Source organism: Streptomyces nojiriensis, from assembly GCF_017639205.1.
Lineage (GTDB): Bacteria > Actinomycetota > Actinomycetes > Streptomycetales > Streptomycetaceae > Streptomyces > Streptomyces nojiriensis.
On record NZ_CP071139.1, the window covers coordinates 4,135,863 to 4,357,664 of the forward strand.

The 221,802-nt window shown below is 72.3% G+C and carries 215 protein-coding genes, 1 tRNA gene, 4 pseudogenes and 1 riboswitch (2 of these 221 running past the window's edge); of the genes and pseudogenes, 115 read left to right on the forward strand and 105 right to left on the reverse strand.

Going from position 1 to position 221,802, the window contains the following annotated elements:
* On the forward strand, positions 1-84 hold the 3' portion of the coding sequence (locus JYK04_RS19110; RefSeq protein ID WP_189735279.1) for a TIGR03619 family F420-dependent LLM class oxidoreductase. The gene continues 777 nt to the left of window position 1, outside the view; the window shows 84 of its 861 coding nt (coding positions 778-861); its start codon lies off the left edge, out of view; its stop codon occupies positions 82-84.
* A 67-nt stretch (positions 85-151) separates the two neighbouring features.
* Positions 152-727: a hypothetical protein gene (locus JYK04_RS19115; protein WP_189735278.1), complete on the forward strand. Its 576-nt coding sequence runs from the start codon at positions 152-154 to the stop codon at positions 725-727.
* Between the two features lie 16 nt (positions 728-743).
* On the opposite strand, the gene JYK04_RS19120 is transcribed toward JYK04_RS19115, so the two are convergent.
* Positions 744-2,003: a DUF4241 domain-containing protein gene (locus JYK04_RS19120; RefSeq protein WP_189735673.1), complete on the reverse strand. Its 1,260-nt coding sequence runs from the start codon at positions 2,001-2,003 to the stop codon at positions 744-746.
* Between the two features lie 77 nt (positions 2,004-2,080).
* Entirely contained in the window at positions 2,081-2,521 is a 441-nt protein-coding gene (locus JYK04_RS19125; protein WP_189735276.1) for an ATP-binding protein, read from the reverse strand.
* Between the two features lie 127 nt (positions 2,522-2,648).
* On the opposite strand from JYK04_RS19125, the gene JYK04_RS19130 reads away from it, so the two are divergent.
* From JYK04_RS19130 to JYK04_RS19145, 4 genes are all read left to right on the forward strand, one after another.
* Positions 2,649-3,485: a helix-turn-helix domain-containing protein gene (locus tag JYK04_RS19130; RefSeq protein WP_189735275.1), complete on the forward strand. Its 837-nt coding sequence runs from the start codon at positions 2,649-2,651 to the stop codon at positions 3,483-3,485.
* Entirely contained in the window at positions 3,482-3,670 is a 189-nt protein-coding gene (locus JYK04_RS19135; protein WP_189735274.1) for a DUF397 domain-containing protein, read from the forward strand. Before JYK04_RS19130 ends, JYK04_RS19135 begins: the two co-directional genes overlap by 4 nt.
* A 129-nt stretch (positions 3,671-3,799) precedes the next feature.
* Positions 3,800-4,042: a hypothetical protein gene (locus JYK04_RS19140; RefSeq protein WP_229875092.1), complete on the forward strand. Its 243-nt coding sequence runs from the start codon at positions 3,800-3,802 to the stop codon at positions 4,040-4,042.
* 118 nt (positions 4,043-4,160) lie between these two features.
* Entirely contained in the window at positions 4,161-4,577 is a 417-nt protein-coding gene (locus JYK04_RS19145) for a VOC family protein (protein WP_189735273.1), read from the forward strand.
* On the opposite strand, the gene JYK04_RS19150 is transcribed toward JYK04_RS19145, so the two are convergent.
* The gene (locus JYK04_RS19150) at positions 4,523-5,689 is read right to left on the reverse strand and encodes an alkene reductase (protein ID WP_189735272.1); all 1,167 of its coding nucleotides are present in this window, start codon (positions 5,687-5,689) and stop codon (positions 4,523-4,525) included. The two genes, JYK04_RS19145 and JYK04_RS19150, sit on opposite strands and share 55 nt — an antisense overlap.
* Before the next feature lie 54 nt (positions 5,690-5,743).
* Between JYK04_RS19150 and JYK04_RS19155 the strand changes: the two genes are divergently transcribed.
* The gene (locus JYK04_RS19155; protein ID WP_189735271.1) at positions 5,744-6,115 is read left to right on the forward strand and encodes a MerR family transcriptional regulator; all 372 of its coding nucleotides are present in this window, start codon (positions 5,744-5,746) and stop codon (positions 6,113-6,115) included.
* Here JYK04_RS19155 and JYK04_RS42405 read toward each other — a convergent pair.
* Entirely contained in the window at positions 6,112-6,858 is a 747-nt protein-coding gene (locus tag JYK04_RS42405; RefSeq protein WP_189735270.1) for a GbsR/MarR family transcriptional regulator, read from the reverse strand. The two genes, JYK04_RS19155 and JYK04_RS42405, sit on opposite strands and share 4 nt — an antisense overlap.
* 246 nt (positions 6,859-7,104) lie before the next feature.
* On the opposite strand from JYK04_RS42405, the gene JYK04_RS19165 reads away from it, so the two are divergent.
* Genes JYK04_RS19165 through JYK04_RS19175 form a run of 3 tightly spaced genes read left to right on the forward strand, consistent with a single transcriptional unit; the run spans position 7,105 to position 9,569 of the window.
* Positions 7,105-7,779 (forward strand): DUF4097 family beta strand repeat-containing protein, encoded by a 675-nt coding sequence (locus tag JYK04_RS19165; RefSeq protein WP_189735269.1) that lies wholly within the window; start codon positions 7,105-7,107, stop codon positions 7,777-7,779.
* A gap of 33 nt (positions 7,780-7,812) precedes the next feature.
* Positions 7,813-8,778: an ATP-binding cassette domain-containing protein gene (locus tag JYK04_RS19170; RefSeq protein WP_189735268.1), complete on the forward strand. Its 966-nt coding sequence runs from the start codon at positions 7,813-7,815 to the stop codon at positions 8,776-8,778.
* Positions 8,775-9,569 carry an ABC transporter permease gene (locus tag JYK04_RS19175; RefSeq protein ID WP_208809275.1) on the forward strand — a complete coding sequence of 265 codons (795 nt, stop codon included), beginning with the start codon at positions 8,775-8,777 and terminating at the stop codon, positions 9,567-9,569. The genes JYK04_RS19170 and JYK04_RS19175 overlap by 4 nt, the downstream gene beginning before the upstream one ends.
* Here JYK04_RS19175 and JYK04_RS19180 read toward each other — a convergent pair.
* The 4 genes from JYK04_RS19180 to JYK04_RS19195 form a co-directional block, all read right to left on the reverse strand.
* Positions 9,527-9,925 carry a hypothetical protein gene (locus JYK04_RS19180; RefSeq protein WP_189735266.1) on the reverse strand — a complete coding sequence of 133 codons (399 nt, stop codon included), beginning with the start codon at positions 9,923-9,925 and terminating at the stop codon, positions 9,527-9,529. The genes JYK04_RS19175 and JYK04_RS19180 overlap by 43 nt on opposite strands.
* A 128-nt stretch (positions 9,926-10,053) precedes the next feature.
* Entirely contained in the window at positions 10,054-10,848 is a 795-nt protein-coding gene (locus tag JYK04_RS19185; RefSeq protein WP_189735265.1) for a bestrophin-like domain, read from the reverse strand.
* 52 nt (positions 10,849-10,900) lie between these two features.
* Positions 10,901-11,188, reverse strand: coding sequence for a hypothetical protein (locus JYK04_RS19190; protein ID WP_189735264.1), 288 nt, complete (start codon positions 11,186-11,188; stop codon positions 10,901-10,903).
* A gap of 157 nt (positions 11,189-11,345) precedes the next feature.
* Positions 11,346-12,911, reverse strand: coding sequence for an APC family permease (locus JYK04_RS19195; RefSeq protein ID WP_189735263.1), 1,566 nt, complete (start codon positions 12,909-12,911; stop codon positions 11,346-11,348).
* Positions 12,912-13,239: 328 nt separating this feature from the next.
* Between JYK04_RS19195 and JYK04_RS19200 the strand changes: the two genes are divergently transcribed.
* Positions 13,240-14,328, forward strand: coding sequence for a DNA alkylation repair protein (locus JYK04_RS19200; RefSeq protein WP_189735262.1), 1,089 nt, complete (start codon positions 13,240-13,242; stop codon positions 14,326-14,328).
* Positions 14,329-14,382: 54 nt separating this feature from the next.
* Entirely contained in the window at positions 14,383-16,221 is a 1,839-nt protein-coding gene (locus JYK04_RS19205; protein WP_189735260.1) for a hypothetical protein, read from the forward strand.
* Between the two features lie 45 nt (positions 16,222-16,266).
* Here the strand turns inward: JYK04_RS19205 and JYK04_RS19210 are convergent, their stop codons facing one another.
* The 5 genes from JYK04_RS19210 to JYK04_RS19230 form a co-directional block, all read right to left on the reverse strand.
* Positions 16,267-17,739, reverse strand: coding sequence for an aldehyde dehydrogenase family protein (locus JYK04_RS19210; protein WP_189735258.1), 1,473 nt, complete (start codon positions 17,737-17,739; stop codon positions 16,267-16,269).
* Positions 17,736-19,475, reverse strand: a complete 1,740-nt coding sequence (locus JYK04_RS19215) for an N-acyl-D-amino-acid deacylase family protein (RefSeq protein WP_189735256.1) — start codon at positions 19,473-19,475, stop codon at positions 17,736-17,738. The genes JYK04_RS19210 and JYK04_RS19215 overlap by 4 nt, the downstream gene beginning before the upstream one ends.
* Before the next feature lie 285 nt (positions 19,476-19,760).
* Positions 19,761-20,882, reverse strand: coding sequence for an LLM class flavin-dependent oxidoreductase (locus JYK04_RS19220; protein ID WP_189735670.1), 1,122 nt, complete (start codon positions 20,880-20,882; stop codon positions 19,761-19,763).
* A gap of 94 nt (positions 20,883-20,976) precedes the next feature.
* Complete coding sequence (locus JYK04_RS19225; protein ID WP_189735254.1) at positions 20,977-21,762, reverse strand: SDR family NAD(P)-dependent oxidoreductase; 786 nt, start codon at positions 21,760-21,762, stop codon at positions 20,977-20,979.
* Positions 21,763-21,775: 13 nt separating this feature from the next.
* Positions 21,776-22,723, reverse strand: coding sequence for an LLM class F420-dependent oxidoreductase (locus JYK04_RS19230; protein WP_189735252.1), 948 nt, complete (start codon positions 22,721-22,723; stop codon positions 21,776-21,778).
* A gap of 148 nt (positions 22,724-22,871) precedes the next feature.
* Between JYK04_RS19230 and JYK04_RS19235 the strand changes: the two genes are divergently transcribed.
* On the forward strand, positions 22,872-23,510 hold the full coding sequence (locus JYK04_RS19235; protein WP_189735250.1) for a transmembrane-type terpene cyclase: 639 nt from the start codon (positions 22,872-22,874) through the stop codon (positions 23,508-23,510).
* On the opposite strand, the gene JYK04_RS19240 is transcribed toward JYK04_RS19235, so the two are convergent.
* Complete coding sequence (locus JYK04_RS19240; RefSeq protein WP_189735248.1) at positions 23,482-24,339, reverse strand: L,D-transpeptidase family protein; 858 nt, start codon at positions 24,337-24,339, stop codon at positions 23,482-23,484. The two genes, JYK04_RS19235 and JYK04_RS19240, sit on opposite strands and share 29 nt — an antisense overlap.
* Positions 24,336-24,938 carry an ATP-binding protein gene (locus tag JYK04_RS19245; RefSeq protein ID WP_229875091.1) on the reverse strand — a complete coding sequence of 201 codons (603 nt, stop codon included), beginning with the start codon at positions 24,936-24,938 and terminating at the stop codon, positions 24,336-24,338. The genes JYK04_RS19240 and JYK04_RS19245 overlap by 4 nt, the downstream gene beginning before the upstream one ends.
* A 39-nt stretch (positions 24,939-24,977) precedes the next feature.
* Here JYK04_RS19245 and JYK04_RS41265 point away from each other — a divergent pair.
* Both JYK04_RS41265 and JYK04_RS19250 read left to right on the forward strand, forming a co-directional pair.
* Positions 24,978-25,103, forward strand: a pseudogene (locus JYK04_RS41265) (ABC transporter permease); the annotation flags it as partial.
* 93 nt (positions 25,104-25,196) lie between these two features.
* Positions 25,197-25,640: an NUDIX hydrolase gene (locus JYK04_RS19250; protein WP_237410261.1), complete on the forward strand. Its 444-nt coding sequence runs from the start codon at positions 25,197-25,199 to the stop codon at positions 25,638-25,640.
* A 186-nt stretch (positions 25,641-25,826) separates the two neighbouring features.
* On the opposite strand, the gene JYK04_RS19255 is transcribed toward JYK04_RS19250, so the two are convergent.
* The 3 genes from JYK04_RS19255 to JYK04_RS19265 form a co-directional block, all read right to left on the reverse strand.
* Positions 25,827-26,690 carry a trypsin-like serine peptidase gene (locus JYK04_RS19255; protein WP_189735244.1) on the reverse strand — a complete coding sequence of 288 codons (864 nt, stop codon included), beginning with the start codon at positions 26,688-26,690 and terminating at the stop codon, positions 25,827-25,829.
* 84 nt (positions 26,691-26,774) lie between these two features.
* The gene (locus tag JYK04_RS19260; RefSeq protein WP_189735242.1) at positions 26,775-27,269 is read right to left on the reverse strand and encodes a GNAT family N-acetyltransferase; all 495 of its coding nucleotides are present in this window, start codon (positions 27,267-27,269) and stop codon (positions 26,775-26,777) included.
* 40 nt (positions 27,270-27,309) lie between these two features.
* Positions 27,310-27,843 (reverse strand): DUF3995 domain-containing protein, encoded by a 534-nt coding sequence (locus JYK04_RS19265; protein ID WP_189735240.1) that lies wholly within the window; start codon positions 27,841-27,843, stop codon positions 27,310-27,312.
* Positions 27,844-28,038: 195 nt separating this feature from the next.
* On the opposite strand from JYK04_RS19265, the gene JYK04_RS19270 reads away from it, so the two are divergent.
* Positions 28,039-29,283, forward strand: coding sequence for an MFS transporter (locus JYK04_RS19270; protein WP_229875089.1), 1,245 nt, complete (start codon positions 28,039-28,041; stop codon positions 29,281-29,283).
* A gap of 55 nt (positions 29,284-29,338) precedes the next feature.
* Here the strand turns inward: JYK04_RS19270 and JYK04_RS19275 are convergent, their stop codons facing one another.
* Entirely contained in the window at positions 29,339-30,565 is a 1,227-nt protein-coding gene (locus JYK04_RS19275; RefSeq protein WP_189735238.1) for an amidohydrolase family protein, read from the reverse strand.
* A gap of 131 nt (positions 30,566-30,696) precedes the next feature.
* On the opposite strand from JYK04_RS19275, the gene afsR reads away from it, so the two are divergent.
* The 3 genes from afsR to JYK04_RS19290 all read left to right on the forward strand — a co-directional run bounded on the left by afsR (position 30,697) and on the right by JYK04_RS19290 (position 35,208).
* The gene (gene afsR, locus JYK04_RS19280) at positions 30,697-33,924 is read left to right on the forward strand and encodes an SARP-family global regulator AfsR (protein ID WP_229875088.1); all 3,228 of its coding nucleotides are present in this window, start codon (positions 30,697-30,699) and stop codon (positions 33,922-33,924) included.
* Between the two features lie 178 nt (positions 33,925-34,102).
* The gene (locus JYK04_RS19285) at positions 34,103-34,315 is read left to right on the forward strand and encodes a hypothetical protein (protein ID WP_189735236.1); all 213 of its coding nucleotides are present in this window, start codon (positions 34,103-34,105) and stop codon (positions 34,313-34,315) included.
* Between the two features lie 158 nt (positions 34,316-34,473).
* Positions 34,474-35,208, forward strand: a complete 735-nt coding sequence (locus tag JYK04_RS19290; protein ID WP_189735234.1) for a class I SAM-dependent methyltransferase — start codon at positions 34,474-34,476, stop codon at positions 35,206-35,208.
* 4 nt (positions 35,209-35,212) lie between these two features.
* Here the strand turns inward: JYK04_RS19290 and JYK04_RS19295 are convergent, their stop codons facing one another.
* Entirely contained in the window at positions 35,213-36,823 is a 1,611-nt protein-coding gene (locus tag JYK04_RS19295; protein WP_189735662.1) for a FadD3 family acyl-CoA ligase, read from the reverse strand.
* Positions 36,824-36,965: 142 nt separating this feature from the next.
* On the opposite strand from JYK04_RS19295, the gene JYK04_RS19300 reads away from it, so the two are divergent.
* The 4 genes from JYK04_RS19300 to JYK04_RS19315 all read left to right on the forward strand — a co-directional run bounded on the left by JYK04_RS19300 (position 36,966) and on the right by JYK04_RS19315 (position 39,929).
* Positions 36,966-38,117, forward strand: a complete 1,152-nt coding sequence (locus JYK04_RS19300; protein WP_189735232.1) for a lipid-transfer protein — start codon at positions 36,966-36,968, stop codon at positions 38,115-38,117.
* A gap of 4 nt (positions 38,118-38,121) precedes the next feature.
* Entirely contained in the window at positions 38,122-38,577 is a 456-nt protein-coding gene (locus JYK04_RS19305; RefSeq protein WP_189735230.1) for a Zn-ribbon domain-containing OB-fold protein, read from the forward strand.
* On the forward strand, positions 38,574-39,350 hold the full coding sequence (locus JYK04_RS19310) for an enoyl-CoA hydratase/isomerase family protein (RefSeq protein WP_189735228.1): 777 nt from the start codon (positions 38,574-38,576) through the stop codon (positions 39,348-39,350). Before JYK04_RS19305 ends, JYK04_RS19310 begins: the two co-directional genes overlap by 4 nt.
* A gap of 120 nt (positions 39,351-39,470) precedes the next feature.
* Positions 39,471-39,929 (forward strand): hypothetical protein, encoded by a 459-nt coding sequence (locus JYK04_RS19315; protein WP_308431012.1) that lies wholly within the window; start codon positions 39,471-39,473, stop codon positions 39,927-39,929.
* A gap of 89 nt (positions 39,930-40,018) precedes the next feature.
* Here the strand turns inward: JYK04_RS19315 and JYK04_RS19320 are convergent, their stop codons facing one another.
* The 3 genes from JYK04_RS19320 to JYK04_RS19330 form a co-directional block, all read right to left on the reverse strand.
* Complete coding sequence (locus JYK04_RS19320; protein WP_189735226.1) at positions 40,019-40,516, reverse strand: peptidylprolyl isomerase; 498 nt, start codon at positions 40,514-40,516, stop codon at positions 40,019-40,021.
* Between the two features lie 68 nt (positions 40,517-40,584).
* The gene (afsK, locus tag JYK04_RS19325; RefSeq protein WP_189735223.1) at positions 40,585-42,987 is read right to left on the reverse strand and encodes a protein serine/threonine kinase AfsK; all 2,403 of its coding nucleotides are present in this window, start codon (positions 42,985-42,987) and stop codon (positions 40,585-40,587) included.
* Between the two features lie 272 nt (positions 42,988-43,259).
* The gene (locus tag JYK04_RS19330) at positions 43,260-44,054 is read right to left on the reverse strand and encodes a VOC family protein (protein ID WP_189735221.1); all 795 of its coding nucleotides are present in this window, start codon (positions 44,052-44,054) and stop codon (positions 43,260-43,262) included.
* 319 nt (positions 44,055-44,373) lie between these two features.
* Here JYK04_RS19330 and JYK04_RS19335 point away from each other — a divergent pair, with 319 nt between their 5' ends.
* Entirely contained in the window at positions 44,374-45,021 is a 648-nt protein-coding gene (locus tag JYK04_RS19335; RefSeq protein WP_030013555.1) for a TetR family transcriptional regulator, read from the forward strand.
* A 56-nt stretch (positions 45,022-45,077) separates the two neighbouring features.
* On the opposite strand, the gene JYK04_RS19340 is transcribed toward JYK04_RS19335, so the two are convergent.
* Together JYK04_RS19340 and JYK04_RS19345 are read right to left on the reverse strand one after the other, a co-directional pair.
* On the reverse strand, positions 45,078-45,551 hold the full coding sequence (locus JYK04_RS19340) for a nitroreductase family deazaflavin-dependent oxidoreductase (protein ID WP_189735219.1): 474 nt from the start codon (positions 45,549-45,551) through the stop codon (positions 45,078-45,080).
* Positions 45,551-46,858, reverse strand: coding sequence for an acyl-CoA dehydrogenase family protein (locus tag JYK04_RS19345; protein ID WP_189735217.1), 1,308 nt, complete (start codon positions 46,856-46,858; stop codon positions 45,551-45,553). Before JYK04_RS19345 ends, JYK04_RS19340 begins: the two co-directional genes overlap by 1 nt.
* 131 nt (positions 46,859-46,989) lie before the next feature.
* Between JYK04_RS19345 and JYK04_RS19350 the strand changes: the two genes are divergently transcribed.
* The gene (locus tag JYK04_RS19350; RefSeq protein WP_229875087.1) at positions 46,990-48,237 is read left to right on the forward strand and encodes a thiolase C-terminal domain-containing protein; all 1,248 of its coding nucleotides are present in this window, start codon (positions 46,990-46,992) and stop codon (positions 48,235-48,237) included.
* A 31-nt stretch (positions 48,238-48,268) separates the two neighbouring features.
* Here JYK04_RS19350 and JYK04_RS19355 read toward each other — a convergent pair whose 3' ends face one another.
* Positions 48,269-48,475, reverse strand: a complete 207-nt coding sequence (locus JYK04_RS19355; RefSeq protein WP_030388288.1) for a DUF4287 domain-containing protein — start codon at positions 48,473-48,475, stop codon at positions 48,269-48,271.
* A 269-nt stretch (positions 48,476-48,744) separates the two neighbouring features.
* Here JYK04_RS19355 and JYK04_RS19360 point away from each other — a divergent pair, with 269 nt between their 5' ends.
* The gene (locus tag JYK04_RS19360; protein WP_189735215.1) at positions 48,745-49,440 is read left to right on the forward strand and encodes a pyridoxine/pyridoxamine 5'-phosphate oxidase; all 696 of its coding nucleotides are present in this window, start codon (positions 48,745-48,747) and stop codon (positions 49,438-49,440) included.
* A gap of 19 nt (positions 49,441-49,459) precedes the next feature.
* Here the strand turns inward: JYK04_RS19360 and JYK04_RS19365 are convergent, their stop codons facing one another.
* Positions 49,460-49,882, reverse strand: coding sequence for a Zn-ribbon domain-containing OB-fold protein (locus JYK04_RS19365; protein ID WP_189735213.1), 423 nt, complete (start codon positions 49,880-49,882; stop codon positions 49,460-49,462).
* Positions 49,879-50,331 (reverse strand): DoxX family protein, encoded by a 453-nt coding sequence (locus JYK04_RS19370; RefSeq protein WP_189735211.1) that lies wholly within the window; start codon positions 50,329-50,331, stop codon positions 49,879-49,881. Before JYK04_RS19370 ends, JYK04_RS19365 begins: the two co-directional genes overlap by 4 nt.
* A 205-nt stretch (positions 50,332-50,536) precedes the next feature.
* Between JYK04_RS19370 and JYK04_RS19375 the strand changes: the two genes are divergently transcribed.
* From JYK04_RS19375 to JYK04_RS19390, 4 genes are all read left to right on the forward strand, one after another.
* Positions 50,537-51,754 carry a flavin-containing monooxygenase gene (locus tag JYK04_RS19375; protein WP_189735209.1) on the forward strand — a complete coding sequence of 406 codons (1,218 nt, stop codon included), beginning with the start codon at positions 50,537-50,539 and terminating at the stop codon, positions 51,752-51,754.
* On the forward strand, positions 51,751-52,200 hold the full coding sequence (locus JYK04_RS19380) for an SCO4225 family membrane protein (RefSeq protein ID WP_189735207.1): 450 nt from the start codon (positions 51,751-51,753) through the stop codon (positions 52,198-52,200). Before JYK04_RS19375 ends, JYK04_RS19380 begins: the two co-directional genes overlap by 4 nt.
* 257 nt (positions 52,201-52,457) lie before the next feature.
* Positions 52,458-54,692, forward strand: coding sequence for an acetate--CoA ligase family protein (locus tag JYK04_RS19385; RefSeq protein WP_189735205.1), 2,235 nt, complete (start codon positions 52,458-52,460; stop codon positions 54,690-54,692).
* A gap of 169 nt (positions 54,693-54,861) precedes the next feature.
* Complete coding sequence (locus tag JYK04_RS19390) at positions 54,862-55,665, forward strand: enoyl-CoA hydratase/isomerase family protein (protein ID WP_189735203.1); 804 nt, start codon at positions 54,862-54,864, stop codon at positions 55,663-55,665.
* A gap of 17 nt (positions 55,666-55,682) precedes the next feature.
* Here JYK04_RS19390 and JYK04_RS19395 read toward each other — a convergent pair whose 3' ends face one another.
* Together JYK04_RS19395 and JYK04_RS19400 are read right to left on the reverse strand one after the other, a co-directional pair.
* Positions 55,683-56,468 (reverse strand): VOC family protein, encoded by a 786-nt coding sequence (locus tag JYK04_RS19395; protein WP_189735202.1) that lies wholly within the window; start codon positions 56,466-56,468, stop codon positions 55,683-55,685.
* Between the two features lie 140 nt (positions 56,469-56,608).
* A complete protein-coding gene (locus JYK04_RS19400) occupies positions 56,609-57,520 on the reverse strand; it encodes a hypothetical protein (RefSeq protein WP_189735200.1) in 912 nt (303 codons plus the stop codon).
* Between the two features lie 154 nt (positions 57,521-57,674).
* On the opposite strand from JYK04_RS19400, the gene JYK04_RS19405 reads away from it, so the two are divergent.
* Together JYK04_RS19405 and JYK04_RS19410 are read left to right on the forward strand one after the other, a co-directional pair.
* Positions 57,675-58,292, forward strand: a complete 618-nt coding sequence (locus JYK04_RS19405) for a flavin reductase family protein (protein WP_189735658.1) — start codon at positions 57,675-57,677, stop codon at positions 58,290-58,292.
* A 183-nt stretch (positions 58,293-58,475) separates the two neighbouring features.
* Positions 58,476-59,408, forward strand: coding sequence for a D-alanyl-D-alanine carboxypeptidase family protein (locus JYK04_RS19410; protein ID WP_189735198.1), 933 nt, complete (start codon positions 58,476-58,478; stop codon positions 59,406-59,408).
* A 99-nt stretch (positions 59,409-59,507) separates the two neighbouring features.
* Here the strand turns inward: JYK04_RS19410 and JYK04_RS19415 are convergent, their stop codons facing one another.
* Genes JYK04_RS19415 through JYK04_RS19425 form a run of 3 tightly spaced genes read right to left on the reverse strand, consistent with a single transcriptional unit; the run spans position 59,508 to position 62,730 of the window.
* Complete coding sequence (locus JYK04_RS19415; protein WP_189735197.1) at positions 59,508-60,575, reverse strand: Zn-dependent alcohol dehydrogenase; 1,068 nt, start codon at positions 60,573-60,575, stop codon at positions 59,508-59,510.
* Positions 60,572-61,774, reverse strand: coding sequence for an acyl-CoA dehydrogenase family protein (locus JYK04_RS19420; RefSeq protein WP_189735195.1), 1,203 nt, complete (start codon positions 61,772-61,774; stop codon positions 60,572-60,574). Before JYK04_RS19420 ends, JYK04_RS19415 begins: the two co-directional genes overlap by 4 nt.
* A 44-nt stretch (positions 61,775-61,818) precedes the next feature.
* Entirely contained in the window at positions 61,819-62,730 is a 912-nt protein-coding gene (locus tag JYK04_RS19425) for an SDR family NAD(P)-dependent oxidoreductase (RefSeq protein ID WP_189735193.1), read from the reverse strand.
* Between the two features lie 120 nt (positions 62,731-62,850).
* On the opposite strand from JYK04_RS19425, the gene JYK04_RS19430 reads away from it, so the two are divergent.
* The 3 genes from JYK04_RS19430 (at position 62,851) to JYK04_RS19440 (ending at position 65,401) form a co-directional block, all read left to right on the forward strand.
* Positions 62,851-63,777 (forward strand): cyclase family protein, encoded by a 927-nt coding sequence (locus JYK04_RS19430; RefSeq protein ID WP_189735191.1) that lies wholly within the window; start codon positions 62,851-62,853, stop codon positions 63,775-63,777.
* A gap of 141 nt (positions 63,778-63,918) precedes the next feature.
* Positions 63,919-64,605 carry a hypothetical protein gene (locus tag JYK04_RS19435; protein ID WP_189735190.1) on the forward strand — a complete coding sequence of 229 codons (687 nt, stop codon included), beginning with the start codon at positions 63,919-63,921 and terminating at the stop codon, positions 64,603-64,605.
* Positions 64,606-64,783: 178 nt separating this feature from the next.
* Complete coding sequence (locus tag JYK04_RS19440; RefSeq protein ID WP_189735188.1) at positions 64,784-65,401, forward strand: TOPRIM nucleotidyl transferase/hydrolase domain-containing protein; 618 nt, start codon at positions 64,784-64,786, stop codon at positions 65,399-65,401.
* A 12-nt stretch (positions 65,402-65,413) separates the two neighbouring features.
* Here JYK04_RS19440 and JYK04_RS19445 read toward each other — a convergent pair whose 3' ends face one another.
* The 5 genes from JYK04_RS19445 to JYK04_RS19465 all read right to left on the reverse strand — a co-directional run bounded on the left by JYK04_RS19445 (position 65,414) and on the right by JYK04_RS19465 (position 71,474).
* Positions 65,414-67,054: an alpha/beta hydrolase gene (locus tag JYK04_RS19445; protein WP_189735186.1), complete on the reverse strand. Its 1,641-nt coding sequence runs from the start codon at positions 67,052-67,054 to the stop codon at positions 65,414-65,416.
* Between the two features lie 287 nt (positions 67,055-67,341).
* A complete protein-coding gene (locus JYK04_RS19450) occupies positions 67,342-67,818 on the reverse strand; it encodes an ATP-binding protein (protein WP_030761354.1) in 477 nt (158 codons plus the stop codon).
* Positions 67,819-68,197: 379 nt separating this feature from the next.
* Positions 68,198-69,112: an acyl-CoA dehydrogenase family protein gene (locus tag JYK04_RS19455; protein WP_189735184.1), complete on the reverse strand. Its 915-nt coding sequence runs from the start codon at positions 69,110-69,112 to the stop codon at positions 68,198-68,200.
* A gap of 5 nt (positions 69,113-69,117) precedes the next feature.
* Positions 69,118-70,275: an acyl-CoA dehydrogenase gene (locus tag JYK04_RS19460; protein ID WP_189735182.1), complete on the reverse strand. Its 1,158-nt coding sequence runs from the start codon at positions 70,273-70,275 to the stop codon at positions 69,118-69,120.
* Positions 70,275-71,474: an amidohydrolase family protein gene (locus JYK04_RS19465; RefSeq protein ID WP_189735180.1), complete on the reverse strand. Its 1,200-nt coding sequence runs from the start codon at positions 71,472-71,474 to the stop codon at positions 70,275-70,277. Before JYK04_RS19465 ends, JYK04_RS19460 begins: the two co-directional genes overlap by 1 nt.
* A gap of 130 nt (positions 71,475-71,604) precedes the next feature.
* Between JYK04_RS19465 and JYK04_RS19470 the strand changes: the two genes are divergently transcribed.
* Both JYK04_RS19470 and JYK04_RS19475 read left to right on the forward strand, forming a co-directional pair.
* Positions 71,605-73,158: an AMP-binding protein gene (locus JYK04_RS19470; RefSeq protein WP_189735178.1), complete on the forward strand. Its 1,554-nt coding sequence runs from the start codon at positions 71,605-71,607 to the stop codon at positions 73,156-73,158.
* Between the two features lie 112 nt (positions 73,159-73,270).
* A complete protein-coding gene (locus tag JYK04_RS19475) occupies positions 73,271-73,750 on the forward strand; it encodes a hypothetical protein (RefSeq protein WP_189735175.1) in 480 nt (159 codons plus the stop codon).
* A gap of 584 nt (positions 73,751-74,334) precedes the next feature.
* Here the strand turns inward: JYK04_RS19475 and JYK04_RS19480 are convergent.
* Together JYK04_RS19480 and JYK04_RS19485 are read right to left on the reverse strand one after the other, a co-directional pair.
* Positions 74,335-75,588 carry a zf-HC2 domain-containing protein gene (locus JYK04_RS19480; RefSeq protein WP_189735173.1) on the reverse strand — a complete coding sequence of 418 codons (1,254 nt, stop codon included), beginning with the start codon at positions 75,586-75,588 and terminating at the stop codon, positions 74,335-74,337.
* Positions 75,585-76,148 carry a sigma-70 family RNA polymerase sigma factor gene (locus JYK04_RS19485; protein ID WP_189735171.1) on the reverse strand — a complete coding sequence of 188 codons (564 nt, stop codon included), beginning with the start codon at positions 76,146-76,148 and terminating at the stop codon, positions 75,585-75,587. The genes JYK04_RS19480 and JYK04_RS19485 overlap by 4 nt, the downstream gene beginning before the upstream one ends.
* 301 nt (positions 76,149-76,449) lie before the next feature.
* Between JYK04_RS19485 and JYK04_RS19490 the strand changes: the two genes are divergently transcribed.
* Positions 76,450-76,968 carry an EF-hand domain-containing protein gene (locus JYK04_RS19490; RefSeq protein WP_189735169.1) on the forward strand — a complete coding sequence of 173 codons (519 nt, stop codon included), beginning with the start codon at positions 76,450-76,452 and terminating at the stop codon, positions 76,966-76,968.
* A gap of 253 nt (positions 76,969-77,221) precedes the next feature.
* Here the strand turns inward: JYK04_RS19490 and purU are convergent, their stop codons facing one another.
* Entirely contained in the window at positions 77,222-78,100 is an 879-nt protein-coding gene (purU, locus tag JYK04_RS19495; protein ID WP_189735167.1) for a formyltetrahydrofolate deformylase, read from the reverse strand.
* Positions 78,101-78,114: 14 nt separating this feature from the next.
* Positions 78,115-78,561 (reverse strand): SCO4402 family protein, encoded by a 447-nt coding sequence (locus JYK04_RS19500; RefSeq protein WP_030012051.1) that lies wholly within the window; start codon positions 78,559-78,561, stop codon positions 78,115-78,117.
* A gap of 195 nt (positions 78,562-78,756) precedes the next feature.
* Here JYK04_RS19500 and JYK04_RS19505 point away from each other — a divergent pair, with 195 nt between their 5' ends.
* Positions 78,757-80,046 (forward strand): ABC transporter substrate-binding protein, encoded by a 1,290-nt coding sequence (locus tag JYK04_RS19505; protein ID WP_189735165.1) that lies wholly within the window; start codon positions 78,757-78,759, stop codon positions 80,044-80,046.
* 27 nt (positions 80,047-80,073) lie between these two features.
* Here the strand turns inward: JYK04_RS19505 and JYK04_RS19510 are convergent, their stop codons facing one another.
* Both JYK04_RS19510 and JYK04_RS19515 read right to left on the reverse strand, forming a co-directional pair.
* Positions 80,074-81,444, reverse strand: a complete 1,371-nt coding sequence (locus JYK04_RS19510) for a hypothetical protein (protein WP_189735163.1) — start codon at positions 81,442-81,444, stop codon at positions 80,074-80,076.
* 353 nt (positions 81,445-81,797) lie between these two features.
* Positions 81,798-83,177 (reverse strand): NsdA family TPR-like regulatory protein, encoded by a 1,380-nt coding sequence (locus JYK04_RS19515; RefSeq protein ID WP_189735161.1) that lies wholly within the window; start codon positions 83,175-83,177, stop codon positions 81,798-81,800.
* A 222-nt stretch (positions 83,178-83,399) separates the two neighbouring features.
* Between JYK04_RS19515 and JYK04_RS19520 the strand changes: the two genes are divergently transcribed.
* The 3 genes from JYK04_RS19520 to JYK04_RS19530 all read left to right on the forward strand — a co-directional run bounded on the left by JYK04_RS19520 (position 83,400) and on the right by JYK04_RS19530 (position 86,739).
* Entirely contained in the window at positions 83,400-84,080 is a 681-nt protein-coding gene (locus JYK04_RS19520; RefSeq protein WP_189735656.1) for a bifunctional DNA primase/polymerase, read from the forward strand.
* Positions 84,081-84,217: 137 nt separating this feature from the next.
* On the forward strand, positions 84,218-85,060 hold the full coding sequence (locus JYK04_RS19525) for an ABC transporter ATP-binding protein (RefSeq protein ID WP_189735159.1): 843 nt from the start codon (positions 84,218-84,220) through the stop codon (positions 85,058-85,060).
* A complete protein-coding gene (locus tag JYK04_RS19530; RefSeq protein ID WP_229875085.1) occupies positions 85,057-86,739 on the forward strand; it encodes a transporter in 1,683 nt (560 codons plus the stop codon). Before JYK04_RS19525 ends, JYK04_RS19530 begins: the two co-directional genes overlap by 4 nt.
* A gap of 84 nt (positions 86,740-86,823) precedes the next feature.
* Here the strand turns inward: JYK04_RS19530 and JYK04_RS19535 are convergent, their stop codons facing one another.
* From JYK04_RS19535 to JYK04_RS19545, 3 genes are all read right to left on the reverse strand, one after another.
* Complete coding sequence (locus JYK04_RS19535) at positions 86,824-87,342, reverse strand: hypothetical protein (protein WP_189735157.1); 519 nt, start codon at positions 87,340-87,342, stop codon at positions 86,824-86,826.
* Positions 87,343-87,509: 167 nt separating this feature from the next.
* Positions 87,510-88,388, reverse strand: a complete 879-nt coding sequence (locus tag JYK04_RS19540) for an alpha/beta fold hydrolase (protein ID WP_189735155.1) — start codon at positions 88,386-88,388, stop codon at positions 87,510-87,512.
* 382 nt (positions 88,389-88,770) lie between these two features.
* Entirely contained in the window at positions 88,771-89,463 is a 693-nt protein-coding gene (locus JYK04_RS19545) for an iron-dependent transcriptional repressor DtxR (protein WP_030706734.1), read from the reverse strand.
* 257 nt (positions 89,464-89,720) lie between these two features.
* On the opposite strand from JYK04_RS19545, the gene JYK04_RS19550 reads away from it, so the two are divergent.
* Positions 89,721-90,476, forward strand: coding sequence for an SIS domain-containing protein (locus tag JYK04_RS19550; RefSeq protein ID WP_189735153.1), 756 nt, complete (start codon positions 89,721-89,723; stop codon positions 90,474-90,476).
* Positions 90,477-90,498: 22 nt separating this feature from the next.
* Here JYK04_RS19550 and JYK04_RS19555 read toward each other — a convergent pair whose 3' ends face one another.
* On the reverse strand, positions 90,499-91,821 hold the full coding sequence (locus tag JYK04_RS19555; RefSeq protein ID WP_189735151.1) for a PAS domain-containing protein: 1,323 nt from the start codon (positions 91,819-91,821) through the stop codon (positions 90,499-90,501).
* Positions 91,822-92,222: 401 nt separating this feature from the next.
* On the opposite strand from JYK04_RS19555, the pseudogene iscB reads away from it, so the two are divergent.
* A pseudogene (iscB, locus tag JYK04_RS41275) lies at positions 92,223-92,825 on the forward strand (RNA-guided endonuclease IscB); the annotation flags it as partial.
* 62 nt (positions 92,826-92,887) lie between these two features.
* Positions 92,888-93,229, forward strand: coding sequence for a hypothetical protein (locus tag JYK04_RS41280; protein WP_229875129.1), 342 nt, complete (start codon positions 92,888-92,890; stop codon positions 93,227-93,229).
* 365 nt (positions 93,230-93,594) lie between these two features.
* Here the strand turns inward: JYK04_RS41280 and pdxH are convergent, their stop codons facing one another.
* Positions 93,595-94,257, reverse strand: coding sequence for a pyridoxamine 5'-phosphate oxidase (gene pdxH / locus JYK04_RS19565; RefSeq protein WP_229875084.1), 663 nt, complete (start codon positions 94,255-94,257; stop codon positions 93,595-93,597).
* Positions 94,258-94,457: 200 nt separating this feature from the next.
* Between pdxH and JYK04_RS19570 the strand changes: the two genes are divergently transcribed.
* Positions 94,458-95,564 (forward strand): citrate synthase 2, encoded by a 1,107-nt coding sequence (locus JYK04_RS19570; protein WP_030009579.1) that lies wholly within the window; start codon positions 94,458-94,460, stop codon positions 95,562-95,564.
* 82 nt (positions 95,565-95,646) lie between these two features.
* On the opposite strand, the gene JYK04_RS19575 is transcribed toward JYK04_RS19570, so the two are convergent.
* The 7 genes from JYK04_RS19575 to JYK04_RS19605 form a co-directional block, all read right to left on the reverse strand.
* The gene (locus JYK04_RS19575) at positions 95,647-96,234 is read right to left on the reverse strand and encodes a TetR/AcrR family transcriptional regulator (protein WP_030009580.1); all 588 of its coding nucleotides are present in this window, start codon (positions 96,232-96,234) and stop codon (positions 95,647-95,649) included.
* Entirely contained in the window at positions 96,222-96,959 is a 738-nt protein-coding gene (locus tag JYK04_RS19580) for an enoyl-CoA hydratase family protein (protein WP_189735149.1), read from the reverse strand. The genes JYK04_RS19575 and JYK04_RS19580 overlap by 13 nt, the downstream gene beginning before the upstream one ends.
* 570 nt (positions 96,960-97,529) lie before the next feature.
* Positions 97,530-98,690, reverse strand: coding sequence for an acyl-CoA dehydrogenase family protein (locus JYK04_RS19585; RefSeq protein WP_189735147.1), 1,161 nt, complete (start codon positions 98,688-98,690; stop codon positions 97,530-97,532).
* A complete protein-coding gene (locus JYK04_RS19590; protein ID WP_189735145.1) occupies positions 98,687-100,597 on the reverse strand; it encodes an acetyl/propionyl/methylcrotonyl-CoA carboxylase subunit alpha in 1,911 nt (636 codons plus the stop codon). Before JYK04_RS19590 ends, JYK04_RS19585 begins: the two co-directional genes overlap by 4 nt.
* Before the next feature lie 8 nt (positions 100,598-100,605).
* A complete protein-coding gene (locus JYK04_RS19595) occupies positions 100,606-102,204 on the reverse strand; it encodes an acyl-CoA carboxylase subunit beta (protein WP_189735143.1) in 1,599 nt (532 codons plus the stop codon).
* Positions 102,201-104,042, reverse strand: coding sequence for an acyclic terpene utilization AtuA family protein (locus JYK04_RS19600; protein WP_189735141.1), 1,842 nt, complete (start codon positions 104,040-104,042; stop codon positions 102,201-102,203). The genes JYK04_RS19595 and JYK04_RS19600 overlap by 4 nt, the downstream gene beginning before the upstream one ends.
* Positions 104,039-104,851 carry a TIGR03084 family metal-binding protein gene (locus tag JYK04_RS19605; protein WP_189735139.1) on the reverse strand — a complete coding sequence of 271 codons (813 nt, stop codon included), beginning with the start codon at positions 104,849-104,851 and terminating at the stop codon, positions 104,039-104,041. The genes JYK04_RS19600 and JYK04_RS19605 overlap by 4 nt, the downstream gene beginning before the upstream one ends.
* Positions 104,852-105,187: 336 nt before the next feature.
* On the opposite strand from JYK04_RS19605, the gene JYK04_RS19610 reads away from it, so the two are divergent.
* Entirely contained in the window at positions 105,188-106,810 is a 1,623-nt protein-coding gene (locus JYK04_RS19610) for an alpha/beta fold hydrolase (RefSeq protein WP_189735137.1), read from the forward strand.
* Between the two features lie 141 nt (positions 106,811-106,951).
* Here the strand turns inward: JYK04_RS19610 and JYK04_RS19615 are convergent, their stop codons facing one another.
* From JYK04_RS19615 to JYK04_RS19625, 3 genes are all read right to left on the reverse strand, one after another.
* Entirely contained in the window at positions 106,952-107,293 is a 342-nt protein-coding gene (locus JYK04_RS19615) for a DUF1801 domain-containing protein (RefSeq protein WP_189735135.1), read from the reverse strand.
* A complete protein-coding gene (locus JYK04_RS19620) occupies positions 107,293-108,258 on the reverse strand; it encodes an EamA family transporter (protein ID WP_189735133.1) in 966 nt (321 codons plus the stop codon). The genes JYK04_RS19615 and JYK04_RS19620 overlap by 1 nt, the downstream gene beginning before the upstream one ends.
* Before the next feature lie 68 nt (positions 108,259-108,326).
* The gene (locus tag JYK04_RS19625) at positions 108,327-111,098 is read right to left on the reverse strand and encodes an FAD-binding and (Fe-S)-binding domain-containing protein (RefSeq protein ID WP_373297380.1); all 2,772 of its coding nucleotides are present in this window, start codon (positions 111,096-111,098) and stop codon (positions 108,327-108,329) included.
* 84 nt (positions 111,099-111,182) lie between these two features.
* Between JYK04_RS19625 and serC the strand changes: the two genes are divergently transcribed.
* From serC to JYK04_RS19640, 3 genes are all read left to right on the forward strand, one after another.
* Positions 111,183-112,304, forward strand: coding sequence for a phosphoserine transaminase (gene serC, locus JYK04_RS19630; protein ID WP_189735131.1), 1,122 nt, complete (start codon positions 111,183-111,185; stop codon positions 112,302-112,304).
* 151 nt (positions 112,305-112,455) lie between these two features.
* Positions 112,456-115,587, forward strand: a complete 3,132-nt coding sequence (locus tag JYK04_RS19635) for a sacsin N-terminal ATP-binding-like domain-containing protein (protein ID WP_189735129.1) — start codon at positions 112,456-112,458, stop codon at positions 115,585-115,587.
* 217 nt (positions 115,588-115,804) lie between these two features.
* Positions 115,805-117,043, forward strand: coding sequence for an acyltransferase family protein (locus JYK04_RS19640; RefSeq protein WP_189735127.1), 1,239 nt, complete (start codon positions 115,805-115,807; stop codon positions 117,041-117,043).
* Between the two features lie 7 nt (positions 117,044-117,050).
* Here JYK04_RS19640 and JYK04_RS19645 read toward each other — a convergent pair whose 3' ends face one another.
* Entirely contained in the window at positions 117,051-119,516 is a 2,466-nt protein-coding gene (locus JYK04_RS19645; RefSeq protein WP_189735125.1) for a cation-translocating P-type ATPase, read from the reverse strand.
* Positions 119,517-119,773: 257 nt separating this feature from the next.
* Positions 119,774-120,115 (reverse strand): DUF2530 domain-containing protein, encoded by a 342-nt coding sequence (locus JYK04_RS19650; RefSeq protein ID WP_189735123.1) that lies wholly within the window; start codon positions 120,113-120,115, stop codon positions 119,774-119,776.
* Positions 120,116-120,243: 128 nt separating this feature from the next.
* On the opposite strand from JYK04_RS19650, the gene JYK04_RS19655 reads away from it, so the two are divergent.
* Positions 120,244-121,716, forward strand: a complete 1,473-nt coding sequence (locus JYK04_RS19655) for an NCS2 family permease (protein ID WP_229875083.1) — start codon at positions 120,244-120,246, stop codon at positions 121,714-121,716.
* Position 121,717: 1 nt separating this feature from the next.
* On the opposite strand, the gene JYK04_RS19660 is transcribed toward JYK04_RS19655, so the two are convergent.
* On the reverse strand, positions 121,718-121,900 hold the full coding sequence (locus JYK04_RS19660; RefSeq protein WP_030010567.1) for a hypothetical protein: 183 nt from the start codon (positions 121,898-121,900) through the stop codon (positions 121,718-121,720).
* Between the two features lie 129 nt (positions 121,901-122,029).
* On the opposite strand from JYK04_RS19660, the gene JYK04_RS19665 reads away from it, so the two are divergent.
* The 3 genes from JYK04_RS19665 to thpR all read left to right on the forward strand — a co-directional run bounded on the left by JYK04_RS19665 (position 122,030) and on the right by thpR (position 124,521).
* Positions 122,030-122,467, forward strand: coding sequence for a MarR family winged helix-turn-helix transcriptional regulator (locus tag JYK04_RS19665; RefSeq protein ID WP_189735121.1), 438 nt, complete (start codon positions 122,030-122,032; stop codon positions 122,465-122,467).
* A 26-nt stretch (positions 122,468-122,493) separates the two neighbouring features.
* On the forward strand, positions 122,494-123,852 hold the full coding sequence (locus tag JYK04_RS19670; RefSeq protein WP_229875082.1) for an MFS transporter: 1,359 nt from the start codon (positions 122,494-122,496) through the stop codon (positions 123,850-123,852).
* 114 nt (positions 123,853-123,966) lie between these two features.
* A complete protein-coding gene (gene thpR, locus JYK04_RS19675; protein WP_189735117.1) occupies positions 123,967-124,521 on the forward strand; it encodes an RNA 2',3'-cyclic phosphodiesterase in 555 nt (184 codons plus the stop codon).
* Positions 124,522-124,710: 189 nt separating this feature from the next.
* Here the strand turns inward: thpR and JYK04_RS19680 are convergent, their stop codons facing one another.
* Both JYK04_RS19680 and JYK04_RS19685 read right to left on the reverse strand, forming a co-directional pair.
* On the reverse strand, positions 124,711-125,700 hold the full coding sequence (locus JYK04_RS19680; RefSeq protein ID WP_189735115.1) for an aldo/keto reductase: 990 nt from the start codon (positions 125,698-125,700) through the stop codon (positions 124,711-124,713).
* Positions 125,701-125,759: 59 nt separating this feature from the next.
* Positions 125,760-126,452, reverse strand: a complete 693-nt coding sequence (locus JYK04_RS19685; protein WP_189735113.1) for a GDSL-type esterase/lipase family protein — start codon at positions 126,450-126,452, stop codon at positions 125,760-125,762.
* A 76-nt stretch (positions 126,453-126,528) separates the two neighbouring features.
* On the opposite strand from JYK04_RS19685, the gene JYK04_RS19690 reads away from it, so the two are divergent.
* A complete protein-coding gene (locus tag JYK04_RS19690; protein WP_189735111.1) occupies positions 126,529-127,527 on the forward strand; it encodes a PQQ-dependent sugar dehydrogenase family protein in 999 nt (332 codons plus the stop codon).
* A gap of 358 nt (positions 127,528-127,885) precedes the next feature.
* Here JYK04_RS19690 and JYK04_RS19695 read toward each other — a convergent pair whose 3' ends face one another.
* From JYK04_RS19695 to JYK04_RS19705, 3 genes are all read right to left on the reverse strand, one after another.
* Positions 127,886-129,349, reverse strand: a complete 1,464-nt coding sequence (locus JYK04_RS19695; RefSeq protein ID WP_189735109.1) for a flotillin family protein — start codon at positions 129,347-129,349, stop codon at positions 127,886-127,888.
* Positions 129,350-129,476: 127 nt separating this feature from the next.
* On the reverse strand, positions 129,477-129,707 hold the full coding sequence (locus JYK04_RS19700) for a hypothetical protein (RefSeq protein WP_189735107.1): 231 nt from the start codon (positions 129,705-129,707) through the stop codon (positions 129,477-129,479).
* 39 nt (positions 129,708-129,746) lie between these two features.
* A complete protein-coding gene (locus JYK04_RS19705) occupies positions 129,747-130,670 on the reverse strand; it encodes a DUF3027 domain-containing protein (protein WP_189735105.1) in 924 nt (307 codons plus the stop codon).
* A gap of 328 nt (positions 130,671-130,998) precedes the next feature.
* Here JYK04_RS19705 and JYK04_RS19710 point away from each other — a divergent pair, with 328 nt between their 5' ends.
* The 4 genes from JYK04_RS19710 to JYK04_RS19725 all read left to right on the forward strand — a co-directional run bounded on the left by JYK04_RS19710 (position 130,999) and on the right by JYK04_RS19725 (position 134,611).
* A complete protein-coding gene (locus tag JYK04_RS19710) occupies positions 130,999-132,360 on the forward strand; it encodes an MFS transporter (protein WP_189735103.1) in 1,362 nt (453 codons plus the stop codon).
* Positions 132,361-132,530: 170 nt separating this feature from the next.
* Positions 132,531-133,022, forward strand: coding sequence for a DUF2771 domain-containing protein (locus JYK04_RS19715; RefSeq protein ID WP_150257960.1), 492 nt, complete (start codon positions 132,531-132,533; stop codon positions 133,020-133,022).
* Between the two features lie 13 nt (positions 133,023-133,035).
* Positions 133,036-133,767, forward strand: a complete 732-nt coding sequence (locus JYK04_RS19720) for a futalosine hydrolase (RefSeq protein ID WP_189735101.1) — start codon at positions 133,036-133,038, stop codon at positions 133,765-133,767.
* Complete coding sequence (locus JYK04_RS19725; RefSeq protein ID WP_189735099.1) at positions 133,748-134,611, forward strand: 1,4-dihydroxy-6-naphtoate synthase; 864 nt, start codon at positions 133,748-133,750, stop codon at positions 134,609-134,611. The genes JYK04_RS19720 and JYK04_RS19725 overlap by 20 nt, the downstream gene beginning before the upstream one ends.
* A gap of 76 nt (positions 134,612-134,687) precedes the next feature.
* On the opposite strand, the gene JYK04_RS41910 is transcribed toward JYK04_RS19725, so the two are convergent.
* Complete coding sequence (locus JYK04_RS41910; protein WP_030012939.1) at positions 134,688-135,071, reverse strand: cold-shock protein; 384 nt, start codon at positions 135,069-135,071, stop codon at positions 134,688-134,690.
* A 178-nt stretch (positions 135,072-135,249) separates the two neighbouring features.
* Between JYK04_RS41910 and JYK04_RS19735 the strand changes: the two genes are divergently transcribed.
* Positions 135,250-135,501 carry a hypothetical protein gene (locus JYK04_RS19735; RefSeq protein ID WP_189735097.1) on the forward strand — a complete coding sequence of 84 codons (252 nt, stop codon included), beginning with the start codon at positions 135,250-135,252 and terminating at the stop codon, positions 135,499-135,501.
* A 19-nt stretch (positions 135,502-135,520) separates the two neighbouring features.
* Here the strand turns inward: JYK04_RS19735 and JYK04_RS19740 are convergent, their stop codons facing one another.
* Together JYK04_RS19740 and JYK04_RS19745 are read right to left on the reverse strand one after the other, a co-directional pair.
* Complete coding sequence (locus JYK04_RS19740; protein WP_189735094.1) at positions 135,521-136,147, reverse strand: HAD family hydrolase; 627 nt, start codon at positions 136,145-136,147, stop codon at positions 135,521-135,523.
* A 153-nt stretch (positions 136,148-136,300) separates the two neighbouring features.
* On the reverse strand, positions 136,301-137,317 hold the full coding sequence (locus JYK04_RS19745; protein ID WP_189735092.1) for a hypothetical protein: 1,017 nt from the start codon (positions 137,315-137,317) through the stop codon (positions 136,301-136,303).
* Between the two features lie 86 nt (positions 137,318-137,403).
* On the opposite strand from JYK04_RS19745, the gene JYK04_RS19750 reads away from it, so the two are divergent.
* Complete coding sequence (locus JYK04_RS19750) at positions 137,404-139,896, forward strand: helicase-associated domain-containing protein (protein WP_189735090.1); 2,493 nt, start codon at positions 137,404-137,406, stop codon at positions 139,894-139,896.
* A 67-nt stretch (positions 139,897-139,963) separates the two neighbouring features.
* Here the strand turns inward: JYK04_RS19750 and JYK04_RS19755 are convergent, their stop codons facing one another.
* A complete protein-coding gene (locus tag JYK04_RS19755) occupies positions 139,964-140,506 on the reverse strand; it encodes a DoxX family protein (protein WP_189735088.1) in 543 nt (180 codons plus the stop codon).
* Positions 140,507-140,705: 199 nt separating this feature from the next.
* Here JYK04_RS19755 and JYK04_RS19760 point away from each other — a divergent pair, with 199 nt between their 5' ends.
* Positions 140,706-141,494 (forward strand): hypothetical protein, encoded by a 789-nt coding sequence (locus tag JYK04_RS19760; RefSeq protein ID WP_189735085.1) that lies wholly within the window; start codon positions 140,706-140,708, stop codon positions 141,492-141,494.
* 25 nt (positions 141,495-141,519) lie between these two features.
* On the opposite strand, the gene JYK04_RS19765 is transcribed toward JYK04_RS19760, so the two are convergent.
* Both JYK04_RS19765 and JYK04_RS19770 read right to left on the reverse strand, forming a co-directional pair.
* The gene (locus JYK04_RS19765; protein ID WP_189735083.1) at positions 141,520-142,005 is read right to left on the reverse strand and encodes an N-acetyltransferase; all 486 of its coding nucleotides are present in this window, start codon (positions 142,003-142,005) and stop codon (positions 141,520-141,522) included.
* The gene (locus JYK04_RS19770) at positions 142,002-142,562 is read right to left on the reverse strand and encodes a peroxiredoxin-like family protein (protein WP_189735081.1); all 561 of its coding nucleotides are present in this window, start codon (positions 142,560-142,562) and stop codon (positions 142,002-142,004) included. Before JYK04_RS19770 ends, JYK04_RS19765 begins: the two co-directional genes overlap by 4 nt.
* 68 nt (positions 142,563-142,630) lie before the next feature.
* Here JYK04_RS19770 and JYK04_RS19775 point away from each other — a divergent pair, with 68 nt between their 5' ends.
* The gene (locus tag JYK04_RS19775) at positions 142,631-143,248 is read left to right on the forward strand and encodes a TetR/AcrR family transcriptional regulator (RefSeq protein ID WP_189735647.1); all 618 of its coding nucleotides are present in this window, start codon (positions 142,631-142,633) and stop codon (positions 143,246-143,248) included.
* Between the two features lie 140 nt (positions 143,249-143,388).
* Positions 143,389-145,032, forward strand: coding sequence for a DNA repair helicase XPB (locus tag JYK04_RS19780; protein WP_189735079.1), 1,644 nt, complete (start codon positions 143,389-143,391; stop codon positions 145,030-145,032).
* Here the strand turns inward: JYK04_RS19780 and JYK04_RS19785 are convergent.
* Together JYK04_RS19785 and JYK04_RS19790 are read right to left on the reverse strand one after the other, a co-directional pair.
* Complete coding sequence (locus tag JYK04_RS19785; protein ID WP_189735077.1) at positions 144,990-145,757, reverse strand: glycosyltransferase 87 family protein; 768 nt, start codon at positions 145,755-145,757, stop codon at positions 144,990-144,992. The two genes, JYK04_RS19780 and JYK04_RS19785, sit on opposite strands and share 43 nt — an antisense overlap.
* 47 nt (positions 145,758-145,804) lie before the next feature.
* A complete protein-coding gene (locus JYK04_RS19790; RefSeq protein WP_189735075.1) occupies positions 145,805-145,984 on the reverse strand; it encodes a hypothetical protein in 180 nt (59 codons plus the stop codon).
* Between the two features lie 217 nt (positions 145,985-146,201).
* Between JYK04_RS19790 and JYK04_RS19795 the strand changes: the two genes are divergently transcribed.
* The gene (locus JYK04_RS19795; RefSeq protein ID WP_189735073.1) at positions 146,202-146,825 is read left to right on the forward strand and encodes a hypothetical protein; all 624 of its coding nucleotides are present in this window, start codon (positions 146,202-146,204) and stop codon (positions 146,823-146,825) included.
* A gap of 278 nt (positions 146,826-147,103) precedes the next feature.
* Positions 147,104-149,077: a HelD family protein gene (locus JYK04_RS19800; RefSeq protein WP_373297396.1), complete on the forward strand. Its 1,974-nt coding sequence runs from the start codon at positions 147,104-147,106 to the stop codon at positions 149,075-149,077.
* 114 nt (positions 149,078-149,191) lie between these two features.
* Here JYK04_RS19800 and JYK04_RS19805 read toward each other — a convergent pair whose 3' ends face one another.
* Complete coding sequence (locus JYK04_RS19805; protein WP_189735069.1) at positions 149,192-149,878, reverse strand: copper homeostasis protein CutC; 687 nt, start codon at positions 149,876-149,878, stop codon at positions 149,192-149,194.
* A gap of 129 nt (positions 149,879-150,007) precedes the next feature.
* Between JYK04_RS19805 and JYK04_RS19810 the strand changes: the two genes are divergently transcribed.
* The 3 genes from JYK04_RS19810 (at position 150,008) to JYK04_RS19820 (ending at position 153,331) form a co-directional block, all read left to right on the forward strand.
* Entirely contained in the window at positions 150,008-150,712 is a 705-nt protein-coding gene (locus JYK04_RS19810) for an HD domain-containing protein (protein ID WP_189735067.1), read from the forward strand.
* A gap of 54 nt (positions 150,713-150,766) precedes the next feature.
* Positions 150,767-151,990, forward strand: coding sequence for a Cmx/CmrA family chloramphenicol efflux MFS transporter (locus tag JYK04_RS19815; RefSeq protein WP_189735645.1), 1,224 nt, complete (start codon positions 150,767-150,769; stop codon positions 151,988-151,990).
* A 117-nt stretch (positions 151,991-152,107) separates the two neighbouring features.
* Positions 152,108-153,331, forward strand: coding sequence for a serine hydrolase domain-containing protein (locus tag JYK04_RS19820; RefSeq protein WP_189735065.1), 1,224 nt, complete (start codon positions 152,108-152,110; stop codon positions 153,329-153,331).
* Here the strand turns inward: JYK04_RS19820 and JYK04_RS19825 are convergent.
* On the reverse strand, positions 153,328-153,597 hold the full coding sequence (locus JYK04_RS19825) for a DUF4031 domain-containing protein (RefSeq protein ID WP_189735063.1): 270 nt from the start codon (positions 153,595-153,597) through the stop codon (positions 153,328-153,330). The two genes, JYK04_RS19820 and JYK04_RS19825, sit on opposite strands and share 4 nt — an antisense overlap.
* Positions 153,598-153,604: 7 nt before the next feature.
* Positions 153,605-153,979, reverse strand: coding sequence for a hypothetical protein (locus tag JYK04_RS19830; protein ID WP_189735061.1), 375 nt, complete (start codon positions 153,977-153,979; stop codon positions 153,605-153,607).
* Positions 153,980-154,049: 70 nt separating this feature from the next.
* Between JYK04_RS19830 and murQ the strand changes: the two genes are divergently transcribed.
* Genes murQ through JYK04_RS19845 form a run of 3 tightly spaced genes read left to right on the forward strand, consistent with a single transcriptional unit; the run spans position 154,050 to position 157,131 of the window.
* Positions 154,050-154,985, forward strand: a complete 936-nt coding sequence (gene murQ / locus JYK04_RS19835) for an N-acetylmuramic acid 6-phosphate etherase (RefSeq protein WP_189735059.1) — start codon at positions 154,050-154,052, stop codon at positions 154,983-154,985.
* 23 nt (positions 154,986-155,008) lie between these two features.
* On the forward strand, positions 155,009-156,514 hold the full coding sequence (locus JYK04_RS19840; RefSeq protein ID WP_189735057.1) for a PTS transporter subunit EIIC: 1,506 nt from the start codon (positions 155,009-155,011) through the stop codon (positions 156,512-156,514).
* A 26-nt stretch (positions 156,515-156,540) separates the two neighbouring features.
* Positions 156,541-157,131 (forward strand): GNAT family N-acetyltransferase, encoded by a 591-nt coding sequence (locus JYK04_RS19845; protein ID WP_189735055.1) that lies wholly within the window; start codon positions 156,541-156,543, stop codon positions 157,129-157,131.
* A 7-nt stretch (positions 157,132-157,138) separates the two neighbouring features.
* Here JYK04_RS19845 and JYK04_RS19850 read toward each other — a convergent pair whose 3' ends face one another.
* Complete coding sequence (locus JYK04_RS19850; RefSeq protein WP_189735052.1) at positions 157,139-158,623, reverse strand: hypothetical protein; 1,485 nt, start codon at positions 158,621-158,623, stop codon at positions 157,139-157,141.
* A gap of 150 nt (positions 158,624-158,773) precedes the next feature.
* Between JYK04_RS19850 and JYK04_RS19855 the strand changes: the two genes are divergently transcribed.
* The gene (locus JYK04_RS19855) at positions 158,774-158,974 is read left to right on the forward strand and encodes a hypothetical protein (RefSeq protein WP_189735050.1); all 201 of its coding nucleotides are present in this window, start codon (positions 158,774-158,776) and stop codon (positions 158,972-158,974) included.
* Between the two features lie 7 nt (positions 158,975-158,981).
* On the opposite strand, the gene JYK04_RS41290 is transcribed toward JYK04_RS19855, so the two are convergent.
* Together JYK04_RS41290 and JYK04_RS19865 are read right to left on the reverse strand one after the other, a co-directional pair.
* Positions 158,982-159,626, reverse strand: a complete 645-nt coding sequence (locus JYK04_RS41290) for a hypothetical protein (protein WP_229875080.1) — start codon at positions 159,624-159,626, stop codon at positions 158,982-158,984.
* On the reverse strand, positions 159,623-159,844 hold the full coding sequence (locus tag JYK04_RS19865; protein WP_189735048.1) for a hypothetical protein: 222 nt from the start codon (positions 159,842-159,844) through the stop codon (positions 159,623-159,625). The genes JYK04_RS41290 and JYK04_RS19865 overlap by 4 nt, the downstream gene beginning before the upstream one ends.
* 116 nt (positions 159,845-159,960) lie before the next feature.
* Between JYK04_RS19865 and JYK04_RS19870 the strand changes: the two genes are divergently transcribed.
* Both JYK04_RS19870 and JYK04_RS19875 read left to right on the forward strand, forming a co-directional pair.
* Positions 159,961-160,797 (forward strand): helix-turn-helix domain-containing protein, encoded by an 837-nt coding sequence (locus JYK04_RS19870; protein WP_189735046.1) that lies wholly within the window; start codon positions 159,961-159,963, stop codon positions 160,795-160,797.
* A gap of 13 nt (positions 160,798-160,810) precedes the next feature.
* Positions 160,811-161,035, forward strand: coding sequence for a DUF397 domain-containing protein (locus JYK04_RS19875; protein ID WP_189735642.1), 225 nt, complete (start codon positions 160,811-160,813; stop codon positions 161,033-161,035).
* A gap of 4 nt (positions 161,036-161,039) precedes the next feature.
* On the opposite strand, the gene JYK04_RS19880 is transcribed toward JYK04_RS19875, so the two are convergent.
* Positions 161,040-162,221, reverse strand: a complete 1,182-nt coding sequence (locus JYK04_RS19880) for a S8 family peptidase (protein ID WP_189735044.1) — start codon at positions 162,219-162,221, stop codon at positions 161,040-161,042.
* A 365-nt stretch (positions 162,222-162,586) separates the two neighbouring features.
* Between JYK04_RS19880 and JYK04_RS19885 the strand changes: the two genes are divergently transcribed.
* On the forward strand, positions 162,587-162,928 hold the full coding sequence (locus tag JYK04_RS19885) for a protease inhibitor I9 family protein (RefSeq protein WP_189735042.1): 342 nt from the start codon (positions 162,587-162,589) through the stop codon (positions 162,926-162,928).
* A gap of 22 nt (positions 162,929-162,950) precedes the next feature.
* Here the strand turns inward: JYK04_RS19885 and JYK04_RS19890 are convergent, their stop codons facing one another.
* A complete protein-coding gene (locus JYK04_RS19890; protein WP_189735040.1) occupies positions 162,951-164,144 on the reverse strand; it encodes a S8 family peptidase in 1,194 nt (397 codons plus the stop codon).
* 367 nt (positions 164,145-164,511) lie between these two features.
* Here JYK04_RS19890 and JYK04_RS19895 point away from each other — a divergent pair, with 367 nt between their 5' ends.
* Positions 164,512-164,889 carry a protease inhibitor I9 family protein gene (locus JYK04_RS19895; protein ID WP_189735038.1) on the forward strand — a complete coding sequence of 126 codons (378 nt, stop codon included), beginning with the start codon at positions 164,512-164,514 and terminating at the stop codon, positions 164,887-164,889.
* A 59-nt stretch (positions 164,890-164,948) separates the two neighbouring features.
* Here the strand turns inward: JYK04_RS19895 and JYK04_RS19900 are convergent, their stop codons facing one another.
* Together JYK04_RS19900 and JYK04_RS19905 are read right to left on the reverse strand one after the other, a co-directional pair.
* Entirely contained in the window at positions 164,949-166,379 is a 1,431-nt protein-coding gene (locus tag JYK04_RS19900) for an outer membrane protein assembly factor BamB family protein (protein ID WP_189735036.1), read from the reverse strand.
* A gap of 38 nt (positions 166,380-166,417) precedes the next feature.
* A complete protein-coding gene (locus tag JYK04_RS19905) occupies positions 166,418-167,158 on the reverse strand; it encodes an SDR family oxidoreductase (RefSeq protein ID WP_189735034.1) in 741 nt (246 codons plus the stop codon).
* 319 nt (positions 167,159-167,477) lie between these two features.
* Here JYK04_RS19905 and JYK04_RS19910 point away from each other — a divergent pair, with 319 nt between their 5' ends.
* On the forward strand, positions 167,478-168,077 hold the full coding sequence (locus JYK04_RS19910) for a TetR family transcriptional regulator (RefSeq protein ID WP_189735032.1): 600 nt from the start codon (positions 167,478-167,480) through the stop codon (positions 168,075-168,077).
* A gap of 125 nt (positions 168,078-168,202) precedes the next feature.
* Here JYK04_RS19910 and JYK04_RS19915 read toward each other — a convergent pair whose 3' ends face one another.
* Positions 168,203-168,823 (reverse strand): hypothetical protein, encoded by a 621-nt coding sequence (locus JYK04_RS19915; protein ID WP_189735030.1) that lies wholly within the window; start codon positions 168,821-168,823, stop codon positions 168,203-168,205.
* 214 nt (positions 168,824-169,037) lie between these two features.
* Between JYK04_RS19915 and JYK04_RS19920 the strand changes: the two genes are divergently transcribed.
* From JYK04_RS19920 to JYK04_RS19945, 6 genes are all read left to right on the forward strand, one after another.
* Positions 169,038-170,552, forward strand: a complete 1,515-nt coding sequence (locus JYK04_RS19920) for a DHA2 family efflux MFS transporter permease subunit (protein WP_189735028.1) — start codon at positions 169,038-169,040, stop codon at positions 170,550-170,552.
* A 37-nt stretch (positions 170,553-170,589) separates the two neighbouring features.
* Positions 170,590-171,243 carry a TcmI family type II polyketide cyclase gene (locus JYK04_RS19925; RefSeq protein ID WP_189735026.1) on the forward strand — a complete coding sequence of 218 codons (654 nt, stop codon included), beginning with the start codon at positions 170,590-170,592 and terminating at the stop codon, positions 171,241-171,243.
* A gap of 571 nt (positions 171,244-171,814) precedes the next feature.
* The gene (locus JYK04_RS19930; RefSeq protein ID WP_189735024.1) at positions 171,815-172,243 is read left to right on the forward strand and encodes a nuclear transport factor 2 family protein; all 429 of its coding nucleotides are present in this window, start codon (positions 171,815-171,817) and stop codon (positions 172,241-172,243) included.
* Positions 172,244-172,275: 32 nt separating this feature from the next.
* Positions 172,276-173,082 (forward strand): response regulator transcription factor, encoded by an 807-nt coding sequence (locus JYK04_RS19935; protein ID WP_189735022.1) that lies wholly within the window; start codon positions 172,276-172,278, stop codon positions 173,080-173,082.
* 103 nt (positions 173,083-173,185) lie between these two features.
* Positions 173,186-174,406 carry a cytochrome P450 gene (locus JYK04_RS19940; RefSeq protein ID WP_189735020.1) on the forward strand — a complete coding sequence of 407 codons (1,221 nt, stop codon included), beginning with the start codon at positions 173,186-173,188 and terminating at the stop codon, positions 174,404-174,406.
* 11 nt (positions 174,407-174,417) lie between these two features.
* Positions 174,418-174,612 (forward strand): ferredoxin, encoded by a 195-nt coding sequence (locus JYK04_RS19945; protein ID WP_189735018.1) that lies wholly within the window; start codon positions 174,418-174,420, stop codon positions 174,610-174,612.
* A 62-nt stretch (positions 174,613-174,674) separates the two neighbouring features.
* Here the strand turns inward: JYK04_RS19945 and JYK04_RS19950 are convergent, their stop codons facing one another.
* Entirely contained in the window at positions 174,675-175,133 is a 459-nt protein-coding gene (locus JYK04_RS19950) for a nuclear transport factor 2 family protein (RefSeq protein ID WP_189735016.1), read from the reverse strand.
* 258 nt (positions 175,134-175,391) lie between these two features.
* Here JYK04_RS19950 and JYK04_RS19955 point away from each other — a divergent pair.
* The 9 genes and pseudogenes from JYK04_RS19955 to JYK04_RS19995 form a co-directional block, all read left to right on the forward strand.
* Positions 175,392-175,667: pseudogene (locus JYK04_RS19955) on the forward strand (TcmI family type II polyketide cyclase); the annotation flags it as partial.
* A 42-nt stretch (positions 175,668-175,709) separates the two neighbouring features.
* Entirely contained in the window at positions 175,710-176,042 is a 333-nt protein-coding gene (locus JYK04_RS19960; RefSeq protein WP_189735640.1) for a TcmI family type II polyketide cyclase, read from the forward strand.
* A complete protein-coding gene (locus tag JYK04_RS19965) occupies positions 176,039-177,310 on the forward strand; it encodes a beta-ketoacyl-[acyl-carrier-protein] synthase family protein (RefSeq protein WP_189735014.1) in 1,272 nt (423 codons plus the stop codon). The genes JYK04_RS19960 and JYK04_RS19965 overlap by 4 nt, the downstream gene beginning before the upstream one ends.
* Positions 177,307-178,500: a ketosynthase chain-length factor gene (locus JYK04_RS19970; protein WP_189735012.1), complete on the forward strand. Its 1,194-nt coding sequence runs from the start codon at positions 177,307-177,309 to the stop codon at positions 178,498-178,500. The genes JYK04_RS19965 and JYK04_RS19970 overlap by 4 nt, the downstream gene beginning before the upstream one ends.
* 40 nt (positions 178,501-178,540) lie before the next feature.
* Positions 178,541-178,807 carry an acyl carrier protein gene (locus JYK04_RS19975; protein WP_189735010.1) on the forward strand — a complete coding sequence of 89 codons (267 nt, stop codon included), beginning with the start codon at positions 178,541-178,543 and terminating at the stop codon, positions 178,805-178,807.
* A 35-nt stretch (positions 178,808-178,842) separates the two neighbouring features.
* Positions 178,843-179,628 carry a 3-oxoacyl-ACP reductase FabG gene (fabG, locus tag JYK04_RS19980; protein ID WP_189735008.1) on the forward strand — a complete coding sequence of 262 codons (786 nt, stop codon included), beginning with the start codon at positions 178,843-178,845 and terminating at the stop codon, positions 179,626-179,628.
* 33 nt (positions 179,629-179,661) lie between these two features.
* A complete protein-coding gene (locus JYK04_RS19985) occupies positions 179,662-180,615 on the forward strand; it encodes an aromatase/cyclase (RefSeq protein ID WP_189735007.1) in 954 nt (317 codons plus the stop codon).
* On the forward strand, positions 180,612-181,511 hold the full coding sequence (locus JYK04_RS19990; RefSeq protein WP_189735005.1) for an alpha/beta fold hydrolase: 900 nt from the start codon (positions 180,612-180,614) through the stop codon (positions 181,509-181,511). Before JYK04_RS19985 ends, JYK04_RS19990 begins: the two co-directional genes overlap by 4 nt.
* 222 nt (positions 181,512-181,733) lie before the next feature.
* Positions 181,734-182,612, forward strand: a complete 879-nt coding sequence (locus tag JYK04_RS19995; RefSeq protein ID WP_189735003.1) for a 4'-phosphopantetheinyl transferase family protein — start codon at positions 181,734-181,736, stop codon at positions 182,610-182,612.
* A 271-nt stretch (positions 182,613-182,883) separates the two neighbouring features.
* Here the strand turns inward: JYK04_RS19995 and JYK04_RS20000 are convergent, their stop codons facing one another.
* From JYK04_RS20000 to thrC, 5 genes are all read right to left on the reverse strand, one after another.
* Positions 182,884-183,483, reverse strand: a complete 600-nt coding sequence (locus JYK04_RS20000) for a phosphoribosylanthranilate isomerase (protein ID WP_189735001.1) — start codon at positions 183,481-183,483, stop codon at positions 182,884-182,886.
* Between the two features lie 176 nt (positions 183,484-183,659).
* Positions 183,660-185,282: a chaperonin GroEL gene (gene groL / locus JYK04_RS20005; protein ID WP_030009782.1), complete on the reverse strand. Its 1,623-nt coding sequence runs from the start codon at positions 185,280-185,282 to the stop codon at positions 183,660-183,662.
* 326 nt (positions 185,283-185,608) lie between these two features.
* The gene (locus JYK04_RS20010) at positions 185,609-185,815 is read right to left on the reverse strand and encodes a cold-shock protein (RefSeq protein ID WP_030009783.1); all 207 of its coding nucleotides are present in this window, start codon (positions 185,813-185,815) and stop codon (positions 185,609-185,611) included.
* A 426-nt stretch (positions 185,816-186,241) separates the two neighbouring features.
* Positions 186,242-186,520, reverse strand: a complete 279-nt coding sequence (locus JYK04_RS20015) for a MoaD/ThiS family protein (protein ID WP_033223628.1) — start codon at positions 186,518-186,520, stop codon at positions 186,242-186,244.
* Positions 186,521-186,558: 38 nt separating this feature from the next.
* On the reverse strand, positions 186,559-187,833 hold the full coding sequence (gene thrC, locus JYK04_RS20020) for a threonine synthase (protein WP_189734999.1): 1,275 nt from the start codon (positions 187,831-187,833) through the stop codon (positions 186,559-186,561).
* Between the two features lie 17 nt (positions 187,834-187,850).
* Positions 187,851-188,008: riboswitch (SAM riboswitch) on the reverse strand.
* Positions 188,009-188,193: 185 nt separating this feature from the next.
* On the opposite strand from thrC, the gene JYK04_RS20025 reads away from it, so the two are divergent.
* Positions 188,194-189,144, forward strand: coding sequence for a glucosyl-3-phosphoglycerate synthase (locus tag JYK04_RS20025; protein WP_189734997.1), 951 nt, complete (start codon positions 188,194-188,196; stop codon positions 189,142-189,144).
* Between the two features lie 46 nt (positions 189,145-189,190).
* Positions 189,191-190,642, forward strand: coding sequence for an alpha,alpha-trehalose-phosphate synthase (UDP-forming) (locus JYK04_RS20030; RefSeq protein ID WP_189734995.1), 1,452 nt, complete (start codon positions 189,191-189,193; stop codon positions 190,640-190,642).
* Positions 190,643-190,736: 94 nt separating this feature from the next.
* On the opposite strand, the gene otsB is transcribed toward JYK04_RS20030, so the two are convergent.
* From otsB to JYK04_RS20045, 3 genes are read right to left on the reverse strand one after another with little or no spacing between them, the layout of a single operon-like run.
* Positions 190,737-191,585, reverse strand: coding sequence for a trehalose-phosphatase (gene otsB, locus JYK04_RS20035; RefSeq protein WP_189734993.1), 849 nt, complete (start codon positions 191,583-191,585; stop codon positions 190,737-190,739).
* Positions 191,586-191,624: 39 nt separating this feature from the next.
* Entirely contained in the window at positions 191,625-191,861 is a 237-nt protein-coding gene (locus JYK04_RS20040) for a DUF3263 domain-containing protein (RefSeq protein WP_030031449.1), read from the reverse strand.
* A 47-nt stretch (positions 191,862-191,908) separates the two neighbouring features.
* Positions 191,909-193,207, reverse strand: a complete 1,299-nt coding sequence (locus JYK04_RS20045) for an extracellular solute-binding protein (protein ID WP_229875078.1) — start codon at positions 193,205-193,207, stop codon at positions 191,909-191,911.
* Between the two features lie 176 nt (positions 193,208-193,383).
* Here JYK04_RS20045 and JYK04_RS20050 point away from each other — a divergent pair, with 176 nt between their 5' ends.
* The 3 genes from JYK04_RS20050 to JYK04_RS20060 all read left to right on the forward strand — a co-directional run bounded on the left by JYK04_RS20050 (position 193,384) and on the right by JYK04_RS20060 (position 196,506).
* Positions 193,384-194,316: an ROK family protein gene (locus tag JYK04_RS20050; protein ID WP_189735638.1), complete on the forward strand. Its 933-nt coding sequence runs from the start codon at positions 193,384-193,386 to the stop codon at positions 194,314-194,316.
* Positions 194,316-195,467 carry an N-acetylglucosamine-6-phosphate deacetylase gene (gene nagA / locus JYK04_RS20055; protein WP_189734989.1) on the forward strand — a complete coding sequence of 384 codons (1,152 nt, stop codon included), beginning with the start codon at positions 194,316-194,318 and terminating at the stop codon, positions 195,465-195,467. Before JYK04_RS20050 ends, nagA begins: the two co-directional genes overlap by 1 nt.
* A gap of 112 nt (positions 195,468-195,579) precedes the next feature.
* Positions 195,580-196,506, forward strand: coding sequence for a 1-phosphofructokinase family hexose kinase (locus tag JYK04_RS20060; RefSeq protein ID WP_189734987.1), 927 nt, complete (start codon positions 195,580-195,582; stop codon positions 196,504-196,506).
* Between the two features lie 206 nt (positions 196,507-196,712).
* Here JYK04_RS20060 and JYK04_RS20065 read toward each other — a convergent pair whose 3' ends face one another.
* Together JYK04_RS20065 and cdgB are read right to left on the reverse strand one after the other, a co-directional pair.
* Positions 196,713-197,735, reverse strand: a complete 1,023-nt coding sequence (locus tag JYK04_RS20065; protein WP_189734985.1) for a CBM35 domain-containing protein — start codon at positions 197,733-197,735, stop codon at positions 196,713-196,715.
* 68 nt (positions 197,736-197,803) lie between these two features.
* Positions 197,804-199,579 carry a diguanylate cyclase CdgB gene (gene cdgB / locus JYK04_RS20070; protein ID WP_189734983.1) on the reverse strand — a complete coding sequence of 592 codons (1,776 nt, stop codon included), beginning with the start codon at positions 199,577-199,579 and terminating at the stop codon, positions 197,804-197,806.
* 386 nt (positions 199,580-199,965) lie between these two features.
* On the opposite strand from cdgB, the gene JYK04_RS20075 reads away from it, so the two are divergent.
* Entirely contained in the window at positions 199,966-200,451 is a 486-nt protein-coding gene (locus JYK04_RS20075; RefSeq protein ID WP_373297395.1) for a flavin reductase family protein, read from the forward strand.
* A 17-nt stretch (positions 200,452-200,468) separates the two neighbouring features.
* Here the strand turns inward: JYK04_RS20075 and arfB are convergent, their stop codons facing one another.
* Positions 200,469-200,894 carry an alternative ribosome rescue aminoacyl-tRNA hydrolase ArfB gene (arfB, locus tag JYK04_RS20080; RefSeq protein WP_189734979.1) on the reverse strand — a complete coding sequence of 142 codons (426 nt, stop codon included), beginning with the start codon at positions 200,892-200,894 and terminating at the stop codon, positions 200,469-200,471.
* Between the two features lie 188 nt (positions 200,895-201,082).
* On the opposite strand from arfB, the gene JYK04_RS20085 reads away from it, so the two are divergent.
* On the forward strand, positions 201,083-201,658 hold the full coding sequence (locus JYK04_RS20085; protein WP_030009238.1) for a TerD family protein: 576 nt from the start codon (positions 201,083-201,085) through the stop codon (positions 201,656-201,658).
* 90 nt (positions 201,659-201,748) lie between these two features.
* Positions 201,749-202,267 carry a GNAT family N-acetyltransferase gene (locus JYK04_RS20090; RefSeq protein ID WP_189734977.1) on the forward strand — a complete coding sequence of 173 codons (519 nt, stop codon included), beginning with the start codon at positions 201,749-201,751 and terminating at the stop codon, positions 202,265-202,267.
* 15 nt (positions 202,268-202,282) lie between these two features.
* Here JYK04_RS20090 and JYK04_RS20095 read toward each other — a convergent pair whose 3' ends face one another.
* Positions 202,283-203,695 carry a M1 family metallopeptidase gene (locus JYK04_RS20095; RefSeq protein WP_229875077.1) on the reverse strand — a complete coding sequence of 471 codons (1,413 nt, stop codon included), beginning with the start codon at positions 203,693-203,695 and terminating at the stop codon, positions 202,283-202,285.
* A 163-nt stretch (positions 203,696-203,858) separates the two neighbouring features.
* On the opposite strand from JYK04_RS20095, the gene JYK04_RS20100 reads away from it, so the two are divergent.
* The 3 genes from JYK04_RS20100 to JYK04_RS20110 are packed head-to-tail and all read left to right on the forward strand — an operon-like array spanning position 203,859 to position 206,220.
* On the forward strand, positions 203,859-205,055 hold the full coding sequence (locus JYK04_RS20100; protein ID WP_189734973.1) for a sensor histidine kinase: 1,197 nt from the start codon (positions 203,859-203,861) through the stop codon (positions 205,053-205,055).
* Positions 205,052-205,672, forward strand: a complete 621-nt coding sequence (locus JYK04_RS20105) for a response regulator (protein WP_052876137.1) — start codon at positions 205,052-205,054, stop codon at positions 205,670-205,672. The genes JYK04_RS20100 and JYK04_RS20105 overlap by 4 nt, the downstream gene beginning before the upstream one ends.
* A 44-nt stretch (positions 205,673-205,716) precedes the next feature.
* Positions 205,717-206,220, forward strand: coding sequence for a hypothetical protein (locus tag JYK04_RS20110; protein ID WP_189735636.1), 504 nt, complete (start codon positions 205,717-205,719; stop codon positions 206,218-206,220).
* 176 nt (positions 206,221-206,396) lie between these two features.
* Here the strand turns inward: JYK04_RS20110 and JYK04_RS20115 are convergent.
* Both JYK04_RS20115 and JYK04_RS20120 read right to left on the reverse strand, forming a co-directional pair.
* A pseudogene (locus tag JYK04_RS20115) lies at positions 206,397-207,395 on the reverse strand (glycoside hydrolase family 26 protein); the annotation flags it as partial.
* Between the two features lie 189 nt (positions 207,396-207,584).
* The gene (locus JYK04_RS20120; RefSeq protein ID WP_189734969.1) at positions 207,585-208,259 is read right to left on the reverse strand and encodes a pentapeptide repeat-containing protein; all 675 of its coding nucleotides are present in this window, start codon (positions 208,257-208,259) and stop codon (positions 207,585-207,587) included.
* 105 nt (positions 208,260-208,364) lie between these two features.
* On the opposite strand from JYK04_RS20120, the gene JYK04_RS20125 reads away from it, so the two are divergent.
* Entirely contained in the window at positions 208,365-209,357 is a 993-nt protein-coding gene (locus JYK04_RS20125) for a zinc-binding dehydrogenase (protein WP_189735634.1), read from the forward strand.
* Between the two features lie 6 nt (positions 209,358-209,363).
* Here JYK04_RS20125 and JYK04_RS20130 read toward each other — a convergent pair whose 3' ends face one another.
* Positions 209,364-210,254: an aminoglycoside phosphotransferase family protein gene (locus tag JYK04_RS20130; protein ID WP_189734967.1), complete on the reverse strand. Its 891-nt coding sequence runs from the start codon at positions 210,252-210,254 to the stop codon at positions 209,364-209,366.
* Between the two features lie 639 nt (positions 210,255-210,893).
* Here JYK04_RS20130 and JYK04_RS20135 point away from each other — a divergent pair.
* The gene (locus JYK04_RS20135; protein WP_189734965.1) at positions 210,894-212,279 is read left to right on the forward strand and encodes an NAD(P)/FAD-dependent oxidoreductase; all 1,386 of its coding nucleotides are present in this window, start codon (positions 210,894-210,896) and stop codon (positions 212,277-212,279) included.
* Positions 212,280-212,336: 57 nt separating this feature from the next.
* On the opposite strand, the gene JYK04_RS20140 is transcribed toward JYK04_RS20135, so the two are convergent.
* Positions 212,337-212,404, reverse strand: a tRNA-Thr gene (locus JYK04_RS20140).
* Between the two features lie 410 nt (positions 212,405-212,814).
* Between JYK04_RS20140 and JYK04_RS20145 the strand changes: the two genes are divergently transcribed.
* Together JYK04_RS20145 and JYK04_RS20150 are read left to right on the forward strand one after the other, a co-directional pair.
* Complete coding sequence (locus JYK04_RS20145; RefSeq protein ID WP_189734963.1) at positions 212,815-213,285, forward strand: hypothetical protein; 471 nt, start codon at positions 212,815-212,817, stop codon at positions 213,283-213,285.
* Between the two features lie 8 nt (positions 213,286-213,293).
* Positions 213,294-213,926 (forward strand): hypothetical protein, encoded by a 633-nt coding sequence (locus JYK04_RS20150; RefSeq protein ID WP_189734961.1) that lies wholly within the window; start codon positions 213,294-213,296, stop codon positions 213,924-213,926.
* 57 nt (positions 213,927-213,983) lie between these two features.
* Here the strand turns inward: JYK04_RS20150 and JYK04_RS20155 are convergent, their stop codons facing one another.
* Together JYK04_RS20155 and JYK04_RS20160 are read right to left on the reverse strand one after the other, a co-directional pair.
* The gene (locus JYK04_RS20155) at positions 213,984-214,631 is read right to left on the reverse strand and encodes a YdcF family protein (protein WP_189734959.1); all 648 of its coding nucleotides are present in this window, start codon (positions 214,629-214,631) and stop codon (positions 213,984-213,986) included.
* Positions 214,628-215,416: a GntR family transcriptional regulator gene (locus JYK04_RS20160; RefSeq protein WP_189734957.1), complete on the reverse strand. Its 789-nt coding sequence runs from the start codon at positions 215,414-215,416 to the stop codon at positions 214,628-214,630. Before JYK04_RS20160 ends, JYK04_RS20155 begins: the two co-directional genes overlap by 4 nt.
* A 447-nt stretch (positions 215,417-215,863) precedes the next feature.
* Between JYK04_RS20160 and JYK04_RS20165 the strand changes: the two genes are divergently transcribed.
* The 7 genes from JYK04_RS20165 to JYK04_RS20195 all read left to right on the forward strand — a co-directional run.
* Complete coding sequence (locus tag JYK04_RS20165) at positions 215,864-216,136, forward strand: DUF6284 family protein (protein ID WP_189734955.1); 273 nt, start codon at positions 215,864-215,866, stop codon at positions 216,134-216,136.
* Positions 216,133-216,477 carry a hypothetical protein gene (locus tag JYK04_RS20170; protein ID WP_229875076.1) on the forward strand — a complete coding sequence of 115 codons (345 nt, stop codon included), beginning with the start codon at positions 216,133-216,135 and terminating at the stop codon, positions 216,475-216,477. The genes JYK04_RS20165 and JYK04_RS20170 overlap by 4 nt, the downstream gene beginning before the upstream one ends.
* 77 nt (positions 216,478-216,554) lie before the next feature.
* The gene (locus JYK04_RS20175) at positions 216,555-217,538 is read left to right on the forward strand and encodes a hypothetical protein (RefSeq protein ID WP_308431016.1); all 984 of its coding nucleotides are present in this window, start codon (positions 216,555-216,557) and stop codon (positions 217,536-217,538) included.
* Positions 217,535-217,873: an RRQRL motif-containing zinc-binding protein gene (locus JYK04_RS20180; protein WP_189734953.1), complete on the forward strand. Its 339-nt coding sequence runs from the start codon at positions 217,535-217,537 to the stop codon at positions 217,871-217,873. The genes JYK04_RS20175 and JYK04_RS20180 overlap by 4 nt, the downstream gene beginning before the upstream one ends.
* Before the next feature lie 26 nt (positions 217,874-217,899).
* Positions 217,900-218,130: a hypothetical protein gene (locus JYK04_RS20185; protein WP_189734951.1), complete on the forward strand. Its 231-nt coding sequence runs from the start codon at positions 217,900-217,902 to the stop codon at positions 218,128-218,130.
* Positions 218,131-218,215: 85 nt separating this feature from the next.
* The gene (locus tag JYK04_RS20190) at positions 218,216-219,835 is read left to right on the forward strand and encodes a hypothetical protein (RefSeq protein WP_189734949.1); all 1,620 of its coding nucleotides are present in this window, start codon (positions 218,216-218,218) and stop codon (positions 219,833-219,835) included.
* On the forward strand, positions 219,835-221,802 hold the 5' portion of the coding sequence (locus tag JYK04_RS20195) for a hypothetical protein (protein ID WP_189734947.1). The gene runs 147 nt beyond the window's last position; the window shows 1,968 of its 2,115 coding nt (coding positions 1-1,968); the start codon lies at positions 219,835-219,837; its stop codon lies beyond the right edge, outside the window. Before JYK04_RS20190 ends, JYK04_RS20195 begins: the two co-directional genes overlap by 1 nt.

A 221,802-nucleotide genomic window follows, 5' to 3' on the forward strand; every position in this document is an offset into this window, starting at 1 on the left:
ATCGAGGAGGTCGTCCTGCAGCTCCCGTCGGCCGGGAAGCCGGAAGTCCTGCGCACCCTGGACGAGTTCGCCCAGTACCTCTGACGGGCCGGGGCCGTCCGGTCCCGAAAACCCCTCGACGGGGCACGGCCGCCCTGCCGATCATGACGCCATGACGAACCGAGGGGCGCACGGCGTGGACCGGGACATCGAGAACCAGTGGACGGCGCTCCCGGCGGGCATCCGCACCCAGGTCGACGGCTACGTCCTCCAGGACGGCCTCATGCAGGCGATCAGGCTGGTGTGGGCGGCGGGCCGCGTCCAGGGCATCGGCCTGCGGGAGGCCCAGGAGATCGTCCACCTGCGCTACGTGCACTTCGGCGACCGGGTGGCCCGCACCCCCGACGATCCGATCGACCTGGACTCGCTCGCCGCCCTCGCCCACGGCATCCCGGGCCGGGTGGTGGCGATCGAGGCGGTCTGGGACGGGGACACCGTGCACGACTGGTTCGTGAACCTGCTGGCCATCACGGACGGACCGGCCGGGCAGAGCGGGCAGAAGGGCCTCGCCACGATCTACTGGGGCGCGGCGGAACGCGCCCTGGACGGCGCCGGCACCGGCGGCCTCCACCCCTCGGCGGCGGCCGCCACCCGCGCGGGCACCGCCCTGGCCGCGCACCTCGGCGTGCCGTTCCATTTCGCCAGCCCCGACGACCCGGACGACGAGGCTCCGCGCTGGCGCCCCTGAACGGCGACCCGGCGGCTCAGGGCGCCGCGAGCGCGGGCATCCCGTCCACCAGCACCACCACCCCGACCACGTCCCCGTCGGCCGACCTGCCCACCCAGACGGGATGCCCCCCGTCCGAGGTCACCGCGAACGCGGCCAGCTCGGCGCCGGAGGACGGCTCACGGGTTCGCGCGAGGAACATGGACAGGGGATCGGTCCTCTTCCAGCCCGCATCCGGATCGCCGCTTCCCATCGCCCGGTCGAAGAGCGCCTGGAGCGGCCCCCACTCCTGGGCATCGGCGAAGGCACCCGTCGCGCCGTCCGTGGAGAAGCAGTACACCTCGCCCTCGTCGAGCAGCCGCGGGTCGTCCTCCGGCGCCATGACCACCTCCCAGGAAGCGGCGGGCGAATCGCTCACGCGCAGCCGGACCGCGGCGGTCTCCGTGCAGTCCACCCAGCGCTCGTCCCACGGGCAGTGGTACCCGAAGGCGATGCGCGCCTCTTCGAGCGGGTACGTTCCGGGCGGGACGGCCACGGTCAGGCGCGGCCCCTTCCCGTCCAGCGGGCAGTCGATGCCCAGCAGTCCGCTCGGCACGTTCAGGGTCCCGCCCCGCACCGGCTCCACGACGGTCATCTCGGGGTACTGCGACGTGGTCATCCGCGTCCCGGGCCGGAACAGCGCGTCCAGCGGCCCGGCCTCGCCCGGCCGGGGAGCCCGCCAGCGGTCGGCGGGCTCGCACTCCGGATCCGCGCCCGGTCGCGCCACGGACATCTCCCGGACGGCGACCGGCTCCGCCGACCCGTGCAGCTGCGCCGAGAGCACGGGCCAGCCCCCGAACTCCGGGCGGTCCATCCACCGCTCCTCCTCGGTGACCTTGGCCGTGGTCTGCATCGATCCCCCTTTGGAGCCCTTCGGTTCCTGCACGAGGCGGCCCCGGCCGTCGGGGAACAGGGTCACGGTGGTCCGGGATGCCTCCGCGTCGAACTCCGGCACCTCGGGCCCGGCGTAGCCCCAGCGGCGCGCCCGCCGGGTCAGCAGCCGGTCCCCGTCCAGGAGCCGGTAGTCGACCTCATAGGTGCGGCGGCCCTGCTCGTCGTAGACCCAGAGGCCCACGTGGTGCTCCTGCCAGGAGACGAGCCTGACTTCGAGCGGAGCCTCCCGGCCGGGCGTCCGGTACTCGGCGACGTACGGCAGGCCGGCCGCGTCCCGCTCCCGCGCGGCCTCGGCGGACAGCGGCCGCCACGGCGTACGGGTCGCCAGGTCCCAGCCCTCCGCGTACCCCAACTCGACGACCATCCCCGCCACCGCCCGCTCCCACCCGTTCCTACACCTGATCGCACGGTAGCGGCCACCACCGACAGCGCCGCGGGCGGCTACGTCCGCACCCCCGCGCGGTGGGTCAGCTCGGCCCACACCGTCTTGCCGATCAGCCGGTCCATGACCCCCCAGTCGGCGGCGACGGCGTCGACGATGCGGAGTCCGTAGCCGGATTCGGCCTGGTAGGCGTGCGGTCGCAGGGCGGGCCGGCGGTCGCGGCGGGCGTCGGAGACCTCGATGCGCAGGACCCCCTCCAGCAGGGTCATCCGGAGCTCGAAGTCCCGCCCGGGCACCCGCCCGTGGAGGACGGCGTTGGCGGCGAGCTCGGCCACCAGGAGCCCGGCGTCGGCGGAGAGCGCGGTGGACTCCGGGACGCCCCAGTCGTGGAGTTCCACGAGGGCCAGCTGGCGGGCGAGGCGGGCTCCGCGCCGGGTGCAGCTGAAACGCTGAGTGAACACGCGTACGAGGGTCCGGGCGGGGCCGGAAGGTGCGGTCATGGCGCCAACATCCCGCCTGGCCAGGGTCGTTCGACACCAACCGGACTCGTACAAACCAACTGTACGAGTTCACTCCCTGGACAGTGCGAGTCACGGTGCGTGAACATTTCTCGCGGAGGTGACCGCCATGGTGAGTGCCGACGACAGCGGCGACGGCGAGGACGAACCGGATGACAACCTGCGCAGCTTCGGCGAGACGGTCAAGGCCTCCCGCAAGCGGGCCGGGCTGACCCAGGAGCAACTGGCCCCGCTGGTCGGGTACTCGGTCCAGTACGTCGGCTCGGTGGAACAGGGCCGCCGCCACCCGTCGCAGAAGTTCGTCAACAAGACCGACGCGGCACTGAACGCGCACGGCGTGATCATCATCGCGGCCCGGCAGTTGTCACGGCGGCGGGGGCTGGCGACCTGGTTCCGGCGGTGGGCGGAGCTGGAGGAGGGCGCCGTCATCCTCAACACCTACGAGTCCCGGTCCGTGCCCGGTTTGCTGCAGACCGAGGCCTACGCGCGGGCCCTGGTGGACGATGTCCTGCCGCCGCCCACCCCCGACGAGGTCGAGTCCCGCATCACGGCCCGATTGAAGCGCCAGCAACTCCTGCACCGCACTCCGTACACGGTCTTCAGCTTCATCATCGACGAGGCGGTGATCCTGCGGCAGACCGGCGGGCCGGAGGTGACCCGTGAGCTGATCGACCACCTGCTGGGCTGCGGACAACTCCCCAACGTGGACCTGCAGATCATGCCGCTGGTGAGTCCCCAACACGCGGGCCTCGGGGGCCCCTTCCACCTCCTCGAAACCCAGGATCACGAGTGGATGGGATACAGCGAGGGGCAGCAGTCGGGCCGCGTGCTGACCGACCCGAAAGACGTCAGTCTCCTCCACCTGCGGTATGCCAAACTTCGCATCCAGGCTCTCAATCCTGCGGACAGCAGGGCCCTGTTGATGCGATTGCGAGGATCCCTGTGAACAGCTCCCCGTTGCGGTGGTTCAAGAGCAGTTACAGCAGCGGCGACGGCGACGACTGCGTCGAGGTCGCCGCCTGTGCGGACGCCGTGCACGTCCGGGACTCCAAGGTGACGGCCGGTCCCGAGCTGGCCGTCGCGCCCGCGAGCTGGGGGGCGTTCCTGGCCGGGGTCACAGCGGGCTCCTGACGCGGCACGCCCGAATGACAGAGGGTGACCGCCATTGGGGTGAATCACCGTTTCCCGTGAACTCTCCGTGATGTTGACCGGTCGCGTGCCGTCTGTCCCGCACGTCGATCGAACTCTTAGGAGAGTGTCATGCGTATTCGCTCTGCCCTGACGGCGTCCGTCCTGGCTGCCGGCATCCTGATGGGCGGCGCCGGCGCGGCCCTGGCCAACGACGGTGTCGACATCGATTACTTCTCCGCCGGCCACAAGGCCTTCGCGTCCAACTGCTCCTCCTTCGCCGGCATTCCGGCGAAGATCGGCCCCCTGTACGCCGACAGCTGCGAGAAGGCGGGCGAGAAGGAGTGGGCCGAGGCCCACCACCTGGGCGCCTGACGCCCGGCGCTCGTCGGCCGGGGGCCCGCCACACGGGCCCCCGGCCGGCGGGTCGGCCGTGCGGTCGGCGGCCGAACCAACCACCCATGACCCGGCGGGGTTTCGTACGCTGGCGAGCATGATCGATTCACATATTCATGTCCGTGTCGCCCGGCCCTCCCTCGACCTGGCGGCCGCCGAGCGGTTCTACGTCGACGGGCTCGGGCTGCAAGTCCAGTGGCGGAGCGCCGAGAGCGTGCCCGGTGAGCACGACCTGCTGATGGTCGGACCGGCCGGTGGCGGCTGGCACTTCGAGCTCACCCGTGACGACTCGAACCCGATCGTGCCCGCGCCGACCGTCGACGACCTGTTCGTGGTCTATCTCGGCGAGGCCCCCGACGAGGCCCTCGTCCAGCGCCTGGTCGAGCACGGCGGAACCCGTGTCGCCGCCCACAACCCGTACTGGGACGAGTGGGGGGTCACCGTCGCCGACCCCGACGGCTACCGGCTGGTGCTGTGCTCCCGCACCTGGGGCCCGGCCGTCGCGTCGGCGTAGGCCGACCGCCCGAGGACCGGGTAGTCGGTGTAGCCCTCCGGGCCCTGTACGTGCATCAGGAACTCCGGACGGATCTCGTTGAGCGGCGCGTCCGTGCGCAGCCGTTCCACGAAGTCGGGGTTGGCGAGGAAGCCCCGGCCCAGTGCCACGAGGTCGGCGCCCTCGGACAGCAGCCGTTCACCCTGCCGCTTGCCGCCGTCGGCCGCGACCTCCTCGCGGGAGAGCGCCGGGTTGGCGATCAGGGTGCCCGGCCAGTCTCGGCGGATCCGGGCGAAGGCGGGCCGGTCGGGGTCTGCGTGAACCTGGTGCAGGTAGGCCGGCGCCAGGTCGGCCAGCGCCTTGACCAGGGCCGGGTAGATCTCCTCGGTGTCGCCCTCCTCGATCCCGTTGACGTTCACTCCGGGCGAGATGCGGACGCCGACCCGCTCCGGGCCGATGGCCTCGGCAACGGCCCGGACCACCTCGACGGTGAACCGGATGCGGTTCTCGACGGGGCCGCCCCACTCGTCGGTACGGCGATTGGTGTTGCTCGCGAGGAACTGGTGCAGCAGGTGGCCGTTGGCGGAGTGCACCTCCACCCCGGCGAAGCCCGCCTCGACGGCGTTCCTGGCCGCGCTCGCGAAGTCGGCGATCGTGGACCGGATGTCGTCGGCGGTCATGGCGCGCGGTACGACGCCGTCCCGGAGGCCGCCGGGGGTGTGCAGCTGCTCGGGGAACGGCACCGCCGACGGGGCGAGCGGTACGTACCCGCTGGTCTCGGGGTGGCCGACCCGGCCGCCGTGCTGGAGCTGGAGGAACATCTGCCCGCCCCCGGCGGCCCGTACGGCCTCGGTGACCCGGCGCCAGCCGGCGATCTGCTCCGGGGTGTGGATGCCGGGGATGTGCGGGTAGGTCTGCCCGGCGGCGTTGGGGGTGCTGGCCTCGGCGATGATCAGGCCGGCCGAGGCGCGCTGCGCGTAGTACGTGGCCATGAGTTCCCCGGGGACGCCGTCGGCCCCGGCGCGGTTACGGGTCAGCGGGGCCATCACCAGGCGGTTGGGCAGTTCCAGGGCGCCGAGGCGGGCGGAGTCGAAGAGGCGGGAGGCGGCGGGACCGTGCTGTGTCTGCGTCATGCCGGTACCGTAAAAGCTGACACTGATGTCAGGTTCAAGAGCTGGGGTGGGGCCATGCGGATCGGTGAACTGGCGGCGCGCACCGGGGTCGGTGAGCGTTCGCTGCGCTACTACGAGCAGCAGGGCCTGCTCGCTTCGGACCGGACGCCCGGCGGCCACCGGGACTTCCCCGAGCGGGCGGTCGACCGGGTCATCCGGATCCAGGAACTGTACGCGGCCGGCCTGCACAGCTCGAAGATCGCGCAGATCCTGCCCTGCATGCGGGACGAGGACGGCGGCCCGTCGGTGCGCGCCACCCCGGCACTGGTGGCCGAACTGGCCACGGAGCGGGAGCGGATCGACCGGATGATCGGCGATCTGCTCCGCTCCCGCGAGGTGCTGGACGAGGTGATCGAGGCGGCGGCGGGCCGCACGGCAGTCGCCTAGCGTGTGTCGCCCGGGGGTGTTGCCGCGGGCGTGCCCGGCTTCGTGTGGAGGACCTCGCGGGCCTGTTCCGCGGCGCGGGTGATGCCTTCGGAGACGAAGTCCATGAAGCGGGCGATGTTCTCCAGGCGGTTGGCGGCCGGGGTGTCGGGGCCGAGGATGCTGACGCCCTGGCGTGCGGTTTCTATGATCAGGGCGTTGGCGCGGGCGCTGGCGATCGTCGCCTGGTACCAGACGTCGTCGTCGACGAAGTAGCGCTCGCGGCGGCGTTCGTCGCGCTCCCTGCGGACGAGGCCCTGGCCCTCCAGGAACGTGATCGCCTTGGAGATGGACGCCGGGCTGACCTGGAGGCGCTGGACGAGTTCGGACGCGGTGAGGCTGCCCGTGTCCGTGATGTAGAGGCAGGACATCACCCGGGCCATCATCTTGGGCGTGCCCGCCTGGATGAGGACGTTGGTGAACACGTCCTCGAACTCCCGCACCGCTTCCGGGTCGCGCCCGTGGGCCTGCGGGAGCGCCTCCGACCCCCGGGGGGCGGCCTGGCTGCGCCGGTGGGCGCGGCGTTCCGTGGCGCGGTGGGCCAGGTCGGCCCGGTAGGCGTTGGGCCCGCCGTTGCGCATCACCTCGCGCGAGATCGTCGAGGTCGGACGGTCGAGGCGCCTGGCGATCTCCGCGTAGGGGAGATCGTCGGCCAGTCCCAGCGCGATCTGCTGGCGTTCCTGCTGATTGAGCCTGCCTCCCGGCATCGCGGTCTCCTTCGTGGTCCGTGGTGTGGCCCACTATAGCGTTCACTCTCATTCCATTGCAACGAACCGCGTACCGCGTGTTGCGTTAAGCTCGAAACCATTGCAATGAAATCTCGCCTTTGAACTGCAGTGATGCACATTTAGCGCAACGATCCTGTTGCCAGTTCCTCGAACGCAACGTAGCTTTTCGTTCATCAGAAACCGCGGGGCGCACGGAGCGCAGCCGCTGATGAAGGAGAAGGCACCATGCAGAAGTTCGCCACCGCCGCCCCGATCGCCGCCGTCCTGGACGTCCCCGCCGGGCTCATCCGGTTCATCGCCGCCGACCGGGCCGACACCACCGTCGAGATCCTCCCGGCGGACGCTTCGAAGGGCCGTGACGTGAAGGCCGCCGAGCAGACCACCGCCGAATACCGGGACGGTGTGCTGCGGATCGCGGCCGCCCCGGTGAAGAACCGGATCCTCGGCAACCACCCGGGTTCCGTCGAGATCACCGTCCAGCTGCCCGCCGGCTCCCGCGTCGAGGCGAAGACCGCGGCCGCGGAGTTCCGCGGCGTCGGGCGCCTCGGCGACGTCACCTTCGAGAGCGCCCAGGGCACGGTCAAGCTCGACGAGACCGCGAGCGCCCACCTCACCCTGATGGCCGGCGACGTCTCCGTCGGACGCCTGGGCGGCCCCGCGCAGATCACCACCCAGAAGGGCGACCTGCAGATCGCCGAGGCCCAGCGCGGCACCGTCGAACTGACCACCCAGGCCGGCGACATCACCGTCGGCGCCGCCCGCGGCGTCTCCGCCACCCTCGACGCCGGCACCGCCTACGGCCGCATCTCCAACGCCCTCACCAACACCGACGGCGCCGCCGCCGGCCTCAACATCCGCGCCACCACCTCCTACGGCGACATCACCGCCCGCAGCATCTGACCCGCAGTCACCGCCCCCGAAGGAGCACTCCTCATGACCAACCTGGCCATCGCGGCGAACGGGCTGCGCAAGTCCTACGGCGACAAGGTCGTTCTCGACGGCATCGACCTGGCGGTCCCCGCCGGCACGGTCTTCTCCCTGCTCGGTCCGAACGGCGCCGGCAAGACCACCGCCGTCAAGATCCTCTCCACCCTGCTCGGCGCCGACCCGGGCACCGGAGCCATCCACATCAACGGCCACGACCTGGCCGCCGATCCGCAGGCCGTCCGTGCCTCGATCGGTGTCACCGGCCAGTTCTCCGCCGTCGACGGCCTGATCACCGGCGAGGAGAACATGCTCCTCATGGCGGACCTGCACCACCTCTCCCGCAGCGAGGGACGGCGGGTGGCCGGCGAACTGCTGGAGCGCTTCGACCTGGTCGAGGCCGCCAAGAAGCCCGCCGCCAGCTACTCCGGCGGCATGAAGCGCCGCCTCGACATCGCCATGACGCTGGTCGGCGACCCGCGGATCATCTTCCTCGACGAGCCCACCACCGGCCTCGACCCGCGCAGCCGCCACAACATGTGGCAGATCATCCGGGAACTCGTCACGGGCGGCGTCACCGTCTTCCTCACCACCCAGTACCTGGAGGAGGCCGACCAGCTCGCCGACCGGATCGCCGTGCTCAACGACGGCAGGATCGCCGCCGAGGGCACCGCCGACGAGCTGAAGCGGCTGATCCCCGGCGGGCACGTCCGGCTCCGCTTCACCGACCCGGCCGCCTACCGGTCCGCGGCCCTCGCCCTGCACGAGGGGTCCCGGGACGACGAGGCTCTGGCGCTGCAGATCCCCAGCGACGGCAGCCAGCGCGCGCTGCGCTCGGTCCTCGACCGGCTGGAGGCCGCCGGCATCGAGGCGGACGAGCTGACCGTGCACACCCCCGACCTCGACGACGTGTTCTTCGCCCTCACCGGCCCGGCCGCCGCCCTCCCCAACCAGTCCAAGGAGAACGTCCGATGAGCTCCCTCTCCCTCGCCGTGCGCGACTGCTCCACGATGCTGCGCCGCAACCTCCTGCACGCCCGGCGCTACCCGTCGCTGACGCTGAACCTGCTGCTCACCCCGGTCATGCTGCTGCTGCTGCTCTTCGTCTACATCTTCGGCGACGTGATGAGCGCGGGCATGGGCGGCGGCAGCGCCGACCGCTCCGACTACATCGCGTACGTCGTCCCCGGCATCCTGCTGATGACCATCGGCAGCACCGTCATCGGGGCCGCGGTGTCCGTCTCCACCGACATGTCCGAGGGCATCATCGCCCGCTTCCGCACCATGGCGATCCACCGCGGCTCCGTGCTCGTCGGGCACGTCGTCGGCAGCGTCCTGCAGTCCCTCGCCAGCGTGGTCCTCGTCGGCGCCGTCGCCGTCGCCATCGGCTTCCGGTCCACCGATGCCACGGCCCTGGAGTGGCTGGCCGCGTTCGGGCTGATCGCGCTCTTCGCCCTGGCCCTCACCTGGATCGCCGTCGGGATGGGCATGGCCAGCCCGAACGCCGAGGCCGCCAGCAACAGCGCGATGCCGCTGATCCTGCTGCCGCTCATCTCCAGCGCCTTCACCCCGGTCGAGGCGATGCCGGGCTGGTTCCAGCCGATCGCCCAGTACCAGCCGTTCACGCCGGCCATCGAGACCCTGCGCGGCCTGCTCCTCGGCACCGAGATCGGCTACAACGGGTGGCTCGCGGTCGCCTGGTCCATCGGCCTGGCGGTGCTCGGCTACCGCTGGTCGGCGGCCTCCTTCAACCGCGACCCGAAGTAACCGGTATGAACGCGCGGGCCTCCTCCCGCAGCATCGTCCCGCCCCTGGGCGGCGTACCCCGACACGACGGTCGGTGTACGCCGCCCGTCGGCGTTGTGGCGCGCGTGCGGGGAGTCCCCGGCCATGCCGACGGTCGTCCAGAGGTGCTTGAACACCGACCACAGGCGGTGGCCGGAGCCGCCGCCGTGGGGCGCCGGGGCGGTGGAGGAGTGCGGGGTGCGCGGCGCCGCGGGGGCGCCGCGGGCCCCGTACATCAAGCCGGCGCCCGAGGCGGCGAGGGCGGCCAGGACGGTCGCGACCACGGGCAGGACGAGACGCCGGGTCCGGGTCCGGGTGCGGGTGTGGCTGCGGGCCATGGGACTGCTCCTCGGGAGGCGGAGGCGGAGGTGTGCGGGCGGGGTGGTGGGCCCGTGCATCCAGTCAGCCCGAGGGAGCGGATCGCGTCATGTCGCTGGAGTTCGGGACTTGACAGTCCGCGGCCCGCTCAGCCGGCGGCCCAGAACTGCGCCAGGGCCGCCTCCTTGTAGGGCGCCGGGGTCACGCTGAGGTCCCCCGCGAAGGGGCGGTCCAGTGCCACCACCAGGAGCAGGCTGAAGCCGATCAGCCCGGCCACCGCCGATACGAAGAGCAGCTGCATCTTCAGGCTGCGCAGCCCGAACAGGAAGGTGAGCGGGACGATCACGAACGCGCCCCCGTAGACCAGCACCTGGAGCAGGACCGGCAGCGCGCTCTCGGCCATCGTGATGCGGGCCCGGCGCTGGGCGGCGACGTCGTTGAGGCGGGTGACGGCTTCGGCGTAGAAGGTCTCGGCGCGGGTGCCCTGCGGCTCGTAGGCCTGGAGCGCCTGGTAGAGGGCTTGCGTCTGCGGGGCGGTCGCGTCGTAGCTCGGCCGCCCGTCGCGCATCAGCGGCCACTGCACCTCGACGACGGCGTGCGCGTACGCGCCGACGGCCCGGTGCACCCGGTCGCGGTCGGCCGGTGGGAAGGCGTCGGCGCTGCGGACGACGAGGGCCAGGTCGGTGGCCTCGCTGGCGACGATGTTCTGGGTGTTCTCCAGCTGCGTCCACAGGGTGACGACGACGAAGGCGAGGATGATGCCGTAGATCGCGCCGAACATGCCGAGCGCGACCCCGACCATCTCGTTGTGGTCCCCCTGGGCCAGGTGCGGGAAGCGGCGGCGGGCGGCCACGCTCCCGGCGACGGCGAGGCCGGTGAGGCCGCCGACCAGGAGGACGGCGATGACGAAGGTGCTGAGGTGGTTGAGAAGCCAGAGGATCATGCGCTGTTCAACGAGCGCCGCCGCCCCAGAGCCCGGCCTCGGCCGGTGTTCGTCACCCGACCTTCGGGGCCGTGGGGAGACCGGCGGTCAGGGCCGAGCCCGCGCTCGTGAGGGAGGAGCCCGTGGCCTGGCCGGCGGATCCGGCCGCCTGGGCGGTCACGCCCACCGCGGTCTTGGTGTCCTGTACGGCCTGGGACGGGTGGTCGACGATGTCCACGACCCGGCCGGCGATCGGGGGCGCCTGGTCGGGAGCCTCGTCGGCGTGTGCGGCGGCGGGTACGAGGGCGAGGGCGCCACCGGAGACGAGCAGGGCGGCGAGGGTGCGCTTCAAGGCGTTCATGCACCGTCCAACGACCCCGCCGCACACCTGGTCACCGCCCGCGCCCGGGTCGGCGCCGTGGAACGGCCCGCAAACGCCCGCGGCCCCGGATCGGGGGAATCGATCCGGGGCCGTGGGCATGACTCAGCGGCGGGGGCGCGCGCGGGTGCGGGGACGGTCAGTCCTCGACCACCAGGGACGGGGTGGACTTCGTCAGGACCTCGCCGCGGAAGAAGGCCGGGCTGCGGCGCTCGGTGACGAACATGATCACCAGGCCGAGGGCCAGCAGGCCGACGCCGATGACGAAGACGTTGCCGACGTCGAGGCCGGGGAGCGTGGAGCCGGAGCCGTAGGACGGGTCCCAGGCGTCGTACAGGGTCTTGAAGAAGACCGCGGCCAGCAGCAGGCCGCCCAGGACCGGGAAGACGCCCTTGAAGAACAGGTCGCGGGCGGAGCGGCGCAGCTCGCCGCGGAAGTACCAGACGCAGGCGAAGGCCGTCAGCGAGTAGTAGAAGCAGATCATCAGGCCGAGCGCGAAGATCGTGTCGGTGAGGACGTTCTCGCTGACCAGGGTCATCACCGTGTAGAAGACGCCGGTCGCGACGCCCGCCATGACGGTGGCGCGGCCCGGGGTCTTGAAGCGCGGGTGGACCTTGGCGTAGGAGGGCGGCAGGGCCTCGTACGTCGACATGGCGAGGACCGTGCGGGCCACCGGGATGAAGGTGGTCTGCAGGGAGGCCGCGGCGGAGGCCAGGACGGCCACGAAGAGCAGGATGCCGAGGACCGGGCCCATGACGGGGCCGGCGAGGGCGGCGAAGACGTTGCCCGAGGTCTCCTCGTTGGCGAGGCCGAGGCCCTCGCCGCCGGAGCCGACGGCCATCTGGGCGGCGACGCCGGTGGCCAGGTACGAGCCGACCAGGACGATCATCGCGATGAGCGAGGCGCGGCCGGGGGTCTTCGTCGAGCCGGTGGTCTCCTCGTTGGTGGCCAGGCACGCGTCCCAGCCCCAGTACATGAAGATCGAGAGCGAGAGTCCGGCGGTGAAGGCCGCCATGGACTCGACCGCGAAGGGGTTCATCCAGGACCAGGAGAAGTCCAGGCCGGTGTCGAAGGTGCCGGCGGAGGCCTTCTGGAAGGCCATGACGACGAAGAGGGCGAGCACGACGAGCTGGAGGCCGACCAGGGCGTACTGGACGCCCTTGGTGGCGGTCATGCCGCGGTAGCTGATGGCGGTCGCGACGGCGATCAGCGTGAGGCAGGTGACGATGTGGACGGGCTTGTTGTCGTCCAGGGCGGCGATCGACGCGTTGTTCGTGATCTCGCCGGCCAGCAGCCAGAAGTACGAGGTGGCGACGCCCGCGAGGTTGGAGAGCACGATGATCGTGGCGATCACCAGGCCCCAGCCGCACATCCAGCCGATCCGGGGGCCGAAGGCCTTGACGGTCCAGGTGAAGGAGGTGCCGCAGTCCGGCATGGCCTTGTTGAGCTCGCGGTAGGCGAAGGCGACCAGGAGCATCGGGAGGAAGCCGGCGAGGAAGATCGCGGGCATCTGAAGGCCGACCTCACCGGCGGTGGAGCCGAGGGTCGAGGTCAGGCAGTAGACCGGGGCGACGGTCGAGATGCCGATGACGGCGCTTCCGACCAGTCCGACGGACCCCTTGCCGAGGCCCTTGCCGCGGACGTCGCCCTCGGCGACGCCGCTTACCGTGTCTCCGGCCCGAGGCCGAACGTCCAGCTGAGTCATGAGTCAGGACGTTAGATGGTGCGTTTTCCACATATGGACGATCGAAGTCCGGAACTCCACACCCCCGAATGCCTTCGAATCTTGAGATCGAGACAGTTCACAAGCACTTAATGCAAGGTTCACCTCGACGCACGCCCATGCTTCGACAGGTCCGACAGAGACTCTTTCGGCATGCGGAAACCGCAGCCATGTCCGTTTTGCGAATTTTCAAAGTTTCCGTCGTGACTTTGCGGTGACCAGCGGTAACAGCGGTCCTGGGCGGGCTCCACCGACGGCGGCCCCCACGAGGGCACCCCGGAGAACCCCCGCCATCGGCGAGACCGGCCCCATGCCCACGGCCGATGAGCTCCTCAGCGCGGACACCGTCACCGCCCTCGCCCGACTGCTCGCCCGCGCGGGCGGCCGCCGGTCCTCGCCGGCCCTGCGCGCCCGCGCCGGCGCCCTCGACGGGCTGACCTTCAGCGGCCGTGTCGCCGCCGTCCGCGACGCCGTGCTCGACGACCTCCCCGACACATGGCCCGCCTTCGAGGCCGTCGTGCGCACCGCCCTCGCCCAGCCCGGCTTCGAGGGCTGGATGACCTTCCCCGTCAACGAGGCCGTCGCCGTGCGCGGGCTGGAGGTGTTCGAGCCCGGACTGGACCTGCTGCACGACCTCACCTCCCGGCTCACCGCCGAATCCGCCGTCCGGCCCTTCCTGCGCGCCGACCCGGACCGCGCCCTGGCCGCCGTACGGAAGTGGACGGCCGACCCGGACCCGCACGTACGCCGCCTCGCCAGCGAGGGCACCCGGCCCCGGCTGCCGTGGGCCCCGCAGCTGCCCGCGTTCGTCGCCGACCCGCGGCCCGCGCTGCCCGTGCTGGACGCCCTCTACCGCGACGGGTCCGAGTACGTCCGCCGCTCCGTCTCCAACCACCTCAACGACATCAGCCGCGACCACCCCGCCCTCGCGGTCGAGGCCGCGGCCCGCTGGCTGGCCGAGCCCGAGGCCACCACCGACCGCGTCGTACGCCACGGACTGCGCACCCTCATCAAGGCCGGGCGGCCCGAGGCGCTGACCCTGCTCGGCCACTCCCCCGACGTGCCCGTCACCGTCGGCGGCCCGGTCGTCGCCGACCCGCGGATCGCCGTCGGCGAGTACCTCGTCTTCGACTGGACGGTCACCAACACCGGCCCTCTCCCGGCCCAGTTGGTCATCGACTACGTCGTCCACCACGCGAAGGCCAACGGCACCCGCACCCCCAAGGTGTTCAAGCTCGTCACCCGCGCCCTGGCCCCCGGCGAAACCCTCAAGGGCACCAAGCGCCACTCCTTCAAGCCCATCACCACCCGCCGCTACCACTCCGGCGAGCACCTGGTGCAGCTCCAGATCAACGGCCGGGTCCGCGGCGAGGCCGGATTTTCGTTGGACGCGTCCTGACCCCGCCTGACACCCTCTCGGCATGACCTACGGAATCGAGTCCCACCCCGCCCGATGAGCGTCCGCGACGAGCGCGAGCCGCTCGCCCCCCGGACGACGTCCCTGTACGACTACGCCCTCTTCCGCCACGGCATCGAACCGGACGGCCAGGTCCCGGCCGGGGGGTACCCGCTGCCCGACGGCCCCCCGCCCGTCAGCCGCCGCGCCCGTCTCGGCCGGGCCGCCGCCGAGGTGGCGGTCACCGAGGCCCTCGCCCCGCTGCTGGCCGACCCGGTCGGCGCCCGCGCCGCCGAGGCCGCCGACACACGGCTGGCCGCACTCCCCGTCCTACCGGAACACATCCACCGGATCGTCCTCGGAATCGTCCCCGAGGACCGGTACACGGGGCGGGCACGACGCCTGGCCCGCCGGCTGACCCGCGACGGAACGCACCCGTCGGCGGTCCACGCCGGACTGGCTCTGCTGTGCAACCTGGGCGACTCCACGGACACGCCCGCCGTCAGGACCCTGGCCATGCTGGGGGAGTTCTCCCGCGTCGCGGTGGCCGTCCTCGACCGGATCGACCGGGTGGCGGCGGCCGAACTCGACCTCGGCATCGGAGCCGGGGCACCCGGCCACGACGCCTTCGTCGACGCCGTGGCGGGCGGGGACCGCGAAGCGGTCCGCGCCGCCCTGACCGGCGGCCTCACTCCCCCCGGCCGGCCCCGCCGGATCGCCGAAGCGGCCCGGCTGGACCAGTTGCTCCACGAGTACCCGCAGGACCCCGCCCTGACCGTGGCGGCGTGCCGGCTGCTGCTCGCCATGGCCCACACGCACCAGTACCGGCCGGAAGTCCTCGACTACGCGCGGGCACGTCCCGTGTACGAGGCCGTGGTCTCCCGCGCCCATCGGCTCACGCCGTCGACGGACTCGTACGCCCTGCTGCTCTCGCTCGCTCAGGACCTGCGCAGCGGGGCAGGAGCCGTTCTGCAATGGCCGCCGGGCCGGCGGGCCGAGCTGATCGCCACCCTGGGCCGGCTGCTGGCCGAACCGCTCTGGACGGCCGTCCCCGAAAGGGCCGCGGCCACCGCCGCACACCTCGGCACCCGCACGGACCCCAGTGGCCACAGGGCCGGCTGGATGCTCCGCACCGGACACCGGCCCTTCATCCCGCCCTGCGCACGGACCACGTTCGAGATCGAGGTCGTCGTCTGCGACCCGGCCGTGCGCAATGTGGTGGAGACCCGGATCGTGCTCGGCGGCAGGCCGTTGGTCCCGGACCTGTTCGCCTCGGGCGGCTGGAACTCCCCCGAGTTCCTGCTCGACACCGGGCGACTGCGGGCCGGACCCGAACCCAGGGAGGTCCAGCTCGCCGAGGCCTACTGCACCGAAGGCTGCTGCGGCGCCCTCTACGTGACGATCCGCCGGGACGGTGACCAGGTGGTGTGGGACGGCTGGCGGGGCGTCGAGGGGCAGCGGAAGCCGCCCGCGTACCGGTGCGACGCCGCTGCGTACGACGCGGAGGTCGAGCGGGCCGAGAACGACCGAAGCTGGTCCTGGCCGGCCCGTGACACCGCCCGGCTCATCGCCGACGGGCTCCTGGAACGCCCCGAACTGCTCACCGCCTGGGGCTGCAGCGCGGGCACGGCCTTCACCGCGTGGGACGAACCAGGCACCGTCGAGCTCCACTTCACGTACGCCCCCGGCACCGAACCCGGCGTGCCGGGCAAGGACGAACCGTGGCTGCAGTTCGCGTGGCGGATCCCGGACGACGGCACACCGCCGCAGGCACAGGCCCGAGCCGCCCTCGAACGGCTCGCGGGGCAGAACCCGCGCACCTGGGCCCGGCTCTCCGGGGGGAGCAAGGAGTACGCCGAGGCTCTCGGCCACGCCTGGCCCGCGGAAGGCCTGTAGCGGGCCGGCCGTCGGGGTCCCACGGCGGGACCCCGACGGCACGGGCTACGCCGTCCAGACGATCGACTGCATCTCGCTGTACGCCTGCAGCGCGTACGAGCCCACGTCGCGCCCCACCCCGCTGCGCTTGAAGCCGCCGAACGGGGCCTCCATGTTGCGGCCGATGGTGTTCACCCCGACCCCGCCCGCCCGCAGCCGCCGCGCCACGCGGAACGCGCGCGCCGAGTCCCCGGACCACACGTAGCTCAGCAGCCCGAAGTCGCTGTCGTCGGCCAGCCGGACCGCCTCGTCCTCGTCCCCGTCGAAGGGGACGACCACGACCACCGGGCCGAAGATCTCCTCGCGGACCACCCGCATGTCGTTCGTGCAGTCGACGAGCAGGGTCGGAGCCACGTAGAAGCCGCGGCCGTCCCCCACCACCGGGCGCTCGCCGCCGTACGCGATCCGGGCGCCCTCCTTCTTCCCCAGCTCGATGTACGACTCCACCCGGTCGCGGTGCGCCGCCGAGATCACCGGGCCCACCACCGTGCCCGGGGCCGCCGGATCGCCGACCTTCATGAAGGCCAGATAGCCGGTCAGCTTCTCGATCAGCCGGTCGTACACGGAACGGTGGGCGATCACCCGGGTCGGGGCCGTGCAGATCTGCCCGGAGTAGAAGGAGAAGGTCGTCCCGATCCCCATCACCGCCGCGTCCAGGTCCGCGTCCTCGAAGACGATCGCCGCGCCCTTGCCGCCCAGTTCCATCAACTGCCGCTTCATGGACCGGCCGCAGACCTCGGCGATGCGCTGCCCGACGGCCGTGGAACCGGTGAAGGACACCATGTCGACGTGCGGGGAGTCCACAGCGGCCTCGCCGACCTCCACCGACTGCCCGCCCACCACGTTCACCACGCCCGCCGGCACCCCGGCCTCGTGCAGGGCCTCCGCCATCTTGAACACCGACAGCGGGTCCTGCGGCGCCGGCTTGACCACCACCGTGTTGCCCATGGCCAGCGCCGGGGCCACCTTGCCCGCCGGATTCGCCCAGGGGTTGTTGTACGAGGTGATGCAGGTGACCACCCCGACCGGCCGGCGCACCTCCAGCGCGCCCAGGATGCTCGCCCGCCCCATCGGGCCGGCCTCGGTGACCTGCGGGGGCAGGCCCTTCTCGACCGGTTCGAGGGCCCCCTTCGCGTACCGCCGGAAGCGGGTGACGCCCACCCCGACCTGCATGCCGCGCGCGATGCCGGCCGGTGCGCCCGTCTCCTGCCGGGCCAGCACCGCCCACGGCTCGTACTCCCGTTGCATGATGTCCGCGGCCCGGTCCAGGATCGCCGCGCGCGCCTCGGGCGTCGTACGGGACCAGCTCTCGAAGGCCTCGGCCGCGGCGCGCGCCGCCTCCTCGACCTGCCCGCGCGAGGCCTCGGGCGCGAGCCCGACCACCGACTCGTCCGCCGGGTTGACCACCTCGTAGTGACCGCCCGCGGGCTCCACCCACACTCCGCCGATGTAGAGCTGCTGCGCCTGCGCGTCCGTCATCGCGTGCTCACCGTCCTCGTGTCCCGGCCCGACCTGAGCACGATCCCGGGGATCGCCCCCGTCACCTCGTCGTCGCGGATGGTCTCCACGCCGTTGACCCGTACCGAGACGATGCCGATGGCCCGCGCGTCCAGCCGGGGGCTGTCCCCGGGCAGGTCGTGGACCAGGGTCGCGGGACCGGCCTCGATCCGCTCCGGGTCGAAGAGGACCAGGTCCGCGTGGAAGCCCTCGGCGAGGCGGCCGCGCTCGCGCAGCCCGAACAGCCGGGCCGGGTCGTCGGTGAGCATCTTCACCGCCTGCTCCAGCGGCACCAGCTTGCGGCCGCGCAGACAGTCCCCGAGGAAGCGGGTCGTGTACGGGGCCCCGCACATCCGGTCCAGGTGGGCGCCGGCGTCGGAGCCGCCGAGCATGACGTCCTCGTGCTGCCAGGTCTCCTGGCGCAGGGCCCAGCTCGCCGGATCGTTGTCGGTGGGCATGGGCCAGAGCACCGTGCGCAGGTCGTCGTTGGCGCAGATCTCCACCAGGCACCGGAAGGGGTCCTGGCCGCGCTCGGCGGCGATGTCGTTCACGACCCGGCCGGAGAGGCCCTCGTTCTCCTTGCTGTACGTGTCCCCTATGACGTACCGGCCGAAGTTGGCGAGGCGTCGGAAGACGCCGGCCTCCTTGCTGTCGGCGCGGCGCAGCATCTCGGCGCGCACGTCGGCGTCGCGGAGCTTCTCGATCCGTTCGGGGACGGGCAGGGCCAGGATCTCGCCCCAGCCGGGGATGAGGTTGAGCGCGCAGAAGGTCCCCAGCGACATGTTCATGGGGGTGAGGATGGGCATCGTCAGCGCGACGATCCGGCCGCCGGCCTTGCGGGCGCGTTCGCTGGGGATCAGCTGGCGCGGGACCCGCTCGGGGACGGAGGCGTCGATGGTGAGGACGTTCCAGTTGAGGGGCCGGCCGGCGGCTGCGCTCATCTCCACGAAGAGGTCGATCTCGTCGTCCGAGAACTGGTCGAGGCAGCCGGCGACGATCGCCTCCAGCTGGGTGCCCTCGTGTTCGGCGACCGCCTTCGACAGCGCGAGCAGCTCGGCGGGGCGGGCGTGGCGGGAGGCCACGGGGGCGCCGGACCCGTCGGAGTGGGTGGAGGACTGGGTGGTGGACAGGCCCCAGGCGCCGGCGTTCATGGCGTCGTGGAAGAGGTCGAGCATCTGCTGCATCTGCTCGGGGGTGGGCTGGCCGCCGACGGCGTCCTCACCCATCACGTGCCGGCGCAGGGCGCAGTGGCCGACCATGAACCCGGCGTTGACGGCGATCCGGCCCTCCAGGGCGTCGAGGTACTCGCCGAAGGTGGACCAGGTCCAGTCGACGCCCTCTTCGAGTGCCTTGAGGGCCATGCCCTCGACCTTGCTCATCATGCGGCGGGTGTAGTCGGCGTCCTCGGGGCGGGCCGGGTTGAGCGGGGCCAGGGTGAAGCCGCAGTTGCCGCCGGCGACGGTGGTCACGCCGTGGTTCATGGAGGGCGTGGCGTACGGGTCCCAGAACAGCTGGGCGTCGTAGTGCGTGTGCGGGTCGATGAAGCCGGGGGTGAGGACCAGGCCGGTGGCGTCCTCGGTGGTGCGGGCCTCTTCGGTGACGGTGCCGGGTGCGGCTATCGCCGCGATCCGGCCGTCGCGTATCCCCACGTCTGCGACGCGGGCGGGGGCGCCGGTGCCGTCCACGACGGTCGCGCCCTTGATCAGGTGGTCGAGCATGACGTCCCTTCTGCCGGAGTTCGCGTTGCGGCCCGTCTCGTGGGGCTCCGCCCCACACCCCGCGCCTCAAACGCCGGCGGGGCCGGGAGTTTCAGCTCGCCGGCGTTTGAGGCGCGGGGGTGCGGGGGCGGAGCCCCCGCGTGCCCCGGCCGGTGGCCGCCCGGCCGGGGCCGGTGCGGGACGGCGGTCCGGGAAGACGCCGTCCCCGCAAGGGGAAGCCGGGGGCGGACCCCCGGGCTTCGGGGTGCGGGCCGCGCACCCCGCACCCTCCGCCGGAGCCGAGCGCTAAGCGGCCTGGCGGAAGCGGGTCGTGCGGTGGATCGGGTCCGTGTCGATGTGCGGGATCACGTGTTCGCCGATCAGCTTGATCGTCGTCATCGTGTCCTCGGGCGAGACGCCGGTCGGCAGGCCGAAGGACAGCTGGTCGGCGCCCGCCTGCTCCCAGCGCTTGCACTGGGCCCGGACCTCCGACGGGTCGCCGCAGATCAGCAGTTCTTCCGCGATCAGCAGCTCGATGATCTCCGCGTTGTACTCCGGCAGGGTCTCGGGCCACTGCGGGATCGCCTCGGGCCGCGGGAAGGTGTCGTGGTAGCGGAAGACCAGCGACTGGAAGCGGTTCATGTTGGCGTTGACGGCGATCTCGACGGCCTTGTCGTGGGTCTCGGCGCAGATCGCGGTCGAGGTGACCATGACGTTGTCGTTGACGAAGGCGCCGATGGCCTTCGCCTCGCGGATGGCCGTCTTGTACTGGTCGAGGACCCACTCCATGTCGGAGACCTTCTGCACGCTGAAGCCCAGCACGCCGAGGCCCTTCTTCGCCGCCATCGCGTACGAGGACGGGGAGCCGGCGGCGTACCACATGGCCGGGTGGGCCTTGCCGTACGGCTTGGGGAAGACCTTCCGCGGCGGGAGCGACCAGTGCTTGCCCTGGAACCCCTCGTACTCCTCCTGGAGGAACATCTTGGGGAATTCCGCGATGGTCTCCTCCCAGATCTCCTTGGTGCCGTTCATGTCCTCGATGCCCGGCAGGAAGCCGAGGATCTCGTGGCTGCCCGCGCCGCGGCCGGTGCCGAACTCGAAGCGGCCCTTGGAGAGGTGGTCGAGCATGGCGACCTTCTCGGCCACCTTCACCGGGTGGTTCACCGGGGCGAGCGGGTTGAAGATGCCGGAGCCGAGGTGGATGCGCTCGGTGGCGTGGGCGAGGTACCCGAGGAACACCTCGTTCGCCGACAGGTGCGAGTACTCCTCCAGGAAGTGGTGCTCGGAGGCCCAGGCGTACTTGAAGCCGGACTTGTCCGCCTGTATGACGTACTCGGTCTCCTCGATCAGCGCCTTGTGCTCTGCCTCGGGGTCGACCTTGGACCGCGCCTCAGGCACGTATCCCTGCACAAAGAGCCCGAATTCCAAGGGGTTCACCGTCCTTTGGTTTCTGACGTTCCGTCAGATTTGATGTCACGACTGTTCCACCGCGAGGGTGTGAGCGTCAATACCTGACGCCCCATCAGAGAATGCTGACACCCGCCAGCCAGCCGCCGTCGATCACGAACGGCTGCCCGGTGATGTACGAGGAGTCCTCGCCGGTCAGGAAGAGCGCCAGCTTCGCGATCTCCTCCGGCTGCCCCACCCGCCCCAGCGGGACCACCCGCTTGTAGAGCTCCGCCATCGCGTCCCTGGCCTCGTCGGTCATGTTCGCCGGGTCCAGCAGGCCCGGGTTGGCCATCGGGGTGTCCACGGCTCCCGGGCACATCGCGTTGACCCGGATGCCCTTGCCCGCCAGTTCCAGCGCGGCCACCCGGGTCAGGCCGAGGATCGCCGCCTTGGTCGCCGCGTACGTGCCGACGTACGCCATGCCCGTCAGGCCCGTGTACGAGGAGGTGTTGACGATGGTGCCGCCGCCGGCCGCCTCGATCTCGGGGGCCACCGTCTTGATGCCGAGGAAGGCGCCCACCTGGTTGACCTGGACCACCTGCTGGAACTCCTCCAGCGGGGTCGCGGTCAGCTCGTTGAAGCGCAGGATGCCCGCGTTGTTGACCAGGCCGTCGACCGGCCCGAAGGTCTCCTTCGCGGCGGCGATCGCGGCCGCCCAGTCCTCCTCGCGGCTCACGTCCATCCGTACGTACCGGGCCCGGTCCTCGCCGATGTCCTTGGCCACCGCCGCGCCCTGCTCGTCCAGCACGTCGCCGAGGAGCACCCGCGCCCCCTCGGCGGCGAAGAGCCGGGCCTCCTGCTCGCCCTGCCCGCGTGCCGCGCCGGTGATGATGACGACGCGCCCGTCCAGCTTGCCCATGGTCCGTCAGCCCCTAGTCGTTGAGGAGGGGGGCCACCTCGGCCCCGAAAGCGGTGATCTGGTCGACGAGTTCGGCGCGGTCGCGGCTGCGGAAGCGCACCTGGATCTGGTCCACGCCGAGCGCCCGGTACTCCCGCAGGGACTCGGCGAGCGCCTCCGCCTTGCCGGTGAGGGTGCGGCGGCCGGTGTCCCAGCCGGGCTCGCCGACGTACAGCGCCTCGGTGATCGCACCGAACTCGAAGGGGCCGGTGACCCCCGCCGCCTCGCGGAGCTCGCCGATCCGGGCGATCTGCGCCGGAAGCTTCTCGCGCGGGTCCCCCTGCGGGAGCCAGCCGTCCCCACGGACGGCGGCGCGGCGCACGGCGGCGGGCGAGGAGCCGCCGACCCAGACGGGGATCCGCTCCTGCGCGGGCCGGGGCAGCTGGCCGAGGTCCTTGAACGAGAACAGCTCGCCCTCGAACTCCGGGTACTCCTCGGGCCCCAGCGCCACCCGCAGCGCGTCCAGGGTCTCGTCGAGGACCGCCCCGCGGCGCGCGAAGTCCACGCCGAGGACGTCGAACTCCTCCTGCACGTGCCCGGCGCCCACCCCGAGGATCAGCCGGCCGCCGGAGAGGTGGTCGAGGGTGGCGTACTGCTTGGCGCCGAGCAGCGGGTGGCGCAGGCCCAGGATCGCGACGTGGCTCAGCAGCCGCACGTGCTCGGTGATCCCGGCCAGGAAGGACAGGGTGGCCACCGGGTCGTACCAGACGGTGCTCATGGGGCCGGCGAGCCGCCGCGGGATGGCCACGTGGTCGCAGGTGGCCACGTACCCGAAGCCGGCCCGGTCGGCGGCCCGCGCGATCCCGGCGAGATCGGCTGCGGTGGCCGACGCCTCCCAGGGCTCGGCGTAGATGGTGCTCTGCGACTGGACCGGGAGCTGCATCCCGTAGACCAGCCGACCTTGCGGAAATACGCGCGCCATGGCGGGCCCGCCTCGCCTTCGTCTGCCGATTCGTCATATCGGTGCGGGGCCATCGTCATAGCTGACGGGGCGTCAGACAAGGGGTGTGACACGCCCCTGGCCGATCCGGGGCGTTCCCCTGCCGCGCTTCCCTCGCTAGGGTGCGCGCGTGGATCTGATACTCACGCTGGTCAGCGGGATCGCCTGGACGGCCGTGTACGTGGAAGCGATCCGCGTCGGGCTGCGGGACCGTACGTACGCGATGCCCGTCGCCGCGCTCGCGCTCAACTTCGCCTGGGAGGCGACCTATGCGGCCCGCGACATCTCGGTCGGGATCTCCGCGCAGGGCGTGGTCAACGTGGTGTGGGCGGTGGCCGACCTGGTGATCGTCTACACCTACCTGCGCTTCGGGCGGGCCGAGCTGCCGGAGTTCGTGACCCGGCCGCTCTTCGCAGGCTGGTCGGTCCTGGTGTTCGGTACGGGATTCGCCGTGCAGTGGATGTTCCTGGCGCACTTCGGGGCGCACGACGCGAGCCGGTACTCGGCGTTCCTGCAGAACCTGCTGATGTCCGGCCTGTTCATCGCCCTGTACGCCTCCCGGCAGGGGCCGCTCGGACAGTCCCTGACCATCGCCGTCGCCAAATGGCTGGGGACGCTCGCCCCGACCCTGCTGTTCGGGGTGGTGGAGGACGCGCCGTTCATCCTCGGTCTCGGGATCCTGTGCAGCATCTTCGACCTCGCCTACATCGGGCTGCTGCTGCGGCCCCGCCTCGCCCGGCTCAGAACCCTTCCGGCCCCATCACGATGACCGGCCTCGCCGCCGGGTCGAGGGTCTCCAGGACCTTCTCCATGGCCGCCTTCGGGATGCCCACGCAGCCCTGCGAGGGTCCGTCGTGGTCCACGTGCAGCCAGATGTTGCCGCCCTTGTCCTCGCCGTCCGGCATGACCGGGTCCAGCGGGGACCGGCCCGGCCTGCGGTTGAAGTCGATGGCGACGACGTAGTCGAAGGAGCCCGCGAGGGACTCCCCGTTCACCCCGAGGCCCGAGGGGACGAAGCCCTTGTTCTCGTCGTACGGGAGCCGGGTGCCGGGCGGCTTCGGCAGCAGGCCGCCCGCGTCGGTGAGTGCGAAGACACCCACCGGCGAGGTCAGATCCCCGTACGTGCGTTCGGTGGACCAGCCGTTGGCCCCGTTGCGGGCCGGCCAGCTCTCGGTCCGGACCCAGTCGGCGCCGGCCGCGGGGCGCGTGTAGAAGGCGGCGGTGGACTCCGAGGAGTCCGGCGCCCTGCCGGTGACCAGGATCAGCTGGCGGGACTCGGCCGGGATCCGGGCCCGGGTCCGCTCGCTGACACCGGTCAGACCCTGCGCGGCGGCGGCCTGCTGCGCGGCCCGACGGGCATCCTGCCGGGCGGCGGCCCGCTGCGCGTCACGCGCGGCGCGGTCCTCCGCCTGCGGGCGGGCGTCCGCGCGGGCCTGCGTCCGGGGGCCGGCCGCCTCGTCCGGGCCCTGGGCCACGTACACCCAGCCGGCCGTGAACGTCGCCAGGCCGAGCACGGCGGCGAGGGCCACCCGGCGGGTCCTGCGGATCGCACGGGGCTTGCGGGGAGGGCGGGAGCGGGCTCGGGCGTGCGTGCTCATTCCTCCGACCGTACATCAGCGGGCCCTCGTAGCCCGGGTGGCTGCGACGTGCGCGCCTCGCCCGTCGGCGGGAAGCGGACGCGGACCGTGAGGCCGCCCTCCGGGGCCGGATTGGCCTCGGCCGCGAGCTCCGCCCCGTGCGCCCGCGCGATCGAGGCCATGATCGACAGCCCGAGCCCCGCGCCCTCACCGGTGGTGTGCAGCCGTTCGGCACGCCTGCGGAAGGGCTCCAGCAGCCCCGGCACGTCCGCCGGATCGATCACCGGGCCGGTGTTCGACACCGTCAGTTCCCCCTCGGCGGAGGTGGACACGGCGATCCGGCCGCCGGCGCGGTTGTGACGCACCGCGTTGGTCAGCAGGTTCCGCAGCAGGTGCCCCAGCAGGGTCCGGTCGCCCGGCACGGTGAGCGGGGCCAGGGTCCGTACGACGGTCAGCCCCTGCTGCGGACAGGCCGCCGGCTCGGCCGCCGCGAGCGCCGCCAGGTCCACCGGACCGGTGGACTCCAGCCCCTGCTCCGAGACGGCGAGCAGCAGCAGGGACTCGATGAGGTGCTCGCTGGAGTCGGCGACGCCGATCAGCTTGGCGCGGATCCGGGCCACCTTCTGCGGCGACGGGTCCCCCGCCAGGCCGATCTCGGGGTGGTCCCGCTCTGGGCGGTGACCGGCGGCTTCGCCGCCACCCTGGTGATCGGCACCCTGGCGGGGCTCTACCCGGCGGTGCGCGCGGCCCGGCTGTCGCCGACGCTGGCGCTGGCGGCGGCGTAGCGGGGCCGGACCGGGGGACGGGCGCGCACAAGGCGGCAAAAGGCCAGGTGCAAGCCCATCCCCCGGAACCGATCACCGGCGTACATTGAATCGATGATGCGAACTCCACGCCACGCAGCGCGCGTTGTCATCCTGTCTCCCACCGGATCCGTGTTCCTCTTCCGGGAGGACAACGTGGAGGTGGGCATCCACTGGCTGCCGCCCGGCGGCGGCATCGATCCCGGCGAGAGCCCCGAGGACTGCGTGCGGCGCGAGCTGCGCGAGGAGACCGGCTGGACCGACCTGGAACCCGAACGGCTGCTCTGCACCTGGGAGCACGACTTCACGCACCAGGGGATCCCGGTCCGCCAGCACGAGCACATCTTCGTCACCACGGGCCCGCGCCGCGAGCCGGTCCTGGAGGCCCCGGGCATCCACTGGCAGTGGCTCTCCCCGCAGCGCCTGGCCACCCTGGGCGAACCCCTGTGGCCCCCGCGCCTGCCGGAACTGCTGGCCGACACCCCGGCGGAACCGGTCCACCTGGGGCTGCTGGCCTAGGCCGTCTCTTCCGGATCTTGCCGGGCCCGGCCCGCCCGGCACCGCACCTGGCCGCGTTGTCGGGGCGCCCGAGTACGTCCAGTACACGGTGCGCTCCTCCGCCTTGCCAGGCACGGCACCGGACGACCCGGGCTCGGCCGACAAGATCCGGAAGAGACGGCCTAGGACTTCGGCGGCGGCCGGGCCTCAGGGCTTCGCGGTGGCGGTCTTCCCGGTGGCCTTGGCGTAGAGCGAGGCCGCGTACTCGCCGAGGACCGTGCTGGTCGACACGTCGTCCGTATCCCCGCCCGTGAGGATGCCGATGATCTTCCCGTCGCCGGCGATCCACGCGCTGCCGCTGGTGCCGCCCGGGAAATCGGCGCAGTCGAACCGCTGCTGGGTCGCGCTCTCGCGGACGGCGGTCGACGTGCAGGTACGCGGAACCTTGCGGTCGGCGGGGTAACCGGTCACGGTGACCTCCTCGCCCCCGCGGCCGCTGGTGTCGAGGACGGCCGCGCCGGTCACGTCCTCGATGGTGCGGCCCTTGGCGTCCGGGGCGAGGCGGGCGAAGGCGAGGTCGTAGTCGTCGTCCGTGCCCTCGGCCCAGCGGTCGTCCTCGAAGACCTGCTCGATCTTCCACGTGCCGTACGGGGCGACCCCGTTGGCGTACGCGGGAGCGAAGACGGCGCTTCCGCCGCTCTGGTCCCCTTCGAGCAGGCAGTGCCCGGCCGTGATGATCAGGTTCCGGCCGGGGCTGCTCACCACGGTGGCGGTGCAGAAGTGGTCGCTGTCCAGGCCGTCGGTGAACAGGGCTCCGGTGAAGGCGGCGGGCCCACCCGGCGGCGGCGTGACGGCCGGCGGCAGGGTGGCGCCGGGAGCCGTGGACAGCTGGGGCTTCGCCACGTGCGATCGCGATGACGGTCCCGTCGGCGACGCGCTCGGCGCGGCCTTCGCCCGTACCGGCGGGGCTCCCTCCGGCGGCGGCGAGAGCTTGGCCACCGCGGCGGACGCTCCCAGAGCCGCCACCGCGCACAGCACCGCCGTCACGACGGTCCGCTTGTCCACCGGCATGATCATCCTCCCGCTTTGCCCTGGCGAAGCATGCCTCGGCGGCAGGGTCGGGTGCAAGGCCGAGTGCGGCTCCCGGCCCGGTCCTTACGCGGTTTCGAGCCGCAGGTCGCACTCGAAACGCAGGCCCGGGCGGCCGTCCAGATCGACGTCGCCGGTGGCCACGAATCCCGTACGGGCCAGCACGGCGCGCGAGCCGGCGTTGTCGAGCGTCGTGACCGCCCGCAGCGCGGCCAGTCCGTACTGCGTGACCGCCAGCCCGCGGGCCTCCCGGACCGCGGCCGTGGCCAGGCCCCGGCCCGTGGCGCGCTCGGCGATCCGGTACCCGAGCTCGGCCGAACCGTCGGCCACGTCAACGAGGTTGACCCGGCCCACCACCGCGCCGCCGTCGTCCACCAGGACGTGGAAGAAGCACAGCCCGGCGGCCTGCTCGGCCATCAGCGCGGCGTGCCGCTCGTCGAAGTCGGAGAAGTAGCGGTCGCCGCGGTCCGGGACCGACGCGGCGAAGTAGGCGCGGTTCTCCCGCTCGAACGCGAGCAGGGCCGGGGCGTGGTCGAAGCGGAGCAACTGGAGTCGGGGCACGGCCCGATGGTAGACGGGGCCGTTGCGCCGGCGCGGGTTCTCACCGGCGCCGGGCCGGGCGCTCGCGCAGCCGCTGCCGGGCCGCGATGCCGAGCGTGATCCCCCAGAGCAGGAAGAGGCCGTACCAGAAGAGCCCCCAGGCGGCCTGCGGGTGGGCGTCCTTGGCGGCGAAGGCGGGCGAGGAGACGACGCGGTCGGCGGCCAGCAGGTACTGCATCGCGAAGTAGGTGAAGCCCCACAGCGTCATGCCGCACGCGGCGATCCCCGCCGGTACGGCGATCAGGAGGGCGGGGATGCGGCGGCCCCACGGGCTGACCAGCGCGAGGGAGAGCACCGCGCCGAACACCGCCACCGCGCCCATCCCCCAGTAGCCGATCGCGGCCTCCATGTTGTCCTTCGGGGCCCCGGCGAAGTCGCCGGGGAACATGGCCGCGACCCCGGCGCCCCACCAGAAGTGCGGGGCCGCGTACCCCAGCGCCGCGGCGGCGGCCGTGTACCCCGGCCAGGTGCGCCGGCGGCCGGACTCCCGGCCGGACTCCCTCACGGGCAGCGGGGTCTCGTTCACGGTCGCCATGGGGGTCCTCCGGCGTGCTCGGTTCGGTGGGGCGGTCCGGGCCTCGGCCGCCTGGATCCAGCCTCACCGAACCGGCGCCCACGCGGATCGGGCCCCGGCACGATCCCGTCCTCCCCCGTGCGGGGGAACCCCGGGCGCGGAACGTAGGTCGTCTGCCCGATCCCCGGCCCCCGCCTTAGAACACAGGCTGGGCCGGTGACCGATCGAGGAGTGGGAAAGGTCCTGCGGGACCGCAATGCGGGGCTCTACCTGTCGGGGGTGGTGGTCTCGGGATTCGGCACGACCGCCATGTGGCTGGTCGGCGGGGTCTGGGTGAAGTCCCTGACCGGGTCCGACGCGCTCGCGGCGCTGACCGTGTTCACCATGTGGGCGCCGGTCCTGGCCGGACCGGCACTGGGGGCGCTCGCCGACCGGCTGCCCCGGCGGCCGCTGCTGGTCGCCCTCGGCCTCGTGATGGCCGCGCTGCTGCCCGTACTGACCCTGCTGGACTCGGCGGACCGGGTGTGGCTGCTGTTCGTGGTCCTGTTCGTGTACGGGATCTGCGGCACCGTGCACGGGGCGGCGGAGGCGGCCCTGGTCCCGAAGGTCGTCGGCCACCGGCTCCTCGGGGACTTCAACGGGCTGCGGCTGACCGCCGACGAGGGCATGAAGCTGCTCGCGCCGCTGGTGGGCGCGGGCCTGTTCGCCCGCTTCGGCGGGGCGTCGGTGGCCCTGCTCGACGCGGTGACCTTCGCACTGGCGGCGGGGATCTTCGCCCTGCTGCGGGTGCCCGGGGAGCCGCCGGAGCGGGAGCGGATCCGGGACGGGGCGGGGGAGTTCGCGGGGATGCGGGAGGGCTGGAGGCGGTTGCGGGAGGCACCCGCGCCACGCGTGCTGGTGGCGGCCGGCGCCGCCGTGATGTTCCTGGCGGGGCTGAACGGCGCGGTGATCTACGCGGTCGCCGGGGACGTGCTCGGGCACGCGCCCACCTATGTGGGGGTGCTGTACGCCGTGCAGGGCGCGGGCTCGGTCCTCAGCGGGCTCGCGGCGGGCCCGCTGCTGCGGCGGATGCCGGAGAGGGTGTTCACGGCCGCCGGTGTGGCCCTGTTCGCCCTCGGCGCCGGGGTCCGGGCGCTGCCGTACGACGCGGTGGCCCTGGCGGGCAGCGCGGCCATCGGCGCCGGGCTGCCGTGCGTGCTGATCGCCGCGCTGACGGCGGTGCAGCGCGAGGTCCCGAACGCGGCGCTGGGCCGCGCCGCGGCCACCGCCAACACCCTGATCTTCGTACCGAACGCGCTGGCCCTGGCGCTGGGCTCCGCGCTGGTGGCCTTCGTGGACGTGCGGGTGCTGCTGCCGGTGCTGACGGTGGCGGGGCTGGCGGTGGCACTGCTGCTGGTGGCCGGGGCCGGCACGTGGGCCGTCGCCGGGGCCGGGGCCGCGGCGCGGGCCGGGCGCGGGTGACCGTAGGACGTGGCCGGCGGAGAGGGCCGGCCACGCTGGCTCTACGGCCGCGGGCTCACGCCCCCGGCCCCGCCCACAGGCCGTCGGCCGTGAGCCCGAGCAGGTCGATCGCGTTGCCGCGCACGATGCGGTCCACCACGTCCGGTGCCAGGTGTCCCATCTGGGCCTCGCCGACCTGGCGGGACTTCGGCCAGGTGGAGTCGGAGTGGGGGTAGTCCGTCTCGTAGAGGACGTTGGCGACGCCGATCGAGTCGAGGTTCTTCAGGCCGAAGGCGTCGTCGAAGAAGCAGCCGAAGACGTGCTCGGCGAAGAGCTCCGACGGCGGGCGCAGCACCTTGTCGGCGACGCCGCCCCAGCCGCGGTTCTCCTCCCAGACCACGTTCGCGCGCTCGAGGATGTACGGGATCCAGCCGATCTGGCCCTCCGCGTACATGATCTTCAGGTTGGGGAAGCGCTCGAACTTGCCGCTCATCAGCCAGTCGACCATCGAGAAGCAGCAGTTGGCGAAGGTGATGGTGGAGCCGACCGCGGGCGGCGCGTCGGCCGAGGTGGAGGGCATGCGCGAGGAGGAGCCGATGTGCATGGCGATGACCGTGCCGGTCTCGTTGCACGCCTCCAGGAAGGGGTCCCACTCGTCCGTGTGAATGGAGGGGAGGCCCAGGTGCGGGGGTATCTCGGAGAACGCGACCGCGCGCACGCCGCGCGCGGCGTTGCGGCGGACCTCGGCGGCGGCCAGGCGGGCGTCCCAGAGCGGGATCAGGGTGAGGGGGATGAGGCGGCCGCGGGCGTCCGGGCCGCACCACTCCTCCACCATCCAGTCGTTGTAGGCCCGTACGCCGAGGAGTCCCAGCTCGCGGTCCTTGGCCTCGGTGAAGGTCTGGCCGCAGAAGCGGGGGAAGGTCGGGAAGCAGAGGGCCGACTGGACGTGGTTGACGTCCATGTCCGCGAGCCGGTCGGGAACCGAGAAGGACCCGGGGCGCATCTGCTCGTAGGTGATGACTTCCAGTTTGATCTCGTCGCGGTCGTACCCGACCGCCGTGTCGAGACGGGTGAGCGGCCGGTGCAGGTCCTCGTACACCCACCAGTCGCCGATGGGGCCGTCGTCGCCCTTGGCCCCCATCACGGGGGCGAACTTGCCGCCGAGGAAGGTCATTTCCTTCAGCGGGGCGCGGACGATGCGGGGGCCGGTGTCGCGGTACCTGGACGGGAGCCGGTCCCGCCAGACGTGGGGGGGCTCAACCGTGTGGTCGTCCACCGAGATGATCTTCGGGAAGGTCTCCATGGCCCATACGGTAGCGCTGATCTGACGTACCGTCAGCTAGTTGGCCGGTGATCGGTCGGACACGGGCTGACGTGTACGCGCGAGACAGGGCAGACTGACCCTTACACCGACGGAAGGCAGGGGGACGACAGATGGACGGCGTACCGGCCATCCCGAGCCCGCGGAAACATCCCGAGGCCCGTACGGCTGCCGTCGTACCCGAAGCCGGTCCGGGGGCGCCGCCCGCACCCGCGCCCCCCACCCGCCAGGCCCGGCCCGAGCCCACCACCCGTACGGCCCCGGGACGAGCCGAGCCCGCCGCAGGCGACACGGCCGCCGGACCCACCGCCCGGGCCAGGTCCGCCGAGCCCGCCGCATGCCCGACCCGCACCGCCGCCGCCCGTACGGCCCCGGGACGAGCCGAGCCCGCCGAGCCCGCCGCAGGCGACACGGCAGGCGAGGGCGCCGGTCCCGGCGAGTCCCGCTTCGCCGTCCTCGGCCCCGTCCGCGCCTGGCGCGGCGCCGAGATCCTGCCCTCCGGCACGCCCCAGCAGCGCGCCCTGCTCGCCGTGCTCCTGCTGCGCGACGGCCGCACCGCCACCGCGCCCGAACTCATCGACGCCATCTGGGGCGAGGACCCGCCGCAGCAGGCCCTCGCCACCATCCGCACGTACGCCTCCCGCCTGCGCAAGGTCGTCGCCCCCGGCCTCCTCGTCACCGAGTCCGGCGGCTACGCCATCCGGCTGCGCTCCGCCTCCACCCTCGACCTCGGCGTCGCCCGCAGCCTCGCCGCCGACGCCGAGGCGGCCCGGGCCGCCGGTGACCGCTCCCTCGCCCGTACGCTCCTGGCCCGCGCCCTCGACCTCTGGGAGGGCGAGCCCCTCGCGGGCGTCCCCGGCCCGCACGCCGAGACCGAGCGCATCCGGCTCGCCGAATGGCGCCTCCAGCTGCTGGAGACCCGCCTCGACCTCGACCTGGAGGTCGGCCAGCACGCCGAGGCCGTCTCCGAGCTCACCGCCCTCACCGCCGCCCACCCGCTGCGCGAACGCCTGCGCGAGCTGCTGATGCTCGCCCTCTACCGCAGCGGCCGGCAGGCCGAGGCCCTCGCCGTCTACGCCGACACCCGGCGCCTGCTCGCCGACGAGCTCGGCGTCGACCCGCGCCCCGAACTGGCCGCGCTCCAGCAGCGCATCCTCAACGCCGACGCCGATCTCGCCCGCGCGGAGGACCCGGCCCCGGCCGCCGCGACCGTTCACGTGAGGCCCGCCCAATTGCCTGCCACCGTTCCCGACTTCACGGGCCGTTCCAGCTTCGTCACCGAGCTCGGCACCATCCTGTCCGGCGGCGCCCACGACCAGGTCATGGCCGTCTCCGCGCTCGCGGGCATCGGCGGCGTCGGCAAGACCACCCTCGCCGTCCACGTCGCGCACGCCGCCCGCCCGCACTTCCCCGACGGCCAGCTCTACGTCGACCTCCAGGGCACCGAGGCCCGCCCCGCCGAACCGGAGGCCGTCCTCGGCTCCTTCCTGCGCGCCCTCGGCACGCCCGACACGGCCATCCCCGACTCCCCCGCCGACCGGGCCGCGCTCTACCGCTCCATCCTCGACGGGCGCCGCGTGCTGGTCCTCCTCGACAACGCCCGCGACGCCGCCCAGGTCCGTCCGCTGCTGCCGGGCACCGCCGGCTGCGCCGCCCTCGTCACCAGCCGGGTCCGCATGGCCGGCCTCGCCGGGGCCCATCTCGTCGACCTCGACGTCATGAGCCCCGAGGAGGCCCTCCAGCTCTTCACCCGCATCGTCGGCGAGGAGCGCGTGCGCGCCGAGCGCCAGGCCGCCCTCGACGTCGTCGGCGCCTGCGGCTTCCTGCCGCTCGCCATCCGCATCGCAGCCTCCCGGCTCGCCGCCCGCCGCACCTGGACCGTCTCCGTCCTGGCCGCCAAGCTCGCCGACGAGCGCCGCCGCCTCGACGAGCTCCAGACCGGCGACCTCGCCGTCAAGGCCACCTTCGAGCTCGGCTACGGCCAGCTGGAGCCCGCCCAGCAGCGCGCCTTCCGCCTCCTCGGCCTCGCCGACGGCCCCGACATCTCCCTCTCGGCGGCGGCCGCCGTACTCGACCTGCCCGAGTACGACACCGAGGACCTCCTGGAGGCTTTAGTCGACTGCTCCCTCCTGGAATCCGCCGCCCCCGGCCGCTACCGCTTCCACGACCTCGTACGCCTCTACGCGCGTGCCTGCGCCGAGCGCGACGAGCAGCCGCCGAGCGGGCGCGAGGCGGCCCTGGACCGGCTGCTGGACTTCTACCTGGCCACCGCCTCCGGGGTCTACGCCCTGGAGCGCCCCGGCGACCGGCTGCCCGCGCACCTGTCCGACACCCACTACCCGGGGCTGGTCTTCGCCGAACCGCGCACCGCCCTGGACTGGCTGTACGCCGAGGCCGACCCGCTGCTGGCGTGCGTACGGCAGGCCTCCGTACGGGGCGGCGAGTCGCTGGTCCTGCGCCGGGCCGTGGACCTGCTGTGGGCGGCGAAGGACCTCGCCGAGTCCGGGGCCAACTCCCGGCAGTACGAGTCGGCCGCGGTCGCCCTGCGCGACGCCGGCCAGGCCGCGAAGGACCCGTACGCCGAGGGCCGCGCCCGCACCACCCTCACCAACGTCCACCTGGTCGCGGGCCGCTTCGCCGAGGCCGACGACGAGGCCGCCCGGGCCACGGTGCTCGCGCGCGAGGCCGGCGACCCGCTGCCCATGTGCTGGGCCCCCAACGACCGCGGGATCATCGCCCTCTACGAGGGCCGGCACGCGGACGGCGAGCGCTACCTGCTGCAGGCCATCGAGTGCTTCCGCGCCGACGGCAACAACGTCGGCGAGGCCAGCGCCCTGTGCAACCTCTCGCGCATCCACGTGGAGCTGGGCCGCCTGCCCAGCGCCATAGACCTGGCCCAGCAGGGCATCGCCATCTACGACCGGATGGGCCTGAGCCTGCGCCTGGCCAACGGCCGCTACGCGCTGGGCATCGCCCTCACCCAGGCGGGGCGGCTCGGCGAGGCCCTGGCGCAGCTCGCCGAGGCACTGTCGCTGTTCCACGAGAACCGCCAGCCGCTGTGGGAGGGCGTGACCCACTTCCGGCTCGCCGAGGCCCATCTGGCGGCGCGCCGGCCCACCCTGGCCGCCTCGCACGCCGAGCAGGCCATCGCGCTGCGCGGGATCGGCGGGGAGTGGCGCCGGGCGACGGTCCTGACGGTGCTCGGCAAGGCGCTGCGGCGGCTGGGGCAGCGGGACCGCGCGCGGGCCTGCTGGCGGGACGCGGAGGCCGTGTTCACGCAGCTGAAGTCGACCGAACTGGGCGAGGTACAGGCCCTGTTGGCCTCGGAGATCGCCGCCTGAGCTGCGGGGACGCCGGTTGAACGAGGCGTTCATCGTTCGTTTATCGCCGTCCGACACGATTAGTGCATCGACCCGGCGCCTCGGGGGAGCATCCGGGCCGGTTGGTGGACTACCCGTTCGGCGGTCATCGGGGGAATCGCCGAACGGGCCCAGCCCTACCCAATCATCAGGAGAATCGATGACGACGAACGAGAACCTCAAGCCGCTCGACAACCACGCCTCGGGCGTCGATATCGAGACCCTGGACAACCACGCTTCGGGCATCGAGATCAAGCCGCTGGAGAAGACCGAGGACCCGGCTGCGGCTCCCGTCGTGCCGCCGGTCGCGCCGCCGGTCGCGGGCGAGGAGATCCAGACGCTGGACAACCACGCGTCCGGTCCGCGCCCGTAGCACTCGCAAGACGTACGGGGGAACCACGGGGGAGTACGGGGGAACCACGGGGGAGTACGGGGGAGCAACGGGGGAACGGCGGTCGCGGTGGCCCGGAGGGGGAGCCACCGCGACCGCCGTACGCGTATGCGCGGGGGGCCGCGGCATAGGCTGGTGGTGTGTTCTCCTCCCACGGGCCGAGCGTCCGCGAACTGGCAGTGCAGGGCCTCTCCTCGGTCGAGCGGGGCTACGACCTCCTCGCGCCGAAGTTCGACCACACCCCTTTCCGCACCCCGGACCGGATGCTCGACGCGGTCGAGGAGACCCTCGCCCAGTACGAGGGCGCCTTCGGCGCCGGCCTGGACGTGTGCTGCGGCACGGGCGCCGGGATCGGCATGCTGAGCCGGCTGTGCCGCGGCCGGATCACCGGGGTGGACCTCAGCGCGGGCATGCTCGCGCAGGCCGAGCACCGGTACGGCGCGGACGCCGACCGCGTGGACTTCGTACGGGCCGACGCGCGGGCCCTGCCGTCCGCCCTCGCGGAGACGTACGACCTGGCGGTCAGCTTCGGCGCCTTCGGCCACTTCCTCCCGTCGGAGCGCCCCGCGCTGTTCTCCGGGATCCACACGGCCCTGCGCCCGGGCGGCGTCTTCGCCTTCCCGATCGGCGCCCCGCTGCCGCTCGGCTCCCGGGTGTGGTGGGCGACGACGGGCTTCGACGCGGCGATGCGGGTCCGCAACGCGCTGTGGCGTCCCCCGTTCGTCATGTACTACCGCACCTTCCCCCTGGGCCCGGTCCGCGAGGACCTCCGGGCAGCCGGCTTCACGGTGGAAACGGTCCCCCTGACCCACTTCGGCCACCGCCCGGACGGCACCCCCCACTGGCGCCTGATCCTGGCCCGCCGCCGGGGGTAGGCGGTCAGCCGGTGCGGAGGGCCCGCTTGAGGATCTTGCCGCTCGCGTTGCGCGGGAGTTCCGTCACGAACTCCACCGCGCGCGGGACCTTGTAGTTGGCCATCTCGCGGCGGGACCAGGCGATCAGGTCGTCCGCGGTGAGGGTGGAGCCGGGGCGGCGGACCGCGTAGGCCTTGCCGACCTCGCCCAGGCGCGGGTCCGGGATGCCGATCACCGCGACGTCCGCGATGTCCGGGTGGAGGCCGATGAGTTGCTCGATCTCGGCGGGGTAGGCGTTGAACCCGCCGACGATGAACATGTCCTTGATCCGGTCGGTGATGCGCAGGTTGCCGTCCTCGTCCATGTAGCCGACGTCGCCGGTGTGCAGCCAGCCCTCGGGGGTGATGGTCCGGGCGGTCTCGTCGGGGTCCTCGAAGTAGCCCTGCATGACGTGGTAGCCGCGGACCGCGATCTCGCCCGCCTGCCCGGCCGGCTGCGGCCGCCCGTCCGCGTCCAGGATCACCACCTCCGTGTCCGGGATGGCCCGGCCCGAGGTGGCGGAGACGGTCTCGGCGGGGTCGCCGCGGCGGCACATGGTGACGATGCCGCTGGCCTCGGAGAGCCCGTACGCCGTGAGGACGGTGGCGATGCGCAGTTCGCCGCGCAGCCGTTCGACGAGCCGCAGCGGGACCACGGCCGCGCCGGTGACGACCAGGCGCAGGGCGGAGAGGTCGTGGTGGTCGCGCTGGGGGTGGTCGAGGAGCGACTGGTGGAGGGTGGGCGGCCCGGGGAGCACGGAGATCCGCTCGGCGGCGACGTTCGCGAGGACGGTGTCCACGTTGAAGACGGGCTGCGGGACCATCGTGGCCCCGCGCATCAGGCAGGCGATGATCCCGGCCTTGTAGCCGAAGGTGTGGAAGAAGGGGTTCACGATCAGGTAGCGGTCGCCCTCGCGCAGTCCGGCGAGCTCGCTCCACACGTCGTAGCAGCGCAGGGACTGGGCGTGGGTGATGACCGCGCCCTTGGGGCTGCCGGTGGTGCCGGAGGTGAAGATGATGTCGGAGGGGGACTCGGGGCGGATGGCCTCGGCGCGCTCGCGGACCGCCGCGGCCGGTACGCCGTCCCCGCCCGCCAGGAAGTCCTTCCAGGTGCGGAAGGAGTCGGGGGCGTCGTCGGCGAGGACGACGACCTGTTCCAGGTGGGGAAGTCCCGGCAGCGGTCCGGTGCCGGGGCCCTCGGCCGCGGCGCGGCGCAGGGAGGCGACGTAGGAGGTACCGAGGAAGGTGCCGGTGACGAAGAGCAGCCGGGCCCGGCTGCGCTCCAGGACGTACGCGGCCTCCGCGCCCTTGAAACGGGTGTTGAGGGGGACGAGCACCGCGCCGGCCGAGACGGCGCCGAGGGCGGAGACGATCCACTCCAGGGTGTTGGGGGCCCAGACGGCGACCCGGTCGCCGGGCTCGGTCCCGGCGGCGACGCAGGCCGCGGCGGCGCGCTCGACGCGCTCGCCGAGCTGCGCGTAACTGATCCGGGTGCGCCCGTCGACGACGGCCTCACGGTCGGCGTACCGTGCCGCCGCCGCCCGGACGAGCTGCGCGATGCTGCCCCAGCGCAGATCCCCGCGCCCGTCCTCACGCATGTTCTCGCGCACGCCCTCACGCCCGTCGTCGCGCCCGTCGTCACCCATGCGTGCCACCTTCCCGCAGACCCAGTAGCTGACTATCCGTCAGATTAGCTGTAGCCTTCGCGGCTGTCAGTACTGGCGCACCCCGGAGGTGGCGATGACGGCAACGCTCAAGGACGCGACGGCGATAGTCGGCATCGGGCAGACCGCCTTTGCCAGACATCTCCCGCAATCCGAGAAGGAGTTGGCCTGCCGGGCCATTCTCGCGGCCCTCGCCGACGCCGGCATCGAACCGTCCGAGGTCGACGCCTTCGCCTCCTACACCATGGAGGAGACCGACGAGGTCGAGGTCGCCAAGGCCATCGGCGCCGGCGACGTCACCTTCTTCTCCAAGATCGGCTACGGCGGGGGCGGATCCTGCGCCACCGTCGGACACCTCGCCTCCGCCGTCGCCACCGGCCAGGCCACCGTCGGCGTCGCCTGGCGCTCCCGCAAGCGCGGCTCGGGCCCCCGCCCCTGGAAGAACACCGCCGTCCAGCTGCCCACCCCCGGCCAGTGGACCCGCCCCTTCGGCCTGCTGCGCCCCGCCGACGAGATCGGCATGCTCGCCCGCCGCTACATGCACGAGTACGGCGCGACCCGCGACCACCTCTTCAACGTCGCCATGGCCTGCCGCAACCGGGCCAACGCCAATCCGGCCGCGATGATGTACGAGCGCCCGCTGACCCGCGAGATGTACATGACCTCCCGCATGATCAGCGACCCGCTCTGCCTCTTCGACAACTGCCTGGAGACCGACGGCGCGCTGGCCTGCGTGGTCGTCTCCGCCGAGCGGGCCCGGGACTGCCGACAGAAGCCCGTCTACGTGCACTCCGTCGCCCAGGGCCTGCCCGCCCAGCACCACGGCATGGTCAACTACTGGAACGACGACCCGCTGTCCGGCCCCGCCTGGACCGCCGCCCGCCACCTGTGGAAGCAGGCCGACTTCGGGCCCCAGGACGTGGACGTCGCCCAGATCTACGACGCCTTCACCCCGCTGATCCCGCTCTCGCTGGAGGGCTACGGCTTCTGCGGCCGCGGCGAGGGCGCCGCCTTCACCGAGGGCGGCGCCCTGGAGATGGGCGGCCGGCTCCCCGTCAACACCGGGGGCGGCGGCCTGTCCGAGGCGTACGTGCACGGCTTCAACCTGATCAACGAGGGCGTCAAGCAACTGCGGGGCGTCTCCACCTCCCAGGTGCCCGACGCCACGACCTGCCTGGTGACGGCGGGCGAGGGAGTCCCGACGTCCGCGATCCTGCTGAGGAGCTGACCCGATGACCACCACGTCCACAGCCGCCGACGAACTCCTCCTGCCGGTCCCCGACGAGGACGGCGCCCCCTTCTGGGAGTACGCCGCCCAGGGCGAGCTGCGCGTCCAGGCCTGCGCCGCCTGCGGCCGGCTGCGCTTCCCGCCCCGCCCCTGCTGCCCGCACTGCCGGTCCTTCGACAGCGAGTGGCGCCGGATGAGCGGCCGCGGCCGCATCTGGTCCTACGTACGGCCGCACCCGCCGCTGCTGCCCGCCTACGCCGCGCAGGCCCCGTACAACGTGATCCTCGTGGAGCTCGCCGACGCCCCGCACATCCGGCTCGCCGGGAACCTGGTGACCTCGGCCGACGCCCCGCTCGACTCGGTGGACCCGGCCCGGCTGCGGATCGGCGCCCGGGTGCACGTGGTCTTCACCGAGACGGGCGGCATGGCCGTGCCCCGCTGGATCCTGGAGAAGTCATGACCGTGCGGGTGGACCGGGACAAGGAGACCGGTGTCGCCGTCGTCACCCTGGACCGCGAGCACCGGCACAACGCCGTCGACCTGGAGACCGCCGCCGAACTGAGCGAGGTGTGGCGGGAGTTCCGGTTCGCCGGGGAGGTACGGGCGGTGGTGCTGACGGGCGCCGGGGCGGCCGCCTTCTGCACCGGCATCGACCGCGGCGTCGACGTGCCGCAGCCCGCCTCCCCCTACTCGGCCGACGACCCGCTGATCGCCATCGGCCCGAAGTCGTGCGACCTGTGGAAGCCGGTCGTCGCCGCCGTCAACGGCATGGCCTGCGGCGGCGCCTTCTACCTGCTGGGCGAGGCGGAGTTCCTGATCGCCTCCGAGACCGCCACCTTCTTCGACCCGCACACCGCCTACGGGATGGTCAGCGCCTACGAGGCCGTCTACATGGCGCAGCGGATGCCCTTCGGGGAGGCGGCCCGGATGTCCCTCATGGGCACCGCCGAGCGGCTCTCCGCGCGCCGGGCCCACGCGATCGGACTGGTCTCGGAACTGACCGCACCCGACGAGCTGCTCCCGGCGGCCCTCCGGGCGGCGCAGACCCTGGCCGGCTTCCCCACGGAGGCGGTACAGGGCACCGTACGGGCCCTCTGGTCGGCGAAACAGGCCGCGCTCCAGCAGGCGCTGGCACAGGCTCCGGCGCTGATCGCGCTGGGGAACCTGGCACCGGAGCGGCAGGCGGAGCTGTTCGCCTCGCGGCGGCCCGGCACGGAGTTCAGGCTGCGCTGACGGGCAGGCCTGACCGACAAGACACCCCATGAGCTCGCGCGTCGGGGGTCGACCCGACGTGCGGGCCGCGCGGGCCGGGCGTAGCGTCGGCACCGGGACCCCTACCTCGGAGGGCCGGGCATGTTCCGCAACGTCCTCGGCTCGCTGATGGGTCTCGCCGGAGCGGCGGCCGCCGTCTGGAGCCCCTTCCGTGCCTGGTACGACGGCCGTCACGGACGCGACTACGGCGTCCAGGAGCTCTTCACCTCCGCCGGGATCACCGGCCACACGCCCACCCTGCTGGCCTCGATCCTGCTCCCCTACCTCTTCGCCGCCGTCCTCACCCTGTGCGCGGTCCTGCTCCGCTCGCGGCTGCTGATGGCGCTGGCGGGGGTGGTCGTACTCGGCTTCACGATCCTGTGGACGGTCCGCCAGGGCCAGGCCGCCGGAAGCCTGACCGTGGGCGGCGACGGGCACGGCCTCGGTGACGGACTCGCCAACGCCTTCGGCGCGGGTGCGCTGATCCTCCTGGGCTCCCTGGTGATGAGCGGCCACCCCACCCGCCCCACCCGTCCGCTCCCCCCGCCGACGCCCGCCTGATCCCACGGCCGGGCCGGGCCCCGGAAACGGCGGCGGCCCCGGCCCCCGGGTGGGGGCGGGGCCGACCGGCCGGTCAGGCGGGGTGGGGATCAGGCGGCGTCGACGACGCCGGACGCCGCGATCTCGACCTTGCCCTTGGGGGCGCCGGACTGGGAGCCCAGGGCCTCGATCTGGTCCACGAGCTCCTGGCCCGAGACGACCTCGCCGAAGACGACGTGCTTGCCGTCGAGCCACGAGGTGACGACGGTGGTGATGAAGAACTGCGAGCCGTTGGTGTTGCGGCCGGCGTTCGCCATCGACAGCAGGTACGGGCGGTCGTGCTTCAGCTGGAAGTTCTCGTCCTCGAACTTCTCGCCGTAGATGGACTTGCCGCCGGTGCCGTTGTGGTTGGTGAAGTCACCACCCTGCAGCATGAACTGGGGGATGACGCGGTGGAAGCCCGAGCCGGCGTAGCCGTAGCCGTTCTGGCCGGTGGCCAGCTCACGGAAGTTGCGCGCCGTCTTCGGGACGACGTCGTCGAAGAGGTTGAAGACGATGCGGCCGGCGGGGGCGCCGTTGATGGTGATGTCGAAGTAGACGTTGCTCATGGGGTCCATCCTGTCACTCCCGGTGCGGTGCGCTACCCGGCGGGGCCGCAGCCCCGCCTCCGGGCAGGTCAACCGCTCGTACGGGTGCCCGTACCCTTCGCCGCGTCCAGGGCGTACACGCAGCGGTCCTTGCTGCATGCGTAGACCACGCCCGCCTCCGCCACCGGGGCGCCCGTGATCTCGCCGCCCGTGGCCAGCTTCCAGCGCAGCTGGCCGCCCGCCGCGTCCAGCGTGTACAGGCAGTGGTCGGCCGAACCGAAGTGCACCCGGCCGTCCGCGACCGCCGGCAGACCGGTGATCTCGCCGCCCGCCGCGAACCGCCACTTCGGGGTGCCGGTGACCGCGTCGAGCGTGTACAGGGCACTGCCCGCGCCCAGGTGGACGTTGCCGTTCGCGACCACCACCGGGTCCGGGGACTGCCGTCCCTCCGTCGCGATCCGCCAGCGGTCCTGGCCGGTGGCCGCGTCGAGGGCGTAGACGGTGCCCAGGTAGTCGACGAGGTAGACCCCGCCGCCCGTGACGGCCGCGCCCGGCGCGAAGGCCGGGGGTGCCAGGAAGACCGCGGGGGCCTCGAAGTGCCAGCGGACCCGGCCCGAGGCCCGGTCCACCGAGATGACCCGGGTGCCGGCCGCGACGTACACGTTGCCGTCGGGGGCCGGAGTGACGCGCACGGGCACGTTCCCGCAGGAGGCCGCGTCACCGATCGGATAGGACCAGGACTCGCGGCCGGTGCGGGCGTCCAGGGCGCGCAGCCGGGCGTCCTGCCAGACGTACACCGTGCCGTCGTGGAGGACGGGGGCCGCCTCCGGGGTCTCGAAGTCGCTCTGCGCGCCGGTCAGCTCCCACAGCTTGTGGCCGCCCGAGGCCTCCCGGCCCTGTACGCCGCCGCCGCGGGTGGCGGTGACGACCGTGCCGCGCTCGGCGCGCAGCGCGTACACCCAGGCGTCGGTGGACAGCCGCCACCGCTCGGAGCCGTCGCCGGCGTCGAGCGCGTACAGGGAGGGGCCGTCGGAGGCGTGGATCCGGCCGTCGGCGACCGCCATGGACCAGGCGACGTCGCGGGTCTTGAACTGGCGGCGGCCGCTCGCCACGTCCAGGGCGTGGACCTCGAAGGAGGTCACGTACAGCAGGTTCCCGGCAACGGTCGGCGTGCCCCAGACCTCGTTGGACATGCGGAAGCGCCACGGCCGCCAGCGGCCGCTGTCCGGGGCCGGACCGGGGCTCGGTACGGGCTGCACCGCCGAGGGGGTGGCCACCGACCCGCCGGGCGGGCGGATCCAGCCGGTCGCCGAGTCCGCGGCTGCGGAGGAGGCGTGCGCGGCCGGGGCCGCGGCGGTCGCGCGCGGCCCGGGACCGATCGGCACCGGCGAGCCGCCCAGGCGCACCGGCTCGCCCGAGGGCACCGGGGACATCGGCGGGTGGTGCGGGCGCTGCGGGACGGCCTGGCCGGTACGCGGGTCCACCCAGGAGTCGGCCCCGCGCGGGCGGCGGTGCGTGACGGCCTCGGCGGCCGACCCGCGGCCCCCGGAGGCCGGTCCGGGCGCCGGCACCGCGGGAAGGGGCGCGGGCGGCGTACGGTGCCCCGCGCGCCGGGCCTCGATCATCGCGACGGCCCGGGCGGGCAGCCACGCCGAGGCGGTGCCGCTGTCGTCGCCGCCGTCGAACAGGTGCGGGGCGAGCTGCGCCTGCAGGTCGGCCGGGGTGGGCCGGAGCGTGGCGTCCATCTGCATGCAGGAGTCGATCAGCGGCCGCAGCTCGGCCGGGAGACCCTCCAGGTTGGGGCCCTCGCGCAGCAGCATGAAGACCGTCTCCACCGGATTCGCCCCGTGGTACGGCGGGTGCCCGGTCGCGGCGAAGACGAGGGTGGAGCCGAGCGAGAAGACGTCGCTGGCGCCCTTGACGCTGCGCGAGTCCTTGGCCTGCTCGGGCGACATGTAGGCGGGGGTGCCGACGGCGACGTTCGTCATGGTCAGACGGGTGTTGGAGACCCCGCTCGCGATACCGAAGTCGATCACGCGCGGGCCGTCCTCGACGACGAGCACGTTGGACGGCTTCAGGTCGCGGTGGACCAGGCCGGCGCCGTGGATGGACTGCAGGGCCTCGGCGATACCGGCCGCGAGCCACCGTACGGCCTGGGCGGGCATGGGCCCGCACTCGTTGACGATCTCCTCCAGGGAGGGCGCCGGGACGTAGGCGGTCGCCAGCCACGGCACGGCGGCGCGCGGGTCGGCGTCGACCACGGCCGCGGTGTAGAAGCCGGACACCGCGCGGGCCGCCTCCACCTCGCGGGTGAAGCGGACCCGGAAGAGCTGGTCCTCGGCGAGCTCGGTGCGCACCGTCTTGATCGCGACCCGCCGTCCGGACGCGGACCGCGCGAGATAGACCAGCCCCATGCCGCCGGCGCCGAGCCGTCCCAGCACCTCGAAGGGGCCGATCCGTCTCGGGTCGTGCTGCGTCAGCTGCTCCACCACTCGCCTCCACACCTCCCCGTACGGGCCACTCAGCGGGCCCGCATCCACCGGCACGGGGCCCTGCCCCGTGCAGCGTCTCACTCCGGGCGCCGCCCGGGTCGAGCAACCCCGATTCTGTCAGGCCCGGACCCGGTCCGGCCCCGGCACGTCGAGCGGGGTGGTGTGATCTGCTCGGCGATCCTTCCGGGACCGGGGCGCTACGGACGGGATACGGGCGGAATGCGGGCCCCGCTGCCCGGTGGGCGGGGGCTGCGCGTCGGGCCTGCGTCCGGCTACGCGTCCGGCTTCGTGCGGGGTTCCGAGAGCAGCCCGAAGACCGCCCCCTGGTTGTCGGCGACGACCGCGATCCGCCCGTAGGGGGTGTCGAAGGGATCGGCGGTGACCCGGCCGCCGAGCCGCTGCACCATGGCGACCGACTGGTCGCAGTCCGGTACGGCGAAGTAGGCCAGGAAGTGCGCGGGCATGGCCTCGGGGAAGGCGTCCGTGATCAGGCTGCGGCCGAGGACGGCGGTGTTTGTGCCGGGCGCGGTCCCGGGCGGCGACCAGATGCGGTACTCGACGCCGGCGTCGTCCTGGTCCTGCGGGACGTAGCCGAAGACCTTGGCGTAGAAGACGTCGACGGCGTCGCGGGCGCGTGTGTAGACCTCGCTCCAGCAGTACGTGTACGGCTCCCCCTGGGCGTCGAAGCCGTGGTGGGTGCCGGGCTGCCACAGGCCGAAGACGGCGCCGCCGGGGTCGGCGGCCATCGCGGCGGTGCCGTACGGGCCGACCGGCATCGGGTCCATCACCATCTGGCCGCCGGCGGCGCGGATGCGCTGGGCGCAGGCGTAGGCGTCGGTGGTGTAGAGGTAGATCCCCCAGACGGTGGGCATGCGGCCGTCGGGTTTGGGGGCGAGGGCGGCGACGTTGCGGCCACGGCTGTAGGCCTGGGTGTAGTGGCCGTACTCGGCGCCCGCACCCTCGGCGAAGGTCCACCCGAAGAGCTCACCGTAGAAGCGCTTGCCCGCCTCGACGTCCGGAAGCGAGGCGTCCACCCAGCAGGGTGCGCCTTCCGCGAATGCGGCCATGGGCCCGTTTCCTTCCGTTGTGCGGGGGTGTGTACCCTCCCAACCCTCTCAGCCATGATCCGTCCGAAAACTTGTCCACAGCCTGTTGATAAGACTATTCGGGGGAAACCTTGCGGAACCGGACGACACGCCCGGGCCCGGGCGCGGGGCGCGGGCAGCACGCGGACACGGCCCGGCCGGGGGCGCGCGGGAGCCGATTTCCGTCCGGAATGCGCCCACCCGGCGGCCCGGGAACGCCTTCGGCCCAGGCCAGGGACCCCGTAACCCCATTTGCAGGCGGCCGAATAGCGCGCCGATCCCCCCTCGGTAAGCTGACGGCATGACAGGACAAGTACGCACCGTCGACGGGCGTGTCGCCGGCCGGCGCGGCCAGGCGACGCGGCAGAAGCTGCTCGACTGCCTCAGCGAGATGCTCAGCTCCTCGCCGTACCGCGACGTCAAAGTGATCGACGTCGCCCGCAAGGCCGGTACCTCCCCCGCGACCTTCTACCAGTACTTCCCGGACGTCGAGGGCGCCGTCCTGGAGATCGCCGAACAAATGGCCACCGAGGGCGCGCAGTTGACGTCGCTCGTCGAGGGCCGGACCTGGGTCGGCAAGTCAGGGTGGGCCGCCGCCGAGGAACTCGTCGAGGGCTTCCTGGAGTTCTGGCGCCGCAACGACGCGATCCTGCGGGTCGTCGACCTCGGCGCGGCCGAGGGCGACAAGCGCTTCTACAAGATCCGCATGAAGATCCTGAACTCGGTCACCAACTCCCTCACCGAATCGATGAAGGAGCTCCAGGCCAAGGGCAAGGTCGACAAGGACATCAGCCCCGCGGCGATGGCCGGTTCACTGGTCGCGATGCTGGCCGCGGTCGCCTCGCACCAGAAGGGCTTCCAGACCTGGGGCGTCAAGCAGGCCGAGCTCAAGCCGAACCTGGCGCTGCTCGTCCACCTCGGCATCACGGGCAAGAAGCCCACGAAGTAGCGGCGGACCCCCGGACGCCCTCCAGGGGCCCGCCGACCACGCACGATCGCCTGCGATCAGCGACGCTCCAGGCGGAACAACCGGATCTCGCGCTCGATGCGCGCCTGGTACGTCGCATACGGCGGCCAGAACCTCAGCACCGCCTGCCACGCCTCCGCGCGTTCCTCACCCGCCAGCAGCCGGGCCCGGACGGGGATGTCCCGGCCTTGCCAACTCACGTCCGCGTCCGGGTTCTTGAGCAGATTCCCGGTCCATGCCGGGTGTCCGGGCCGGCCGAAGTTGGACCCGATCAGGATCCACGTCGCCCCGCCGTGCTCCGGCATGCAGGCCAGCGGGGTCGTGCGCGGCTCACCGGTCCTGGCGCCCTTGGCGGTGAGGATCACGCCCGGCAGCATCTGGGCGCTGAGGATGACCTTGCCGCGGGTCAGCTTGTGCACCGCCTTGTCCAGGGCGGGGATGAAGTGGGGTGCGATCTTGGCGAAGAGCACGGTCGAGGAGACCTTCTGCATCAGCTTGACGCCGGGAGCCATCAGACGACCACCTTCTCTTGGGCGGGCGGGTACGGGGCCGGGTCCGCGGCCGGGTTCGCGGCCGGGTCCGTGTCCACTGCGGGGTGGTCCGGCGGCCGCACGGCCGCCGGGTCCGCGAACAGGCCCGCACGGTCGGCGGCGTGCGCCCGCAGCCGGTGGACCGGACCGAACAGCAGCTCGTCGGCCGCCGCCCGCTTGAAGTAGAGGTGCGCGTCGTGCTCCCAGGTGAAGCCGATGCCGCCGTGCAGCTGGATCGCCTCGCCCGCGGTCACCCGCAGCGCCTCCAGGGCCTGGGCGAGCGCGAGGCCGCCCTGGTCCGGGTCCCAGGCGGCGTAGTAGGCCGCCGAGCGGGCCGCCTGCACCTGCACGTACAGGTCGGCGAGGCGGTGCTTGACCGCCTGGAAGGAGCCGATCGCCCGGCCGAACTGCTCGCGCTGGCGTACGTACTCCACCGTGCGGGCCAGCGCCTGACCGGCCGCGCCGACCGCCTCGGCGGCCAGCACGGCAGCGGCGGTACGCCCGGTGGCGGCGAGCGCGCCGAGCACATCGGCCCCCTCGACTCCGAGCAACTGCGCCGGTACGTCCCGCAGTTCGATCCTGGCCTGGGGACGGGTCTCGTCGAGGACGGTCTGCCGGGACCGTACGAGCCCCGGCGCGTCCTCCCGTACGAGGAACAGCAGTGTGCGGCTGCGGGCGAAGCCGCCGGTGTGCGCGGCGACCAGCAGCAGCCCGGCGCTGTGCCCGTCGAGCACCTGGGCGGCCTCCCCGTACAGCCGCCAGCCGCCCCCGGCGGTGTCGGCACCGGCGCCGGCGCCGGCGCCGGCGGCAACGGCCCGGGCCTGGACGCCGCCCGCGCGGCCGCCGCCGGACCACTGCCCGGAGGCGTCCTCGCCGGTCAGCGCGAGGGCGGTGGCCAGCGCCGGGCCGCTGACGGCGAGGGCGGCGGTCAGCCCGCCCGTCGCCAGCGGTGGGAGCAGCGCGGAGCGCTGGGCTTCGGTACCGAGGGCGGCGATCAGGGGCACACACAGCGCGGCGGTGGCCAGCAGCGGCGAGGGCAGCAGCGCCCGGCCCGTCTCCTCGCAGGCCAGGGCCAGGTCGGCGGGGGCGCAGCCGACACCGCCGTACTCCTCGGCGACGGCGATGCCGGGCAGCCCGAGCTGCCGGGCCAGCTGCTGCCAGAGCTCGCGGTCGTGTCCGGCGGCGGTGCGGACGGCGGCCTTGACCTCGTCGGGGCCGCAGCGTTTGCCCAGGATCTCGCGCAGGGTACGGCGTATCTCGTCCTGCTCCGCGGTGAAGGCGGCATCCATCGTCGGGCTCCTCCCCGTGTCTGACGGGCCGTCATATTAGGCCCGGCGGAGGCAGATGCACAGGGGGCGGAGGCGGCCGGTTGTGCGGCGGGGTCTAGCGTCTGACACTTCGTCAGATATACCGTCCCCTCATGCCTGGACCCTCATCCGGACCCGCATCCGGACCCCTGTCCACACCCGCGACCACACCCGCGACCGGCCCCGGACCCGCACCCCGCGCCCGCCGGAGGGTCGCGGTGGTCGGCGTCGCCCTCTCGGACTGCGGCCGCGTCGACGGCCCCACCCCCTACGCCCTGCACGCACAGGCCGCCCGGCGCGCCCTGGCCGACTCCGGCCTGCAGCGCTCCGTCATCGACGGATTCGCCTCGGCCGGCCTCGGCACGCTCGCACCGGTCGAGGTGGCCGAGTACCTGGGCCTGCGACCCACCTGGGTCGACTCCACCTCGGTCGGCGGCTCGACCTGGGAGGTCATGGCCGCCCACGCGGCGGACGCGATCGCCGCCGGGCACGCCAACGCCGTGCTCCTGGTCTACGGCTCCACGGCCCGCGCCGACATCAAGGCGCGGCGCCGCACGTCCAACCTCTCCTTCGGAGCGCGGGGGCCGCTGCAGTTCGAGGTCCCGTACGGCCACACGCTGATCTCCAAGTACGCCATGGCCGCCCGCCGCCACATGCACGAGTACGGGACGACGCTGGAGCAGCTCGCCTCCGTGGCCGTACAGGCCCGGGCGAACGCGGCCACGAACCCGGACGCCATGTTCCGCGACCCGATCACGGTCGAGGAGGTACTGGGCGGCGACATGATCGCCGACCCCTTCACCAAGCTGCACTGCTGCATCCGCTCGGACGGCGGCTGCGCGGTGCTCCTGGCGGCGGAGGACTACGTACCGGACACCGCGAAGGCACCCGTCTGGATCCTGGGGGCCGGTACGTCCGTCTCCCACACCACCATGTCGGAGTGGGAGGACTTCACGGTGTCCCCGGCGGCGGTGTCGGGCCGCATCGCCTTCGAGCGGGCCGGCCTCACCCCGGCGGACGTGGACCTCGCGGAGATCTACGACGCCTTCACCTACATGACCCTGGTGACCCTGGAGGACCTCGGCTTCTGCGCGAAGGGCGAGGGCGGGGCGTTCGTGGAGAAGGGCCGCCTGCTGCGCGACGGGGAACTCCCGGTCAACACCGACGGCGGCGGCCTCTCGGCCTGCCACCCCGGCATGCGCGGCCTGTTCCTCCTGGTCGAGGCGGTCCGCCAGCTGCGCGGCGAGGCGGGGGCGGGCCAGGTCACCAAACCCGGCGGCCGCCTCCCGGAGGTCGCCCTGGCCTCGGGCACGGGCGGCTGGTTCTGCTCGTCGGGAACGGTCCTGCTGGGGCGTGGGTGACCGCCCCCCCGCCCGAGGGCGGGGGGGGCGGCTACTTGCCCTCGGCGAGGGTGTGCGCCACGAGGGCGTTGGCGTGCCCGTGCCCGAGGCCGTGCTCGGTCTTGAGCCAGGAGACGAGCTCCATGTGCTTGGTCAGCGGCGAGGACCGGATGAGGTCCTGCCACTCCCCGATCGGGCGTCCGTACTTCTTCTCGATCGAGGGGAAGTAGCTGGCGGGGCCCTTCACTGTCTCGGCCATGATGCGTGTCCCTCCGGGGGTGGTGCGGGTGTGTGCGGTGCGGTCTCGCAGGTATGACCACGTCGGGGATGAGAACTCATCGGTGAGGCGAAAGATTTCTTCGGGGGGCGGGGCGGGGTCGGGGGCTTCGGTGGTCGGGAGCCTGTCGGGCGGCATCGGGGATGCGTATGGGAGTTTCCCGACCACCGAAGCCCCCGACCCCGCCCGCCCCGACCCCGCCCAGCCGGCTCCCGCCCCCGAAGCCCCCGCCCTGTTGTTCCATATGCCTCATGAACAACGAGAGCAGCGACAGCAGCCGCGAGATCAGCAGCGACGAGTTCAGCGCCACCCTGCATTCCCTGCGCGTGTGGGACTGCCCGCTCCCCGGGTTCGATACCGGGGCCGCGCCCCGTGAGCCTTTGGCGTTGTTCCGGGAGTGGTTCGTGCATGCCGCGCGGGCGGGGCAGTTGGAGCCGCACACCATGAGTCTGGCGACCGTGGACGGGGACGGGCGGCCCGACGTGCGGACGCTGATGCTGCACGACGTCGACGCGCGCGGCTGGCACTTCGCCTCGCACGCCACCAGCGCCAAGGGCGTGCAGCTGGCCGGGCGGCCGGCGGCCGCGCTCGGGTTCTACTGGCCGACCGTGGGCCGCCAGGTCCGTGTCCGGGGCCGGGTCACCGCCTGCGGGCCCGAGGAGAGCCGGGCGGACCTGGCGGTCCGCTCGCGGGGTGCGCTCGCCGCCGCGCTCACGGGCCGGCAGAGCGAGGTGCTCGGCTCCGTGGAGGAGCTGGCGCGGGTCTCGGCGGCCGCCTGGGAGCGGGCCGGGGCCGAGCCGGACGCGCCGGCCCCGACCTGGACGCGGTACGTGCTGGACCCCGCCGAGGTGGAGTTCTTCCAGGGGGACGCCGCGCGCCGGCACATCCGCCTGCGGTACTCCCGTACCGCCGGCGGCTCCTGGGAGCGCGAGCTGCTCTGGCCCTGATCCCCGGCCCGCAGGGCCCTCAGTCCGGTGCCGGCCGGAAGACCGCCACCCACACCCCGTCCGCGGCCTCGCGGAAGGTGACCGTCAGCGGCATGCCGATGCGCAGCTCCGGCGCCTCGCAGTCCACCACCTCGGTCATCATCCGCGGGCCCTCGGCGAGGTCGACGACCGCCGCCGTGTAGGGGACGCGCGTACCGAACGGCGGGAGGTCGTTGCGGTGGATCACCGACCACGTATAGAGGGTCGCCCGGCCGCTCGCCGTCTCCCACGTCACGCGGTCCTCGCCCGCCCAGCAGAACGGGCAGAACTCGCGCGGGTAGTGGTGCGCCCGCCCGCAGTCGGCGCAGCGCCGCAGCAGCAGCCGGCCCGCCGCGGCCGCGTCCCAGTAGGGGCGGGTGAAGTCGTCCGCCTCGGGGAGGTCGTACCGCACCGTGGCGCTCACGGGAACAGTCCGATCGCCGCGTCGAGCGACCAGGTCTGCCAGGACATGGCGAGGAGCGCGACGAGGGAGATGAGCGCCATCATCGCGTTCTGCCCCTGCTCGGCCCAGTCGTGGATCATCAGCACCAGGTAGAGGAGGTTCAGCAGGAGCCCTCCGACGAGTGCGACCGGGGTCAGGAAGCCGAGTACGAGGCCCAGCCCGAGTGCGAGTTCCGCGTAGACGACGATGTACGCCATCGCTTTCGGCCGCGGTGCGACGACCAGCTCGAAGCCGCCCTTGACGAAGGTCCACCGGTGTTTGCCGGCGACGTCGGCGGCCCAGGCGATGCCGGTGCCGCGCTCGAACCAGCCCTTCTTGTCCTTGTGCCGCCAGCTCTCCAGCCACCACAGGCCGAGGCCTATCCGGAGCACGGCGAGCCATTCGGCCCCACTGAGCCAGATGGTCTGCATCGGCAGCCCCCACCCCTCTCGCGATCGACGCGCACCCTCTATCTGACGGTACGTCAGTTGAGCGGATCCGGGGCGATCGCGCAAGGCCCCGGCCGGCCTCGGGTCCGCGCCCCCGCGGGCGCCGCGCGGGCCCGTGATCGATCCGCAATCGATTCCCCGCCCGACCGAGACCCATCAACCCAGCGTGGCGATACGATCACACCTCATGCCCGGAGACGCCGCAGCACCCGACATGACCACCCAGCCCCGCCCCGTGTACGTCATCGGGGCCGGCCCCGGCGGCCTCGCCGCCGCCGCCGCGCTGCGCGCCCGCGGGGTCCGCGCGGTGGTCGTCGAGAAGTCCGACGCGGTCGGCGCATCCTGGCGGCAGCACTACGACCGGCTGCGCCTGCACACCACGCGCCGGCTCTCCGCCCTCCCGGGCCTGGCCATGCCGCGCCGCTTCGGGCGCTGGGTCACCCGCGACAACGTCGTGCGCTACCTGGAGCGGTACGCCGAGTTCCACGAGCTGGAGCTGGTCACCGGCGTGGAGGTGACCCGGATCGAGCCCGCTGCCCCCGCCCCCGGCCCCGGCCCCGAGGGTGAGGGCGCGGGCGAGGGCGGCTGGACCCTGCACGCCAGCGGCGGCCGCGAGCTGGCGGCCGAGGCCGTCGTCATCGCCACCGGGTACAACCACACGCCCGCGCTCCCCGACTGGCCGGGCCGGGACACGTACGAGGGACGGCTGCTGCACGCCCGCGAGTACCGCAACCCCCTGCCGTACGCCGGCCAGGACGTCCTCGTCGTCGGCGTCGGCAACACCGGCGCCGAGATAGCCGTCGACCTCGTCGAGGGCGGCGCGGCGCGGGTGCGGCTCGCCGTGCGCACCGCACCGCACATCATGCGCCGCTCCACCGCCGGCTGGCCGGCCCAGCGCAGCGGGATCCTGGTGCGCCGGCTGCCGGTGCGGCTCGTGGACCGGGTGGGCCGGCTCGTCGCCCGGGCGTCCGTACCGGACCTGTCGGCGTACGGGCTTCCGCGCCCGGCCACCGGCCTGTACAGCAGGGTGAGGCAGGGGTCGATCCCGGTTCAGGACGTCGGCCTGATCGACGCGGTCCGCAGCGGCAAGGTCGAGCCGGTGGCCGCCGTCGAGGCCTTCGACGGCGCCGAGGTGGTGCTCGCGGACGGCTCGCGGATCGCCCCGGACGCGGTGATCGCGGCGACCGGCTACCGCCGGGCCCTGGAGGGGCTGGTCGGCCACCTCGGGGTGCTCGACGAGCGCGGCCGCCCGCGTACGCACGGGGCCCGCACCCCCGAGCAGGCCCCCGGCCTGTACTTCACCGGATTCAGCAACCCCATCAGCGGCATGTTCCGGGAGATGGCCCTGGACGCGGAGAAGATCGCCAAGGCGGTCGCCCGCCGGTCGGGCAAGGCCGCCTCGTGAAGCCGACCGGCCCGGGCGCTCCGGCCTCCCGGATCCGGGAGGCCGCCAGGACCGCGTGGAGCGAGCCGCTGTCCCGCTGGTACCTGGTGCTGCTCACGGTCTGCGCGGTGTGGTCGATGACGGGCGGCGGCGGGCCCGGCGAGAACGGCTGGCTGGCCCGCAGCATCGCCGTGGTGCTGACGATGCCCTGGCTCCTCGTCGTGCACCTCTTCCTCGTCCTCACCCAGGCCGACACATGGCTGCTCGGCTACAGCATCTACTTCGAGTCCCCCGCCTGGCTGTTCGAGCCGCTCTGGGCGCTCTACTGCCTGACCGCCGGGCTGCTGAACGCACGGCTGCTGGCCCGCGTGTCGCGCTCGACGCGGGAGGCGGGATCCGCGCCGTGGTGGGTTCCGATGTTCACCCTGGCCTTCTTCGCCGGGCTGTTCGCCCTCTGGCGCGCCTGAGCCGCGTCGGCGACCGGGGCAGGTCGGGCCAGGGCGGGCCGGGCCGGGGCGGGTCCGACTCCGGCCGGGTCGGGCCGCGTCGGCCGAATCGCGCCCTGGACCGGTCCCGGCGGGATCTGTCACCGTTCACTTCACCACACCACCTCCACACCTTTCCTGCGCAGCCCTGTTCCTGACGGCACGTCAGTTCAGTAATCTGACTGCACGTCAGTTATCGAGTTCCATCGAGGTTCATCGAGCAGGAGCGGGCGGCAACGATGCTTGGATCTACTCACGGCACCCTCACCACCGACTTCCGCGCACGTGTCGAGGCCTGCGGGGAGTCTCCCAGGACCGCCGTCCACTCGTCGGCGGCCCCCTCCGCCGACGACGCGGTCCCCCTGGACGTCAGCGGCCGACCGCTGCACGCCGACGTCCCCGACCTGGACCGGTTCTTCCGGCCCGAATCCGTGGCCGTCATCGGCGCCTCCGACACGGAAGGCCGGCCGAACACCGGCATCACCCGCCAGCTCATCGCCTGGGCGGAGCGCGTCGGCGCACGGATCCACCCCGTGCACCCCACCCGCCCCGCCGTCTTCGGGCTGACCTGCCACGCCTCCGTGGCCGACCTGCCCGAACAGGTGGACCTCGCCGTCCTCCTCGTCGCCGACCCGCTCCCCGTCATCGAGGAACTGGCCGCGACCAAGGTCAAGTTCGCGGTCGCCTTCGCCTCCGGCTTCGCCGAGACCGGCGACGCGGGCGCCGCCGCCCAGGAGCGGCTCGGCGCCGCCGTCCGGGGCTCCGGCCTGCGCCTGCTGGGCCCGAACACCAACCTCAACGCCTTCGAGAAGTTCCGCGAGGACCTCGACGGCCCGGCGATCGCCCTGATCACCCAGTCCGGCCACCAGGGCCGGCCCGTCTACACCCTGCAGGAGCTGGGCATCCGCCTCTCCCACTGGGCGCCCACCGGCAACGAGGCGGACCTGGAGACCTCCGACTTCATCTCCTACTTCGCCGAGCAGCCCGAGGTCGGGGCCATCGCCTGCTACGTGGAGGGCCTCAAGGACGGCCGGTCCTTCCTGCTCGCCGCCGACCACGCCGCGCGCAACGGCGTCCCCGTCGTCGCCGTCAAGGTCGGCCGCACCGAGACCGGCGCCCGCATGGCCGCCTCCCACACCGGGAAGCTGACCGGCGCCGACACCGTCGTGGACGCCGCCATGCGCCAGTTCGGCGTCATCCGCGTCGACGGCCTCGACGAGCTCCAGGACACCGCCGCGCTGCTCGCCCGGGCCCGCAAGCCCAAGGCGGACGGGGTCGTCGTGTACTCCATCTCCGGCGGCACCGGGGCCCACTTCTCCGACCTGGCCACGGAAGCGGGCCTGACCCTGCCCACCCTCTCGCAGGCCAAGCAGGACGAACTCCACCAGTGGATCCCCGGGTACCTGAACGTCGCCAACCCCGTCGACAACGGCGGCCACCCCGTCGGCGACTGGCGCGGCCGCAAGATCATCGACGCGATCCTCGCCGACCCCGAGGTGGGCGTCCTGATCTGCCCGATCACCGGCCCCTTCCCGCCCATGAGCGACAAACTCGCCCAGGACCTGGTGGACGCCGCCGAGCAGAGCGACAAGCTGATCTGCGTGATCTGGGGCTCCCCCGTCGGCACCGAGGACGCCTACCGCACCACCCTCCTCGGCTCCTCCCGCGTGGCCACCTTCCGTACCTTCGGCAACTGCATCACCGCCGTACGCGCCTACCTCGGCCACCACCGCTTCACCGCCGGATACCGCTCCCCCTTCGAGGACGCACCGCGCACGCCCTCGCCCTCGTACCGCAAGGCGCAGGCCCTCATGCGGCCGTCCCAGCAGCTCAGCGAGCACGCGGCGAAGCAGCTCCTGCGCGCCTACGGGATACGGGTGCCCCGCGAGCAGCTGGTGACCAGCGCGGCGGCGGCGGTCCGCGCGGCCGGGCTGGTCGGCTACCCGGTGGTGATGAAGGCCTCGGGCCCGCAGCTGGGGCACAAGACGGAACTCGGCCTGGTGAAGATCGGCCTCACCTCGGCGAGCCAGATCCGTGACGCGTACCGGGAGCTGACCGACATCGCGCGCTACGAGAACGTGCCGCTCGACGGGATCCTGGTCTGCCAGATGGTGGAGCGGGGCGTGGAGATGGTCGTCGGCGTGACCCAGGACGACCTCTTCGGCCCCACGGTCACCGTCGGGCTGGGCGGGGTCCTGGTGGAGGTCCTGCACGACGCGGCGGTCCGCGTGCCGCCGTTCGGCGAGGACCAGGCGCGGGCGATGCTGAGGGAGCTGCGCGGGCATGCGCTGCTGGAGGGCGTACGGGGGGCGCCGCCGGCCGATGTGGACGCCCTGGTGGAGGTCGTCCTGCGGATCCAGCGGATGGCTCTCGAACTGGGCGACGAGCTGTCCGAGCTGGACATCAACCCGTTGATGGTGCTCCCCCGGGGGCAGGGGGCGGTGGCGCTGGACGCGCTGGCCATCTGCCGCTGACGATTTTCAGCCCCGCCGGCGTTTGAGGCGCGGGGGTCCGGGGGCTGGCCCCCGGCAACGGCGCTGCGCCACAGACTCGGCAGCAGCCCCCGCCCCGCCGTTTCCCGGGGCTCCGCCCCAGACCCCGCGCCTCAAACGCCGGCGAGGCTTAGAAGAACGGGAGTTCACCATGACCGGCATCACGGAGGACGAAGTCCTCCACCGCATCGAGAACGGCGTCGCCTGGATCACCCTCAACCGCCCCGAGGCGATGAACGCCGTCACCTGGGACCAGCGCGAGCGCGTCATCGCGCTGCTCGCCGAGGCATCCGCCGATCCGGCCGTGCGGGCCGTCGTCGTCACCGCCACCGGCAAGGGCTTCTGCGCGGGCGCCGACCTGCGCGGCGGCCCCGCCGGCGGCGGGGAACGCGTCGCCGGCGATGTCGCCCGGCTGATCCGCCTCGGCGCGCAGCGCCTGATCACCGCCGTGCTCGACTGCGAGAAGCCCGTCCTCGCCGCCGTCAACGGCACGGCCGCCGGTATCGGCGCCCACCTCGCCCTCGCCTGCGACCTCGTGATCGCCGCCGAACCGGCCCGCTTCATCGAGGTGTTCGTCCGCCGCGGCCTGGTCCCCGACGGCGGGGGCGCGTATCTGCTGCCCCGGCTCGTCGGCCCGCAGAAGGCCAAGGAGCTGATGTTCTTCGGCGATGCCGTCCCGGCCGCCGAGGCCGAACGCCTGGGTCTGGTCAACCGGGTGGTTCCGGCCGCGGAGTTGGAGGCGACGGCCCGTGAATGGGCCGAGCGGCTCGCCCAGGGGCCCACCCGGGCACTGGCCATGACCAAGCAGCTGGTCAATGCCTCCCTGGACGGTGACCGGGCGGCCTCGCTCGCCGCCGAGGCCACCGCTCAGGAGATCAACATGACCACCGCCGACGCGAACGAGGGCGTGGCGAGCTTCGTGGAGCGCCGCACGCCCAAGTACCTCGGCCGCTGACGGAACCGCCCGGCGCACTACATCCGCGGGTCGGGCTTGAGCAGCGCGAACACCGCTCCGGCCGGGTCGGCCAGCCAGGCGATCCGGCCGACGTCGGGCAGGTCGGTGGCCGGCATGAGCACCGATCCGCCGTTCGCCTTGGCCGCCGCGACGGTGGCGTCGACGTCCGTCGATGCGAAGTACGGCACCCAGCGCGCCTGGTCGTCCCCGCCCTCGCCCAGGAAGGGGGCGACCCCGCCGAAGGAGGCGTCCTGCTGGTCTCCGTCGGCGGTGCTCAGCACCCGGTACATCATTCCGGGCGCGGGCATCTCGGCGCTGCGCCAGCCGAACACCCCGGTGTAGAAGGCGATGTCGGCGACGGGATCGGCCACGTGGAGCTCCGTCCACACGAGCGTGTTGTCGGCGGAGGTCAGCTGGAGCCCGGCGGTCTTCCCGGGCTGCCAGCAGGCGAACTCGGCGCCCTGCGGGTCGGTGAACTGGGCCAGCCAGCCCTCCCCCATGACGTCCATGGGCTCCATCCGGACCGTGCCGCCGCCGGCGGTGACGGCCGTCGCAGTGGCCTGGATGTCGGGGGTCATGAAGTGCTGCATCCAGGCGGAGGTGGCCCCCTCCTCGGTGAGCGGCCCGAGCGCGGCGACGGTCTTGCCGTCCACCTGGAAGAACCCGTACCCGCCCGCCTCGGGCCCGGCGGAGACGAACTCCCAGCCGAGGACGGCGCTGTAGAACGCGGCGGCCGCCTCGGTGTCGGGGCTGCCGAGGTCGAGCCAGTTGGGTGATCCGGTGGTGAAGTCGGTGCCGAGCATGGGGTCCTCCCGGGACTACGGCGGCGGTACGAGGTCGCTGCCACGATGCCGAGCCTCCACCCGCGCCCGGGCGCACGGCCCCACGGCGGCGGGGGGTTTCACCCGTGTGGGGGTACGGGAGGCTCGGCGCGGCGGCGGGATCACGGGGCGAGGAGGACGTCCGGCGGGCCGGAGCGCCACAGGGGCCGCACGGACCCGGGGCCCGTGTTGCCGACCGGGTGGAGCTCGGGGCGGCGGCCCGCGGGACCGGCCTCCTGCCACTGCGTCTGCCAGCCGGGGCAGCCGCCGACGGTCAGTTCCACCCCGGCCCGCCGGTCGGACCGCGGGTCGGCCGGCCGTTCCCGCCAGGTGCCCGTGGCGGTGCAGCGCACCGCGGAGCCGTCGCCCGGATTGACGGGGAGGTCCTCGACGGCGAGTTCGCCGCCCTCCCGGAGCCGGACCGTCCCGCCGCCCTCGCCGCGCCAGGTGCCGGCGTACTGCGGCTGCCCCCACCGGGGCGGCTCGTAGCCGTCGGCCGCGGCCCGGTCGGCCGCGTACGGACCGCCGACCAGGGTGGCCAGCGCGAGCACGCCGGAGGTGGCGTACGCCGCCGTCGCGACCCAACCGCAGGACCGGGTGGTGCGCAGCGCCAGGCCCGCCACCAGCAGGGGGAGTACGCCGCTGCCCGCGATCCAGGCCAGGGAGGGGAGGAACGGGCCCCCCGCACGCCACAGGAGCAGGGCGCAGGCCGCGGACATGCCGAGGAGCCAGGCCGGCGCGGCGGCGGTTTCGCCCGTCCGGCGGGCCAGGGCGAGGGCGGGGCGGGTGAAGACGAAGGCGTGCAGGAAGCCGATGCCCAGCAGCACGGCGGGGACGACCACGGCTCCCGCGACGAGGTAGGTGAGCAGGCCGTCTCCCCGGGTGGTCAGCTCGAAGCCGTCGTCCGGCTCCGGCAGGACGACGAACAGGGCCAGCCCTATCAGCAGCTGCCCGGCGAAGACCGCTTCCGCGCCGGGTGCCGACGCCCACCATCCGCGATCCGTCGCCTGCGGCACCCGTGTCACCTGCGCCATCCTGCCCACCCACCCCTGTCTGAACGCGTTCAAGACTCTTGGAGCGGGACTCTACACTTTTCCTGAACATGTTCAAATAGCGCGCCCGCCTTCCCGCCTCTTCCTATCTGACGAACCGTCAGCTTCAATCGTCGGTGTGATGGGACATGCAGGGATGGCGGCCACCGTCGTCCGATACCTCAGGTCAGTGGGCTCCCCCACCTCCGCCTCGGCGCAGGGGGAACCCGGGTCCGTCGACGCCCTGCCGCGTCCCGACCTGCGGGCCGTCGGCGAGGACGAGCGCGCGCCGGTGTCCCCGGCCGAGTTCCGGGCCGTGCTCGGGAACTTCGCCAGCGGGGTCACCGTCATCACCGCACCGCCCGGCGAGGAAGCCGAGGGTCCGGCGGGCTTCGCCTGCCAGTCGTTCGCCTCGCTGTCCCTCGACCCGCCCCTGATCACCTTCATGGTGGCCCGTACGTCGACCACCTGGCCGCGGATCGCCCGTGCCGGGGTGTTCTGCGTCAACATCCTGGGCGCCGAACAGGGCGAGCTGTGCCGGTCCTTCGCCGTCAGCGGCGCGGACAAGTTCGCCGGGGTGACCCACACGCCCGCCCCCGTCACGGGATCACCGCAGCTCGACGCCGTGCCCGCCTGGATCGACTGCCGGATCCAGGCCGTCCACACCGGCGGGGACCACCTCATCGTCGTGGGCCGGGTGGTGGCCATGGGCGCGGCCGGCGAGGGCGCCCCGCTCCTGTTCCACAAGGGCCGCTTCGGGCGCCTCGCCGAATGACGGGGCGAGCGGCGGGGCGAGCCGTCGGGCCGGCCACCGGGCCGGCCCGCCCGCCCTCATCCCGCGGTTCGACGTCCCCGCGTCCGTCCGCTGCGTAAGCTCCACCAGGGGCCGGGCACCTCGGTGTTCCGGCCCCTTCGGAATTCTTCGGATACGCGGGGATTTGATTTGATACTGAACCTGATGCGCCGCACGCGCGGTGCGATCGCCGTCACGGTCGCCACCGGGGCGTTCCTGGTGGCCGCTTCGCCGGCCTCGTCGGCGGCTCCGGTCGCCGCACCTCCCGTCACGGCCGCCGGCTCGATCCTGATCGACGGCACCAGCGGGGCCACGCTCGCCAGCAAGGCCGCCGACACCCAGCGGCAGGGCGCGAGCACCACGAAGATCATGACCGCGCAGGTCGTGATGCGTACGCCCAACCTGAACTACGACCAGAAGATCACCATCAAGCAGGAGTACCTGGACTACGTCGCCCGCGAGGGCGCGAGCTCGGCCCACCTGAAGGTGGGGGCCACTCCGACGGTCCGCCAGCTGCTGTACGGGCTGATGCTCCCGTCGGGCTGCGACGCGGCCTACGCGCTCGCCGACACCTTCGGCAAGGGCGCGACCACGCAGGCCCGCACGGCGGACTTCATCGCGCAGATGAACGCCAAGGCCGAGTCGCTGGGCATGACCCAGACCGTCTACGACTCCTTCGACGGCATCTCGCCGACCGGCAAGAACCTCACGACCCCGCGCGACCTGGCGAAGCTGACCAAGTACGCGATGTCGGGCGTCACCTTCCCGAAGATCGTGGGGGCGAAGACCTACAGCACGGGCGGCACCTCGACCGACGCCACGTGGGGCAACAGCAACCTGCTGATCAGGGAGCGTCCCACCGGCTACGCGTACCCGGGTGCGATCGGTGTCAAGACCGGCACCGGCACCGCCGCGGGCAAGTGCCTCGTCTACTCCGCGACCCGTAACGGCAAGACCGTCATCGGCGTCCTGCTGAACGACGAGGAGCGCTACGCGGACTCGATGAAGCTCATGGACTGGGCGCTCGGTTCGAGCGCCGGCTCCGGGGCGGCACTGCAGCGCGGCAACACCGACCCGATCCCGGACGTCCTCGACTGACGGTGACACGGTTCACGGCTCCTCCGCCGGCGGGTGCGATCCCGCCGGCGGGGGAGCCGAGCCGTTTGCGGGGAGCGACACGACACCCCCGAGGGGGTGTCAGAAGGTGAGCACTCCCCTGGCCACCCGCCCGTGGTGGGCGTCGTCCACGGCCTTGGCGAAGTCCTCGACCGGGTAGACCTCCGTGACCAGTTCGTCCAGCAGCAGCCGGCCCTGCCGGTAGAGCTCGGCGTAGAGCGCGATGTCGCGCTGCGGGCGCGAGGACCCGTACCGGCAGCCCATGATCGTCTTGTCCAGGTACATGGACGACACGAGGAACGACGCCTCCTCCTGGAATCCGGGCACGCCGAGCAGGACCGCCTGCCCGTGCCGGTCGAGGAGGTCGATCGCCTGGCGGATCAGCTTGACGTTGCCCACGCACTCGAAGGCGTGGTCGGCGCCGGTCGGCAGGACCTCGCGGACCGCCGCCGGGGAGTCGGCGACGGCGGACGCGTCGATGAAGTGCGTGGCGCCGAACTGCCGGGCCACCGCCTCCTTCGCCGGGTTCGCGTCGACCGCCACGATCGTCGTGGCGCCCGCGATCCGGGCTCCCTGCAGCACGTTCAGCCCGATGCCGCCGGTACCGATGACGACGACGCTCTCACCGCGGTCCACCCGCGCCCGGTTCAGTACCGCCCCCACCCCCGTGAGGACCCCGCAGCCGATGAGCGCCGCCGAGGTCAGCGGGATGTCGGCCGGGATCTTCACGGCCTGTACGGCCTTGACGATCGTGCGCTCGGCGAAGGCCGAGTTGGAGGCGAACTGGAAAAGCGGCTTCCCGCCCCGCGAGAACGGCTGCCCCGGCATCCCGATCGCCTTGCGGCACATCGTCGGCCGGCCCCGGTCGCAGTCCGCGCACGCCCCGCAGTTGGCCAGGGTGGACAGCGCCACGTGATCGCCCGGCACCACGTGGGTGACCCCCGGCCCCACCGCCTCCACGACCCCCGCGCCCTCGTGCCCGAGCACCACCGGCGGCGGGAAGGGGATCGTCCCGTCGATCACCGACAGGTCGCTGTGGCACAGCCCGGCCGCGCCGATCGCGACCAGCACCTCCCCCGGCCCCGGGTCCCGGATCTCCAGGTCGTCGACCACCTGAGCCTGCTTGCCGTCGAACACGACGCCTCTCACCTGGACTCCTTAGGCAGGCCGAGCACACGCTCGGCGATGATGTTCCGCTGGATCTCGTCCGAGCCGCCGTAGATGGTGTCGGCGCGGGTGAACAGGAACAGGCGCTGCTCCTCGTCGAGTCCGAGTTCGTACGGGAGCCCGGGGGCCCAGCCCGCCGGCCCGGCCGTGGCCGCCGCGCCGCGGACCTCCACCGCCAGCTCCCCGAGCCGCCGGTGCCAGCCTCCCCACAGCAGCTTGGCCACGCTGGGCGCGCCCGGATCCCCGGTCGAGGCGAGGGTGCGCAGCGCGTTCCACCGCATGGTGCGCAGCTCGGCCCACTGCCGGACGAGGCGCTCCCGCAGGACGGGGTCCCCGGCGCCCGCGGTGGCCCGCGCCGCGTACGACGCCAGTACGCGCTCCAGTTCCGCCGCGAAGCCGATCTGCTGGACCAGGGTCGAGACCCCGCGCTCCAGGGCGAGCAGGCCCATGGCCACGGTCCAGCCGTCCCCCTCGGCGCCGACGGCCTCGGCCGCGACCGCCCCGTCGAAGAACACCTCGTTGAACTCGCTCGTGCCCGACATCTGCCGGATCGGCCGGACCTCGACACGGCCGGGCTGGTCCATGCGTACGAGCAGGAACGACAGTCCCCGGTGCCGGCGCGAGCCGGACTCGGTGCGGGCGAGAACGAAACACCAGTCGGCGTCCTGGGCGAGCGAGGTCCAGATCTTCTGGCCCGTCACCCGGTACAGCCCGTCGGCCGCGTCCCGTACCGCGGCCGTACGGATCCCCGCGAGGTCGGATCCGGCGCCCGGCTCGCTGTAGCCCTGGCACCACAGCTCCTCGCCCCGTGCGATGCCGGGCAGGAAGCGGTCTTGCTGCTCGGGGGTCCCGTAGGCGATGAGGGTCGGGGCGAGCAGGTTCTCGCCGATGTGGCCGACCCGGCCGGGTGCGCGCAGGGCCGCGTACTCCTCGGCCCACACCACCTGGCCGGTCAGGGACAGCCGGCGGTTGCCCCACCCGTCGGCCTCCCAGCCCTGCCCGATCCAGCCGCCCCGGCCGAGCTCGCGCTCCCAGGCCCGCCGGATCCCGGCGCCCTCGTGCTCGCTGCCCGGCCCGCCGAGGCCGACGGCCTGCGCGTACGGGCCCACGAGGTGCTCCGCCAGCCACGCCCGGGCGCGCCCGCGCAGCTCCTCGTCCTCGGCCCCGAAGCTGAAGTCCACGCCGTTCCCCCTGGTCGTGTCCGGTCCTGTGCCGTCCGGTCCGCCTATGCGTTGGGGCGGTCCTTGGCGGCCGCCGCCTTGGCCATGGCCTCCAGCTGCGCGAGCAGCGGCATCGGGTCCTTGCCCACCGTGCCGGGCAGGAAGTCGGCGATCTTCTCCGGCGTCCAGGAGCCTTCGGCGTATCCGGCGCGCAGCTCGCGCGGCTGCGCCCAGACGGCGATCTTCGGGCCGGCGATCGTGTAGACCTGCCCGGTGATGTCCTCGGCCTTGGCCCGGTCGCTGAGCAGGTAGGTGACCAGCGCCGCCACGTCCTCGGGCTCGCCGATCTCCTTGAGCTCCATGGGGACGTTCGCGGACATGCGGGTGCGGGCCACGGGTGCGACGGCGTTGGCCGTGACCCCGTACTTGGCCAGGCCCAGCGCGGCGGAGCGGACGAGCGAGATGATCCCGCCCTTGGCCGCGCTGTAGTTGGCCTGGGCGACGGAGCCCTGGTGGTTGCCGCTGGTGAAGCCGATCAGGGTGCCCGAGCCCTGCCTGCGCATGACGGCGGAGGCGGCGCGGAAGACGGTGAACGTGCCCTTGAGGTGGGTGGCGACGACCGGGTCCCACTCCTCCTCGGACATGTTGAACAGCATCCGTTCGCGCAGGATGCCGGCCACGCACACGACGCCGTCGATGCGGCCGTACCGCGCGAGCGCGGTGTCGACGAGGCGCTGGCCGCCCGCCATGGTGGCGATGTCGTCGGCGACGGCGACGGCCTCCCCGCCGAAGGCGGTGATCTCCTTCACCACGGCCTCGGCGATCTCGCTGGTGGGCTCCGCGCCCTCGATCCCGACCCCGTAGTCGTTGACGACGACCTTGGCGCCCTCGGCGGCCGCGGCGAGTGCCACGGCCCGTCCGATGCCCCGGCCGGCGCCGGTGACGGCGACGACCTTGCCTGCCAAGAAGTTCCCCACGTCCGGCCCCTTCCCGCGATTTCTGACGGACCGTTAGATTCTATGGGTAGTCAGATGCACCTGCACAAGCCCTCGTTGCCGTCGTAACCGCCGCATCCACGCAAGGAGCTGTCGACGCCCATGACCCTGCCCGCCGAGTTCCACGACATCGCCAAGCGCGTCAACAACTGGGGGCGCTGGGGCGCCGGCGACGAGATCGGCACCCTGAACCTGATCACCGACGAGGTGGTCCGGGGCGCCGCGGCCGAGATCCGCACCGGCCGCCGGATCCCGCTCGCCCTCCCGCTCAAGGAGGACGGGGTCCAGGTCGGCATGATCCCCGGCCGGATCAACCCGCTGCACACGATGGTGCAGATCAACCAGGAGCTCTTCGGCCCCGGCACGGTCGCGTGCAGCGACGACGCCGTGAGCATGGGCCTCCAGGCGGGCACCCACTGGGACGCCCTCACCCACGTCTCGCACTCGGGGAAGATCTACAACGGCCGCCCGGCCGGCACCATCACGGCGCACGGCCGCGCCGAGTTCAGCGGCATAGACAAGGCCGGCCACATCGTCTCGCGCGGGGTGCTCCTCGACGTCGCGCGCGCCAAGGGACTCGACCGGCTGCCGGGCGGCCACGCGGTGACCCCCGGGGACCTCGACGAGGCCGAGGAGTTCGGCGGGGTCACCGTCCGCCCCGGCGACATCGTCCTGGTGCGCACCGGCCAGATCCAGGTCTACCTGGCGGGCGACAAGCACGGCTACGGCTTCCCCTCGCCCGGGCTGTCCGTCCGTACGCCCGAGTGGTTCCACGCGCGGGACGTGGCGGCCGTCGCGAACGACACCCTGACCTTCGAGATCTTCCCGCCGGAGATCGAGAACCTGTGGCTCCCGGTCCACGCCCTCGACCTCGTCGAGATGGGCATGCACCAGGGCCAGAACTGGAATCTCGAAAAGTTGTCCACAGCCTGTGCAGAAGAGAACCGGTACGCCTTCCTCCTCTCCGCGATGCCGGAACCCTTCGTCGGCGGCACCGGAACCCCGGTGGCCCCGGTGGCAGTCCTCTGACCCGAGGACTGCGCCCCGGCGGCTTCGGCCGCCCGGCCCCCGGGGCGTACACCGGAGTGGAACCGTGAGGTGTACATGGCGCGTCACCGTTCGCGTGCGTCACACCCCGTCCCCGCCACGTTCCCCGCAGGAGAAGCCCGCATGGCCAACCCGTACCAGGTAACGCCGCCACCTGCCCCCAGACGCCGCTCGGGCGGCAACGTCGTCACCGTCATCGTGCTCGCCGTGGTCATCATCGGCGGCTACTTCTTCATGCAGTCGCTCCGCAAGGACGACGGCAAGCCCTCGGCGTCCCCCTCGGCCTCCCCCTCCGCCAAGCCCACCGCCAAGGACCCGGGATCCCCCGAGTCCTCCTCCGACACCTCCAGCGCGTGGATGGTCGGCGACTGCGGCGGCCCCGACCCGGCGAAGGCCCCCGACGGGTACAAGCGGCAGGGCTGCTCCGACTCCGGCGCCACCTTCAAGGCCATCGACATCAAGGAAGCCAGCATCCTCCCGGGCGCGATCCAGTGCCCGCCCGGCACGGACCTGATGATCGACGTGAGCATCTCCTACGGCGGCAAGTCGAGCGGCATCCCCACCAACACGGTCTGCGGCCGCAACCTCTCGGGCGACCACCCCGGCGACGCCGGCGCCGGCGGCGGCCAGCTGGTGAAGGGTGACTGCGTGACCTCCCAGGCCAAGGAGGTCGCCTGCGGCGGCTCGGGCGCCCGGAAGGTCCTCGGCCTCGTCAAGACGAAGGCCGAGTGCCCCTCCGGCACCACCGACCCGATCGAGCTGACCATCGCGATCGGCCGCCCGTACGACGTGATCTGCACCGACGGCTGAGACGCCCCGGCGGCGCCACACGACCGCCCGCCGCCCCGGCCCGCCGCCCGGAACGGCGGGTGGTGGGCGGTCGGCCGCCCTGCCGCACCGGCGACCGCCCGCCGTTGGCCGCCGCCGGCGCCGGCGGCGGCGGCGAAAATTCCGTGCCCCGGCGGCGGTGAAGGCGCAGACTCGGCCCATGGCGGACATGCGGGCATTCCGGGAAGCGGTCGACGGCTGGGCGAGCGGCGGGTCCGGCGAGGCCGCGAGCGAGCTGGCCGCCCGCCTGGACGTGCGGACGGCGGTGCTGCTGGAAGGACCCAGCGACCACGCGGCCGTCGAGGCACTGGCCGCACGGCGCGGCCGCGACCTCGCCGCCGAGGGCGTGTGCATCCTGCCGATGGGCGGGGCGATGAGCGTGGCCCGCTACACCGGCCTCCTCGGGCCGCCCGGCCTCGGCCTGCGCCTGACCGGACTGTGCGACGAGCGCGAGCAGCCCTTCTACGACCGCGCGCTGGACCGGGCCGGGGCGCCGCGGCAGGGCTTCTTCGTGTGCGTGGCGGACCTGGAGGACGAACTCATCCGCGCGCTGGGCACCGAGAGGATCGAGGAGATCCTCCGGGCCGAGGGCGATCTCCGCTCCTGGGAGACCTTCGTACGCCAGCCCGCCCAGCACGGTCGGCCCCGGCAGCGGCAGTTGCGGCGCTTCCTCGGCACGAAGAAGGGCCGCAAGATCCGCTACGGTCGCCTCCTCGTCGAGGCCCTCGAACCGGACCGGACCCCGGCCCCGCTCGACGGTCTCCTCGCGGCGCTGTGACCCACGCCGGCCTCAGCCGGTCTCCTTGACGCAGGTCCGGTCCTTCGCGGGCAGTTTGCCGGTGGCCAGGTACCTGTTGACCTGGTCGTCCACGCAGGTGTTGGCGTAACTCCCGTAGAGGGCGTGCCGGTTCGCGCCCTCCAGAGTGATCAGTCTGGAGCTCGGCAGCTGTCGGCGCAGCTCGACGCTGCCCTTGTACGTGGTGCGCGGATCGCCGGTGGCGGCCACGATCAGCGCGGGGGCATCACGCCGTACCCGGGTGGGCTCCTCGCGCGGCCGGTCCCAGAAGGCGCACGGGTTGATGTTGCGGGTCAGCGGGCCGAACAGGGGATGCGCGGCGCGGCTGCGCTCGATGTCCCGCCAGTACTGCTCGGGATCGCGCCCGGCGGCCACGTCCCCGCAGATGATCGCGGACTGCGCTCCCGTGGGCTCGCCCTCCCCGCGCAGCGCGTACCGGAGCTCCCCGGCGAACCCCGCGGGCAGCGTGGTGGGCGCCCCGCCGACGGCCTCGACCAGTACGGACAGCAGCTCGCCGAAGGACGCCCGCGCGGGCTCGGTGTCGTCCGCGATGCCCGAGAACAGCAGGAGCGGCACCTGACTGTCGTCGATCCGGAAGGCGTCGGCGCCCGAACCGATGGTCAGCGGGCCGCGCGCGGATGCCGCGACGACGCGGTCGACGGAGGCGAGCACCTCGGCGCGGGTGCGGCCGAGGCCGTAGGTGCCGTGGCGCTCCGCCGCCCAGCCCGCCCAGTCGGACAGCGCCTTCTCGTTCTCGCGCTCCGTGCCCTCCAGCAGCCGGGGGCGGTAGTCGCCCGGGTCGATCGCCCCGTCGAGCACCATCCGGTCGTGGCGGCCGGGGAACATCTGGGTGTAGACCGTGCCCAGGTAGGTGCCGTAGGAGTAGCCCAGGTAGGAGATCTTCCGCTCGCCGAGCGCGCCGCGGATGACGTCCATGTCGCGGGCGGTGTTGCGGGTGCTGATGTGCGGGAGCACGGAGGCGCCGGTGGCCCGGCACTTGTCGGCCAGGCTCTTCTGCAGGGCGACCTGCCGGTCGAAGCCCGCCCGGTCTGCGCCGGCCGACAACCAGGTCATGCCGAGGGGCCAGCCGCAGTCCAGCGGGGTGCTGCGCCCGACGAAGCGCGGGTCGAAGCCGACGATGTCGTAGCGGGCCCCGACTTCCTTCATCGCCGCGCGGGCCGTCGGCGGGTGGGCCAGGGCGGGGCCGCCGGGGCCGCCCGTGTTCAGCAGGATCGCGCCGATGCGGTGACGGGTGTCGGTGGACTTGAGCCGGGATATCGCCACGGTGATCGTGCGTCCCCGGGGGGCGGCGTAGTCCAGCGGCACCGTCACGTCCGCGCACTGCACACCTGCCCCGTCCAGATCAGGGCCCGTGGTGTCGTCGGGGCCCGTGACGCAGCTGCCCCAGGCCGGCCGCTGCCGGTAGTACCGGTCGAGGCCGGCCCCGGAACGGTTCGCGGCGGACGCGGACGGGGGCGCGGCCCCGGCGGACGCGGCCTCGGCGGCGACGGCCAGGGTGGGGGTGACGGCGAGACAGGCGGCGAGGGCGAGGCCCACGGAAGATGCGCGACGGGCGGCGGGGCCGAGGGTTCGGTCGGCGGTGGGCGGCGCCTCGGCCGCTTCGTGTGATCGCATGCCCCGAGGCTAGGAACCGGACCCGGCACGGCACATCGGCCACGGGCACGAGGTCGCAGGTCCCGCCCTCCCCCGGCACCCGGGACCCGCGGCCCGGTCCGGCCTCCTCCCCCAGGAGGAGGCCCGGCGGGTTCTGCGGGTGGCGGCGGTGCGCATGCACGCCCCGAGCGCGGCACGGCAGCCGCCACCCCACGACCCGCACTCGTCAAGGCCTGCCCTTGGCGTCCCCTCGCGTCGAATCGCTCCACACCAGGGTGATCAAGATGTGACGAACCGTCAACACCTCGTTAGAGGTACACGCGCGGTTCCCGTGGCGGGGTATGACATTCCGACGGGCCGTCCGAGGGCCGCTCGGACGCGCAGTCCGAGGTCGATTTCTGTGCGCGGTCGATCTCGCACCAGATCCGTTTGCCCGCGCCCTCGCGCTGCCAGCCCCAGCGGTCCGCCAGTCCGTCGACCAGCTCCAGGCCGCGCCCGCCCGTGTCCTCCCCGCACGCCTGGCGGCGGCTCGGCGCCCGGTCGCTCGCGTCGGCCACCTCGACCCGCACCCCCGGCCCTCCGAACAGCATCCGCAGCACGGCCGGACAGCCCGTGTGCACGACCGCGTTCGTGACCAGCTCGGAGATCAGCAGGATCAGCGTCTCGGCGAGCGGCTCGTCGTCCCCTATGCCCGACCCCGCCAACCGGGAACGCGCCCACCGGCGGGCCCGGCCGACCTCGGCGGGATCCGCACCGACCTCCAGCTGAACCTGAAGCACCTGCACCGCTCACACCATCCGAACCGGCGGACACTTCGCCTCGCGACAGGACGGGATCACCGACTGTGATCCCCTTCCGTAGCAGCATGGTTGACATACAGTCACGACAACAAGCGCTTCGGGCATATTCACGCGCGAAGGAGGGGGCGTGGTGCATACTGTGCGACGCTCGCGCCGCTCAACCGCTCGCATTCGTGGGAGCGTACCGGAGCAGGTCCCCGCTTCCGGGCCGCAATGAGTCGGGCGAAGGACACAAACCGATATCAACTCTCTGTAATCGGACATGCGTCCCGCGCCGTCCTTCCCGTGCCTCCACGTCACCCTGAGCGACGTCCGCCGACCGAGGACCTCCGGCCGACAGGCTTCCTACCCCGCCCCGCCCGGCCTACCCCACCGGTACGGCCCCCTCCGCCGCGCCCAGCAGCTCCTGCGCCAGCAGCTCCTCCGCCTGCGCCGCCGTGCGCCACTGCTCGGCCCGCACCCAGGCCCGCTTCAGGTGCAGGTGCACGTCCGCCTCCCAGGTGAACCCCATCCCGCCGTGCACCTGCAGGCAGTCCCGGGCGCCCCGCACGGCCGCCTCGTCCGCGAGGAGCTTGGCCGCGGCCACCTCACCCGCGTCCCCCGTCACCGCCGCCGCGTAGACCGCCGTACGGGCCACCTCCGCCCGCACCAGCATCCGCGCGCACAGGTGCTTGACCGCCTGGAACGCCCCGATCGGCTGCCCGAACTGCTCGCGCTCGCCCGCGTACCGCACCGCCAGCTCCACCGTCCGCAGCGCGCTCCCGAGCTGCAGCGCGGCCGTCAGCAGCGCCCCCTCCTCCCGGTACGCCGAGACGTCGCCCGACACCGCCACCCGGTGCAACGGGGTCAGCGGGTCCACCGAACGCACCGGCTCGCCCGCCGGCACCCCCGACGCCCCCAGCACCGCGTCCGCCTCCCCGAGGTGGGCCACCAGCGGCCCGCCCAGGTCGAAGGCGCTCACCACCGCCGTCCCCGCCGCCGCCCCCGGGACCACCCCGGCGGCCAGGTGCGTGGCCACCAGCGGCCCCGGCACCAGCGCCCGCCCGGCCTCCTCGAAGACCAGCACCGCCTCGGGCAGCCCCAGGCCCACACCGCCCTCGGATTCCGGCAGGCGCAGCGCGAAGAAGCCCGCCGCACCCAGCTCCCGCCACAGCGCGCGGTCCACGGTCGTGCCCGTGTCCACCGACGCCCGCAGCGCCTCGCGTCCGTACCGGCCCGCCAGCAGGTCCCGTACGCCCGCCCGCAGGTCGTCCTGGTCCTCGGTCGGCTGGAAGTCCACGCCCCTCACCGGCCCTTCGGGAGGCCGAGGATCCGCTCGGCGACGATGTTCCGCTGGATCTGCGAGGTACCCGCCGCGATCGTGTACGAGAGGGACGAGAGCCGGTCCAGGGTCCACTCCTGCTCCAGGGACAGGGACCGGGCCCCGAGGACCTCCGCCGCCGCGTCGTACAGCTCCTGGCGGGCGTGCGAATAGGCGAGCTTGAAGACGGAACCGCCGATGCCGGGGACCCCGCCCGCCGACCGCTCGGCCTCGCTGACGTTCCACTGGGTGAGCCGCCACAGCGCGCCGAACTCCCCGTACAGCCGGCCCAGCCTGCGCCGCAGCACCGGGTCGTCCCACCGGCCGTTGGCCTTCGCGGTCCGGGCCAGCTCCCCCAGGGTCCGGCGGCAGGCGACGACCTCGCCGACGAAGGCGGTACCCCGCTCGAAGGACAGCGTGACCATGGTGACCCGCCAGCCGTCGTTCTCCGCGCCGACCCGGTTGGCCACCGGGACCCGGACCTCGTCGAGGAACACCTGCGCGAACTCCGCCGACCCGGCGAGCGTGCGCAGCGGCCGTACGCTCACCCCCGGCGCGTCCATCGGCATGGCCAGCCAGGAGATCCCCCGGTGTTTGGGCGCCCCGGGATCGGTGCGCACCAGCAGCTCGCACCAGTCGGCGACCTCCGCGTGCGAGGTCCAGATCTTCGACCCGCTGATCACGTAGTCGTCGCCGTCGCGCACGGCCCGCGTCCGCAGGGAGGCCAGGTCGGATCCCGCGTCCGGCTCGCTGAAGCCCTGGCACCACACCTCGTCGCCGCGCAGTACGGGCGGCAGCCAGCGCGCCCGCTGCTCCGCCGTGCCCTCGGCGGCGACGGTCGGGCCGGCGTGCAGCAGCCCGACGAAGTTCGCGCCGACGTACGGGGCGCCGGCGCGCTCGGTCTCCTCCAGGAAGATCAGGTGCTGGGTCGGGGTGGCCCCGCGGCCGCCCGCGTCCACCGGCCAGTGCAGGCCCGCGTACCCGGCCTCGTACAGCCGGCGCTGCCAGCCCAGGTCGTAGGCACGCCGGCCCGGCCAGTCGTCGGGGGACGGTCTGGCCGGCAGCTCGGGGAGCGCCTTGGCGAGCCAGGCGCGCAGCCGGGCCCGGAAGTCCTGCTCCTCCTCCGTGTAGGTCAGGTCCATCAGCGGCGGCTCCTGTCCAGGTCGAGGCCGAGCATGCGGATGGCGTTGCCGCGCATCAGCTTGTAGACCGTCTCGTCGTCCAGGCCCTTCACGTGGTCGAGGGCGACCTCCTTGGTGTGCGGGAAGGTCGAGTCCACGTGCGGGTAGTCGGTCTCGAAGGTCGCGTTGTCGCGGCCGACGACGTCGAGGGAGGCGATTCCGTGCTTGTCGCGGAAGAAGCAGCAGAACATCTGCCGGTAGTAGTACGTGGACGGCGGCTCGGGGATCAGGTCGCGGACCCCGCCCCAGGCCCGGTGCTCCCGCCAGACGTCGTCGGCCCGTTCCAGGGCGTAGGGGATCCAGCCCATCTGGCCCTCGCTGTAGGCGAGCTTGAGCGTCGGGAACTTCACCAGGACGCCGCTGAAGAGGAAGTCCATCATCGAGGCCATCGCGTTGTTGAAGCTGAGCGAGGCCTGGACGGCGGGGGGTGCGTCGGGGGAGGCGGCGGGCATCTGGGAGCTGGACCCGATGTGCATGTTGACCACCGTGCCGGTCTCCTGGCAGACGGCGAAGAAGGGGTCCCAGTAGCCGGAGTGGATGGAGGGGAGCCCGAGGTAGGTGGGGATCTCGGAGAAGGTCACGGCCCTCACGCCGCGGGCCGCGTTGCGCCGGATCTCGGCGACGGCGAGGTCGATGTCCCAGAGCGGGATGATGCACAGCGGGATGAGCCGGCCGCCGCTGTCGCCGCACCACTCCTCGACCATCCAGTCGTTGTAGGCGCGCACGCAGGCGAGGGCGACCTCCTTGTCCTGCGCCTCGGCGAAGGTCTGCCCGCAGAAGCGCGGGAAGGTCGGGAAGCACAGCGAGGCCTCGACGTGGTTGAGGTCCATGTCGGCGAGGCGCGCCGCGGGGTCCCAGCAGCCGCGGCGCATCTCCTCGCGGGTGATGCCCTCCAGGGTCATGTCGTCGCGGTCGAAGCCGACGGCGGCGATGTTGCGCTTGTACGGGAACTTCAGGTCCTCGTAGATCCACCAGTCGGTCGGCGGGCCGTCGGGGTCCATGGTGATGACGTACTTGCCGCCGGTGTAGGCGAGTTCGCCGATGCCGGCGGTGAGCGCCTTGGGGCCGCGGTCGCGGTACTTGGCGGGCAGCCAGACGTCGAACAGGTGCGCGGGCTCGATCACGTGGTCGTCGACGCTGATGATCCGAGGCAGTTCCATGGTCTCCCCAATTCACCGATCTGATGGATCGTCAGAAACAAGCTAGCCCCGCCACCCCTGGACCGACAAGCGTCGGCGCTCTACGCTCTGCGCTTGATCTGACTATCCGTCAGCTATGGGGAGGTCTGGGATGACGGACACCGCGACCGCGACAGAACTGAGCCGCTCCCGCACCCTGTGGGAACTGGTCTCCCGCCGGGCCGCGCTGACCCCGGACACCACCGTCCTCATCGAGGCCGCCGAGGACCCCGCACACGACCGCCGGCTCACCTTCGGGCAACTGCGCGACCGCTCCGAACGCGTCGCCGCCGGCCTCCACGCCATGGGCGTGCGCCCCGGCACGGTCGTCGCCTGGCAGCTCCCCACCCGCATCGAGACCGTGCTGCTCTCCGTCGCCCTCGCCCGGATCGGCGCCGTCCAGACCCCCGTCATCCCCTTCTACCGGGACCGCGAGGTCGGCTTCGCCCTCCGCGAGTCCAAGGCCGAGTACTTCGCCGTCCCCGGCACCTGGCGCGGCTTCGACCACACCGCCATGGCCGCCCGCCTCGGCGCGCGCGGCGTCTTCGAGGCCCACACGGCACTCCCCGACGCCGACCCGGCCGTACTCCCCGCGCCGCCCGCCTCCGGCACCGACGTCCGCTGGATCTACTGGACCTCCGGCACCACCTCCGGCCCCAAGGGCGTCCTGCACACCGACCGCTCCCTGATCGCGGGCGGCTCCTGCCTCGCGCACGCCCTGCGCCTGCGCCCGTCCGACGTCGGCTCCATGGCCTTCCCGTACGCGCACATAGGCGGCCCGGACTACCTGGTGATGCTCCTCCTGTACGGCTTCCCCGCCGTGCTCTTCGAGAAGTTCGCGATGCCGGACGCGCTGGACGGCTACCGCCGCCACGGGGTCACCGTGGCCGGCGGCTCCACCGCCTTCTACTCGATGTTCCTGGCCGAGCAGCGCAAGGCCCCGGACATCCCCCTCATCCCCACCCTGCGCCTCCTGGCGGGCGGCGGAGCCCCCAAGCCGCCGGAGATCTACCACGCGGTCGTACGGGAGCTGCGCTGCCAGCTGACCCACGGCTACGGCATGACCGAGGTCCCGATGATCACCATGGGCGCCCCGGACGACACCCCCGAGCACCTCGCCACCACCGAGGGCCGCCCCCCGGCGGGCATGTCCATCCGCATCACCGCCCCGGACGGCACCGACCTGCCGCCGGACACCGACGGGGAGGTCCGCCTCCGGGGCGAGGCCGTCTGCCAGGGCTACCTGAACGGCGACGACCGGTCCGACGCCTTCGACCCCGACGGCTACCTGATCACGGGCGACCTCGGCCACCTGACCCAGGACGGCTACCTGGTCCTCACCGGCCGGAGCAAGGACGTCATCATCCGCAAGGGCGAGAACATCTCGGCGAAGGAGATCGAGGACCTCCTCCACCAGCTCCCGGGCATCACGGACGTGGCGGTGATCGGCCTCCCGGACCCGACCCGCGGCGAACGCGTCTGCGCGGTGGTGGAACAACCCCCGGGAGCGGCCCCCCTGACCCTCCCCCAGCTGACCGCCTACCTCCGCACCCAGGGCCTGGCCACCCACAAACTCCCGGAACAACTGGAACTCCTGGAGTCCCTCCCCCGCAACGAGGCCTTGCGCAAGGTCCTGAAGTACAAGCTCAGGGAGCGGTACGCGTGACCCTGCGGGGCGGCGGCATCGCCGACCGGGAGCCGCCCGGGTGGTGGGCAGTGGCGCCTGTCCCCCTTGCGGGTGATGGCAGAGGAGGTACTTTCGAAGTACTTTCAAAGTCATGAGCCCTGAGAACGCCGCAGTGAACTTTTCCGAGCTGGTCAACAAGAACAAGCAGACACTGGCCCGACTCAAGGAATCACCGCGGCTGCTGCTGCACCGCAGAGACGGTGAGGACCTGGTCCTCACCACCGCTGCCAGGGCCGAGCAGGACCAGACGGTGGTGTCGGCCGCCACGCGGATGCTGGCGGCCATGGCCCGGCGAGAGCCCGGCAGCATGGAATTGCTCCTCGACCTCCTCCCGGAGGCGTTTCCCTGGGTTCGCTTCCTTCCCGAGCCCGACGTCCATGCCTTCGCAATCGAACTGGTCGACACCATGCGCGCCGCGGACTCGATCGGCAACAACGCGTCCGTCGCCCAGATGCTGATTGCGTGGCAGCACACGGCCGAGGTCCACTCCGACCCCGCCCTCCTGGCCGCTCTGACCACGGACCACGGCACGGACTACGGGCCGGCGCCCGACCCTCGAGAGATCCGTTGACAGCCGGCCGCGGTGACCGAGCCGCACCCCCGGCACCGGAAGGGCAGTGGGAAGTCCGCTTCGCCGACGCAGCATCGGCCAAGGGCTGGGAGTGCCTCACCCAGCAAGCACGCGAGAACACCTATCGCGCCTGGCTCACCATGCGCACAGACCCCAGGCCAGTCACCGAAACTCCTCGCCATCACCGGCTCAAGGGCACTCTGGCCCACGGAGTCCATCGCGGACAGACCTGTGCGCAGTGGCAGATCGAGGTAACGGGGGCTGGTCGAATCTGGTACCTCGTCGACGCTGCTCGTGAGACCTGCTGGATCACCTTCGCAGGCACCGGGCATCCACGAGCCACTGACAACAAATGAGTCGGCAGCGATCGTCGTATTCGAAATCCGCCCCGTACCCACCGCCGTGGACTCGTGTCGAGAAGCGCGTAGCGATGTGGCGCGCCCCTCGTCCCGGCAAGCCTCTCCGATGGCCCCGCCTCCTGCTCGTCCCCCACGCCGCCCCGCGCCCGGCGGGGCGGCGGCGCGGCGTAGGCGCGGGGGTGGAGGCCCCGCCCGAGCGGCCCCGCCCGCCGAAGGCCCCGCGACCTACAGCCGGCTCAGTGACGCCGCCGCGAACAGGACGTCGCGGATCGCCTCGCGATCGCCGTGCTGGCCCACCGCCGCCTCCTCCGGGGAGATGTGCCCGGCGGCCAGCTGGCAGAACTCGATGCCGTCCAGGGCGATCTCCGCCACCGTGCGTTCCGGCGACGGCTTCGCTCCCGGCGAGTCCAGCGCGATGTCCCAGCCTCCGCCGCCCGCGCCCTCGATCTCCAGGTGCAGGGTCCGCCCGGGTGCGCCCGCCGCGACCAGGCCCCGCGCCGGGGCCGCCAGGCCGGCACGTCTGCGCTGCGCCAGCGCGCCCGGCAGGAGCCGCGCCGCCAGGTCGATCATCCGGTGCAGGTGCGGGCCGGACGGCGGCTCGTACGGGTAGTCCACCGCCTCCGCGATGTCCCACGCGTGCACCCAGCACTCGAAGGCCCGTTCCAGGAACGCGTCCCCGAGCGGCAGCGCGAAGCCGCCGTAGTCCACCGCCAGCTCGGCGACTCCCCGGCCGGCGAAGGAGACCGTACGCACCAGCGTGTGGCCCTGTTCCCGCCACGGGTCGCGGACCTGCCGGGTGACCGGGTACGGAGTCGCACCCCAGAAGTGCTCCGTCCGCACGGTCGGCCCGCCCTTCGGCGCGTCCGGACCCAGCGGGTCGTCGAGCCCCAGCGCCGAGGCGATCAGCCCGTCCACCGTCAGCAGGTGGCCGATCACCCCGGCCACCGTGGTCCGCTGCGACCTGCGCCGCTCCTCCTCGAACCACTTGAGCCGCACCGGGGTGTGCCACTCCGAGTCCCCGAAGTCCTGCAGCAGCGCGTCGAGCCGCGCGGTCTCGGTGTCGTACGGACTCGCCCACACCGGCACCGGAATGCGGGCCGGCCGCTTGCCCAGGCAGTCCTCCAGGACGCGCGAGCGCAGCAGCGGTTTCAGGTCGAGGCTCTCCTCCGGGTGCAGCAGCCCCACCGCGTCGCGCAGCCGCAGCGCCTCCTCCGCGCAGGGCGCGCACTCGGTGAGGTGGTCCTCCACCGCCTGGGTCTCCTCGGCGGAGCAGGCCGCCAGTGCCCACGCCCCGAGCAGGGACTTCAGCACGGCGTGCGAGGGCGGAGGCGGCACCTCGGCCGGCGGCGGCGGTGGCGGCATCGACCGCGGCGCGTGCCCCGGGTCGAGGTCGTCCGCGGCCCCGCGCGGACCGGGTATCCGCGCCCGGCCGCCGGGACGCTCGTATCCGTCATCGGGCGACTGGGGAGGGCCGTTCATCGAGGCGTTCCATATCCGGACTGGGTGGTCTCCTCCTGCGGGAGGGCGTTGGCGGTCGACAGCAGCTGCAGCCCGAGCCGCAGCCTGCGCCGCGCCTCGTCCTCGCTGATCTGCAGGTCGGCGGCGGCCTGCCGGTAGTCGCGCCGCTTGAAGTACGCGAGTTCCAGCGCCGCCCGCAGGGGCGCGGGCATCGAGGTGACGATGTAGTCGGCGCGGGCGGCCGCGTTGGCGGTGCGCACCTTCTGCTCCAGCTCCTCGCGTGAGCCGCGGCCCAGTTCCGCCTGGCGCAGCCGGGCCACCGCCTGGCCCTGGGTGATCCGGGCGACCCAGGAGCGCATGGAGCCCTGCTTGGGGTCGTAGGCGTCCGGGTTCTCCCAGATGTAGCCGAAGACCTCTCGGGTGATCCGGTCGGCCGCCTTCTCGTCGCCCAGCACCCGGTGCGCCAGGCTGTGCACGAGCGAGGCGAAGCGGTCGTAGAGCTCCCCGAGCGCGGCGGCCTCGCCGCGGGCGAGTCGCTGCTGCATGCGGCGGTCCCAGCGCGGTGGTGCGTCCTTCGGCATGAATGCCCCCAGCCGTGTGTCGACTCAACGAATGTAGTGGGCACATGGCGGATCGCGCCTGTTTTGGAAGAACCTCCCCCTGGAAGTGCGCCCTGCGTGATAGGGGCGTGGCAGGGCGTGAACGGTGGTACGCCCGACGGCACATGGGGACAGGTGTACGCGCCCCACCGCGCTCCCCGTGCGCGGGTTCGATGCGGCCGCCTCCTTGACGACTTCGCTTAACGCGCAGGCCACATAGGGCTTACGCTCCTGCCTTGTCTTGATCTGAACCCCACTGCACATGTGAAGGCGGAACGCCGAAATGGACAGCGCAGAATACGAGCGCAAGATCGCCGCCCGATTCGCCACCTTCGACCAGGACGGGTCCGGCTATATCGACCGGGAGGACTTCAGCGCGGCCGCGAAGGCCGTCCTGGCCGAATTCGGTACCACCGCCCGGTCGGACAAGGGCCAGGCCGTCTTCGCGGGCGCCGAGGCCTTCTGGCAGGGAATGGCCGGCATCGCGGACGTCGACGGGGACCAGCGGGTGTCCCGCGAGGAGTTCATCACCGGGGCCGCGAAGCGGCTGCGCGACAACCCGGATCGGTTCGCGGAGATCGCGCGGCCGTTCCTGCGGGCCGTGATCGCGGTGGCGGACGAGGACGGCGGCGGCGCGACCCCACCGAACGCGGCCCGGGTCCTGCGCGTCCTGGGCACCGCCCCGGAGCTGGCCACCCAGGTCGCCGAGGCCCTGGACGCGGACCGCGACGGCCGGATCTCGGAGGACGAGATCCTGGCGGCCTTCGCGGGCTACTGCGGTGTGGAAGCCCCCGACGCGTAACGCCTGCGGCGCGCTCGGCAGTACATCCGGCCCGGCCCCGCGTTCGGCTTGGCCGGCACCATCCAGCCTCGCCGGCGTTTGAGGCGCGGGGTCTGGGGCGGCGCCCCAGGAAGCCGGGCCGCAGGGGCCGGATACCGGTGTGAGGCGCGGTGGGCCCGTGCGGGCCGACCGCTGGGGGCGCTTGCCCCCAGCCCCCGCGCCTCAAGCTCCCCCAGCCACCGCTGGGAGGTGCCCCCTGGCGAGGCTGTATCGGCTACGCGAAGACGACCGTCCGGGCGCCGTTGAGCAGCACGCGGTGTTCGCTGTGCCACTTCACCGCCCGCGCGAGCGCCTGGCACTCCACGTCCCGCCCGATCGCCACCAGCTGGTCCGGCGTCACCTCGTGGCCCACCCGCTCGACCTCCTGCTCGATGATCGGCCCCTCGTCGAGGTTCGCCGTCACGTAGTGCGCGGTCGCGCCGATCAGCTTCACACCTCGCGCGTGCGCCTGGTGGTACGGCTTCGCGCCCTTGAAGCTCGGCAGGAACGAGTGGTGGATGTTGATGATCCGCCCGCTCAGTTCCGTGCACAGCTTGTCGGACAGCACCTGCATGTAGCGCGCCAGGACCACCAGGTCGACGTTCTCGGCGCGCACCAGCTCCAGCAGCTGCGCCTCCGCCTCCGCCTTGGTGTCCTTGGTGACGGGAATGTGCACGAACGGGATGTCGTAGGAGCCGACCAGTTCGGCGAAGTCGGTGTGGTTGGAGACCACGGCCGCGATCTCGACCGGCAGGGCGCCGATCCGCGTGCGGAACAGCAGGTCGTTCAGGCAGTGCCCGAACTTGGACACCATAAGGATGATCCGCATGCGCTCCTCGGAGCGGTGGATCTGCCAGTCCATCTTGAAAGAGTCGCCGATCGCGGCGAAGCTGGCGCGCAGCTTCTCGACCGTCACCGGGGGCTCGGCCTCGAAGTGCACCCGCATGAAGAAGAGTCCGGTCTCCCGGTCTCCGAACTGCTGGCTGTCCACGATGTTGCATCCGGTCATGAAGAGGTAACTCGACACGGCATGCACGATGCCCTGCTTGTCGGGGCAGGACATGGTCAGGACGTACTGGGGCTGGGCCTGGGCCTCGGTGTGCGGGTCGCTCATGACCGCACAGCCTTTCACACCGCGCGGGTGAGGATCTTCAACACATCGAGCGATGTCGGTCGCACGTCCGGGTCGTCCCCGTCGGCTTCCGCCAGCCGTACGTGCGCCTCGCGCGCGGCACGTACCGCCTCGGGCCACGCGTGGTGCTCCAGGTAGGCGGAGACGGGGGCGTCGGGCCCGACCTGGTGGAGGATGCGGAGCACCCGCAGCACGGCGAGGTCGACGACGGCCGCCTCCTGCGAGTCGCGGAAGATCGTGCCGACGTACTTCTCGGCGGACCAGCTGTCGAGCCAGGTGTCCTCGACGAGCCGGTACACGGCGTCGGTGATGTCGCCGTACGCCTCGTCGCCGGTCAGCCAGGTGTCCTCGTGGAAGACCGGATCGGAAAGCATGTGCAGCGCCGAGCGCACGTTGCTGCGCCAGCGCCACCACGGCATGTCGTTGAGGGGCATGCCGCCCATGGTGGAGGAGCGGCCGCCTCGTCGGGAAGGGTTCTTCGAACCTTGGGCGAATGTCACGCTTTCGATCGTACGTTCCCGTTCAGTGCGATCTTGAAGCGCCCATGGAGATCACGCCCCCGTAATTCACCTGGGCGTCACCCGATGTTGTGTCCATCTCACTCGACAGTTACCGGTGGGGCGGAATGGTGCATGGACATGACCTTTTCGCGACGCGTCGCATCCCGCTCCCGCACCTTCGTGGCCACGGCGATGGGTGCGTGTCTCATCGCCGGGTGCGGGACGCTCCCCGGGGGCTCGGGGGGCTCCGGCGGAACCGTCACCGTCATGACCTTCGCCCCGGAAGACACCAAAGCGACCAACATGCCCGGCATGACCGGGATGGCCAAGGCGTACGAGCGCTACGTGAACGCCAAGGGCGGGATCAACGGGCACAAACTGCGCGTACTGACCTGCAACGAGAAGAACACGGCCTCCGGCGCCGCCGACTGCGCCCGCAAGGCCGTCGCCGAGAAGGCCGTCGCCGTCGTCGGCTCCTACAGTCAGCACGGACGCGCCTTCATGGCCCCGCTGGAGGCGGAGGGCATCCCCTTCATCGGCGGCTACGGAGTCTCCTCCGAGGAGTTCCAGTCCCCCCTGTCGTACCCGGTCAACGGCGGCCAGCCCGTCCTCATCGCCGGCGCCGGCCACCAGCTGAGCCGCGCCTGCAACCAGGTCGCCCTGGTCCGCCCGGACACCCTCGCGGCCGACACCCTGCCGGTCCTGCTCAACGCCGGACTGCGGGCCAACAAGATGGCGGACGCCTCCGACATCCGGGCCGCCGAGGACTCCGCCGACTTCGGACCGCAGGCCCGCGAGGCCCTCGCACACACCAGCGGCACCGGCAAGGAGAAGGAGAAGGAGAAGGGCTGCGTGGCCGCCGTCCTCGGCGAGCGCACCGAGACCTTCTTCGACGCCTTCCGCCGGACCGACGCCCAGCGCAAGAAGCCGCAGATCTCCTCCGTGCTGGGCAGCGTCAGCCAGTCCCTGGTGGACCGCACGGGCGGCAAGGAGAGCCCCTTCGAGGGGGCGTACCTGACCAGCTGGTACCCGGTCGCCGCCGATCCCCTCTGGGAACCCATGCGGAAGGTGGTCTCCGAGTTCGCGTTCGGCGACGACAGCGTCGACCCCGACGACAGCGGGGCGCAGACCACCTGGATCGCGTACACCGTGCTCGGCGAGATGCTCAAGCACTTCAAGGAGGACGAGCCCGTCACCGGACGCAAGGTCAAGCGCGCCCTGAACGAGTCGCAGCCGGTCAGCACCGGAGGCCTCACCCCGAAGTTGAGCTGGCGCTACCAGGACATGCGCGCCGTCGCCGGCTTCCCCCGCATCGTCAACGGCCAGGTCACCTTCCAGATCGTGCAGGCCGGGCGGCTCGTGGCGCAGCCCGGCGAGCCGTCCCTGGACATGACCCCGACCCTGGTGACGGCCCCGCCCATGGCCTGACCCGCGACGGCTCAGAGCTGGGACGGCTCAGAGCTGGGACTTGTCCCGCTTGGTGAGGCCGTACTTGCCGGCGATCGTGTTCCACATGGTCGCGGCGGACTCCTTGGCCTTGGTCGCCTCGCCGCTCGACCGGTTGCCTTCGGAAGCGTTCTTGGTGGCCTTGGCCTTGCCGTCCTTGCACTTGTCGTCGTCCACGTCGTCCGCCCAGGCCGCGTAGCTGTCGTCGGCGTCCGCGGAGGACTGCCAGGCCTTGGTCAGGGCCCCGGACAGCTTCGCGTGGTCCGGGAGCTGGTCCAGCTTCAGCTCCTGGAGGCGGGTGACGAGCTCCTCGCGCTGGCGGGCCGCGTCACGCAGGTCGGCGGCCGCCTGGTCGAGGTTGCTGCAGCCCTTGATGTCCTCCACGGCCTTGATCACCGCGGCCCGGCTGTCGTTGCTGTCCGCGAGGAGCTTGTCCAGCTGGACGGCCTGCGAGCGGGCCGGGTCGACGGGCGCCTCGCCCACGGGGGCGGCGGAGCCGCCGCTCGCGGTCGGGGCGGCGGCGACCGCACCGGGGTCGTTGTTCTGCGGCTTGTCGTCGGCGAGCAGCGAACCGACGCCGAGCCCGACGACGGCCAGGCCGATGACCACCGCGCCGATGATCGCGGGCGAGACCTTGCGCCCGGGCTCCGGGGGCGGGGGCGCGGCGTACTGCTGCTGCGGGTGCGGCTGCTGGTACTGCGGCTGCTGGGGCTGCTGCGGACGGGCCGGGTGGGGGCGCGGCGGCGGCTGGCGCAGCACGGGCTCCTGGACGGGCGGCAGGTGCTGGGTGTGCCCGGCGGAGTCGTCGCCCCGGAAGAGCCCGTCGAACCCGTCCACGGCGCGGTCGGCGGGGACCGGCGGTATGTACTGGGTCGCGGCCTCGTCGTGCGCGGGGGCGGCCGGGACCGGCGGGATGTACTGGGTCGCGGCCTCGTCATGGCCGGGGGCGGCCGGGACCGGCGGAATGTACTGCGTCGCGGCCTCGCCGTGCGCCGGGGCCGCCGGAACCGGCGGGATGTACTGCGTCGCCGCCTCGCCGTGCCCGGGGGCGGCCGGGACCGGCGGGATGTACTGCGTCGCCGCCTCGGGCAGCGGGGGGTAGCCGTAGCCGTGCGGATCCCCCGGCCCCTCGTAGCCGGGCCCCACCACGTGCCCGGGCGCGACCTCCGGGCCGGGATAGGCCTGCTGCGGGCCGGGATAGGCCTGCGGATATCCGTACGCGGCCCCGGGCTGCGCCTGCTGCTGCGGCTGCTGGTGCACCTGCTGCTGCACCTGCTCCTGCGGCTGCGGCTGCTCCGGGTACGCCGGGTATCCGGACGCCGGGTCCGGACCCCACGGGGCACCCGGCTGGGGGGCGCCCCCTTGTCCGCTCTGCGTCACCGGGACTCCTTCTCCGACTCGCCCGACCCTACGGGACCGTCAGGTCACGCTACCCCGTCACGCACCGCCACCGTGAGAGCACCCCGAACCCCGCTCGGCCCCGCCCGGGGCGTGTCCTGCCGATCAGGCCGGGTTCGACCGGCACGACACCCCCCTGGGCCGTCTCTTCCGGATCTTGCCGGGCCCGCGACGCCCGGCACCGCACCCGGCCGCGTTGTCGGGGCGCCCGAGTACGTCCAGTACACGGTGCGCCCCTCCGCCTTGCCCTGCTTCCCCTCGGCCCTGGCGGGCCCGGGGAGGCCCCATGACACCGGACACCGCGGGCTCGGCCGACAAGATCCGAAAGAGACGGCCTAAGCCGTCACCTCCAGCCGCGCCGCGAACTCCCGCACCGCCGCCTCCTCCCGGTACGGCTGCAGCCGCGCCCGGAAATCGTCCAGGTACTCCACGCCCCGGTTCGAGCGGAGCCCCTCCAGCAGCTCCGCCGCCTGCGTCGCCGTCAGACAGGCCTGCTCCACCTCCCGCTGCTGCACCTGCGCCGCCGCCAGCAGCAGCAGCCCGATGGCCCGGCGGCGCGCCTTGCCCGCCGGCAGGCCCCGCAGGGCCTCCTCCGCCCGCCTGGCCGCCGCGTCCGCCTGCCCCAGGTCGCGGTGGCAGTGCGCCAGCTCGTCCGCGAGGTACGCCGCGTCGAAGTGGCGGATCCACACCGGGTCGTCGCCCGACTCCGGCTCCGCCCGCTCCAGCGCGCTCACCGCCCGCCCGGACAGCACCGCCGTCGCCCTGCCGTCCCCGAGCAGCGCGTGGCCGCGCGCCTCGGCCGCGTAGAACATGGCCTCGACCCGCGGGGTGACCTGCCCCCGCGTCCCCTCCTGGGCGGCCCGCGCCAGCTGCGCGATCTCCCGCGGGTTGCCCAGTTCGGCGGCGAGGTGGCTCATGGACGCCGCGAGCACGTAGCCCCCGTACGCCCGATCCCCCGCCGCCTGGGCGAGGCGTAGCGCCTGGATGTAGTACCGCTGGGCCAGGCCCGGCTGGCCGGTGTCCACCGCCATGTAGCCGGCCAGCTCCGTCAGCCGGGCCACCGACGCGAACAGGGCCCGCCCGACGGGTTCCCGGTAGGAGCCGCCGATCAGCCCGGACACCACCGAGTTGAGGTAGTGCACGACCACCGGCCGGACGTGCCCGCTGCCGAAGCGGTGGTCGAGGTCCTTGAGGGCCTCGGTGGTAGCCCGGACCGCCTCCACGTCCGACATGCCGACCCGCGAGCCGCCGCTGCGGGCGACCTGGGTGTCGGCCCCGGTGATCAGCCAGTCGCGGCTCGGCTCCACGAGCGCGGAGGCGGCCACGCTGGAACCCGCCAGGAAGTCGCGGCGGCCGACGTCGCTGCGCCACAGCTCGCAGACCTGCTCGATGGCGCCGATGACGGTCGGGGAGAACTGCAGGCCGACGCCGGAGGCGAGGTTCTTCCCGTTGGCCATGCCGATCTCGTCGATGGTGACGGTGCGGCCGAGCTTGCGCCCGAGCGCCTCGGCGATGATTCCCGGAGCCCGGCCGCGCGGCTGCTGGCCGCGCAGCCACCGGGCCACGGAGGTCTTGTCGTAGCGGAGATCGAGGCCGTGTTCGGCCCCGCACATGTTCACGCGCCGGGCGAGCCCGGCGTTGGAGCACCCGGCTTCCTGGATGAGCGCCTGCAGCCGTTCGTTCGGCTGGCGGGCGACGAGAGGCCTGGCTGCCATGAAAACCCCCTGCTGACCGCGGGTGATCCGTTGGAATGATCACTTCCCGCCTGATGTGCGGAGAATCTTCCGCTCTGCGTCGTGTCGCTACCCAACTCCGGCGCTCCGGCCTCCTACGCGCCCCCACGCGTGCATCAGTGCGCCCCGTATGCAGGATCGATGCTCCGCCCGCCGCCTGGTTTACGCCCGTAACCCCGGGTGACCCGAGGAGTTGTGATGGGCGTGGAAGAGACCATCGGAGTCACGGAGACCGCACCCATCCCCAAGCAGCGCGGCGAGCAGCTGCTGGACCATGCCGTGCGGTACGCGGAAGAACGGCACTGGGATGTCTTCGCCGGCACCTGGTTGGAGCCCGCAGACGGCCGCGAGCTGTGCTCCTGCGGGGCGGCGGACTGCCCGGCGCCCGGCGCGCACCCGACGGTGAAGGACTGGGCGGCGCAGGCCACCGGCAGCGCGGTACAGGTCCGGCGGATCTGGGCGAAGCACCCGCAGGCCTCGATCCTGCTGCCGACGGGCCGCACGTTCGACGCGCTGGACGTACCCGAATCGGCCGGATTCCTCGCGCTGGCGCGGCTGGAGCGGATGGAGCGCACCCTCGGGCCGGTCACCCTCACGCCCGACCACCGGATGATGTTCTTCGTCCTGCCGGGCGCCGGCGTCAAGGTGCCCGACCTGGTGCGCAAGCTGGGCTGGCCGGCCGCCACGATCGACCTGGTGGCGCGGGGCGAGGGCGAGTACGTGGCGGCGCCGCCCACCCGCTTCGGCGGCCGGGGCTCGGTCCAGTGGGCACGGCGGCCCACACCGGCGAACCGGTGGCTGCCGGACACGGATGAGCTGATCGACGCGCTGGCCTACGCGTGCGGCAGCGAGGCCGCGGCGGAGCGCAAGCGCCGCCAGGGCTGACGCCACCTCCTGAACTCGCCCGCCACACCTGTGAAATCAGGGCGAAAACTGATGACATAAGTAACTGCTCAGGCCTCTCCCCCTCCTCCTATGGTGAAGAAGGAACGACCAACGGGGACGTAATGAGAGGCAGGCGCATGCCGGACCAGGGCGATGCGACGGGTGGAGCGTACGGAACGGGTGGCGCGCGGTCCGCGCCGCCCGCCGTGCGGGTGGAAGGTCTGTGGAAGCGGTTCGGCGACCAGGTGGCCGTCGCCGGGATCGACCTGGAACTGCCCGCCGGGCAGTTCATCGGTCTGGTGGGCCCGAACGGCGCGGGCAAGACGACCACCCTGTCGATGGTGACCGGACTGCTGCGCCCGGACATGGGGCGGGTGCACGTCGCGGGGCACGACGTGTGGGCGGACCCGACCGAGGTGAAGGCGCGGATCGGCGTGCTGCCCGAGGGCCTGCGGCTCTTCGAGCGGCTGTCGGGGCGCGAACTGCTCGGCTACATGGGCCGGCTGCGCGGGCTGCCGGGCGAGGAGACCGACAAGCGGGCGACGCAGCTGCTGGACGTCCTCGACCTCGCGGGTTCGCAGCACAAGCTGGTCGTGGACTACTCGACCGGTATGCGCAAGAAGATCGGCCTGGCGGCGGCGCTGCTGCACAACCCCGAGGTGCTCTTCCTGGACGAGCCGTTCGAAGGCGTCGACCCGGTGTCGGCGCAGACCATCCGCGGGGTGCTGGAGCGCTACACGGCCTCCGGCGCCACGGTCATCTTCTCCTCCCACGTGATGGAGCTCGTCGAGTCGCTGTGCGACTGGGTGGCCGTGATGGCCGCCGGCCGGATCCGCGCCGCGGGCCCGCTGGCCGACGTACGGGGCTCCGCGCCCTCGCTGCAGGCCGCCTTCCTCGAACTGGTCGGCGCGCACGGGCGCGACGCGGCCGGGGACTCGCTGGAGTGGCTCGGCGGCGGCTCCGGGGCGGGATCGCGATGACCTCGCCCGCCAACCCGGCCGCAGGCCCGGCCGGCACCGTGACCACTCCCGCCAACCGGGCCGCCGGAGCCGCCGGGGCCGCGCCCGCCGCGTCGGTCCCGCTGACCCCGGTCTTCGTCCGCCTCAAGCTGTCGCTGCTGCGCAACGGGCTGAAGGGCTCCTCCAAGCGCAAGGCCGCCTACTTCTCGACGCTCGCCTTCGCCCTGGTCGTCGGCTTCTTCGTGACGCTCGGCCTGGCCCTGCTGCACGGGAACGCCCACGCCGGCACGGTCGTCGTCCTGCTGGCCGCGATCCTGGCCCTCGCCTGGACCTTCATGCCGCTGTTCTTCCCCACCGGGGACGAGACCCTCGACCCGAGCCGGCTGGTCATGCTGCCGCTGCGCCCGCGTCCTCTCGTACGGGCCCTCCTCGCCTCGTCGCTGGTCGGCATCGGGCCGCTGTTCACGCTGTGCCTGGCCGTCGGCTCCGTACTGGCCGTGGCGCGCGGCGCCGCCGGCGCGGTGGCCGCCGTGGTGGCCGCGCCCCTGCTGGTCCTCGGCTGCGTGACCCTCGCGCGGGCCGTGGCCACGGCCAACGTGCGGCTGCTGACCAGCCGCAAGGGGCGTGACCTGGCGATCCTCAGCGGCCTGCTGATCGCGGTGGGCGGCCAGCTGGTCAACTTCGGCAGCCAGCGACTCTCCCAGGCGGGCGGCCTCACCACGCTGGAGCCCGTCGAGGCCGTGGTGCGCTGGCTGCCGCCGGCGACCGCCGTCGGCATGGTGGACTCGGCCAGCGAGGGCGCGTACGGGGTGGCGGCCGCCCAACTGGCCCTGACCCTGGCCGCCGTGGCCGCCCTCCTGTGGTTCTGGGAGCGGAGCCTGACCAAGCTGATGGTCACCCCGGACGGCTCGACCGTCACGGCGGCCCGGCCGACGAAGGACCGCGGCGCGGGCGGCCTGTGGTCCCTGCTGCCCGCCGGCCGGACGGGCGCGACCGTGCAGCGCACGCTGCGCTACGCCCTCCGCGACCCGAAGACCAAGGCGTCCATGGTGACCGCGCTGGCGATCGGCCTGATCATCCCCGTCTTCAACGCCCTCCAGGGCACGGGCTCCGTCTACCTCGGCTGCTTCGGCGCGGCGATGCTCGGCATGCAGATGTACAACCAGTTCGGCCAGGACACCTCCGCGTTCTGGATGGTCTCGCAGACCATCTCCTCCACGCGCGACGCGTACGTGGAACTGCGTGCGCGGGCCGCCGCGCTGGCCCTGGTCACCGTCCCGTACACGGTCCTGGTCATGGTGATCACGGCCGCGGTGATCGGTGACTGGTCCTCCTTCCCGGCGGCGACGGGCCTGGCCCTGGCCCTGCTGGGCTCGATGCTCTGCACGGGGGCACTGGCCTCGGCCCGCTTCCCGTACTCGATCCCGTCGGACGGCGCCTTCAAGAACGTCGTCCCGGGACAGGCCGGGCTCGCCTGGGCGGGCATCTTCGCCGGGCTGCTGGTCTCGGCGGTGGTCTCCGCCCCGGTGATCACCCTGACGATCTGGCTCAAGGCGGCCGGCCACCAGGACATCTCCTGGATCGTGCTCCCGCTGGGTGTGGCCTGGGGCGCACTGGCCGCCTGGGCGGGCCTGCGGCTCGCGGCCCCGACGGTGGCGCGCAAGCTCCCGGAGATCCTGTGGGCGGTCAGCAAGGGCTGACGGACGACCGCGACCGTGCCGGAACGGGCCGGCCTCCGCTCCCCCAAGGGAGCGGAGGCCAGCCCTTTCCTCTTGTTCCAGGAGTCAGTTGGCGGCGAGCAGGACGAGTACGGCGATCGAACCCGCGAAGACGATGACGTGCCGGAGGTTCTGGAGGTACGGCATCACCCAGTCGGGGAAGCCGTCCTCGGCGGCCCGGAGCATGGACCTGACGTCGATGCGCTGCAGTTCGGCGTCCCCGGACTTCGCGAAGGCGGCGGTCACGGACGGCACGGCGGTCAGGTTCGAGTAGAGGATCACGCAGTTCACGAGGATGACGAGCGGCTGGACGACCCACGACACCGTCCCGCTCCACGAACTCCCGGCGATCTGGAGCACGGCGGGCAGGGCCAGCGCCACCGCGATCCCGACGGGCGCCCAGGTCTCGTGCCCGCCGGCATCGAGCCGCATGCCGTTCTCGGCCATGACGGTGGTGCGCACTCCCTGCCGCCCCAACTCGGCCTCGACGGCGGCCTGGGCACGGGTGCCGTAGCGGCTGCGCACGACGGGGATGCTCAGGAAGGCGACGGCGATCAGCAGCTGCAGGACGGCGACGGCGTTCATCGGGGGACCTCGTTTCTCGGTGCTTGCCTGGCGACGTCGTCACCATGAAGCCGCCCCCTGACAGCCCCCGGACACCCCGCTGACAGACCGCTGACACGCTCGGTCGGATGACGGCCTGCCCTTCCGCCCCTCCCGGCGAGCGGGGGGGGCGGGTCGGGCGGGCGGGGTCAGGGGGCTTCGGCCTTGACGGCGTCGAGGAAGGGTTCCAGGACCTCGCGCCAGGCTGTCGGCTGGTCGTAGTGGAGGTAGTGGCCCGCGTCGGGGATTTCCGCGTACTGGCCGGCCGGGAGGACGCGGACCATTTCCTGGGCCTCGGCCCGGCCCAGTTCGCCGTCGAGGCCGCGGACCACCAGGGTCGGGCAGCGGACCTGGGCGAGCTCCTCCCAGTGGGCGTCGTGGACCCAGGTCTCGCGGGCCGTCAGCATCTGGCGGCGGGAGAAGACCGGGCGCCAGCCGTCCGACGCCTCGTGCATGACCTCGGCGAAGAAGGCACCGCGGCCGGGGTCGGGGCGTTCCACCCGGGGGTCGTCCTCGCCGAACCAGCGGCGGGCCGCGTCCTGGGTGGGGAAGGGCAGTGGCCAGTGGTGGAACCAGTCCTCCCATTCCTGCTGGGAGGCAGCGCCCAGGGCGGAGGCGCGCATGTCGCAGATGACCACGGCTTCGACCAGGTCCGGGCGACGGGCCGCGAGCTGCCAGGCGGTGAGCGCGCCCATGGAGTGGCCGATCAGTGTCACGGGGGCGAGGCCGAGCTGCTCGACGGCCGCTTCTGCGTCGGCCACGAAGGCCTCGCGGCCCAGGGAGGTCGGGGTGCCGTCGGGAGCGGCGGGCGGGCGGGCGCTCTGGCCGTGTCCGCGCTGGTCCAGGGCCACGACGCGGCGGCGCTCGCGGAGCCAGCGGGCGGTGCCCGCCCAGTGGAAGGCGCGGCCCATCAGGCCGTGCAGTAACAGCACCCCGGGGCGGGTGTCGGGCTCGGCCTCTGCTTCGCGGAACTCCCAGGCGGCCAGGCGGACGCCTTCGGCCCCTGTCACATCGACGCGCTGTACCACCGCAGATGCACCCCCTTCGCTCCCCGCCAGACTATCGAACCCGTATTCGAAAACGGGTTTCTCGCCGACAACACCGCTCTTTCGAGTGACCTTGCTCAAGGATTGACCGCCCCTGCCGATGGAGATCCTTTCAACAGGGAGGCGGGCCGCTCGGGGAAGACGGTCCGAGGGGACGACCTTGAGAGCTCGGGGCTCCAGGTCACCAGGGGAGGATCGGTCCCGGCGCCGAAAGGCGCCGGGACCGCCCACACCAAGGGCCGGTCATCCGTACGGGTCACGACCCGTAGGTCACGACCCGTAGGACAGGACCACCTGGGTCACGGCTCGTACAGACCGATCCACCGGACACATCCGCGCCGGCGCGAGCGCCGACGCGCCGGGGTCAGCGCTTCGCCACGAACACGTGCGAGGCGACCTCCGCATCCAGCTCGGCGGCCTCACCGCCACTGCCGACCAGCACACCCCCCGGCGATTCGGTCACGCTCACCACCGAGCCGGGCTGCACGCCCGCCCGCCGGAGCGTATACATCAGCTGGGCGTCCGTCTGGATCGGCTCACCGATCCGCCGGACGACCACGGTCTTGCCCTCGGTGCCCGGGTCGAGCTCGGACAGGCTGACCATGCCGTCCTCCAGGAACGGGTCCGCCTCGGCCTTCTCACCCAGCTCCTCCAGCCCCGGGATCGGGTTCCCGTACGGCGACTCGGTCGGGTGGCGCAGCAGCTCGAGCACCCGCCGCTCCACCGCCTCGCTCATCACGTGCTCCCAACGGCAGGCCTCCGCGTGCACCTGCTCCCACTCCAGGCCGATGACGTCGACGAGCAGGCACTCCGCGAGCCGGTGCTTGCGCATGACCCGCGTGGCCAGTCGGCGACCCTCCTCCGTCAGCTCGAGGTGCCGGTCGCTGGCGACGGCCACCAGGCCGTCCCGCTCCATGCGCGCCACCGTCTGGCTCACCGTCGGACCGCTCTGGTCGAGCCGCTCCGCGATACGGGCGCGCATGGGGACCACGCCTTCCTCTTCCAGCTCGAGGATGGTGCGGAGATACATCTCCGTGGTATCGATCAGTCCGGACATTCGTGCCCCTCGGATTGCGTGCGCTGGCCCTGCCCCCAATTCTGACGCATCGGGCCGACAACCGTCCCGTGCCGTGGGTCAAGACCGCTCCCGGACATCTCCCGGACATCCCGGGGAAGATCGTCCGGGGATGTCCGGGGCGCGCGACCAGAGCTTTCGGCCCGGGACTGAAGTTCGTATTGACACGCCCTTGGTCCAGACCGCACGGTGAGCGGCGGACACGGACGCTCCCCCACCCCTGGAAGGGCCATCGGCGTATGAGCGAGAGCAAGCTGGCCGGTCAGTTCTTCGATGCCGCCATCGGTCTGCTGGAGCGGGTACGGAACGAGGAGGCCCCGCACATCGCCGAGGCGGGCTCCCTCATCGCCGACGCGGTCGCCGCCGGCAACCGGCTCTTCGCCTTCGGCGCCGGGCATTCCTCACTGCCCGCCCAGGACGTCGTCTACCGGGCCGGCGGCCTGGCCCTGATGAACTTCCTCGCCGTCCCCGGCACGGCCGGCGTCGACGTCATGCCCGCGACCCTCGGCAGCGCCCTGGAGCGGGTGGACGGCCTGGCCGGCGCCGTCCTCGACAGCAGCCCCGCCACCGACGGCGACATCCTCGTCATCATCTCCCTCTCCGGGCGCAACGCCCTGCCCGTCGAGATGGCGATGAACGCCCGCGCCATCGGCCTCAAGGTCATCGGCGTGACCTCGGTGGCGTACGCGACCGGGACCAAATCTCGGCACGTCTCCGGCACCTTCCTCAAGGACCACTGCGACGTCGTCCTCGACAGCAAGATCGCGGTCGGCGACGCCGAGCTGAGCATCGACGGCATCGACGCGCCCTTCGCCCCCGCCTCCACCGTCGTGACCAGCGCGATCATGCAAGCGGTCATGGCGACGGCGGCCGGCGAGCTCGCCGCCCGCGGGGTGGAGCCCCCGCTGCTGCGCTCCGGCAACGTCGACGGCGGCCACGAGTGGAACGGCCGCGTGATGCAGGAGTACGGCGACCGGATCTTCTTCCGGCACTGAGAAGTCCCGGCCCGGGCCGCGATCAGGCCCCGTCCCGGCCGGCCGGACCCGCCGCCAGGTCCAGGTCGGCCGCGACCCGGGCCGCGACCTCCTCCGCGTACGCGGCGTCCGCGCGCTCGAAGGCCACCCGCGAGGGCCCGCGCACGAACGTCAGCGCCCCCAGGGTCCGCCCCCGGCTCCGCAGCACCGTGCACAGCACGTGCGCGGCGCCCTCGGGCCACTGACGGGCCCGCGCCCACTCCGCGTCCACCTCCCCGCGCGGGGCGCTGGTGCGCACCGAGCCGATCCGGTCCAGGGCCTGCAGCGCCGGGTGCCCGACCGCGTACCGGACGGGGATCGACCCGGGGCCCGGCAGCACCGGCGGCGACGCGGCGGACCGTACGAGCCTGCGCCGCTCGGGGTCGGCCGTGGGGTCCAGTACGTCGAGCAGCGCGTGCTCGGCGAAGCCTGCGAGGGCGAAGTCCAGGCGTACGCCGGCCGCTTCGGCCGGATCCTCGCACTCGGCGGCCGCCCGCCCCGCGCGGTGGAGCTGGTGCGAGCGGAACCGCAGCGTCGCGGTGTCCAGTTGCTCCTGGCGGGCCTCGGTGACGTCCTCGAACAGCCAGCCGACACCCAGCGGTACCGGCTCCTCCGCGAGCGGCGAGGCCAGCCGCAGGAACCCGCACCGCCAGCACCTGCGCCGCACCCCTTCCGGCGTGCGCACCGACACCCACATCTCCACCGGCGCGGGCGGGGCCCCCTCGGCGAGCACGTGCTGCAGCGCCCCCTCCAGCTCCTCGACGCCCTGGGCCAGCAGTTCTCCCAGGGGCCGCCCGAGCAGTGCGGTGCGGCCGGTCCCGAAGGCCCGAGCGGCATGCGCGTTGACCACGGCGGGCCGCAGGTCGACGTCGACCAGGACGACGCCCCACGAGGCGTCCTCCATCAGGGCCTCGCTCAGCGCGATGGAGCGCTCCAGGTCGATCTGGGCGTGCACCTCGCTGAAGGCGCAGTACACCCCGGCGGGCTTCCCGTCGGCGCCGGGCACCCCGGCGGACTGGGTCCGTACGAGGACGCGCCCGCCGTCCTTGGTCAGCAGCGCGAACTCGTGCACCTGCCGGCCGGGCACGTGCTGGGCGGCCATCAGCCGGTCCTGGACGTCGTGCGCGTCGGCGGCCCGCACCGCCCACCCCTCGAAGCCCTTGCGGCCCACGGCCTCGGCGGCGGTCCAGCCCAGGATCCGCTCGGCCTCGCGGTTCCAGTGGGTGATCACGCCGTCGGAGTCGAACGCACACAAGGCGGCGTCCATCCCGTCCAGCAGCGCAGCGAGCAGCTCGTCCGTGGTCTCGTTACGTCCGTAAGCAGTCACCTGGGACCCCCAGCAGGTGTTCGCGTGTGCGGCACGTCAGATCATTGAACTGGAACGTGACGCAGCCCACACCGCTTTCGGGGAAATCGGTGCGCCTCCCTCCACACCTGGGAAAGCACCATCGGAACGACCACACGTTCGAGTGACCATCCCGCATTCGTACACACCGCACGATCCACGATGCGTAGCGTCACGACACGGCTCACGGACTCCCGGCCACCGTGCCGGGCGCCGGTGTGGAACACGGGCGAGGGGAGACCGGCGGAGTCCGCACCGGGACACGTCGGCGACACGCCCGATCTGCCGCTTCGGCAGCGGAGACGGCAGAGACCGGGGGCGGTGACGCTCCCCGCCCGACAGCAAGCAGGGTGTTCGTACTGGCCAAGGAGGGCGAGCCGCTGATGCCCTGCCATCCGGCCCGTGCGCGCGAGTTGCTCGCCGGTGGACGCGCCGTCGTGGCACGGCGCGCTCCATTCACCATCCGGCTCAAGCACCGGACCCGTGCGGGCTCGGCCGTCGAAGGCGTACAGCTGCGTCTTGACCCCGGCTCCAAGGCGACGGGTATCGCCATCACTGATGAGCACCACCGGATCGGCAGGGAGGGGCGAACCACAGTCGCCCGCCGGGGGCTGGTCACGCTCGAACTCCGGCACCGGGGACAACAGATCCACGGCGGCATGATGCGACGCGCCGCCTATCGCCGCCGAAGGCGCTCGGCAAATCTCCGGTACCGGGCGCCCCGGCACGACAACCGCCCACGGCCGGAGGGCTGGCTTCCCCCTTCCTTGCGCCATCGCATCGACTCGGCCATGGCCGTGGTCGCGCGACTGTGCCGATATGCACCGGTGCGTGAGATCCACGTGGAGCAGGCGGCATTCGACACGACCGCATTCGCCGGAGTCGTGCAATCCGGCCCGCAGGAAGACATCGAGCCGACGTACGGTGCATTCGAGGTCCGTCAGTTCCTTCGGGCCGAATGGAAGAGGTCCTGCGCGTACTGCGATGCCACGGGGGTGCCTCTCAATATCGATCACGTCCGCGCACGGAGCCGTGGCGGATCGTCCGGGTGCCCGCGCAGATCCTGGTGGTGTCGTCGACCGGGCGCGGTTCGTACGCCAGGACCACCCCTGACCGCTTCGGTTTCCCCCGCTTGCAACGGCCGCGCGGCAAGTTCCACCACGGGTACGCGACCGGGGACCTGGTGGCGGCCGTCGTACCCAAAGGAAAGTGGGTCGGCAAGTGGGTGGGGCGCATCGCGGTCCGGACCAGCGGCCAGCATCGCATCACGACGTTGACCAGCCGCTTTGATGTCTCCCACCGGAACTTGCGGCTACTCCGGAGAGCCGATGGCTACAGCTATGGATTCGCCGACGAAATTCGATTGAGCGGACGGCACAGGCCTGCCTAGAGTGGACACACACTGAAAGGAGGTGATCCCGGAAATGTATGAACTCCGGACGCGTGAGGTGACTGCGGGCTAGGGCCCGTCGTCGCACGCACCCAGTGCGGTGCCCGGCGGAATCGCCTGGCGCCAATCCCAAGCAGTCACCCGACCCGCGGGCTCGCCGGTACGTCCGGCCGGCTTCTCTCACTGCAGGAGAGAAACCCGAGCCCGCGGGTCGCCTGCGTTTGCCGCTCCCGCTCGGGGTGAGCAAGACCGGGCCCCCGGCCAGGCCGTCTCTTCCGGATCCTGTCGGCCGAGCCCGCGACGTCCGGTGCCATGGGGCCTCCCCAGGCCCGCCGGGGCCGAGGGGAAGCAGGGCAAGACGCCCCCTACGGGCAGAGCCGCTCCACGTGCCACTTGTCCCCGTCCAGGACGTAGCGCAGACGGTCGTGCAGGCGGTTCTCGTGGCCCTGCCAGAACTCCACCGCCTCAGGGACCACGCGCAGGCCGCCCCACTCCGGCGGAACCGGCACCTGCTCGCCCTCCGGGTAGCGGGCCTCCAGCTCGGCGTAGCGCCGGTCCAGCTCCGCGCGGGAGCCGATGACGCTGGACTGCTCGCTCGCCCAGGCGCCCAGCTGGGAGCCGTGCGGGCGGGAGCGGAAGTACGCCGCCGTCTCGTCGCGGCCGATCCGGGCCGCCGTACCGGTGACGATCACCTGGCGGGCGATCGGGTGCCACGGGAAGAGCAGGGCGACGTGCGGGTTCTCGGCCAGCTCGCGGCCCTTGCGGGAGGCGTAATTGGTGAAGAAGACGAAGCCCCGCCCGTCGAACTGCTTCATCAGCACCGTCCGCGAGCTGGGCCGTCCGTCGGGGGTGGCCGTCGATACGACCATCGCGTTCGGCTCGAAGAGGTGCGAGTCGGCGGCCTGCTGGAACCAGAGCGCGAACTGGTCCATCGGATTCTCGGCGAGACTCCCCTCGTCGACGATCTCCGAGCGGTACTGCTTGCGCATCATGGCGGGGTCAATGTCCTCATCGGTCACGTCGGCCATCCTGCCGCAGCCGGACCGGCGACGGTGTGCCGTATGTCACGCTTCCGCAGTCGGGGCGGAACGGCCAAAATCTTGGGGCCGGTCCGAAGGTCCCCGAGTGGGTGACCGACGGCCGTGCCGGGCATCAACGGGGATGACCGCGCCGGACCGCGAGTCACGCCGGGAGCCGCGCGTGTTCGCACTATCTGAGGAGCCGCCTGATGTCCGACTTCGTACCCGGGCTCGAAGGGGTCGTCGCGTTCGAGACGGAGATCGCCGAGCCCGACAAGGAAGGCGGGTCGCTCCGCTACCGGGGCGTCGACATCGAAGACCTCGTCGGCCACGTCTCCTTCGGGAACGTCTGGGGCCTGCTGGTCGACGGTGCCTTCAACCCGGGCCTGCCGGCCGCCGAGCCCTTCCCCATTCCGGTCCACTCCGGTGACATCCGCGTCGACGTCCAGTCCGCGCTCGCGATGCTCGCCCCCGTGTGGGGTCTGAAACCGCTGCTGGACATCGACGTGCAGACCGCCCGTGACGATCTCGCGCGCGCGGCCGTGATGGCGCTGTCGTACGTCGCCCAGTCCGCCCGCGGCCAGGGCCTGCCCATGGTGCCGCAGCGGGAGATCGACAAGGCCGAGTCCGTCGTCGAGCGGTTCATGATCCGCTGGCGGGGCGAGCCGGACCCGCGGCACGTCAAGGCCGTCGACGCGTACTGGACCTCGGCCGCCGAGCACGGCATGAACGCCTCCACCTTCACCGCGCGGGTGATCGCGTCGACCGGCGCGGACGTCGCCGCCGCGCTGTCCGGCGCGGTCGGCGCCATGTCGGGGCCGCTGCACGGCGGGGCGCCGTCCCGCGTACTCGGCATGATCGAGGAGATCGAGCGCACCGGCGACGCCGTGGCGTACGTGAAGAAGGCCCTCGACAAGGGCGAGCGGCTGATGGGCTTCGGCCACCGCGTCTACCGCGCCGAGGACCCGCGCGCCCGCGTGCTGCGGCGCACGGCCAAGGAGCTCGACGCACCGCGCTACGAGGTGGCCGCCGCGCTGGAGAAGGCCGCGCTGGAGGAGCTGCACGCGCGCCGCCCCGACCGGGTGCTCGCCACGAACGTGGAGTTCTGGGCCGCGATCATGCTGGACTTCGCCGAGGTCCCCGCGCACATGTTCACGTCGATGTTCAGCTGCGCCCGCACCGCGGGCTGGTCGGCGCACATCCTGGAGCAGAAGCGCACGGGCCGCCTGGTGCGGCCCTCGGCCCGCTACATCGGGCCGGGGCGGCGCAACCCGCAGGAGATCGAGGGCTACGCCGACATCGCCGAGACCGCGTAGGCGCGCAGTCGCGCAGCCGCACGGGCAGATCGGGCGCCGTATCCCGCGAGCGGGGTGCGGCGCCCTTCTCGTGCCCGCCGCCTCAGCCCAGGGCCGCGTCCAGGATCCGGGACCACTGGGCCACCACCCGGGCCCGGCGGGCCGTGTCGTCGGTGAGCACGTTGGCCAGGCCGAGGCCCCGCGCCATGTCCAGCAGGCCCTGCACGGTCTCCCGTACGCCCGGCACCGACTCGTCCGCACCGAGCAGCTCGACGGCGATGCGGTGGGTCTCGCGGCCGACCCGGGCCTCCAGTTCGGTGACCTGGGGGCGCAGCTGCTCCTCGTTGGAGGCGGCCACCCACAGCTGGAGGGCGGCCCGGAAGAGGGCGCCGGTGTACAGGTCGACGAGGGCCTCCACCACGGCGGGGCGGGCGGCCGGGCCGGCGTGGAAGAGGTCGCGCAGGGCGGTGGAGCGCTCCTCGGCGACGTACTCGACGGCCGCGGTGAACAGGTCCTCGCGGGTCGGGAAGTGGTGCTGGGCGGCGCCGCGCGAGACCCCGGCGCGTTCGGCGACGACCGAGACGGTCGAACCGGCCCAGCCGTGCTCCGCCAGGCAGGACACGGCCGCCTCGAGGAGGTGGCGGCGGGTGACGCGGCTGCGCGCCTGCTTGGGGCCGGTCACAGCGACCATGACGGTTCCCGGCGCTCGAAGCGGGCGGTGATGCCTTCGCGGGCCTCGGCGGAGGCGAACAGTCCGGCGGACAGCTCGGTGAGGCGGGAGCCGTCGCGGGTGAGGGCCTCGCGTACGGCGGCGGAGGTCAGCGCCTTGGTCGCGGCCAGCCCTTGCGGGGAGGCCTTGCGCAGGCCGGCGAGTACGGGCTCCAGGGTCGCGTCCACGTCGTCGCCGTGCAGGGTGAGCAGTCCGATCCGGGCGGCCTCGGCGGCGTCGAAGGCCTCGGCGGTGAGGAAGTAGCGGGCGGCGGCGCGCGGGTCGAGGCGCGGCAGCAGCGGCATGGAGATCACTGCGGGGGCGAGGCCCAGATGGGTCTCGGTGAAGGCGTACGAGGACTGCGGTCCGGCGGCGGCGATGTCACAGACACCGAGCAGCCCGAGGCCGCCGGCCCGGACGTGGCCGGTGACCCGGGCGACGACGGGCTTGGGCAGCTCGGCGGTTTCGCGGAGCAGGGCCAGGAAGTCGGCCGGATCACAGGGGGACTTGAGGTCGGCCCCGGCGCAGAAGGTAGTGCCGGTGTGGGTGAGGACGACGGCCCGGACTGCCGTGTCCGCGGCGGTGGCGGCGAGCGCGGAGCGCAGCTCGGCGACGAGGTCGGCGGACAGGGCGTTGCGGTTGCCCGGGGAGTCCAGGGTGAGGGTGGCGATGCCGGTCGCCTGGGCGGCGTGCACTCGTGGGGCCATGTCTCCTCCGGAGTGGTGTGCGGATGGGGGTACTTCGGGAGGGTACGTTGCGTTGCCCCGGCGGGGTGCTCGGCGGTGTGCGGCGCGGGCTGCCCCCGCCGGGGTGGCGCCTCAATCGCCGGCGGGGCTTCAAAGGGTGGGGCGGTGCCCCGCACGAGGGTCTCCTCGGCTCGGCGCGTGCGGGCTCGTCACGGCCAGGCGGCCGTGGTCGCGCCTCGTCCTGCGGGGACCCTCCTGCGTGTCCCCGCCCCACTGCAGGGCTTCGACACAGACGGCCCTCCCCCTGCCGTGGGCCTCCGCCGCCGAGGGGAGTGGGGACGTGGCGGGGTGTCCCCGCAGGACGAGGCGCGACCACCGGGCACAACCGAGACAAGCCCGCACGCGCCGAGCCGAGGAGACACCCCGGCGCGGCCCCACGGACCGACCTGCACCGACAAGCCCGCACTTTCAGCCCCGCCAACCGCCGAGGCGCAGGCCCGCACTTTCAGCCTCGCCGGCGTTTGAGGCGCGGGTCCGGGCAGAGCCCGGCACACGACCCGCACCCGGCAGACGGCTCGCGCCCGGCCCGACCTAGTAGGACTTCGGGAGGCCCAGGGTTTGGTGGGAGATGAAGTTCAGGATCATCTCGCGGCTGACGGGGGCGATGCGGGCCACGCGGGAGGCGGTGATGAGGGAGGCCAGACCGTATTCGCGGGTGAGGCCGTTGCCGCCGAGGGTGTGGACCGCCTGGTCCACCGCACGGACGCAGGCCTCCCCGGCGGCGTACTTCGCCATGTTCGCCGCCTCGCCCGCCCCCATGTCGTCGCCCGCGTCGTACAGACGGGCCGCCTTCTGCATCATCAGGCGGGCCAGTTCCAGCTCGATGTGCGCCTGGGCCAGTGGGTGGGCCACGGCCTGGTGCGCGCCGATGGGCGCCTTCCAGACCTGGCGGGTCTTCGCGTAGTCGACGGCCTTGGCGAGGGCGTGGCGGCCCATCCCGATGGCGAAGGCGGCGGTCATGATGCGCTCGGGGTTGAGTCCGGCGAACAGCTGGAGCAGGCCCGCGTCCTCGTCGCCCACGAGGGCGGAGGAGGGCAGCCGTACGTCGTCCAGGGTGAGTTCGAACTGTTTCTCCGCGGCGGCCAGTTCCATGTCGATGACCGAGCGGGTGAAGCCGGGGGCGTCGCGCGGGACGATGAACAGGCAGGGCTTGAGGCTGCCGGTACGCGCGTCCTCGGTGCGGCCGACGATGAGGGTGGCGTCGGCGATGTCGACGCCGGAGATGAAGACCTTGCGGCCGGTGAGGATCCAGTCGTCGCCGTCGCGGCGGGCGGTTGTGGTGATCCGGTGGGAGTTGGATCCGGCGTCGGGTTCGGTGATGCCGAAGGCCATGGTGAGGCTGCCGTCGGCGAGGCCCGGCAGCCAGGCCTGCTTCTGGGCGTCCGTGCCGAAGCGGGCGATGACCGTGCCGCAGATGGCGGGCGAGACGACCATCATGAGGAGGGGACAGCCCGCGGCCCCGAGTTCTTCCAGGACGATGGAGAGTTCGGCGATGCCGCCGCCCCCGCCGCCGTACTCCTCGGGGAGGTTGACCCCGAGGTAGCCGAGCTTCGCGGCGTCGGCCCACAGCTCGTCGGGGTGGCCGCCTTCGCGGGCGACGCGGGCCAGGTAGTCGCGGCCGTAGCGCTGCCCGAGGGCGGCGACGGCGGCGCGCAGGGCGTTGTGCTCTTCGGTTTCGATGACGGTGCTCATGCTTGCGGTTCCTCCTGGACTACGGCGAGCAGGGCGCCGAACTCGACCTGCTGGCCGGTGGCGACGTGGAGCGCGGAGAGCGTGCCGGAGGCGGGAGCGAGGATGCGGTGCTCCATCTTCATGGCCTCCAGCCAGAGCAGGGGCTGGCCGGCGGTGACGGGGCTGCCGGGGGCCAGGCCCTCGGCGATGCGGACGACGGTGCCGGGCATGGGGGCGAGCAGCGAGCCCGGTTCCGTGCGGTCCTGGGGGTCCGGGAAGCGCGGAACGGGGGTGAAGGTGTGGGCGCCGAGCGCGGAGTCCACGTAGATCTCGGTCTTGTTCGAATTTTGTTTCACGTGGAACGCACGTCGGATTCCCTCGACTTCGAGGGTGACGAGGGTGGGGGTGGTGGCCACCACGCGGATCCCGGGGTGGTTCACCGGGTGGTACTGGACCTCGTGCTCGACGCCGGCGGACCGGTAGCGGCGGGTCTGCGGCTGGGAGCGGACGTTGCGCCAGCCGCCGAGGCGGGCGGCGAGGGGGGCGTCCGGGCCGGGGGCCGCTTCGGCGAGGGCGGCGGCGAGGGCGGCCGGGGTGGCGTCCGGGGCGCCGCCGGTGAGGGTGTCGAGGTGGCGGTCGTAGAAGCCGGTGTCGAGCTGTGCGGCGGCGAACTCCGGGTGGCGCAGGGAGCGTACGAGGAGCTCTCGGTTGGTGGTGAGCCCGTGGATGCGGGCTCCGGCGAGGGCGGCGGCGAGGGCCCGGACGGCCTCGGCGCGGGTGGGGGCGTGGGCGACGACCTTGGCGAGCATGGGGTCGTAGTGGATGCCGACGGTGTCCCCGTCGGTGAAGCCGGTGTCCACGCGGATCCCGCCGGGGATGGACAGGGTGTGCAGGACTCCGGTCTGGGGCCGCCAGTCCTGGGCGGGGTCCTCGGCGTAGAGGCGGGCCTCGACGGCGTGGCCGGTGGGCTGCGGGGGCGCCGGGGGCAGGGCCTCGCCCTCGGCGACGCGCAGCTGGAGGGCTACGAGGTCGAGGCCGAAGACGGCTTCGGTGACGGGGTGTTCGACCTGGAGGCGGGTGTTCATCTCCAGGAAGTACGGGCGTCCGTCGGCGGTGACGAGGAACTCGACGGTGCCCGCGCCCTGGTACGAGACCGCGCGGGCGGCCGCGACGGCGGCCTCGTGGAGGGTCGTGCGCAGGGTGTGGGGGAGGCCCGGGGCGGGGGCTTCCTCGATGACCTTCTGATGGCGCCGCTGGAGGGAGCAGTCGCGGGTGCCCAGCGCCCAGACGGTGCCGTGGGCGTCGGCGAGGATCTGCACCTCGACGTGGCGGCCGCGTTCCACGTAGGGCTCGGCGAAGACCTCGCCGTCTCCGAAAGCGGAGCGGGCCTCGGCCGAGGCGGCGTCGAGGGCCTCCTTGAGCTGGTCGAGGTCGCGGACCACGCGCATGCCGCGGCCTCCGCCGCCGGCTGCGGCCTTGAGGAGGAGGGGCAGGTCGGCGGGGGTGGCGGCGGCCGGGTCGACGGGGTCGAGGAGCGGCACCCCGGCGGTGCGCATCAGTTCCTTGGCCCGGGTCTTGGAGGCCATGGCCTCGATGGCCTCGGGGGGCGGGCCGATCCAGGTCAGTCCGGCGGCCAGGACCTCGCGGGCGAAGTCGGCGTTCTCGGAGAGGAAGCCGTAGCCGGGGTGCACGGCGTCGGCGCCCGCGGCGAGGGCGGCCTTGATGACGAGGTCGCCGCGCAGGTAGGTGTCGGCGGGGGCCGCGCCGGGCAGCCGTACGGCCGCGTCGGCGTCGCGGACGTGCAGGGCGTCGGCGTCCGGGTCGGAGTGGACGGCGACGGTGGCCAGGCCCAGGGCGCGGGCGGTGCGGAAGATCCGGACGGCGATCTCGCCGCGGTTGGCGACGAGGAGGGAGGTCAGGTTCGTCATGTGCGGGCTCACATCCGGAAGACGCCGAAGCCGCCACGGGCGCCCTCGACGGGGGCGTTGTGGACGGCCGACAGGCACAGGCCGAGGACGGTACGGGTGTCGCGCGGGTCGATGACCCCGTCGTCGTACAGCCGCCCGGACAGGAACATCGGCAGGGACTCGGACTCGATCTGCGCTTCGACGAAGGCCCGCATCCCGGCGTCGGCCTCCTCGTCGTAGGGGAGCCCCTTGGCGGCGGCCGACTGGCGGGACACGATGGAGAGCACTCCGGCCAGTTGCTGGGGGCCCATGACGGCGGACTTGGCGCTGGGCCAGGCGAAGAGGAAGCGGGGCTCGTAGGCGCGGCCGCACATGCCGTAGTGACCGGCGCCGTAGCTCGCGCCGATGAGCACGGACAGGTGCGGGACCTTCGAGTTGGAGACCGCGTTGATCATCATCGAGCCGTGTTTGACGATGCCGCCCTGCTCGTACTCCTTGCCGACCATGTAGCCGGTGGTGTTGTGGAGGAAGAGCAGGGGGATGTCGCGCTGGTTGGCGAGCTGGATGAACTGGGCGGCCTTCTGGGACTCGGCGCTGAACAGCACGCCCTGCGCGTTGGCGAGGATGCCGACCGGGTAGCCGTGCAGGGTGGCCCAGCCGGTGACGAGGCTGGGGCCGTAGAGGGGCTTGAACTCGTCGAAGTCGGAGGCGTCGACGATCCGGGCGATGACCTCGCGCGGGTCGAAGGGGGTCTTGAGGTCGGGCGGGACGATGCCGAGGAGTTCCTCGGGGTCGTGGAGGGGTTCCTGGGCCTTGGGCGGGTCCTGGTGCGGCTTGCGGTGGTTCAGGCGGGCCACGACGCGGCGGGCCTGGCGGATCGCGTCGTACTCGTCGAGGGCGTAGTGGTCGGCGAGTCCGGAGACGCGGGCGTGCATGTCGGCGCCGCCGAGGGACTCGTCGTCGCTCTCCTCGCCGGTGGCCATCTTGACCAGGGGCGGACCGCCGAGGAACACCTTGGAACGGTCCTTGATCATGATCGTGTGGTCGGACATGCCGGGGATGTACGCGCCTCCGGCGGTGGAGTTGCCGAAGACGACGGCGACGGTCGGGATGCCCTCGGCCGAGAGCCGGGTGAGGTCGCGGAAGACCGCGCCGCCCGGGATGAAGATCTCCTTCTGGGAGGGCAGGTCGGCACCGCCGGACTCCACGAGGCTGATGCAGGGGAGGCGGTTCTGGCGGGCGATCTCGTTGGCGCGCAGCGCCTTCTTCAGCGTCCACGGGTTGGAGGCGCCGCCGCGGACGGTGGGGTCGTTGGCGGTGATCAGGCACTCGACGCCCTCGACGGTGCCGATGCCGGTGACCATGGAGGCGCCGACGGGGTAGTCGCTGCCCCAGGCGGCGAGCGGGGACAGTTCCAGGAACGGGGTGTCGGGGTCGAGGAGCAGCTCGACGCGCTCGCGCGCCAGGAGCTTGCCGCGGGCCTGGTGGCGGGCCGTGTACTTCTCGCCGCCGCCCTGCAGGGCCTTGGCGTGCTCGGCGTCGAGGGCGGCGAGGCGCTCCAGCGCGGCGGTACGGGCCTGCGCGTGGTCGGGGTCGTGCGGGTCGACGGTGGTGCCGAGGCGGGTCATGAAGTGGCCTCCGGGGCCGGGAGGAGGGCGACGGGGATGTCGAGGTGGCGGGCGCGGAGCCATTCGCCGAGGGCCTTGGCCTGGGGGTCGAAGCGGTGGCCGGAGGCGACGCCGTCGCCGAGGATGCCGGTGACGGTGAAGTTCAGGGCCCGCAGCTGCGGCAGCTCGTGGCGGGTGACGGTGTGCTGCGCGGTCTCGGGGAGCAGCTCCTGGAACACCTCGGCGGTGAGGGTGTGGAGCAGCCACTGCCAGGCGGGGTCGGTCTCGACCCAGACCCCGACGTTGGCGTCGCCGCCCTTGTCGCCGCTGCGGGCCCCGGCCACTGCGCCGAGCGGCGCGCGGACGGTCTCCCGGGGCTCCGCCCCGGACCCGGCGGGGGCTGCGCCCCCGACCCCTTCGGGGGCTCCGCCCCCGGACCCCCGCGCCTCAAACGCCGGCGGGGCTGGAGGGGCGGGGGGCTCCGCCGGCGGGCCCAGGGGTGCAGGGGGCAGGGCCGGCGGGCCCAGGGGTGCGGGGGGCAGGGCCGGCGGGGCTGGAGGTGCGAGGGGCTCCGCTGGTGGCACCGGGACTCGTACGCGCGTGCCGTCCGGGAGGACTGCCGTGTGCGGGACCTCGTCGGACGGGATCAGGGTCGAGGTGAAGACGCCGTAGGGCTGGGCCGGGCCGGGTGGGGACGTCACGTGGAAGCCCGGGTAGCTGCCGAGGGCCAGTTCGATCGCCGTCGAGGTCAGGGCGCGGCCCACCCGGTCCGGGGACGGGTCGCGGACGACCAGTCGCAGCAGGGCGGAGGCCGTCTCCTGTGTGTCGGCGTCCTCGTGGTCGGTCCGGGCCAGGGTCCAGGTGGTGTCGGCCACGCCCTCCAACACCTCGGCCAGTTGGGTGCGGACGAGGTTTGCCTTGGCCTCGATGTCCAGGCCGGTCAGGACGAAGACGACCTCGTTGCGCCAGCCGCCGATCCGGGTGACGCCCACCTTCAGGGAGGGCGGCGGGGCCTCGCCCCGCACTCCCGTCACGCGTACCCGGTCGGCGCCCTCGTCGGTCAGCCGGACGGTGTCCAGGCGGGTGGTCACGTCCGGGCCGAGATAGCGCACGCCCTGGGTCTCGTAGAGGAGTTGGGCGGTGACGGTGCCGGTGGTGACGGCTCCGCCCGTGCCGGGGTGTTTGGTGATGACCGCCGAGCCGTCCTCGGAGATCTCCGCGAGCGGGAAGCCGGGGCGGCGGACGTCGTGCCGGGTGAAGAAGGAGTAGTTGCCGCCGGTGGCCTGCGTGCCGCACTCCAGGACGTGGCCCGCGGCCACCGCCCCAGCGAGCCGGTCGTGGTCGCCGGGGGCCCAGTCGAACCACCAGGACGCCGGGCCGCTGACCAGCGCCGCGTCCGTGACCCGGCCGGTCACCACCACGTCGGCGCCCGCGCGCAGGCAGGCGGTGATCCCGGCGCCCCCGAGGTAGGCGTTGGCCGTCAGGGCTCCGTCCGTCCGCGCGGTGAGGTCGTCGCCCTCGACGTGGGCGACCCGCACCGGGACGCCCACTTTCGCCGCCAAGGCCCGTACGGCGTCGGCGAGTCCGGCCGGGTTGAGGCCGCCGGCGTTCGCGACGATCCGTACGCCGCGCTCGTGGGCGAGCCCGAGCCCCTCCTCCAGCTGGCGCAGGAAGGTCTTGGCGTAGCCGAGGTCCGGGTTCTTCAGGCGGTCGCGGCCCAGGATCAGCATGGTCAGCTCGGCCAGGTAGTCCCCGGTCAGCACGTCCAGCGGGCCGCCGGTCAGCATCTCGCGCAGGGCGTCCGAGCGGTCCCCGTAGAAGCCCGAGGCGTTGCCGATGACGAGCGGGCGCCGGGTCACCGTGCGGCCCCCGGCTCCCGGCCGGCTCCCGCCGGGCCGGCGAAGGCCTGGGCGATGTCCAGCCAGCGGTCCGCGTCGGGGCCGGTCGCGAGGAGGCCGAGGTCGGCGCGGTGGGCGCGCTGGGTGACCAGCAGGCAGAAGTCGAGCGCGGGGCCGGTGATCCGCTGCGGGGCGTCCGGCGGGCCGTACGTCCACACCTGCGCGCCGTCGGGGGCCGTCAGCTCCACCCGGAACTGCTCGGCGGGCGCGGGCAGTCCGCGTACGGCGTAGGCGTAGTCGCGGGCCCGTACGCCGATCCGCGCCACGTGCCGCAGCCGCTCGGTCGGGGTGCGGCGCACGCCGAGCGCGTCGGCGACGTCCTGGCCGTGGGCCCAGGTCTCCATCAGCCGGGCGCTGGCCATGGAGGCGGCCTTCATCGGCGGCCCGTACCAGGGGAATCGGGTGTCGGGCGAGGCCGCGGCCAGCGCCTCGTCGAGGGCGGCGCGCGTGGTGCGCCAGCGGGCGAGCAGCTCGGCGGGAGCCAGCTCCGCGCCCTCGCGGGCGCCCTCGTCGACGAAGGTGTCGGGCGCCTTCAGGGCCTCCTCGACCAGGTGGCCGAAGCCGGTGGCGTCGGTGAGGGAGAGCAGCGAGGCCCGGTCGGTCCAGTGCAGGTGGGCGATCTGGTGGGCGATGGTCCAGCCGGGCGCCGGGGTGGCCCGGGCCCAGTCGGGGACGGTCAACTCCCCCACCAGGGAATCCAGTTCACGGCCTTCCTCGCGCAGATCTGCGAAGACGGCGACGGCTGCGTCGACGGCGGACGGATCGGGCACGGTGCGCTCCCCTTCTCGGCGTGAGGGGAAGACTGGCAGCACCCAGCAAAACAATCAAGCATGCTTGCATGATTTTCTCCGGTGGCGACGCCTTCCCGCCACCGGAGCCAAGCCCTGGCGCCGGAAAGGCAGTTGCCGCCCCGCCCACCGGCCGCAGGTCCCGCCGCCCGACGGCCCGCGGGCACGGCGGGGGCGATTTCGGCCGTAAGCCGGAAACCCGCGATACGTCACCGGATGTCCCGTCGATACTGAACGTTCCGCTCCGGGCCCGGGCGGGCGCACCCAGTTCGTGTCACTCGACTCACTCGACGAAGACGACGAAGAGGATGGACTGACGTGACTCCAGCCGCCCGCACCCCCTTCTCCCTCTATCCCGAACTCGACGCGACCGCCCTCACCGCCTTCGTCACCGCCCTGGAGAGCGGCGACGTCACCGGCCTCGCCCCCGCCCGCGCCGCCGAGATCGCCGAGGTCCGCTCGGTCGCCGTCTTCACCCGCGGCAAGGTGACCGGCGCCGACGGGGACCTCCTCGACGCCGCGCTCTGGCGGCACACCGGAACCCAGCCGCGCCCCGCGATCGTCATGCCGTCGCCCTGGTCCAACCTGGGCTGGCTCCCGTACGCCGTCCAGGCCTCCCTCTTCGCCGCCCGCGGCTACAACGTCCTCGCCTACTCCACCCGCGGCTTCGCCGGCTCCGAGGGCCAGGTCGACGTGGCGGGCCCGCTCGACGTCGCCGACGGCAGCCGGGCCCTGGACCACCTCATCGAACGCTGCGCCGGCCCGGTGACGAAGATCGGCTTCCTCGGGGACTCGTACGGCTCAGGTATCAGCCAGCTCGTCGCCGCGCACGACACCCGCGTGAACGCCGTGGTCGCACTCAGCACCTGGGGCGACCTCGGCGAGGCCTTCTACGAGAACTCCACCCGGCACATCGCGGCCGTACGGGCCCTGCTCGACGCGGCCGCGAAGGCCCGGCTGAGCCCGCAGACGCAGAGCGTCTTCGACAACGTCCTCGCCAACCGCGACGTCCAGGGCACCCTGCGCTGGGCGGAGACCCGCTCGCCCCTCACCCACATCAAGGAGCTCAACCGCCGCCAGGTGCCGGTCTTCTTCTCGCACGCCTGGCACGAGACGCTCTTCCCGCCCAACCAGACGCTGAAGATGTTCAACGAGCTGACCGGCCCCAAGCGACTGGCCGTCTCCATCGGCGACCACTCCGGCCCCGAGATGACCGGCATGCTCGGCCTGCCCAACCGGATCTGGACGGACGCCCACCGCTGGCTCGACCACCACCTCAAGGAGATCGACAACGGCATCGACGCCGAGGGGCAGGTACTCGGCGAGATCATGTGGAGCAAAACCCTCGAACCCCGCCCCACCTGGCTCTCCCTCACCGAACGCCTGGAACGACTGCACCTGGCGGGCGACGGCGAACTCGGCGACGAACCGCAGGCCGGCTGGACGTCGACCGTGCTGTGCGGAATGGACACCCCGGCGACGGTCGCCGACAAGGTGGTGCAGTCCGGCTACGCGGAGATCGCCGGCCGCCCGAAGATCTACCGGACCCAGGACATCGACCGCACCGTCGCCGCCGTATGGACCGCGGACCCGGCCGGGGAGACCACCCGGCTGCGCGGCACACCGCGGCTGCGCGTGACGTACCGCGCGGCGAACCCCGGATCCACCTTCGTCGCGTACCTCCTCGACACGGCACCCGACGGCACGGCCCACATCATCACGCACGCCCCGTACACCGACGTCGACTCCCCGCCCGACAGCCTGATCAGCGCGGACATCGATCTCCAGGCCACGGCCTACGACGTGCCGCGCGGCCACCGCCTGATGCTGGTGATCGACGCCCGCGACCCCTTCTACGCCGACGCCAACCTGCCCCGCGCGACCCTGGACTTCACCTCCCCCGAGGCCACCCCGTCCTACCTGGACCTCCCCCTCGGCTGACCCGCCGCCGGGGCGGCTTCGGTGGGCGGTATCCACTCGGGCGGCATCACAGTCGCGTATGGGGAGACGATGAGACCGACGGGAAACCCCGTACGCATCACTGACCACCGCCCGGGCGGCTCCCGACCACCGAAGCCCCCCTCAGCCCGCCTTCGCCGTCGCCCGGAGGAGGTCCCGGAGGAGGTCGAAGTCGACCTTGGCGGGGTTGCGGAAGCGGAGGCAGGCCTTGCCCATGTCGTGGGGGGCCAGGCGGTCCGCGAAGGCGTCCCGGACGTCCGGGCGCATCAGGTAGAAGGAGATGTACTGCTTCTGGTTCGCCCAGGCGATCTCGCCGGCGGTCCCGCCCGCACGCACGTACACCGGCATTCCGTACGCGATCCCCTCCTCGAACCCGGTCAGCTCCTCCAGGCACAGCTCCCGCAGCCGCACCAGGGCCTCCCGCCGGGCCTCGGGGACCGCGGCCAGGTAGGTGGCGACGTCCATCAGGCGGCCTTCTTCCGGATCTGCGAGCGGACCGCGCCCATGCTGGCCGCGATCACGAGGGCGATGGCCAGGGCGTCCAGGGCGGACATGGCCTGGTTCAGGACGAGGAAGCCCGCGGCCGCGGCGATGGCCGGCTCCAAGCTCATCAGGATCGCGAAGGTCGGGGCCGGCATCCGCCGCAGCGCGAGCAGTTCCAGCGTGTACGGCAGGACCGAGGACAGTACGGCCACGCCCACACCCAGCGCGAGCGTGCTCGGGACCAGCAGGGCCGAGCCGGCTTCGGCGATCCCCAGCGGCAGCGAGATGACCGCGGCGACCGCCATCGCCAGCGCGAGCCCGTCCGCCTGCGGGAAGCGGCGGCCCGTACGCGCGCTGAACACGATGTACGCCGCCCACATCGCGCCCGCCCCGAGCGCGAACGCCGCGCCCAGCGGGTCGAGGGAGCCGAAGCCGAGGCCGCCCCCGCCGTGCCCGGACAGCAGGACCACGCCACCGAGCGCGAGGCCGGCCCACAGGACGTTGACCAGGCGCCGGGAGACGATGACGGAGAGGGCGAGCGGTCCGAGGACCTCCAGGGTGACGGCCGGGCCGAGCGGGATCCGGTCGATGGACTGGTAGAAGAGGCCGTTCATACCGGCCATGGCGACGCCGAAGGCGAGCACGGTGCCCCAGTCGGAACGGGAGTAGCCGCGCACCTTCGGGCGGCACAGGAGCAGCAGCACGAGCGCGGCGGCCGCGAGGCGCAGGGTGACCACGCCCGCCGCGCCCGCCCTCGGCATGATCATGACCGCGAGGGCGGCGCCGAACTGCACCGAGATCCCCGCCGAGATCACCAGCGCCACGGGACCGAGTCCGGAGCCAGAACCAGAACCGGAACCCGGACCGGAGTCCTTTGCGGGCGACGGGGCCGGTGCGGCGACGGCCGGCGAGGCCGCCGGGGAGGACGAAGAGGAAGGTGCGGGCATCTCTCCAGACTAAGGGGCGGTAAGGAGTGTCGCCGCATGTCCTGCCTTACAACCGTGAGAACACTGCGCTACACCCCTTCCCCCGGCCCGTCCCCCAACCCCTCCGCCAGGAGTTCCGCCAGGTGCCGGGCCCGGACCCCGCCCAGCTGTGCGATCTGCGTGCGGCACGAGAATCCGTCCGCCTGGATCACGGCGTCCCGCGGGGCCTCGCGCAGCGACGGGAGCAGCTGTTCCTCCGCGCAGGCCACCGACACCCCGTGGTGCCCGGGCTCGAAGCCGAAGTTGCCCGCCAGCCCGCAGCAGCCGCCGCTGAGCTCCCCCACCAGCCCGGCCCGCTCGCGCAGCCGCCGGTCGGGGCCGTCCCCGAGCACCGCGTGCTGGTGGCAGTGGGTCTGGCCGACCACCGCCCGGTCCAGGCGCGGCGGCCGCCACTCCGGGGCGTACTCCTCCAGGGCCTCGGCGAAGGTCCGCACCGCCGCCGCGAGGCGGGCCGCGCGGGGGTCGTCGGGGAGCAGCGCGGGCAGGTCGGTGCGCAGGGCTGCGGCGCAGCTCGGCTCCAGCACCACGACGGGCCCCGGTACGTCTCCCAGTGCGTCCAGCGTGCGGCGCAGGACCTTGCGGGCCCGGTCGAGGCGGCCGGTGGACACGTACGTCAGGCCGCAGCAGACCGTGCCCCCGCGGGGGACGCCGACGTCCAGGCCGGCCGCCCGGAGCACGCGGACCGCCGCGCGGCCGGTCTCGGGGGCGAGGTACTCCGTGAACGTGTCCGGCCAGAGCATGACGGAACCGGGGCTGCGCCCCGGACCCCGCGCCTCAAACGCCGTCGTGGCTGGAAGGGAGCGCGTGAACGGCTCCCGCGCCAGCTCCGGCAGGCGGCCGCCCCGGTCCCGGTCCAGCCCCGGTACGGGGAGGCGCCGGGCCAGGGCGTCGACCGCCCCCGCCGCCCGCAGGCCGGCGATCAGCCGGAGCCAGCCCGGCAGGCCGCCCAGGGTGTAGTGGGACAGCGGGCGGATCCGGCCCGCCCAGTGGCGGTGCAGGAACTCCGCCTTGTACGCGGCCATGTCCACGCCCACCGGGCAGTCGCTGCGGCAGCCCTTGCACCCCAGGCACAGGTCCAGCGCCTCGGCGACCTCCGCCGAGCGCCAGCCGTCGGTGACGATCTCCCCGGCCAGCATCTCGTGCAGCAGTCGCGCCCGGCCGCGCGTGGAGTGCCGTTCCTCCCCCGTCACCCGGTAGGAGGGGCACATCACCGAGGCGCCGCCCCCCGTATCAGCGGTCCGGCACTTCGCGACGCCCACGCACCGCGCGACCTCCCCCGCGAACGGGGTGGCCGGCAGCACCGCGAAGCGCAGGTTCTCGTCCAGTCGCGCCGGCCTGACCAGCATCCCCGGGTTCATGCCGCCCGCCGGGTCCCACACGTCCTTGTAGGCGCCGAAGAGCCGGACCACCTCCGCCCCGTACATCTTCGGCAGCAGCTCCGCCCGCGCCTGCCCGTCCCCGTGCTCGCCCGACAGGGAGCCGCCGTGCGCGACGACGAGATCGGCCAGTTCCCCGGAGAAGTCCCGGAAGCGGGCGATGCCCGCCGCCGACACCAGGTCGAAGTCGATCCGCACGTGGACGCAGCCCTCGCCGAAGTGCCCGTACGGGGATCCGTGCAGCCCGTGCGCCGCCAGCAGGGCCCGGAACTCGCGCAGGTACGCCCCCAGCCGGACCGGCGGCACCGCGCAGTCCTCCCATCCCGGCCAGGCCATCCCGCCGCCCGGCATCCGGGTCGCGGTGCCCGCCGCGTCCTCGCGGATCCGCCACAGCGCCCGCTGCCCGGCCGGGTCGGTGACGACCGTCGCGTCCACCGCTTCGGCGGCCCGGACGAGGGCCCGCGCCCCGCCCTCGTCCGGCATCTCCACGAACAGCCACGCCCGGCCCCGCGGCAGCGCCGGCGCCCCGCCGCCCACCAGGTCCTCGGCCATGCCCTCCACCGTCAGCGGCCCGTACGGCAGCAGCCCGGCCGCCGCGTCCGCCGCCGCGCTCTCGTCCGCGTACCCGAGCACCGCGAGCACCGGCGTGCGCGGCGCGTCCACCAGGCGCACCACCGCCTCCGTCACCACCCCGAGCGTGCCCTCGCTCCCGCAGAACGCCCGCGCCAGCTGCACCCCGCGCTCGGGCAGCAGCGCGTCGAGGCCCCCGTAGCCGGAGATCCGCCGCGAGAAGCCGGGCGGCATCCCGGCGGGTGTCATCCCGGTGCGCAGCAGTCCCAGATGTCCGGTGATCAGGTCCCGCAGGCCCGCCGGGGCGCCCGACCAGCCCGTCGAGATCCGGTGCGCGGTGCCCCCGTACGCCGTCACGGCCAGCTCGGTCACGTTGTCCGCGGTGGTGCCCCAGGCCACCGAGTGGGCCCCGCACGCGTTGTTGCCGATCATGCCGCCGAGGGTGCAGCGGGAGTGGGTGGACGGGTCGGGCCCGAAGGTCAGCCCGTACGGGCGCACCGCGTCCCGCAGCCGGTCGAGGACCAGCCCGGGCTGGACCACGGCCGTCCGGGCCGCCGGGTCCACCGACACGAGGCGGTTCATGTGCCGGGTGAGGTCGAGGACCACGCCCACCCCGGTGGCCTGGCCGGCGATGGAGGTCCCGCCGCCGCGCGGCACGACCGGGACCCCGGCCCCGGCGCACACCGAGAGGGCGGCCGCCACGTCGTCGGCGTCGCGCGGGGCGACCACACCCACCGGCACACGGCGGTAGTTGGAGGCGTCCATGGTGGTCAGGGCGCGTGCGGCGGCGCCGAAGTCGACCTCCCCGCGCAGGTTCTCCCGCAATGTCCGTTCGAGTTCACCGGGTGACGTCACGTCCCCAGCCTCCCACCGGACGGAAGCGTCTCATCGGGTGGACGCGCGTCCGGAGCGCGGACCGGGACCCGATACGCTCCGCTCGTGGCTGAGATCCAGATTCCCGCTGACATCAAGCCCGCCGACGGACGCTTCGGCGCGGGCCCCTCCAAGGTGCGGACCGAGGCGCTGGACGCCCTCGCCGCCACCGGTACCTCCCTGCTCGGAACCTCACACCGCCAGGCCCCGGTCAAGAACCTGGTCGGCTCGGTGCGCCAGGGCCTCCGGGACCTCTTCTCCCTCCCCGAGGGGTACGAGGTGATCCTGGGCAACGGCGGCTCCACCGCCTTCTGGGACATCGCGACCGCCGGTCTGATCGAGCGGAAGTCCCAGCACCTCACCTTCGGCGAGTTCTCCTCGAAGTTCGCCACGGCCGCGAAGCTCGCGCCGTGGCTGGACGCGCCGTCCGTGATCTCCTCGGACCCGGGCACGCACCCGGAGCCGGTGGCCGAGGCGGGCGTGGACGTGTACGCGTACACCCACAACGAGACCTCCACGGGTGTCGCGGCGCCGATCAAGCGCGTCGCGGGCGCCGACGCCGGGTCCCTCGTTCTGGTGGACGCGACCTCGGGCGCCGGCGGTCTGCCGGTGGACATCACCGAGACGGACGTCTACTACTTCGCCCCGCAGAAGTCCTTCGCCTCGGACGGCGGCCTGTGGCTGGCCGCGTTCTCCCCGGCCGCCCTGGAGCGTGCCGCCCGCGTGCACGCCTCCGGCAGCCGGCACATCCCGGAGTTCTTCTCGCTGCCGACGGCGATCGACAACTCGCTGAAGAACCAGACGTACAACACCCCGGCGCTGTCCACCCTCTTCCTGCTGGACCAGCAGCTGCGGTGGATGAACAGCCAGGGCGGCCTGGAGTTCACCACCGGCCGTACGGCGGCCAGCGCGCGCAACCTGTACGGCTGGGCGGAGGCGTCCAAGTACGCGACCCCGTTCGTCGTGGACGCCGACAAGCGCTCGTCCGTCATCGGCACGATCGACTTCTCGGACGACATCGACGCGGCGGCCGTCGCCAAGGTGCTGCGCGCCAACGGGATCGTGGACACCGAGCCGTACCGCAAGCTCGGCCGCAACCAGCTCCGTATCGCGATGTTCCCGGCGATCGACCCGGCGGACGTGCAGGCCCTGACGGCCTGCATCGACTACGTGATCGACAAGCTCTGACCATCACCCGCCCGGTACGACGCGAAGCCCCCGGTGACCAGCTGTCACCGGGGGCTTCGGCGTACCCCGGACACCCCGAGGCCACCGGCGTGGGCGTTCTCCCGCACGCGGTACCTTCAGGGCTCCGGCGGCGATTCTTGGAGGCAGCGGCGTGAGCGTGCGAGTGACGGCGGCCCAGAGCGGTGTGGACCCCTTCGGCACGGCCCGGCTGCGGCGCGGGGTGCTCGACGCGTGGGGTGCGGGCCCGGCCCGGTTCCGTGAGGACGCCAACGCCGAGGAGGACCTCGCGCTCGGCGGCTACCGGGACCGGCTGGTCATCGAGCTGGCGCAGAACGCCGCCGACGCCGCGGCCCGGGCGCAGGTGCCCGGCCGGCTGCGGCTCACCCTGCACGAGGGCGAGAACGGGCACGCGCTGCTGGCCGTCGCCAACACCGGTGCCCCGCTGGACGCGACGGGCGTGGAGTCGCTGAGCACCCTGCGCGCCTCCGCCAAGCGCGAGCCCGCCGGCGACAGCGTCGGCCGGTTCGGCGTCGGCTTCGCGGCCGTGCTGGCCGTCTCCGACGAACCCGCGGTGCTCGGCCGCCACGGCGGCGTGCGCTGGTCCCTGGCCGAGGCCCGGGAACTGGCCCGGGGCGCCGCCGTCGGCAGCCCCGGTCTCGGCGACGAACTGCGCCGCCGCGACGGGCACGTTCCGCTGCTGCGCCTCCCGCTGCCCGCCGAGGGCACCGCCCCCGAGGGCTACGACACCGTCGTGGTCCTCCCGCTGCGCGACGCCGCCGCCGAGGGTCTGGTGGAACGGCTGCTGGCGGGCGTCGACGACGCCCTGCTGCTCACCCTGCCCGGACTGCGCGAGGTCGTCGTGGAGACCCCGTCCGAGGGTGCGCGCACCCTGTACCGGCGCGACGAGGGCCCGTACACGGTCATCGAGGACACCACCGCCTCCGGCACGGTCACCCACCGCTGGCGCACCGTCCGCCACGGCGGCCCCATCGAGCGCGCGCTGCTCGCCGACCGGCCCGTCGAGGAACGGCTGCGGCCCGCCTGGGCGGTGTCCTGGGCCGTGCCCGTCGACTCCGACGGCGCCCCGGTCCGCCCCGCCACGGCCCCCGTGGTGCACGCGCCGACCCCCACCGACGAGCCGCTGGGCATCCCGGCGCTGCTCATCGCGACCCTGCCGCTGGACACCACCCGCCGGCATCCCGCGCCGGGCCCGCTGCTCGACTTCCTCGTGGAGCGCGCGGCCGACGCGTACGCCGAACTCCTCGGCGCCTGGGACCCGGTGAGCACCGCCCTCGTGGACCTGGTGCCCGGCCCGCTCGGCAAGGGCGAGCTGGACGGCGCCCTGCGCGCGGCCGTGCTGCAGCGCCTGCCCCGTACCGCTTTCCTCGCACCGGCCGCGCCGCCCGAGCACGCGGAGGAGCGCGCCGCCCTGCGCCCCTTCGAGGCCGAGGTGGTGGAGGGCGCGGGCGCCGACACCGTGCGCGTCCTCGCCGAGGTCCTGCCGACCCTGCTGCCGGCGGGCCTGGAGCGCCGGGCCGAGCTGCGCACCCTGGGGGTGGGCCGGCTTCCGCTGGGCGATGCCATCGAGCGGATCGCGGGCATCGAGCGGACCCCCGAGTGGTGGCACCGGCTCTACGACAGCCTCGCCGGGGTGGACCCGGACCGGCTGTCGGGACTGCCCGTGCCGCTCGCCGACGGCCGCACCTCGATCGGCCCCCGGCACATCCTGCTGCCCGGCGCGGACACCCCGGCGGACCTGGCCCGGCTGGGCCTGAAGGTGGCCCACCCGGACGCGGCGCACCCGCTGCTGGAGAAGCTCGGCGCCCTCCCGGCCACGGCGCGGGCGGTCCTGACGACCCCGCAGGTGCGGGCGGCCGTCGCCGCCTCCCTCGACGCGGGGGAGATCTGGGACGAGGACGCCGACACCCTGGACGCCGACGAGCTGGCCGAGGTGCTCCTCGGGCTGGTCCGGGACGCCGATCTGGCGCCGGGCGACGAGCCCTGGCTCGGCGCGCTGGCCCTGCCGGACGAGGACGGGGAACTGGTCCCGGCCGGCGAGCTCCTGCTGCCGGGCAGCCCGCTGGCCTCGGTGATCCGCGAGGACGAGGTCCCGTACGTGGACGCGGACCTCGTCGAGCGGTGGGGCGCGGGCCCGCTCACCGCGTGCGGGGTCCTGGCCACCTTCCAGCTGGTCCGCGCCACCGACGTGGTCCTCGACCCGGACGAGCTGGAACCGCGCGAGGGCGACTTCGCCGAGCCCGACGACGCGGGCCTGCTGGACGCGGTGGACGTGTGGTGCGAGGACGTCCTGGACCAGCTGCCGGACCTCCCGGTCCCGCCGGTGGCGACCGAGCTGATCGCCGTCCGGGACCTCGACCTCGTCGACGACGACTGCTGGCCGCAGGCCCTCGCGCTGCTCGCGCAGCCGCCGCTGCGCGACGCGCTGACCCAGCCCGTGCGGATCCTGCTGCCCGACGGCACCACGCAGTCGGTGCGCCCGTACACCGCCTGGTGGCTGCGCGACCACCCGGTGCTCGACGGCCGCCGTCCGGCGGGCCTGCGCGCGGCGGGCGGCGACCCGCTGCTGGCGGGCCTCTACACCTCGGCGGACGCCACGGGCTTCGAGGACGAGCAGGTCCTGCGGGCGCTGGGCGTACGGACCACCGTGGCGGCCCTGCTGGACGAGCCCGGCGGCGCCGCCGAACTGCTGGCCCGGCTGGCCGACCCGGACCGCGAGGTCACCGGCCACCAGCTGCACGGCCTGTACGGGGCGCTGGCCGATCTGGACCCCGAGCAGGTCACCCTCCCGGACGAGCTGCGCGCGGTGGTGGACGGCGAGGTGGTCGTGGTGGACGCCGCCGACGCGGTGATCGCGGACGCCCCGGACCTGCTCCCGCTGACGGCGGGGCTGCCGCTGCTGCCGGTCCCCCCGGCGCGCGCGGCGGATCTCGCGGAGCTGCTGCAGGTCCGCCGCCTCTCGGAGACGGTGCCGGCGGAGGTGACCACGCCGGGCGAGGAGCACGAGGTGCCGGAGTCGGTGCTGGTGCTGCTGGGTCCGGCCACTCCGGTGACGTACGTCGAGCACGAGGAGCTGGTCGCGGGCGGCACGGAGCTCGACTGGCGCCGCACCCCCGACGGCACGCTCCACGCGTCCACGCTGGAGGGCGTGGCCGCCGGCCTCGCCTGGTCGGCGGGCCAGTGGCCGCGCCGCTTCGAGGTGGCGGCGCTGCTGGAGGACCCGTCGCGTACGGCGGAACTGGCCCGGGACCGCTGGTTCGACTGACCGAAGACGGGCCGGAGACGGGCCGGAGACGGGCCGGAGACGGGCCGGAGACGGGCCGGGCGCGGGCCGGGAGGCGGGCGCGCGGCCGCCCGGAAACCGTGCGCTCCCTTTGACAGGCGGCACGTGCCGACTCAGACTGATCAGTGCTTTCGCCCGACCGGCGGATCCACGACCACGAAGAGAACGCGCCCTCTGGGAATCGTTCAGGGGGAGCGTCATGCCCGACAGGAGAGCCCTTCCGGCCGGCTTCCGGTGGTCCCACGGGCCGGTGTCCGAGCTGTTTTCCGGCCGGAACAACAGCCTGGGCCTCCTGCGCCTGTTCCTCGCGTCCGCCGTCGTGGTCTCGCACGCGGGCATCCTCGGCTTCGGCAGCCATGAGATCGGGCACGGCTTCTCGCAGGGGCAGATAGACCTGGGGAAGATGGCCGTCTTCGGCTTCTTCTTCCTCTCCGGCATCCTCGTGACGCGCAGCGGGAACCGGCTGCCCGTCGGCCGCTTCCTGTGGCACCGCGCACTGCGCCTGCTGCCCGGCTTCTGGGTCTGCACGGCCGTCACGGCCTTCGCCGTGGCCCCTTTCCTGTACTGGCGCCAGCACGGCAGCACGGCGGGGTTCTGGGACCACCCGCAGGGGCCCTTCGCGTATGTCCAGGCGAACTGGGCCGTCGGCGTCGGGCAGTGGGGTATCTCCGGTGTGATGGAGACCGGCGCCACCAAGGGGCTCACGCACAACGCGGCGATGAACGGCGCCCTGTGGTCGCTGGCCTACGAGATCCTCTGCTACCTCGGCGTCGGCCTGCTCGCGCTGGGCGGCTCGCTGGTGCGGTCCCGGCGGACCGTCCTGGCGGTGGCGGCGGTCCTGGGCGGCCTGGTCGTCGGTGACGCCGTCGGCAACCGGCTGAACGCCGGGGCCGGGACGGCGGCGCACGGCGGTGACCTGGTCATTCCGCTGATGGGCCCGCACAGCGTGAACTACATGGTCTACCTCGGTTTCGCCTTCGCCCTCGGTGCGGTGCTGGAGCTCTACAAGGAGCGCGTCCCGGTCAGCGACCCGCTGGCGGCCCTCAGCACCGTGGTGTTCGTGCTGACCCTGCACTTCGGGTACTTCTTCGCCCTGGGCGTGCCGGCCTTCTGCTACCTGCTGCTGTGGCTGGCCATCCGGCTGCCCAAGCCGTTCCAGCGGATCGGCGCCAAGCACGACTACTCGTACGGCATCTACATCTACGGCTTCCTCGTGCAGCAGGCGCTGGCCGTCCTCGGTGGCGCCCGCTGGGGTTTCGCCGCCTACCTGGGACTCTCCCTGGCCGGCGCGCTGATCGCGGCGGTGCTCTCCTGGCACCTGGTCGAACGCCCGGCGATGCGCCTGAAGGACATCGGCGCCCGGCGCCGCCCCGCGCAGGGCGTCCCGGGCCCCCGGCAGGGCGCCACCGCCGAGGACCAGCGGCCCGTATCGGTCTAGGACGCGGTCACGCCGGGAACTTGCGGTCGACCCACCGGAAGGTGAACTCGATCAGGACGGCCGCGGCGACGGCGACGCCCACCGCGATCCACGGCACCGTGACACCCACCAGCTTGAGCTGGAAGAAGTCCTGCAGCCACGGCACGACGAGGACGATCAGGAACGCCCCGCCCATCGCGCCGACCAGGGCCACCCGCCACCACGTGTACGGGCGGGCGATGATCGCCAGGACCCACATGGACGTCAGGAACAGCGTCAGCGTGGCCGCGCTGGACTCGGCTTCGAGGGCGCCCGCGCCCGTGTAATGGTGGCGGGCGATCAGGTACGAGACGAAGGTGGCCACGGCCGCGATGGCGCCGCCGGGGATCGCGTACCGCATGACCCGCTTCACGAAGTGCGGTTTCGCGCGCTCCTTGTTCGGTGCCAGGGCCAGGAAGAAGGCCGGGATGCCGATGGTGAGCGTGGACAGCAGCGTCAGGTGGCGGGGCAGGAAGGGGTACTCGACCTGCGAGCAGACCACCAGGATGGCCAGCAGCACCGAGTAGACCGTCTTCGTGAGGAAGAGGGTGGCCACGCGGGTGATGTTGCCGATGACCCGGCGGCCCTCGGCGACCACCGAGGGCAGGGTCGAGAAGCTGTTGTTGAGGAGGACGATCTGGGCCACCGCCTTGGTCGCCTCCGAGCCCGAGCCCATGCTGACGCCGATGTCGGCGTCCTTGAGGGCGAGCACGTCGTTGACGCCGTCGCCCGTCATGGCGACCGTGTGGCCGTTGGACTGGAGGGCCCCGACCATGTCCCGCTTCTGCTGCGGGCTCACCCGTCCGAAGACCGCGTTCTCGTCGAGGACCTTCGCCATGTCGGCCCGGTCGGTGGGGAGCCCCCGGGCGTCCACGGTGTTCTCCGCGCCCGGCAGGCCCAGCTTGCCGGCGACCGCGCCGACGGAGACCGCGTTGTCGCCGGAGATGACCTTCGCGCTGACGTTCTGGTCCTCGAAGTAGCGCAGCGTGTCGGCGGCGTCGGGGCGCAGCCGCTGTTCCAGGACGACGAGGGCGGTCGGCCGGACCCCGGTGGCGACGGCCGCGTCGTCGAGTTCACGGGCGGAGCGGGCCAGCAGCAGGACCCGCAGTCCCTGCTCGTTGAGGGCGTTGATCTCGTCGAGGGCCGGGTCCCCGGCGGGGAGCAGCACGTCGGGGGCGCCGAGCAGCCAGGTGTTGTTCTCCCCGTCGCCCTCGCTGAAGCTGGCGCCGCTGTACTTGCGGGCGGAGGAGAAGGGCAGGGACTCGGTGCAGCGCCACTCCGCCATGTCGGGGTAGGCGTCGATGATCGCCTGGAGGCTGGCGTTGGGGCGCGGGTCGGACTCCCCGAGGGCGCCGAGCACCTTCTTGACGTACGCCGGGTCCGCGCCGCCGAGCGGGCGCAGCTCGGTGACGTCCATGCCGCCCTCGGTGAGGGTGCCGGTCTTGTCGAGGCAGACCACGTCGACGCGGGCGAGGCCTTCGATGGCGGGCAGCTCCTGGACCAGGCACTGCTTGCGGCCGAGCCGGATGACGCCGATCGCGAAGGCCACGGAGGTGAGCAGGACGAGCCCCTCGGGGATCATCGGGACGATGCCGCCGACGGTCCGGGCGATGGAGTCCTTGAGGTTGTTGTCCTTGACGAGGAGCTGGCTGATGATCAGGCCGATCGAGGTCGGGATCATCATCCAGGTGACGTACTTGAGGATGGTGGAGATGCCGGAGCGCAGCTCGGAGTGGACGAGCGTGAAGCGGGAGGCCTCCTCGGCCAACTGGGCGGCGTAGGCCTCGCGGCCGACCTTGGTGGCGGTGAAGGCGCCGCCGCCGGCGACGACGAACGACCCGGACATGACCGGGTCGCCGGGCTTCTTCAGGACGGGGTCGGCCTCGCCGGTGAGCAGGGATTCGTCGATCTCCAGGCCGTCGGCCTCGCCGACGGACCCGTCGACGACGACCTTGTCGCCGGGGCCGAGTTCGATGACGTCGCCGAGGACGATCTCGGAGGTGGAGATCTCGGCGGTCCGGCCGTCGCGGCGCACGCTGGGTTTGGTCTCGCCGATGACGGCGAGGCTGTCGAGGGTCTTCTTGGCGCGCAGTTCCTGGATGATGCCGATGCCGGTGTTGGCGACGATCACGAAGCCGAAGAGGCTGTCCTGGATCGGCGCGACGACGAGCATGATCGCCCAGAGCACGCCGATGATCGCGTTGAACCGGGTGAAGACGTTGGCGCGGACGATGTCGGTGGTGGAGCGGCTGCTCCGGACGGGAACGTCGTTGACCTCGCCCCGCGCGACCCGCTCGGCGACCTCTGCGGTGCTCAGCCCGCCCGGCTTGAACCGGGGCGCGGGCGGTCGCATCGGGTGTACGGGGTCCAGCTCCGCTCCCGCGTCGATGGCGGGGGCGGCCGTCCCGCCACCCGGCTCCGGCCCGTCGGATTCGGTTCCAGCCCGCTGCGTCATGCCTTCGACGTTAAAGGCGGTTCGAACACTTCACCCGCCGAGCGAGGGGAAGATCAGACCTCAGGATGACCCGAATCGTCCCTTGGTAGCGCCCGTGAGCCGTGCCGTGGGGCGGGGACACTCCGGGATGTCCCCGCAGGTCGAGCGAACCCACCGCCGGGCCGCGGGCCGATCCGGCCAAGGGTTCGCGAGCCGAGGAGACGTCCCGGAGGGGCACCGCCCCACCCCGAAGCCTGCGGACCCGCGCCCGCCTCTGGCTAGGCCTGCGGGCCCGGCTCCGGCGGCGTCTGAGCGGCCCGGTCGGCCTGAGCGGACTTTTCGGCCTGAGCGGCCTGAGCGGCCTGAGCGGCCTCCTCCGCCGCGTGACGCGCGAGCGCCGCGTCGCGGCCGCGGACGTACCAGATGCCGATCAGGCCGAGGAAGCCACCGGCCGCGCAGGTCCAGACCCACCACAGCTGGCCCCGGTCGGCGAACCACCCGTAGAAGGGCAGCTGGACCAGGAAGAGGGCGAACCACAGGATCGTGCCACCCGTGACGGTGGCGACGACAGGGCCCTCCAGGGGCTCGGGCGCCTCGTGCTTCGCAATCCATTTCGCCATGCGGCAAGTCTAGGCGGCGCGAAATGACATCTACGCGCGGAGATGGACGCCCTTTCGTTCATGTGTTCATACTGAAACGGTTTGGGCGCGGCCCATTTTCTTCGTATGAACCACCCAATGAGGACCGTATGAGTACCCCGGCCCCCGCCCCCGCAGCCACAGAAGCCATCGCCCCGGAGCCTTCCCCCCAGGCACCCGCCGGCTCGCTGAACCGCTACTTCAAGATCTCCGAGCGCGGCTCGACCGTCGCCCGCGAGGTCCGCGGCGGCTTCGCGACCTTCTTCGCCATGGCCTACATCATCGTGCTCAACCCGATCGTCCTGGGCAGCGCGAAGGACATGTACGGGCACCAGCTCGACAACGGCCAGCTCGTGACGGCCACCGCCCTGACGGCGGCCTTCACCACCCTCCTCATGGGTGTGATCGGCAACGTCCCGATCGCGCTCGCCGCCGGCCTCGGCGTGAACACGGTCGTCGCGCTCCAGCTCGCCCCGCGCATGAGCTGGCCCGACGCCATGGGCATGGTGGTCCTGGCCGGCCTCGTGGTGATGCTGCTCGTCGCCACCGGCCTGCGCGAGCGGGTCATGAGCGCCGTGCCGCTCGGCCTGCGCAAGGGCATCGCCATCGGCATCGGCCTGTTCATCATGCTGATCGGCCTGGTCGACGCGGGCTTCGTCTCCCGCATCCCGGACGCCGCGCACACCACGGTCCCGCTGCAGCTCGGCGCCACCGGTCACCTGGACGGCTGGCCGGTCCTGATCTTCGTGATCGGCGTGCTGCTCACCCTCGCCCTGCTGATCCGCAAGGTCCCGGGCGCGATCCTGATCTCCATCGTGGCCATGACCGTCGCCGCCGTCGTGGTCCAGCTGGTCGCGAAGCTGCCCGACTCGGGCTGGGGCCTCACGGTCCCCGAATGGCCCGGCAACCCGGTGGCCATGCCCGACTTCGGGCTCGTCGGCGAGGTCAGCCTGTTCGGCGGCTTCGGCAAGGTCGGCATGCTCACCGGTGCCCTCTTCGTCTTCACCGTGCTGCTGTCCTGCTTCTTCGACGCCATGGGCACGATCCTCGGCGTCGGCGACGAGGCGAAGCTGATCGACAAGACGACCGGCGAGTTCCCCGGGATCAACCGGGTCCTGCTGATCGACGGCCTGGCGGTCGCCTCGGGCGGCGCCACCTCCTCCTCCGCGACCACCTGCTTCGTGGAGTCCACGGCCGGGGTCGGCGAGGGTGCCCGTACGGGCCTGGCGAACGTCGTGACGGGCGGCCTCTTCGCCGTGGCGCTGTTCCTCACCCCGCTCGCCACCATGGTCCCGTCCCAGGCGGCCACCCCGGCGCTCGTGGCGGTCGGCTTCCTGATCCTGGCGGGCTCGGTCAAGGACATCGACTGGAGCGACTTCACCATCGCCGTCCCGGCCTTCCTGGCCATGGTGATGATGCCCTTCACCTACTCGATCACCAACGGCATCGGCATCGGCTTCGTGAGCTTCTGCGCGCTGCGCCTGGCGACCGGCCGGGGCCGCGGGGTCCCGGTGGCCATGTACGTGGTGTCGGCGGTGTTCGTCTTCTACTACGCGATGCCCGCCCTCGGCCTCACCCGGTAGCTCAGGTCAGCCCGTAGAACTTCTCTGTCTCGTCGACGGCCGCCTTGAAGCGCTCGTCGAAGTCGTCGCGAATGAGCGTCCGGACCACATAGTCCTGGACGCTCATTCCGCGTTTGGCGGCGTGGATCCGGAGCCTGTCGAGGAGCTCCCCGTCTATGCGCATGCTCAGCACATGTGTCCCCATGCCGAAAGAGTCGGGGCACAGGGCGCGTACGCGTGTCGCTTTCAGCCGCCGACTCACCCGTACGAGTGACCACAGGTGTGGGCGGGAAACCAGTTTTCCTTAGGGAGAGTAATGAGTTATTCTAAATACATGCTTGACCTTTCCCATGGCGACGACGCAGCCGCCGTGAACGACCTCCGCTCCGCCGTCATGCGGCTGGGGCGACGCCTGAAGCACCAGCGCGTCGACGAGTCGCTGAGCCCGACCGAGATGTCGGTCCTCGGCACCCTCGCCCGCTGCGGCCAGGCCACACCCGGCGAGCTCGCGCGGCGGGAGCACGTCCAGCCGCCGTCGATGACGCGCATCGTCGCGTTGCTGGAAGCCAAGGGACTGGTCACGCTGGAACCGCACCCCGACGACCGCCGCCAGAAGGTGGTCCGCCAGACGGAGGAGGCCGAAGCGATGCTCGAGGAGAGCCGCCGCAAGCGCAACGCCTTCCTGGCCGGGCTCGCGGCCGAGCTGACCGAGGACGAATGGGCCAAGCTCCGCGCGGCCGCACCCGTCCTGGAGAAGCTCGCGCACCTGTAAGGAACGACGCCAGGAGGCGAACGCTTTTGAGTACGGGAACCGGAGCAGACTCCGCACCCGGCCACATATCCACCACACCTACCGCCGCGTGCACCGCGGCACCCGCGGGCAAGGGCTCCATGTTCAGCTCGCTGAGGATCCGGAACTACCGGCTCTTCGCCACCGGCCAGGTCGTCTCCAACACGGGCACCTGGATGCAGCGCATCGCCCAGGACTGGCTGGTCCTCTCGCTCACCGGCTCCGCCTCCGCCGTCGGCATCACCATCGCCCTGCAGTTCCTGCCGATGCTGATGTTCGGCCTCTACGGCGGCGTACTCGCCGACCGGCTGCCCAAGCGGCAGCTGCTCCTCGCCACCCAGAGCGCGATGGGCCTGACCGGCATCGCCCTCGCCGTCCTCACCCTGGCCGGGCACGTCCAGGTGTGGCACGTCTACGTCGCCGCCTTCGCGATCGGCCTGGTCACCGTGGTCGACAACCCGGCCCGGCAGACGTTCGTCTCCGAGATGGTCGGCAAGGACCAGGTGGCCAACGCCGTCAGCCTGAACTCGGCCAACTTCCAGTCCGCGCGGCTGGTCGGCCCGGCGGTCGCCGGTGTGCTGATCACCGCCGTCGGCTCCGGCTGGGCCTTCCTGCTGAACGGACTGTCCTTCGCGGCACCGATCGCCGGCCTGCTGCTGATGCGCACCCACGAACTGCACCCGGTCGAGCCGAGGCCCCGCGCCAAGGGGCAGCTGCGCGAAGGCCTGCGCTACGTCGCCGGCCGCCCGGAGCTGATCTGGCCGATCGTGCTCGTGGGCTTCATCGGCACCTTCGGGTTCAACTTCCCGATCTGGCTCTCGGCCTACGTCAGCGACGTCTTCCACGGGGACGCGGGCACGTACGGGCTCTTCAACACCCTGATCGCGGCCGGCTCCCTGGTGGGCGCACTGCTCGCGGCCCGGCGCGGACAGTCCCGCCTGCGGGTGCTGGTGGCCGCGGCCGTGCTGTTCTCGGTCCTGCTGCTGGTGACCGCCTTCGCGCCCGGCTTCTGGCTGTTCGCCGCCCTGCTCGTGCCCATCGGGATCTTCGGCCTGACGGTCAACGTCACGGCCAACTCCAGCGTGCAGATGGCGACCGACCCCGAGATGCGGGGCCGGGTCATGGCCCTGTTCATGATGGTGTTCACCGGCGGAACCCCGCTGGGCGCCCCGCTGCTGGGCTGGATCACGGACACCTACGGCGCCCGGATCGGCATGGCCTCGGGCGCGGTGATCTCCCTGGCCGCCTCGGTCGCGATCGCGGTGGTCCTGGCCCGTGTCGGCAACCTCCGACTGCGGGTGAACCGCCACGGCCTGACCTTCGTCCCGGCCGTCCCGCCCCGCCGCGAACTGGTGACGGTGGCCTGAGCCCGCTCCTCGAACGCCGGAGGGGCTGAAATCCAGCCTCGCCGGCGATTGAGGCGCGGGGGTTCGGGGGCAGAGCCCCCGACAACGGCACCGCGCACGGCTACGCTCGCCGGCATGAGACTGTTCGCAGCCGTCCTCCCGCCGGACGCGGCCGTCGCCGAGCTGGCCCGGGCCGTCGACCCCCTGCACGACGAGCACCTGACGTGGACCGCGCGAGCGGGCTGGCACTTCACGCTCGCCTTCATGGGCGAGGTACGGGACGAGGTGCTCCCGGAGCTGCACACCCGCCTGGAGCGGGCCGCCCACCGCACGGACCCCTTCGCGCTGCGGCTGCACGGCTGCGGCCACTTCGGGGAGCGCGCCCTGTGGGCCGGTGCCGCCGGGGAGCTCGCCGCCCTGCGGATGCTCGCCGAACGGGCCGACGCCGCCGCCCGGCGGGCCGGCGTACCGATGGGGCAGCACCACCGGTACACCCCGCACCTCACCCTGGCCCGCAGCCGCAGCGCCGCCACCCCGCTGCGGCCCTACCTGGACGCCCTCGCGGACTTCGAGGGCACACCCTGGCGGGTCGACACCCTGAGCCTGGTCCGCAGCAACCTCCCCGTCAGCGGCGTACCGGGCGAGCAGCCCCGCTACGAGACCGTCGGGGCCTGGCAACTCGGCGGCTGAAGCCGCACGCCCCACGGCCGGAGCCGGGGGGCGTGCGGGAGAGCCGGCGGGCCGCGTTACGCTCGACGGGTGGATCCCAAGACCAGAAACCGTGTGATGGCCGGTGTGCTCGTACTGATGTTCGTCGTCGTGGCCGTGGCGGCTGCCGTCGGCCAGTAGCCCCGCAAGGGCGTCCTGCCCGGGCAGGACCTACCAGGCGAAGGCCTCCGGCGACGTCCCGGGACCGGGGAAGATCTCCTCCAGGCCCGCCAGGACCTCCTGCGGGAGCTCCAGCTCCACCGCGCGCAGCGCCGAGTCGAGCTGCTCCTGCGTACGCGGCCCGACGATCGGCCCGGTGACCCCGGGACGCGTCAGCAGCCAGGCCAGCCCGACCTCGCCCGGCTCCAGGCCGTGCTTGTCCAGCAGGTCCTCGTACGCCTGCACCTGCGCGCGCACGGCGGTGTTCGCCAGCGCGTCCGCCGACCGGCCGGAGGCGCGGCGGCCGCCCTCGACCTCCTTCTTGATGACCCCGCCCAGCAGGCCCCCGTGGAGCGGGGACCACGGGATGACCCCGAGCCCGTACTCCTGGGCGGCCGGGATGACCTCCATCTCCGCGCGCCGCTCGGCGAGGTTGTAGATGCACTGCTCGCTGACCAGGCCGAGCCTGCCGTGGCGGGCCGCGGTCTCGTTGGCCTGGGCGATCTTCCAGCCGGGGAAGTTGGAGGAACCCGCGTAGAGGATCTTGCCCTGCTGGACCAGGACCTCGACGGCCTGCCAGATCTCCTCGAAGGGGGTCAGCCGGTCCACGTGGTGGAACTGGTAGACGTCGATGTAGTCGGTCTGGAGCCGCTTGAGGCTGGCGTCGACGGCCCGCCGGATGTTCAGCGCCGACAGACGGTCGTAGTTGGGCCAGGTGTCGCCCTCGCGGGACATGGAGCCGTACACCTTGGTGGCGAGGACCGTCTTCTCGCGGCGGTCGCCGCCCTGGGCGAACCAGGTGCCGATGATCTCCTCGGTGCGGCCCTTGTTCTCGCCCCACCCGTACACATTGGCTGTGTCGACGTAATTCAGGCCTGCATCGAGGGCGGCGTCCAGGATGCCGTGGCTGGTCGGTTCGTCTGTCTGCGGACCGAAGTTCATCGTGCCGAGGACGAGTCGGCTGACTTTGAGTCCGGTGCGTCCGAGCTGCGTGTACTTCATGGGACCCAAGCCAACTGCTTCGAGTGCGCTCGAAGCAAGACCCCGCCGTGAAGGGCGTGTTACAGCCCGCGGGCGGGGCGGTAGGGGCCGCCGATCCCCCATGCCTGGTGCAGGACTGCCGCGAACTCGCCCGCCAGCCGGTGCTCGCCCGAGGCGTTCGGGTGAGTGCCGTCGTAGGTGTCGCGGTGGATGTCGTACGCGGCCGGGCGCGCGGCCAGCAGGATCGGCGAGGCGTCGGTCGTCAGGTCGGCGACCGCCTTCGCGAGGAGCTCGTTGAAACGGGCCACCTCGGCCGCGAAGGGGGCGTCCTCCTCGGCGCGGCTGTTCGGGATGACCGGCAGCAGGACCATGCGGACGCCGGGGCGCGCTGCGCGGGCCGCGGCGACGAACCGGCGGGCGTTGGCGGCGGTCTGCTCGGCGTCGGTGTAGAAGCCGAGGTCGATCAGCCCGAGGGAGACCAGCAGGACGTCGGCGCCGGTGTCGGCGACGGCGGGGCCTATGAGGGGGGCCATGTGCTGCCAGCCCTCGCCCCAGCCGGCCAGATGGCGGCGGGCGGGCTCCGGGAAACCCGGGTCGGCGTACGCGTGACTGGTGGGCGTGTCGGCGACGGTGTCGTACAGCTCGCAGCGCGGACCGACGATCCGGTAGGGACCGCCGAAGGTCGAGCTGAGGTGCTGCCACATCCGGTAGCGCCAGGTGTAGTCGCCGGCGCGTCCGATGGTCATGGAGTCGCCGACGAACATGAAACGCATCCGGTCATCATCGCGGATCGCGCGACAGAAACCCCTGTGACGCCGGACACGCGGCACGTACTGGCAGGCTGGGGGAATGCGCCTGCCCATGCCGTCCGCCGCCGCGTCCGCCGCCGTTGCCATCACCGCCGCCGCACTCGCCGTGCTGCCGGGCCCGGCGAGTGCGGCGGAGACCCCCGCCGCGTCCTCCTTCACCATCTCCGACCCGCGGATCAAGGAGTCGAGCGGCCTGGCGGCCAGCCGGATCCACCCGGGCGTGTACTGGACGCACAACGACAGCGACGACGGCCCGTACATCTACGCGGTGGACTCGGCATCGGGCAGGACGGTGGCCCGCGTGACGCTGACGGGGATCGGGAAGCCGCGCGACGTCGAGGCGATCTCGCTGGGCCCGGACGGGCAGCTCTACGTCGGGGACATCGGCGACAACCGCAACGGCACCTGGGACCACGTGTGGATCTACCGCTTCCCGGAACCGAAGCAACTGGGTGATGTCACCGTCGAAGCCACGCAGTTCACGGTGAAGTACGCGGACGGGGCGCGCAACGCCGAGGCCCTGATGGTCCATCCGGTGACGGGACGCGTCTACATCGCGAGCAAGGACGAGAACAAGGGCGGCCTGTACGAGGGCCCGGCGGAGCTGACGACGGGCGGCACGAACGTGTTCCGGCGGGTCGCCGCCGTGCCGTGGGTGACGGACGGGGCGTTCTCCCCCGACGGCACCCGGCTCACGCTGCGCGGGTACTTCACGGCCCGCACCTACCCGTGGAAGGACGGCCTGCCGGTGGGTGAGGGCGAGCGGGTGGACGCGCCGTGGCAGGGCCAGGCGGAGTCGGTGACGTACACGCCGGACGGCACCACGCTGATGTTCGGCGCGGAGGGCGAGGGCAGCCGGGTCATCGCGGTCCCGGTGGCCGCCGCCGACTCGACCTCGGCCTCACCGCAGCCGGGCGCCCCCTCGGGGGCTGCCCCCGCGCCGGAGACGACGGGCAGCTTCGGCAAGGGAGCCCTTGTCCTGGCGGGCGGCCTGATCCTGATCCTCGGCGCCAAACGCCTCTTCCGCCGCCGCGGCTGATCCACCCTCCGGCGCCTGCGCAGCCCCCACCCCGGTTCCACCCGGGCCGTCCGGCTCCGCCGGGCGACTCCAGCCCCTCCGGCGTTTGAGGAGCGGGGTCCGCGGCGGAGCCCCGGCAGCGGCGCGGGCGCCGAAACACCTGGTTCCGGGTGCGGCGCCGTTGCCGGGGGCGCTGCCCCCGGACCCCCGCTCCTCAAACGCCGGAGGGGCTGAATTGCCCGGCCCCCGGCCCCGACCGTGAAAGGCCGGAGGCGGTGAATGGGCTGGCGAAGCCGGATGGGGCCGGGGTGGGCCGGAGAGCCGGGGTGGGCCCGGAGGGCCGGGGTGAAGGGTCCGGCCCTCCGGTGCAGGGCTTGGGTTACTCCTCGCGGATCGGGATGCGGCCGTTCACCGGCGGGGCGGCCGGGGACGGGGTGCCCGACGGCGGGGTCTGGCCCATCGAGGCCAGGAGCTGGCGGGCAACGCCCAGGCCCGTGCCGCCCATCGTCAGCGCCTTCGCGAACATCTCCGACATGCCCTCGGCCCCGTTCAGCAGGACCATGTGCTCCACGTTCCCGAACGCCCCCGCGCCCGCCTCCACGATCGCCGGCCAGTTCTCGGCCAGCTGCTGCGCGACGACCGCCTCCTGGTTCTCCGCCAGCGCGGCGGCCCGCGCCTTGATCGCTTCCGCCTCGGCCAGACCCTTGGCCTTCGCCGACTCCGCCTCCGCGAGACCCCGCGCCTGCGTGGCCGCGGCCTCCGCCTCACCGGTCGCCCGCGTGGCCTTCGCCGACGCGATACCCCGCGCCTCCACGGCCTGCGCGTCGGCGGTCGCCGCCGTCGTCACCCGGGTCGCCTCGGCGGCCGCCGCGAGCTCCGTCTCCCGTGCCTTCGCCTGCGCCGCCGAGATCCGCGCGTCGCGCTCGGCCTCCGCCCGGGTGCGGGTCTCGTACGCCGCCGCGTCCGCGGGCTTGCGTACGTCCGCCTGCAGCTGCTGCTCGCGCCGGTGCGCCTCCAGCTCCGCGACCCGGGTCTCCTGGACGACGACCTCCTGGCGGGCGGCCGCCTCCGACAGCGGGCCCGCCTGACGGGCCGTCGCCGCCGCCTTGTCCCGCTCGGCCTGGTAGCCGGCCTGCAGGATCTCGCTGTCCCGCGTCGCCTCGGCCATTCGGGCGAAGGCGGCCTGCTCGGCCTCCGTGGCCAGCCGGTTCGCCTCGGCCTGCGCGATCCGCGCGTCCCGCTGCACGGCCGCCGCGTGCGGCATCGCCAGGTTCTTGATGTAGCCGGTCGGGTCCTCGATCTCGTGGATCTGCAGCGAGTCGACGATCAGGCCGAGCTTCTCCATCTCGGTACCGCAGGCCATGCGGGTCTGGCCCGTCAGCTTCTCCCGGTCGCGGATCATGTCCTCGACCGTCAACCCGCCCACGATGGACCGCAGATGTCCCGCGAAGACGATGTGTACGCGCTCGGGCATCATCTTCTGCTGGTCCAGGAAGCGGCGGGCCGCGTTGGCGATGGACACGAGGTCGTCGCCGACCTTGAAGATGACGACGCCCTTCACCCGCAGCGGGATGCCCTGGTGGGTGACGCAGTCCACGGACAGCTGCGTCTCGTTGAGGTCCAGGGACAGTTTCCGCACCGCCTGCACGCCCGGAAGTACGAGCGTCCCCCGCCCGGTGACGATCCGGAACCCCATGCCCTGGCCGAGGCCCTCGGTCTTGTGCGTGGAGCCGGAGATGACGAGTGCCTCGTTCGGTTCGGCCACCCGCCACATGAGCTTGAACAGGCCGATCAGAGCCACGATTGCGGCGAGAACGATTCCCGCCACGACGCCGATAGCCATCGGCAACGCCCCCTTAGCGCGGTGCCGTTCGGCACCGACGGGGCTGAGTCTGCGCCTGCCGCGGCCCCGCCGGAAGATGCGGGCCGAGTCTTGTCGCCATCTTGATACGTACAGGTGGGACGGGGCGTCAGTTGTCGTAGGCGGCCATCACGTACACCGTGCGCGGCGGCAGGTACTCGACCACCGTCACCACCGTTCCGACGGCGATCCGGCCGGTCCCCGAGACCGGATGGGCGAGGAAGTGCTCCGCCCCGCCCCGGATCCGTACGATGACCTCGCCCACCAGCCCGGGCCCGACCGTCCCGGTCACCCGGCCGGTCAGTCCCACCATGTCCGCGTCGGCGCCCGTGTCCCCCATGGGGCGAGAGTACGCCGCACGGCCGCCGGAAGAGACGGGCTAGGAGTGGCCGAGGTCCGCGGCCGGCAGGTCCGACTCCGAGACCGGGACCGATCCGGTGTCGGGGGCCGGCCGCAGGGTGAACTCGTCCGAGGCCATCGAGTCGAGCACCGGCGGGGCCGGGCGCAGCGGCGCCGGCATGACCGCGGCCTCCGAGTGGCCGCCGCAGCCGTAGGACAGCGACACCAGACGGCCGTCGGCCGGGCTGAACTCGTTCGCGCAGACGCCGAAGGCCTGGCCGAGCGAGCCGCCGATGGCGACCAGGAAGCCGCAGGAGACGCAGGACGCGGGCGCGGCCTGCGCCATCGGGGTCTTGGCGCCGAAGGACTCGTCCCAGCGGTCGGCGGCGGTGTGCAGCCCGTACCGCGAGAGCACGCGCGCCCGGCGCATGCCCAGTTCCTCGGCGACCGAGGTGATGGAGCCGCGTACGGGGACCACCGCGCGGTCGGTGACGTCGGCGTCCTCGGCCTCGACCAGTTCGGCCATCTCGGTGGAGACGACCGAGTTCGGCGGCGGGGTGTCCTCGCCCGACCAGCCCGGCTCCAGGCGCAGGTCCTCGGCGTCGGTGGGCAGCAAGTCGCCGGGGCCCATGTCGCCGGGGCGCAGCCGCTCGCTCCACGGCACCCACTCGGGGGCGAGCAGCGCGTCGTCGCCGGGGAGCAGCACCGTTTCGTCGAGGGTGACGTTCTTCGCGCGGGAGGCGCGGGTCACGGTGACGGCCCAGCGCCAGCCGCGGTAGCCGGGTTCCTTGGACTCGAAGAAGTGGGTGACGACGCGGTCGCCCTCCGCCACGGCGGAGACGTGCGCGCCCACCACTCCGGGGAAGGCGGCCTCCTCGGCCGCCGCGCGGGCGAGTTCTACCGCCTCGACGCAGAGGCGGTCGGGGGTACGCGGGGTACGGCTTCGCGTCGTCGCAGCACTCACTGGTCTCGTTCTCTCCTACGCCGTCTCACGTGTGCGCCGTCCGTACTGTCGTCCACAACGACCCGTCGGTGCTGTCCGTACGGGGCACGGGCGGAGCGGACCAGAGGGCCGCGTCGACGTCCGCACCCGATCGGACTCCGGGCGCACCTCACTGCGACCCATTCTGCGGGATCACGAAGAGGCGCGCGGCCAGGAGCATCCGCCGGTGGCGCGCTACGCACGCTACCTCCTCTTAAGCCTCGGGCACACATGCAAGGTCCGATTCGCGGACAAGGCACCGGCCGCGCGACGCGCCGGGAGGCGCCCCGGCAGGGCCGGGTGGGGCACTATGTCGAGTGTGGCACCCGTACGGTCGTCCGACGACGGCTCGGGACCGGCCAGGCGGGCCGGCCGGGCTGTCGGGCGTGCGCTGCACCTTCCGGCGCGGGGGATCCGGCGGGCCACGCACGCGCACGGCGCGGGGGAATCGGGCCTCGGCAAGCTGATCGAGCTGCACGCCATCAACGGCGCCGGCGATGTGATGATCACGGTGGCGCTGGCGTCGACGGTGTTCTTCTCCGTTCCCACGGACGAGGCGCGCGGCCGGGTGGCCCTGTACCTGGCGATCACGATGGCTCCCTTCACGGTGCTGGCCCCGGTGATCGGTCCGCTGCTGGACCGGCTGCCGCACGGCCGGCGGGCCGCGATGGCGGCGTCGATGCTGGCGCGCGCGCTGCTGGCGCTGCTGATGTCGGGCGCGGTGGCCACGGGGGGCATTCAGCTGTATCCGGCGGCGCTGGGCGTGCTGGTGGCGTCCAAGGCGTACGGGGTGGTCCGCAGTGCGGTGGTGCCCCGGCTGCTGCCGCCGAAATTCTCACTCGTCAAGGCGAACTCCCGGGTCACGCTGGCCGGGCTGCTGGCGACGGGCGCGGCGGCGCCGGTGGGTGCCGCCCTGCATCTGATCGGGCCGCCGTGGCCGCTGTACGGGGCCTGCGTGATCTTCGTGTGGGGGGCCTTCGCGGCGTTCACGCTGCCGCACAAGGTGGACGAGGCCAAGGGGGAGCGCCGGGCGCGGCTGTCCACGCACGAGGCGCACTCGAAGCGGCCGGGCCTGCGGACGGTCAGCCGGTCGGTGCTGTGCGGGCTGCTGGCGAACGCCTCGATGCGTGCGCTGTCCGGGTTCCTGATCTTCTTCCTGGCGTTCCTGCTGCGCGAGCATCCGCTGGCGGGGCAGAGCGCGGCGGTGTCGCTGGGCATCGTGGGCGTCTCGGCGGGCGTGGGCAACGCCTGCGGTACGGCGGTGGGCGCGTGGCTGCGATCGCGGGCGCCGGAGGCGATCATCGCGGCGGTGCTGTGTCTGACGCTGGGCGTGGCGGTGCTCGCGGCGGTGTTCTTCAGCGCGCTGTTCATGGCCGTGCTGGCGGCGACGGCGGGCTTCTGCCAGGCGCTGGCGAAGCTGTCGCTGGACGCGATGATCCAGCGGGACGTCCCGGAGGCGGTGCGGACCTCGGCCTTCGCGCGTTCGGAGACGCTGCTCCAGGTGGCGTGGGTGCTGGGCGGCGCGATCGGGATCGTGCTGCCGCTGAACGGGGTGCTGGGGATGTCGGTGGCCGCGGCGATCGTGGCCCTGGGCACGACGATGGCCCTGCGCGGCGTCCTCTCGGCCCCCCGCCCCCACCACCCGGACACCACCCGCCCCCGCGTGGCATGACACTTCAGCCCCACGGGCCAATGAAGCCCCGCCGGCGTTTGAGGCGCGGGGGTCCGGGGGCGGCGCCCCCGGCAACGGCGCCGCACCCGGCGGACCCGAATCGCGCCGCGCCGCAGGCCACCGGTACCCCGTGCGGCGGCGCAGCCCACCGGCCCGATAGCCTTCGGCTCATGACCGCACCGCTTTTCTCGGGTAGGGCCCGCCGCAGCGTCGCGGCCCTCGGAGCCGTGTCCGCCGGCCTCCTCCTCCTCTCCGCCTGCGGAGAGAAGCCGACACCGCTGGCGACCGTGACGGTCGGCACCTCGTCGGTGTCCGCCGAAGCCTCCTGCCACAACGACGGCAAGGAGCTCTCCATGGACCAGGTCCAGGAGTGCCTCACCAACCTCAAGAACCCCAAGACCGTCGAGTACGCCCGGGGCGACACCCTGCGTCTCGGGGTCGAGCCGGAGATCGTCGAGGACGGCAAGCGCTGGTCGGCGGTCCTGGACGGCCAGCCGATCACCGAGCCCTCCTCGAACACCTACCGCAGCTTCCCGGGCGCCGACGTCTTCGCGACCGGCGGCCAGGGCGAGGCCCCCTCCTCGAAGAAGCTCGCGTTCCTGCAGATCGCCGAGGACGGCAAGCCGCTCGCCGTCTGGTCCTTCAACCTCAAGCTCAAGTAACCGGGCGGCAGCGGTGCGCGCGCTCGTCGTGACCGCGGTGGCGGCGGAGGCAGACTCCGTCACCACCGGGCTGACCCCTCATCCCGACGCCTTCGGTCCCGGCCCGCGCACGCTCCCCGGTGGTTACCTCGTCAACCGCCGGGACCTTCCGGGCATCGCCTTCGACGTGCTCGTCGGGGGCGTCGGTCCGGCGGCGGCCGCCGCCGGGACCGCCACCGCCCTGGCCCTCGCCGACTACTCGCTCGTCGTCTCCGCCGGCATCGGCGGCGGGTTCGAGCCCGCCGCCCCGCTCGGTTCCCTCGTGGTCGCCGACGCGATCGTCGCCGCCGACCTGGGGGCCGAGACCCCCGACGGCTTCCTCGACGTGACCGAGCTCGGCTTCGGGCACAGCGTGCACCTGCCGCCCGCCGAGCTCGCCGCCCGCGCCGCCGAGGCGACCGGGGCGCTGCTCGCGCCCGTGCTGACCGTCTCCACCGTGACCGGGACCGCCGCGCGGGCCGCGGCGCTCGCCGCCCGGCACCCGATGGCCGGGGCCGAGGCCATGGAGGGTTTCGGTGTCGCCGAGGCGGCCGCCGCGCACGGGCTGCCCGTACTGGAGATCCGCGCCGTGTCCAACGCCGTGGGCCCTCGTGACCGTGCCGCCTGGCGGATCGGGGACGCGCTCGCCGCGCTCGCCGACGGCTTCCGCGTGCTGGGGCCCGTACTCGCGAACTGGGGAGAACGCCATGAGCACCCGCACCGGTGAACCGCTGAAGATCGCCTATTCGCCCTGCCCGAACGACACCTTCGTCTTCGACGCGTGGGCCCACGGCCGGGTGCCGGGCGCGCCCGCCCTCGACGTCACCTTCGCGGACATCGACATCACCAACGGCATGGCCGAGCGCGGCGAGCTGGACGTGCTGAAGGTGTCGTACGCCGTGCTGCCGTGGGTGCTGGACGAGTACGCGCTGCTGCCCTGCGGCGGGGCGCTGGGGCGCGGCTGCGGCCCGCTCGTGCTGACGCGTGAGCCGGGGCTCGACCTGGCCGGGCGGACGGTGGCCGTGCCGAGCGAGCGTTCCACCGCCTACCTGCTGTTCCGGCTGTGGGCTGCGGACGTGCTGCCGGAGGGCGTCGGCGAGGTCGTCGTCCTGCCGTTCCACGAGATCATGCCGGCGGTCCGCGACGGCCGGGTGGACGCCGGACTGGTCATCCACGAGGCCCGGTTCACCTATCAGGACTACGGGTTGCACTGCCTGGCCGACATGGGTGAGCACTGGGAGTCCACGACCGGCCTGCCGATCCCGCTCGGCGCGATCATCGCCCGGCGCTCGCTGGGCGCGGAACGGCTGCGCGCGCTGGCCGAGTCGGCCCGTACGTCGGTCCGGATGGCCTGGGACGACCCGGAGGCCTCCCGCCCGTACGTCCGCGCGCACGCCCAGGAGCTGGACCCGGCCGTCGCCGACCAGCACATCGGTCTCTACGTCAACGAGTTCACCGCCGGTCTCGGCGACTCCGGCTACGCGGCGGTGCGCGGGCTGCTCACCCGGGCGGCGGCCGAGGGACTGGTACCGGCCATCGCGCCCGGCTCGCTGGACTTCCCGCAGGACTGACCGCCCCGCGCACACGGCCGCGCCCCGCCGCTCTTTCGAGTGGCGGGGCGCGGCCGTACGCGTGACGGTACGGGGCTCAGACGTCGAGCTGGTCGGCGACCGCGCGCAGCAGTCCGGCGATCTTCGTGCCGTGCACCTTGTCGGGGTAGCGGCCGCGCTCCAGCATCGGGGTGATGTTCTCCAGCAGGGTCGTGAGGTCCTGCACGATCGAGGCGAGCTCGTCGGGCTTGCGCCGCTGCGCCGCCGCGACGGAGGGCGCCGGGTCGAGTACCGTCACCGAAAGTGCCTGGTCACCGCGCTGGCCGGCGACGACGCCGAACTCGACGCGCTGGCCGGGCTTGAGAGCGTCCACCCCGGCAGGGAGCACCGACGAGTGGACGAAGACGTCGCCGCCGTCGTCACGGGAGAGAAAGCCGAAGCCCTTCTCACTGTTGAACCACTTGACCTTGCCGGTAGGCACGTCCGTCCTCTGTCCTTGTGCTCGTCGGGGGTCCGAAGGGCCGCGAACGGCTCCGGACAACAGCGCAGCGGGCCATGAGTGACCCGCCTCCTCAAGGCTAATGGTCGGGGGCCGGGTGACAAGACGTTCCCCGGTCCTTCACGGTCGGCTGCTTCGGCCAGGGAACTACCCTGGTGAGGTGACTGTTACTCCTCATTCAGACGAAGCGCGGCCCGGCGACGGACTGGTCAAGGCCGGCGGCATCGTGTTCATCGCCGGGGCCGTGGCCACGCTGGCGACCATGGCTCCGCTCTTCCTCGACGTGGACCCGTTCCCGTCGTACGCGTGGGCGGTCTGCATGCTCATGGGCGTCGGCTTCGCCATCTCCGCGGCGGGCGTGCTCCGCTCGGCCGCGGCACAGCGCAGGGCCGCCCGGGCCTCGCAGGCGTAGCGGCCCGGGCAGGCCGTCTCTAGACGGGCTGCGCGGCGACGTACTGCGCGAGCCACTGCGGCAGCGCGGTGAGGTCGGGCAGGACCACGTCCGCGCCCGCCTCGCGCAGTTCCTCCTCCGGGCACGGGCCGGTCGGCACCACCACGGACAGCGCGCCGGCCGTACGGGCCCCGCGTACGTCGCCGACGTGGTCGCCGACGTAGACCTGCGCCCCGTACTCGCGCAGCGCACCGGCCTTGGCCTCCGCCCAGAGCCAGCCGATGACGGCGTCGGCCTCGATGCCGAGGTGCGACAGGTGCAGGCGGGCGTTGGGCTCGTGCTTGGCCGTGACGACGATCGCGCGGCCGCCGAGCGCCTGGACGGCCTCGATCGCCTCGCGGGCGCCCGGCATCGCCGGGGTCGGCCCGATGGCGTAGGTGGGGTAGATCTCCCGGTAGCGCTCGGTCATCGCCGGGATCCGGGCCTCCGGGAACCAGTGCGCGAGCTCTTCCTCCAGCGGCGGGCCCAGCCGGGTGACCGCCTCGTCGGCGTCGATGAAGGTTCCCGTCTCGGCCGAGAGGGCCTGGTAGGCGGCCTTGATTCCCGGGCGCGAGTCGATGAGGGTCATGTCGAGGTCGAAGCCGACGGTGAGGTTCATACCTCCCATTGTGCCGAGGCGGCCGTACGGGAGATCGACTGCGGGCCTACATCGGGGGAACGCCTTCGGATCCGCCGGGGGTGTCTCCCCGCGGTGGACGGGGGAGTTCGAGGCGCGGGGGTCCGGGGGCGGCGGCCCCGGCAGCGGCGCCGTGCCCCGCGGCTACCGCCGTCGCGCCCGCCACGCCAGGTACAGCGCGGAGGCCAGCGCAGCGCCCCGCAGGACCCACGGCCACATCCCGTGCAGCGCCCCGCTCAGCTGGTCGTCGGCCAGGGCCTCCCCCCACTTGCCGTTCATCCGGCCCCACACCCACAGCACCGCCGCCGCGAGGACCGCGCCGGGCGGGCCGAAGACCGCCCATTTCCGCTCGGCCGGCCCCAGCACGCGCGAGGCGTACGGAAGGAGCCAGCCGACCACGAGGAGCAGCCAGTAGCCGGTGACCGTGCCGACGACGAGGACGGCCGCCGCCAGCAGCAGGAAGGCGTTCGGCCGGGGGCGGGCGGCCGGGGCCGCCGGGGCGTCCGGCTCGGCGGCCCCGGCCGCCGCGTCCTTCTTCGCGCGCCGCCGCTCGCGCAGGAACCGTACGAGGCTCCGCGCGCGCCCCTCGCCCTCCCCGGGCGGGGCCGGCTCCGACCCCGGTGCCGCGTCCCCGTCCCGCGGGTCGTCCTCCGGTTCGTCCTTGAACAGGTCCGGGATCTCGATGCCGCCCGCGAAGCCCTCGACCTGCGGGCCCGCCCCGTACGTCCCCGGGCTCACCCGCCACCAGTCGGGCTCGGCCCCGCCGGAGGGGCCGAGCTCGTCCAGCCCGGCCAGGTGCGGCGGCACGTTCTCGGGCTCCGCCACCGGGCGGGCCGGGGGCACGTTCCGGCTGCGCAGACGGCCCGGTCCCCGCTGTACGGGGACCGACAGGCCGGCGTCGGCGGGGGCCGCGGGGGCGGGGGCCGCGCCCTGCCGGGAGCCGAGGGTGTCCAGGACCTCCTCGGGCGTGCCGATCCGCTCCAGGATGCGCCGTACGGCGGCCGGGGTGTCCGGGTCGTACTTGGCGCGCCGACGGTCGATCTCGTCCCGCAGCCCCGACACCAGCCGCATCCGGTCACCGGAGGACAGGTGCCGCTGTTGCGCCAAGTCCCCGACGCGGCTCAGATATTCGTAGACCAGATGGTCGCTTTCGATCCCCACGCCCAGGCTCCTCCCTTACCCCCTGTCCCGAAGGTAGCGCGTGCGCCCGTGGAGCTGCTGCGGGCGCAGCGGATACCGTTGACCGGATGGGGACCGGCCGACTGACCGGCCGACGCGACCAGGAGGCGACTGTGCCCGAGGCAAGCACTGCGGCGGGATCCGCCGGCGGGAGCCCGGCGGGAAGCTCCCCGCGCTCACTCGCCGAGGCGCTGCGCACCCGTGACGACGCGGCGCTCGCGGCCCTGTTGCGCGCCCGCCCGGACCTGCTCGGCCCGGTGCCCGGCGATGTGACGCAGCTGGCCACGCGGGCCGGGACCCGGGCCTCGGTGGTGCGCGCCCTGGACCGGCTGGACCGGTTCGCGCTGCAGACCGCCGAGGCCCTCGCGGTGGGCCCGGACCCGTGCCCGTACGCGGTGCTGGAGGGGCTGCTGACGGGCGGCGAGGACGAACGGGCCCGCGCCGCGCTCCCCGACGCCCTGGCCACCCTGCGCGACCAGGCCCTGGTGTGGGGCGACGAGGACCGGCTGCGGCTGGTCCGCACGGCGCGCGAGCTGCTGGCCCCCTCGGCCTCCCGGCCCTCCCCGACCGGGCTGGGGCCGACCGTCGCGGAGGCCACGGCCGGGATGTCGCCGACCCGGGTGCAGGAGATCGTGGCGGCCGTCGGGCTGCCCGCCACCCACGACCCGGTGTCCGCGGTGACGGCGCTGACCGGGCTGTTCACCGACCCGGAGCGGATGTCGGCGCTGCTGGACGAGGCTCCGGCGGAGGCGCACCAGGTGCTGGGGCGGCTCGTGTGGGGGCCGCCGTACGGGGAGGTCACCCCGAATCCGACGCCGCCGGTGCGCTGGCTGCGCGACCGGGGGCTGCTGCTGCCCGCGACGGCGCGGACCGTCGTACTGCCCCGTGAGGTGGCGCTGCACCTGCGCGGCGGGCTCGCGCACCGGGACACCGCGCCGGTGGCTCCGCCCGTGCCCGCGCACCGCGAGCACCGTCCACAGCTTGTGGACGCGAACGCCGCCGGGCAGGCGCTGGCCGCGCTGGCCACCGTCGAGGAGTTGGTGAAGTTCTGGGAGCACGCCGGTCCGCCGGTGCTGCGGGCGGGCGGGCTCTCCGTACGGGACCTGAAGCGGGCCGCGGCCGCGCTGGACACGACCGAGCCCCAGGCGGCCTTCTGGGCCGAACTGGCCTACGCGGCCGGTCTGCTGGCCAGCGACGGGGAGGCGGACGAGCGGTACGCGCCCACCCCGGCCTTCGACGACTGGCTCGAACTGCCGCCCGCCGAACGCTGGTCGCGGCTCGCGACGGCGTGGCTGCCGGCCACCCGCACGGCCCCGCTGGTCGGCGAGCAGGACGCCAAGGGGCGCACGCTCTCCGCGCTCGGGCCCGAACTCGACCGCTCCGCCGCCCCCGAGGTGCGCCGGCGCGTGCTGGAACTCCTCGGGGAGCTGCCCGAGGGCGGTTCGCCCGACCCGGAGATCCTGCTGGCCCGGCTCGCGTGGGAGCGCCCCGTACGCGGGGCGAGCGATCTGCGGGCCCGGCTCGCGCGCTGGGTGCTGGAGGAGTCGGAGGTCCTCGGCGTGACCGGGCGGGGCGCCCTGTCCGGACCCGGCCGGGCCCTGTTGGAGCACCGCGACCCGGCTCCGCTGCTGGCCCCGCTGCTGCCGGAGCCGGTGGACCACGTGCTGCTGCAGGCCGACCTGACGGCGGTGGCCCCGGGCCCGCTGCGCCGCCCGCTGGGCGACACCCTCGCCGTGCTCGCGGACGTGGAGTCCAAGGGCGGGGCGACGGTGTACCGGTTCACGCCCGGCTCGGTGCGCCGGGCCCTGGACGCCGGCCATGCCGCCGCCGACCTGCACGCCTTCCTCAAGGAGCACAGCCGTACCCCGGTACCGCAGCCGCTGGCCTATCTGATCGACGACGTGGCCCGCCGGCACGGACACCTGCGGGTCGGCGCGGCGTCCTCGTACGTGCGCTGCGACGACGACGCGATGCTGGGCGAGATCCTGGCCGACAAGCGCTCGGCCGGGCTGGGGCTGCGCCGCCTCGCGCCGACGGTGCTGGCGGCGCAGGCGGATCCGACCGTCCTGCTGGAGGGGTTGCGGTCGATGGGGTACGCGCCGGCCGCGGAGTCCCGCACCGGCGACGTGCTGGTGGCCCGGGCCGACGCCCACCGCACCCCGGCCCGCTCGGCGCCGGTACCGGTGCCGGAGGGTCCGCCGGTGCCGGACGCGACGCTGCTGGCAGCGGCGGTACGGGCGATCCGCGCGGGCGACGTGGCGGCGACGGCGGTGCGCAAGGAGCCCGCGACGGCCTCAGCCGCCGGGACCGGGATGCCGGGCGAACTGCCGCGCACGAGCGCGGCGGAGACCCTGGCGACGGTGCAGGCGGCCGCACTGACGGGGTCGGCGGTGTGGATCGGGTACGTGAACGCGGAGGGCGCGGCGAGCCAGCGGGTCATCGCGCCGGTCCGGGTGGAGGGCGGCTTCGTCACCGGGTACGACCACACGGCGGACGAGGTACGGACGTACGCGCTGCACCGGATCACCGGTGTCGCGGAGCTGGCGGACGACCAGGTGTAGGGGCGGAGGGGCATCCAGTGGGGCGGACGGTCACGGTGTCGGACCGTCATCCTGAGCGCATGCCGGTTCAGTCGCGGACGAGTACGACGACGAATCCGGCGACGGCGCCCACCAGCAGCGCGAGCAGGGAGTAGCGGGGCCGGTTCTCGCGGAGCACCGGAAGGTAGTGGTCCACCGCGAAGCGGCCCGGCCCGGTGAGGGTGAGGGCGACGATCGCGGCGAACAGCACCACTTCGAGTTCCACGCCCTTGGGCGGGAAGTAGGCGCTCAGGCCGCGGACGTCGAGGACGTTGATGAACGTGCCGGTCAGCGCCGCTCCGGCGAGCGGGGTGAGCAGTCCGAGGGCGAGACCGAGGCCGCCGAGGGTCTCGGCGAGACCGGCGATGACGGCCATGGCGTCCCCGGCGGGGTAGCCGGCCATCGTGAAGCCCTTGCCGGTCGCGGTGAGGCCCGGGCCGCCGAACCAGCCGAAGAGCTTCATCGTGCCGTGTCCGGCCATGCTGAGGCCGACGACGAGCCGGAGCAGGAGCAGACCGGTGTCGTGGGTGACGGTGGTGGCGGGAGCCGAGGAGGTGCTGAGGAGCGAGCGGTCCCAGCTTGCTTGCGTCATGAGGATCCGTTCCGACGTCGCCGGTGGGCGCCGGGGGTGCCCGGGGCGCCTGCCACCCTAGGACGCCCGCCGGTGACGCCGCGGGAGCGACGTCGCCGCCCGTCCCCTCGGCCCCCGGCGTCTACCCGTTCGGCCCTGGAGTGCCCGAACACGACCGCGCCGAGAGGCCGTCCCAGACCCTTCGCTACGCTCACGGACCATGCCTGACCTGCCTCCTTTCCACAGCGCGATCATCGACGCGATCATCGGCCACGCCGGCCGGGCGACGCTTCCCTTCCAGCGCGCCCACCGGGCGGAACAGCACGCGACGGCCTTCTGGTTCAACGAACTCGTCGAGGAGACCGCCGAGGGTGCGGTCGTCCGGCAGTACCTGGTGACCGCCGGTGAGCCGACGAGGGTCGAGACGGCCGAGGTCACCCTGCGGCCGGGGCTGGGCACACCCGCGGTGAGCGCGCAGAAGCTGGCGCTGATGCACTTCGCGGAGGGGTGGACCCACCTCGGGGACCTGGGCGTGGCGGTCATGCCCGAGGACGCGCTGTACGCGTATGCCGCGCGCAAGGGGTGGAGCTGGACGACGGACGAGATCACCGACGGCGTCGCGGCCACGGCGGAGGACATCGCCGGTCTCGACGGGACGCCCGTCCCCGCCTACCTCCTGGGCCACGACGTCGGGGCCGGGGACGGCGCCCGGGAGCAGGCCGTCGTGGTCGGGGAGATCGTGCGCACCGACGAGGACGGCGTGCGGTGGATCGGAACCCTGCCGCAGGGGTGCGTCGGCGCGCCGGTGTTCATCGGCACCGCTCTCGGCGAGAACAGCTTCAAGCTGGTCTGCGTCGGTGTGGCACTGCCGGGCGAGGGCTCGCACCCGATCGCGACCTTCGACCGCATCCGCGCCGCCCTGAGCCTCCTCGCCGCCGCCCCCGCCCCGGCTCTGGACATCCGGTCCGTCGAGCCGCCGAAGCGGCGCTGGTGGCAGCGGCGCGGCTGAGGCCGGCCGGCGGCGAACGCCGGTCTCACCTGGGGGCGTAGTCGATCCGCCCGGCGTCGAAGGGCCACACCTCGTGGAGCCAGCGGGTGATCCGCTCGTGGACGCGCGGGTCCAGTGCGGCCCGGTCGGAGCGCACCCAGTGGCTGACGGCGACCCGGCCGGGGGCCTCCCGGGAACCGTGGATGTACAGGCAGCCGATCACCTCGCCCTCGCCGCCGCCGTCGCCGCCGCCTTCCAGGAGGCTGTAGGCGAAGGCGACGCGCTCCTCGAACTCCCGCGCGTGCCGGAGCAGGTCGGCCAGGTTCTCCTCGGCGGTCATCCCCGCCACCGGCGGCCAGCCCCGCCCCACGAATCCGGGCGTCGCCCTGATGTGCGCGATGCTCCCGGTCCAGGCGGCGAGGTCGCGCTCGTTGTGCTCGGCGCCGAGCGGCTCCAGCCGGAAGCCGTCGGCCACGAGGGTCCGCGGTACCGCGAAGTCGGCGGGGACGAAAGGCTGCTGATCTCGGCTCATGCCAGGACCGTACGTGCCTCCGCCGCCAGGGTCAGCAGCTTTTCCACCGGCCACTGGTCGTCCGCGTGCACCCCGTAACCGGCGGCCAGGACGCGTCCGTCCGGCGCGATCAGGAAGTCCGCCGGCAGCCCCAGGCGCCCGCCGTCCTGGACGAGCGTCGGCGGCTTCGCCCGGCCGCGCAGGATGTCGAGCGTGCCGACGGCGATCGCCCGCCAGGCACGCGCGGACAGCAGGGCGCGGTAGGACGACTCGACGCCGAACTCGGCGTACAGCCGCTTGCGGGGGTCCGCGACGACGGCGAAGGGCAGGTCGGCGACGTGCTCGCGCAGTTCGTCGGCGCCGGAGTGGAAGACCACGACCTCCCGGATCCCGGCGGCTTCTATCTCGGCGTGCCGCCGCAGCACCGAGCGCAGATGCAGATGGCAGATGGGGCAGCCGGCGAACCGGCGGAACTGGAGGTGGACGAGGAGTCCGGGGTCGGGGACGGCCACGGGGGCGCCGTCCGCGACGGCGGTGAGGGTGCGGGTACGGACGATGGAACCGGTGTCGAGCTGCACTGAGGCCTCCTCCGTAAGCGTATGTCGTACACCTACAGCGTAAGCGTATGCCGTACGCTGTCAACACCATGCCGCGCCCCCGCTCACTCACCCCGGACCAACTGGCCGCCGCGGCCCTCGCCGTGATCGACCGTGAGGGCCTGTCCGGGCTGTCCATGCGTGCCGTCGCCGTCGAACTCGGCATCAGCACCATGGCCCTCTACCGGTACGTCCAGGACCGGGGCGAGCTGGAGGCCCTCGTCGTCGAGCTGGTCCTCGGCTCCGTCGACAGCACCCCGCCGCCCCTGACCGCCGGCCCCTGGCGCGCCCGCATCACGCTCCTCGTCGACCGGATGCGGGACACCGTCGCCGCGCACCCCGCCGTGCTGCCGCTCACCATGAGCCACCGGCACCGCTCCCCCGGCGTGCTGCGCTGGGGCGAGACCGTCCTCGGGGTGCTCGGCGAGGCCGGGTTCGGGCCCGAGGAGCGGATCATCGCCCTGCGGGCCCTGCTCGCCTACGTGATCGGCGCGATCCAGCAGGAACACCTCGGCGCCCTCTCCGGCGCGGGCACCGCCGCGATCGCCGAACTCCCGGCGGAGGAGTTCCCGTACATGACCGAGGCCGCGCTCGGCGCCCGCTCCCTCACCCCGGACCGAGAGTTCCACGGCGGCCTCGCCCTGCTCCTGGACGGCCTGGGCCGCTGACCCGCCCGGGGCTCCGCCAGGTGCCCCGCGTGGTGCCCCACCCGGTTCCCCGCCGGGTACCCCGCCGAAGCGCCGTGTTCCCAGCCCCCGCGCCGTACGGCACACTGGAGGTTTGACCTGAATGAAACGGGGCGCCGCGCGTGAATGGTCCACTCATCGTCCAGAGCGACAAGACCCTCCTTCTCGAAGTCGACCACGAGCTCGCCGGAGCCGCCCGGCGTGCCATCGCCCCCTTCGCCGAGCTGGAGCGGGCCCCCGAGCACATCCACACCTACCGGATCACCCCGCTCGGCCTGTGGAACGCCCGGGCCGCCGGCCATGACGCCGAGCAGGTCGTCGACGCGCTCGTCGAGTACTCCCGCTACCCCGTCCCGCACGCGCTCCTCGTCGACGTCGCCGAGACCATGGCGCGCTACGGCCGCCTGACCCTCTCCAAGCACCCCGTGCACGGACTGGTGCTGACCAGCACCGACCGGCCGGTGCTGGAGGAGATCCTGCGGTCCAAGAAGGTCGCCCCGCTCGTCGGTGCGCGGCTCGACGCCGACACGGTGGCCGTGCACCCCTCCGAGCGCGGGCAGATCAAGCAGACGCTCCTCAAGCTGGGCTGGCCCGCCGAGGACCTCGCCGGTTACGTGGACGGCGAGGCGCACCCGATCGAGCTGGCCGAGGACGGCTGGGCGCTGCGGCCGTACCAGCAGCAGGCCGTCGAGGGCTTCTGGCACGGCGGCTCCGGTGTGGTCGTCCTGCCCTGCGGCGCCGGCAAGACGCTGGTCGGCGCCGGGGCCATGGCGATGGCCAAGGCGACGACGCTGATCCTTGTGACGAACACCGTCTCGGCCCGCCAGTGGAAGCACGAGCTGGTCAAGCGGACCTCGCTGACGGAGGACGAGATCGGCGAGTACTCCGGCACCCGCAAGGAGATCCGGCCCGTCACCATCGCCACCTACCAGGTCCTGACGACGAAGCGGAAAGGCGTCTACCCGCACCTGGAGCTCTTCGACTCCCGGGACTGGGGCCTGATCGTCTACGACGAGGTGCACCTGCTGCCCGCGCCGGTCTTCAAGTTCACCGCCGATCTGCAGGCGCGGCGCCGGCTCGGCCTGACCGCGACGCTGGTGCGCGAGGACGGGCGGGAGTCGGACGTCTTCTCCCTCATCGGGCCGAAGCGGTTCGACGCCCCGTGGAAGGAGATCGAGGCGCAGGGCTACATCGCGCCCGCCGACTGCGTGGAGGTCCGGGTCAATCTGACGGAGTCGGAGCGGCTCGCGTACGCGACGGCCGAGACGGAGGAGAAGTACCGCTTCTGCGCGACGACGGCGACGAAGCGCAAGGTCACCGAGGCGCTGGTGGCCAAGCACCGCGGTGAGCAGACCCTCGTCATCGGGCAGTACATCGACCAGCTCGACGAGCTGGGCGAGCACCTGGACGCCCCCGTCATCAAGGGCGAGACCTCCAACGCGCAGCGCGAGAAGCTCTTCAACGCCTTCCGCGAGGGCGAGATCAGCGTGCTGGTCGTCTCGAAGGTCGCGAACTTCTCCATCGACCTGCCGGAGGCCACCGTCGCCATCCAGGTGTCGGGCACCTTCGGCTCCCGCCAGGAGGAGGCCCAGCGCCTGGGCCGCGTGCTGCGGCCGAAGGCGGACGGCCACGAGGCCCGGTTCTACTCGGTCGTCGCGCGCGACACGATCGACCAGGACTTCGCGGCGCACCGCCAGCGGTTCCTCGCCGAGCAGGGGTACGCCTACCGGATCATGGACGCCGACGAGCTGCTGGCGAGCGACTGACTCCGGCACGCGCGGGCGGTCAGGACGGCCAGTAAGGGCGCGCACCAGACCCACAGCGGCGGCCAGTCCAGTACGAGGGCCCGGGCCGCGTCGGCCAGGTGCCGGGTCCAGAACTCGGCGGAGGCCTCCGGCAGGACCAGCAGCCCGAGCAGGACGGTCCCGGCCGAGGCCGCCAGCGCGGTGAGCCCGGCGCGGACGCGGCGGGTCAGCAGGAGGTACGCGGCGATGGCCGCCGGGGCGAGGGTGATCCCGGCGGCCACGCCCAGCGCGAAGCCCTTGCCGAGCGCGGAGCGCGGCCGGCCGAGGTCCCACAGGACGAGGCAGGCGAGAGCCAGGTTGATCAGCCCGGCCAGCGGTGCCTGGAACAGCGGCTGCAGCCACAGCCCGGCGATGGTGGCGGCCAGCACGGGCCCGGGCCGGGACCGCAGTCCCGCGAGGCGGCAGGACAGGGTGATCAGCAGGGCGAGCAGGCCGGCGTTGCCGAGGACGAGGACGGCCTTCAGCGCGCCGCTCGGCAGCCACGCGGCGGGGGTGAACAGGATCGCCGCGAACGGCGGATACGTGGCGGTCGGCCCCCACTCGGCGGCGGAGAACCCCTGGACGAGGGCGTCGGCCACCGGAATGCGCAGGGCGATGCAGAGAACGCCGAGCAGCAGCAGCGAGCCGGTCAGCAGCACACCGGCGAGAGACGACGGTGAGCGGCTGGGAACGGGACTCCGGGTCACCCGCGTGACCCTAGTGGATCAGTGCGGGTGCTGGGCGGGGCTCGAGGTCAGTGGCGTATGACGCCCGCGTCCTCGGCGTATTCACCGAGCACGACGACGCTGACGGCGGTCGCCGCGAAGATCTTGACGGCGCGCAGCATGCCGCCGAGGCCGCCCTGCGGAAGGGAGTCGGAGTCGGCGCCGCTAGGACGGCTGCCCTGGATCGAGGTGAAGGTTGCGGGGCTCATGCATCCATGGTGCGTTTTCGCGCCGTCGCGCACATCGCTCCCGGGAGGGAACCTCACGGCCCCCCGGGTCCTCCTCCCGTCGCATGCGTACCCCTAGGGGTGGATACCAAGGTCTGACACTCCCGGGTACGACACCCGTCCGGATGCACGGGTGCCGGTCGGGACGGACCCTGGGAAGGTCCGCGGTGCCGCCGACCACCCCATGGGAGTGATCCGCATGACCCACCGTTCCCGGACGCGGCGCCTCGCGCTGCTCTCCGCATCGACAGCCCTGGTCACAGGCGGGCTGCTGCCCTCCGCCACCGCGTTCGCCGCCCCGGCACCCGTCGCCGCGGCCGCTGCCGCCCCCACGCCCGCACCACCGACCACCCCGCCCGCCCAGGGCGCGGTGAAGACCACCGATCCCCCCAGCGGCATCACGGCCGAGCTGCCCGGAAAGGCCAAGGTCCGCATGGGCGCCATCCCCATGGAGAGCGGATCGGTCGACGCCCGCGTGTACGGGGTGGAGACCCCGGCCGGAGCCACCGGCTTCGCCGTCTACGACATGCCGGGCGACCAAATGCCGCTGGAGGACGCCCTCAAGGGCTTCGTCGACGCGTACGGCCTGACCGGCGGCGGGACCCTGACCAGTGACAACGTCCGCAAGACGACGGTGGACGGCCGCCCGGCCCTCGACGCGAGCCTCTCCGGCGAGGACGCCGACGGGGCCGCGGTCGGCTCCATCCGCTTCATCTCCGACGACGACCATCTCGTCATGGCCCTGACCTACGGTCCCGAGAAGAACGAGAAGGACCTGAAGGCGATGCACCAGCAGCTCCTCACCTCTCTCCGGATCCCCTGACCGCCTGATCCCCGCACCCGATATTCGTTCGCGCCGCACCGCCCCGGTGGCTAGAATCTCCGCTCTTGCCGCCTCCCGCCGCCTCATCGGGGAGAGCCGCCCTCCGGCCGGAAACCGGCGGGCCATCTGTTCCGCATCCAGCAGCTGGAGGCAGTTCCGTGCCCGCGCACGCCCCCGAGACCACGCACGACGACCCGACCGCGAACCCGACCGCGCCCGGCGACCCGCTGGGCCGCGAGCGGGCCCACCTCGCCGCCTCGCGCTCCGCCCTGCGCGCCATGCGCGAGGACGTCGAGTCCCTCGACATCCGTGACGTCACCGCGAACTGGGTCAACGCGGTCGTCCTCCAGGCCCAGATCGACGACCGCATCAAAGCCCTCGCCGACCTCGCCCACACCCCGCTGTTCTTCGGCCGCCTCAACTACCTGCACGCCCCCGGCGCGGAGCTCGCCGAGGGCGCGGAGGGCGAGCAGTTCTACATCGGCCGCCGCCACGTCCACGACGCCGACGGCGACCCGATGGTCATCGACTGGCGCGCGCCCGTCTCCCAGCCGTTCTACCGGGCCTCCAAGACCGACCCGCAGGACATCGCGCTGCGCAGGCGCTTCGGGTACACCGGCGGCGAGCTCACGGCGTACGAGGACGAGCACCTGTCCGACCCCGGCGAGGCGGCCGCCGTCAGCAAGCTGCTCCAGCAGGAGATCGAGCGCCCGCGCGTCGGCCCGATGCGGGACATCGTCGCCACGATCCAGCCCGAGCAGGACAAACTCGTCCGCTCCGGCCTGGCCGGTTCCGTCTGCGTGCAGGGCGGCCCCGGCACCGGGAAGACCGCCGTCGGCCTGCACCGGGTCGCGTACCTGCTCTACGCGCACCGCGACCGCCTCGCCCGCACGGGCACGCTCGTCATCGGGCCGAACCGTTCCTTCCTGCACTACATCGAGCAGGTCCTGCCGGCCCTGGGCGAGCTGGAGGTCAAGCAGGCCACCGTCGACGACCTGGTCGCCCGCCCCGGCCTGGAGGTACGCGGCACGGACGCCGCCGAAACCGCCGTGGTCAAGGGCGACGCCCGGATGGCGGAGGTACTGGGCCGCGCCGTCCGCTCGCACGTCACGCGCCCCACGGAGCCGCTGATGGTGGTCCGCGGCTCGCGCCGCTGGCGGGTGCCCGCGTACGAGCTGGAGGAGATGGTCGAGGAGCTGCAGAAGCGCGACATCCGCTACGGCGCGGCCCGGGAGGCCCTGCCGCAGCGCATCGCGCACGCGGTGCTCGTACGGATGGAGCAGGCGGGCGAGGCCCCGGACGACCGGGTGCAGGACGCGGTGGCCCGCAACGCGGCGGTGAAGGCGGCGGTCAAGGAGATCTGGCCGGCCGTCGAACCGGCGAAGCTGGTCCTGCGCCTGCTGTCCGACCCCGAGTTCCTCGCCCTGCACGCGGCGGACTTGCTCACCGAGGACGAGCAGAAGCTCCTGCTGTGGCCGAAGCCGTTCCGCAGCGTGAAGTCGGCGAAGTGGTCGGCGGCGGACCTGGTCCTGATCGACGAGACGGCCGACCTGGTGGAGCGGACGCATTCGCTCGGCCATGTCGTCCTCGACGAGGCCCAGGACCTGTCGCCGATGCAGTACCGGGCGGTGGGACGGCGCTGCACCACGGGCTCGGCGACGGTCCTCGGCGACCTCGCGCAGGGCACCACGCCGTGGGCCACGCGCAGCTGGGACGAGGCCCTCGCGCACCTGGGCAAGCCGCAGGCGGTGGTGGAGGAGCTGACGGCGGGCTTCCGCGTGCCGCGCGAGGTGATCGCCTACGCCTCCCGGCTGCTGCCGTCGATCTCCCCGGGCCTGGCGCCGGTCTCCTCCGTCCGCGAGACGCCGGGATCGCTGCGGATCGAGGAGACCTCGGACCTCACCGCGGCGGTGGTGGCGTCCTGCCGCGACTCTTTGGCGCACGAGGGCTCGATCGGCCTGATCGCGGCGGACGCGCGGATCCCGGTGCTGGCCGAGGCGCTGGCGGAGGCGGGGCTGCCGTACCTGTCTCCCGGCGAGGAGACCACCGCCGAGTCGCGGCTGACCCTCGTCCCGGCGTCGCTGGCGAAGGGTCTGGAGTACGACTACGTGGTCCTGGACGAGCCCGCGGCGATCGTGGACGGCGAGCCGGACGAGCGGACGGGGCTGCGCCGCCTGTACGTCTGCCTCACCCGCGCGGTCTCGGGCCTGACGGCCCTCCACGCGGCCCCGCTCCCGGCCGCCCTGACCTGACCTGCGGCCCGCCCTCCTGGGGCTCCGCCCCGGACCCCGCGCCTCAAACGCCGGCGAGGCTAAATCGAGCCTCGCCGGCGTTTGAGGCGCGGGGGTCCGGGGGCGGAGCCCCCGTCAGGACAGGGCGGTGCGCCAGTCCGCGACGGCGGCCGCCGAGACCGGACCGCCCCACCCGGAGGGACGCGCCGCGCCGCCGATGTGGAAGGCGTCGATCCCGCCCGCGCGCAGCACGGGCAGGTGCGCGAGCGCCAGCCCGCCGCCCACCAGGATCCGCGCCCCGTACCCCGGCTCACCACGCCGCGCCGCCTCCGCCAGCAGCACCGGCACCCCGGCCTCCACCCCCGCGGCCGAGCCCGCCGTGAGGTACGTGTCCAGCCCCGGCGCATCGGCCAGCGCCTTGCGCAGCTGGTCCCGGTCCGCCGCGCGGTCGATGGCCCGGTGGAAGGTCCAGCGGCAGCCGTCCAGCTCCGCGACGACCGCCTCGACCGCGGCCAGGTCGGGGGCGCCGTCGGCGTCCAGGAAGCCGAGGACGAACTCCTGCGCGCCCTCCGCCCGCAGTTCCCGTGCCGCCCGGGCCAAGGCGGAGACGTCGCCGGCCGCGAAACCGTCCGTCTTGCGGAGCATCACGCGCAGCGGGATGTCGACCGCCGCCCTGATCGCCGCGAAGGTCTCGCGCGGCGGGGTGAGCCCGTCGGCGGCCATGTCGGTGACCAGTTCGAGTCGGTCCGCCCCACCGGCCTGGGCCGCGACCGCGTCCTCCACGTCGAGGGCGATCACCTCCAGGAGCGCACGGTTGCTCATTCGATCCCATCCTTCTTCGGAAAGCTCGGGGAAACTCAGGAAAACCCACTAGAGGTCTAGTCCAATATTCAGAATACGGGCCTCCGCCCGCCCTTCACCAGCACAATCTCGCCACCCCACAATGTGCCCATGGACACAGGCACCCAGAGCAGCGACACCCACCCGGACACCGCCGACCTGCGGGCCCGCTGGCAGGCGACCGTCACCGCCGCCGGCGCCCCCGCCGACCGCGATCCCGCGCCCTACGCCGACCGCCTCCTCGCCGCCTGGGCGGAACCGCAGCGCCGGTACCACACCACCGCGCACCTGGCCGACGTACTCGCGCGGATCGACGTACTGGCCCCGCACGCCGCCGACCCGGCCGCCGTCCGGCTCGCCGCCTGGTTCCACGACGCCGTCTACCGCCCCGACCGGTCCGAGAACGAGGAGCGCAGCGCCGCCCTCGCCGAGCGCGCCCTCCCCGAGCTCGGCATCGGCCCCGCGCGCACCGCCGAGGTGGCCCGCCTCGTCCGGCTCACCGTCACCCACGACCCCGCCCCCGAGGACACCGACGGCGAGGCCCTCTGCGACGCCGACCTGGCCGTCCTGGCCGGGGAGCCCGACGCCTACGCCGCCTACGCGGCCGCCGTCCGCGCCGAGTACGGCTTCGTCCCCGACGACGCCTTCCGCGCCGGCCGCGCCGCCGTACTGCGCCAGCTCCTCGGCCTGCCGCGGCTCTTCCGCACGCCCTACGGGGCCGCGCACTGGGAGGCCCCGGCCCGCGCCAACCTCGCCGCGGAACTCGCCGGCCTCACCGATCCCGCCGACGCCCCTGCCGACGGCCGGGGAATTTGATCGCGTTCACGCCGGTTGGTGACAGTCATGCCCGCAGCAGCCGCACGCCCCCGCATGCCCGTCGCCGTGTACGTCCTCGGCCTGTCCGTCTTCGCGCTCGGCACCAGCGAATTCATGCTCTCCGGACTGCTGCCGCCCATCGCCGAGGACATGGGCGTCACCATCCCGCAGGCGGGCCTGCTCATATCCGCCTTCGCGATCGGCATGGTCGTGGGCGCACCGCTGCTGGCCGTGGCCACCCTGCGGCTCCCCCGCCGCACCACCCTCATCGCCCTCATCAGCCTCTTCGGCCTCGGGCAGGTCGCGGGCGCGCTGGCCCCCACCTACGAGCTCCTCTTCGCCTCCCGCGTGGTCTCCGCGTTCGCGTGCGCCGGCTTCTGGGCCGTGGGCGCGGCCGTCGCCATCGCCATGGTCGACAAGGACCAGCGGGCCCGCGCGATGGCCGTCATGATCGGCGGCCTGTCGATCGCGAACGTCCTCGGCGTCCCCGCCGGCGCCTTCCTCGGCGAGCACCTGGGCTGGCGCTCCGCCTTCTGGTCGGTCGCCGCCGCCTCCGCGATCGCCCTCGTCGGCATCCTCGCGCTGATCCCGAAGATCCCGCTGCCCGCCGAGAAGCCCTCGCTCCGGCGCGAGCTGCGCATCTACCGCGACCGCCAGGTGTGGCTCTCCATCGGCATCACCGCACTGGCCGCGGGCGGCGTCTTCTGCGCCTTCAGCTACCTGTCACCGCTGCTCACGGACGCGGCCGGGCTGGACTCGCGGTGGGTCCCGTGGATCCTCGGCCTCTTCGGCATCGGCGCGCTGGCCGGCACGACCGTCGGCGGCCGGGTCGCCGACGCGCACCTGTTCGGCGTGATGATCTGGGGCATCACCGCCTCGACCGTCTTCCTCACCGCGCTCGCCCTGCTGGCCTCCACCGCCGCCGCGGCGATCGCCCTGGCCTTCCTGCTCGGCTTCTCGGCCTTCTTCACCGCCCCGGCGCTCAACGCCCGCATGTTCAACGTGGCCGGCGCCGCCCCGACCCTGGCCGGCGCCACCACCACGGCCGCCTTCAACCTCGGCAACACCGGCGGCCCCTGGCTCGGCGGCACCGTGATCGACGCGGGCCTGGGCTTCGCCGCCACCGCCTGGGCGGGCGCCGCCATGACCGTCACCGCGATCACCCTCACCGTGCTCGCCCTGCGCCTGGACCGCCGCCGTACGCCGGCGCAGGCGACCCGCGTGATCGCCACGGGCGGCGCCACCCCGACCCCCGCCGAGGCTCCCGCCCGCGCCTGACCGCGCCCGACCGCGGTCCTGGTCCCGGTCGCCGCCCCGGACCCGGCTTCCTACGATGGGAAGGTCCGCTCGGGGAGCCGGTGACCGCTCGGGGACGTGCGTCAGAGGTGATCCTCCATGGGCCGGTACCGCGCGCCCACCGTCTTGGCAGCCGCCTCCCTGCTGCTCACCGCGCTGTGCGCGGGCCAGGCTCCCGCGGCCGCCCCGCCGGGCCGGGTCGACATCGACCCGGTGACCGCCGAGCAGCTCGACGACGCGATCACCGCGGCCATGCGCAAGGCCGACATCCCCGGGGTGGGCGTCGGCCTGTGGATCGACGGCGAAGACCCCTACGTGCGTGCCTTCGGCACCTCCGACAAGGCCACCGGCACCCCCATCAAGACCGATATGCACACCCGCATCGGCAGCGTCACCAAGACCTTCACCGTCACCGCCGTCCTCCAGCTCGTCGACGACGGGAAGGTACGGCTCGACGCGCCGATCTCGACGTACCTCGACGGCGTGCCCGGCGGCGACAGGATCACCGTCCGGCAGCTCGCCGACATGCGCAGCGGCCTCTACAACTACACCGAGGACCCGCGCCTGCTCGCCACCTACAAGGCCGACCCGCACCGCGCCTGGACCCCGCAGGAGCTGCTGGACACCGCTTTCCGGCACCCGGCCAACTTCCCGCCGGGCACGCGCTGGGAGTACTCCAACACCAACACCGTCGTGCTCGGCCTGCTCGTCGAGAAGGTCGGCGGGCAGCCCCTGCACACCTACCTGCAGCAGCACGTCTTCGAACCGGCCGGCCTGGACGCGACCTCGCTGCCGACCGGCGCGGAGATCGCGTCCCCGTACGTGCACGGCTACACGAACTTCACCCCGAACGGCGCGACCGTCGACGCCTCCACCTGGAATCCGTCCTGGGCCTGGGCGGCCGGCGCGACGATCTCCACCATGGACGACCTGCACTCCTGGGTCCCGACCCTGGTCAGCGGGAAGCTGCCCGACGGCGACCGCCTGCTGGAGCCGGCCACCCAGGCCCAGCGGCTGCGCATGCTGCCCACCGGACACCCCGACGTGCGCTACGGGCTCGGCATCGCCGAGCTCGACGGCTGGATCGGCCACAACGGCGAGCTGCCCGGCTACGAGACCGTCGCCGTCCGGCTCCCGCAGGCCCGCGCCACCATGGTGATCGTGGTGAACTCCGACGTCGACGGGAAGTTCGGCAACCTGAGCTCGCTCATCGCCAACACGGTCACCAAGATCGTGACCCCGGACCACGTCTGGCAGCTCCCGCCGGCGGCCCAGCCCCCCTCCGTCCCGGAACCGACCCCGGCCCCGGCTCCGAGCTCCTAGGCCACCGGCCGGCCCTTCGGGCGGCGCAGGCCCGCCGCGGTGAGGCGGCGGACCAGTTCCTTGCTGCCGATCTCCACCGCGCCGGCGCCGACCGCGTCCGCGTACCGGTACGAGGGCACGTCGTAGTGGTCCCGCTCGAAGGCGCGCGGCGGACACCCGATGGCCGCCGCGAAGGCGTGCAGCTCCTCGTACGAGACGTCGCTGACCAGGTGCGACCACATGCGGCCGTGGCCCGGCCAGGTCGGCGGGTCGATGTAGACGGTCACGGGCGGCTCACCGGCGGCCGAGGACCGGGCCCAGGCCGCCGATCGCGGCCACCTTCACCCCCGCCTCCGAGCACACCCAGTGCGGGTCGGGTCCCAGCTCCGGCTCCACGTCCAGCGCGTGCGGGTCTCCGTGGTTGCAGACCGGGCACAGCGGCCATCGTCCGTACTTCTCCAGCAGCGCGTCCTTCACGTCTTGGGCGACAAGTCCGGCAAGGTAGTCGACACCCTCCGGCCACTGCTCCACCCACCACCGGCGGTGCGTGACCGAGTCCTCGACGAGGGAGACGACATCGGCTTCGGCGACCTCGCCGGCGGCGAGGTCGGCGAGAACAAGGGCGCGGGCGACGTGCAGCGCCTGCTCCAAGGGGGTCGCGTGGTCCATGCGCCCATTGTGGACCCGCGAGGGCCCGCCGATGAAGGCCCTCTTTCCGCACAGCAGACCAGGGAGCCGCATGACCGCGTACGAAGAACTCCGCGCCCAGCTGGACACCCTCACCACCGAGGCCTTCCGCCAGGACCTCGCCGAGATCGACCGGCTGTCCACCCTCGACATCGCCCGCACCATGAACGCCGAGGACGCCACCGTCCCGGCCGCCGTCGCCGCGCAGCTCCCGCGGATCGCCGCCGCCGTCGACGCGATCGCCGAGCGCATGGCCCGGGGCGGGCGGCTGGTCTACGCGGGCGCCGGCACGGCCGGCCGGATGGGCGTCCTGGACGCCAGCGAGTGCCCGCCCACCTTCAACACCGACCCGGCCGACGTCGTCGGCCTGATCGCGGGCGGACCGTCCGCCATGGTCAAGGCCGTCGAAGGCGCCGAGGACTCCGAGGAGCTGGCCGCCGCGGACCTCACCGCCCTGGAGATCGGGCCGCACGACACGGTCGTCGGCATCTCCGCCTCCGGCCGCACCCCGTACGCGATCGGCGCCGTCGAGTTCGCCCGAACCCGCGGCGCGCTCACCGTCGGGCTCTCCTGCAACGCCGGATCCGCCCTCGCCGCCGCCGCCGACCACGGCATCGAGGTCGTCGTCGGACCCGAACTCCTCACCGGATCCACCCGTCTGAAGGCCGGCACCGCGCAGAAGCTCGTCCTCAACCTCATCTCGACCATCACGATGATCCGTCTCGGGAAGACCTACGGGAACCTGATGGTCGACATGCGCTCCTCGAACGAGAAGCTGCGCGCCCGCGCCCGCCGCATCGTGGCGCTGGCCACCGGCGCGCCCGACGCGGAGATCGAGGCCGCGCTGACCGCCACCGGCGGCGAGGTGAAGAACGCCGTACTCGTCGTCCTCGGCGGGGTCGACGGCCCCACGGCCGCCGAGCTGCTCGCCGCCTCGCAGGGCCATCTGCGCGCCGCCCTCGAACTCGCCCCCGCCCACACCCGCTGACCTCCGAGCCAAGGCGATCCCACATGTCCACCGACAAGAACCGCGCCACCGCCGCCGCGATCCTTCCGCTGGTCGGCGGCCCGGACAACATCACCTCGATCGCGCACTGCATGACCCGCCTGCGCATCTCGCTGCGCGACCGCTCGCTGGTCCAGGACGAGGCCCTGCGCGCCCTGCCGGCGGTACTCGGCGTGGTCGAGGACGACACCTATCAGATCGTGCTGGGCCCGGGCGCCGTCGCCCGCGTGACCCCCGAGTTCGAAGCGCTCGTCGCGGAGGCCCGCTCGGCCGCGCCGACCCCGACCCCGGCCCCGGCCGCCCGCGCGATCACCGCGGAGGACCTCGCCGCACAGGGCGCGGCACTGAAAGAGGCTCAGAAGGCCCGCAACGCCACCCCCTTCAAGCTCTTCCTGCGCCGGATCGCGAACATCTTCGTCCCGCTGATCCCGGCGCTGATCGGCTGCGGCATCATCGCCGGCCTGAACGGCCTGCTGACGAACCTCGGATGGGTGCCCGCCGTCGTGCCCGCCCTCGCCGCCATCGCCTCCGGGTTCATGTCCCTGATCGCGGTCTTCGTCGGCCACAACACGGCCAAGGAGTTCGGCGGTACGCCGATCCTGGGCGGTGCGGTCGCCGCGATCATCGTCTTCCCGGGCGTCGCGAAGATCGACGCGTTCGGCCTGGAGCTCAAGCCCGGTCAGGGCGGTGTCCTCGGCGCGCTCGCCGCCGCCCTCCTCGCCGTGTACGTGGAGAAGTGGTGCCGCAAGTGGGTACCGGAGACCCTGGACGTCCTCGTCACCCCCACCCTCACCGTGCTGATCTCGGGCCTGGTCACCCTCTTCGGCCTGATGTACCTCGCCGGTGCGGCCTCCACCGCCATCGGCGCCTTCGCCGACCGGCTCCTCGCCGGCGGCGGCGCGTTCGCGGGCCTGGTCCTGGGCGGCCTCTTCCTCCCCCTGGTGATGCTCGGCCTGCACCAGGCCCTGATCCCCATCCACACCACCCTCATCGAGCAGGACGGCTACACCGTCCTGCTGCCCATCCTCGCCATGGCGGGCGCGGGCCAGGTCGGCGCGGCCATCGCCGTCTACTACCGCCTCCCGCGCAACGGCTCGCTCCGCGCCACCATCAAGTCCGCGCTCCCGGCCGGCTTCCTGGGCGTCGGCGAACCACTGATCTACGGCGTCTCGCTGCCGCTCGGCCGACCCTTCGTCACCGCCTGCATCGGCGGCGCGGCCGGCGGCGCCTTCGTCGGCCTCTTCCACCAGCTGGGCGTCGCCTTCGGCTCCACCGCCATCGGCCCCTCGGGCTGGGCCCTGTTCCCCCTGCTCGACGGCAAGTCCGGCGCGGGCATCACCCTCGCGATCTACGCGGGCGGCCTGCTGACCGGCTACCTGGTGGGCTTCGTCGCCACCTACTTCTTCGGCTTCACCCGCCAGATGCTGACCGACCTCGACACCGACCCGGACCAGGCCCCGGGCACCACGACCGCCACCGGAACACCCCCGAAGGAGCGGGTCCCCGCATAGCGCCGCGAGTCCGCCATGATGCAGGGATGATCAACTCCATACCTCCCGTGGTCCCCGCCGGCCGGATGCGCGCCCTGCCGCAGCCGGAGTTCGAGCTGCCGGGCGGCATGCTGCTGCGTCCCTGGGCGGCCCACGACGTCCCCGCGCTCGTCGAGTCCTGCCTCGACCCGGACATCCGGCACTGGAACCGGCCCGCCCTCCTCACCCCGGCCGAGGCCGAGGAGCGGATCGCCCGCTGGCACGCCCGCTGGCAGGACGAGGAGGCCGCGATCTGGGCCGTCGCCCCGGCCACCGGAGGCCCGGCCGTCGGGCTCATCGGCATCGGCGACCTCGACCTCGCGGGCGGCAGCGGCGAGATCCTGTACTGGCTGCTGCCCGCCGGGCGCGGCCGCGGGGTCATGGCGGCGGCCACGGAACGCGTGAGCCGCTGGGCCTTCGAGGACCTCGGCCTGCACCGGATACGGATCACCCACTCCGTGGCCAACCCGGCCTCCTGCGCCATCGCGACGAAAGCCGGATTCCCCCTGGAGGGCACCATGCGCGGCGCCCTCCTGCACGCGGACGGCTGGCACGACGAGCACCTGCACGCCCGGCTGCGCACCGACGCCCCGGCGTGAGATCAGGTCACCGGGCCTGGGGCTGGGGCCGGAGCGGGGGCAGGAACGGGGTCGGGGTCGGTGTGGGGGTCGGGGTCGGGCTCGCGGTCGAGGGCGAGGGCGGGGTCGCGCCCTTATCGGTGGTGCTGGCCTTTTCCAGGAGCTCTGCGTAGGGCGTCTCCGCCGTGGAGCCGCGCACATACGTGAGGCCGTACCGTTCAGCGGCTTCTTCGTTCCTTCTGGGGTGGAGGGGGTCGTAGGAGATCCGTGCGTTCGGTGGCGACACATCCACGATGACGTGCGGATTCCTACCGCCCAACCTCCACAGGGTGATGCGCTGTGGGCCGCGGGTCACGTTCAGGACTTCGCTGCTGTTCGAGATAGGGGTCCGGTATCTGTACTCCGCATTGGCCGGATCCCCCGGCTGGCAGTCATCCTTGAGCGTCTTCCCCGACGTCAGGGAGCGCTCGTAGTCCGCGGTCATCTTCATTCGGTCTTTCCTGATCACGTACACCTCGGTCCGGGCCCTGACCGCTTCGTACTTGTGAGGAACCGCACCGTCTATCTCAATGACCGCATCCTGGGCAACCTCTTCCCCCGGACTCAGTACGCGGCCGACCGGCGAGACGAACTCTCCATCGTAAATCAAGTCGGCTGCGGCAGGCTTGGCGTCGAACCGGCTACTCGCAGGCACGCCATGGACCCAGTAGATGCTGCCGAGGACGTAGACCGGCACCTGGCCGGCGTTCTTCACGAAAAGATGGACCGTCACATACACCCGCTGCGACCCCTTTTCCATGTTCGATTCCTTGAACTCGGCCCCACTCTGGATCAACGGCATCGTCACAAAGGGAAGATAGATCTGCGAATATGCAAGGTTGGCGGTGGCGAGAAGGGTGGAAATTATCAACCCGATCGCGACTTTCCTGGGAACGCGGAGACCCTTCCACGCCCCGCATTTGACAAGTCCGTACAGGGCCACCGAGGACCAGACAGCGAGGGCTATCCCGACCTCGGTGTAACCGGTGAACCGCTCGCCGATCTGCAGCAGGAGCAGGACGACGCTGCAGAGGAGGGAGATCGCGACTCCGACCAGAACGACCACTCCCGAGTAGCGCCATCGACGCTTGGTCCAGTAGTCGATGGCGGCCAGGGCGGCCAACGCCTCCACCACGGCCACGGCGAGGATGGTGAGTCCCGCGATCCGTCCGGCGTACGTGAGGGCATCGCCGCTGTCCGACATTCCGATCCGGAAGAGCGGACATGCCGTCGCGAGGAGGCCGACGACCATGAAGAAGCAAATGGTTCGCCGCACCCACGCCACGTCCGGCCAGACGGTGTGGTCTCCGCCGAGCCAGTGGATCTCGTGCCCCGGTTCCACACCGGCACGATCCAGGATTTTTCGGAGTTCCTTGAGGGATCCGGCCTTGCCGACCCGCCTGCCGCCCACCGAAACCGGCCGCAAGCCGAGTTCTCCAGGCGGCCCCACGGACACCTCGGGCGTGTTCGCCATAACACCAGCCTGCCGCTCGACCGCGAGCGGCGCCCCTCGAGCGCCTCCTTGTGCGCCCCTTTGTGCGCCCCCCACCAGGGTGCGCCGGACCCGCCGCAGAGGGAGGCTGGTGTTGACGTATTGGTGTTGCTCGACCCCCGGAGGAGTCCCATGCGTGCTCGAATTCTCGCGGTCACCGCCGCCCTCGTACTGGCCGCCTTCGGCGCCACGATCTCCGTTGCACAGGGCGCCGTACCGACCGTCCCCGGACCGACGTGCGAGTCCCACCAGGGAACCGTGGAGTACGACTCCGCCACTGGCATCTACAACTGCGTGGGCGGCTATTACGACGGCGAACGCATCACCAGCTGAATACGCCTCAGCCCGCGGCAGTACGCAAGAACCGCACCAGGTCGTCGACCTCGTAGCCGAGCTTCGGCCCGCGCTCGGCGGCCATCAGCAGCAGCTGGCCCACGATCTCCGCACCCCAGCCGTCCGTACCGTCCTCGGACCACTCCCACAGCTTCTCGATGCCGAGGTCTGACATGAGCAGCCCGTACTCCGTCCGGACCTCCCGGCAGGTCTCGGCGACGGCATCCAGCAGCCGCGCCCCCGGCCGTTCGCAGCGCAGCCCGAAGTACCCGCCGACGTACTCGACGACGCACCCCTGCGGCGGCCGCGCCTCGATGCGCTCGTAGCTCGGCGGCTCCCCCACCGGGCAGTGGATCAGCGTGAACCGCTGCCACCCCGGCGGCGGAGGCGGCTTGGGCCGCCATGCGGTCAGCCCGAAGGCCTCCTGCACCAGCGCGGTCGCCTCGTCCGCCGTGTCGGCCGTCCGCGCCTCCCGCCGGTCCCCGTCGTCCCCGACGGCCGTCCAGAGCCCGCCGCCCTCGTCGCTCTGCACCCGCACGGACAGTCCCATGCCGCCACGCCTCCACGCGCCACTGGCGAGGGCCGCCTCCAGCCCCCGCAGCTTCCAGCCGAGTTCGAAGGCGAAGTTCACCGCCTCCACGGACTCACTCACGCGCCCGCCGCCCGCTCGTGCAGGACGGCGGCCAGCCGCAGCGCGGTGTCCAGGTTGCAGCGGCCGAGGTCGACCAGCGGCAGGCCGTACGTACCGGCGGCCGAGACCCGGTCCACGTCCAGCGAGGGGAACAGCACACCGACCCCGGCGAGCGATTCCCGCAGCTGCTGGACGGCCTCCTCGGCCGCCCGCATGCGCTCCTGTGGGGAGAGCACCATGACATGTCACCTTTCCACTCTGAGTATCCAACTTCTTCACACAGAGTGGCGACGCGCTCACTAGCCTTTCAAGTGCGGACCCCGCAACAACCGCACATGTTGCTCAGGGAGTTGCCATGGCACGAAAGAACCTCGATCCCTCCTCCTCACCCCGCGCCCTCCTGGGCGCGGAGCTGCGCGTAGCGCGCGAACGCGCGGGCATGAGCCAGGCCGAACTCGGCGAACGGCTCTTCGTCAGCGGCACGTTCATCGGCCAGCTCGAAGCCGGCACGCGCCGGATGCACCTCGAATACGCCAAACAGATCGACGAGATCCTCGGCACGGACGGCTTCTTCGCGCGCAACTGCGTGGCAGCGGCCGAGTCGAAGTACCCGGACCACTTCGCGGAGGCGGCCGAAGCCGAGGCTCGGGCGACCGCCATCCGGGAGTACGCACCACTGACCATCCCCGGATTGCTCCAGACGGAGGCGTACGCGCGCGCTGTCTGCCGCGCATACCAGCCGACGGCACCGGAGCGGGTGATCGACGAACTGGTTACGAACCGTCTGGACCGTGCCGCACTGCTCGCCGAGCCAACAACTCCACTGTTGTGGTGCGTGTTCGGCGAGGCCGTGCTGCGGTGCGAGGTGGGAGGTCCAGGGGTGATGGCAGAGGCCTTGAAGCACATCACCGCACTGATCCGAGCACACCGGATCATCGTCCAGGTCATTCCGTTCCGAGCGGGAGCACACGCCGCCATGGGCGGCTCACTTCAGCTGTTGGCATCCGACGATGGTCCGACACTCGCCTACGTTCAAGGCAACGGAACGGGTCAGCTGTTCGACGATCCAGCCACGGTCTCTCGGCACTCCCTGACCTACGATCTCCTCACGGCCAGTGCGCTGTCGCCCGCACAATCCCTGGCCTTGATCGAGTCCGTAGTGGAGGGGTACGAACGTGAAGCAGCAGCCTGACTACGACCTGTCGATGGCCATCTGGCACAAGTCCAGTTACAGCGACGGTAGTGGAGGCAGCTGTGTGGAGATGGCCACCTGGCGGAAGTCCACTCACAGCGGCGGTGACGGCGGCAACTGCCTGGAAGTGGCCGACGGGCACCCCGGCCTCGTCCCCGTGAGGGACTCCAAGCAGCCCGAAGGCCCGCACGTGGTGTTCCACGCGCAGGCCTGGGCCCGGTTCGTCGGGTCGCTCTGAGCGATCAGAGACCGTCGGTGAACAGCAGCTTGTTCGGGCTGTCGTCGCTGAGGTTCTGGACGATGTCCTTCGTGGACACCTCGTCCAGGAAGTCCGACACCTCCGCCGGCAGCGCGTTCGGGTGCTCCGACTTGTAGAGCGCGGCCACACCGGTGACGTGCGGCGCGGCCATGGACGTACCGTCCAGGGCCACGCTGCCGCCGCCCAGACGCGCCGAGATGATGTCCTTGCCGGGGGCGTAGAGGTCCAGGCAGGTGCCCCAGTTCGAGAAGTCGGTCTCCTCGTCGAAGCGGTTCGTCGCGCCGACCGTCACCACGCGTGCGGCGGACGCGGGCGAGACCCGGCAGGCGTCGATGTTGTCGTTGCCCGCCGCGATGACCGGCAGGACGCCCCGGTCGGACACGGCGGTCACGGCGTTGTTGACCGCTTCGAGCCGGCCGCCGCCCAGCGAGGCGTTCAGGACGGCCGGCTGCCGGATGTTGTTGGCCACCCAGTCGAAGCCCGCGATGATGCCCGACCAGGAGCCGCGGTTGTCACAGCCGAGGACCCGGACGCTGACCAGGCTCACCTTGCGCGCCACGCCGAAGGTCGTCCCGCCGACCGTGCCCGCGACGTGCGTGCCGTGGCCGTTGCAGTCCCCGCCGTTGCGGCCGTCCCCGATCGCGTCGAAGCCCGGCCGCGCACGGCCGCCGAAGTCGGGGTGCCGGAAGTCGATGCCGCTGTCGACGATGTACGCCGTCACGCCCTCGCCGCTGCGGTTGGCGCTGAAGTCGTTGTCCAGCGGCAGGAACCGCTGGTCGATGCGGTCCAGGCCCCAGGAGTTGGACGGCGACTTGGTCCTGACCCCCTTCGCGGGGGTCGGCGGCGCGGTCACCGTCGCGTCCTCCGTCACGGACGTCACACCGACCGCCCCACGCACGGACTTCAGCTGCTCCGCCGTGAGGGACGCCGCGAAGCCGTTGATCGTCTTGGTGTAGGTGAACTTCGCCGCCAGGCCCAGTCGCTTCGCGAACGCCGCCGGGGCGACCTTCTTGTCGAGGGTGACGATGTAGCTGCCCGGGATGGCGTCCGCAGACGTGAGGAGCGGCGCCGGGGTCGGCTCCGGGGTGTCGGCGGAAGCCGCGCCGGCCGCGACGGGGGTCAGTGCGAGAAGGGCGGCGGCGGTCAGGGCTGCGAGCTGACGCATGAAGGGAACTCCCTGGAGTGCGTGGTACATCGGCATGGAGGAGCCGCCCCCGCGGTCTGGAGTCCTCCGCGGGTGCGGCCCCCCTTTGCATCGGGCGCCGCCTCGGCGCGCCTTGAACCATCGCCGCCACCTGGCCGATCATCCGTTCGCCGCGTCGACCTGCCGTGTCGGACACGCTGCAGAAAGGGTTAATCCCTTGTGCCGCCGGGGCTGCGGGCAGCTCCGGCTCGGGTGCGGAAACCCGTACGGGATTCACCCGTACGTCCGGCCCCCGGATCAGGGAGCGCGCGGCCGGTGCCCGCCGTGCACCCGCCACACCCGAGGGCGTCGTTGACCGGCCCTGCCGCGCGTGATGGCCTCGGGCCATGCGCATCCGTCTGAGCCGGGCCCTGCCCGTGGCCGCCGCCGTACTGGCCGCCGTCGCCGCCCGGCCCGTCGCCGCGGCCACCGCCGACGTGCCGGGACCCGTACCGCCCGCGGCCCCCACCGCTGACCACGCCACGTACATCGTCACCGTGCGGGGGGACGCCGACCCGGCGGAGGTGGCCGAGCGGGTCGGCGCCACCCCGGTCCACGTCTACCGCACCGTGCTGCACGGCTTCTCCGCCCGGCTGAGCCCCGACCAGGTCGAGGCACTGCGCGCGATGCCGGACGTCGTGACCGTCGAGGAGGACAGCGGAGCCACCGGCTTCGGCACCGCCTTCTGAGGCCCGGGCTCCGGGTCCGGGATCAGAGACCGCCGGTGTACAGCAGCTTGTTCGGGGAGGACGTGCTGACGCCGGTCAGCACGTCCTTGGTGGACTCCTCCTCGAGGAACGCGGCGATCTCGGCGGGCTCGGCCGCCGGGTGCGCCTGCTTGTAGAGGACGGCGACACCGGCGGCGTGCGGCGCGGCCATGGACGTGCCGCTCAGGGCCACGCTGCCGCCGCCGAGCTGGGCGGAGACGATGCCCTCGCCCGGTGCGTACACGGAGACGCACGCACCCCAGTTGGAGAAGGAGGTCTCCTCGTCATACTGGTTGCTCGCCGCGACCGTGAACACCTTCTCGCCGGATGCCGGCGAGACGGAGCACGCGTCCTTCGCGGAGTTGCCCGCCGCGACGACCGGCAGTACGCCCGCGTCGGTGACCGCGTTCGCGGCGCTGTTGACCGCGTCCGACCGCTCCCCGCCCAGGGAGGCGTTCAGCACCGCCGGCTGCTTGGCGTTCTTCGCCACCCAGTCCAGGCCCGCGATGATCCCCGACCACGTGCCCGTGCCGTCGCAGCCCAGGACGCGCACGCTGACCAGGCTCGCCTCCTTCGCGACCCCGTACGTCCGGCCCGCGACCGTGCCCGCGACGTGCGTGCCGTGGCCCTGGCAGTCCTGGCCGTCGCGGCCGTCGTCGACGGCGTCGAAGCCGAAGGCGGCACGGGTGGCGTCGGGCCCGCCGAACTCGGTGTGCCCGTAGTCGATGCCGGTGTCGAGGATGTACGCGGTCACCCCGGCGCCGTTGCCCTCGGCGGTGAAGCTGTCGTCCAGCGGCAGGTTCTTCTGGTCGATACGGTCCTGGCCCCACGAGTTGGACGGAGCCCGGGTGCCGGGGGCGGTGCTGGGCCTCGGCACGGACTGCACCGTCGCGTCCTCCTCGACCGACTTCACCCCCGGGCTGTTGCGGACGATCGTCAGCTGGGGCGGGGTCATCGGGACCGCGAAGCCGTTGATCGCCGAGGTGTAGACGAACGAGGGCTTCAGGCCCAGCTCCTGCGCGGCCTCGGCCGCGTCCACCCCCTTCTCCAGCGTCACGATGTACTTGCCGGGCACCGGGTTGGCGGCGGTCTTCAGCGGTGCCGGGGTCGGCTCCGGGGCCGCGGCCGAGGCCGTACCGGCCGCGACCGGGGGGACGGTGAGGAGGGCCGCGGCGGCCAGGCGTGCGAGCAGACGCATGGAAGGAACTCCCTGACGGGGTCGGAAGACGGCATGGGTCGAGCCGCCCTCGCGGCACCGGGTGCTCCTGCGGGGGCGGCCCTCGGCTCCATCGCTGCCACCTGTGTGCGGCTTGAACCCAACAACTCACCTGGTTGCCCGTGCGGCGCCCGCGTCGACGCGCCCGGTCGCGCGCGATGCAGAAAGGATTGTTCCGCTGTGCCGTACCGGTCGTGCCCGGTTCCGCACGGCCGTCGGCCCGCTCCGAAAGATCACCCGTTCGGCCCGCCCCCACATCAGGGGGCGCATGGCCGGTGCGCCGCTGCGTGCTCCCGCCACACCCGCGGGCGTCGTTGACCGGCCCCGCCGCCCGTGATGGCCTCGGGGCATGCGCATCCGCTTGAAGCGAGCCCTGCCCGTGGCCGTCGCCGTACTGGCCGCCGTCGCCGCCCTGCCCGTCGGCGCGGCCACCGCCGGCGCGGCGGAACCCGTACCGCACACGGCTCCCGCCGCCGACCACGCCACGTACATCGTCACCGTGCGGGAGGACAGCGACCCGGTCGAGGTGGCGGACCGGGTCGGTGCCACCCCGGTGCACGTCTACCGCAATGTCCTGCACGGCTTCTCCGCCCGGCTGAGCCCCGACCAGGTCGAGGCCCTCCAGGAGATGCCGGACGTCGAGACCGTCGAGGAGGACGGCCGGGCCACCGGCGACGACGCCTTCGGCCACGTCCGGTACTGGAGTTGGGGGCCCTCGGGCGTGTGACCGAGGGGCGGATCACGCCCTCGCCGGCACCGACACCTCCCGCGGCGCCGCCGGCACCGTCACCAGCCGAAGACCGGGTCGATGTCGAAGGTCGGCGGCAGCAGGCCCTTGCGGTCCAGGTTGACGAAGACGTACGAGCCGGGCGGGCCGGGGTAGAACGCGAACCGCTCGCCCAGCGGCAGGTCGCGCAGGACCGTGGGCCGCGCCCGGCGCCCGCCGTCGGCCAGGCCGTGGTGGGTGAGGTACGTCCACCAGCGGCCGGAGGTCACCACGCCGACCTCGCCCGGGCCGGTCGGGGCCAGCCCGCGGACCTCCTCGTCGCCGACGCCCGCGTGCCACAGGCGTCGGCCGTCGGTGAGGGAGTAGGCGGACACGCCGTTGCGCTTCCCCTGCTTCACGGCGGTCACCAGCGTGTCGCCGGTCAGCACCGGGGCCGGCTCGGACAGCAGGTCCCCGGCCGGGCCCGAAGCCGGTACGGAGCCGCGCGCCCGGCCCTCGGCGTCGAACAGCAGCACCGCGTCCGTGCCGTGCTCGGCCGTCTCCGTGACCCGTACGACCGGCGGGACGGCGGACAGCACCCGCACCTCGCGCAACCGGCTCGCCGTCGGCAGCGCGGTCTGCCAGGCGCGGAATCCCGTACGTGCGTCGACGGCCGTCATCCGGGCGGCGTCGCCGCACTCCTCGACGTACAGGGCGCGCTGCTCCGAGCCGTCGACGGCCTTCACCGTGCAGTCGGCCGGGACCGGGACCCGCCAGAGCTCCCGGCCGCCGTCGAGGTCGAGACCGGTCACCGTGTCCCGGTCCGCCACGACGGCGCTCGCGCCCGCCGCGGCCACCAGGGCCCGGCCGGTGTCCCGGGTCCAGCGGACCCGGCCGTCGGTCAGGTCCACGGCGACGACCTGCGAGCCGCACGTCCCCACGCTCTCCCCGTACGCGAGGAGGCCGGTGCCCGACGGGGTCGTCCGGCTGAGCGCGCACAGCGGCGTACGCTCCGGGGCGGGCAGCCGCCAGCCCTTGCGGCCCTCCCCGTTGTAGGCGACGAGGCCGTCGGTGCGGGCCCGTACGAGCGTTCCGAACGTGGGCGCCCAGACGCCGACCGGGGCCGCCGCCGGATGCACCGGCTCCTGCCACCCGGACAGTTCGAGCTGCGGGCCGCGGATCCACTCGAAGCCCAGCCAGCCGGGCCCCAGCGCGGCCAGTGCCACGCAGCCGGCGATCACCCGGACGTGCACCGGGGCGCGGCCGTGGCCACGCTTCCTCGGCGTACGCCACAGCAGCCACGCGGCGGCGGCGCACAGCGGGGCGAGGAGGGCGAGGGTGCCGGTGCCGCGCGGGCAGCTGTCGATCCCGCACATGCGGCCGGGGGCGTCGGTGAACACCAGCTTCGCCAGGAGGACCAGGTACAGGGCCGCCACCGCCGCGCACGCGGCGGCGGCGGTGAACGCGAGGTACCCCAAGAGCCGTGCGGGCCGCGGTCGTTCCATGTCCATGATCCCCTCCCGACCGCAGCCTAACCGGGGCCCGGAACTCAGAGCGCGGAGCCTCCGGTGGCGTCGACCACGCGCCCGGTCACCCAGCGCGCGGCGTCGGAGGCGAGGAAGCCGACGACGTCCGCGATGTCGTCGGGTCGGCCGACCCGGCCGAGCGCGGAGAGGGAGGCGGCGTGCGCCTCGGCCTCGGCGTTGCCGCGCAGCCAGCCGGCGTTGACGTCGGTGTCGACGATGCCGGGGGCGACCGAGTTCACGGTGATCCCGCGCGCGCCGAGGGCCTTGGCGAGGTTCAGGGTCAGGGTGTCGAGCGCCCCCTTGGTGGCTCCGTAGGCGAGGATCTCGGGCATCGCGATGCGGGCGGCACCGCTGGAGACGTTGATGATCCGGCCCCCGTCGCGCAGCCGCCCGAGGGCCTCCTGGACGACGAAGAACGGCGCCCGGACGTTCACCGCGAAGACCCGGTCGAAGTCCTGCTCGGTGATCTCGCCCAGTGGAATGGGCAGTCCGATGCCCGCGTTGTTGACGATGATGTCGACCCCGTCCAGCCCCAGCTCGTCGTACGCCGCCCAGAGCGCGGCGGCGGAGCCGGGGCTGCCGAGCTCCGCCTGGAGGGCGAAGGCCCGGCCGCCGTCCTCGGTGATCCGCTCGACGGTCTCGCGGGCCGCCGCCGCGTCGCTCGCGTACGTGAGCACGACCGTGACGCCGTCGGCGGCGAGGCGCTCGGCGACGGCCCGTCCGATGCCCCTGCTGCCGCCCGTGACCAGCGCGTTCTTGCTCATGGTGCATCCCCCTCATTTCCTTAATGATCACTACGGAATGAACGTAGCACGACTTTCGTAGCGATCGCTACAGAAAACTGGGCGTGCGCCGCCGCGCGTCGGCCGTCGCCTACGGACCGAGGCCCACGCTGTAAGCTCGCCCCCGGAAAGGTGACCTGATTTCGGCACCCGGATACAATCTCTGCACTCGCTCCCTTGCAAGCCTGCGGCAGCTTTCCGCCGCCAGGGCGTCAATTCGCCCAATTCCGCTCAAGCGGCAGGGCCATGCAGGGGCGATGGACAACGATCCAATACGTCCCTAGTGCAAGGGGTTGCCGGAGTGGCGGGACTGCGAGAACGGAAGAAGGCGCAGACGCGAAAGCGCCTGGCGGACGCCGCGTTCACCCTGTTCCGCGAGCGCGGGTTCGAGAATGTGACCGTCGCGGAGATTTCCGACGCCGCGGAAGTCGCCGTGAGCACACTGTTCGCCTATTTCCCCTGCAAGGAAGCACTGGTCTTCGACGCCGAAGACGAGTACGACCGCGCATTGACGGCCGCGGTCCGCGACCGCGACGCCGGCGTCTCGATCCTGGACGCGCTCGAAGCGCACCTGGCGCCGGTGGCGCAGCCCGCGCCGGGCGGCCCGTCCGGCGAAGACTTCGTCGAACTCGTCAAATCCACACCGGCGCTGCTGGATTACGCCGGCCGGGTGCGGCACCGCTGGGAGGCCAGCCTCGCCGCCACCCTCGCGCAGGAGGCCGGGGTCCCGGAGGGCGACCTGCTCGCGACGGCCCTCGCCCGCTTCATGCTGGACGCCATCTTCCTCGTCACGTACGGCGATCACTCCCCGGAGGATCTGAAGTCCGTGTTCGAGCGACTGCGGTACGGCTGGGCGGACTTCGGCACCGCGGCCGCCCGGAAGCCCGACGCCGCGGAGTAGAACCGCGCGCTCGGCGGCCGGCGGCTCCGGCCGATACGGGCCGCGCAGTCGACCGCTCCACGATTCCCCGCGCCCCCGACAGGGCCAGGCACCGAGCGGTCCCGTCGGGCGTTCGAGCGCGGGGATCACATACGGGAATGACCTACGGAGTCGGCCTCGATCCGCACCGGCATCGACGCCTCGTGCGCACGGGGGACAGCGGGCAGGCGACTCAGCAGGCGCCGCAGCTCCCGGCTCGCCGGCACGTCGTCCGCGAGGCCACCGCCCTGGCGCGTGACGCCCGGGCGCAGCGGCTCCGTACGGCAGGTGCTCCGGTCACCCCCGTGGACAAGGGCGAGATCCCGCTCCCATTCACCCAGGGCGTGCACTCCGGCGGCGTCCAGGTGGAAGACGATCCGTCCATGCCCGTCCCGCGTCCGCAGTTCGAGGCGGTCCGGCCGGCCGCGCACGCCGGCGCATCGTTCTTCGGGCCCCAAGTCGGCGGCGGAGAGCCGGTGGACGAGGTACCCGAGAAGCGACGGGTCGGCGTCCAGATGAAGACAGCACGGTCCGGTCGCGGCCGCGCGTAAGCCGAAGGCGCCGACGCCCGGCGACCCGACGTCCGTCGCGTACTCGATCAGCGCCGCCAACACGTGGCGATCGAGGCGCAGTTGCCCCGCGCAGACCGCCGCGACGGCTCGGCAGCCCTGCCCCCGGGCGGCGCGGTACGCCGTGACCACCCGCCATTCGAACGGCGTGAGCCTCATGGCGCCGGCTCCCCGCGGCACTTCAAGGCGGCCAACGGCTCGAGCGGTACGTCCATCGGCCCCTCCTCGGCCAGCACCCCCGTCCGGATCGGACCGGGAGAGGCCAACCCTGCCCCGAACCGTGCCCGGAAGGCAAGTGAATCTGTATTGACATGCACTCCAAATTCAGATCTACTCTGAACTCGTAGTGACTTCGCCAATTTGAGGAGGACTCATGAAAGTGACGGCTACGCACCGCTGGCTGGCCCTCGGTGCACTCGCTCTTGCGATGCTGACCGTCGGGCTCGACATGACGGTGCTGAACATCGCCCTGCCGACGCTCGCCCGCGACATGCACGCCGGCACCGCGGCCCTGCAGTGGTTCAGTACCGCCTACACCCTGACGCTGGCGGGCGTGATGCTGCCCGCCGGTGCGCTCGGCGACCGGTTAGGCCGGAAGAAGGTCGTGTTCGGCGCCCTGACGCTGTTCGGCGCGGCCTCGGTCTGGTGCGCGCTCGCCTCGTCGTCCGCCGAGCTGATCTCGGCCCGCGTACTTCTCGGTGTCGCGGCGGCTGCGCTGATGTCCCTGTCGATGGGAATGATCCCGGTCCTGTTCCCCGACCCGGCGGAACGCGGCCGGGCCACCACCGTGTGGATCACTGCGGTGACGCTCGGAATGCCGCTCGGCCCCATCGTCGGCGGCCTGCTGCTCAACCACTTCTGGTGGGGCTCGGTGTTCTTGGTGAACATCCCGACCGTCATCATCGGCGCGATCGCGGTGGGCCTGTGGATGCCGGAATCCCGCAGCCGGGTCCGCCGGCCCATCGACCCGGTCAGCGTGGTGCTCTCGGGGGCCGGACTGGTCGGCCTCACCTACGGTCTGATCCGATTCGGCGACGAGGGCTGGGGCGACGGCACGGCCTGGGGAACCTTCGCGGCGGGCCTCGCCCTGATCGCGGGCTTCGTCGCCTGGGAGCGCACCCGGGAACACGCCCTCGCGGACCTCAGCCTCTTCGGCGACCGCGGGTTCAGCATGGGCACCATCTACCAGCTGATCAACGCCTTCGCGATGTTCGGCCTGTTCTTCACCATCCCGCTGTACTTCCAGTCGGTACTCGGCGTCGACTCGCTGGGCAGCGGCCTGCGCATGCTCCCGATGATCGGCGGCCTGCTGGTGGCCTCGAACTTCCTGGAGGGCCTGCGCGACAAGATCGGCCTCAAGGCGACCCTGATGATCGGCTTCGGCGTTCTCGCGGTCGGGATGGGACTCGGCTCGACGACCGACATCGGCACCTCGTACGGGTTCGTCGCCACCTGGATGGCCATTGTCGGCCTCGGTATCGGCCTGGTACTGCCCACCTCCATGGCACTGGCCGTGGGCGCGCTCACACCCGAGCGGGCGGGCGCCGGTTCGGCCCTGCTGTCGGCCCTGCGCCAGGCGGCCGGCACCACCGGTGTCGCGGTGCTCGGCACGGTGCTGTCCACCCGGTACCACTCCGAGCTCGGCCCGCTCAACCACAAGCCGATCTCCGAGGGCGTCGGCTCCGGTGTGGCCGTTGCCGATTCGCTCGGCGACCAGGCGATGCTCCACGGCGTCCAGACGGCCTTCATGAGCGGCATGAGCCTGCTCCTGAGCGTCTGCGCCGGAATCGCGGTCGTCGGCCTCGTCCTCGCGGCGGTCACCACCAAGAACCGCACCGCCGAAGCCGGGGCGCAGCTGCCCGAGGTGGAAACCGCGCCGATCGCGTAACCGAAGTCCGATAATCTCCCACCAGGAAGTGATGAACATGCGCACCATGGTCACCGTCGCGAAGATGGACCAGAATTCCATTCCCGAGGTTTCGAAGCTGTTCGCCGAATTCGACAGCACCGAAATCCCGAACATGATCGGATTGCGCCGCCGCCAGCTCTTCATCCACGACGGCATTCAGATCCACCTGTACGATTTCGCCGAAAAGTCCGACCAGGCCGCGCTGGAAAAGGTCAAGACCGATCCGCGAATGGGTCGACTGGCGATCGACATGAAGGCGTTCGTCACGCCGTACGAACCCGAGACATGGAACTCCCCGGCCGATTCCACGGCTTTCTGCTTCCACGACTGGGAGGGCGAGCCGATCGAGAATCCGGGTCCGACGGGCACCGTCGTCACCATCACGCGGATGGACCAGGCAGTGATTCCCGCCGTCACGAGCATCTTCCGGGAGTTCGAATCCGCCGAATCCTCCCGACCGACGGGAATCCGCCGGCGCCAGCTGTTCGCCTTCAAGGATCTGTGCATCCACATCCAGGAATACACCGGCAGCAATGGTGCGGATATCGCGCAGCAGGTCGCGTCGGACATCTGGTCCGGCAAGGTGGTCCGGGACCTGCCGGAGCTCGCCCCCGAACAGCCCGCGGCGAACGGCCCCGCGAGCCGCTTCTACGGCTGGGAGGCGTCATGACCCGATGAGTCGCCGGCAGCAACGGATCGCGGCGCAGCCGGGCAGGCGTGAAGCCTCTGGTACAGGAACTGGTCCCCCGAGACCAGGTCCGCTTACCAGAGGCTTCACGCCTGTCTGTACCACTTCAAGACGGGTCGCCCGCAATATGCATTCACGCAACGTCACTCGACGATTACCTTTGGCAATAGGTCGACCAAAACCTGATGCGAGGAGGATTGCCTAGCAACTATGATTACGTTGTGACTTCGACTCGTGTACGCTCGACGCGACAGGAATCAGACACGGGATGCGCCCCTCGGCCCCGACACGAAGGCCGGCATGGTCGCGCTGGGCGTGCAGGGCGTCGGCCGCCGTCGGCCATGGCGGCCGACCGGTGCGCGGTCGGAAAGTCGCCGCGCCGAGGCATACGCCGATGTTCAGGAGTTCACCAAAAACCGGGGGTAACTCTTGCAGTTTCGTGCAGCTGCAGGTAATTCGGCGGGTTGAAACGGCGCGACCGGCCCGCGGTGACACCCATCACATGAGTCCCGTTATGGTTGCGTAACCACTAGAGAGGCTACATGATCGTCCAATGAAAACAAGCCACTTAGACGCCGAGATAAGTTCACTTCTTGACCGATACGTTCTCGGGCTCGACTACGACAAACTTGACGACGAGTGGGCGTCCGGCCTCTTCTCGGAAGATGTACTCATCGAGTTCCCCGTCAGTCGGCACGCGGGAATCGACGGCCTCGTCGAATACCACCAGAAGGCGCTGGCGATGTGGGACGGAACCCATCATCAGAATACGCCGGCGATCGTGAGCATCACTGCCGATCGCGCGACGCTTCGCGCCAACATGACGTCGGTTCATATGCACCACCAGCGGGAGGGCGAGGCGCTGCCGCATTACGTGTCCGGCACCTACATCACGGGCGACGCGGTGTACACCGAACACGGCTGGCGCCTTTCACGCCTTTCGTTCGAGCTGATCTGGAAGACCGGTAACCCGCCGAACTGAGCGGGGAACTGAGAACGGGGGATAACAGCACAATGAAAGCGACTGCTCAAGAAGAGTTACTCGAAACCCACAACGGCGAGCACCGCGCGACGGTCCGATCGATCTTCGGCAGCCAGCGCGGCGCCGCGGCACCACCGCCACCGCCGCCCCGGAACGTCTCGGACACCTGGCGGGTCCTCGTCGCCGAGAGCAACAAGACCGATCGCGCGACCCTTACCGAAGCCCTCGCGCGGCACGGCCACGATGTCACTGCCGTCAACTCGGGCGGGGACGCACTGGCGTCGTTCGAGACCGCGGACCTCGTCCTCCTGGACCTCGACCTCCCGGATCTGGACGGCCTCGAGGTGTGCCGCGAGATCCGGGCGGCCCGCGACATCCCGGTCATCGCCGTCACCTCGCAAGGGTCCGAGCTCGACTGCGTACTCGCGCTGCAGGCCGGAGCGGACGACTACGTCATCAAACCCTATGGGCTCCGGGAACTCATGGCCCGTCTGAATGCGGTGATGCGGCGTTCGCGCCAGACCACGCACACCGATGCCTGCGCCGACGGCGCGGCCGTGCTCGAGCACGGCCCGCTCCGGATCGACAGCGACTCGCGTGAGGTCGAGATGTGCGGCCAACCGGTTCCGGTGACGCGCAAAGAGTTCGATCTGCTCGCCTTGCTGGCCAGCACACCGGGACGGGTGATCTCGCGGGAATCCATCATGCACAAGGTCTGGGGCGAGTCCTGGTCACGCCGCACCGTCGACACCCACGTCAGCAGCCTCCGGAGCAAGCTGGGCGGGCCGGACTGGATCATTACCGTTCGTGGGGTGGGCTTCAAACTCCGCAGCTTGTGATGACAATTCACGTGCGGCGAATTGACATTCACTGAACCTGGCCGTGTAGATGCCCGGGCTATCGTGAGTTCGCAGAAAGAGCAAACTCCGACCAAGGGGTCTCATGGCGAACGCCGATATAGACGAAACCAACGAACTCGTCTCTTTCCCGATTCAGCGCACATGCCCTTTCGCCATTCCGCCGGTCTACACTAAGTTCCGGGAGGAATCACCGATCAGTCAGGTGGTCCTCCCGGACGGCGGAAAGGCCTGGCTCGTCACCAAATACGACGACGTGCGGGCCGTGATGGCCAATCCCAAGCTCAGTTCGGACCGTCGGGCACCGGATTTTCCGGTCGTGGTGCCCGGTCAGAATGCGGCACTGGCCAAGCACGCCCCTTTCATGATCATTCTCGACGGCGCGGAGCACGCGGCGGCGCGGCGGCCCGTCATCAGTGAATTCTCGGTGCGGCGGGTCGCCGCGATGAAACCGCGGATCCAGGAGATCGTCGACGGATACATCGACGAGATGCTGAAGCTGCCGAAGCCCGTCGACCTGAATCAGGTCTTCTCCCTGCCGGTCCCGTCGCTGGTGGTCTCCGAGATCCTCGGCATGCCCTATGAGGGCCACGAGTACTTCATGGAGCTCGCCGAGATCCTGCTTCGGCGCACGACCGACGAACAGGGCCGCATCGCCGTCTCGGTCGAACTCCGCAAGTACATGGACAAGCTGGTCGAGGAGAAGATCAACAATCCGGGCGACGACCTGCTGAGCCGGCAGATCGAACTGCAGCGGCAGGAGGGCGGTATCGACCGCCCTGCGCTTGCCAGCCTGTGCCTGCTGGTGCTGCTGGCAGGGCACGAGACCACGGCGAACATGATCAATCTCGGTGTGTTCTCGATGCTGACGAAGCCGGAACTGCTCGCGGAGATCAAGGCGGATCCCTCGAAGACCCCGAAGGCCGTCGACGAGCTGCTGCGGTTCTACACGATTCCGGACTTCGGCGCGCACCGGCTGGCGCTGGACGACGTCGAAATCGGCGGCTTCCTCATCCGCAAGGGCGAGGCCGTCATCGCCTCCACCTTCGCGGCGAACCGCGATCCCGCGGTGTTCGATGATCCGGAGGAGCTCGACTTCGGCAGGGACGCACGGCACCACGTGGCCTTCGGCTACGGGCCGCACCAGTGTCTGGGACAGAACCTCGGCCGCCTGGAGCTTCAGGTCGTGTTCGACACGCTCTTCCGGAGACTGCCGGACCTCCGCCTGGCCGTGCCGGAAGAGGAACTGTCGTTCAAGAGCGACGCGTTGGTCTACGGCCTCTACGAGCTGCCCGTGACCTGGTGAAAGGGGCGACCATGAAACTCGAGAAGAATCACGACCGATGCATCGGCGCAGGTCAGTGCGTGCTGACCGAGCCGAGGATCTTCGACCAGGACGACCGGGGCCTGGTGAGCGTCCTGGTCGAGCGGCCGCAGGGCGCCGACGTGGCCGCCGCCCGCAAAGCGGTCTACATCTGCCCGGCGAAGGCGCTGTCCCTCGTGGAGGAGTGATCCGATACGAAGCCGCGCCGGGGCCTTCCCCTGAGGGGAAGGCCCCGGCGCGGCTTCACCTGTCATCGGCCGTCGTGCATGCCCTGATCGTCGCCGGCGGTCCAGACGGGTTCGATCCCGATCCGAGACAGCAGCCACGACCCGTCGGCGGTCCGCACGGCGGTGAAGGTGTAGCGGGCACCCAGATCGAAGTGCCTGCCCGCCCCGTCCCGGCTCACGTGCACCGCCGTGATGTTCGCGTGAATCGTCGCGCTGTCGCCCTCCGGTTCGGGGAGCACATTGCTGACGAAGTGCATCGTGGTGGCCCAGGTGAGGTCGTCACGCAACATGCCGGCCAACGTCTCACGGCCGTCGATCCGGATATCCGGCGCCACTTCCATCGTCACGTCCGGGGCGAAGACCGTGGACAGCGCCTCGTGGTCGCGGGTGTCGACCGCGCGGGCGAATCGCGCTACCAGCGCCTGCAGAGCGAAGAGGTCTTCCATGCGTTTGATCGCAGTGATCGTATCCAGATTGGTCATACCTGTGATGCTGCACGCCGGAATGTCTGCGGCGCCCCGACTTCAAGGTCTTCTGACGAAGTTCTGACGTAGGTTTTCCCTCTCTGTAAATCGTTGAGCCTCCGGCATCGAAATCCTGCAGAGTCCTGAAGTTGCCCGTGTTGAAACCTGTATCGGGTGCCGGAAGACTCGTTCTCGTCACCAACTTGATCAGTTCAGAAGGCAACCACTCACGCGCCGATTCGGGATTCAGCCCGCTCGAGGTACGGAGAAGGAAGTATGCACAGCAGTGTCATCGTGGGCAGGATCAAACCTGGATCCACCGAAGCGGTCGCAGGCGTCTTCGCGGGGCGGGACGGCGAGCCGTCCGGCACCCGGAACCTCCTGCGCCGCCAGCTCTTCGAATACAAGGGCATATACATCCACCTCCAGGACCACACCCAGGAGAACCTGACCGAGGTCGTGGAACACGGCTCCGACGAGGCGTTCACCCCGTTCCTCGACGCATACGACCCGGTCGCCGGCACCGCGCCGTCGGGCCAGGTCGCGACCCGGTTCTACGAGTGGCACGGACAGCCGGTGAGCGACGAGCACCGGATGTACAGCACCGTGATCGTGGCCCGGCTCAACCCCGCCGACATCGGTACCGTCGCGAAGCTGTTCGGAGACTTCGACACCGGCACCGAGCTGCCGCACACGATGGGCACCCGGCGCCGGCAGTTGTTCGCCTACAACGGGCTCTACTTCCACATCCAGGACTTCGAGTCCGACAACGGCGGCGAGCTGATCGAGCGGGCGAAGTCCGACCCGCGCTTCGTGCAGATCCAACAGGATCTGCTGCCTTACATCTCCGTCCTCGATCCGGAGACATGGCGCTCGCCCTCCGACGCCATGGCCTCGCGCTTCTACACCTGGCAGGTCACGGCATGAGCAAGCGTCGCGTGGTCGTCACCGGGATGGAGGTGCTGGCCCCCGGCGGCGTGGGCAGGGACAACTTCTGGTCCCTGCTGAGCGAAGGCCGTACGGCTACACGGGGGATCACCTTCTTCGACCCCAGCCAGTTCCGGTCGCGCGTGGCCGCGGAGATCGACTTCGATCCGTACGCACACGGGCTGACCCCGCACGAGGTGCGGCGCATGGACCGGGCCGCCCAGTTCGCGGTGGTCGCGGCGCGCGGTGCCGTCGCGGACAGCGGCCTCGAGACGGGTGCCCTGGACCCCTACCGCATCGGTGTCACCATCGGCAGCGCGGTGGGTTCCACGATGAGCCTCGACGAGGACTACCGCGTCGTCAGTGACGGGGGCCGGCTCGATCTGGTCGATCACACCTACGCCGATCCCTTCTTCTACAACTACTTCGTGCCGAGCTCCTTCGCCGCCGAGGTCTCCCGTGCCGTAGGCGCGCAGGGGCCGAGCAGCGTGGTGTCGGCGGGGTGCACGTCCGGGCTCGACTCCGTCGGGTACGCCGTCGAGCTGATCAGGGAAGGCACGGCGGACGTCATGGTCGCCGGCGCCACCGACGCGCCGATCTCACCGATCACGATGGCCTGCTTCGACGCGATCAAGGCGACCACACCTCGCCACGACGATCCGGAGCACGCCTCCCGGCCGTTCGACGCCACCCGCAACGGCTTCGTCCTCGGCGAAGGCGCCGCGGTGTTCGTCCTCGAGGAACTGGAGCGTGCGCAACGCCGCGGGGCGCGAATTTATGCGGAAATCGCGGGATACGCGACGCGCAGCAACGCGTATCACATGACGGGGCTTCGCCCTGACGGCGCCGAGATGTCCGAGGCGATCACGGTCGCGCTCGACGAGGCCCGGATGAACCCCACCGCGATCGACTACATCAACGCGCACGGCTCGGGCACCAAGCAGAACGACCGGCACGAGACCGCCGCCTTCAAGCGCAGCCTCGGCGATCACGCGTACCGCACCCCCGTGAGCTCCATCAAGTCCATGGTGGGCCACTCGCTGGGCGCGATCGGCTCCATCGAGATCGCGGCGTCGATCCTGGCGATCCAGCACAACGTCGTGCCGCCGACCGCGAACCTGCACACCCCCGACCCCCAGTGCGACCTCGACTACGTCCCTCTGACCGCACGCGACCAGCTGGTCGACGCCGTCCTCACGGTCGGCAGCGGCTTCGGGGGCTTCCAGAGCGCGATGGTGCTGGCTCAACCCGAAAGGAATACGGCATGACGGCATCTGTCGTGGTGACCGGACTGGGCGTCGTTGCCCCCAACGGGCTCGGTGCGAAGGACTACTGGAGTGCGACCCGGGTCGGCAAGAGCGGCATCGGCCCGCTCACCCGCTTCGACGCATCGCCGTATCCGGCGAAGCTCGCCGGGGAGATCGACGGCTTCGTGGCCGAGGAGCACCTGCCCAGCCGCCTGATGCCGCAGACCGACCAGGTCACCCGGCTCTCGCTGGTCGCGGCGGACTGGGCGCTCGCCGACGCCGGTGTGAACCCCGCCGAACTGCCCGCCTTTGACATGGGCGTGATCACGGCCAGCTCGGCCGGCGGCTTCGAGTTCAGCCAGAACGAGCTCAAGAGCCTGTGGAGCAAGGGCGGCGAGTACGTGAGCGCGTACCAGTCGTTCGCCTGGTTCTACGCGGTCAACACCGGCCAGATATCCATCCGCAACGGGATGAAGGGCCCCAGCGGCGTCGTCGTCACCGACCAGGCCGGCGGCCTCGACGCGGTGGCGCAGGCACGGCGCCAGATCCGCAAGGGCACCTCTCTCGTGGTGGCGGGCGCCGTGGACGCACTGCTGTGCTCCTGGGGCTGGGTGGGACTGCACACCAGCGGTCGGCTGAGCACCGAGCAGGACCCCGCCCGCGCCTACCTCCCCTTCGACGACCGGGCGGCCGGCCATGTGCCCGGCGAGGGCGGCGCCCTGCTCATCCTGGAGTCCGCCGACTCCGCCCGCGCCCGCGGAGCCAAGGTGTACGGCGAGATCGCCGGCTACGCCGCCACGTTCGACGGACGCGAGCCGGGCCTGCGCAAGGCCGTGGAACTGGCTCTCGCCGACGCCGGCATGGTGCCCTCGGACGTCGACGTGGTCTTCGCGGACGGTGCGGCCGAGCCCGAGCTCGACCGGATCGAGGCGCAGGCCCTCGTCGAGGTGTTCGGCGAGCGGGGCGTCCCGGTCACCGCGCCCAAGACGATGACCGGCCGCCTGTACGCGGGCGCGGCCGCCCTTGACCTCGCCACCGCCTTCCTCGCGATGGAGGCGGGCCTGATCCCCGCGACCGCCCACACGGAACCCGCCGACCGGTACGGCCTCGACCTGGTCGTCTCGCAGCCGCGCACCGCCGACGTCCGTACGGCGCTCGTCATCGCCCGCGGCCATGGCGGCTTCAACTCGGCGATGCTCGTCCGTTCCTGAGCCCTTCATCCCGATCCCTTCCCCGAAAGGCAGGACCCTCATGTCCCAGGCCACTTTCACCCTCGACGACCTCAAGCGGATTCTCCTCGAAGGCTCCGGCGCCCCCGAGGGCGGCGGTCTCGACGGAGACAGCCTCGACACCGAGTTCTCCGACATCGGCTACGACTCGCTCGCGCTGCTCGAGACCGCGAGCCGGATCGAGCGCGAGTACGGCATCGAGCTGGACGAGTCCGTCATGGGCGAGGCCACGACGCCCCGCGTCTTCATCGACGCCGTCATCGGGCACCTCGCAGTACCGGCCGCCTGAACATCCCGCCCACCAACGAACCGACAAGGGGAGAAATGACACAGCAGGAGCAGCGCGTCGCCCTGGTGACCGGCGCCACCAGCGGGATCGGTCTGGCCGTGACCCGGCTGCTGGCCGGACAGGGCCACCGGGTGTTCATCGGTTCGCGCACCGAGGACAAGGTGCTGACCACGGTCAAGCAGCTCCAGGAGGAGCAGCTCGACGTGGACGGTACGGTCCTCGACGTGCGCTCGACGGACTCGATACGCGCCTACGTCCAAGCCGCCGTCGACCGGTTCGGCAGGGTCGACATCCTCGTCAACAACGCGGGCATCAGCGGCGGCGGGGTAACCGCCGACATCGCCGACGACCTGTGGGACGACATCATCGACACCAACCTCAACAGCGTGTTCCGGCTGACCCGGGAAGTCCTCACCACGGGCGGCCTGCGCGACAAGAGCTGGGGCCGCGTCATCAACATCGCCTCCACCGCCGGCAAGCAGGGCGTGGTCCTGGGGGCGCCGTACTCCGCCTCCAAGCACGGCGTCGTCGGCTTCACCAAGGCTCTGGGCAACGAGCTGGCGCCTACCGGCATCACCGTCAACGCCGTCTGCCCCGGCTATGTCGAGACGCCCATGGCCGAGCGCGTACGACAGAACTACTCCCGCCTTTCCGGTGCGCCGGAGAGCGCCATCCTGGAGAAGTTCCAGGCCAAGATCCCGCTGGGCCGCTACTCGACCCCCGAGGAAGTGGCCGGCCTCGTCGGCTATCTGGCCTCCGACACGGCGGCGTCCATCACGTCCCAGGCCCTGAACGTCTGCGGTGGCCTCGGCAACTTCTGACCGCACCGCGCCCGTCCCCACCCGAGGAGCCCCATGCCGTCCGAACTGCGTACATCCGAGCACGAAATCAAGATCGCGGGACCGGCCGAGAACGTCTACCGCCTGCTGGCGCAAGCGGAGAAGTGGCCCCAGCTGTTTCCGCCGAACATCTACGTCGACCATGTGGAGCGCGGCGAGCGCGAAGAACGCATCCGCATCTGGGCGACGGCAGGCGACACCGTCAAGCACTGGACCTCGCACCGCACCCTGGACCCGGACAAGCTCCGCATCGGCTTCCGGCAGGAGGTCAGCACCCATCCCGTGGCCGCCATGGGGGGATCCTGGCAGGTGGAGGCCCTCCCTTCCGGAGAGACCCTGGTGCGCCTGAGCCACGACTTCCGGGCGGCCGACGACGACAGCCTGACCTGGCTCGAGGAGGTCGTGGACCGCAACTCCCGCTCCGAACTCGACTCCCTCAAGGCACTGGCCGAGTCGCGGGACGCGGCCGCTGACGAGCTGACCTGCTCCTTCGAGGACACGGTGCAGATCAGGGGGGCCGCTCAGGACGTGTACGACTTCATCTACGAAGCGAACCTGTGGGCGGACCGGCTGCCCCACGTGATCACGGTGCGCCTGGACGAGCCGACACCGGGGGTGCAGACCCTGGAGATGGACACGCTGTCCAAGGACGGCAGCAGCCACACCACCAAGTCGCACCGCGTGGGCCTGGCTCCCCACCGGATCGCCTACAAGCAGACCACGCTGCCCGCGCTGATCACGCTGCACACGGGTCACTGGACCTTCACGCCGAACGACGACGGCGTCGCGGCGTCCTCGCAGCACACCTTCACGGTCAACACGGACAACATCGCCAAGGTGCTCGGAGCGGACGCGACGGTGCAGGACGCGATCGCATACGTACGCACCGCGCTCAGCACCAACAGCAAGGCGACCCTCGGCATCGCGAAGGAGTACGCGGAAGGACTCGCCGGGGCAGGCCGTTCATGACCACGGCCCCCGTCGCCCCGCCCCCGGCGCGGTCGATCGACCAACGGCACATCACGCTGGACGCGGACGGCATCATGCTGTCCGCCAGGCTCGCGCAGCCGGTGCACGTCCCGCCGAGGGCCACGATCGTCGCTCTGCACGGGGCGGGGATGAGCGCCGGGTACTTCGACGGACCGGCTCACCCGGAGACCTCGCTGCTGGCGGTCGCCGCAGAACTGGGCTTCACGGCGGTGGCCATCGACCGCCCCGGATACGGCCGGTCGGCCGGCCGGCTCCCCTACGGGCAAGGGGTCGTGGCGCAGTCCCACACCCTGGCCGCGGCGCTGCGCCGGCTGGTGGCGCAGTACGAGACGGGCGCGGGCATCTTCCTGATGGGGCACTCCTTCGGGAGCAAGCCGGCGTTGCAGATCGCGGCGGACGGCACGGTCCCCGAGATCATCGGCCTCGACCTGTCCGGCTGCGGCGCCGAATACCTGGTCCCCCCCACCGCACCGGGCACCCGCGCCGGAAGCTGGAAGCTCAACTGGGGCCCCTTGCGGCTGTATCCCCCGGGGACGTTCCAATCCAGCATCGGCGTGGTCGCCCCGGCACCGGAACGTGAACTGGCGGACGCCGCCCAGTGGCCGACGGTGTTCGCCGCGCTCGCGGAGCGGATACGCGTTCCGGTCCGGTTCACCTTCGCCGAGCACGAGGCATGGTGGCGCCGCGACCACCAGGCGCTCACACGGTTGCGGAGCCGACTGGTCGCGGCACCCCGGGTCCTGATCGACCACCAGCCCGGCGCAGGCCACAACATCAGCCTCGGCTGGGCGGCACGGGCCTACCACCTGCGGGCTCTCGGCTTCGCGGAGGAGTGCCTGCACCGGCGGTCACCGGGAACGGAACAGCGCGCATGACCCGGGAACTCGCCGCACGGCAGGAGAACCGCTGATGGCCACTCCGGTGAACACGCACCCTCCCGCTCGTGCGGAGGAAGAACACCCCTTGGTCGCGGTACTGAACATCTTCGCCCCCGGCATCGGGAACGCTCTCGGAAGTACGGAGCGGGAAACGGAGGACGACGCGCGCTTCATCCCCTACGACGCGGTAACCCGGCGCCTGGCACGACTGGGGCTGTCATGACCGCGAGGACAGGGCCGGGTCGGTCGCCGAAGAGCCTCTTCCTCGCCTGCGACCTGCAGGCGCCGGGGGCCGAGGCGGCGGCCCGAGCGGCACTGCGCCGCCTTTCCCCCGACGACCAGGAGCGGGTGGCACGCCTGCACCGCCCCGCCGATCGAACGCGCTCGGTGCTGGCCCGCTGGCTGGCCCTGCAAGCCGCGGGCCGGCTCCTCGACGTCCCGTGGGCCGGACTCCAGCTCGGACGTCATCGCGATGGGCGCCCGTACGTGAAGACGCAGCCGCGCCTGTTTCTGAGCATGGCGCACAGTGGTCGCTACGCGGTGGCCGCCGCGGCGCTCGGCGCGCGGGTGGGTGTGGACGTGGAGGAGATCTCGCGGGTGTCCGTGCTGCCGGACAGTGCCTTCCTCACTCCTGCCGAGATCTCCGCCCTGCCCTCGGCGGGGCCCGCGGCGGAGCACAGGGCGGCGCTGTGGGTGCTGAAGGAAGCCGCGATGAAACTGACGGGCGAGGGCATGCGCGCGGGTATGAAGCGCGTCGACTTCCGCCGGCGCGGAGAGCCGCGGGTTCCCTTTTCCGCGCACACGCCCTACACCGTCGGCGAGTTCAACGTGTGTCGTCTCCTCGGCGGGTACGTCTGCGCCGTGGGGGTTTCGGCGGGTGCACCGCCCACGACTCCGACGGTCCTTGCCGTCGGCCCTCGAACACGGATGGAAACAGAGAGGACTGACTTCTCCGTGCGTCCCCTCCAAGAACACGGCAGCCCGGAACCCGATGGCACGACCGGCCGGCACGACACCGCGTCGCCGGCCGCGCATCGAGCGGAACAGGACGTGGAGGTGGAAGAGGCCGACTCTCACATCTGGCTCAGTGTCAACTGAGTACGGCCACGGCCACGGCCACGGCCACGGGCGCCCCATGAGACCGGTCAGGGCGAGCGAGCAGCAGCTCTGACCACACCCGCCCCGACGGCTCGCGCGGTCGTCATCCGCCGTGCCCCCTCGCCACGACGGCGGGGAGGGGACGGTACTCCTCCCGGTACGAGCGGTATGCGCGTGGCAATCCCCCGACCACCGCTGCACGCTGCACCGGGACGGGACGAACGCGCAGGTCGTCGGGGCCCACGGACGACGCGGTCCGGCCCGCGGGGCGCTACCGCCGAGCGGCCTCGATGAAGGCCCGGATCAGGTCGGGGGACTTCACCCCGCGCTCCCTCTCCACCCCGCTGGACACGTCCACGCCCCAGGCGCCGGTGGTCTGCACGGCCTCGCGCACGTTCCCCGGGTTCAGCCCGCCGGCCAGCAGCCAGCGCCCCTCCGGCGCGCTGAACTCCTCGGACCCCCAGTTCCACGGCTTGCCCGAGCCCGGGTCCGGGGCGTCGATGAGCAGCAGGTCCTCCCCGTACTCCCCGCAGCGCTCCACGCGCTCGGCGGTGGCCCGCAGCAGGGTCCGGCCCTCGGCGCGCAGGGCCTCGTAGTACTCGGGCCCCTCGTCCCCGTGGAGCTGTACCGCCCGTACGCCGCTCTCCTCGGTCAGCTGCCGGACCTCGTCCAGCGGCTGCCCCCGGAAGACGCCGACGGTGAGCACCCCGGCGGGCACCCGCGCGGCGAGCTCCCGCGCGGTGACGGCGTCCACGGTCCGCGGACTCCCGGGGGCGAAGACGAACCCGACGGCGTCCGCCCCGGCCTCGACGGCCACGTCGACGTCGTGCGCGGTCTTCAGACCGCAGATCTTCACGAAGAGATCGCTCATACCCCCAGTCAACCAAAGCCCCCCGATCGGTGGCGGCCCGTCTCGGCACCCGGGCGCGACCACCCGTGCGCCACGGCTTCCGACGCCTCACGGAACGCCCGAGGGCGGCACCCCCCGCAGGGGGTGCCGCCCTCGTTCGAGAACAGCCGATCAACCGTGGCCGGAGCCCGGGTCGATCAGAAGTCCATGTCACCGCCCGGCATGCCGCCGCCCGCGGGGGCACCGGCCTTCTCGGGCTTGTCGGCGATGACGGCCTCGGTCGTCAGGAACAGCGCGGCGATCGACGCGGCGTTCTGCAGCGCGGAGCGCGTGACCTTCGCCGGGTCGATGATGCCCTCGGCGATCATGTCGACGTACTCGCCGGTCGCGGCGTTCAGACCGTGGCCGATCGGCAGGTTGCGCACCTTCTCGACGACGACGCCACCCTCGAGACCACCGTTGACGGCGATCTGCTTGAGCGGGGCCTCCAGGGCGAGCTTCACGGCGTTGGCACCGGTCGCCTCGTCACCCTCGAGCTCCAGCTTCTCGAAGACCGCGGAGGCCTGCAGCAGGGCCACGCCACCACCGGCGACGATGCCCTCCTCGACGGCCGCCTTCGCGTTGCGAACGGCGTCCTCGATGCGGTGCTTGCGCTCCTTGAGCTCGACCTCGGTCGCGGCACCGGCCTTGATGACGGCCACGCCGCCGGCCAGCTTCGCGAGGCGCTCCTGGAGCTTCTCGCGGTCGTAGTCCGAGTCGGAGTTCTCGATCTCGGCGCGGATCTGGTTCACGCGACCGGCGACCTGGTCGCTGTCACCGGCACCGTCGACGATGGTGGTCTCGTCCTTGGTGATGACGACCTTGCGGGCGCGGCCGAGCAGGTCGAGACCGGCGTTCTCCAGCTTGAGGCCGACCTCCTCGGAGATGACCGTGCCGCCCGTGAGGATGGCGATGTCACCGAGCATGGCCTTGCGGCGGTCACCGAAGCCCGGGGCCTTGACGGCGACGGACTTGAAGGTGCCACGGATCTTGTTGACGACGAGGGTGGAGAGCGCCTCGCCCTCGACGTCCTCGGCGATGATCAGCAGCGGCTTGCCGGACTGCATGACCTTCTCCAGGAGCGGCAGCAGGTCCTTGACCGAGCCGATCTTGGAGTTGACGATCAGGATGTACGGGTCGTCGAGAGCCGACTCCATACGCTCCATGTCGGTGGCGAAGTACGCCGAGATGTAGCCCTTGTCGAAGCGCATGCCCTCGGTGAGCTCCAGCTCCAGACCGAAGGTCTGGGACTCCTCGACGGTGATGACGCCTTCCTTGCCGACCTTGTCCATGGCCTCGGCGATGAGCTCGCCGATCTGGGTGTCGGCGGCGGAGATGGAGGCCGTCGAAGCGATCTGCTCCTTGGTCTCGACATCCTTCGCCTGGGCGAGCAGGGCGGCGGAGACGGCCTCGACGGCCTTCTCGATACCACGCTTGAGGGCCATCGGGTTGGCACCGGCGGCCACGTTGCGCAGGCCCTCGCGGACGAGCGCCTGGGCCAGCACGGTGGCGGTGGTCGTACCGTCGCCGGCGACGTCGTCCGTCTTCTTGGCGACTTCCTTGACCAGCTCGGCGCCGATCTTCTCGTACGGGTCCTCGAGCTCGATCTCCTTGGCGATGGACACACCATCGTTGGTGATCGTGGGGGCGCCCCACTTCTTCTCAAGGACGACGTTGCGACCCTTGGGGCCAAGGGTGACCTTGACGGCGTCGGCGAGCTGGTTCATCCCACGCTCGAGGCCGCGGCGGGCCTCCTCGTCGAACGCAATGATCTTGGCCATCTGAAGTGGTCCTCCCGGACAGCGGTGGATTGCTCCCAGGACCGCGCCCGCGCCCGCGACGGACGGCCTGCGTGCCCGGCGGTTCCTTCCCGCCGGACCCTGCGGGCCTCACCGACCCGGTCCTCGTTCAGTAGCACTCTCAACCGGAGAGTGCTAACGCCAATGATTAGCACTCGACCCCTCCGAGTGCAAGCGGCTTCGCGCATCACCCCGCTACTACCGGGCACACGGACGAGGGGCCCCCATCCCGTGTCCAGGATGTGGGCCCCTCGTGGTGTTCCAGGTCTTCGCCGAAGACTGTGCGTCGGTGGTCGATCGCTCCAGGACTAGCCGAGTGCGAGCTTGACCATGTCCGCCTGCGGACCCTTCTGGCCCTGCGAGATCTCGAACTCGACCCGCTGACCCTCTTCAAGGGTGCGGTACCCGTCCATCTGGATGGCGCTGTAGTGGACGAACACATCCGCACCACCGTCGACCGCGATGAAGCCGTAGCCCTTCTCCGCGTTGAACCACTTGACGGTGCCCTGAGCCATGCCTAACTCCCCTATTACTGGCCCTTGCGCAGGAACGCACTTCACGATCCCGGGTCAGAACTTGCGTCGGAACGCGTCGACCGAGGCTGAATGTATCTGCGCGGATGCTGTCTGCAACAGGTCAATCCGATGAGAATTCTGGACACCGAGAAACATTGAAATAGAGTGAAAATTTGCCATACTCCCGGGCAACTCGGGCCTGACATATCTCGCCAAAGCCCCATACCGCACTCGCATGTTGGCCCGATGTCGACCCTTGCGCGGCCCGTTCATATGCAGGGGGCAAGAACAGCGGAGGGGACTTCCCCAACCCTACCGTGCCCAATCAAGCAGAATTGCCCCCTCCGCTTTTAGCGGAGGGGGCAATTTCGGTTTGCGCGTGTCACCTGGGCGGCGACCCGGGAGAACCGGGAGAGATCCGGGGAATCAGCAACCGCCGGCGACGGCCGGGATGATCGAGACGCCGGCGCCGTCCGGCGTCGCCGCCTGCAGCCCGCCCTCGAAGCGCACGTCGTCGTCGTTGACGTAGACGTTGACGAAACGGCGCAGCTTGCCCTGGTCGTCCAGGACGCGCGCGGCGATGCCCGGGTGGTTCTTCTCCAGGGACTCGATGACCTCGGCGAGGGTCGCGCCCTCGGCCGGAACCTCGGCGACGCCGCCGGTGTAGGTGCGCAGGATGGTGGGGATGCGGACGTTGACGCTCATGGCGCTACTGCCTTTCCGGTAGGGCGGAGGAGAAGTGGTCAGGCCAGGCCGGCGGCGCGGAAGGCGTCCAGGCTGGGGCGGATGGTGGCGGTCTGCCCGCTGTCCGCGGCCACCGCCTCCAGGGTCTTGAGGCCGTCACCGGTGTTGAGGACGACGGTGGTCAGCGTCGGGTCGAGCTGCCCGTTGTCGATGAGCTTCTTCGTCACGCCGACGGTCACGCCGCCCGCGGTCTCGGCGAAGATGCCCTCGGTCTGCGCGAGGACCTTGATGGCCTCGACGACCTGCTCGTCGGTGACGTCCTCGACGAAACCGCCGGTGCGGCGGGCGATGTCCAGGACGTACGGGCCGTCCGCCGGGTTGCCGATGGCCAGCGACTTGGCGATGGTGTTCGGCTTCTGCGGGCGGACCACGTCGTGACCGGCCTTGAAGGCGGTGGACACCGGGGAGCAGCCCTCGGCCTGGGCGCCGAAGATCTTGTACGGCTTGTCCTCGACGAGGCCGAGCCTGATGAGCTCCTGCAGACCCTTGTCGATCTTCGTCAGCTGCGAGCCGGACGCGATCGGGATGACGATCTGGTCGGGCAGCTGCCAGCCGAGCTGCTCGCAGATCTCGTACGCGAGCGTCTTGGAGCCCTCGCCGTAGTACGGACGCAGGTTGACGTTGACGAAGCCCCAGCCCTCGCCCAGCGGGTCGCCGATGAGCTCGGAGCAGAAGCGGTTGACGTCGTCGTAGTTGCCCTCGATGCCGACCAGGTCGCCGCCGTACACACCGGCCATGACGACCTTGCCCTGCTCCAGGTCGTGCGGGATGAACACGCAGGAGCGGAAGCCGGCCCGCGCGGCCGCGGCGCCGACGGCGCCGGCCAGGTTGCCGGTCGAGGAGCAGGACAGGGTGGTGAAGCCGAAGGCGCGGGCGGCCTCGACGGCGATGGCCACGACGCGGTCCTTGAAGGAGTGCGTCGGGTTGCCGGAGTCGTCCTTGACGTAGAGCTTGCCGGTGATGCCCAGTTCCTTGGCCAGGTTGGCCGCGTCCACGAGCTTGGTGAAGCCGGGGTTCAGGCTGGGCTTGCCGGCCACGTCCGCGGGGACGGGCAGCAGCGGCGCGTAGCGCCAGATGTTGTTGGGGCCGGCCTCGATCGCGGCGCGCAGGGCCTCGGGGTCGCCGGTCGGCAGGTCGTAGGCGACTTCCAGCGGTCCGAAGCACTCGGCGCACGCGAAGATGGGGCCGAGCTCGAAACGGGTACCGCACTCGCGACAGGAAAGGCCGGTGGCAGGTCCGAGATCAACAGAGGTGGCGACAGTCTGTGCAGCCATGATGGCGAGGCCCTTTCTCCTCATCTTCCCCATGGCGCACTTCGCCATGAGACGGAATTGGCACCTTCCCTAGCCGGGGACCTCGCTGACGAGCGCTGACGCGCGATCGCGAGAACCGACTGGAGGGTTGCCGGGGCTTCAACGGGCCGTGTCCCTCTGCCCCTCTGGATGAGCGGTATGGCACCGGCACACGCGCTCTGTGGCGCGCCGGTGCGTTTGTACGCGGGGACCCCCGGCATGCGGTGGTCCTTCGCGTTGTTCAAGACTGTAACCGAAGGCCCGCGCGGTTGAGACAGGCGTCCGAACCGCGAGATGGATCACATAAGGGCGAATATCGCCGACACGCAGGGAGTGCTGAGGGTGCTGGAAGAGGTGGAGCGATGGCTGGCCGACCGCTCCTGGTCCGCCGCCGACCGACCGCTCGACCAGCTGCTCGACCGGAAACGGGCGGCCGGAACCACGGTCAGCGTCGTGCTGCCCGCACTGGACGAGGAGGCGACGGTCGGCGCGATCGTCGAAGTCATCCGGCGTGAGCTGATCGAGGGACTGCCGGTCCCCCTGGTGGACGAGCTGGTCGTCATCGACTCGGGCTCCGCCGACCGGACCGCGGAGATCGCGGCGAAGGCCGGGGCCCGGGTGGTGCACCGCGACGACATCCTGCCCCGCGTCCCGGCGCTGCCCGGCAAGGGGGAGGTGCTGTGGCGCTCGCTGCTGGCCACCGACGGGGACATCGTCTGCTTCGTCGACGCCGACCTGCGGGACTTCTCCGCCGCCTTCGTCTCCGGCATCGTCGGACCGCTGCTGACCGACCCCGACGTGCAGTTCGTCAAGGCGATGTACGACCGGCCGCTGGGGGACGCCCCGGGGCAGGGCGGCCGGGTCACCGAGCTGGTCGCCCGCCCGCTGCTCAACCTCCACTGGCCGCAGCTGGCCGGCTTCGTGCAGCCGCTGGGCGGCGAGTACGCCGTGCGCCGCTCCCTGCTGGAGCGGCTGCCGTTCCCCGTCGGCTACGGCGTCGAGCTGGGCCTGCTGGTCGACGCGCTGCACAGCGTCGGGCTGGACGCGCTGGCCCAGGTGGACGTGGGCGTGCGGGTCCACCGCCACCAGGACGGGCAGGCGCTGGGCCGGATGGCCGCGGCGATCTACCGCACCGCGCAGGTGCGGCTCTCGCGCGGGCACCTCGTACGGCCGGAGCTCACGCAGTTCGAGCGCGGGCCGGAGGGTTTCGTACCGCGGACGCATCCCGTGGACACGGAGGAGCGGCCGCCGATGGCGGGCATCGAGGAGTACGCGCTGCGTCGCGTGGCGTGAGCGAACGTACGGTTTGAGCGGGTGCGGGCCGGGCTAGGTTGGCCGCATGGCTTCCCAGGTGCTCGTCGCAGCGAACCGCGGCCCCCTCTCCTACGCCCTCGCCGAGGACGGGACGCTCAGCGCCCGGCGCGGCGGGGGCGGTCTCGTCTCCGGACTCTCCACGGCCCTCGCCGAGCAGCCGGACGCGCTGTGGATCTGTGCGGCGCTGTCGGACGCGGACCGGGAGGCGGTCCGCCGGGGCGTTGCCGAACCGGGCGTCCGGATGCTGGACATCGATCCCACGATGTACGACGACGCGTACAACGGCATCGCCAACTCTGTGCTGTGGTTCACACATCACCATCTGTACGACATCCCTCGCGAACCGGTCTTCGACGCCGGGTTCCGCCGGCAGTGGGAGTCGTACGAGCGCTACAACCAGGCCTTCGCCCAGGCCCTGGCCGAGGAGGCCGGGCAGGGCGCGCAGGTGCTGGTCCAGGACTACCACTTGGCGCTGGTGCCCGGGCTGCTGCGGGTGCTCCGCCCCGACCTGCGGATCGCGCACTTCACGCACACCCCGTGGGCCGCGCCCGGCTATCTCGCCATGCTGCCCGACACGGTCCGCGAGACCCTGCTGTGGGGCATGCTCGGCGCGGACGTGCTCGGCTTCCACACCGAGGCCTGGGCGGCCGAGTTCCTGGGATCGGCGCGGCTCGACGACGCGTGGGGGCGGTCGGAGGTGCGCGACGGCCCGGTGGTGGAGCACCGGCGGTACGCGGTGTGGCCCACCCGCACCACGCACGTGCGCGCGTACCCGCTGGGCGTGGACGGGGACGAACTGCGGGCGCTGGCGCACCGGCCTGCGGTGAACGCCAAGCTGGCGGAGCTGCGGGCGGAGGTCGACGGACTGCGGACGATCGTCCGCGTGGACCGCACGGAGCTGTCGAAGAACATCCTGCGCGGCCTGCTGGCGTACCGGGAACTGCTGACCGGGCGCCCGCAGTGGCGGGGCCGGGTGGTCCACCTGGCGTCGGCGTACCCGTCCCGGCAGGACCTGGCGGTGTACCGGGACTACACGGCCGCAGTGGCGGAGCTGGCGGCGGAGATCAACGCGGAGTTCGGCACGGAGGACTGGCAGCCGGTGCTGGTGTCGGTGAAGGACGACTTCGAACGCTCGCTGGCGGCGTACCGGCTGGCGGACGTGGCGCTGGTGAACCCGGTGCGGGACGGGATGAACCTGGTGGCGAAGGAGATCCCGGTGGTGTCGGAGGCGGGGTGCGTGCTGGTGCTGTCCACCGGGGCGGGGGCGTACGAGGAGCTCCGCCAGGACGCGCTGACGGTGAACCCGTACGACGTGACGGCGACGGCGGACGCGCTGCACGCTGCGCTGGCCATGCCGGTGGGTGAGCGGGCAGAACGCACCAAGCGCCTCGCGGCGGCGGCGACGTCCCTCCCCCCGACGGCCTGGTTCAGGGCCCAGCTCTCGGCCCTCGGCCCCTCCAGCCCCGCCGGCGTTTGAGGCGCGGGGGTCCGGGGGCCGGCCCCCGGCAGCGGCGCCGCTGCCGGGGCTCTGCCCCAGACCCCGCTCCTCAAACGCCGGAGGGGCTGAGATATCAGCGGCGGATGGCTTCGGCCAGGGCGGCCAGGAAGGCGGCTACCGGGCCCGGGCCGGGGAGGACCAGGTCGGCCCGCGCGGCGAGCTCGGGGACCTCCGCGGAGCCGCTGCACACCAGCAGCCCCGGCAGGCCGTCGGCCCGGCCCTTCTCGACCGCCGAGAACGCCGCCAGGTCGCCCAGGTCGTCGCCCGCGTACAGCACCGCCTCCGCGTCCCGCTCCGCCAGGAACTCGGTCAGGGCGACGCCCTTGTCCATGCCGGGCGGCCTCAGTTCCAGCACCGCCCGCCCCGGCTCGACCATCAGCCCGTGCCGCGCCGCGAGCTCCGCCAGCGGCTCCCGCAGCGCCGCGAAGGCCGCCGCCGGGTCCTGCGCCCGCCGGGTGTGCACGGCCAGCGCCCGGCCCTTCTCCTCGATCCAGGTGCCGCGCCAGGCCCCGATGGAGTCCAGGTACCCGGGCAGCTCCGCCCGGACCGCCGCCACCCCGGGGTGCTCGGCGGGCGCGTGGACGATGCCGCTGACGGCGTCCCACCGTTCGGCTCCGTAGTGGCCGAGGACGACCAGGTGCTGCAGGCCGGGGATTCCGGCGAAGCCCCCGTAGCGGACGGCGACGCCCGCCGGCCGGCCGGTGATGACGGCCACCGAGTCGACCTCGGGGGCGAGTGCGGACAGCGCCGGGACGGCTCCGGGATGGGCTCGGGCCTGGTCCGGGTCCGGGACGATGTCGGCGAGCGTGCCGTCGAAGTCCAGGGCGACCACGGACCGGCGGGGTACGCGGAGCAGGGCTTCGAGTCCCTCGCGTCCGGCTGCGGTGACGGGCATCGGCAGGTCGTGCGGATGACTCCCCATACGCACGACCCTAACGGCCGGGCGGTGCCACGGCTACGGCTATCGCCGGGCTCGCTGGGCCTCGCGGATCCTGCGCAGCCGGTTCACCGTGCCCGGGGCGTGGGCCAGGGCCCGCGGGTCGTCCATCAGTGCGTTGAGCAACTGGTAGTAGCGGACGGGGGTCATCCCCAGCCCTTCCCGGATGGCCCGTTCCTTGGCTCCGGGCCCGGGCCAGGTGCGTCCCTCGTACGCGAGCACCGCGGCCTCCGTGGCCGTCAGCTGCCCCTCGTCCGTCATACCGCCAGATTAACGCCGCGCTCTGACACCCGGCCCGCCGCCACCGGTCAGCGCGGATCCGCCGCCCGGGCGGCCGTGGCGATCTGCTCCAGCACCTTCGCGGGCTGCCCGCCCGGCTGGACGGTCTTGCCGATGTTCTGCTTGATGTCCTCGCTGACGCCCGCCCAGGACTTCTTGCCGACCGGGTACAGCCGGGAGCTGGGCAGTGCCGTCAGGAAGGGCTTCAGCTGCGGGGCCGAGCCGCCCGTGGCGGCCTGCTTGGCCTGGTAGCCGCTGGTGGTGGCGGGCAGCAGGTCGTACTTCTCGGTGAAGGCCGTCACGTTCTTCGGCTGGTACAGGAAGTCCAGGAACTTGCCGGACTCCTGGCGGTGGCCGTTCTTGAAGGCCATGACCCAGTCCGCGACGCCCATCGCGGGCTGGTCGCTGCCGTCGGAGGTGGGCAGCGGCACCATGCCGAACTTCACGCCCTTGGCGGCGGCCTGCTTGAGCAGGGTCGGGTGCCCGTTGAGCATGCCGACCTCGCCCTTGGTGAAGCCGTCGAAGGCGGCTTGGCGGTCCAGCTTGCCGGGCTCCACGGGGCCGGTCAGCCCCTGGCCGACCATCTTGTCCCGCAGGAACTCCAGCGCCTTGACGTTGGGGGCGGAGTCGATGGAGTACGACTCCTCGTTGTCGGTGTAGCCGCCGCCGCCCGCGAGCATCCACATCATCGTCTCGGCCTGTGCCTCCTCGCGGCCCAGCGGCAGCGCGAAGGGGGTGGGCACATTGGCGGCCTTGAGCTTCTTGGCGGCGGCTTCGAGGTCCGCCCAGTTCTTCGGCTGCCAGCCCTTGGCGTCCTTGCCGATCACACCGGCGTCGGCGAGCAGCTTCTCGTTGTAGAAGAGCAGCCGGGTGCTGGCCACGAAGGGCATGCCGTACTGGACCTGCTTGACCTTGCCGGCGTCGGCGAGCGGGCCGAGGAAGTCGGCCTCGGTCTTCACGGAGAGCAGCTCTTCCGCCGAGTACAGCTTGCCGGCGGCCGCGTAGTCGGAGTAGGCGCCGATCTGGGCTATGTCGGGGGCCTTGCCGGCCTTGACCATCTCGGCGACCTTGGCGTCGACCTCGGACCAGGAGTAGACGCTGACCTCGACCTTGGTGCCCGGGTTGGCCTTCTCGAAGCCCGTGGCGAGGTCCTTCCAGTACGCCTCGGAGGAGTTCTGCGGATTGTCCCCGTAGTCGGCCGCCACGACCCGCAGGGTCACCTCGTTGTCTCCGGTGAGCCCCCCGACGGCTCCGCAGCCCGTCAGCGTCACGGCAGTCAGGCACAGCACGGCGCCGGACGCGGCCAGGCTCAGGTAACGGCCCTTCACAGTTCTCCATCCACCCCTTCTTGTACGTACGATCCACGTAAGGTCTACACCACTTTGGCGGCTCGTCCACATCGAGCTCCCGACCTGGGTCCCGAATTTGTATGGCCGCTCAACAATCTCCCTCATTGGACTAGACCTTTCCCCGCCGAGCACGCGAGACTGTCTCTGTGAAACCCGTGAAACACGTCATCGCCCTCGATGTGGGCGGCACCGGGATGAAGGCCGCCCTCGTCGCCGACGACGGCACCCTGCTCCACGAAGCGCGCCGGGCCACCGGCCGCGAACGGGGCCCCGACGCCGTCGTCGAGACGATCCAGGAGTTCGCCGCCGAGCTGCTCGACACCGGCCGGGAACGCTTCGGACGGCCCGCCTCGGCGGCCGGCGTCGCCGTCCCGGGCATCGTCGACGCCGAGCACGGGATCGCCGTCTACGCGGCGAACCTGGGCTGGCGCGACGTACCGATGCGCGCCCTGCTCAGCAGCCGCCTCGGCGGCATCCCCGTGGCCCTCGGCCACGACGTGCGCACGGGCGGACTGGCCGAGGGCCGCATCGGCGCCGGCCGGGGCGCCGACCGCTTCCTCTTCGTCCCGCTCGGCACCGGCATCGCCGGAGCCATCGGCATCGCCGGCCGCATCGAGGCCGGCGCCCACGGCTACGCGGGCGAGATCGGGCACATCGTGGTGCGCCCGGGCGGCCCCGCCTGCGGCTGCGGCCAGCACGGCTGCCTGGAGACCCTCGCCTCCGCCGCGGCCGTCAGCCGCGCCTGGGCCGCAGCCTCCGGCGACCCCGGGGCCGACGCCGCGGACTGCGCCGAGGCCGTCGCCTCCGGGGACGCGCGCGCCCGGGAGGTCTGGCTGGCCGCCATCGGCGCCCTCGCCGACGGCCTGGTCACCGCCATCACCCTGCTGGACCCGCGCACGCTGATCATCGGCGGCGGGCTGGCGGAAGCCGGGGAGACCTTGTTCACACCACTACGGACGGCCGTGGAGGAGCGCGTGACGTTCCAGCGGCTCCCCCACATCGTTCCGGCTGCCCTCGGGGACACCGCCGGATGCCTGGGCGCAGGGCTGCTCGCCTGGGACCTACTCGCCACGGAGGTACCTGCCTGATGTCCGGAAGCGCGCACAGCACTGTTCTTTCGGGTGCCAGGGTGGTGCTGCCCACCGGAACGGTGGCGAACGGCAGGGTCATCGTCGACGGCGACCGCATCGCCGGCAGCGCCCACGAGGGTGCGCGGAGCGTCGACCTGACCGGGCACTGGATCGTCCCCGGCTTCGTCGACATGCACAACCACGGCGGCGGCGGCGCCTCGTTCACCTCCGGCACCGCCGAGGACGTCCTGAAGGGCGTCCGCACCCACCGCGAGCACGGCACCACCACCCTCGTCGCCTCCACCGTCACCGGGGACCTGGACGAGCTGGCCCGCCGCGCCGCCCTGCTCGCCGAGCTGACGCAAGCGGGCGAGATCGCCGGCATCCACTTCGAGGGGCCGTTCATCAACCCCTGCCGCAAGGGCGCCCACAAGGAGGACCTGCTCCGCGACCCCGACCCGGCCGAGGTCCGCAAGCTGATCGACGCCGCGCACGGCGCCGCCCGCATGTTCACCCTCGCCACCGAACTGCCGGGCGGCCTGGACTCCGTACGGCTGCTCGCCGAGCACGGGGTCATCGCGGCGATCGGCCACACGGACGCCACGTACGAGCAGACGCGCGCCGCCATCGACGCGGGCGCGACCGTGGCCACCCACCTCTTCAACGCGATGCCGCCCCTTGCCCACCGCGAACCCGGCCCGATCGCCGCACTGCTGGAGGACGAGCGGATCACCGTCGAGCTCATCAACGACGGCACCCACCTGCACCCGGCGGCACTGGAACTGGCCTTCCACCACGCGGGCGCGCACCGCGTCGCGCTGATCACCGACGCGATGGACGCGGCCGGCTTCGGCGACGGGACCTACCACCTCGGCCCGCTGGAGGTCGAGGTCAAGCACGGCGTGGCACGGCTGGTGGAGGGCGGCTCCATCGCCGGCTCGACGCTGACCCTGGACACCGCCTTCAAGCGCTCGGTGACCCTCGACAAGCTGCCGGTGGAGTCCGTGGTCCAGGCGATCTCCGCCAACCCGGCCAAGCTGATCGGCCTGTACGACGAGATCGGCTCGCTGGAGCCCGGCAAGTACGCGGACCTCGTCGTGCTGGACGCCGCGTTCGACGTCAAGGGAGTCATGCGGCGCGGCGAATGGATCGTCAGCCCGCCCTCCTGACCGCCGATCTGACGGCCGAGCGGCCGTACACAGGGAAAACGGTCGGCCCCGGGACTGGGCCGACCGCCCTGCGTTTGGCATGATCCCGGCAGCATCAGACCCGGGAGTGCCCATGATCCTTACCGTGACGCTCAACACCGCGCTCGACGTCACGTACCAAGTGCCGCGGCTGCTGCCGCACGCCTCGCACCGGGTCTCCACCGTCACCGAACGCCCCGGAGGCAAGGGGATCAACGTCGCGCACGTCCTGGCCGCCCTCGGCCACGAGGTGACCGCCACGGGCTTCGCCGGCGGGCCCGTCGGCTCCGTCGTACGGGCGCTGCTGGAGCGGTCGCCGGGCGTGGCCGACGCCCTGGTGCCCTGCGCGGGCAACACCCGCCGCACGGTCGCCGTGGCCGACGCGGCCTCCGGCGACACCACGCAGTTCAACGAGCCGGGCCCGCAGATCACCGCCGCCGAGTGGTCACGGTTCCTGGCCCGCTACGAGGACCTCGTGCGCGGCGCCCGCGCGGTGGCCCTGTGCGGCAGCCTCCCGCCGGGCGTGCCGGTGGGCGCGTACGCGCTGCTCGTACGGTCGGCCCGGGCGGCCGGGGTGCCCGTCCTGCTGGACACCAGCGGCGAGGCCCTGCGCCGCGGGGTGGCCGCCCGCCCGGAGATCATCAAGCCGAACGCCGCCGAACTGGCCGAGCTCACCGGCTCCCGCGATCCGGTCCCCGCCACCCGCGACGCCCGCCGCCGGGGCGCCCACGCGGTGGTCACCTCGCTCGGCCCGGGCGGCCTGCTGGCCGCCACCGCCGAGGGCTGCTGGCAGGCGGCCCCGCCGCGCCGGCTGTCCGGCAACCCGACCGGCGCCGGCGACTCCGCGGTCGCCGGCCTGCTGTCCGCACTGGCGGAGGGCCTGGACTGGCCGGAACGCCTCACCCGCGCGGTCGCCCTCTCGGCGGCCACCGTCCTCGCCCCGGTGGCGGGAGAGTTCGACCCCGGCGTCTACGAGGAGCTGCGGGGCGCCGTCTCCGCCACGGGAGTGGCGATTCCCTGATCATGCGTCAATCCTTCGCGGTGTACCGCTGATTGACGCCGTCGGCACCGGCTTCGCCTTCGCGCCCGGGTACAGGTACGGGTACGGGTCCGGAGCTGCGCACCACCGCTCCGGGCCCTGCCCGGCGAACGGCCCCGGCGTGGCGGGAGAATGCGACCCCCGCACCTAAGAGCAGGTACGGGGGTCGGTGAAGGTCGCGCGGGGAATCAGCCCTGCTCCAGCCAGAGCTGGTCGAGGACGACCTCACACTGATTGCCCGCCTCGCACGAGATCTTGATCGTGTTGGCGCCCTGCTTGAGGTCCACCAGCGAGTAGGTGTTGGTCCAGCCCTTGGCCCAGTCGCCCGCGGCGGCCTTGGAGAAGTTCGCCATGTTGACCGGCCGGGTCTGCGCCTCGCCGTTGATGGTCAGCGTGGTGTTGGCGTCCTTGCCCGGCACCCCGTAGGTCATCTTCAGCTTGTACTTGCCCGCCTTGGGTACCTCCAGCGACCAGGTGGCCGCCGCGCCCGGCGTGTTGAGACCGCCCACGTACTGGCCGCCCTCGCTCTTCGCGCCCGGCACCGTGTTCTGCAGCATCGCACCGCCCGTGAGGGACATGCCGCTGCCGGCAAAGTCCGCCTTGGGCAGCTGAGCCTGCGACGGCTTCGCGCTCGGGGCCGGGCTGGCCGGGTTCTGGGGGGCCGCCGACTGCTGGCCGCCGCCCGTGGAGGCCTCGTCCTTGCCCTTGCCCTTGTCCTTGTCACCGAACTGCAGCGCCGCGACGATGCCGACCACGACCACGGCGACCACCGCGACGGCAGCGATCAGCAGGCCACGGCGGCTGGAGCCACCGCCGCCGCCACGACCGCCGCCGTGACCGCCGCCGTGACCGCCCGGCTGCGCGACCGTCTGCGTCTGCTGCGCCGGAACGCCGTAGCCGCCCGCCTGGAGCGCTTCCGGGGCCTGGTACTGGGCCTGGTAGCCAGGGCCCTGCTGCTGCGGGACGGGTCCGCGCTGGCCGCCGTTCCTGCGCTCGCCGACCGTACGCACCTGGTGGTGCGAGGTGCGGGGGACGCCGGGCTGGGGACCGGGGTGACCGCCCGCCGACGCTCCGGGGTACCCGTATCCACCGCCCGACGTGGGCGGGGTGGCTCCGGCCGCCTGGCCGTCCTCGTAGAGGTAGCCGAACGGATCGTCGTCCTCGGGCTTGTTCGCCCCACCGTGCGGGCCGTTGTTCGCGGGCGTCGTCATCGCAGGTCACTCCTTTCGACCCCCGGGAGCCTACCCCGAACACGTGCGCCCACGAGCGGCAGACCGCGTCAGCCGGCCCTGCGATGGGCCTTCGACCGGGACCTTTTCTCGATGTACATCCGCTGGTCGGCGGAGCGCAGCACCTCGTCGGCGGACATCCCGCAGCTGGCCCAGCCGATGCCGAAACTGGCCCCGACCCGCACCGCACGGCCGTCCACCCGGATCGGCGGGATGATCGCGTTGCGCAGGCGGACCGCGAGGTCGGCGGCGTCGGCGGCGCCCAGCCCGTCGGCCAGGACGACGAATTCATCACCACCCAGCCGGGCGACGGTGTCACCGTCCCTGACGCCCGTCGTCAGCCGCCGGGCCACCTCGATCAGGACCGCGTCGCCCGTGTGGTGACCGAACCGGTCGTTGATCGACTTGAAGCCGTCCAGGTCGCAGAAGAGGACCGCGAGCCCCTTCGTCCCGTCGTCGATGTCGGTCGCGGGCGCCACGGTGTGCACGTGGTGGTCGTACGGACCGTCCGACGGGCCGGGCGGCGCCCCGGGGAATTCGAAGGGGTCGGCGCCGGTGTACCGGTCGGGCCCATCGGCATGAAACCCGTGCTCACCGGCACCACCCGCCTCCGCGCCCACCGGGTGCCCGTCGTGCCCCGCGTGCGCCGCATGACCCCCGTGCGCCCCGTGCGCCGCATGCCCGTCGTATCCGTCGCGCCCCTCGAAGGCCGCGTCCAGCGCCTCGATCGCGCTGGCCCGTACGGACTGTGGCCGACGGCACAGCCGGGCGCCGAGCCGCGCGCGCAGCTCGGCGCTGTTGGGCAGGCCCGTCAGCGAGTCGTGGCTGGCGCGGTGGGCGAGCTGGAGCTCGTGCCGCTTGCGCTCCTCGATGTCCTCGACGTGCGTGAGCAGGAACCGGGGTCCGTCGGCGGCGTCGGCGACGACGGAGTTGCGCAGCGAGACCCACACATACGTGCCGTCGCGGCGGCCCAGCCGCAGCTCGGCGCGGCCGCCCTCGGCGGAGGTGCGCAGCAGGGTGCCGATGTCCTCGGGGTGGACCAGGTCGGAGAAGGAGTAGCGGCGCAGGACGGAGGCGGGCCGGCCCAGCAGCCGGCACAGCGCGTCGTTGGTCCGCAGCAGCCGGCCGTGCTGGTCGCCGCCCATCTCGGCGATGGCCATGCCGCTGGGCGCGTACTCGAAGGCCTGGCGGAACGACTCTTCACTGGCCCGCAGCGCCTGCTGCTCGCGCTCCAGCCGGACGAGGGCGCGCTGCATGTTCGCCCGGAGCCTGGCATTGCTGATCGCAATCGCCGCCTGGAAGGCGTACATCTGGAGCGCTTCGCGGCCCCAGGCACCGGGCCGGCGGCCGTTGCGCGGTCTGTCCACCGAAATGACACCCAGAAGTTCCCCGCCGGACGCGTACATGGGGGCGTAGAGCCGGTCCTCGGGGTGCCACTCGTCCTCGAACCGCGGATCGGGGCCGTCGGTGTGCCACTGGGGGACGTCGTCCTCCATGAGGACCCAGCCCTCGGTGTGCGGGATGAACCTGAGCCCGTCCCAGTTCTCACCCATCGTCAGGCGGCGTTCCCAGGAGGCGCGGGAGCCGACGCGGCCGGTGATGAGGGCCTCCGCAGCAGGATCACCGGCGAAGGCGGCGACGACGAGATCACCGTCCGGGCGAACGAGGTTGACACAGGCGAGTTCGTAGCCGAGCCCCACGACGATGCCGTCCACGACGGTCTGCAGAGTGTCCGCCAGGCTCCGGGCCGTATTGAGCTCGGCCACCACCCGGTGCAGCTGCCGCAGGGTCGCAAGACGGACGTACGGCTCCGACTCGGTCTCCATTGCTCGCTCTCCCCGAGACCTCGACAGCAACTCCAGGTTTGTCATCGGCGTTTCGTTGCGGTGTCCCGTCCACTGAATCACAGTGAGCTGTGCGGCAGGTACACAGGGTCAACAAATCTTGCCCTCTGTGACTCAAGTCACATCAGGTGAATATCGGTGCGCAGCGGGCCTGCGCATGACTGGGAGCGCTCCCTCACATTCCGGAGAGCAAACGATACGCCCGGGCCTAGGCCAAGGGGCGGGGGCGCGACTCGGACCAGGGCCCGATGTGCGGCGCGGGAGGGCGAGATTAGCGTTTCGGCGTGCTGAAGACGACCCCCGTACCCGCCCCGCCCGACGGAACCCCCCATGCTGAGGGAGTGAGCAATGACGAGTTCCGGGCCGCGATGTCCCGGCTGGCGGCGGGCGTGTGCCTGATCACCGCGCACGAGCCCCCGCTGACGGCGGACGGCCCGCGCGGCGAGGACGTCGGCATGACGGCGACCGCCTTCATGTCCGTGTCCCTGGACCCGCCGCTGGTCCTGGTGAGCCTGCGCGAGGGCTCCCGGATGGACGACCTGCTGGCGGAACAGCCCCTGTGGGCGGTGTCGGTCCTCGCCGACCACCAGCTCCAGGTGGCGGGCCGCTTCGCGATGAAGGGCCGCATCAGCGACCGGCTGCTCTTCGCCGACCTGTCGTACGTACGCGGCGAGGCCTCCGGCGCACCCCTGCTGAGCGGCGCCCTGGCCACCCTGGAATGCCGTACGGAGAACCGCGTCGAGGCCGGCGACCACACCCTGGTCGTCGGCCGGGTCCTGACGGCCGGCCTGCCGTCCCCCGACGGACAGCCGCTGACGTACTTCCGCGGGCGCTACCGGCACCTGGGCTCGTAAGACGGGCACGGGCGGGACTACCAGTCCCGGCCCGTACGGCCGCGCTTGGTCTCGGCCCGTGCCTTCTTCTCGCGCAGCCGGCGCTCATTGATCCCGCGCGGGATCTTCGTCGCCCGGCGCTGCTTCGGCGGCGGCGCCGTCGCCTCGGCCAGCAGCGAGGCCAGCCGGACCAGCGCCATCTCCCGGTTGCGCAGCTGCGAGCGGTGCTCGGAGGCCCGTACGGTCACCACGCCGTCCACCAGCTTCGCCGCGAGCCGCTCCAGCGCCCGCTCCTTCCACACCTCGGGCAGCGCCTTGGTGGCCGCCAGGTCGAACAGCAGCTCCACGCGCGAGTCCGAGGTGTTCACGTGCTGACCACCCGGCCCCGAGGACCGCGAGAACCGCCAGGCGAGCTCCCCCTCGGGGAGCACGACAGAACCGCGGATGACATAAGGACCAGGCATGTCCCTATGATCCGCCCCCGGCCCGGCCGCCGTCACCCGTATTTACCGGCCGTCGCATCCGGCTCGCGAAGATCCGCCGTCACGGACAATTCACGACGGGAACCCGACCGGCCTCTCGTCGCGTTATAGGGGGCAGCGGTAGTTTGACCGCCTGTACGTGCATGTTGGATGAGGAAAGGGACATTCCCATGGCTGTCAGCCTGTCCAAGGGCGGCAACGTCTCGCTCTCGAAGGAGGCCCCGGGCCTCGCTGCCGTCACGGTCGGCCTCGGCTGGGACGTCCGTACGACCACCGGTGTCGACTTCGACCTCGATGCCTCGGCCATCGCGGTCAACCCGACGGGCAAGGTCGTCTCCGACGGCCACTTCGTCTTCTTCAACAACAAGTCCACCCCGGACCAGACCATCGTCCACACCGGTGACAACCGCACCGGCGAGGGCGCGGGCGACGACGAGGCCATCAACGTCAACCTCGCCGGCCTCCCGGCCGACGTGGACAAGATCGTCTTCCCGGTCTCCATCTACGACGCCGAGGCCCGCAGCCAGAACTTCGGCCAGGTCCGCAACGCGTACATCCGCGTCGTGAACCAGGCCGGCGGCGCCGAGATCGCCCGCTACGACCTCTCCGAGGACGCGGCGACCGAGACCGCCATGGTCTTCGGCGAGCTCTACCGCAACGGCGCCGAGTGGAAGTTCCGCGCGGTCGGCCAGGGTTACGCCTCCGGCCTCACCGGCATCGCGCAGGACTTCGGCGTCAACGTCTAAGACCCGCCCGGTCCGGCACCCGCCGGACACCAGCGCTGGTGAAGCCCCCTCCCGGCCGTCCGGGGAGGGGGCTTCGCTACCGTTCGACGGGTGATCCTGCAACCGCTCGTCCCCATCGACGGCGCCCTTCCCGGCCCGGTACTCACCGAGATCGCCGCCCTCTACTCGACGAACCACGCGTTCTTCGAACTCAGCGGAGACTTCCCCGACCCGGACCGCATCACGGTCGAACAGGTCGCCGCCGCGCTCGCCGGTGAACTCGCCCACGACAGCGCCGAGGTGCTCCTCGCCCGCTCCGCCGGACGCCTCGTCGGGCTGGCCGCCACCCTCGCGCAGGCACCCGCCGACGACGACCCGGACCCGTGGATCGGCCTGCTGCTCATCGACGCCACCGCCCACCGCGAGGGATACGGCCGCGCCGTGGCCACCCTGGTCGAGGACCGCTTCCGCGCCGCCGGACGCACGGGCGTACGCATCGCCGTACTGGACAACAACCCCAAGGCCCTCGCCTTCTGGCAGTCCCAGGGGTACGTCACCCTGCGCAAGGCCACGGACCGCGAGCTGGGCCGCGACTGCACCGTGCTGCGCAAGCCGCTCGAAGCCCCGTAGCGGACCGGGCCGCTGCTACTTCGGCCGGGCCTTCCCGTACAGCCACACGTCCCAGACCTTCTTCAGGTCCTGCCCCGTCCTCTTCTCGGCGTAGGCGGTGAACTCGGCCGTGCTCGCGTTCCCGTGGCGGTGGTCGGCGGCCCAGCCGCGCACCAGGGCGAAGAACTTCTCGTCGCCCACCTCCTGGCGGATCCGGTGCAGGACCATCGCGCCGCGGTAGTACACCGGAGCCGCGGTGATCTCCTCGGGCCCGGGCGGGGAGGCCGGCGGGAAGGCGTCCCAGTCGACCCCGGCGTCCTTGTCCACGTCCGTGTCCCCGGCCAGGAACGCCTCGAAGTGCTGCTGCGCCGTCGGCCCGCCGTGGTCCTCGGCCCACAGCCACTCGGCGTAGGTCGCGAAACCCTCGTTGAGCCAGATGTCCTTCCAGGACTTCGGCGACACCGAATCGCCGAACCACTGGTGCGCGAGCTCGTGCACGACGAGCTCCTCGTCCTCGGGCGCGCCGGAGTAGACGGGCCGGCCCTGGGTCTCCAGCGCGTAGGTGAGGGTCCCGGCGGGCACCACGATCGCACCCGCCGTGGCGAAGGGGTACGGGCCGAACCGGCCGGCGCTCCAGTCCACCATCTCCGGCAGCCGGGCGAGCGGACCGGTAGTCGCGGCCTCCTCCCCGGGCGCCACGGCGCTGTAGAGGCCGATCCCCGAGGCCGTCCGCCCGGTCGTCACCTTGTACGGCCCGACGGCGGCGGTCGCCAGATAGCTCGCCATCGGCTCCGGACTGTGCCAGGCGAAGACGGTCCGCCCGTCCGCGTCCCCGGTGCGGGAGCGCAACTCGCCGTTCGACACCGCCTCGTAGCCCCGCGGAACGGTCAGGGTGATGTCGTACGCGGCCTTGTCGCTGGGATGGTGGTTGCCGGGGAACCAGGTCATCGAACCGACCGGCTCACCGACGGCGACCGCACCGTCCTTCGTGGTGACCCAGCCCTCCTTGGCACCGTCCGGATCCGCGAGGGCCTTCGGCTTCCCGCTGTAGTCGACCCGCGTACGGAAGACCTCGCCCTTCTCCAGGTCCTCGGCGGGGCGCACGGTCAGCTCGGTGCCGGTCCGGTTGTACCGGGCCCCCTCGCCCTGGACGGTCACGCCCTCGACGTCCAGGCCGCTGAAGTCCAGGTTGAAGGAGCTGAGCGCCTGCTCGGCGCGAGCCGTGATCACGGCCGTACCGTGCAGCTGCCCGTCGGCGGGGTCGTAGTCCAGGTCCAGCGCGTAGTGGTCGACCTGGTAGCCGCCGTTCCCGGCCCGGGGGAAGTACGGATCACGCAGCCCCGACGCACCCGGCCGCCCCTGCACCGTCTCCCCCGTACACCCCGTGGTGAGGGCGAGCAGGGCGGCGACGGCAGGGGCGGCGAGGCGCGAGAGAGCACGGAGTTCCACGTACTCGATCCTAGGCGGGCGGACTCCGCGGGCTACTTGCCGAGCGCGTGCGTTTGAGGCGCGGGGTCCAGGGCAGCGCCCCGCTCTTTCAGCCCCGCCGGCGTTTGAGGCGCGGGATCCGGGGCGGAGCCCCGGCAGCGGCGCCGCAGCCGACAATGGACGCATGCCCCCGACCGAGGAGCACCCCGTGCACACCGCCCCGCCACCGCGCGACGACACCCGCACGCTGGCCACGGTCGCCCACACCGCGTTCTTCCTCCTCCTCGGCGCCTCCCTGGTCCGCTTCCTCCTCCGCCACCCCGGCGAACCCCGCACCCCGTGGATCCTCGCCCTCAGCATCACCCTGGCCCTGCTCTACGTGCTCGGCCCCGCCCTCGGCGCCGCCCCCACCGCCCGCCGGCTGCTGTGGCTCGGCCTGGTCGTCACCACCTGGATGGTCCTGGTCGTCCTCGCGCCGAGCTTCGCCTGGTGCGCCGTACCGCTGTTCTTCACCGCCCTGCGCACCCTCCCGCCCCGCGCCGCCATCGTCCTCGTGGCCCTCCTCACCGGCTTCGTGGTGATCGCCCAGCTCCAGCTGGCCAAGTCCTTCGACCCCAACCTCCTCCTGGCCCCGCCCGCCGTCGCCGCCCTCGCCACCGCCGTCTTCGTCCACATGGAACGCCAGGCCCAGGCCCAGCGCACCCTCATCGACGACCTGATCCGCACCCGCCGCGAGCTGGCCGCCACCGAACGCCGCGAAGGCACCCTCGCCGAGCGGCAGCGGCTGTCCATGGAGATCCACGACACCCTCGCCCAGAACCTCTCCAGCCAGCAGATGCTGCTGCAGGCCGCGGACCGCACCTGGGACACCGACCCGGCCACCGCCCGCGCGCACGTCCGTACCGCCACCGGCATCGCCGCACACGGCCTCGCCGAAGCCCGCCGGCTCGTCCACGACCTGGCCCCGCCCGAGCTCGCCGACGGCGCCGGCCTCGCCGAAGCCCTGCGCTCCCTCGACGCCGGCCCGGACATCGAGGTCCGCTTCCACCTCGAAGGCACCCCGGCCCCGCTCCCCGACCGCGTCCAGTCCGCCCTGCTGCGCATAGCCCAGGGCGCGCTGGCCAACGTCCGCGAGCACTCCGGCGCCCGTACGGCCGCCCTCACCCTGAGCTTCCTGGGCGACCAGGTCGTCCTGGACATCGCCGACGACGGCCACGGCTTCAGCGAACCCCGCACCGGCCCCGGCACCGCCGGACGCGGCCACGGCCTCCCGGCCATGCGGGCCCGCGTCCGCCAGCTCGGCGGCACCCTGACGATCGAATCCACGCCGGGCGAGGGCACCGTCCTCTCCGCGGCCATCCCCCTGGAGCCGGCCCCATGACCACGATCCTCCTCTGCGACGACCACGTGGTGGTCCGCGCCGGACTCCTGGCCCTGCTCGGCAGCGAGCCCGACATCGAGGTCCTCGGCGAGGCGGGCAGCGGCGAGGAGGCAGTCGCCCTCGCCGCGAAGCTCCACCCCGACGTGGTCCTGATGGACCTCCAGCTGGGCGAGGGCATCGACGGCGTCGAGGCGACCCGCCGCATCACCGCGCTCCCCCGGCCCCCGCACGTCCTGGTCCTGACCACCTACGACACCGACGCGGACATCACCCGCGCGATCGGCGCCGGCGCCACCGGCTACCTCCTCAAGGCCGAACGCCCGGAAGAACTCTTCACCGCCATCCACTCCGCCGCCCAGGGCCGCACCACCCTGTCCGCGCCGGTGGCCAGCCGGGTCATGGCCCACATGCGCGGCACCCGCCCCACCCTGACCGACCGCGAACTCGACATCCTCGGCCAGCTGGCCCGGGGCCTGGGCAACCGCGACATCGCCCGCGCCCTGTTCATCAGCGAGGCCACCGTCAAGACCCACCTGGGCCGCATCTACGACAAACTCGGCGTCGACACCCGCGCCGGCGCGGTCTCCGTGGCCAAGGAACAGCGGCTCCTGCCCTGACACCGGAGGTGAACGCCCCCGGCACCCGTGACACCATCAGCTACGTGCTCGACATCGGCTACTCCCTCTCCCGGCGCTTCCCCGACCCCCCGCAGACCGACTACCGCTCCGCGGACGTCCACACCCTGCGGCACGACCTGTTCTGCGGGGACGTCTACCTCGCCGACACCGACAAGGACCGGGAAGTTTCCACAGCCTGGGGATGGGTGCCCGTACTGGACTTCGCCTGGGCGCTGTGCGACATCGTCGAGCAGCTCGACAAGGACCCCCGCGGCAACCGCTCCGCCAACCGCCATTTCGCCGAACTCGACTTCACCGAGTCCACGGACCGGATGCTCTTCGAGCGCCGCTTCGGCTGGGTCGACGTCGAGGCCGACTGGATGCCGGCCGAGGAAGCCCCGCTGACCTTCAGCCACCGCCTGCTGCGCCGCGAGGCCCGCGACTTCCTGCACGACCTCATCGCGGACCTGATCGACATGCACGACGGCCTCGCCGACAACCCGGCCATCTGGACCCTCCAGGCCCGCTTCCCCCGCGTCCCGGCGTAGGCCGTCTCTTCCGGATCTTGCCGGGCCCGCGACGCCCGGCACCGCACCTGGCCGCGTTGTCGCGGCGCCGGAGTACGTCCAGTACACGGGCGCCCCTCCGCCTTGCCACGCACGGCACCGGACGCCGCGGGCTCGGCCGACAAGATCCGAAAGAGACGACCTGGGCCTCACCCGGAGGACAGCAGCTGCCGGAACACCTCCGTGGAGCGCGGGTTCTGCCCGCACTGCCACACGCCGTGCGGGCAGTAGTCGGTGATGCTCTGGTAGAGCGGCTCGTGCTCGGCGAACCAGGCCAGCATGCCCCGCACGTACTCGGGGTTGTCGCCGTGCCGGAACAGCCCCCATTCGGGGTACGAGATCTGCTTGCCGTGCGCCTTCGCGAAGTCGACCTGCTGCTGGAGCCCGTACGGCTGGGTGACCTGCTCGCCGAAGGTACGGCCGGGCTCCTGGTCGTAGGAGTCCATGCCGACGATGTCGACGACGTCGTCTCCGGGATAGCAGCTGGTCCAGGGGATGGCGTCACTCCCGCGGTTGGGGGCGTAGTCGAAACGGAACTGCTGCCCCTCCACCGAACGCATGGCGGCCACGATGCGCCGCCAGTACGTCTTCCAGTTCTCCGGATCGGGACTGCACCGGTGGGCGTAGTCGAATCCGTTCATCTCCCAGCCGAGCACGATCACCGTGTCCGGCACCCCGAGATCGACCAGCCGCCTCGCCAGCCGCTGGAAGTGGTGGTCGTTCGCCCCCTGCGCGCCGGAGCGGATCAGCTCGGCGACCCGGTCGTCGGGAACACGGGCCTCGTTGTTCGCCTGCATGGGCACGTTCAGGACGAACAGCCGATCGGCCTTCTCCTGGCGCCACCGGGCCCAGGTGCGCAGGGAATCCGGTTCCCCCTCGATGTTCGGCCAGGTGTCGCCGGGCAGATAGGTGTGCCCGGCGCGCAGCTCGGTACCGCCGAGCCAGCGCGAGAGCTCCCCCATCCGCTCGACGCCGGGCGAGCCGTAGTGCAGATAGGCGCCCAAGGCGATCCCGGTGGACTCGGCGCCCTCCGTCCCCGCGCTGCCCCCGGACCCGTTCCGCGCCGGCGGTGCGCCGAGGAAGCCCCCCACGACGAGCAGGCCGACGGCGACCGTACTGGCGCAGGCACCCGCCAGCCAGCGGCTCCGATGGGACATGCCACCTCCACAGGCCTCGCACACCGACGTGTCTGTCTGAGACGTTAGGCAGCTCAGCCGATAACCCGCCCGTCCAGACACCCGGACGCTCGGCCATTCGCCACACCCCCCTCCAGCCCCGCCAGGGGGCACCTCCCAGCGGTAGCCGGGGGAATTCGAGGCGCGGGTCCGGGCAGCGCCCGGCTGGGGCTACGGAACCACCCGCACCCCCAGCCGGGAAGCAAGCGCCGGAGCCAGATCGAACAGCTGCGCCGGGCTGATCACCGCCCCGGCCAGCGCCTCCACCCCCCGCGCGATCTCCAGCACGGACGCCTCCCGCAGATCCACGTCCGCCATCCGCACCCCGCTGAAGTCCACCCCCCGCAGCGCGCAGTCCCGGAACTCCACCCGCTCCAGCACCGCTCCCGCGAAGTCCGGCTCCACCAGCACACACCCCTCGAAGACCACGTCCTTGAGACGCGCCTTCCGCAGGTTCAGGTAGTCGAGCTTGCCCCCGCGGACCACCACCCGCTCCAGCACCGCCCCGTGCAGCTGCACCCCGCCCAACCGCGCGTCCACCACCTCCACGTCCCGCAGCGAGGCCCCCGACAGGTCCGTCCCCACCCCCCGGACCCCCTCCAGCACCGAATCCAGGACCCGCGCCTTCGCCAGCCCCGCCTCGTCCAGCGCACACCGCCGCACCGCGCAGTCCATGAACCGGGACCCGATCCCCTCCTGCCCCGCCAGGTCGAGATCCGCGAACTCCAGCCCGTCGTAGTCCCCGTCCGGCTCCAGCCCGCCCCCCTCCCACACCGTCAGCTCCGGCAGCCTCAGCTCCGGCCGCCGCGCCGCCTTGACCGTCTCCTGCTGCCCGTTGCGCGCCATGCCCCCATCGTGAACCACCCCAGTGACAACAGCCGCCAACAGCCCCCAACGGCCGCCCTTGACCTCAACCCCGCTCGAGGTAGCACCGTGATCGCCATGACCACCATGCGAGCCATCCGCCTCCACGCCTTCGGCCCCGCCGAGAACCTCTCCTACGAGCTCACCGACACCCCCGTCCCCGCCCCCGGCCAGGTCCGCATCGCCGTCGCCGCCGCAGGCGTCCACCTCCTCGACACCAGCCTCCGCCAAGGCATCCAGGGCCCGCCCGCCCCGCTCCCCGAGCTCCCCACGATCCCCGGCCGCGAGGTCGCCGGCACCGTAGACGCCCTCGGCCCCGGCACCGACCCCGCCTGGCTCGGCCGCACCGTCGTCGTCCACCTCGGCTTCGCCCCCGGCGGCTACGCCCAGTACGCCGTCGCCGACGCCGACCGCCTGCACCCCGTACCGCCCGGCCTCGACCCCGCCGAAGCCGTCGCCATGATCGGCACCGGCCGCACCACCCTCGGGATCCTGCAGTTCGCCGACCTCGGCCCGGACTCGGTCGCCCTGATCCCCGCCGCCGCCGGCGGCATCGGCACCCTCCTCGTCCAGTACGCGGTCAACGCCGGCGCCAGCGTCATCGCCCTCGCCGGCGGCCCCGCCAAAACCGCCCGGGCCGCGGCGAACGGCGCCCACCTCGCCCTCGACTACACCGACCCCGGCTGGGCCGACGCCGTACGCGCCCACCACCCCGGCGGCGCCACCGTCCTCTTCGACTCCGTCGGCGGCGAAACCGCCCGCACCGCCCTCGGCCTCCTCGCCCCCGGCGCCCGGCACCTCGTATTCGGCTGGTCCGGCGGCCCCCTCCACCTCACCGACGCCGAACGCGCCGACCTCGACGCCCGCGCCATCACCACCCAGAGCGTCCTCGGCCCCGCCATGCTCCAGCGCGTCGGCGCCCCCGACCCCCTGCGCGTCCTGGAAACCCGCGCCCTCGCCGAAGCCGCCGCGGGCCGCCTGCGCCCCGCCCTGACCCGCTACCCGCTCGCCGAGGCCGCCACCGCCCACCGCGACCTGGAAACCCGCGCCACCACCGGCAAGGTCGTCCTGGAACCCTGACCCGGCTCAACGCCCCATGAGCACCTCGGCGACCGTCAACTGGTCCTCGTCCAGGCGCTCTTCCCCGTCCGCCACGTCCCACAGGCAGTTCTGGAGCACCCGCCCCAGCGTCCAGGCCCGCGCCCGCTCCCGGTCCAGCCCCGCCACCTCCGTCAGCAGGTCGAACCGCCACCGCACGTCCCCGGCGCGGAAGTTGTTGACGATCGCCGGCATCAGATCGAAACCCGGATCGCCCGCCAAGGGCTTCGGGTCGATGGCCAGCCACGGCTCCCGGCGGCCCGCCAGCACGTTCTCGTAGTGCAGATCCCAGTGCAGCAGCCGGTCCCCCGGCTCCCCCACGACCTCCGCCACCGCCGCCGCGCAGTCCTTCAACACCCGCCTGTCCCGAGCCTCCACCAGCTGCCCCAGCGCCCGCGGCACCTCCTCCAGCATCCCGGCGGCCATCCCACCGAGCCCCCGCAACCCGGCCGGGGCCGGCACCGCCGTCAGCCGCGCCAGCAACTCCCCGACCACCACCACCGCCTGTCGCGCGTCCTCACGCGCGAGCGCCGCCAGATCCCGCCCCTCGTCCAACCGCTCCAGCAGCAGGGTCCCGGTGTCCACGTCGTGCTCCAGCAGCCGTACGCACCCCTCCCCGGCCCACGCGCGCAGCGCGACCGGCTCCCCCACGCTCTCCTCGTCCACCGCCACCAGCTTCAGCACGGCCCCACTCCCGTCGGCCCGCTCCACCGGCAGCACCAGCGCCGTCACCCCATGCATCACCGGCCCGGTCCGCCGCAGCCCCCACCGCTCCAGAAACCGCGCCGCCCGCCCGGGCAACGCGGCGATGAACTCCCGCCCCGCGTCCCCGTTGTACGTAACCTGCGCCTCGATCAACCCATCCGGAATCTCGACCATCCCCGGACCGTATCCCTGCGGGGTGCCCTGCGGGCGGCTCGGCGGTCCACGGCGCGGGCTGCCCCCCGCCGGGGCCGGGTGCCCTGCAGGCGGCTCGGCAGTTCACGGCGCGGGCTGCCCCCGCGGGGGCGGCGCCTCAATCGCCGGCGGGGCTTGAAGGGGTGGGGCGGTGCCCCGCACGAGGGTCTCCTCGGCTCGCGCCAGGCGGCCGTGGTTCTGCCGTGCGGCCTGGGTTGCGCGCTCGTCCTGCGGGGACCCTCCTGCGTGTCCCCGCCCCACGGCAGGGCTACGACGGCGGAAGGGGAGTGGGGACGGGGCGGGGTGTCCCCGCAGGACGAGCGCGCAACCACCGGGAACAACCGAGACAAGCCCGCACGCGCCGAGCCGAGGAGACACCCCGCCCCGGCCCCACGGACCGCCCCGAACCGACAAGCCCGCCACACCCAGCCCCGCCACCCGCCGAGGCACGCGCACTTTCAGCCTCGCCGGCGTTTGAGGCGCGGGTCCGGGCAGCGCCCGGCACACGACCCGCACCCGGCAAACAGCCCGAGCCGAGCACACCGCCGAGCCACCCCGCAGGGGCCCGGCAGGGCGCCCGGCTCTGGACACCCCTCCGGAACGAGGTGTACCAACTCCCCCATGACGATCAACGGCGGCATTTCCTTCTGGTACGCGTCCGAGCGAACCGGCACCCCGGCCACCCCGCCCCGCGCGCCCCTGACCACCGACGCCGCCGCCGACGTCGTCATCGTCGGCGGCGGCTACACCGGCCTGTGGACCGCCTACTACCTCAAGCGCGCCGCCCCCGACCTCCGCATCACCGTCCTGGAACAGAAGTTCTGCGGCTACGGCGCCTCCGGCCGCAACGGCGGCTGGCTCTACAACGGCATCGCCGGCCGCGACCGCTACGCCGCCCTCCACGGCCGCCCGGCCGCCCGCCGACTCCAGCAGGCCATGAACGAGACCGTCACCGAGGTCATCGACGTCACCGCCAAGGAAGGCATCGACGCCGACATCCACCGCGGCGGCGTCCTCGAGGTCGCCCGCACCCCCGCCCAGCTCGGCCGCCTGAAGGCCTTCCACGCCCACGAGGTCGCCTTCGGCGAGACCGACCGGGAGCTCCACGACGCCCCCGCCACCCGCGCCCGCATCGACATCGCCGACGCCGTCGGCTCCAGCTGGAGCCCCCACGGCGCCCGCATCCACCCCCTGAAGCTGGTCAAGGGCCTGGCCGCCGCCGTCGAAGCCCTCGGGGTGGTCATCCACGAGTCCACGCCCGTCACCGAGATCGCCCCGCGCCGGGCCGTCACCCCGTACGGCACGGTCCGCGCGCCCTACGTACTGCGCTGCACCGAGGGGTTCACCGCCGCCCTCAAGGGCCAGAAGCGCTCGTGGCTCCCCATGAACTCCTCGATGATCGTGACGGCCCCGCTCCCCGCCGAGACCTGGTCCCGACTGGGCTGGTCGGACAGCACGCTCCTCGGCGACATGGCCCACGCCTACATGTACGCCCAGCGCACCGCCGACGACCGCATCGCGATCGGCGGCCGCGGGGTCCCGTACCGCTTCGGATCCCGCACCGACAACGACGGCCGCACCCAGCCGGCCACCGTCTCCGCCCTGACCACCCTCCTGACCTCCTTCTTCCCGCAGCTCGCGGGTACGGAGATCACCCATGCCTGGTCGGGCGTGCTCGGCGTGCCCCGCGACTGGTGCGCCACCGTCACCCTGGACCGCGTCTCGGGCCTGGGCTGGGCGGGCGGCTACGTGGGCTCGGGCGTCGCCACCGCCAACCTCGCGGCCCGCACCCTGCGCGATCTGGTCCTCGGCGAATCCACCGAACTGACCACCCTGCCCTGGGTCGACCACCGCGTCCGCCGCTGGGAGCCGGAACCCTTCCGCTGGCTCGGCGTCCAGGCCCTCTACGCCGCCTACCGCGAGGCGGACCGCCACGAGACCGCCACCCACCGCCCGACGACGACCCCCCTGGCCCGCCTGGCCGACCGCATCTCGGGCCGCCACTGACCACGGCCCGGCGGGAGCGCGAAAACCCCGACTCGGGGATCCGAGCCGGGGTTCCGGTGGGGCCCCCTGTCGGATTCGAACCGACGACCTACGCATTACAAGTTGTCCGATCCCGTTCCGATGGCGTCCGTAGGCTCATGTGGCCCTTCCTCCGCGGCTGGTCAGCAGGGTTCTCGTACACGTGCGGACACCGGCGTGCGATCACGAATGAAGCCTCGAATGGGCCCACAACTGAGCCCTCTTGCGTCCTCATAGCCCGCCCGGACCCGAGCCTCAGCAGCACGTCGGACAGCGCCTACAACGATCCCTTCCAAGGCCACCCACCAACTGCCCCAGCACCATGGCCAGCAGAGCCCTCTGCGCGTCTAGGATGCAGCGGACGGGCTGACATGCGCGACTCTGCCGAGGGGGAAGGGTGCCATCGACTGCATATAGGCGTTGGGCGACGGAGAGAAATTCGAAGCTCAAAGAGCTGTTCGATGCACATGCGAGCGTCGGAGGCCAGGGGCGTGGACGCCGGTGGCGTACCACACAGGTGAACTGGTCGATCACACTGAGGCTTGCTGGGGAATTTCAAGGATTCTCAAGAGATTTGCACGATGAGGCATCAGACATTCTCTGCGACCCCATCACCTCCCCCACCCTCCAGGCGATTCTACGAAGCGGGCTTTCCAGAGGACGGAAACTCGACCGGGGGAATGCACAACCGTCCGCCCTTGGTAGCGATTTCGCCAGTCTAGGATTGGGCCTATGGCCCGCACTAAAGACGGCCGACAAGCGGGCCGGGAAATGGCAGGACGAGCTCGAAACTCTCAATACGGCCCGCAATGCCATCGCCCACGACGACCAGTCCGAATTCCTGAAGCTAAAGAAAAAGGGGAAACTTCCTATAACGTTGACCACGGTCCGCACATGGCAGCGAGCTGTCGACGGTCTGGCCGTCACGATGGATGATGTCGTAGGGGACTACTTGGGTGAATTCGCGGGGGGTAATCGGCCATGGTGAGGAGAGAGATGAGCGAGCTGGAGCCCGGTCAAGTGGTTCAGGTCCCCTGGGGGCTCGACCTCCTGAAGGGAGTGGTGCTGCGCACCTACGACACAGGCCGCGGACTGAAGGTCGTCGTGAACGTTGAGGTTCCCGACCTGCATGGCTCAAACATCGAGGAAGTATCCGTAACCCTGCCCGCCGACTCAGTCCGGCCATGGGAAGAGGGCTCCGGCCCGCGACCGGGAGACTGGGCTCACGCCTACGCATACGAGCGAAACCTCACCGCAGAAATCATCAGGGTAATCTCCCGGGTCGCGCCAGACGCAAGGGCGAGCATCTCCGAGTCACAAGTAGACAGAGGTCACGACTTCGATCTATCTCTCGAATACGAGGGCAACGAGGTGCACCTACGAGGAGTCGTAAAGCATGCAACACGCACCATCGCTCCAGAATCGCTGAAGAAAGCGCTAAGTCTCGCCCAGAGCCCCCTCTCCCCCGTCGCCCTATTCAGCAACGTCGACCTCTCCAGCGCCGCGAGAAGACTACTCCATCTAGAGGGAAATCCTAATTTTCACTGGATTAAATGGGGCGGGAAAATGGACAGCGACCGGCTCGCCTCGGAACTGGCTGAAATTTTTGAGATTCCACAGCGAGGTTAAAGTCGACGCCTCACCACCAACCCAGCCTTGAGAAATGCACTACTTGGCCGGTCATTCCTATACCGCAAGGCGACTAGTAAAACCGTCGACACAGAGACGTTCGTAGGCCAAAGAAACCGCAAGGGGGACATCCTGATGGATCAGGAACCCTTGCTGGGGGTAGACAAGCAGCCTCTGCTGCGCGCCGACGAGCATGTCGAAGACCAGCCGGGGATCCTGAATCGATTCCACGTACTCGGCGAGCGTCATCGGCGCGGACGCGCTGACGATCTCTACCTCTGGCCACAGCTTGCGGGCCGTCGCGTAGGCCCGCCGCTCCTCGTAGGGCTTGCTGACCAGCAGCACCGACTCGACGGACACGCCCCGGTCCGCAAGGAGTGACCGGGAGAAGCGGATGTTCTCGCCCGTGTTTCGAGCCTTCGGCTCTACGAGGATGGCAGAGTCGGGAACGCCCAACTCTAGGGCCCGCTCACGGTAGTGCTCCGCCTCACCACGGGGCATCCGCTCGCGAGTCGTTCGGCTTGTGGCGCCGGTGAAGACGATCAGCGGCGACATGCCGCGCTGGTACAGGTCGACCACGACTTCAGCGACTCCGAGGTCATGGCTGCCAAGCCCGATGGCCACAGAGCAGCGCCGCGGCTCGTGGTGCATCTGCTGAAAGTCCCAGAGCTGTTCGGCGTCGGCCCAGTTCTGCGCGGAGATCACGGTGTTGCCTCCCGCGCCGAGTCGGGGACCTGGAAGTCGTAGGCCCACGCAAACCGGGTGGCCGCGTGCAGGCCAATGGCGTACTCGACGACAGTTCCGTCCGCCGTGTAGGTCGTCCGGTGCAGTTCAACGACCCACTCGCCGGGCGCCAGCTGGAGCAACGTCGCCTCCTCCACTGTCGCAACCCTCGCGAACAACTCCTCACGCATGTGGTCGATCTCGTAACCCGCGTCGTAGAGGACGCGGAAGCCGCCGCCCCGGCCGGCGGGCCCCGGGGCCGGGTCGACGATGCGCGTTCCCTCAACGTGTTCGGGTCGGTAGTAGCTGGTCAGGGTGTGTGTCGGCTGGTCGCCTTCCTTCACGAGCCTGGCTCGCGCGTACACCTCGGCACCCTCGGGAAGCCCGTGCGCCGCTGCCACCAGCGGCGGCGCCGGCACCCGGCTGACGCTCTGCGTCTGCTCGCCGCGCTTGTACGCACGGCCTGATGCCACGCGGTCGGCGATGAACGCCACCTCATCGCCGTCCCGCCACTTCGCCTTGTCGTACCGAGCGATGCCCAGACGCTTCAACGGAGCCTGCTGCCGCACGACCGTGCCGTGCCCCCGCGACGAGGTCACAAGTCCCTCGGCTTCGAGCGCCTTGTATGCCGCGTGGACTGTGGACTTCGAACCCTCACCCGCATCCACAAGGTCGCGGATGTGCGGTAGCTGCTGGCCAGGGGCGTAGTCGCCCCGCCTGATCTGTTCGGCCAGCTTGTCAGCCAGCTCTCGCCACTTGGGTGCCACGCGAGCTCCTCTCGATAGGTCCAGTCAAACACAGTCCTAGGACTGTTGACAGTCCTAGGACTGTGAGTCCATAGTCGTTCACAGAGGTTCGCAGTCCTAGGACAGCGAACCGGAGAGGGCCTTCTTGGGGCTGCTCTCGGCGCCCGGAGAGCCCATGAGACGGCTCGAAGGAAGCGATTGCTCATTGAGAACTGAACAGTGGATCGAGGTATCCGTCCCCCTCCGAGCGGACGGCGCGTGCGGGTTCTGCCCCGTGCGCGGAACAGTGCTACCCCAACCCCTCCGTCGCCCGATCGGGCCGCGGCCGGTTGCCTCCTCTGCCCGTCTCGTACGGGCGGGGTTGAGGGGAGCCGGAGTTCTTCCTGCTTCACCCAACGCAGTGCAGCCCCCGGCGTTCCCGCGCCGAGGGCTGCTGAGTCCCGTTCCTCTGTAGAAGGAGCAAGACCCATGAAGTCCATCGCTGCACTTCAGAACCTCGTTACCCCGTGGCCGGATGGCTTGGAGCCGTCGGATGCGGAGCTGGAAGCGATCGAGTGGGAGATGCCGCTGATCCTGGCGGAGGTCGACCTGCTCGACGCGGAGATCGCCGTTCTGGACCGGGCGCCGTCCGAGCTGGACGGCCAGCGGATCCGCCGGGCCCGCCGACGGATGCTCGCCGTCCGCCGGGACCTGACCAACCAGGCCGCCGCCGTCGTGGGCCTGACGGGCGGTGCCGCATGACCACACCGGCGATGCCCCTGTCGGCCATGGCCGCGCCGCTGATGGCGCTGCGCATCTTCGAGGACATTTACCGGAACCTGCCGGCACCGTGCGTGTCGGTGTCGACGGTCTACCCCAACGTGCTGGAACTAGCCTTCCACGACGACCTCGACGGGTTCGAGGAGTGGTGTCTGGCACTGGGGATCCGGTCCCGGAACGTGTCGCACGGTGTTCAGAACAGTGGCCGCACCCGCGTCCTGAAGGCCGAGACCAGCTACTCCGGCGGAGTCGTGAAGCTGATCGGCTACGCCGAGAACCCCGTCCCGGACGGGGAGCGTTCACGGGCGGAGGCCACGTCGTGAGCGAGCACAGCGGCCCTGTGGGCCGCCGCTCGCTGTCCACGGCACAGAAGAGCGTCCTGGCCGCCGCGTTCGCGCCGATGATCGGCACGGGCGTGATGGGCGGGGCGGGAACGTACAGCAACATCTCCCACGCCTACGGCACCGGCACAGCGCTCGGTGCGGTCGCGGCCGGTGAGGGCGCCACCGCCGTCCTCGGCCTGGTCCTCCTCGGACTGACCATGCTGGGCCAGTCCTCCCCGCAGGTGATCCGGCTGGGCCTGTGGGCTCTGCCGGCCGCGGCTTCGGTGATGGCCGCGATGGCCGCCCCGGATGCGGGGCGGACGGTCATCTACGCGATCACACCTTTGGGGATGTGTGTGTCCGCCGAGGGCATGGCCTTCCTCGCCCGGCGGATCGTCGTCCACACCGACGGCCGGGACGCCGAAGCCGAAGCGAGGAACGCGGCGGTCGTACAGGCGCTCGCCTACCACCGGGCCCGCGCCGCGAACCACCCCGACGCCAGGGTCCAGGGGAAGTCGGTCAAGGCGTCCTGGAAGCTGGCCCGGAAGGTCGGCGCCGGAGACCTGGCCCTGGGCACCCGGCTCCTGGACATCCAGCGGGAGCGGCTCACCGAAGGCGCCGACGCGGCCCTGGGCGGCATGTTCTCCCTCCCCGTCACACCGGCCGTGACGGCCGACCCCGTCCCCGCCCTGCCCGAGGGCGAGGAGACGGCCGTTCTGCCGTCCGTCACAGCTCCCCGTGACGTGGAAGACACGCAGGTCACACCCCCCGAAACGGAGCCCGAGCCGATCGGCGTCTCGGGGGCGTCACACCCGCCCGTGACGCCCGTGACGCTGGCCGAGGTCGCGGCCGTCGCGGGCGTCACGGTCCCCGAAGCCGGCGTGGCCCTCACCGACACGCAACTGATCGTCGTCCTGCGGTTCCTGCGCTACTCCACCGACCCGGCGATGTCCTACCGGCACGCGGTCACCGCCTTCCGTGCCGCCGGGTTCGTCGGCGGTGAACAGCGCGTCCGCACCGCCTGGGGCACCCTCCTCTCCCAAGAGGAAAACGCCGCATGAGCACCCTGCCCGTCTACCGCTGGCGCCTCGCACCTGAGGGTCTGGCCACCCGCCGTCAGCTCCGCGCAGTCGGGCTCCGGCCCGGCGGCCAGGACGTCGCCGCCCAGCTGGAGCGCCCCCGGCGCCGACGGGGCCCGCTGGTCGCCTACCTGTACCGGGTCGACCTGGCGAAGCCGGTCCGTCCGATGACCCCCAACCGGTGGGCCGCGCTCGCCAAGGCGGATGCCGCCCGCCGCCGCTGCCCGGTCTGCAGCGACCACCTGCCCTACGTGATCCCGCCCTCGCTCGGCATGTGCGTGGCCTGCCACGACTTCCCGGAACAGCGCGCCGCCTGAGCACCCGACCTGATCAGGAGTCACACGTGACCACGCAGAACGCACAGACCTCGGCGGGACAGGGCTCGCATCACTGGGTGCTGACGCTGGAGCTGCCCGGGCGGGCGGCGATGACGCAGTTCGGCACCTACACGCCGCCCGCCGGGACGACCCGCTACGACGCCTACGTGGCCCTTCGGAGGCACGTCACCGCCGACCACCCGGAGATGGCCCGCGCGAACACCATGTTCTTCGCCCTGGAGTCCAACCAGCTCTGACCTGCACGTACAGGCAGGGCCCGGCCGTTGCTGTAGGAGGCTGGCGGCCGGGCCCTTTCACTCCCTTGAAGGGGGCTCGTACAGCATGACCGAGACCATCACCGAACCGCAGGCTCCCCCCGAAGAGTCCACCCCCGCCCCGACCACCCCGGACGCGAGCACGGCCGTTCCTGGCAAGACGGTCGACCACACCGCTGGGGGCTTTCCGGTGGTTCCGCTGTCCCTGTCGGGGACGAACGCGGCCGCCGGGCTCCTGGCCACCGCCGCTCTGGCCGGTGGGCCGGCGGCTCTGGCGGTGGCGATGACCGGGGCCGCCGTCCTGGGCACCGCCGCCGCCCACCACCGCGCCAAGAACACCAAGAAGACCCCGGACGGGAAACCGTCCCCGGCCTCCACCCGGACCTCGGGCGGAGCGGGTGGCCGTGGCCTCTTGGGCCGGATCCCCTCCCAGTCCCGCACCGGCAAGACCTCCGGAGGAACCGCGAACAGGGGAGCCGGGGCCGGTTCCCGGAAGACGGCCGGCGGGCAGGCCCGGCATGCTGCCGGCGCGACCGGTGGCCGTTCCCGTTCGACCGCGGGGAAGGCGGGTTCGCCGTCGGCCCGGCAGCGGGCCGCGCGTGCGGCGGCCGGTCTGGCCGGTGGCCGGGCCGGACAGGTCCAGGCCCTGCGCTCCCAGGCCCGCACACAGTCCCCGACCCGGTCCGCCGCCCGCACGGCCACTGTCCAGGCCCGGCGTCAGGTCGCAGACACCCGCCGCGCGGCGAAAGCTGCCGAACGCGCCGGCACCGCCGGTACGACGGCGAAACCGCGGGGTGCAGCGTCACGGACCTTGGCAAAGGGCATGGGCAAGGCCGCCGCTGTCCGCGACAAGGCCGCCGGCGCGGCCCGCACCGCGCACGACCGCGCCACCGGCCGGACGGTGGGCAGGAACCGCGAGCAGGTGCAGCAGGCCGCCCACCGTGCCCGGTTGGCCGCCGCCAAGGCTCCCGCGCAGAAGGCGGCCCGCAAGGCCCTGCGCCGGTCGGCGGCCCGATTCCACGCCCGCCGCGCCCTGGCCGCCGTCCTCGGCGGCGCGCTCGGAGTAGTCGGACTGGTCACCACCCCTCTCGGGCGGAAGCTCGGCTGGGGCTGGCTGATGAACCCCGGCCGCCGCCTCTACCGGTTCCTCGCCGGCCGGGCCCGGGCCCAGCGCGAGGCCCGGGATGCCGAGATCGGCGCCCAGCTCGAAGCCGACGAGGAAGCCGCCGAGGCCGAGGTCGAAGCCGAGGAGCAGGACACCGACGAGGTCGGCGACCAGGCCGCCCGTCCCACCACGCACGTTCCCGCACCGCCCACCAGCCGAGGAGCACACGTGAGCAACGTTTCCGGGTTCCGGTTCGAGGAGCTGGCCGCCGAGATGGAGCAGGCCGCGCAGTCCTACGAGCCGGAGAACTGCATGGAGATCCTCGCCATGCTCGAAGGCCTCCCCGAGGCCCTGCAGGCCATCGCGAACATCCTGAAGATCCTCGCCGAGCGCTCCGACTCCGAGTTCCCGCTGGAGAAGGTCGTCGCCGACATGCTCTCCGACCTCTACTCCGTGTTCGTCACCTCGGTGTCCTCCTCGGAGGAGCTGGGCTCGACGTTCCGGCAGGCGCACGAGGCGGACATCGCCCGGTTCGAGGACCCGCGCAACGGCCACGAGGCCGAGAAGGGCTGGAACGTCTGATGGCGGCCAAGACGCAGACCGTCACGCACAACGGCCTCGCCCTGGACTGGGCCGCCGGCCACGGCCCCGTCACCGGCGCCCTCTCGGCAACCACCGGCGCCTACGCGGTGGCCACCGTCGGCACCCTCGCCCACATGCCCCCGGCCTGGGCCCTGGCCATCGGCACGGTCGGGGCGATCGGCCACACAGCCACCGGCCTGCGCCAGAAGCTCGCCGCGCGCACCATCGGCGCGCGGGCCGCGTCCTGGCTCCTCGGCTCCGGCTGGACCACCTGGGCCCTGGCCACCGGCCCCCTGACCTGGACCGCGCTGGGCTCCCTCGCCGTCATCGGCGTCGGCATGGGCGCCGCCGCCCGCTCCACCGGCCTCTACGAGGAGGCCCGCGAACTCGAAGCCATCGCCGCCGCCGAACGCCAGGTCGCCCGCGAACTGTCCGCCGACCGGCGCGCGGTCGCCGCGGAATGGGTGGACCGGATCCAGCGGGTCTGCGGCATCACGATCCGGGTGCTGGCGGTGGAGATGTGGCCCACGAACACCGGGTTCACCATCGACGCCGAACTCCCCGCCGGAGGCACGACCTACGACCGGATCGCCCGGGAGAACGCCCGCCTCTCCGCCGACGCACGCCTGCCGCACGGCTGCACCGCCGCCGCCTCCCCCGGCATCGACCAGGGCCGCGTCCTCATCGACGTGACCACCGTCAACGTCCTCGCCGCCGAGGTCCCCTACCCCACCGACTACAGCCCCCTCTCGGTCCACACCGGGATCCCGTGGGGCTACCGCACCAACGCCGAGGAGATCCTCACCTACCTGCGTGAGCAGTGTGCCCTCGTCGTCGGGCCGACCGGGTCCGGGAAGACGAACATGGTCCACGTCATCCTCGCCGGGTTCGCCCGCGCCGACGACATCCTGACCTGGGTCATCGACCTCAACGCCGGATCGGCCGGCCTGCCCTGGGTCCGCCCCGCAATGGAGGCCGGGACCGGCCGGGTGGTGCGGCCCGGGATCGACTGGCTCGCCGCCACCCACCAGGAAGCCGAGCTGATGCTGGATGCCGCGCTGCGGGTCGGACTGCAGCGCAAGCGCGCCTACCAGGACCTCATGGCCAAGGCCAACACCGACCTCCTGCCCATCAGCCACGACATCCCGCAGATCATGCTCGTCATCGACGAGGGCGCCGAGATCCTCATCAGCCCCGAGCCCGAGAAACGCAAGCTCGCCAAGAAGATCCTCGAAGTGATCCGGATGCTCCGCGCCATGGGCATCCGCACCATCCTCACCGCACTCGGCGCCACCGGATCCGTCCTCGGCAACATGATGATCCGCCGCGAGGCCAAGACCCGCGTCGCGCTGACCGGCGGGTCCACCGAGGGCATGGACCTGTCCAAGCTGTTCCCCGGCGGGACCGGGCTGCGGATCGAGCAGGCACCCCACAAGGGCACCGGCTTCATGGGCACCCCCGAATCCCCGGCCGCCCTGTTCGGGACGTGGCGGATCCTGCCCAACCAGATCCGCGACATCGTCCACGCCACCAGCGACCGGCACCCCTACCTCGACGCGATCTCCGCGAAGGCCGCAGGCCCCGAGTACGCCCGCCGCTGGGACTCCGCCCGGACCGCGTGGATCACCGACTACCGGCACACCGAACCCGACACCGACCGACCCGCCCCGGCCCCCGCCGGGGACGCTCCGGCGAGCGGGGGCCTGAACCTCTCCGCCCACCGCACCACCACCGCGCCGATGGCTCCGGACGAGGACGCGCTCGCCGAGCAGTTCCGGCGGGAGATCGACGCCCAGTTCGCGACCACCCCCGAACCCGGGAAGCCGGAGACGCCGGTTCGGCCGGGGCTGAACCTGTCCGCCCACCGTGCCGAGCAGGCCGGAGACAGCGCGGCCCAGCAGGCCGCGCTCACGCTCCTGATCGCCGCCGGACCGGAAGGCACCGGCGCCTCCGCGATCGCCCGCCAG

Coding starts and splice junctions, on each gene's coding strand:
- JYK04_RS19970 (WP_189735012.1), top strand. CDS start 177,307: ATGACGGCATCTGTCGTGGTGACCGGACTGGGCGTCGTTGCCCCCAAC.
- JYK04_RS19750 (WP_189735090.1), top strand. CDS start 137,404: ATGGGGACCGGCCGACTGACCGGCCGACGCGACCAGGAGGCGACTGTG.
- JYK04_RS19525 (WP_189735159.1), top strand. CDS start 84,218: ATGCCGGACCAGGGCGATGCGACGGGTGGAGCGTACGGAACGGGTGGC.
- JYK04_RS20180 (WP_189734953.1), top strand. CDS start 217,535: ATGAGCACCCTGCCCGTCTACCGCTGGCGCCTCGCACCTGAGGGTCTG.
- JYK04_RS19920 (WP_189735028.1), top strand. CDS start 169,038: ATGAAAGTGACGGCTACGCACCGCTGGCTGGCCCTCGGTGCACTCGCT.
- JYK04_RS19775 (WP_189735647.1), top strand. CDS start 142,631: ATGCCGCGCCCCCGCTCACTCACCCCGGACCAACTGGCCGCCGCGGCC.
- JYK04_RS19150 (WP_189735272.1), bottom strand. CDS start 5,689: ATGACGCAGACACAGCACGGTCCCGCCGCCTCCCGCCTCTTCGACTCC.
- JYK04_RS19250 (WP_237410261.1), top strand. CDS start 25,197: ATGATGCGAACTCCACGCCACGCAGCGCGCGTTGTCATCCTGTCTCCC.
- nagA (WP_189734989.1), top strand. CDS start 194,316: ATGTCCGGAAGCGCGCACAGCACTGTTCTTTCGGGTGCCAGGGTGGTG.
- JYK04_RS19905 (WP_189735034.1), bottom strand. CDS start 167,158: ATGAGCAAGAACGCGCTGGTCACGGGCGGCAGCAGGGGCATCGGACGG.
- JYK04_RS19575 (WP_030009580.1), bottom strand. CDS start 96,234: ATGGTCGCTGTGACCGGCCCCAAGCAGGCGCGCAGCCGCGTCACCCGC.
- fabG (WP_189735008.1), top strand. CDS start 178,843: ATGACACAGCAGGAGCAGCGCGTCGCCCTGGTGACCGGCGCCACCAGC.
- JYK04_RS19795 (WP_189735073.1), top strand. CDS start 146,202: ATGACCCACCGTTCCCGGACGCGGCGCCTCGCGCTGCTCTCCGCATCG.
- JYK04_RS19960 (WP_189735640.1), top strand. CDS start 175,710: ATGTACAGCACCGTGATCGTGGCCCGGCTCAACCCCGCCGACATCGGT.
- JYK04_RS19815 (WP_189735645.1), top strand. CDS start 150,767: ATGCCCGTCGCCGTGTACGTCCTCGGCCTGTCCGTCTTCGCGCTCGGC.
- JYK04_RS19410 (WP_189735198.1), top strand. CDS start 58,476: ATGCGCCGCACGCGCGGTGCGATCGCCGTCACGGTCGCCACCGGGGCG.
- JYK04_RS20135 (WP_189734965.1), top strand. CDS start 210,894: ATGACGATCAACGGCGGCATTTCCTTCTGGTACGCGTCCGAGCGAACC.
- JYK04_RS19310 (WP_189735228.1), top strand. CDS start 38,574: ATGACCGTGCGGGTGGACCGGGACAAGGAGACCGGTGTCGCCGTCGTC.
- JYK04_RS20105 (WP_052876137.1), top strand. CDS start 205,052: ATGACCACGATCCTCCTCTGCGACGACCACGTGGTGGTCCGCGCCGGA.
- JYK04_RS19195 (WP_189735263.1), bottom strand. CDS start 12,911: ATGACTCAGCTGGACGTTCGGCCTCGGGCCGGAGACACGGTAAGCGGC.
- JYK04_RS19810 (WP_189735067.1), top strand. CDS start 150,008: ATGGACACAGGCACCCAGAGCAGCGACACCCACCCGGACACCGCCGAC.
- JYK04_RS19440 (WP_189735188.1), top strand. CDS start 64,784: ATGGCGGACATGCGGGCATTCCGGGAAGCGGTCGACGGCTGGGCGAGC.
- JYK04_RS19165 (WP_189735269.1), top strand. CDS start 7,105: ATGCAGAAGTTCGCCACCGCCGCCCCGATCGCCGCCGTCCTGGACGTC.
- JYK04_RS19360 (WP_189735215.1), top strand. CDS start 48,745: ATGAACAACGAGAGCAGCGACAGCAGCCGCGAGATCAGCAGCGACGAG.
- JYK04_RS19840 (WP_189735057.1), top strand. CDS start 155,009: ATGTCCACCGACAAGAACCGCGCCACCGCCGCCGCGATCCTTCCGCTG.
- JYK04_RS19390 (WP_189735203.1), top strand. CDS start 54,862: ATGACCGGCATCACGGAGGACGAAGTCCTCCACCGCATCGAGAACGGC.
- JYK04_RS19550 (WP_189735153.1), top strand. CDS start 89,721: ATGAGCGAGAGCAAGCTGGCCGGTCAGTTCTTCGATGCCGCCATCGGT.
- JYK04_RS19485 (WP_189735171.1), bottom strand. CDS start 76,148: ATGCCGAAGGACGCACCACCGCGCTGGGACCGCCGCATGCAGCAGCGA.
- JYK04_RS19995 (WP_189735003.1), top strand. CDS start 181,734: ATGACCGCGAGGACAGGGCCGGGTCGGTCGCCGAAGAGCCTCTTCCTC.
- groL (WP_030009782.1), bottom strand. CDS start 185,282: ATGGCCAAGATCATTGCGTTCGACGAGGAGGCCCGCCGCGGCCTCGAG.
- JYK04_RS19430 (WP_189735191.1), top strand. CDS start 62,851: ATGACCCTGCCCGCCGAGTTCCACGACATCGCCAAGCGCGTCAACAAC.
- JYK04_RS19400 (WP_189735200.1), bottom strand. CDS start 57,520: ATGGCGCAGGTGACACGGGTGCCGCAGGCGACGGATCGCGGATGGTGG.
- JYK04_RS19315 (WP_308431012.1), top strand. CDS start 39,471: ATGTTCCGCAACGTCCTCGGCTCGCTGATGGGTCTCGCCGGAGCGGCG.
- JYK04_RS19880 (WP_189735044.1), bottom strand. CDS start 162,221: ATGCGTCAGCTCGCAGCCCTGACCGCCGCCGCCCTTCTCGCACTGACC.
- JYK04_RS19710 (WP_189735103.1), top strand. CDS start 130,999: ATGTCGAGTGTGGCACCCGTACGGTCGTCCGACGACGGCTCGGGACCG.
- JYK04_RS19515 (WP_189735161.1), bottom strand. CDS start 83,177: ATGGCAGCCAGGCCTCTCGTCGCCCGCCAGCCGAACGAACGGCTGCAG.
- JYK04_RS20000 (WP_189735001.1), bottom strand. CDS start 183,483: ATGAGCGATCTCTTCGTGAAGATCTGCGGTCTGAAGACCGCGCACGAC.
- JYK04_RS20130 (WP_189734967.1), bottom strand. CDS start 210,254: ATGGTCGAGATTCCGGATGGGTTGATCGAGGCGCAGGTTACGTACAAC.
- JYK04_RS19445 (WP_189735186.1), bottom strand. CDS start 67,054: ATGCGATCACACGAAGCGGCCGAGGCGCCGCCCACCGCCGACCGAACC.
- JYK04_RS19800 (WP_373297396.1), top strand. CDS start 147,104: ATGCGCGAGGACGTCGAGTCCCTCGACATCCGTGACGTCACCGCGAAC.
- JYK04_RS19620 (WP_189735133.1), bottom strand. CDS start 108,258: ATGCCCGCACCTTCCTCTTCGTCCTCCCCGGCGGCCTCGCCGGCCGTC.
- JYK04_RS19395 (WP_189735202.1), bottom strand. CDS start 56,468: ATGCTCGGCACCGACTTCACCACCGGATCACCCAACTGGCTCGACCTC.
- JYK04_RS19125 (WP_189735276.1), bottom strand. CDS start 2,521: ATGACCGCACCTTCCGGCCCCGCCCGGACCCTCGTACGCGTGTTCACT.
- JYK04_RS20040 (WP_030031449.1), bottom strand. CDS start 191,861: ATGACGGACGAGGGGCAGCTGACGGCCACGGAGGCCGCGGTGCTCGCG.
- JYK04_RS20150 (WP_189734961.1), top strand. CDS start 213,294: ATGAGCGAGCTGGAGCCCGGTCAAGTGGTTCAGGTCCCCTGGGGGCTC.
- JYK04_RS19915 (WP_189735030.1), bottom strand. CDS start 168,823: ATGAGGCTCACGCCGTTCGAATGGCGGGTGGTCACGGCGTACCGCGCC.
- JYK04_RS19435 (WP_189735190.1), top strand. CDS start 63,919: ATGGCCAACCCGTACCAGGTAACGCCGCCACCTGCCCCCAGACGCCGC.
- JYK04_RS20015 (WP_033223628.1), bottom strand. CDS start 186,520: ATGAGCGTCAACGTCCGCATCCCCACCATCCTGCGCACCTACACCGGC.
- JYK04_RS19665 (WP_189735121.1), top strand. CDS start 122,030: ATGCTTGACCTTTCCCATGGCGACGACGCAGCCGCCGTGAACGACCTC.
- JYK04_RS19115 (WP_189735278.1), top strand. CDS start 152: ATGACGAACCGAGGGGCGCACGGCGTGGACCGGGACATCGAGAACCAG.
- JYK04_RS19345 (WP_189735217.1), bottom strand. CDS start 46,858: ATGGATGCCGCCTTCACCGCGGAGCAGGACGAGATACGCCGTACCCTG.
- afsR (WP_229875088.1), top strand. CDS start 30,697: ATGGACGGCGTACCGGCCATCCCGAGCCCGCGGAAACATCCCGAGGCC.
- JYK04_RS19755 (WP_189735088.1), bottom strand. CDS start 140,506: ATGACGCAAGCAAGCTGGGACCGCTCGCTCCTCAGCACCTCCTCGGCT.
- murQ (WP_189735059.1), top strand. CDS start 154,050: ATGACCGCGTACGAAGAACTCCGCGCCCAGCTGGACACCCTCACCACC.
- JYK04_RS19940 (WP_189735020.1), top strand. CDS start 173,186: ATGGCGAACGCCGATATAGACGAAACCAACGAACTCGTCTCTTTCCCG.
- pdxH (WP_229875084.1), bottom strand. CDS start 94,257: ATGGCCGACGTGACCGATGAGGACATTGACCCCGCCATGATGCGCAAG.
- JYK04_RS20030 (WP_189734995.1), top strand. CDS start 189,191: ATGGCTTCCCAGGTGCTCGTCGCAGCGAACCGCGGCCCCCTCTCCTAC.
- JYK04_RS19660 (WP_030010567.1), bottom strand. CDS start 121,900: ATGGGGACACATGTGCTGAGCATGCGCATAGACGGGGAGCTCCTCGAC.
- thrC (WP_189734999.1), bottom strand. CDS start 187,833: ATGGCTGCACAGACTGTCGCCACCTCTGTTGATCTCGGACCTGCCACC.
- JYK04_RS19760 (WP_189735085.1), top strand. CDS start 140,706: ATGCCTGACCTGCCTCCTTTCCACAGCGCGATCATCGACGCGATCATC.
- JYK04_RS20165 (WP_189734955.1), top strand. CDS start 215,864: ATGAAGTCCATCGCTGCACTTCAGAACCTCGTTACCCCGTGGCCGGAT.
- JYK04_RS19930 (WP_189735024.1), top strand. CDS start 171,815: ATGAAAACAAGCCACTTAGACGCCGAGATAAGTTCACTTCTTGACCGA.
- JYK04_RS19475 (WP_189735175.1), top strand. CDS start 73,271: ATGAGCCCTGAGAACGCCGCAGTGAACTTTTCCGAGCTGGTCAACAAG.
- JYK04_RS20175 (WP_308431016.1), top strand. CDS start 216,555: ATGATCGGCACGGGCGTGATGGGCGGGGCGGGAACGTACAGCAACATC.
- JYK04_RS20010 (WP_030009783.1), bottom strand. CDS start 185,815: ATGGCTCAGGGCACCGTCAAGTGGTTCAACGCGGAGAAGGGCTACGGC.
- JYK04_RS19530 (WP_229875085.1), top strand. CDS start 85,057: ATGACCTCGCCCGCCAACCCGGCCGCAGGCCCGGCCGGCACCGTGACC.
- JYK04_RS19865 (WP_189735048.1), bottom strand. CDS start 159,844: ATGGTGCTCTCCCCACAGGAGCGCATGCGGGCGGCCGAGGAGGCCGTC.
- JYK04_RS19480 (WP_189735173.1), bottom strand. CDS start 75,588: ATGAACGGCCCTCCCCAGTCGCCCGATGACGGATACGAGCGTCCCGGC.
- JYK04_RS19175 (WP_208809275.1), top strand. CDS start 8,775: ATGAGCTCCCTCTCCCTCGCCGTGCGCGACTGCTCCACGATGCTGCGC.
- JYK04_RS20190 (WP_189734949.1), top strand. CDS start 218,216: ATGACCGAGACCATCACCGAACCGCAGGCTCCCCCCGAAGAGTCCACC.
- thpR (WP_189735117.1), top strand. CDS start 123,967: ATGAGACTGTTCGCAGCCGTCCTCCCGCCGGACGCGGCCGTCGCCGAG.
- JYK04_RS19320 (WP_189735226.1), bottom strand. CDS start 40,516: ATGAGCAACGTCTACTTCGACATCACCATCAACGGCGCCCCCGCCGGC.
- JYK04_RS19845 (WP_189735055.1), top strand. CDS start 156,541: ATGATCAACTCCATACCTCCCGTGGTCCCCGCCGGCCGGATGCGCGCC.
- JYK04_RS19885 (WP_189735042.1), top strand. CDS start 162,587: ATGCGCATCCGTCTGAGCCGGGCCCTGCCCGTGGCCGCCGCCGTACTG.
- JYK04_RS19355 (WP_030388288.1), bottom strand. CDS start 48,475: ATGGCCGAGACAGTGAAGGGCCCCGCCAGCTACTTCCCCTCGATCGAG.
- JYK04_RS19965 (WP_189735014.1), top strand. CDS start 176,039: ATGAGCAAGCGTCGCGTGGTCGTCACCGGGATGGAGGTGCTGGCCCCC.
- JYK04_RS19585 (WP_189735147.1), bottom strand. CDS start 98,690: ATGAGCACCGTCATCGAAACCGAAGAGCACAACGCCCTGCGCGCCGCC.
- JYK04_RS19190 (WP_189735264.1), bottom strand. CDS start 11,188: ATGAACGCCTTGAAGCGCACCCTCGCCGCCCTGCTCGTCTCCGGTGGC.
- JYK04_RS19145 (WP_189735273.1), top strand. CDS start 4,161: ATGATCGATTCACATATTCATGTCCGTGTCGCCCGGCCCTCCCTCGAC.
- JYK04_RS19805 (WP_189735069.1), bottom strand. CDS start 149,878: ATGAGCAACCGTGCGCTCCTGGAGGTGATCGCCCTCGACGTGGAGGAC.
- JYK04_RS19640 (WP_189735127.1), top strand. CDS start 115,805: ATGCCCGACAGGAGAGCCCTTCCGGCCGGCTTCCGGTGGTCCCACGGG.
- JYK04_RS20125 (WP_189735634.1), top strand. CDS start 208,365: ATGCGAGCCATCCGCCTCCACGCCTTCGGCCCCGCCGAGAACCTCTCC.
- JYK04_RS19180 (WP_189735266.1), bottom strand. CDS start 9,925: ATGGCCCGCAGCCACACCCGCACCCGGACCCGGACCCGGCGTCTCGTC.
- arfB (WP_189734979.1), bottom strand. CDS start 200,894: ATGCCTGGTCCTTATGTCATCCGCGGTTCTGTCGTGCTCCCCGAGGGG.
- JYK04_RS19935 (WP_189735022.1), top strand. CDS start 172,276: ATGAAAGCGACTGCTCAAGAAGAGTTACTCGAAACCCACAACGGCGAG.
- JYK04_RS20100 (WP_189734973.1), top strand. CDS start 203,859: ATGCCCCCGACCGAGGAGCACCCCGTGCACACCGCCCCGCCACCGCGC.
- JYK04_RS19155 (WP_189735271.1), top strand. CDS start 5,744: ATGCGGATCGGTGAACTGGCGGCGCGCACCGGGGTCGGTGAGCGTTCG.
- JYK04_RS19200 (WP_189735262.1), top strand. CDS start 13,240: ATGCCCACGGCCGATGAGCTCCTCAGCGCGGACACCGTCACCGCCCTC.
- JYK04_RS20170 (WP_229875076.1), top strand. CDS start 216,133: ATGACCACACCGGCGATGCCCCTGTCGGCCATGGCCGCGCCGCTGATG.
- JYK04_RS19375 (WP_189735209.1), top strand. CDS start 50,537: ATGCCCGGAGACGCCGCAGCACCCGACATGACCACCCAGCCCCGCCCC.
- JYK04_RS19975 (WP_189735010.1), top strand. CDS start 178,541: ATGTCCCAGGCCACTTTCACCCTCGACGACCTCAAGCGGATTCTCCTC.
- JYK04_RS19985 (WP_189735007.1), top strand. CDS start 179,662: ATGCCGTCCGAACTGCGTACATCCGAGCACGAAATCAAGATCGCGGGA.
- JYK04_RS19130 (WP_189735275.1), top strand. CDS start 2,649: ATGGTGAGTGCCGACGACAGCGGCGACGGCGAGGACGAACCGGATGAC.
- JYK04_RS19230 (WP_189735252.1), bottom strand. CDS start 22,723: ATGGCGCGCGTATTTCCGCAAGGTCGGCTGGTCTACGGGATGCAGCTC.
- purU (WP_189735167.1), bottom strand. CDS start 78,100: ATGAGCGACCCGCACACCGAGGCCCAGGCCCAGCCCCAGTACGTCCTG.
- JYK04_RS19820 (WP_189735065.1), top strand. CDS start 152,108: ATGGGCCGGTACCGCGCGCCCACCGTCTTGGCAGCCGCCTCCCTGCTG.
- JYK04_RS19950 (WP_189735016.1), bottom strand. CDS start 175,133: ATGACCAATCTGGATACGATCACTGCGATCAAACGCATGGAAGACCTC.
- JYK04_RS20065 (WP_189734985.1), bottom strand. CDS start 197,735: ATGACGACGCCCGCGAACAACGGCCCGCACGGTGGGGCGAACAAGCCC.
- JYK04_RS19340 (WP_189735219.1), bottom strand. CDS start 45,551: ATGGCTCCCGGCGTCAAGCTGATGCAGAAGGTCTCCTCGACCGTGCTC.
- JYK04_RS19500 (WP_030012051.1), bottom strand. CDS start 78,561: ATGGGCGGCATGCCCCTCAACGACATGCCGTGGTGGCGCTGGCGCAGC.
- JYK04_RS19650 (WP_189735123.1), bottom strand. CDS start 120,115: ATGGCGAAATGGATTGCGAAGCACGAGGCGCCCGAGCCCCTGGAGGGC.
- JYK04_RS19900 (WP_189735036.1), bottom strand. CDS start 166,379: ATGGACATGGAACGACCGCGGCCCGCACGGCTCTTGGGGTACCTCGCG.
- JYK04_RS19140 (WP_229875092.1), top strand. CDS start 3,800: ATGCGTATTCGCTCTGCCCTGACGGCGTCCGTCCTGGCTGCCGGCATC.
- JYK04_RS19725 (WP_189735099.1), top strand. CDS start 133,748: ATGAGCACCCGCACCGGTGAACCGCTGAAGATCGCCTATTCGCCCTGC.
- JYK04_RS19350 (WP_229875087.1), top strand. CDS start 46,990: ATGCCTGGACCCTCATCCGGACCCGCATCCGGACCCCTGTCCACACCC.
- JYK04_RS19925 (WP_189735026.1), top strand. CDS start 170,590: ATGCGCACCATGGTCACCGTCGCGAAGATGGACCAGAATTCCATTCCC.
- JYK04_RS19185 (WP_189735265.1), bottom strand. CDS start 10,848: ATGATCCTCTGGCTTCTCAACCACCTCAGCACCTTCGTCATCGCCGTC.
- JYK04_RS19215 (WP_189735256.1), bottom strand. CDS start 19,475: ATGCTCGACCACCTGATCAAGGGCGCGACCGTCGTGGACGGCACCGGC.
- JYK04_RS19120 (WP_189735673.1), bottom strand. CDS start 2,003: ATGGTCGTCGAGTTGGGGTACGCGGAGGGCTGGGACCTGGCGACCCGT.
- JYK04_RS19505 (WP_189735165.1), top strand. CDS start 78,757: ATGACCTTTTCGCGACGCGTCGCATCCCGCTCCCGCACCTTCGTGGCC.
- JYK04_RS19590 (WP_189735145.1), bottom strand. CDS start 100,597: ATGACGAACCTGACCTCCCTCCTCGTCGCCAACCGCGGCGAGATCGCC.
- JYK04_RS19490 (WP_189735169.1), top strand. CDS start 76,450: ATGGACAGCGCAGAATACGAGCGCAAGATCGCCGCCCGATTCGCCACC.
- cdgB (WP_189734983.1), bottom strand. CDS start 199,579: ATGGAGACCGAGTCGGAGCCGTACGTCCGTCTTGCGACCCTGCGGCAG.
- JYK04_RS19210 (WP_189735258.1), bottom strand. CDS start 17,739: ATGACGGACGCGCAGGCGCAGCAGCTCTACATCGGCGGAGTGTGGGTG.
- JYK04_RS19205 (WP_189735260.1), top strand. CDS start 14,383: ATGAGCGTCCGCGACGAGCGCGAGCCGCTCGCCCCCCGGACGACGTCC.
- JYK04_RS42405 (WP_189735270.1), bottom strand. CDS start 6,858: ATGCCGGGAGGCAGGCTCAATCAGCAGGAACGCCAGCAGATCGCGCTG.
- JYK04_RS19275 (WP_189735238.1), bottom strand. CDS start 30,565: ATGGAGACCTTCCCGAAGATCATCTCGGTGGACGACCACACGGTTGAG.
- JYK04_RS19295 (WP_189735662.1), bottom strand. CDS start 36,823: ATGCGTGAGGACGGGCGCGGGGATCTGCGCTGGGGCAGCATCGCGCAG.
- JYK04_RS19255 (WP_189735244.1), bottom strand. CDS start 26,690: ATGCCGGTGGACAAGCGGACCGTCGTGACGGCGGTGCTGTGCGCGGTG.
- JYK04_RS19765 (WP_189735083.1), bottom strand. CDS start 142,005: ATGAGCCGAGATCAGCAGCCTTTCGTCCCCGCCGACTTCGCGGTACCG.
- JYK04_RS19170 (WP_189735268.1), top strand. CDS start 7,813: ATGACCAACCTGGCCATCGCGGCGAACGGGCTGCGCAAGTCCTACGGC.
- JYK04_RS19895 (WP_189735038.1), top strand. CDS start 164,512: ATGCGCATCCGCTTGAAGCGAGCCCTGCCCGTGGCCGTCGCCGTACTG.
- JYK04_RS19870 (WP_189735046.1), top strand. CDS start 159,961: ATGGCACGAAAGAACCTCGATCCCTCCTCCTCACCCCGCGCCCTCCTG.
- JYK04_RS19405 (WP_189735658.1), top strand. CDS start 57,675: ATGGCGGCCACCGTCGTCCGATACCTCAGGTCAGTGGGCTCCCCCACC.
- JYK04_RS19680 (WP_189735115.1), bottom strand. CDS start 125,700: ATGAAGTACACGCAGCTCGGACGCACCGGACTCAAAGTCAGCCGACTC.
- JYK04_RS19645 (WP_189735125.1), bottom strand. CDS start 119,516: ATGACGCAGCGGGCTGGAACCGAATCCGACGGGCCGGAGCCGGGTGGC.
- JYK04_RS19535 (WP_189735157.1), bottom strand. CDS start 87,342: ATGAACGCCGTCGCCGTCCTGCAGCTGCTGATCGCCGTCGCCTTCCTG.
- JYK04_RS19330 (WP_189735221.1), bottom strand. CDS start 44,054: ATGGCCGCATTCGCGGAAGGCGCACCCTGCTGGGTGGACGCCTCGCTT.
- JYK04_RS19615 (WP_189735135.1), bottom strand. CDS start 107,293: ATGGACGTCGCCACCTACCTGGCCGCGGTCCCCGAGGCCCGGCGGGAG.
- JYK04_RS19300 (WP_189735232.1), top strand. CDS start 36,966: ATGACGGCAACGCTCAAGGACGCGACGGCGATAGTCGGCATCGGGCAG.
- JYK04_RS20085 (WP_030009238.1), top strand. CDS start 201,083: ATGGCTGTCAGCCTGTCCAAGGGCGGCAACGTCTCGCTCTCGAAGGAG.
- JYK04_RS19690 (WP_189735111.1), top strand. CDS start 126,529: ATGCGCCTGCCCATGCCGTCCGCCGCCGCGTCCGCCGCCGTTGCCATC.
- JYK04_RS19850 (WP_189735052.1), bottom strand. CDS start 158,623: ATGGCGAACACGCCCGAGGTGTCCGTGGGGCCGCCTGGAGAACTCGGC.
- JYK04_RS20075 (WP_373297395.1), top strand. CDS start 199,966: ATGTCCCGGCTGGCGGCGGGCGTGTGCCTGATCACCGCGCACGAGCCC.
- JYK04_RS19240 (WP_189735248.1), bottom strand. CDS start 24,339: ATGAGCACGCACGCCCGAGCCCGCTCCCGCCCTCCCCGCAAGCCCCGT.
- JYK04_RS19370 (WP_189735211.1), bottom strand. CDS start 50,331: ATGCAGACCATCTGGCTCAGTGGGGCCGAATGGCTCGCCGTGCTCCGG.
- JYK04_RS19655 (WP_229875083.1), top strand. CDS start 120,244: ATGAGTACCCCGGCCCCCGCCCCCGCAGCCACAGAAGCCATCGCCCCG.
- JYK04_RS19715 (WP_150257960.1), top strand. CDS start 132,531: ATGACCGCACCGCTTTTCTCGGGTAGGGCCCGCCGCAGCGTCGCGGCC.
- JYK04_RS19225 (WP_189735254.1), bottom strand. CDS start 21,762: ATGGGCAAGCTGGACGGGCGCGTCGTCATCATCACCGGCGCGGCACGC.
- otsB (WP_189734993.1), bottom strand. CDS start 191,585: ATGGGGAGTCATCCGCACGACCTGCCGATGCCCGTCACCGCAGCCGGA.
- JYK04_RS19465 (WP_189735180.1), bottom strand. CDS start 71,474: ATGGAACTGCCTCGGATCATCAGCGTCGACGACCACGTGATCGAGCCC.
- JYK04_RS19685 (WP_189735113.1), bottom strand. CDS start 126,452: ATGCGTTTCATGTTCGTCGGCGACTCCATGACCATCGGACGCGCCGGC.
- JYK04_RS19875 (WP_189735642.1), top strand. CDS start 160,811: ATGGCCATCTGGCACAAGTCCAGTTACAGCGACGGTAGTGGAGGCAGC.
- JYK04_RS19700 (WP_189735107.1), bottom strand. CDS start 129,707: ATGGGGGACACGGGCGCCGACGCGGACATGGTGGGACTGACCGGCCGG.
- JYK04_RS19335 (WP_030013555.1), top strand. CDS start 44,374: ATGACAGGACAAGTACGCACCGTCGACGGGCGTGTCGCCGGCCGGCGC.
- JYK04_RS19285 (WP_189735236.1), top strand. CDS start 34,103: ATGACGACGAACGAGAACCTCAAGCCGCTCGACAACCACGCCTCGGGC.
- JYK04_RS19595 (WP_189735143.1), bottom strand. CDS start 102,204: ATGACCCGCCTCGGCACCACCGTCGACCCGCACGACCCCGACCACGCG.
- JYK04_RS19830 (WP_189735061.1), bottom strand. CDS start 153,979: ATGGACCACGCGACCCCCTTGGAGCAGGCGCTGCACGTCGCCCGCGCC.
- JYK04_RS19460 (WP_189735182.1), bottom strand. CDS start 70,275: ATGGACCTGACCTACACGGAGGAGGAGCAGGACTTCCGGGCCCGGCTG.
- JYK04_RS19990 (WP_189735005.1), top strand. CDS start 180,612: ATGACCACGGCCCCCGTCGCCCCGCCCCCGGCGCGGTCGATCGACCAA.
- JYK04_RS19740 (WP_189735094.1), bottom strand. CDS start 136,147: ATGGGAGGTATGAACCTCACCGTCGGCTTCGACCTCGACATGACCCTC.
- JYK04_RS19305 (WP_189735230.1), top strand. CDS start 38,122: ATGACCACCACGTCCACAGCCGCCGACGAACTCCTCCTGCCGGTCCCC.
- JYK04_RS20060 (WP_189734987.1), top strand. CDS start 195,580: ATGATCCTTACCGTGACGCTCAACACCGCGCTCGACGTCACGTACCAA.
- JYK04_RS19570 (WP_030009579.1), top strand. CDS start 94,458: ATGTCCGACTTCGTACCCGGGCTCGAAGGGGTCGTCGCGTTCGAGACG.
- JYK04_RS19545 (WP_030706734.1), bottom strand. CDS start 89,463: ATGTCCGGACTGATCGATACCACGGAGATGTATCTCCGCACCATCCTC.
- JYK04_RS19790 (WP_189735075.1), bottom strand. CDS start 145,984: ATGAGCCCCGCAACCTTCACCTCGATCCAGGGCAGCCGTCCTAGCGGC.
- JYK04_RS19470 (WP_189735178.1), top strand. CDS start 71,605: ATGACGGACACCGCGACCGCGACAGAACTGAGCCGCTCCCGCACCCTG.
- JYK04_RS19890 (WP_189735040.1), bottom strand. CDS start 164,144: ATGCGTCTGCTCGCACGCCTGGCCGCCGCGGCCCTCCTCACCGTCCCC.
- JYK04_RS19580 (WP_189735149.1), bottom strand. CDS start 96,959: ATGGCCCCACGAGTGCACGCCGCCCAGGCGACCGGCATCGCCACCCTC.
- JYK04_RS19945 (WP_189735018.1), top strand. CDS start 174,418: ATGAAACTCGAGAAGAATCACGACCGATGCATCGGCGCAGGTCAGTGC.
- JYK04_RS19855 (WP_189735050.1), top strand. CDS start 158,774: ATGCGTGCTCGAATTCTCGCGGTCACCGCCGCCCTCGTACTGGCCGCC.
- JYK04_RS19385 (WP_189735205.1), top strand. CDS start 52,458: ATGCTTGGATCTACTCACGGCACCCTCACCACCGACTTCCGCGCACGT.
- JYK04_RS19265 (WP_189735240.1), bottom strand. CDS start 27,843: ATGGCGACCGTGAACGAGACCCCGCTGCCCGTGAGGGAGTCCGGCCGG.
- JYK04_RS20120 (WP_189734969.1), bottom strand. CDS start 208,259: ATGGCGCGCAACGGGCAGCAGGAGACGGTCAAGGCGGCGCGGCGGCCG.
- JYK04_RS19695 (WP_189735109.1), bottom strand. CDS start 129,349: ATGGCTATCGGCGTCGTGGCGGGAATCGTTCTCGCCGCAATCGTGGCT.